This window comes from Bartonella rochalimae ATCC BAA-1498, from assembly GCF_000706645.1.
Classification (GTDB): Bacteria; Pseudomonadota; Alphaproteobacteria; order Rhizobiales; family Rhizobiaceae; genus Bartonella; species Bartonella rochalimae.
In genome coordinates this window covers 188,419-411,078 of record NZ_KL407338.1, presented here as the reverse complement: position 1 = coordinate 411,078, position 222,660 = coordinate 188,419, and the positions used below count along the sequence as shown (strand labels likewise).

Genomic DNA, 222,660 nt, shown 5'->3' with positions numbered 1-222,660 from the left:
ATTCTAAGCAAAGTATTTCCGATAAAAACCCAATATTATCCGCTACTTTGCCAAATAATGAGCGTATTCAAATTGTTATACCACCAGCTGTAAAAGAAAATACTATCAGCATGACAATTCGTAAACCATCATCCCGAAGTTATTTGCTCGAAGATCTAGCCAACAAAGGTCTATTTTCAATGTGTGAACAGATTTCTTTCACTCCATTGAATGACTATCAATTGCGTTTTGATGAACTCAAAAACGTCGAGCATAAATTAGCAATTGATTATTACAATAAAAATTTTGTTTCCTTTTTAAATCAAGCTGTGAAATTGCAAAAAAATATTCTTATTTCAGGGAAAACAGGAGCTGGTAAAACAACGCTGTCAAAAGCATTAATAGCTAAAATTCCTGATGATGAGCGTATTATAACTATTGAAGATACACCAGAGTTAGTTGTACCGCATCTTAATTGTGTTTCTATGATCTATGCAAAAGGTGGGTATGGCTTAGCTTCTATTGGACCAAAAGAATTATTAGAATCCGCCTTGCGTATGCGTCCTGATCGTATTCTTCTACAAGAGTTACGAGATGGTACTGCTTTCTATTATATTCGCAATGTTAATTCAGGACACCCAGGTTCTATTACTACAGTTCATGCATCAACAGCATTGGCTGCATTTGAGCAAATGACGCTTTTGGTTAAAGAAAGTGAAGGAGGAGGACATTTAGAGCGCGATGATATTCGCGGGTTATTAATTTCAATGATTGATATTATTGTTCAATGTAAACGGATTGAAGGAAAATTTAAAGTTACAGAGATTTATTATGATCCTTTCAAACAACGAAATATTTTTGGAGCTAACTAAAATTGGAGGTAACTAAAAAAGTATAATAAAAAAATTCAGATTTTAGTATCAATATAAATATCAATACTAAAACATCTAAAACTTTATAAGAATCTATGTGAAAAAGTTGTATTTATTTAAAATAATATTTGAGCGAATGATCATGAAGAAGCAAAATTTAAAATCTTTAAAAAAAATTTTTAAACCTTTAAGAATAAAAAAGAGAGAGAAATTATTAGATGTGTCTTTTTTTGATTGTGATTACACTTATCCTAACAGTGATGTATTAATCAATAAATATGGAATAAAGAATTCTCAAGCTCTTCATGAAAAGAGCGCGTATCATTCAGAGCAAGCGATTATTCGTTTGCGTCAAGAAGCTCTGCCAAATAAGTTTAATTCCTCTTATTTGAAACATATTCATAAATGTTTATTTGAAGATACGTTCGAATGGGCTGGCTGTACACGTGATCTTACATTTAAATTTAAAAATGGCGTAACTGCTAACATCTCAAAGATGCAAATACCAAATTCAGATGCTTTTTTTAAAGAGAGTGAAGCAGTTTCAAAAAGTTTACATAAATTTGATCAAGTGCTTTCGAAAAAAAATAATTTACAAGGCTTATCGCGTGAAGAATTTGTTAATGAAGCAACGAAGCTTTTTTCCTTTCTCAACTATATACATCCATTTAGAGATGGGAATGGGCTTGCACAACGAGTCTTTTTTGAAAGACTTGCTGAAGCTGCAGGCCATAAACTTGATTTTTCAGTTGTGACTCAAAAACGCATGATACATGCTTGTAATGATGCGATACCTGTAGAAGGTAATGTAAATTATGAAACGATGCAACATTTGTTCGAAGATATCTCTAATCCAGAAAAAAGACGCATTTTGAAGGATTATTTAAATGCTGTGTCTAATAATAAGCATGCATGTAATTTTTTGGATGATCAAATTATCATAACACCACGTGAAGGTGTGACTTATACAGGTTTTTATAAGGTTAGTAATGCGGATTCTATTATAGTTGAAACAGTAGACTTTTATATGGTATGCTGCAAAGATTATTTTACACCAGAACAGCTTAAGGCATTAAAACCTAATGATGAGATTACTTTTACAGTTTCAATAAATAAAGATTTAGATCAAATTCTCATCCCAGCAGAAAAAATACCTCCTTTAACGTCAGAAAAAATTCTTCAAAAAATTGAGAATCATATTAAACTTCAAAACAATCGAAAAGAAATTGAGAATTTATCACAAATTGTTTATGGAAATTCAAAAGCGTTAGATCCAAGTATTGATGTAATTAATAAAGGACGAGAAGTAAGTAAAAAAATTCCTGAGCAAATCTTAAAATATCCTAGGACTATTGCTAAGCTAGCTGGTTTTAAAATATTGGGTATAAGGAGTCCAAAACGCAGAACAGCTGAAAGGAATCTTGCACCACTTAGTCAAAAAATTAAAAATTATATGTCTGCTGTAGAAGTTACTAAAAATATAATCATTAGAAATTATGATAGAGAACAAAAACGCCTTTTACAAGAAGTAAGATTGCCTAGTAAGCTAATGCAAGATATCCTTAGCGTGGTTCAAAATGAGAAATCACAAACCTTAAATGTAGAAAATTGTGTTAAGATCCAAAAAGAGCTTATTTCCTTTTTGACTAAAGTCGATTCTCGTCTTTCAGAGATAGAGTCTCAACAACTCAGAGATGGTAATTATAGAGAAATCGCTAAAAGTGTTGGTATTTCAGAACATAAAGCGAAAGCACTTATAAAGACTGTTAATGACGCAAAAAAAATATGTCAAGAACTTCAACAATTGAAAATAAAAAAGTCAATACAGATGGCTGTGGCCGTTTAAAATATGAGTTTTTTATAACAAAATAAAAACATATTTTTATTTTACAAAAATGGAAAAATAGGAAGGATCGCTTAGTGGAAAGATCCAAAGATCAGGCATCTTTAATGGTAGCAGAACTTCAAAGACGTCGCTGGATTATCGATTCAGCGATTCATACTCATACTATTGAACGTATTGCCTTGCATCCTAATACACTTCTAATTTTAGAAAAATATGCAGAGGGAAGTTCATTAAATGAATTTAATATCCTTATGGATACTGCTATACAAATGATATTGCAAGAAATGGGAAATATGGAGGTAGAAATGAAAAAACTACTATCTGCCTCCTCATCATCGTACGACAACTATATTTATCCTGCAACCCAAGTACTAAAAAATAAACATGGAATAATAGACTCAGACAATTTGTCCATGGTAAGCGGACATCATGCGGTGAAAGCAATAGTTAATTTGCACCATGAACCACTACCAAAAAGGTTTAATTCTTCCTATCTAATATATATCCATAAACGCTTGTTCGAGAATACATTTGAATGGGCTGGGAATAGTCGTAATTTCCCGTTTACATTTAAGGATGGCACTACTGCTAGTGTACACACAATGAGAAAGGTAAATTCTGACGATTATTTTTTAGAGAGTAAAAAAATTCCTCAATACCTAGATAATATGGATAAAACGCTTGCGGAACAGAATGATTTTCAAGGTTTATCGCGACAAGCTTTTATTAATAAAGCAGCGAGTATGTTTGCTCTTATTAATTATATACACCCATTCAGAGATGGTAATGGTCGCACACAACGAATGTTTTTTGAAAGACTTGCTGAAGCTGCAGGTCATCAACTAGATTTTTCAATTGTTACAGAAGAGCGTATGAGAATTTGCAGTATACTCTCTATGGTGCGTTCTGGTGTTATGGACGATATAAGTGCTATGAAGCATATGTTTGAAGATATTTCAAATCCAGAAAAAGTGAGTATTATGAAAGAGTTCATAAGCTCCATGAGTAAGTTAGAGTATAAAAATGCTCAAAAAATGATTATTGTAATGCCAAAGAGAGGGTATAATTATCTAAGTTTTTATGAACGTGAGACTGCGGAACATCTTCTACTCAAAGTAGATCTTAATTATATTTCAAAATCTCTTTATATGGTATTCAAAAAAGATTATTTTTTACCAAATGAAGTTAAGGAATTAAAATCTGGTTGTCCACTGAGTTTTAAAGTTCCAATGAGTAAAGATATAAAAAATTTGGAAAATATTCTTATTCCAAAAGAAGCGGTAGCTTCTTTAACATCAGATCAACTTATTGAAAAAATTACGAGTCATCCTGCTGTCCAATTAAAGCGACAACAAGTTGATATGTATGCAAAGTATGTTTATAAAAATTTAAAAGACTTTAATGAAAAGATAAGTGTAAAAAACATTATTGAAGATAAAAATTTTCAGGAAATTTTTATAAAGAAAATAGTCAATTGTCCTAAGTCTATTTCTGAATTGGCAGGCAAAAAAATATTATGGTTGAAAACTTCAAAATACAAAACCGCTGAACAAAATGTTGAAGCACTTGCTCAGAAGGTTTATGATTATGTTGATCTTGTAAAAGAGGTAGAAAATGAAATTGTTAGAGAGAATCTAATAAAGGAAAAATGTCTTACGACAGTAGTGGAAATGCCTAGCAAAACATTACAAGATATTTTTAATTTGTCAAAAGATATGCAAAAAGAAACTTTAAGTTTTTCTCCTTCACTCCAAGAAGAACTCAATATTTTTATAAAAGCAGTCAATCAGCGTCTTATGCCACTAGAACATAAATGGCTTCGTGATGGTAATTATGATTTGCTAGCTGAAAGCATTGGTATATCACAAAGTAAAGCAAAACAAATTAGAGAGCTCTTTATGCAAGGCAAAAACCTACAAAATTTGTTAAAAGAAATCAAACGTGATCACTCAGAAGTAATCAATATGGCCGTTTAAAGTGTGTGGAGTTATAATTCATTTAATATTTATAGATGGCAATTATTGTAGCAACTCTATTCATGGAAAAGCATAAATATTTTATATAAGTTATTTAAGTTTCTAAATAATAATAGAGAACGGAACAAACAAGAAGATATGCTTCTATTTTATAAGAACAAGTAAAAGAAAGGAAGAGTTCATGAAAAAAACAACTGATCATTCTACATCTTTAACGTCAGAAGAATTACAAAAACGCCGTGAAGCAGTTGATGCAGCTATTAGTACACATGCAATTGAGGGAATCACTCTTCATTCTAAAACGCTTGAAATTTTAGAAGGATATGCGAAGGGAGAATATTCATTAGAGGAATTTAATACTCTTATGGACAATGCAACACTATAAAGAGTGAATAAAACAATAAATGTTGAGATACAATAATATACTATTTATCTTTAGCTCATGATTATATTTATTCTGGCAGCAATATATTAAAAATGAGTATGGGATAAAGAATTCTCAATCTTTTTATAAGAAATCTGCGTGTGATTGAGAGCAAGCAGCTGTTCATTTTCATCGAGAAATGCTGCCAAATAAGTTTGTTCACCTTATTTAAAATATCTTTATAAATGCTTATTTAAGAACATGTTCGAATAGGCAAGGTGTTACTTGCTGATCTTACATTTAAATTTGAAAATAGTATAATCGTTAACATTTCAAAGATGCAAATATTAACTCAGGTGCTTTTCATCAAAAGCTATGTTATTTGATGAGTAAAATCAATTTGCGTTTTTTATCAAGAATTTGAGAATTCTTTATCCTACATTCATTTTTAATTTAAATGTATTATTGCCTAAATAAGTTTAATTACAATAAGAAAATAATGAATAAGACATGTTTGGCTCTTTATCATAATTTATCACTGAAAGAACCTCTTATAGAATTAGACTAACTATAAATAATTTTCTAAAATCTAAATATTTTGTATATCTTATTAAAGTTTTAAGTATTTTAGGAAGCATAGCTTCTTATTTATTACGCCTCTATTATTTGTTTAGAAACTTAAATAACTTATGTAAAACATTTCTACTTTTCCATGAACAGAATATTTTACAATAAGTATTATATTTATTATAGATAACCATATCGTAGATCATCATATGCTCTGCTATAACAATTAAGAAATCTAATTGATGGTTTACAGATTCAGTAAATTTTTCAAAAAATATTTGCTGTATGTGCTTATTGTCATCTCTAATCAGTCTTTCTTTCCTTTGGGAGCAAAACGATTCTGTTCAGTAGTAGCTAGCATCTCTTTTCTTCTAAAGTAAATTGCTCGTCCACATCGCAAAGGTGGTTGCCCTTGCATAAGAATGATTTGTTCATCTTGTCGCATCTTTTGAATAATTTCATGAGGTAAAATTAGCGCTCTTTGTTGATAATTTATATTTTTAGAACCTTTTAAAAATTGTCCTTTAGATTTGCTTGCTCCAGTCACTTCTATAGTCATTTGACCACAACGTTCTGAAATATCTTTAGCTGTTTGTAAATCTTTAATAGCAGCATAACTCACAAACGAACAACTCTCAAACCATGATTGCGCTCCTGATTTTCCAAAGTGATTTACCAACTGACCGGAGGACTGATAAAATAACATTAAGGATATGCCATATTTGCGTCCACGGTCACGCGCTTCTTCCAAAATATTCATATAGCCAAGCAAATCAACTTCATCTAAAACAAACAAAACGCGCTTTTTATAGTTTCCATCAGCTATAACCATTGCATTTAAAAAAGCACCAATAATCACACGCCCAATTCCTGGATAGCTATTTAAAATACTTGCCGGAAGATTCAGAAAAATATCTGTATTCCCATCCGCTATATCTGAAGATGCAAAATCATCACCACAAACAAGATCTGCATAATTAGACAAAGAAAGCCACTGAGTATCTTTTGAGGCAGTTGTATAAACACCTGAAAAGGTTTGATCTGCCATTTCTGTAAAAATACCAACCATTTCGCGAATAAAAGGAGAAGGCGATGTATCTTGAATATGGCGTAATTGATTAACAACTGCTGTTTCTGATTGAGAAAGGATTTTTCGCAATGTTTTTAGATTACGTTCACAGTCGTCATATTCATCAGAAAATATGACATGCGCAAGAAGAGCAGTTAAAAGATTATGCGCTTGTGTTGAAAAGTACTCTGCTGAAGAATTTTCTGATTTTTTGTCAGTGAGTAGCAGTTTAGAAAAACCTACGATATTAGCTTCACGTTGTGTTCGCGGTACACTATTGTCTAAAAGCCAATCGAGAACATTAAAAGTTTTCGTTGATATTGAAGTTGGATCAAGAACAATAACATTTCTATTGTCCATCTTTTTACGCGTCAATTGAACCATTGGTGCAACTTCTGTTGAAGGGTCAAGACAAATAATAGAACCTGGATATTTTAAACATACTGGGATCACTGTACTTGTTGTTTTATATCCACCAGAACCAGCGAAAAAAATCATATGAGTTGAACCAAAATCAAGATTAAAGGTTAATAAGGGCGATGTTCCACCTTTCCCCCACGTTGCCTTGTTTCCAGGGGAAAAGGGAATGTTGTACACACTATCTTCGTCAACACGGTATCTTTCACCAATAACAATTTGACCATTCGCAGGAAAAATTTTTTTTGCCTCACTTAAATTCATCCATGATGCATCACCAAAAATTCCTTTTTTGGCACGCTTTACTCCTTTTTTATTTTTAAGCGGAGCAGTTATTAAGAATTGGGCTGCTAAAAGAAAAATACCACCAATTATGCCAAAGATGACCATGACATCAATAAATTGCAGAGCATAACTCCACGTTATTCCTTGTTGGCCGATATAAGGACTTAAGCGTTTAATTTCGCAATTAAGATAGTAAAGAGAAACACCCGTAAAAAAAAACGCTGTAACAATTGTAATCGCTTTGCGTAGATACAGTTTTTGCGATATGGTGTAAACAAATGATACAGCAACAACAAGTAGCTGCACTAATAATGGTTCTGAACGGATATACCAATATTTCTCATAATCTTGTAATCCGTTCGTTGCAAATAATAACATGTAAGGAACAAAAAATATTGTTAAACTGCCTAAAATTATTGGCATTAAAATAAGAAATAATCCCGTTTTAGTATATCTCATTACACCCTACTTTTGTTTTTATTATGCCACAAAATCATACTTATTAACTGAACATATAATGTGAATGGTATCTTAAAAGTTATAATATTATTATAAATAACTCTTAATTTATGAATATTAAACGAAACCTTACATTTTTAGAGGGTCATAAATTGCATTTGTGGATTTTTAGGTTGCAATATGTTCAAAATTTTATTGACTTTATTAACAGTTTCTATAAGAATTTTCGCTTTATTTACTGATATACCAATACTTGCAGAAAGTTCTTGATAATTAGAATTATACATCTTTTGATGTTCTTTTTTTGATAAACGCAAAGTAATTTGACGTATGAAATGATTCATTTCTATATAAGTTTCAGGAGAGGAACGCAAAGCATTTAATTGCAAATTTACAGACAAACTAAGTATATCTTGTAATTTTTTGCTAGGCATCTTTACTGTTTGTAAAAGACGTCTTCCTTTTGCTTTATGTTCTCTCATAATTGTACATCTAATATTTGATACTTTATCTGCATAATTAAATATTTCATTACTAAGTATTTTAGCATTTTGTTCAGAGATTTTATATTTTTGACTTTTGATATACCCAATTTTTCTACCCTTGAGCCGACCAATAGATTTAGGAGAATTTATAATCCGTTCAGAAAGCTCTCTGCCCATTTTAGGATTTGCATTAATATGACTTATATCTTGTTCTAGTATTTCGGGATTATTGTAAATTAATTTTGATAACGCTCTAATTTTTTCTAAGCTTTTTTGAATACAAGCATCATTTTCAATTTTTTCAATTACCTCTTCTTCCTTTAAAGGAGGTAATTGTTCTGCTGGGATGAGAAATTGACCTAAATTGTTATTTATTGAAGCTATAAAGGTAAGCTTATCATTAGGTTTTAATGCCTTAAGTTGTTCTGGTGCAAAATAATCTTTACAGCATAAGATATATGAATCCACCGTTTCGATCGTAATAGAGTTCAAATAACTGTTTCTGTAAATACCGGTATAAGCAACATCTTCATGTGCTATCATCACAATTTTATTATCCAGACTTTCGCGTCTACTCCCAGATTGGGGGTAGATAGCTTCTTGTAAAAGATATACTTTTTCTGGATTGGAGATATCTTCGAATAAATGCCGCATCGCTTCATAATTTGCATTCTTAGGCATTGCATTACTACAAGCATGTATCATGCGTTGTTTGGTCACAACTGAAAAATCAAGCTTATGGCCTGCAGCTTCTGCGAGTTTTTCAAAAAATATTCGTTGCGCATGTCCATTTCCATCTTTGAATGGATGTATATAGTTAAGAAAGGAAAAAAGCTTTGTTGCTTCATCGACGAATTCTTCACGCGATAAGCCCCGTAAATTATTTTTTTCAGAAAGCATTTTATCAAATTCTTGAAAGCTTTTTTCAATTTTGTAACCAGTTAAAAACGTATCTTTATAATCTGATGTTTTTACTATGTGCTGTTTGGCAGTTGTGCCATCTGCAAATTTAAATACACGACCCCGAATACACCCAGCCCACTCGAATGCGTTCTCAAATAAGCATTCATGAAGATATTTTAGATAAGAAGAATTAAATTCCTCGGGTGATGGCTCCTGGCGCAGAGCAATCATTATTTTTTTTATATCACGAGAATACTGTTTGCGTAATTCTCTATTATTTGTTATTCCGTATTTGTTTTTTAATACTTCAGTATTAGGATAATAATAACCAGAGTACATAGTTTATCTTTTTTATTAATTTTTGTAAAATAGAAGAATGCTTTTGATTTTTATATTCTTTTGATATTATACACTCGTTAAAAACAATTTTTCTTTATTTATAAAATAGTCATTATCACAGAATTTTTTCCTATCTATACAAAAATAGAAGTAAAAAACCTGTATTTTCAAACGGCCATAGCCATTATTTCTGAACAATCAACTTTTTTAATTTCTTTGATCTTTTCAAATTGTTTACACAATTTTGCGCTTTTGTTAACAGTTTTTATAATTGTCATTGCGTGCATTTCTGATACACCAATGCTTTCGGCAAGTTTTTTATCATGATAGTCACAGATGTAATCTTTCTCTCTTGCTGAAAGACGAGAATTGACTTCATTCAGAAAGCTGCGAAGCTCTTCGTAAAGAAGAGGAGAGGCCTCTAAGGCATTTTTTTGCTCATCCTTTGGCAAATTAAGAATATCTTGTATTTTTTTACTAGCTTTTTTCACCACTTGCCCAACACGCTTTTGATCTTTTTCAAATTCTAGAGAAATTTCATCTTTAACATTTTTCACAATTTCCCCATGTTTTTCAATCTCCGAAGTGAGTTTTTCAATATTTCTTTCAGCTATCCTACGTTTTGGACTCCTTATACCAAATACTTTAAAACCAGCTAGCTTACCAAAAGCTTGAGGAGATTTTCTAATCTGTTCGGAAAGCTGTTTACTTGTTTCAGGACATTTACGAATACACATTATCTGTTCGTCTAATACTGTTATGTCTCTATAAACAAACTTTAAAAGATAATCAATTTCCTTTTGGCTTTCTTTAATACAATTAGTACGTGAAACTTTTCTGATTATTTCTTCTTCCTTTAAAGGAGCCATTTTTTCTGCTGGAATGAGAATTTGATCTATATCTATTGGAACTGTAACGGTACACACATCACCAGGTTTTAATGTCTTAAGTTGTTCCGGTGGAAAATAATCTTTAACGCATAGAACATGAGAATCCGCTGTTTCGATTATAACGGAATTTACAGTACCTATTTTATAAATACCTGTATAAGTAATACCTTCCTTTGGCATTATAACATATTCATCATTCAAACGCTCGCGCTCCAATCTAGGTATGCGTCGAATAAAATCCTTTAAAACAATTATTTTTTGGGGACAAGAGATATCTTCAAACAGAAGTTTCATCTCTTTATGAGCCCCATCACCCTCTAGAGTCATTGAATCAATACAGGCACGCATTATACGTTTCTCTGTCGCAACTGAAAAATCTAGTTGATGACCTGCAGCCTTAGCAAGTTTTTCAAAAAATATTCGTTGTGTAGGCTCATTACCAGCTCTGAAAGGAGCTATAGAGTTGAGAAAAGCAAAAAGTTTCGCAGCTTCATCAATAAACTCTTCACGAGATAAACCTTGCAAATTATTCTTTGAAGCAAGTAGTTGATCAAATTTCTTTAAGCTTTCTTGAATGTTCTTACCCTGTACATAAAAAATATCTGAGTCTGGAACTTTCATCATTGGCATTTCAGCAACAGTGCCATCATCAAACGTAAACGAAAGATCACGAGTATATCCAGCCCATTCAAATGTGCTCTCGAATAAGCGTTGATGGATATATTTTAAGTAAGAGGAATCAAATTCTTGGGGCAATGGTTCGTTATTTAAATTGATCATTACTTTTTTTGCAAAACGCTTACATTCGTATGCAAGTTTTTTAGTACTCGTTATATTATGTTTATTCTTTAATACTTTCATGTGAGGATAAACATAATTACGAGCTAAAGATATATCAGAAAATACCATTTTTTACTGTAGTCCTAAAATTAACTATTGTATCATAATTTATATTTTTTTTGACCTACGCCATATTACAACTCCTTTTATAAATTATAAAACAAAAATATGTTATAATTTTGTTATAAAAAAGCTTGTATTTTAAACGGCTACGCCCATCTGTATAGACTTATTCACTTTCAATTGTTGAAGTTGTCGATACATTTTTTTTGCTTTATTAACAGTGCTTATAAGTATTTTTGCTTTATGTTCTGACATACCAATACTTTCAGCGATTTGTTTATAATCACCTTCTCTGAATGCTTGAGATTCTGTCTCTGAAAGACGAGATTCAAATTTAGTCAAAAAGGAAATAAGCTCTTTTTGGATCTTAACACAATTTTCTACATTTAAGGCTTGTGATTTCTCATTTTGAACCACGCTAAGGACATCTTGCATTAGCTTACTAGGCAGTCTTACTTCTTGTAAAAGGCGTTTTTGTTCTATTACATGATTTCTAATGATTATATTTTTAGTAACTTCTACAGCAGACATATAATTTTTAATTTTTTGACTAAGCGGTGCAAGATTCCTTTCAGCTATTCTGCGTCCTGGAGCTCTTATACCCAATATTTTAAAACCAGCTAGCTTAGCAATAGATTCAGGATCATTTAAAATTTGTTTAGGAATTTTTTTACTTACTTCTCGTCCTTTATTAATTATATCAATACTTGGATCTAACGCTTTTGAATTTCCATAAACAATTTGTGATAAATTCTCAATTTCTTTTCGATTGTTTTGAAGTTTAATATGATTCTCAATTTTTTGAAGAATTTTTTCTGACGTTAAAGGAGGTATTTTTTCTGCTGGGATGAGAATTTGATCTAAATCTTTATTTATTGAAACTGTAAAAGTAATCTCATCATTAGGTTTTAATGCCTTAAGCTGTTCTGGTGTAAAATAATCTTTGCAGCATACCATATAAAAGTCTACTGTTTCAACTATAATAGAATCCGCATTACTAACCTTATAAAAACCTGTATAAGTCACACCTTCACGTGGTGTTATGATAATTTGATCATCCAAAAAATTACATGCATGCTTATTATTAGACACAGCATTTAAATAATCCTTCAAAATGCGTCTTTTTTCTGGATTAGAGATATCTTCGAACAAATGTTGCATCGTTTCATAATTTACATTACCTTCTACAGGTATCGCATCATTACAAGCATGTATCATGCGTTTTTGAGTCACAACTGAAAAATCAAGTTTATGGCCTGCAGCTTCAGCAAGTCTTTCAAAAAAGACTCGTTGTGCAAGCCCATTCCCATCTCTAAATGGATGTATATAGTTGAGAAAGGAAAAAAGCTTCGTTGCTTCATTAACAAATTCTTCACGCGATAAGCCTTGTAAATTATTTTTTTTCGAAAGCACTTGATCAAATTTATGTAAACTTTTTGAAACTGCTTCACTCTCTTTAAAAAAAGCATCTGAATTTGGTATTTGCATCTTTGAGATGTTAGCAGTTACGCCATTTTTAAATTTAAATGTAAGATCACGTGTACAGCCAGCCCATTCGAACGTATCTTCAAATAAACATTTATGAATATGTTTCAAATAAGAGGAATTAAACTTATTTGGCAGAGCTTCTTGACGCAAACGAATAATCGCTTGCTCTGAATGATACGCGCTCTTTTCATGAAGAGCTTGAGAATTCTTTATTCCATATTTATTGATTAATACATCACTGTTAGGATAAGTGTAATCACAACCAAAAGAAGGCAAATCTTTTCTTTTTGAAGGCTTTAAAATTACCCTTAAAAATTTTTTTCTCATATTGCTCAAAGCTAATTATATTGAAAATTAAGAATATCCTTTGATATCTGCAGTATCAAAATTGATTCCTTCGATAGAAATCACTGTCATCAAGCAACGGGAGTCTAATGCAATCACATGCTGATTGACATGACGAACATAAGGAATAAATTCCTCAGGTAGAGATTCCCGTTTCATCACTGACAGTTGTCTCACTTATTTTAGCTCCTTGTATGTACGGACAAGACGGAGAGGAGACGTAGATCCTCCACCCCATCTTGTCAGGTTTTTTTGTTTCCCTCGAGTATTGAGCCACGCGAATAAAACACGAAATTGGTTATGATCGCGTTTTGTGATTTCGCGTAAAATAAAATGCAAACCAACTCCAAGACCGATCATTGAAAAGCTGCTTGTTATGATAAAAAGAGTAGATGTTGCCATGACATTTAAGGCCATTGCTTCTACGGTAACACCTGCAAACATCGCTGGTCGTGTGCAAGCAAGAAAAAGAGTATCTTCATTCATTTATGATGAACTCCCCATTAATAACGCAACAAGAGCCGAAGCACCAAAAACAATACCAATACCAAGAACACAATATGCCGCTTTGCGTAAATCAATAACACCATACATCCAACCAATACCCACAGCGGCAACACAGATCGTTGCAATGAGCTTCGCTGTTGTCCCTGTCATCATTGTAACAATATTCCGCAAAACCGTATCAAGATTTCCCATACCGGCAGCAGCAGAATTAGCATATGCAGGGGTTAACACTGCAAACATTGATAAAAGTAGCGCAAAAGCGATATAATAAATATGCTTAGATATAATGTTTGGCATTTAATCTCCTCTTCAGAAAGAATATTGATTACAAACTGACATCATATTACTTTTACAAATTTAAAAACTTTAAAACTACAGGCCTACAACTTTAAGATTCTTTAATCGCAAGTGTTCTACCAAACTATCACAAAAATTCTTTACTAGAATTCTCCGACTGAGAGACAGAAATTAATCAAATCTATAACCAAAAAGGCTAACATGGATATTGTTATTTTATCAAAATGACAATATCAAGAGCGTAAAATAATGTTTTTCTTTGCAAAATGTGTTTAATTTGCAACAAATGCTGTTGAGACGCTTTCTTTAAGATCTAGGAAAAAAGCAGAGATGCATAAAAAATTGTAGGATATAGAAACAATAAGGATTGGGCAAATGCGATTTAAATCGATTATTCTTGTCTACATTATCTGCTCTATAGGAATATGGATAATAAGCCAAAACCATTACAAAACAGATCTAGATATTCTCGAACCATTAAAAATGCAAGAAAACCAAGATACAATGGAGATCAAGATCGAACAAAATAAGCACTATGAAACAAGTGTGCCAAAAAAATTAGAAGAAAATGACCCAGATCTCAATTGGATCAATAGCGATTCAAATAATCATGAAGGTGTGTTTAATGGTATCGCATCTGTGACTAGTGGTGTCACATTTAAATTAATAATTCCTGCTGAACAACCTCAGCATAAACCTATCGTCCGAAATATTCACTTATATGGCGTAGATACATGTGCACCCCGTCAAAAAGCAAAATTAGATAATCAAGAATGGCCATGTGGAGCTGTCACAACAGCATGGCTGGTCACAAAAACTCTAGGACATAACTTATCTTGTAAACAAGCTGTTATAGAAAAAGAAACTCACTATGCTCAGTGTTTTGTGCAAGGAGTCGATCTAGCAGAAATAGGGCTTGCAGAAGGCATGCTGATCCTATCAAAAGACAATAAATATTCAGTTCCAACAACATATTTAAGTGCTGAACAAAACGCCTATAACAATAAAATTGGCCTTTGGTCTAGCAACTTTACTGAGCCTATACAGTGGCGCAAAAAGTATGGAACCTATAACCCTTTCGATAACCACCATCAGTTCATGTCTGAATCAAAATAAAATGCAGAAATATTCCATTAAACTTCAAAATACAAAAATAAACCAAACATAATTTTTGAAAAATAGTCTAAACGCGTAATGATAATAATCTTCTCATCGCTAGTTTCAAATGATCTCCTAATAAACATGCCTTATAAAAATCTATTTGATAGAAGGATAATCCTCTAATGAGAATGCTCTAGCATTCCATCACAATCAAACAAAAATTTTCATTCTTATATTAAACAGAATAATACATATCAAATTCAACAGGATGAGGGGTTGTTTCATAGCGCAGAACTTCTTTCAGCTTTAATTCAATAAAGGAATTAATTTGGTCATCATCAAAAACATCGCCAGATTTAAGAAAATCGCGATCTTTATCAAGAAATTCAAGTGCTTCGCCTAGGCTTCTAGAAACTGTAGGAATGTCTTTGAGCTCTTTCGGTGGCAGATCATAAAGATCTTTATCCATAGCTGGACCAGGATGTATCTTATTCTTTATACCATCTAGACCAGCCATAATAAGCGCTGAAAAGGCCAAATATGGATTCGATGATACATCCGGAAAACGAATTTTCATTACTTGCCTATAACTATTATGCTTAAATAGCTGATTGGCTTGATAAATAGCATCCCACACAATATAGGTAAAAGTACAACGGAAATCACTTATCTGTTAATCAAAAAGGTAACCACATATTTCTTGACTTACATAACAAAGTAATAACAATCATTCATCTGTAAGAATATCAGAATTTTTTTTGCAATCTTTTAGCCATACATCATAAATAGGATGCTCAACAGCATTTAAGCCAGGACTATCTGCAAACATCCATCCTGTAAAAATACGCCGTGTTTTTTTCTCCAATGTCATTTCACTAACTTCAATAAAACTAGTAGTACGAGCTGGTTCATTTTTAGAACTTGTATAACACACTCGCGGTATTACTTGCAAAGCACCATATTGATAAACCTGACCGATATGAACTTCAAAACTAGTAACCTGCCCCGTAATTTTATCAAGACCTGTGAAAATAACAATTTCATTGCTAATACGTTCAGCTTGTACAAAACTAACTGTAAATAAAACCGCTATACCCCCTAATAAAAAAGTATAAAAAAAATACTCAAATTTTGATAATAAAAGCTTCATAATACCAAATTAATTACACCTGACAAAAATCATTACAAACATAACCAAAGAAAAAATACACCTATTACTCCTCAGGTAACCATGCATCATAATCTTCACGAGCATAAAAGTTTCCATGATTATAAGCAATAGATCCTTTTGGCCGGTAAGCTTCACTTGTACCCGTCATATTTAAAATATGCGATTTCTCCCAACTATATGATTGATAATTTTCTTCCGTAGGTGGTACATCACAACGGTGGTGAATCCATCCATGCCAACCTGGAGGAATACTAGAAGCCTCAGAATAATCTTTATAAATCACCCAGCGGCGTAAATAGCCATCCTTATGGCGACTACCTTCATAATAAACATTACCAAACTGGTCTTCTCCTATACGTTTACCATGGCGCCATGTAAAAAAGCGTGTATTAATAGTATTACCATTCCACCATGTAAAAATTTGCTTGAAAAAACCAGACATTTCTTCTCCTATTTCTTTCGAATCCTCATAAGATCACTCCAACAAGAATAAATTTATTATGATACTTAGAAACATTAATTGCAGTTGAACCAAATAACTAACTATTAATCTGTACGAATTATATCATACGTTAATATCATACTTACAGGATTTTCATCCTGATATATTAATCTATCCCAAGCTTACTTTTAACTAATTTATTAACTGTTTGAGGATTTGCCTTACCTTCTGTTGCCTTCATTACCTGTCCAACAAACCAACCAATCAAAGCAGGCTTCTCTCGTGCTTGAGAAACTTTATCAGGGTTATTGATAATAATTTCATCAACAGCTCTTTCAATAACTCCTGCATCCGTTACCTGCTTCATACCACGCTTTTCTACAATCTGATGTGGATCTCCACCTTCATTCCAAATAATTTCAAATAGATCTTTTGCAATTTTTCCAGAAATAGTTCCAACTTTGATAAGATCAATAATTGCTCCCAATTGGTTTGCTGTAATCGGAGTATCTTCAATATCACGATTATCTTTATTTAAAGCGCCTAAAAGATCATTGATCACCCAATTAGCAACCATCTTTCCATCCCGCCCATGTGCTACTTCTTCGAAATAATCTGCAATTGCTTTTTCTGTTACAAGAATAGAAGCATCATATGCGGTTAACCCCATCTCATTGATAAAGCGCGCCTTTATATCATCAGGTAATTCAGGTAATTCTGAAGCTAAAGTATCTACAAAAACCTGATCAAGCTCTAACGGTAAAAGATCAGGATCAGGAAAATAACGATAGTCATATGCTTCCTCTTTTGAACGCATAGATCGTGTTTCACCTTTTGTTGCATCAAAAAGTCGAGTTTCCTGATCTATTACACCCCCATCTTCTAAAATTGCAATTTGGCGACGTGCCTCATATTCAATTGCTTGGCCAATAAAACGAATCGAATTAACATTTTTAACTTCACAGCGCGTTCCAAAAGGTCCACCAGGACGGCGAACAGATATATTTACATCTGCACGCATAGAGCCCTCATCCATATTCCCATCACAAGTACCCAAATAACGAACAATTGTACGTAATTTTGTCATATAGGCTTTTGCTTCTTCTGATGATCGCATATCTGGTTTAGAAACAATTTCCATAAGAGCAACACCTGAGCGATTAAGATCTACAAAAGACATTGTTGGATGCTGGTCATGCATAGACTTTCCAGCATCTTGCTCAAGGTGCAACCTTTCAATCCCAATTTCAATATCCTCAAACTGACCATTCGAATCTGGTCCAATAGATACAACTACTTTCCCTTCACCTACGATAGGATACTGAAATTGTGAAATCTGATACCCCTGCGGTAAATCTGGATAAAAATAGTTTTTACGATCAAAAACAGATTTTAAATTAATTTTAGCTTTTAATCCTAAACCAGTTCGAACAGCTTGACGAATACATGCTTGATTAATAACAGGCAACATACCAGGCATAGCTGCATCAACAAGTGACACGTGATTATTCGGCTCAGCTCCAAACTTAGTTGATGCACCTGAAAAAAGCTTTGAATTTGATATGACTTGCGCATGAACTTCCATGCCAATAATAACTTCCCAATCACCTGTAGCTCCAGAAATAAAACGCTTAGGATCAGGAAGACGAGCATCAACAATTTTCATTATCAACTCACTATCAACATTTCAAATACACCCAATGGCTAACCTAAAACCATTGCCAGAGCAAGCCTAGAATACACATCAAAAAATAATTTATCAGAACTATTTTATTAGCATAAATTTTAACTTGTTTTAGAGATTTTCTTTTTAGTTGAAGCCTTTTTTATACCTTTTTCTTTTACTGCCGATTTTTTCTTGGCAGAAGTCTTGTCAGTTAAACCTGCTTCATCATATTCTTTCATCAACTCTTCAATTGTCACTTTTTTATCTGTTATTTTTATCTGTGTAAGCAAATAATCAATAACTTTTTCTTCAAAGATTGGAGCACGCAGATTAGCAACAGCTTCTGGTGTGCGGCGGAAAAAATCCATCATTTCTTTTTCTCGTCCAGGATATTGGCGGACTTGTTCAAAAACTGCAGCCTTTAATTCATCTTCACTTACTTGAACTCCAACTTTTGTACCAATTTCAGAAAGTACTAAACCAAGCCGAACACGACGCTTCGCAAGCATGCGATATTCTTCTCGCGCTTGTTCCTCTGTGATGCCCTCATCTTCAAAACTTTTGCCCATCCTTTTTAAATCTTCATTGATATGATTCCATATATTATTAAATTCAATCTCTAAAAGTTGTTCAGGAATATCAAAACTATAATCTGCATCTAAAGCATCAAGAACTTGTCGCTTAATTTTTTGACGTGTCATAGAACCATATCGACTTTCAACCTGTCCACGAACGACTTCACGTAAGCGATCAAGAGACTCTAAACCAAGTTTTTTTGCTGCTTCATCATCAATTTTCAATTCATCCGGTTTAGCAACAGTTTTAACAGTAATATCAAACTCTGCATTTTTACTAGCTAAATGCGCAGCACTATAATCATCAGGAAATTTAACAGAAATTGTTTTTACATCACCTGCTTTTAAACCAATTAATTGCTCTTCAAAACCAGGAATAAACTGTTTCGAACCAAGAATCAGTTGTGCATCTTTATCAGAACCACCATCAAATGGGACGCCATCAATTTTCCCTAAATAATCAATTGTTATGCGATCATCTTCTTTTGAAGGACCATTCTTTTGCGAATAACTACGAGTAGAAGAAAGAATCCGCGTTACTTGCTCATCAACTTCTTGTTCAGGTATATCAGCAATTTCGCGAACGATTTCAATATTTTTGAAGTCTTTAACCTCAAATTTTGGCAAAACCTCGTACTTCAAACTAAAAACAAAATCAGCCTTACCATCTATAACTTTTTTATCTTCATCTATATCAATTTGCGGTTGCATTGCTGAATATTCATTACGCTCTGCTAAAATAGAACGCGGAGCATCGTTAATGATCTCATTAAGAATTTCAGCCATAAAAGATTTACCGTACATTTTTCGGAGATGATCAGATGGAACCTTACCCGGACGGAATCCTTTAAGTTTGATCTTACCTTTGGTATCATCCAACCGTTCATTTAATTTTGCTTCCAAATCTTTCACTGGAACCACAATCTTAATTTCGCGCTTCAGTCCTTCGTTAAGCATCTCAGTAACTTGCATCGAACAACCTTTATTTCTCTGAGGAGATAGATAAACCTACTCCAATAACAACAATAATTCTAACACTTTAAATGCTAGATCTAGATAAACGGACTTCGTATACACAGCTATCCGTAGCGCTTAAAGCTATTACTTTGGTGCGGATGGAGGGACTCGAACCCCCACGGTCTCCCGCCAGAACCTAAATCTGGTGCGTCTACCAATTTCGCCACATCCGCTCAAATTTATAAACAAAAACTTCATGTCAGCGGCGTTTCTATAGCATTCAATTCCAACCAATTAAAGAAAAAAAGCAAATGGGTATCCTTTATTAACTCAATAAATAATTCTTTTCACAAAATTATAGAGATAAAATTCATCCTTTTCAAAAAGGACTCCTTACACTAAAAAGTAATTCATGTTAAATAAATCGAAAACTCCAATCCATATTATCGGCGGCGGTCTTGCAGGCAGTGAAGCAAGTTGGCAAATTGCTCAATTAGGAATTCCTGTTGTCTTGCATGAAATGCGCCCAAAAAGAAAATCTGATGCTCATAAAACAGATAAACTTGCAGAGCTCGTCTGTTCAAATTCATTTCGTTCAGATGATGCATCAAAAAATGCTGTAGGACTTTTACATGCTGAAATGCGATTAGCCAAATCGTTAATCATGAAGGCTGCAGATAGTAATAAAGTACCAGCTGGAGGTGCACTTGCTGTTGACCGTGATGAATTCTCAAAAACTGTTACAGAAACACTTGAAAAACATCCTCTTATAACCATACAACGCAAAGAAATTCATGAGATTCCTGAAAACTGGCATAATGTTATTATTGCCACTGGTCCTCTTACCACACCAGAATTTTCTCAAGCAATACAAGCAATAACTGGAACAGAAGCGCTTTCTTTTTTTGACGCTATTGCACCCATTATTTATACTGAAAGTATTAATATGGACATTTGTTGGTACCAATCTCGATATGACAAAATTGGTCCTGAAGGAACAGGAAAAGATTATCTTAATTGTCCTCTTGATCGAGAACAGTATAAAATTTTTGTTGAAGCATTGATAAGTGGAGAGAAAGTAGAATTTCGTGAATTTGAAAATATATCCTATTTCGATGGATGCTTACCAATCGAAGTGATGGCTGAACGTGGACTTGAAACTCTAAGACATGGTCCTATGAAACCTATGGGGCTCACCAATACTCATCACCCTACAATCAAACCCTATGCTATTGTACAATTACGTCAAGATAACAAGCTGGGTACACTTTACAATATGGTCGGCTTTCAAACAAAATTGAAATATAGTGAGCAAACACGCATTTTTAGAATGATTCCTGGTCTTGAAAAAGCAGAATTTGCACGCCTTGGTGGCCTTCACCGCAATACGTATCTCAATTCACCAATCCTTCTTGATGAAAGTCTTCGTTTAAAACAAAAACCACAACTGCGTTTTGCTGGACAAATTACAGGCTGTGAAGGCTACATAGAATCAGCAGCGATAGGATTGCTCGCTGGACGTTTTGCTGCTGCTGAATATAATCATGCTTGCCCTTCTTTACCACCCAAAACTACAGCATTTGGAGCTCTATTGAATCATATTACTGGCGGTCATATTGCTACTATCGAAAAAGGAAAAAAATCCTTCCAGCCAATGAATATCAATTTTGGCCTTTTTCCGCCTATTATTTCGACCAATGACTTAGAAAAACGATTACATAAAGAAAAAAAACAAGCTATAATTGAACAAGCCTTAAACGATTGTATTCAATGGTTAAAAAATAGTTTTTAACTGAACCATTGTATTTGATTATAATTACTACATTCGCTAATCTAATTTTTGATCTATTAAGTAATTTAGTTTATTGCTAAAAAATAATTTAAGATTGTTCATTTTGTTAATACATGTCTCATTTTTCACTATAATTCGCTATAAAAAGAAAATGTCGTAATTATATAAATATTAATACTCTAAATAATATATTTCTATTATTATAAAAACAATATTTAACAATAACTTATCTAAATATTTTAATATAATAAATGAAAGAACACGACTTGTCAGTTAGATACACTATCCAACATTAATAACGTTAGTAGAAACATCTACGCTTTTTTACACAAAAAATTAAGAAGCAAATTATCAATTAACTAAAAACAGCTATGATAATGATAAAAATAATTAAATAGATATTATCTCAATTACTGTTTAACATAAATACTCGAGTGATTACTTGAATTCCCACTACATAAATTAACACACAGTTCTTATATTTCACCCACAAAGCTAAACAATGTATCTCACAAACATGTACTAACTATTTCTAAGCATTTCTAAAAAAAAACCGGTTTATTTATAAACCGGTTTTTTAAAAAGTAGTTTGAATTATTTATTATTAACAGCTTCTTTAAGACTTTTTCCTGCAGAAAATTTAGGTACAGAACGTGCAGGAATAGTGATTTCAGCACCCGTTGAAGGATTTCGTCCTTTTGTAGCAGCACGATGAGAAACTTCAAAAGAACCAAAACCTGGAATACGAACATCACCTCCTGAAGCTAAAGCTTCTGTAACAGAAGCAATAAAAGCATCAACAGAAGCGCCAGCTTGAGCTTTCGAGATACCTGCTTTTTCAGCAACTGAATTAACCAATTCACTTTTATTCATTAAACATTTCCTTTCCCTATATTACCGAGTAATAAAATTTAATCAGCTATAAGTAATTTTATTGAAAAGTACAGGAAACAGAAGTGCTATTTTTCCTCAATGCATTGTTTTTTAGAAATAATCGTAGTTATTCACGGAATTTTTTCATTATTTCTCTAAAATAGACAAAATTACAACTTCCTAAATGGCTCTTTTGTGCTTTTTATAGCATAATTATAGCGCATAATGTGAATCAGTGCGCAACTAACATTCCCTCATTATCACTTTCTGGTTTAACAGTTTCAGATATTGTGGAAGATTCTGTCCATTCAATAGGTTCGGGAAAACGAATCAAAGCGTGTTTAAGAACTTCACTTATATGAGTTACCGGAATAATTTCCATGTTATTTTTGACATCATCTGGAATATCAACCAGATCCTTCGCATTTTCTTCAGGAATAAGTACTTTCTTGATTTTCCCACGAAGAGCCGCAAGCAGTTTTTCCTTTAATCCACCAATCGGTAACACACATCCACGCAAAGTAATTTCACCAGTCATAGCAACATCTTTATAAACAGGTATCCCTGTTAACACTGAAACAATTGCTGTTACCATTGCAATCCCCGCTGATGGCCCGTCCTTAGGTGTAGCACCTTCCGGAACATGAACATGAATATCACGTTTATCAAAAAATGGGGGCTCAATACCAAAATCAGCAGCACGAAAACGCACATAAGACGCTGCTGCAGAAATTGATTCCTTCATAATATCGCGCAAATTACCAGTTACAGTCATCTTACCTTTACCTGACATCATAACGCCTTCAATGGTTAGCAACTCCCCACCTACTTCAGTCCAAGCAAGCCCTGTAACAACGCCAATTTGGTTTTCACCATCAATTTGTCCAAAACGATAACGCTTAACACCTAGGAAATCATTAATATTATCATCCCTAATTTCTATAAACTTTTGATCAGTCTTAAGAATTTTTGTAACTGATTTACGTGCTATTTTCATCAACTCACGCTCAAGATTCCGAACACCAGCCTCACGCGTGTAAAATTGAATAATTGATCTTATTGCATCATCAGAAACACTTAATTCTCTTTTAGAAAGAGCATGATCCTTTAACGCTTTTGGCAAAAGATGCCGTTTAACAATCTCCATCTTTTCACACTCAGTATAACCAGCAATACGAATGATTTCCATCCTATCCATTAATGGACCTGGAATATTCAGTGTATTAGAAGTTGTAATAAACATAACATTGGAAAGATCATATTCTACTTCTAAATAATGATCAATAAATGTACCATTCTGTTCAGGATCAAGAACCTCTAATAAAGCTGATGAAGGATCTCCACGAAAATCCTGTCCCATTTTATCAATCTCATCAAGCAAAAAAAGCGGATTAGACTTTTTTGCTTTTTTCATAGACTGAATAATTTTTCCAGGCATAGAACCAATATAAGTTCGGCGATGCCCACGAATTTCAGCCTCGTCACGAACACCTCCTAATGAAATACGAACATATTCCCGACCCGTTGCCTTTGCAATAGAACGCGCAAGGGATGTCTTTCCAACACCAGGAGGGCCTAACAAACAAATAATAGGACCTCGTATTCTTGATGATCTGCTCTGCACTGCTAGATACTCAATGATTCGCTCTTTGACTTTTTCAAGACCAAAGTGCTCATTGTCCATAACTTTTTCAGCAAAACTAAGATCATTTTTAATTTTTGATTTTTTATTCCAAGGAATAGCTAAAAGCCAATCAAGATAATTACGTACAACTGTTGCCTCTGCAGACATTGGAGACATATTACGTAATTTTTTGAGCTCTGCCCCAGCTTTTTCTCGCGCTTCTTTCGAAAGCTTAGTTTTTCTGATACGCTCTTCTAGTTCAGATAGTTCATCTTGCCCCTCATCACCTGCCCCTAATTCTTTCTGAATAGCCTTTAACTGCTCATTAAGATAATATTCCCGTTGATTCTTTTCCATCTGCCGTTTGACATGTGAACGAATACGCTTTTCAACTTGCAAAACGGAAATTTCTCCTTCCATAAAAGAAAGTACACGCTCAAGACGATTACGTATAGGCAATAGTGCTAGTATTTCTTGTTTTTCTGCAAGTTTAATAACTAAATGGGATGCAATAGTATCAGCAAGTTTAGAAGGATCACTAATCTGACTAACAGCACTGACAATCTCAGGAGAAATTTTCTTATTTAGTTTTACATAATTTTCAAAATAAGAAATCACTGACCGAGAAAGAGCCTTGATTTCAACATCATCATCTTTAGTTTCCTCTGCGATAGTTACATAAGCTTGAAGATAATCATCATTCTCAATAAATTGGTTAATTTTTGCACGTGCAGTCCCCTCAACCAAAACCTTTACAGTTCCATCGGGGAGTTTTAAAAGCTGAAGAATTTTAGCAATAGTACCAACATCATAAAGACCTTCTGAAGTTGGATCATCATCAGAAGCATTTTTTTGCGTAACCAGTAATATCTGTTTATCCATTACCATTGTCTTTTCAAGAGCACAAATCGACTTTTCTCGGCCTACGAAAAGCGGAACAATGATATGCGGGAAGACAACAATATCACGAAGTGGCAAAATAGCGTAAAACCCTTCTATTTCCTCGCCTGTCTTTTCATCAATATATTGCATATTTTTCCTTTCTAGAGCCTCTGACTCGCTCATAATACAAGTCACTCTTTAAAAAGCCAACTCTCTACAATAAATGAAATGATAATTATGGACCAATAAATCAAGTAATTACGCTGTTATATACAAAATATCTATACAAAAATAACACAATAGCTAAATTTATATTATAGATCACGCTGATACATTTTCTTTATTTTCTATATGATCTGAATAAATGTAGAGAGGACAAGCCTTGCCTTCAACTACATCGCTAGAAATCACCACTTCTTGAACACCTATAAGAGCCGGTAATTCAAACATAGTGTTAAGAAGTATCCTTTCCATAATAGAGCGTAAACCACGTGCACCAGTTTTACGTTCAATAGCCTTTTTAGCAATAACACGTAAAGCATCTTCATGGAAAACTAACTGAACATTTTCCATTTCAAAAAGACGTTGATACTGTTTCACTAACGCATTTTTGGGTTGTGATAAAATTTGAACAAGCGCACAAATATCTAAGTCTTCCAAAGTCGCTATAACAGGAAGGCGACCAATAAACTCCGGTATCAAACCAAATTTAATAAGGTCTTCAGGTTCTAAATCACGGAATATCTCACCAACACGACGCTCATCAGGAGCCTTAACAGCAGCAGAAAAACCAATTGAAGTCTTTTCACCACGTCCTGAAATAATTTTCTCTAAACCAGCAAAAGCTCCTCCACAAATGAACAGAATATTCGTTGTATCAACCTGAAGAAATTCTTGCTGTGGATGCTTACGCCCTCCTTGCGGAGGAACCGACGCTATTGTCCCTTCCATAATCTTTAATAGCGCTTGCTGAACACCTTCACCAGAAACATCTCTTGTAATTGAGGGATTATCAGCTTTACGAGAGATTTTATCAACTTCATCAATATATACGATACCACGTTGCGCACGTTCAACATTATAATCAGCAGATTGAAGTAGCTTTAAAATAATATTTTCAACATCTTCACCAACATAGCCTGCTTCAGTTAAAGTCGTTGCATCTGCCATAGTAAAGGGCACATCAATAATACGTGCCAAGGTTTGCGCTAAATATGTTTTACCACATCCTGTCGGTCCAACAAGAAGAATATTTGATTTTGCTAATTCAACATCACTACTCTTAGATTGATGAGCAAGTCGTTTATAATGATTATGAACAGCAACAGAAAGAACACGCTTTGCATGACGTTGACCAATAACATAGTCATCAAGAACTGTTAGAATTTCCTGCGGAGTAGGAACACCATCACGCGCCTTAATTCCAGAAGATTTATTTTCTTCACGAATAATGTCCATACAAAGCTCTACACACTCATCGCAGATAAATACGGTAGGCCCTGCAATAAGCTTATGCACTTCATGCTGGCTTTTGCCGCAGAATGAGCAATAGAGAGTATTCTTCGATTCGCTCTCGCTATTGCTAGTTTTGCTCATTTCACTTTCCTTTCACTGCGATATATGAATATTTTATCTATTTAAAGATAATTTTTCTTAACTACAATTAAAAACATACATAATATCTTTAGGTAATTTTCTTTATTATTTTTACGAGATCGTATTTTTAAAAATAGCTATTTTAATGGCAATTCTTATACGCTTCACAAATTAACTGCCTTTTCTATAAAAACTCTTAATCTTTTTCTTCTTTTTCAGTTTCTGCACGATATTGTATAACATCATCAATCAAACCAAACTGTTTAGATTCTTCTGCTGTCATAAAATGATCGCGATCAAGAGTATTTTCAATCACCTCATAACTCTGCCCTGTATGTTGAACATAAATTTCATTCAAACGCCGTTTCATCTTTATAATATCTTGCGCATGCCGTTCAATATCTGAAGCTTGTCCTTGAAAACCACCAGAAGGTTGATGCACCATGATACGTGCATTCGGTAAGGCAAAACGGCGACCTGTTGCCCCAGCTGTCAAAAGTAATGATCCCATAGATGCAGCTTGTCCCATACACAAAGTAGAAACAGAAGGACGAATAAATTGCATAGTATCATAAATCGCCATACCGGATGTCACAACGCCACCTGGAGAATTGATATAAAGATTAATTTCTTTTTTAGGATTCTCGGCCTCTAAAAAAAGCAACTGTGCACAAACAAGCATTGCCATATTATCTTCAACAGGACCATTAATAAAAATAATCCGTTCCTTTAAAAGACGAGAAAAAATATCATAAGCTCGCTCACCACGATTAGTTTGTTCAACAACCATAGGAACTAAACTTAAGACTTTTTTTACTGGATCACTCATATCTTCACTTCCATTAATAACTAAGAATTGGCATTTACATTTTTAACAGCCTATCCATAGGCCAACAATGCTCTCTGACGCAAGTCACAATCAATTATGCTTCAGTAAGATTAAAATATTAATAGTTAAAATGATAATAATACCTACTCAAATAAACTCTGAGCACCAGAAATACGTGATACTGCCCAATGGTAAAAGCTTCCTTCTTGAGGTTTCTGAATTGTTTTTTCCTTTCTGTGAATATGAAATCCTATAAAGTTTGGATCTCTCATTGGTTCAACACCAAAAGCTGGATCAAAAATTCTTTCAGCTTTTCGTCCTGTCCAATAATAAAAAGTTTTTTTCTCCTTTGCTTCTTGAAAAAAACCATTCTTTTTCGCTAACCGTGAAATACCATCATTACCAAATATAGTAATTCCAATCCTTCCCGGTAAAACCGGCAATTTCCTTCTTCTCAGCAAAAATGGCATCCAAACACGACGTTTAAAACCTAACCAATGAGGAATAATCTCTACACCCGCCAAATAATCTTCAAATGCTTTTATAATAGGGTTATCAGGTGGTAAATAAAGTGCAGAGACTCCTACTCTTGCAGCGTTTTCTTTTGCTAACCAAACCTGACCTACTTCTGGATGGAACTGTTTAACAAGATAAACATCCGTATCTAACCAAACCCCTTTCTCATATTTCATTAACATAATGCAAAAAAGATCTGAAAATTGAACAATTGTACGACAAGGTTCATAATCAGGAAAATTGTACGACAAGGTTCATAATCAGGAAAATTGGGATCAAGACGATAAAATACTGAATGAGGCAAAATTGACTCGGCTTCATGCAATTCAACACCAACAGGTATATTCTCCACTTTTTCATAGCTGAAAAGCTTAACACGCTGACCAACCTTAACCATTGATGACAAACACAACCAATCAACTAGTCTCAATTGTTTTCCATACCAAAAAGTACAAATATCCATAAATAATCTATCAAAAATATTCCAAGCTTACACGAAATAATTGTTCAACATCACGCACACTATCAGCAAGAGCGAAAATTACTACCCGATCACCGGGCAAAATACGTGTATCTCCTGAAAGCTGTATAACTGTCTCATCACGATAAATAGCGCTAATTCTCAAACCCTCTGGTAAATTAAGCTCTCTCAACGGTTTACCAACTAATAAAGATGTTTGCATTGCTTCAGCTTCAATAATTTCCGCAGCACCATTAAAAACAGAATGCACAGCGCGAATACGTCCACGACGCATTCGTTGTAAAATTTTTGATACAGTTACACTTCGAGGATTAAAATATGCATCCACACCAACCGCACGACTAAATTCTTGATAAGCCACATTATTAATCAACACCATGTTGGCCTTGCATCCTAATCTTTTAGCTATAATAGCGCTCAAGAGATTCACCTGGTCTTGATTGGTCAACGTAATCATTAAATCAGCTTGACCAATGCCAGCTTCTTGAAGAATAACTGGATCTAAAACATTACCATATAAAACAGTTGTTTTTTCTAGTTGGTCAGCAATAGTTAGTGCTCTTTCTTTATCTATTTCTATAATCTTCAACTTTATTTTATGTAATCGCTTTTCAATAGCTTGAGCCACATAAAGACCAATATGACCACCACCTACAATAATGATACGATGTGCTTCTTGTTCTTTATGACCAAAAAGTCTAAGTGCACGACGCACTTGATCACGAGCTGAAACAAGATAAATGATATCACCAACGCGTAATTGTGTATCTGAACACGCGATTAATAATTCTGAACCACGTTTAATAGCAGTAACGGTTGTTTGTAAATCAGGAAAAAGCTCTGTTAGTTGCTGTAAAGGCGTATTAATAACCGGACAGTCCTCCATACATTCTAAAGCTAACGCAACAACAGAATCATTACAAAAATAAAGAACATCTATAGCTCCAAGCAAAGTAATACGACGCAAAACCATTTCCCCAACTTCAACTTCTGGAGAAATAACCACATCAATAGGAATATTCTCTCTTGCAAAAAGATTCTTATAACGTGGTTCTAAATATGATTGTGAGCGAATACGGGCTATCTTAGTTGGAATATTAAATAATGAATGTGCTACTTGACAGGCTACCATATTGACTTCATCAAATAAAGTCACCGCAATTAACATATCAGCCTCATCAGCACCTGCTGCCAAAAGAACTTCAGGCCTTGAACCATGACCAATGATACATCTAACATCTAATGTATCACGAATTTTTTCAATTAATTTTGCTTCGGTATCAACAACAATAACATCATGATTCTCTGCAGCAAGACGTTCTGCTATCCCATAACCAACCTGCCCTGCTCCACAAATAATAACATGCATAACTTATGAAACTCCAAGCACCTTAAGCTTACGATGCAAAGCTGAGCGCTCCATACCTATAAATTCAGCAGTACGTGATATATTTCCGCCTAAACGCTCAATCTGTGTCATCAAATACCTTTTTTCAAATAACTCTCGTGCTTCACGTAGTGGTAAATCCATTATATTTTTATCTGTATCCATTTGAATATGGAGGATAGAATCATTAACTTCAGCAGGAAGTAATTCTTTTGTTATTGGTCCATCATCGTCACGCACAAGAATCAATAAGCGTTCAATATTGTTGCGTAACTGACGCACATTACCCGGCCAAGTATGCGTTTGCAAAATAGTTATAACATCATTACTAATTTCACGAGGTTTAATACCAACTTGCTGCGATATCTTTTTAACAAAATGATGTACAAGTTCTGGGATATCTTCACGGCGTGCAGAAAGCGGTGGAACAACAATAGGAACAATCGAAAGTCGATGAAATAAGTCTTCTCTAAATTGTCCATTAGCAATGAGACGCTCAAGATTTTGCGCTGTAGAAGAAATGACACGAACATCTACTTTTACACGTTTCGTGCCACCAACTCTTTCAAATGTCTGATTCGTTAATACCTGAAGAAACTTATTTTGAATTTCACGCGGCATATCAGCAACTTCATCAATATACAAGACTCCGCCATGCGCTTCTTCTAATGCACCAATCTTGCGCTCCTCTCTTTCCAATTCACTACCAAATAATTCTATTTCCATTCTTTCAGCAGTAATTGTTGAAGCATTTATTGTAATAAACGGGCCATTAGAACGCGCTGAAAGTGCATGAATAGAGCGAGCGACCATCTCTTTTCCTGAACCAGAAGGACCAACAATCATAACCCGACTGTTAGTGGGAGCTACTTTTTCTATGACGTGGCGCAAATGCTTCATAACATTAGATGTTCCAAGTAATTCCGGTGTTTCAATTGACCGCTCTCGTAATTCTGAAAGCTCACGCTTTAATTGTGAATTTTCAAGAGTCCGCTCTGCAACTAATAGGAGTCGGCTAGCTTTAAAAGGTTTTTCAATGAAATCATATGCTCCCCGTTTTATAGCAGAAACAGCTGTTTCAATATTACCATGACCAGAAATCATAATCACCGGAATAGAAGGATATTGAACTTTGATTTCATCCAACAACGCTAAACCATCAAGACGACTTCCTTGTAACCAAATATCTAAAAAAATTAACTTTGGAACACGTTCACTAATTTGTGTTAATGCTTCATCAGAGTTACATGCAACACGCGTTTCATAACCTTCATCATCCAAAATACCAGCAACAAGTTCACGAATATCCGCTTCATCATCAACAATTAAGATATCTGATACCATCTTTACTCACCTATCTCATGATTTGTGCTCTGTGTAACGCTTTTATACTCTGTTTTATCGACTGGAAATACCATGCGAATCATTGCACCACGGCCTTCATAAAAATTTTCTAACGCATCATGCAATTCCATGTAACCACCATGATCTTCAATGACTTTACGTACAATGGCTAACCCCAGCCCTGTGCCCTTCTCCCGCGTTGTTATATAAGGTTCTAATAATTTATGTCTTTGCTCTTTAGGAAATCCTTTACCGTTATCAATAATCTCAACAACTAAACACTCTTCTTGACGATAAGAGCGTATCAGAATATGACCGCAAACACTTTTTTCTCGCGCCACAGCATCAATTGCTTCACTCGCATTTTTGATAACATTGCCAAAAGCCTGAACAATAAGACGATTATCAAACGCACCTATCAGCGGTACATTTCCTAAATCTTTCTCAAAATGAATATCATGACGAGTAACTTCTATCAAGAAACAGGCTTCATGCAATAATTCCCGTATATCTAAAATACGCATTTGCGGTTTCGGCATACGTGCAAAAGAAGAAAATTCATCGACCATACGCCCAATATCTCCCACCTGCCGAATAATCGTATCAATACACTGATCAAAAACTTCTCGATCCTGTGTGATAATTTTGTTATAACGTCTACGAATACGCTCAGCTGATAACTGAATAGGTGTAAGGGGATTTTTAATTTCATGCGCAATACGGCGGGCAATATCTGCCCATGCTGATGAGCGCTGCGCTTCTACAAGATCTGTAATATCATCGATTGTTAACACCCATGACTGTTCCTGTCCATCATTTTCTTCCATTGTCATTTGCACATTACAAACACGCTCTTGTCCTGCAACTTTTAAAGTCACTTGCTCACGATAATTCTTACGCCCTAATGAACAAGCAAGCTTAAAAACCTGTCCAATTTCAGAACTTAACGATACAAGATTACACCCAATAACTTGCTCAGAACGAATACCAAACATTGTTTCAATAGACCGATTAATAATTGTAATATTGCCATTAACATCAATCCCAGCCACTCCTGCTGTTACACCAGATAAAACAGCTTCAGAAAATCGTCGTCTCTCATCAATTTGATCACGAACTGCAATCAGTTCATTACGCCGGCTTTTAAGCTCACTAACCATATAATTAAAAGTCTTTGACAACTGTCCAATATCCCCATCTCTTGCACGTACTGGTACAAAAACTTCCATATTGCCAGAAGCAACATCATCAGCTGCGCTAATAAGAAGCCGGATAGGACACACCAAACGATCAGCAACAGCGATACCAGTCCAAATAGCGGACAGGAATAAACTTAAAAAAAGGCATAAATAAAGCATCCCAAATGCAATTTGGGTCGGTAGCCGATTTTCATTCAAATCACGATAACGGTCTGTATTAACCTCTGTCAAACGCAAGGCAGACAAAACACTTCGATCAACATCACGCACCAAATACAAAAATGTATTTGAAATATTGTTAAATTTCAAAATAATACCAAAATAATCATGAACTCCTGGCTGAAAAGAGAAAGGCCTTGCACTGGTTGCTTGACCAATGAGATAAGGTGGTGGAATAGGGAGCTGTTCCTCATCACCAAGATCACTTGATGCAAAAATAGTTCCATCTGAGCTTAATAAAAAAACACCCCGAAGATTACGCCCTACAGCATGACGTGTCAATTGCATTCGATATTCAGCTGGATTACGTGCCAAAAGTCTTTTATCATCCAGTGCTAATGCCATAGCATAGGATAAATTCTTTAAATTTTGAAGCATTTCATCTGCATAAGCATTTGCTAAATCAATAGAAGAACCTACAATTTGTCGAGTCGTCGTATCAAACCATCGATCAAGACCTAGATTAAGAGCAGGACCAGATACAAGAGCAACGGCAACAGCTGGCAATGTCGCAACAAGCGCAAACAAAGAAATAAGCCGTACATGAAGACGCGAACCAGCACGCCTTAATCTCCAAGCATGAATAATGGGAATTACCTCATACAAGACAATGACTATAAGTCCCAAAATCCAAATACTATTAATAGCTATAAAAAATAATGTTACAGCCCTATTGGGAACAATAGGCGTTAATCCAATAAGAATAATAAATGAGATAGAAGCAGTCAGCAAAGCTAATACAATAATTGTAACACCCAAGAACGTATACACACTGTTCAAACGCCGGGACTCATCTTTAGAGATATTTTGATCTATACCTTTGGGATTCGTTACGAATGTTGTATTCATAATTACCTTACAATACTTTCTTTACTGCTCTCATATAAATCCTTATGTCAAAAATTGACAATACTATGATTTAAAATATAACTAATCTAAAATTAAGAAAGAGCTTCCACATTTTTCATAGTCACTTTAAAAGTGGTTATATTATTCAGGGGATATTTCATAGGATTTGCAATGCGATTAACCAAACAAACAAATTATGCACTCCGGATGCTCATGTATTGTGCCTCTAATCAAGAAGCACTAAGCCGTATTCCTGAAATTGCCAACACATATGCTGTTTCTGAACTTTTTTTATTCAAAATCCTTCAACCATTAGTCGAAGCAGGCTTTATGAAAACAGTAAGAGGACGTAATGGCGGTGTTAAATTAGCCAAACCTGCAACAGAGATTTCAGTAGCTGATGTTATTAAGATAACAGAAGATAACTTTTCCATGGCAGAATGCTTCGATAATCAATCAAGTAATTGTCCACTAATAAATTTCTGTGGTTTAAATATTGTATTGAAAAAGGCTTTAGACTCTTTTTTTGATGTATTATCATTAACATCCATTGCTGATTTACAATTATTATCCTCTCAACCTCAATTTAAAATTGATAAAGGAAAAAGCAAACAACTCACTAATTAAAATGAAATTTCAAAAGGAAACTCGATATTTCTATTGCAGCCATAATATTAGCTGCCGGGCGCAGCAAAAGAGCAGGATCTTCACAAAATGGCCCTAAACAATACCGGATTTTAGGACAAAAACCGGTTATTTATCATACTATAAATTGTTTTTTACAACACTCCTCTATTACAACTATCGTTTTGGTTATCCATCCAGATGATCGTCAAATATGTGAAAACGCTATAGCTGATTTGAAAGAGCACCTCATCATTGTTGAAGGGGGTGATACACGCCAAATATCCACTTTACATGGACTAAACGCACTCAAAAATATCAAACCAGAATATATTCATATTCATGATGGTGCACGTCCCTTTGTAGAAAAAAAGCTTCTTGAACAAATACATACTATTGTTAATCATCGAGAAGGTGTACTCCCCATCATTCCTATCTCAGATACCCTTAAACGTTTAAGTAACACAGGCCATGTTTTAGATACAATCCCACGAACAAATCTTTATACTGCACAAACGCCACAATGTTTTCCATTTGAACTCATTTTAGCAGCTCATGAAAAAGCAAGACAATCTAACCAACAAAATTTTACTGATGATTCAGCAATCGCTGAATGGTTTGGAATCCCTATGCGAACGGTTCCTGGAAATCCGAATAATATAAAAATTACGTGGCCAGAAGATTTTGAAACTGCCTATTCATATTTACAAAAGAGGACGCAAATGTTCCCTGATATCCGTACTGGACATGGTTATGATGTCCATGCTTTCGAAAAAGGTGATTATCTCACTTTGTGTGGCATAAAAATCCCTTTTAAACAGAAATTAAGTGGACATTCTGATGCTGATGTTGCTCTTCATGCTTTAACAGATGCTCTTTTAGCAACTCAAGGAGCAGGAGATATCGGAACGCATTTTCCTCCTTCTGATTCTCAATGGAAAAATGTATCATCAGAAGTTTTTCTACGTTATGCCATTAATATAATTAAGCAAGCAGATGGCCGTATTGCTAATGTGGATATTACTTTGATTGCTGAAGAACCTAAAATTAATCCTTATCGTCATATAATGACAGAAAACCTTAGCAACATACTCAAACTTTCAACTAATCGCATCTCTATTAAAGCAACAACCAATGAAAAGCTTGGTTTCATTGGTCGTGCAGAAGGCATTGCAGCTCTTGCAGTTACTACAGTTATTTATCCGGGAGAAACTCCACGATGACATACCTTTGTGAAACACTGGCGAAGACTGTCCTTAAAGCTTGTCGTGAAAGAAATTTGCTCCTAACCACTGTAGAATCTTGTACAGGAGGGCTTATTGCTGCAAATCTTACCAGCATTGCAGGATCATCAGATGTATTTGACTGTGGATTTATTGTTTATTCAAATGAATCTAAAATTAATCTTGTTGGCGTGTGCCCTGAACTTATTAAAACATATAAATCGGTCTCAAAAGAAGTTGCTATTGCAATGGCTGAAGGTGGACTGAAATACTCACGAGCTTCAATTTCAGTTGCTGTAACAGGCATTGCTGGACCTGGAGGAGCATATTTAAATAAACCAGTAGGACTTGTCCATTGTGCGACAGCTTATAAAAATCACGCAACTATGCATCAAGAAATGCGTTTTGAGAATTCTGATCGCAATATTATTCGCCATAAAACTGTTGAAAATGCTTTAAATCTTATTCTTAGATATTTCTCATAGCTCTCCACTGAAAAATCATACTGTTGAAAAACCATAAATTTGATGTGCGCGTTTTTCAAAAGCATCAGTAAATTTATGAAAAGCAATACTAAACATTGATCCTACAACCAACCCAAGCATTTTGCTCTTAAACTCATAATCAATAAAAAATTCTATATCACATGCATTTGTATTTTTAAGATCATGAAAAACCCAACGATTTTCAAGGTATTTGAATGGACCATCAATATATTTAACTTCAATAAGATTTTCTTTAGGATGAAGAAACACCTGAGTTGTAAAAGTTTCTCGAAACATCTTATAACCAACTGTCATATCAGCAAGAAGCAAAGTCTTCTCTTCACATTCCTTCCGAGAACGTATAATTAAAGATTCACACATTGGTAAAAATTCAGGATAACACTCAATATCGGCAACAAGCTCAAACATTTCATGAGCAGTATAGGCAACTTGCCGATGTGTTGTAAAAGTCGGCATAATTATCTCTATTGGGAAAATTTTTCAGCACGTGCTTTTTGCAAAGCTTTAAAATCATCTCCTGCATGATGAGATGAACGTGTCAAAGGATTAGACGCCATATGTAAAAAACCCTTTACTTTACCAATTTTGGCAAAAGACTCAAACTCTTCAGGGGTTAAAAAACGAATAATAGGATGATGTTTTCGTGTAGGCTGCAAATATTGCCCAATTGTCATAAAATCAACATCTGCAGAACGCAAATCATCCATCAGTTGAAGAACTTCATTCCGCTCTTCCCCAAGACCAACCATAATTCCTGATTTTGTGAAGATTGTTGGATCAAGTTCTTTAACGCGTTGTAATAACCGAATCGAATGAAAATAACGTGCTCCTGGACGGACCTTTAAATATTTTGATGGCACTGTTTCTAAATTATGATTGAAAACATCAGGCTTAGCAGCAACAACAATTTCCAATGCACCATCCTTATTCCGAAAATCAGGCGTCAATACTTCAATTGTCGTCGTTGGAGCTTTCTGACGAATGGCATAAATAACTTTAGCAAAATGCTGTGCACCACCATCAGAAAGATCATCACGATCAACAGATGTAATAACGACATGCTTTAACTCCATTTGCACAACAGCATCTGCTATGCGCTCGGGCTCATTATCATCAACTGCAAATGGAATACCTGTCGCAACATTGCAAAAAGCACAAGCTCGCGTACATATTTCACCTAAAATCATAAAGCTGGCATGTCGTTTACTCCAACATTCGCCAATATTTGGACAACCTGCTTCCTCACACACGGTAACCAATTTATTGGTACGCACCACATTATGTGTTTCCTTATATATTGGTGATACTGGTGCTTTTACACGAATCCAACTCGGTTTTTTCTGAATACTTGTATCGGGAAGATGCGCCTTTTCAGGATGCCGCATACGTCTACTCGTAACTTTATCAAGCACCGTAACCATTCAAGACCTCTGTCTTTTAGATATAAAACGTTGATGAAAAATCACATAATCTAAATTTGCATATAACCTAATCATTAAGCATTTAAAACCTGATCATAAGCATCCAATACACTCTCTTTCATCATTTCTGATAATGTTGGATGTGGAAAAACAGTGTGCATTAATTCTTCTTCTGTTGTTTCAAGATTCATAGCAATAACAAAACCTTGAATGAGCTCTGTCACTTCTGACCCTACCATATGCGCACCAAGAAGCTGTCCTGTTTTTTTATCAAAAATAGTTTTAACTAATCCTTGATCTTCTCCTAAAGCAATTGCCTTACCATTCGCTGAGAAAGAGTAACGTCCAACGCGTATATCATAACCTGCTTCTTTTGCTGCCATTTCTGAAAATCCTACAGAAGCAACTTGTGGCGTACAATATGTGCATCCTGGAATTTTTGTTTTATCCAACGGATGAGCATTCTTTAAACCAGCAATATGTTCAATACATATTACACCTTCCTCTTCTGCCTTATGAGCCAACATAGGAGGACCAGCAACATCACCAATAGCGTAAATTCCTTTCACTCCTGTCCAACTCCATTCATCAGTAACAATGCATCCACGATCAGTTTTGATACCTAATGCCTCTAATCCAAGATTTTCAATATTACCTTGCACCCCAACAGCTGAAATCAATCGATCAACCATTATTGTTTCTATCTTATCCTTCACATTAATATGTGTTGTAACAAAATCAGCAGCTTTTTCAACTTTAATTACTTTTGCCTCAGTAAGAATACGTATGCCCTTTTTCTCTAGCTGTTTACGAGCGAATGTTGAAATTTCAATATCTTCAACTGGCATAATTTGAGGCATCATTTCAACAACAGTTACCTCAGTTCCCATATCATGGTAAAAAGAAGCAAATTCAATACCTATCGCTCCAGATCCAATCACCAAAAGAGACTTTGGTATAGCAGGAGGAACCATAGCTTCAAAATAAGTCCAAATGAGTTTTCCATCTGGTTTAATATCAGGAAGAACACGAGGACGCGCACCAGTAGCGATAATTACATGCCTTGCTTGATAAGCTCCTTCCCCTAATATTCCTTTAGGAATTGGATTTTGTGGCTGCATAACTTCTTTGGATGATGCAGAAACCATAATTTCTGCAGGTTGATTACCGTTAGCTGCCTTCGTTAGTTTCGCTTCTCCCCAAATAATATCAATTTTGTTCTTTTTCAATAAAAACCCAACACCAGTATTTAAACGGGCTGAAATCCCACGAGAACGCGCTACAACACCTTTAATATCAACTTCTATTGAACCATTAAGCTTTAATCCATAGTCTTTTGCATGTTCAGCAAAATGTTTCATTTCTGCTGAACGCAAGAGTGCCTTTGTTGGTATACATCCCCAATTTAAACAGATTCCACCTAAATGCTCACGTTCAACAATTGCAGTCTTAAAACCACATTGTGCCGCACGAATCGCGGTTACATATCCACCTGGTCCTGAACCAATCACAATTACATCATAAAGACCCGCCACAATAATCCCTCCATGGATATATGCAAAAATGGATGTATTATCCAAACTTTAGACCAAAAATAAATAAGCCTCTTCCCTGTATACTGCTCCGAGTACTATAGAAAAAGCTATATGAAATCAAAAGAGGTTATAAACCATCATTAAACTATTGAGATCTGCTATTTCCATCACATTCTCTCTACTCTTAAGTGCAATATTTAAAAATAATTAAATTAACATTGTTAATGGATTTTCAATTATCTTCTTAAAAGTCTGAGCAACTTCTGCCGCTAATGCTCCATCAATAGCACGATGATCAACTGAAAGAGTAACTGACATAACTGTTGCTATCGCTAATGCTTCATCCTTAATAATAGCACGCTTCTCACCTGAACCAATTGCAAAAATCGTTGCATGCGGTGGATTAATAATAGCAGAAAAATTCTTTATGCCATACATCCCCATATTTGATACAGCTGTTGTCCCTCCTTGGTATTCTTCCATTCTCAATTTACGTTCACGAGCACGCGTTGCAAGATCTTTCATTTCATTAGAAATAATTGACAAAGATTTTTCTTCTGCACAGCGAATAATTGGTACCATTAATCCATTCGGAACAGAAACAGCAACACCAACATCACAGTGTTTGTGATGCAGCATTCCATCCTCAAGCCATGATACATTAGCATCAGGTATAGCTTTTAAAGAAAGTGCTACAGCTTTAATAATCATATCATTGACGGATAGCTTATAAGCAGGTTTCATACCTTCTTGTATCTCAACTATTGGAGCTACAGCATTTAATTGCGTACGTAATTCCAATAATGCATCTAATTCACAATCTACAGTTACGTAAAAATGCGGTACCATCTGCTTTGATGCAACTAAACGCTTAGCAATTGTTTTACGCATATTATCATGGGGCGCAAATGTATATTCACTTTCTTTAAACAGTTGCAAAGTCTTTCTATCAGAAGTACCTGAAATTATTGACTGATCGATGTGCAATGCATGAGAACTTGCAATACCATTATTCAGAGCTTTTTCCACATCACGCTTAATGATACGCTTATGAGGACCAGTACCAGAAATAAGTGATAAATCAATCCCTGCCTGAGCTGCCAGTCGTCTTGCTAAAGGAGACGCAAAAAGACCTCTATTATCTCCATTTTGTTTTGCTAATTTCTGGTTTGTTGATGAATGAGCAGCTTGTACACTTGCTGCTTCCATAGATTGTTTAACGACTTGTTCTTTCATCTCAACAGAAGAAGATTCTTCTACAATTTTTGCAGCTTCAGATAAATCCTCTCCCTCTTCTGCTAAAATGACAATCAAACTATTAACTTTAACACCCTGTGTTCCAGCAGGTATAACAATTTTAGCAACCGTTCCTTCATCAATAGCTTCTACTTCCATAGTCGCTTTATCTGTCTCAATTTCAGCAATAACATCACCACATGCAACCTTATCACCTTCTTTGATATTCCATTTTGATAAATTTCCTTCTTCCATTGTAGGAGAAAGCGCAGGCATCGTAATCTTAATAGGCATAGTGCTCTCCTTAATTATGCTTTATAAGTTACAGCCTTAACGGCTTCGACAATTTCAGCAACACTTGGTAAAGCTAATTTTTCAAGATTTGCTGCATAAGGCATAGGAACATCTTTTCCAGCAATTGTAGCAATTGGTGCATCAAGATAATCAAAAGCCTGTTGCATAACACGCGTTGCTATTTCAGTGCCAACAGATGACTGAGGATACCCTTCTTCAATTGTTACCAGACGACCTGTATTTTTAACTGAAGCAATAATTGTTGGTAAATCCATTGGACGAATAGTTCGTAAATCAATTAATTCAGCGTCAATGCCAAGCTTTTCAATTTCTGGCAATGCTTGGACTGCATAATGCATTCCAATTCCAAAAGAAACAATTGTTACATCCTTACCAGGCTTATGGATCCGCGCTTTGCCAATAGGTAAAACAAAATCATCTATCTTTGGAACTTCAAACTGATGACCATAAAGAATTTCATTTTCTAAGAAAATAACAGGATTATCATCACGAATAGCAGCTTTAAGCAAACCCTTAGCATCTGCTGCATTATAAGGCATAACAACCTTAAGGCCCGGCACATGACTATACCATGCCGCATAACACTGCGAATGTTGAGCACCAACGCGCGCAGCAGCACCATTAGGACCACGAAAAACCATAGGAGTGGACATTTGTCCACCAGACATATAACGAGTTTTTGCTGCTGAATTGATAATTTGATCTATCGCCTGCATAGCAAAGTTAAATGTCATAAACTCAACAATAGGACGTAAGCCTCCAAATGCAGCACCAACACCCAACCCTGCAAAACCGTGCTCTGTAATAGGTGTATCAATAACTCGGCGTGCCCCAAATTCTTCTAATAAACCTTGACTAACTTTATAGGCCCCCTGATATTGCGCTACTTCTTCCCCCATTAAGAAAACTGTCTCATCGCGCCGCATTTCCTCAGCCATAGCTTGATTAAGCGCTTCACGCACTGTCATCATAATCATTTCCGTATTTACAGGAATATCAGGATCAGAAGCAATTGTAGGAATAGGTTGTACAGGAATTGATAGCATAGTAGCAGCATCTCCTCCTTGTGATTTTTTTAAAGTTTGTGAAATATTTTCAACACTTTCACCTTCTTCCAATAATACTGCAATAACAGTATTAACTTTCACATTTTCAGTACCTTCAGATACAAAAATTCTTCCAACAATACCCTCATCAATAGCTTCCACCTCCATTGTTGCTTTATCTGTTTCAATTTCAGCGATAACATCACCAGAGCTAACTTTATCACCTTCTTTTTTAAGCCATTTAGATAACTTACCTTCTTCCATTGTTGGCGAAAGTGCCGGCATTAAAATATCAATGGGCATACTTGCTTCCCCTGCTTTAAACTAGAATATCAGTATAGAGCTCAGAAGAATCTGGCTCTAGATCATTTTGTGCAAAATCCGCTGCATCTGCTACAATCGCACGTACTTCTTTATCAATAAATTTTAAATCATCCTCGCTTGCCCAACCTTGTTTAATCAGCCGATTTTTTACTTGATTAATCGGATCGTGCTCAGACTTTATTTTCTCTACCTCTTCTTTTGACCTATATTTCGCCGGATCAGACATAGAATGACCACGATAGCGATAAGTTTGCATATCAAGAATAATTGGTCCTTTACCCGAACGTGCCCAAACAATTGCTTCGTCAGCAGCTTTTTTCACTGCACGAACATCCATACCATCAACAGCAATGCCTGGAATATCAAAAGAAAGACCTCGGCGAGAAAAATCAGTCTCTGCAGATGCGCGCGAGACAGATGTCCCCATAGCATACTGATTATTCTCAATAATATAAATGACAGGAAGTTTCCAAAGTGCAGCCATGTTAAAACTCTCATAAACCTGCCCTTGATTTGCAGCCCCATCACCAAAATAAACTAATGTCACATTATCTTTACCAAGATACTGATTCGAAAATGCGAGACCTGAGCCAATTGGAACCTGCGCACCAACAATACCATGTCCCCCATAAAAATTTTTTTCCTTAGAAAACATATGCATCGAGCCACCTTTTCCTTTAGAAAAACCACCTTGACGCCCCGTTAATTCTGCCATCACACCACGTGGACTCATACCAGCTGCTAACATATGACCATGATCACGATAAGATGTAATAATTTGATCACCTGCTTTTGTTGCTTTTAATGTACCAGTAATAACAGCTTCTTGTCCGATATAAAGGTGACAAAAGCCACCAATCAAACCCATACCATACAATTGTCCCGCTTTTTCCTCAAAACGCCGAATCAAAAGCATTTCACGATAAGCATCAATTTCTTCTTCTTTGGTGAAATTAGCTATCTGTGCCGTTTTAGTAGTATCTGATGATCCAGCATACACTGTCGACATAGAACTTTTTTTAGCCCGTCCTGCCATACTTAAACTCCCTTCAATGATTATTAGAAATAACCTCTACGAATAAAAGTTACAAGTATTATAAATCAATTCAAACTATACTATAGTAATTGTTTAAAATATCTCTTTAGCTTAATTAACTTCTAATTCATTCAGATCAGAAGGAGAAATTAAAATTGTTAGCTCATTCGGCTTGGAAAAGTTTAAATTTTTCCGAACATACTCATCGAGCATATCCTTCTCAATATGGCCATCACGTAAAAGAGAAATACGCTTTTCAATAGATATCCGCTCAGCTTTTACTTGATGAAGTTCTTCTTGCAACTCAATAATATGTTGATTAATCTTGCTACGTGAATAAAGTCCATATTTCCCATGATAAATATGATAACTAAAATAACCTAACACCCCCACTGTTATGAGCGGTAATATAAAGCGCGCTTTTATTGATCTCTGTTTTTGTTTTGTCCACATACAGCACAGTCTTTTTTAAGATTTATTTTAACTATGCATTATTTTAATTAACACCTCATTACCAAAACAATCATACACAAGTAGTTTATTACCTTCTTTAAACTATCTTAGCGCAATAAAGACCTGCTAATACGTAATTTTATTCCCGTTTTTATCAGTAAAGTTTCCCGATAAAATAAAGATAAAATCAATAATTGCCCAAACCGTAGTAACGACTAATCCTACAACTGATAAAGAAAGAACAAGCATTACAATACCAGTCCCAATTTTACCAACTATAAAACGGTGAATACCAAACATACCAGTAAACCAACAAATAAGTGCAAGCATCAATTTTAATTGTTTTGTTTCTTTTTTTAAAATCGGAAATACAGACTTAGCAACCCCATCTTCACATACAAAATCAAGATAATCACCAATTTGTGGTGAATTTTTTCCTAACCAATCCCAAGTCGCAAATTGATAACGCTTGCCATCATCACCTGATACAAGATAAATGCCCTGATCTTGGCTAATAACTATACCTCTCACTCTTACCTCTCAAAAAACTCAGTATATTAAAATGCTGTCTATAAATGCTTAAGTTTGTCATTGTAAATTATATTTAACATACAATGTTTTCCATCTTTCTGCTAAAAACCATTAATGATAAAAATTACCTGCATAACGAGCCTGTTTTCCTAACATTTCTTCAATACGAATAAGTTGATTATATTTCGCTAATCTATCCGAACGTGCCAATGAGCCCGTCTTAATTTGTCCACAGTTAGTCGCAACCGCAAGATCCGCAATCAGAGAATCTTCTGTCTCACCTGAACGATGAGAAATAACAGCACGATAACCTGCTTTATGGGCTATTTCTATAGCACCAAGAGTTTCACTTAAAGTCCCAATCTGATTCACTTTAATAAGAATAGAATTCGCTGCACCCATTTTTATACCATTGCGTAAACGTGCTGAATTTGTGACAAACAGATCATCACCAACCAACTGACATTTTTTACCAATCGAACTAGTTAGTAACTTCCAACCCTCCCAGTCATCTTCAGCCATCCCATCTTCAATTGTAATAATAGGATAAGTATCAACAAGTTGAGTCAAATATTTTATCTGTTCTTGTGTATTACGATATTTATTCTCACCTTCGTAAAAATATGAACCATTTTTATAAAACTCTGTTGAAGCACAATCTAAACCAATAGCAATTTCTTTACCTGGTTTATATCCACACGATATTATAGAATCTAAAATAAAATCAATTACTTGACTAGCATCCCTAAGATTAGGTGCGAAGCCACCCTCATCACCAACATTGGTATTATAGCCCGCACTTTGCAAATGTTTTTTTAACGTATGAAAAATTTCAGCACCATAACGAACTGCTTCCTTCAATGTAGGAGCCCCGATTGGAATAATCATAAACTCTTGAAAATCGATCGGATTATCAGCATGAACACCCCCGTTCATAATATTCATCATTGGAGTAGGAAGAACATGCGCTTGCGTACCACCAATATAACGATACAAGGGTAAGTTTAATGATTCTGCCGCAGCTTTTGCAACTGCCAATGAAACACCAAGAATAGCATTAGCACCAAGACGAGATTTATTAGGTGTTCCATCCAAATCAATCATTGTTTGATCAATTTCTCTTTGGTTTCTTGCATCTTTTCCGATAAGAACCTCAAAAATTTCACCATTAACTGCAGCAACAGCGTTTTTAACACCTTTACCTTGATAACGCAAACCACCATCACGAAGTTCTACAGCTTCATGTGCACCTTTCGATGCGCCTGAAGGAACAATAGCACGACCAAAAGCTCCATCTTCTAAATGAACATCAACTTCTACAGTCGGATTACCACGACTATCAAGAACTTCACGCCCAATAATACCTGTAATTATAGTCATATGAAATCCCTCATCCAGCAAAAATCCTTATTAATTTTATTCACAAACAACATAGTGCTAAAATACTTCCTATACTCAATATTGAATTTGTTTTTTTGCTAAACGATCAAAATCTATCAAAATTTCAAGTAATCTGTATAAATTATCAATTTTGATCATATTCAAACCATCAGACGGCGCATTATCCGGATCTTGATGTGTTTCCAAAAAAATACCAGCAACTCCAATAGAAACAGCAGCACGTGCTAATACTTCAACAAACTCACGTTGTCCACCAGATGAACTCCCTTGACCACCTGGCTCCTGCACAGAATGCGTAGCATCAAAAATAACAGGAGCACCGAATGAACGCATAATTGGTAATGAACGCATATCAGATACTAAACGATTATAACCAAATGAAGTACCTCGCTCACAAAGCATAACGTTAGGATTACCACTTTTTGTCACTTTCTCTAAGACATTTTCCATATCCCAAGGAGCTAAAAATTGTCCCTTTTTAATATTAATAACACGCCCTGTTCTAGCTGCTGCAACTAAAAGATCTGTTTGACGACATAAAAAAGCTGGTATTTGCAAAACATCTACAACTGAAGCAACGGCCATACATTGCTCTTCTGTATGCACATCAGTCAGAACTGGACATCCAAATTCCTTCTTAAGATCAGAAAAAATAGCTATTGCTTTTTCAAGACCAATACCACGTGTCGCACTTAAAGATGTTCTATTGGCTTTATCGTAACTAGATTTATAAACAAAACCAATACCAAACTGATCAACAATTGTTTTAATCCGCCCCGCCATTTCAAAAGCATGATCTCGACTCTCCATCTGACAAGGACCTGCAATTAAAGAAAGTGGTGCTTCATTTGAAAAAACAACATTTCCAACTTTAACAGTAATGTTTGATTTAAACATTTTATTCCTCGAAAGTAAGCAAATAAATTTATGAACTACCCTAACTTACTTTGCTTCACAGTAGCTTTAATAAAAGAAGAAAAAAGTGGATGAGGATCAAATGGACGCGACTTTAATTCTGGATGATATTGAACACCGATAAACCACGGATGATCTATATATTCTACTGTTTCTGGCAACATACCATCTGACGACATGCCAGAAAAAATCAACCCACATTGTTCTAGCCTATCTTTATAATGAATATTCACCTCATAACGGTGACGATGCCGCTCATAAATCTTTGTGGTACCATAAATTCCCGAAATATGGCTACCTTTTTTTAATTCAGCCACAAAAGAACCAAGACGCATTGTGCCGCCAAGATTTCCAAATTCAGTGCGCTTTTCAAAAACATCTCCCTTAAACCATTCAGTCATTAAACCGACAACTGTATCATTTGTTTTGCAAAATTCACTTGATGAAGCATTTTTAATATTTGCGACATTGCGTGCAACCTCAATACAAGCTAATTGCATACCCAAACAAATACCTAAAAAGGGAATCTTATTTTCTCTTGCAAATCGAATCGCTTCGATTTTACCTTCTGCACCACGCGCACCAAAAGCTCCAGGAACTAAAATCCCGTGAACCTTTTTTAAATAAGACGTAGGATCTTCTTTCTCAAAAAGCTCTGCTTCAATCCACTCAATATTAACCCTTACTTTATTTGCTACTCCACCATGCACAATCGCTTCGATAAGAGATTTATAAGCATCTTTCAAACCAGTATATTTTCCAACAATTGCAATCGTAACTTCTCCTTCAGGATGATGAATCCGATATGTAATATCTTTCCAACAATCCATATCCGGTTCAGGAGCACAATCAATTCCAAAAGCAGAGAGGACTTGCAAATCTAAGCCTTCTTTATGATACGCTATAGGCACATCATAAATTGTTGGAACATCTAATGCCTGAATAACTGCACTTGGACGAACATTACAAAAAAGCGATAACTTGTGCCGTTCTGCCTCTGGAATAGAGCGATCTGTACGCACTAAAAGAATATCAGGAACAATACCAATTGCTCGCAGCTCTTTAACAGAGTGTTGTGTCGGCTTTGTCTTTAATTCTCCTGCTGAAGAAATATAGGGCATTAATGTGAGATGCATATAAATAGCACTTTGCTTTGGCAATTCATTATGCAATTGACGAATTGCTTCAAGAAAAGGCATAGCTTCAATATCACCAACGGTTCCACCTATTTCACACAAGATAAAATCAAATTCTTCATTCCCTGTAGTAATGAATGTCTTAATTTCATCTGTCACATGTGGAATAACCTGAACAGTTGCTCCTAAATAATCACCACGCCGTTCTCGTTCAATGATATTGCGATAAATACGCCCCGTCGTAATATTATCTTGGCTATTTGTAGAACACCCAGTAAAACGCTCATAATGGCCAAGATCAAGATCTGCTTCTGTACCATCATCAGTGACAAATACTTCACCATGTTGATAAGGCGACATTGTTCCTGGATCAACATTCAAATAAGGATCAAGCTTTCGGATCCGCACGTGATAACCACGAGCGCGAAGTAATGCAGCCAAAGCTGCCGCTGCAATGCCCTTTCCAAGAGAAGAAACCACACCACCAGTAATAAAAATATAACGTGTCATGGGATTATGATGATAAATAATTCATAATGATTTTTCCAGCAAAAAATGAAAAAAAATAATCTCTCTTTCATAAAACAAAAATGTAGAAAAACCATATTCCATAATGATCTATACCAACTCTACATAAAACTATTTAGGCTTATTATTTAGAAATCGGATTACCTACTGGTGGAGGAAGTGGATCTTCATTTTCAGGTATAGCTAAGCCATTTTGTTGTTGAGAAGATGCAGGACCACTGCCCAATTGATCAATAATAGAAGGCTGAGCTTCACCCTCAACTGATGGCGCACTCCCTGATTCATTCTCTTTTGTTGAATTTTGTCCTGAATTAACTGGAATACGATTGAGAATATCAGAACTAGAATTTGATAAGTTTCCAATCACAATAAGTCCAATTGATGTCATGAAAAAACAAGCCGCTAAAATAGTTGTCAAGCGCGTCAATGCACTTTTGGCACCACGCGTACTCATAAAGCTTGAGCCACCACCTCCAAGCCCACCGCCTTCTGAAGGCTGAAGTAACACAACACCAATCAAAGCAATAACAACCAAAAAATGAATAACAATGAGTACTGTTTGCATAAATTCTGCTCTTTAATAATTACTCACAACTACCTACACACAAATTAAGTATAATCCAAGGGGTAATTATGATTTTCTCCTTATAATCTACGATAAACATCGCAAATATTTAAAAAATCAACTGCTTTTAGGCTTGCTCCACCGATCAAAGCACCATTAACGTGGGGAATACTCAAAAGCTCAAATGCATTAGATGGCGTTACTGATCCACCATAAAGCAGGCGTATTTTACACCCCTCATCACCAAAGCGAAAACTAATCTTCTCACGAATAAAACTGTGGATCTTCTCAACATCTGTCAAAGCAGGAACTTTTCCTGTGCCTATAGCCCATACCGGCTCATAAGCAATAACTATATTCTCTCCTGTTGAATCATCTGGCAAAGAATCCTCAAGTTGCTGTATGAGGACATCAAATACCTTACCACCTTCACGCTCCTCCAACGTCTCACCAATACAAACAAGAGGAACAAGATCTTCTCGCCATGCAGCTTTTACTTTAGCACAAACAATAGCATCATTTTCATGATAGGCTATACGACGTTCTGAATGTCCAATAATAACATAACTCGCTCCGGCCTCTTTAAGCATAAATGCCGAAACATCTCCGGTATAAGGGCCACTGCTGTTAAAATGGCAGTTTTGCCCTCCTAAAAGAAGCTTTTCATCATGTAATATTTCAGAAGCACGTGACAAAAGTGTGGCTGGAATACAAATAAGTGCTTCAAACAAACGACCCAAATCAGAGCTAACACCAGCAGCAATAGCGCGCAGCTCTCCAAGAGATTCGCCTGTTCCATTCATTTTCCAATTTCCAGCAACCAAAGGTCGAAGATCCGAAGCCATATTTTCACCTCAAAGGCTATCTTAATATTTTTTTTGCTTTAAGTATCAAATTATACAACGAAAGCAAGTCTTTAAGCTTGCATCTTCTTCATCTTTATTGCAAATTCTATCATTGCTGATAATCAATATACCCAATTATAGGATTAATTGAATAATGCTTAAAACCATGAGAAACTCTGTAAATTCTTGGGTTGCTAAGATTTTTCTTAGCACTTTGCTTTTGTGCTTTATCCTTCTATGGGGTGTACCACAATTACATACAACGAATAAAAATGAGCTTCTTACTTCCGGAAAATCCACAATAACTGTTGATACTTATCATCTCGCACTTGCTGACCAAAGTTTACGTTTAGCCCTTACTTCTAATCTTAGACGAATGTTTACACCAGATGAAATACAGAGATATAAAATTCCCTTTTTTGTTCTCAATCAGTTGCAACAGGATGTGCTTTTTGATGAACAAGCGCGTAAAATGAAAATTAATCTTTCAAAAGATATGATAGCCCGTATCATTGGTAATGACGATATTTTTCAGTATAATAGAGTTTTTAATCGCGATTTATTTCTCAACTATCTTCAACAATTACAGACTAACGAAAATAATTTCTTAAAATACTATACAAAAAAAGAAAAACGTAATCAGCTTATTTCAGCTTCATTAGCTGGTATGAGAGCGCCCGATATTTTTTATAAAGCACTTGCTACTTATCACGAAGAAAAACGTATCGCTGATTATCTTGTTATAGACCTAAAAAAAGAGAAAAAAATTGCTGATCCTAATCCAGAGATATTAGAAAAATGGTTTGATACTCACAAGAATAAATTTCGTGCTCCAGAATATCGTACTGTCTCTTTATTCTCTATAACATCAGAAGAATTTTTAAAACCACAAAACATATCAGTAAATGAAATACAGACTTATTATACTCAAAATACCTCGCGTTTTATTACTCCTGAAAAACGTATAATTGAAGAACTTCGTTTTTCTACACGTGAAGCCGCTGATAATGCAGCAAAAAAAATAGCAGAGGGCTTAAGTTTTGATGCTTTAGTTAAAGAAGAGAAAAAAAACCTCAGTGATATAACGAGGGGGCCTCTAGCAGAAAATGAGCTTCCTAATCATTTAGCATCTGAGATTTTTGAACTCAAAAAAGGAGAAATTAGTGCTGTCATTAATGATCTGCAAGGTCCTGTCATTATTCGCGTTGTACATATTACACCCTCAACTCAAATTCCCCTTCAAAAGGTAGAAAACGATATTCGTCAAACGCTTGCCCAAAACTATGCTGTAACTCATCTGCGCAATAAGTATACAGAAATTGAAAATGCTCGTTTTAAAGGTGCTTCTCTTACAGAGTTAGCAAAACAATATAAATTGCCTCACCGCAAAATTACTATTGATAAAACGGGAAAAACAACTGAAGGAATCATACTCACAGACCTACCTCAAAAAGAGGTTTTATTAAATGCTATTTATCAATCACATGAAGGTATTGATGTGGATCCTCTTTCTCTTCCAGAAGGAGGATATCTCTGGTATCAAGTTGATACGATTATCCCTGCCCGTGATAGAACACTTTCAGAAGTAAAACAAAATGCCATTGTCCAATGGAAAGAAGAAGAAATCCAACGTCTTCTTGATGAAAAAGCCCAAGATATCCTCAAAAAACTCGCTAAAGGAAAAAGTCTTGATGCTCTTGCAACTGAGCTTGGTATCATAAAACAAACAACTCCAGCTCTCCGGCGCCAAGATCCATCACAAATCTTCGGCGTTGAAGGAGTTAAAGCACTTTTTTATGGTACCAAAGATCATTACGGCGTAGTAAAAGGTGTAAATGCGACAAATCGTATTGTTTATAAAATAACGACATCAATCGTACCTGAAGATATTACAGCTCATACTCTTTCGTCTGATATACGTACTAATATAGATACAATGATAAGAGAAGATTTAAAATTAGAAATGTTACAGGCTGCAAACAAAGAATATCCTATAAAAATTAACAGTTCTAATTACACTCGGATTTTCATTAATTTTCAATAAAGTACTAAAATTATAATTTTTTCTTGTCTAAATAAAAATACATATTTACCTACCCTAATGGGTACATGTATCGTAGACTATTAATATAATAATAAATCAGTCTGTTTTTATATGAAAGAACTTTAACAAAACCTTCATTATCCTTGTAATGAATAATTTCTGAATATAAAGAATAATAACAACTAGCTAAAAAAATATTATAACTACTGCAACTTCTATTATATTTTAACCCTTTTTGTTCTTTTTTAGTTTTCTCGGATAACTTCCTGATAAATGAATTAGAGCTATATTAGTGTATTTCAAATGAAAAACTAGTCCAGAAAATTTTACTTTAAAAAGCTTATGCTAAATAAACGATCATAAAAATTACCATTATATCAAACAATTAGGTATCAATCCTTAAAGAAAATTCTGTAGCCAAACTGAATATATCGAGTTGAAAAATGCAGATCTTCTTTGCCTCTATAATTATCCGCAAATGAAATTTACTATCAAATGAAATAACAGGGTCTTTTTCAGGAATGATCATAATTTTGCTAAACAACTACCAATCACGCACTATTATTAATCACGTCTCCCTAAAAATAATCAATACTACGAGCTTATCTAAACATGAGACATTGTTAAGTATCGGAAATTAAGATTCAATAAAAAGATAACTTGTTACTAAAATTTATCCCCCTATTCAAAAAAACATTTATGTGATTTACCTCGTAATGGTGCTATTTTTACTGAGGCTTGCACAAAATATCATCTTGAAATAGATTATAAGCTATAAATGTACTCGTATAAAGCCCACTTATGTTGCAAACAAGCAGAAGCTATCCCTAATGATCCATGCTAATCAAAAAGCTGTTTTGATTGCTCGTATTCATTAAATTTATATAGAAAGAAAGCTTAAGTAAAAGAAGACAGACTCGGAATTTGTGGGATAACAACTCTAACTTTCAACTGAGAAAAATTTCTCTAATTATCTATCCCTGCATATTAATTATTGCCCTTAGTTTCAAGACTTATTACAATATTTGATAAACGCAAACTCTTTCTCCTCAGTATAGCTTTTTCTTGATGTAATACTAATAGAGCATAATTTAGCCTTTTTGCATCATCACTAATAAAAATTAATATTATTTTCTTCCCACAACTATATTATCCACTTTAAAACTATCTTGGATTTACTCAGCTTTAATAGCTAAAAGCCGATCTAGAAAAACTTTCTCGATATATATAAGTTACATCTCTTAGTCTATCATAGCATGTAACATCCCTATCCCAACAAACGTAGTAAGCGAAATCGGTACTACAATTAGCCTTGGTTACTTCAATTTATAAAAAAGAAAATTACAACTAATATATGACTCTTAACCTTCAACTGCTTCATTTACAAAATCTGCTATTTTACTTAAGAATCCTGATCTTTTTCTAGAGGATCAACAATAAAAAACAAAAAGTATTTTATTGATTTCTTTAAAATTTTGAGTATATAAAGGTAAAATGATGGTACTAATATAAACATATAATATTAATACTATTATGAATTTTGAGTAAAATAGATATAACGAAAATATGTGTAATCAATGGTTTAGAAAAATGATTAAAATAATCAAAAGCGCCTACAACCCAACAGATATTAAAATACATTGATAAGCATGAAAATAGTTTTTCCTATATAAGCGAGAATAACGTTTATGCATTACCCCAGTAAAAAAATAATATCAATTTCCAAAGAGTAGTTAAAGCATTATATCTAAGAGTTTCTATTGTTACTCGTCTCAACACAGCAATCAAATCTTTATCAACTCGCTTAATTTTCTCAATCGATACATTATCTAAAATCATTAAAAATGTTTTCTTTTTTGCGATTCACTCATATCATGCCTTTATACGAGTAATTGCCTTTTTGATTAGCGTAATTTAGCCTTAATAATAAGGAGGTCTTCATAAAAATGGACTATAAACAAAATTTAGCTGAAAATCATCAAAGGAAATTACAACGTGGATTAGACAATCGTCATGTACAACTCATTGCCATTGGTGGTGCTATTGGAACTGGTCTATTTATGGGATCTGGGAAGACAATTAGTATTGCTGGCCCTTCAATCATATTAGTTTATGCTATTATTGGTTGCATACTTTATTTTGTAATGCGTGCTATGGGAGAATTACTGCTTTCAAATACACAATATCGGTCTTTTATTGATTTTTCAGCTCATTTTTTGGGACCAAAGGTTGGATTTTTTATCGGCTGGACTTATTGGTTATGTTGGATAGTAACTGGAACAGCAGATATTATTGCGATAGCCAGTTATGCACAATTTTGGTGGTCTGAGCTCAATCCATGGATTCCTGTGCTCATCTGTATTGTTTTCTTTTTAATATTTAATCTTGTCGCAGTAAAATTATTTGGTGAACTTGAATTTTGGTTTGGCCTGATCAAAATTTTAGCAATTTTAGCATTAATTATTATTGGATTTTATATGATTTTTATTGGCTTTACCTCCCCACATGGTACTCTTTCTTCTCTCCGTAATGTATGGAATGATGGAGATATTTTTCCTCGAGGTCTTGGGGGATTCTTTGCTGGATTTCAAATTAGTATTTTTTCCTTCGTTGGTATTGAACTTGCTGGAACAATTGCAGCTGAAGTCAAAGAACCAGGAAAAATTTTACCAAAAGCGATCAATTCAATCCCTATTCGTATTATACTCTTTTATATCTTCTCTCTCATTGTAATTATGTCCGTTACCCCTTGGAATCAAGTTGCTTCAGATAAAAGCCCATTTGTAGAAATGTTTTTGCTAGCTGGTATTCCAACTGCTGCTGGATTAGTTAATTTCATTGTTCTCATGTCAGCAGCATCTTCAGCAAATAGCGGCATTTTTTCTACAAGCAGGATGATATATGGTCTTGCGACTAAACGAGGAGCACCTAGTTTTTTAGGAAAACTTTCTAAAAATTATGTTCCGGCCAATGCATTATTCTTCTCTTGTTTATGTGTTTTGTTAAGCTATATACTTTTGTCATTATCTCCAACGACTATAAGTGCTTTTACAATTATTACTACCATTGCAGCTATTTTATTTATATTTGTATGGTCTATAATTTTAATCAGCTATATTATTTATCGTCGCGATTATCCTATGCAACACATTACTTCTACGTATAAAATGCCAGGAGGGACTTTAATGTGTTGGTTTGTCTTAGCTTTTTTTATATTTATTCTTTTTTTACTAACATTAGAATCTGATACTTTAATAGCTCTAAAGTACACTCCACTGTGGTTTATTTTCTTAGAAAGCATGTACTTTATTTTCAGAAAAAATAAAGAATAAATTTTCATATAAAAATATATCAAAGATTACTCTTTTAGAGATAGTTCATCAGTTTTTATTAGTTCAATATAAATTTAGTTGCACTCTTTAATCGACGGTATCATAGCACGAATTTTTTTACCAATTTCCTCAATAGGATGGATATCATTTAAACGCCGCATACTTTTAAAACGTGCAGAACCCGCTTTACATTCTTGTATCCAATCTGATGCAAATTTACCTGTCTGAATATCTTTCAAAATACGTTTCATTTCAGCCTTAGTTTCATTAGTAATTAAACGGGGACCAGATACATACTCACCCCACTCAGCTGTATTAGAAATTGAACGATTCATGTTTGCGATACCACCTTCATAAAGAAGATCCACAATTAATTTAACTTCATGTAAACACTCAAAATAGGCTATTTCTGGCGCATAACCTGCTTCTGTAAGTGTTTCAAAGCCTGCACGAATAAGCTCGACAAGCCCACCACAAAGCACGACTTGTTCTCCGAATAAGTCTGCTTCACATTCTTCTCTAAATGTTGTTTCAATCACACCAGCACGTCCACCACCAATATTACAAGCATAAGACAATGCTATATCATGCGCATGCCCTGAATTATCCTGTTCAACTGCGATTAAACAAGGCACACCACCACAACGTTGATATGCACTACGTACTTTGTATCCTGGCCCTTTGGGTGCAATCATCACGACATCAACTGTTTTTTTGACCTCAATTAAACCAAAATGAATACTCAAACCATGAGCAAAAGCAATTACTGCTCCATCACGCAAATAATCACGAATAGAATCTTTATAAAGATCGGCTTGTAATTCATCAGGCACTGCCATCATAATGAAGTCTGCCCATTTTGTTGCATCAACAACATTCACAACCTCAAAACCATCTGTTTCAGCTTTTTTGACTGTTGCTGACTCTAATCGCAAAGCAATTTTTATATCTTTAACACCAGAATCTTTAAGATTTAATGCATGCGCACGTCCTTGAGAACCGTAACCAATAATAGCCACTTTCTTTTCTTTAATTAAATTAACGTCTGCATCACTATCGTAATAAACATGCATAATAATACTTTCCCATAGACATATTTAAATTGAACTTCAAAACTTTGATGAACAACAAGCAACACGCATTGAGCACTTTATATCTCACAGATAATCATACTATCACTTATGATAAAATGGCAGCTGAATAAATTTAAATTTTCCTATTGCAAATAACAAGACCTTAAAGTTATAAAAAAAGCATATTTTGATCTAGAAATAAACTTCAAAGATTATTTTATAGCAAATAATAATATTCCTAAAAGATACTAATATCTATTTAGTATAAATTTCTATTCTAATAACAATAAAAATTTGGTTCTTTATTTAAACAGCTTATTTAAAATAAATAATTTTTATTTATAAACATAAAATATAGAAAATTTCTTTAATGAAAATAAAGTGTACAATTCTTGTACAAAATACTTGAAAAAAACAATTAACCTTTTTTATATTCAAATTTTAAACTACCTTATTTGAACAATTCTTTATCTTCACTGATCTTCCATAAGACCTTCTGCTTTTACAACAAAATTCTTACCTGAAAACGATAATAAAGTAGCTCTCTCTAAACATTTTAATGGCTTAACCAGGATCTAACCAAATACTTGAAAAATACATTCCCTTCAGAAAAACTATTACATCTCTGAGACAGTATTTTTCACCGTTGAGGGATCATCACAATAAAAATAAAGCCATATTTTAGCATTCCAAAATTCCTTCTTTCACAAAACGTTTATAAAGTACAAAACGAAGTGCATTAGTCACCTTAGATGTAGAAGTAATATTGGACACATAAACAGCTAAAGTAAATGAAAAATTCTTACTATCAAATGCTGTAAAACTTACCTGTGGTGCAGGATTTTTTAAAATTCCTTCTATTGTTGAAGCAACCTCTAATAACATTTCAACAACACGTTCTGGATCAACGTTAATCGCAACAGTGAGAGGTATATCAATCCTCCCCATTTTACTAGGACGGGTCCAATTACTCACATTATTATTAATAAGGCTTGAATTGGGAACAATAATTGTTTGTCGCTGAAATGTTTCAAGTTCTGTCGCGCGTACACTAATACGTTTTACAATACCATGTACTGATCCAACTTCTATATAGTCCCCCAATTTAAATGGCCGCCCAATTAAAATAATAAGACCAGACACAAAATTCTGGACAATGTTCTGCAAACCAAAACCAATACCAAGTGAAAGCCCACCAGCAATAAGCGCAAAATTTCTAACATTTAATCCTGCAATTGATAATCCTACTAAGGCTGATAAAGCAATACCAACATAATTTATGACCGTTTTGATAGAATTACGTACACCAGAATCGAACTCTCCACGCACCATTATTGTACTATCTAACCAACTAATAAATAAGCGGCTAACAAACAAACAAACAAAAAAGAAAATTATTCCTATGATAATAGAAATCAAAGAAATAGATATATTCCCAATTTGAATATTAGTCATTAATTGCCACAATATTGTTTTTATATCGGAATACGAAAAACCAAACTGCATAAAAATTGGCATTGCACAAAATACAATAACAACCAAATTGAAAAAAATACTGCTAACAATCCCCAATCGATTCATTGTTTTTTCTTCTAAATGAAACCTTTTCATCAAAGCACGGCCAACATTCGTTCTGATAAGCTCTCCTTCGTTTCCCATGGCATAAGCGCTTCGCATCCCCAAATACATCAACACTAAAAATGTACTACAGATCACAATCTGTTGCATAATAAAACGAGCAAAACCAATATAACCTAAGAAATTCATTACAATTAACAATAATCCAAGTGTCATCGGTAGAATACGTATACACAACAGCCAAGATGGAGTTTCCTCTCTTGTACTTTGGCGTCTAAATTGCAAAGGTATAAACGAGATAATAAACAACAAGACTCCTATAAGGAAAACAGCAATAAAACTTTTCGCAATAATCAAAGAAAAAGATGCTGATATCATTCGATAGATACTATCCAGAACTGTATCTAATGCAAACACCACACCTAAAAGAGTTATACAAACTATCAATTGATATGCTGCCAATGGTGTAACATTTAAAAGACGTATATGCGGTCTATACGGTGATAAAAGGATAACTGCTACACGATTCAACAAAAAGACCAATATAATTTGATGCCCAATCGTATGAAATACGTCTGTAAGTGTCCCTAAATTTAAACCAAAACTGCGAAATAAAAATAATGTCAGATAAACATAAATAGCACATACAAAAGAAGGCAGTAAAATTGAAATCAAAACAACCAATAAACGTTGTAGATAAGATACCTCATCATTTTCTTTGAAAACATCATACTTTACATACCCAATAAATTTACTAGAAAAATATGAAAGACCTAAGGTAACAATAAATGGAATAAAAAAAGCACAAAATAATTGTAGAGGTTTAAAATAAAATGCAAATTTCCACCAAGAATCAAAAAATAAAGTAACGTTTGAAAAGGCCTCTTTTGTTTTTTCAACAACCTCTTGAACCATTGACGTTGAAAATTTAACTTGTTTAAACATATATCCAAAAAGCTCTCGAGACTGAGAAATTGTAACTTTTACTATCTCATTTGCAGCTAAAAATATTGCCTCCAATTTATGAAGTGCATTATTAATTCTATTTTTTTGTTGTAGGATATCTGAGTATTTTTTTCTTTCGCTTCCGAAATTTTTTCGATTATCATCTAGTGCGTTCAACTGGTTCATAATCTCATTAATTTCATTAAGAGAAGTCCGCAAAACAAACGCTCCTGCCAAAGCTCGTTTACTGATATCTCGTGCTTGTAATCTCCATTTTGTCAAAAAATGTTCATTTTCTGGTTTGCTTTCTAAATTTGTTTGTAAAATTTTAATATCCTGTACAAGAGTATCAATAACCGTTTCTTGTTGTTGAATAATTCTATCCACTGATTGTAACTCTATTGACTGTACAACTATCGCAGTTGGCGATGTTAAAGCTCCCCATGCACAAAAACTAGAGAAAACATTGGTCAGAAAAATTAAGAAAAAAAGGAAGGTTCCATTTAAAAATGAATACATATTCATCCTCAGAATAAGCATTTATTAAGTACTCCCTTAAAATTATGATATTCAACAAACACTTCAGTTTTTTATCAAACAAGCTTATAAAACCTTTTCTCATCCAATAATACTGATAAAAAAGTAGATAAATTAAGTTAAAATCAACAATAGAAAAAAAAAACACTTAACTGTGTTTTTTTTTGCATTCATATTGCAAAAAAGAAATTCTTTTCCTTTATAATTTGTTTTTTTTATCCAATTCTAGCATTTTGGATAACGTTTAGTTCAAAAACCTATCTCTATCTAAACAACACACTGATTATAAAATTTTAAATAGTGCTCTTTTCTCAAAGAAACAGATATAATTAATTCCATTACAAAAGTCGTAAATAAAAAATTGTAATACCCTATAGATACCATAACTTAACAGCTGTACTTTTTTGAAGATATTAGTATTGAATGTGTTTTCAATTCCTGCCATAATTTTCCTATACAATTTTAAAACCTTCAAACACAAAATTTTAAATCAACATGCACCTTTCTCTCCTTGATCTATAAAAATAATTCTATTGTATTCTTCTTATCTCATTTTAATTATTTTAACGTATCTACTAATTGGAATATATCATGCGTACACCTGCCTGGCTGGCTACTCTTTATTGTTTTATTCTTTTAAGCAGCATCTACGTTGCCTTGCCTAACTTATTTTCGCAAGAACAAATCAAAAATTCAAAATTCCTACCGAATACCCATGTAACACTTGGACTTGACCTTCAGGGAGGATCTTCCCTCTTACTCGAAGTAGATACCAAAACATTAAAACGCGATCAGTTACACACAGTTTTAAGTAATGTACGTAAAAAACTGCGTGAAGCAAAAATTCAAACATCGAGTGTCCGTATCATTGAAGATAATATTGTCGTTGTTCTTTCTGATACCACGCAAAATAAAAAAGCCATTACTACCTTAGAAACATTAATTATGCCTATACACAATAGCTTTGGTACCACAGCTAGTGATATTGCAATCAACAATCAAAATGAAACTATTCGTGTGACATTAACTGAATCTGGCATAAATGATCGTGTTAGCAAAGCTATCGAGCAAAGTTTAGAAATTATTCGCCGCCGTATTGACCAAGTAGGTGTTACTGAACCTGCCATCCAAAAGGTAGGAACCAATCGTATTATGGTACAATTGCCTGGCCTACAAGATCCAAAACAATTACGTGATCTTCTAGGAACTACTGCTAAAATGACTTTTCATCTTGTACCTTCTAATATTGATATCAATAACCCACCTGTAGGTGTTTCAATTCTTTCTGGTTATACAGATGTAAATCAAAAATATGCAATTTATGACCAAATTGCTTTGGATGGAAATGTTCTTAAAGATGCGCGAGCAGGATTTGATCCGCAAATACCAGGACGCTCTATCATCTCATTCACTATGAATTCTATCGGTTCAAAAATATTTGCAGACATAACACGCCAACATATTAACCGTCCTTTTGCAATTGTTCTGGATAATAAAGTCTTAACTGCTCCCGTCATTAATAGTGTCATTCCTAATGGACAAGGACAAATTACAGGAAATTTTGATTCTAAAGAAGCCTCAACTCTTGCTGCGCTACTACGAGCTGGTGCTTTGCCCGCGCCATTAACCGTTATTGAAGAAAGAACGGTAGGCCCAAATCTTGGTGCTGATTCTATTAAAATGGGCCTGTATACAGGCATCATAGGTTTTATTCTCGTTACAGTCTTTATTTTTCTTTTATACGGCATCTGGGGTATTATTGCTGATATAGCGATAGCACTGCATACTATTTTGATATTTTCAGCTCTAAGCCTCCTTGGTGCAACACTAACCTTACCTGGCATTGCTGGTATTATTTTAGGTATTGGTATTGCTGTTGATGCCAATATTTTAATTAATGAACGTATTCGCGAAGAAAGTCAAAAAGGTATAAGTGCCTTTGCTGCTTTAGATCGTGGTTTTAAACAAGCTTTTGCAACTATCCTTGATGCCAATGTGACAGCTGTTATTGCAACTGTTTTACTATTTTGGTTTGGTACCGGCCCAGTTCGTGGTTTTGCTGTAACAATGTTGCTTGGCATCATTATATCGATGTTTACTGAAATCACCATAGTAAGAATTATGATGATTTGGGTAGTAAATAAATGGAAAATAAAAAAACTGCAGTTTCAATCTGTTTTCAATTTTATCCCTAAAAATACTACTTTTCGTTTCATGAACGCTCGTTTCATTGGTATTGGTATTTCAATTATTTTATCTCTATCTTCAATTTTTTTGTTTTTTAAACCTGGTTTAAACTTTGGAATTGATTTTGTTGGTGGCAGTCAAATGACCATTACAACAAAAACACCCGCAAATTTAGCAATTTTGCGTTCAAATCTTTCTGCTCTTAATATTGGTGAAGTTACACTACAAAATATTGATAACGAAAATACGATACTGATTCGTATACAGCAACAAAGTGGTGGAGAAATTCAACACACTATCGCTATTGATAAAGTCAAAAAAACTGTGCAAAGTATTTACCCAGATACAACATTCGATCAAACGGAAGTTGTTGGTCCTAAAATTTCAGGAGAGCTTGCTACAGCTGGTATTATTGCTGTTATTCTAGCAACAGTCGCTATGTCTCTCTATATCTGGTGGCGCTTTGAATGGTTTTTTGCTATTGGAGCAATAGTTACACTTATCCTTGATATTACAAAAATGGTTGGTTTTTTTGTTTTATTTCAATTTGATTTCAATTTAACAGCCATTGCTGCTCTTTTAACAATTGTTGGTTATTCAATTAATGATAAAGTTGTTGTATATGACCGAATGCGTGAAAATATGCGCCTTTATAAACAAACACCACTGCGTGAAATAATTGATCTTTCAATTAATCAGGTTTTTGTACGCTGTATTTTTACATCAACCACTACGATATTAGCTATGTTACCTATGGCTCTATGGGGAGGAAATACTGTTAATAATTTTGCATGGCCTATAGTCTTTGGCATTATTATTGCAACATCTTCTTCTATTTTTATTGCAGCTCCCATTTTATTATTATTAAATAATTGGTGCTATAAGAAGAATAAAAAAACAACTCAAATTATATAACTACCAATTAAAATAGCGCATTAATTTATATAATATGTTACTCTATTTCTTTTTTTAATTATAATCATTGTGACAACTATTTCTAAAGAAAGTACTACACTACAGTTATGCCTCACGATACGCCATTAATTACAACTATTGTTGCAGGTTTATGTTTAGCATTTATTTTCGGAATGATTGCTAATCGTTTGCGTATCTCTCCATTAGTAGGGTATCTATTAGCTGGTGTCATTGTGGGACCTAATATAGGTAGTTTTAAAGTAGATTCTGTTTTGATCAACCAACTTGCTGAAATCGGTGTTATTTTGCTAATGTTTGGTGTTGGCCTGCATTTTTCATTAAAAGATCTTTTATCTGTTAAAGCCATAGCTATTCCTGCAGCCATTACACAAATGGTATTTGCTACTTTTCTTGGTTTATGCCTCGGTTGGATTATAGGATGGCGATTTAGTGATGGTTTAGTATTTGGTTTAGCATTATCAACAGCAAGTACTGTGATCTTGCTGCGTGCTCTGCAAGAACGATGCCTAATTGAAACAGAAAAAGGACGTATTGCCGTTGGTTGGTTAATCATTGAAGATTTAGCTATGGTTCTAATACTAGTTCTTATACCTGCACTAGCAAACATCCTCGGTAGTACAAAAAAAGAACCAATCGGCCCTCTTGTTCAATGGTTCAACTTAAATGTCTGGGGCATTGTTGGTCTAACGATTTTAAAAGTCATCGTATTTGTTGCTCTAATGTTCATTATTGGAAGGCGTTTTATACCGTGGTTACTAAAAGTGAGTGCACAATCTGGCTCGCGTGAATTATTTCGTCTTAGTGTTTTTGCTATTGCATTAGGAGTAGCTTTTGGAGCCGCTCATTTATTTGGTGTTTCACTTTCTCTTGGTGCTTTTTTTGCAGGTATGATGATGAGTGAATCAGAATTAAGTCATCGTGCTGCAGAAGAATCTTTACCACTGCGCGATGCATTCTCAGTTCTTTTTTTTGTTTCTGTAGGGATGTTATTCGACCCTATGAAAATTCTAACCAACTTTTTTTCTTTTCTCGCAACCTTATCGATTATCATCATAGGAAAATCGGCTATTGCTTTTTTTATTGTTAAAGCTTTCCGCTATTCTAATGGAACAGCTTTAACTATTTCAGCTAGCCTAGCACAAATCGGAGAATTTTCTTTTATCCTTGCAGGACTAGGTTCAAACCTTGGACTTTTAAATAACAACGCTCGCGATTTAATTCTTGGAGGTGCAATCCTTTCTATCCTCCTCAATCCCCTTGTTTTTGTTGCTGTTGATAAAATTAAAAAATATCTAGAAAATTCTTCTGCTAACGCGCAAGATAAACAAACAATTATTAATATCGATCCTGAAGATTCCGACGAAGAAGCGCTACCAATTACTTCAAGAACTGATCATATTGTGATTATTGGTTATAGCTGTGTTGGAAAATACATAACACTATCTTTAATGGAAAGAGGTCAGCCGATTATAGTAGTTGAAGAATCAAAGCGTCTTGCTGATAAAGCAATAGCAAACGGAATCGAAACAATTTGTGGTAATATCATTAAAAAAGAAATTATTAATGCAGCCAATATTAGAGGTGCACGTAAGGTCGTTATTACAATGCGAAGCACTATTGAAGCAGGACAATGTATAGCAAACATACGCGATCTGAACAAAAACCTTCAAATAATTGCTCATGCACTATCTGAAACAGAAACATCTTATTTAATGGATTTAGGAGCGGATATTGTAGTAACGAATGACAAAGAAATCGCTAATAGTTTTATTGGGTATATAATTGGACAACAATCTGTAATGGATACGTCTAATAATGAATTAACTTTACAAAAAATGTAAATAAAAACAAAAACGGATAAAGAAGTATGAAACTACAGAAATTTATATGGCCATTGATTGGCATCTTAGCAATGTTGATATCGATTCGCATTCTTTATATAAAATTATCTACTATTTCGCTTAGTGCTGTATTAGAACGTCTTTCTAATTTAAGCACGCATCATTGGCTTTTAGCATGTCTTTGCTCATTCGTCGCTTATACAGCTCTCGCTGGTTATGATCGAATTGCCTTGCAACATCTTGGTCGTAAAATTTCTTGGATATTTATAGCTATATGTTCATTCACTACTTATGCACTTTCACATAATATCGGTGCATCAGTTTTTTCTGGTGCTGTTATACGTTATCGCGCTTATACAATAAAAGGACTCAGTGGAACAGAAATTGCTATATTAGTGGGTTTTTGTTCATTCACTTTTGTAATTGGTACAATCTTACTTTCTGGCATTGTTTTAATTTTACAACCAGAAATTATTACCCTCATTCACAATGATCTTCCTCAATGGTTAGGGAAGGTAATTGGTGTGATTTTACTTTCCTGTATAGCTCTTTATATTTTCGGTAGTTGGCTACAATTAAAACCTTTACGTATAAGCAAAAAAATTTATCTTTTTTATCCACGTCTTCAAATTGTTATTCGACAACTTATTATTGGCCCATTAGAGATTTTAGGAGCAGCAGGAATTATATATGCTGTACTACCACATAATGCTGATATTAATTTTATCTCTGTACTTGGTGTATTCCTTGCATCTTTCTCTATAACTCTTCTTTCCAATGCTCCTGCAGGAGGTATGGGAGTACTTGAAGCTTTATTTATAACAGGCATGCCTAATACAGACCCAACCGATGTTATCGCAGCACTTATAGCATTTAGAATGCTCTATTTGATCATACCACTTATCATTTCACTATTCTTTATAGCAATCTTTGAAACTAAACAATATTTAAAACGAATACAACAAACCCCGCCTGAATAAAAAATAATTTCTTCTTTTTTATACTATATTGATACAAGCTAATAGCTAAACTTAACTAATAAGATACCCACAGGAAAACTCGTTTAAAACTTAATCTGTTCCATATAATTAGTAATCTGCGATTATGATAATGGTTATATAATCGATGCAAATGATTTTTCTATTATATTGCAATATTGATTATAACTAAATTTGCTTCTCCATTGATTTCATTACCATGATAATTAGTCCTTCTCATGCACAACAATGGGAGAAATAAGAACTTTAGCGATATTCCGGCGATCCATTTCAATGACTTTAAAACATAAACCTTCTGCTTCAAAACTTTCCCCTTCATTTGGTAAATGCCCCAAACGCCAGAGCATAAACCCTGCAAGCGTAGTATAACGATCTGCTTCATCAACAAGATTACACTCAAGGTAACCGCTTAAACGACGAATATCAGCATATCCCTCAATAAGTAAGCTTCCGTCTTCGAGCTTTTCTGCCACAACAGATTCCTCATCATCAGGAAAATCACCTGCAATCGCCTCAAAAATATCTGTTGGTGTCGCAATACCTTTCAAAGATCCATGCTCATCAACAATAATCGCAATTTGAATTGGAGAATGGCGTAATTTCTCCATTAATCGTAAAACACCTGTATTCTCATGAACAACAAGTGGCTCACGCATAGCTTTTTGCCAATTAATCTTTTTACCTTCAGCTAGATTTAAAAGAAGGTCTTTCGTTAAAGCAACACCAACAAATTCATCTATTTTTTCACGTGCAAGAACTAAGCGACTATGCTTAACGCGTTGCAACTCTTCACGCATTTCATTTTCATTACCATTTAAATCTAACCATTCAATCTCATTACGTGGAGACATAATAGAACGCACAGGACGATCTGCTAAATCAAGGACACCACGAATCATTTCTTTTTCTTCTGGCCGAAAAATTTCTGAAGTAGCAGCTTGTTCAACAATGACGTCTACAGTTTCACTAAGATTTCCACCTTTTTTCCCACCTCCTAAAAGCCTCAAGACAGCATCAGCCGTCCGTTCACGTAGATCATTTGTTGTAATCATCTTTTCACGATTACGACGTCCAATTTGATTAAAAACTTCAATAACAACTGAAAAACCAATAGCAGCATACAAATAACCCTTGGGAATATGAAAACCAAAGCCCTCAACAATGAGAGTAAAACCAATCATCATCAAGAAACCAAGACACAAAATCACAATAGTGGGATGACGATTAATAAAACGCATAAGAGTTCCTGATCCCCACATCATCACCCCCATAGCGATAATAACCGCTATATACATAACCATTGTTTGGTCTTTAGCAATCATACCCGTTGCAGTGATAATACTATCAAGAGAAAACACTGCATCAAGCACAACAATTTGAATAACTACTTGCCAAAAAACAGCATAAATAACTCCTTTTTTTTGTGTATGCATCGTACCTTCTAGTCTTTCGTGTAATTCTAGTGTTCCTTTTGCTAATAAAAAAGCTCCACCACTAATCAAGATTAGGTTATGCCAACTAAATACAAAGGACGAAATAGAAAAAATTACCTTATCAAAACTCATTACCCAACCAATAACCGTGAGAAGACAAAGTCGCATCAATAATGCTAAAGTTAGACCTATAAAACACGCACGATCACGTAAATGTAACGGTAATTTTTCTGCTAAAATCGCAATAAAAATAAGATTATCTATGCCTAATACAATTTCGAGAAAAATTAATGTGGCCAAGCCAAACCACGCATGGGGATCAGTGATCCATTCCATCATAACTCACCATTTAAAAAGATCTTGAAAATTAAAAAGCTTAAATACATGTTGCGGATGAAAAAAATCATAAATTTTCATCCGCATAAGTCATCAATAATGTTGAATACAAATAAACTACATGGGAAAGTAAGTAGCTAAGTATATTCAAAGCAGTGCTTAAACTCTTATGATCGTTGAGAAAATATAACAATAACCCACACCACTTGTTACTACAAGAAGGCTCTCCTGAATCTTGCCCGGGCATTACGCTCGACAACCCTCCAATTATCGTTCTATATTGAGTAGAACATCTATTTATAGAATACCTTAATTAATAGGTTTATTTTTATAGAATATCAAGAGGAGAAGAATATTTTTTAACTTATAGCGTAACTATAAGCTCTCTTTATTTCATAGAAATAGATCAAAAACAACAAGGCTATCTAGACATCCTCTTTTTAGAGGATTATAGAGGGTTATTCATTTTTACCTCTTTTAAAATTGTGGGTGATTAGCTCAGATGGTAGAGCAGCTGACTCTTAATCAGCGGGTCGTGGGTTCAATTCCCTCATCACCCACCAATAAAGATAATTTATTAATAAAAAACATAAATAAAATTATAAAAATATACTGCCATTAGATTTAAGTATCTTTTCTGCTCACAATTGATTTACTTTAAATTCAGTGTACTCTTAAATCTAAAAAGTACTTTACCATTTATCTCTACAAAATATCCTGATATTAGAAGGACGTATTTAACTTACTCGAAAATATCAATAGTCCTCAAAATTTTTATCACTCTGAAAATTTTACTTTTACATTAAAGATTATAAAAATTTCACAATAAAATCCTAAATGCTGTTAAAACTTTAATAATCTTCATAGATTTCAAGGATTTAAATTTTTCTAAATCTTAAATCTTTTACTGGTATAAAAGTCATTGTTTACGTTAAAAAGAAGTTTGGTAAACAATCAGATATATGATAAAGTTTGCTAATGAATTATCGGCATATTTATCATGCTGGCAATTTTGCTGATGTCTTTAAACACATTATTGTCACACGTATCATAGAATATCTTAAGCGCAAAGAAAAAGCCTTTCGCGTTATAGATACGCATGCGGGTATTGGACTCTATGATCTTTCTTCTGTAGAAGCACATAAAACAGGAGAATGGCGTGAAGGCATCGGACGACTTCTATCGATTCCCATCCCCCAAGACTTAAAAGAGCTTCTTGCCCCATGGTATGATGTTATTTTTGCAATCAATAAAGGAACTAAAGAAATTGCATTCTATCCTGGATCACCTATTCTTATTCGCCAACTATTGCGTAAAAAAGATCGATTAACTGCAATTGAATTACACCGTGAAGATTACCAAATTTTAGCCAGCCACTTTTCTGGTGATTACCAAACAAAAATTCTGCACTTAAATGGTTGGCTTTCTTTAAATTCCCATCTACCACCAAAAGAAAAGCGTGGACTTATTTTCATTGATCCCTGTTTTGAACAACCAGGAGAATTTTCTCGCTTCATTGAAGGAATAGTGAAAGCATATCGACGTTTTTCTGGAGGAGTATATGCTTTATGGTACCCTGTTAAATATAATAAAGAAATTGAACTTTTTCTTCATGCACTTCATAAAACAGAAATTCCAAAAATTTTACAGCTCGAGATGCGTATTGGGAAAAGCGTATCCCCACCTAAAATGAATGGTAGTGGCATGATTCTTATTAATCCTCCTTATCTTCTTGAAGACGAAATAAAAAAAATCGCTCCTTTCCTTATCAATCATCTTGGAAGAGATGAGCATGCACATATTATACAAAAATGGCTTTCATAGAACTCACCTATTCTTTAGTATTTTTAATAAAAATACACACTAAAAATTATCAATTCCGATACCATAAATAGAAAAAACAGCAATTCATAAACAAAGCGCTTGACTAGAAACAATCATTTCATATCTCACAAATATAAAATAGTTTCAGGTAAATTAATGAGCTTAGAAAAGCATATACTCCGCTATACAAAAAATGAAGAAAAATTCCCTTTTTCATCTTGATATTATATGGCATGATGCTCATAAAAAAAATGAGAATAATCAATTTAAAGGTGTTGCACTCATCCAATATTTTGTCAAAAATCTCCCTCATAAACCAGGGGTTTATCGGATGCTCAATGAAAATGGTGATATTCTCTATATTGGCAAAGCACGAAACCTCAAAAAACGTGTTTCACATTATACCCGTGAACATGGACACAATGACCGTATTACACGTATGATTCGTGAAACAAATCATATGGAATTTGTCGTTACCCATACAGAAACAGAAGCACTCCTTTTAGAAGCTAATTTAATTAAAAGATTACAACCACGTTTTAATGTTTTACTGCGTGATGACAAAACTTTACCTTATATCATTATCACGGACGATCACCGAGCACCTGCACTATATAAACACCATGGTGCCCGAACACGAAAAGCTCATTATTTTGGTCCTTTTGCTTCTTCGGAAGCGGTTACGCAAACAATCAATGTTCTACAACGCGCCTTTTTATTACGAACCTGCACTGATTCAGTTCTTGAAAACTGTACACGGCCTTGTTTGCTTTATCAAATTAAACGCTGCTCAGCTCCTTGTACACATGAAATTAGCAGTAGTGATTATTTACAACTTGTCAAAAAAGCAAAAGCTTTTCTTTCAGGAAAAAGTCAATCAGTTAAAAATGATATGGTTCAAGCTATGCATAAAGCTGCAGAAAATCTTGATTTTGAGCGTGCTATAACCTATCGTGACCGCTTATCAGCTCTTTCTCACATACAAAGCCATCAAAGTATTAATCCTCAAACTGTAAAAGAAGCAGATGTTTTTGCAATTGCACAACAAGAAGGAATGACTTGTATTCAAGTATTTTTTTTCCGTATGGGGCAAAATTGGGGAAATCGTTCCTATTTTCCAAAAGCAGATCCCTCTTTTTCCAGCTCCGAAATTCTAGCAAGTTTTCTTATACAGTTTTATGATAATAAGCCAATTCCAAAGCTTATTCTTTTATCTAATACAATTGACGAAGAAATACTCCTCACTGAAGCATTAAGCCTGAAAGCAAACCACAAAATATCTCTATCTTTACCAAAACAAGGAGAACGCAAAGCTCTCGTGAATCATGCTTACACAAATGCCTATGAAGCACTCCAACGCAAGCTTTCTGAAACATCAGCACATAAAAAATTCCTTTGTAATATCGTTAAAACATTTCAACTATCCCATACTCCACGCCGTATAGAAGTCTATGATAACTCACATCTTATGGGAACTAATGCAGTTGGCGTAATGATTGTTGTTGACCAAACAGGTTTTGTCAAAAATCAATATCGTAAATTCAATATTTGCTCGACCGATATCAAACCTGGTAATGATCTTGGTATGATGAAAGAAGTAATTGAAAGAAGATTTTTACGCCTTCTTAAAACATATGGTTTACCTAACAAAAATAAAAATATTGGCTATGAAGATTCTTATCCTCTATGGCCTGATCTTATCTTAATTGATGGAGGGCAAGAACAAATAAATATTACTAATACAGTATTATCTGAATTAGGTTTAGATGATTTTATCACAGTAATTGGCATAGCTAAAGGTCCTGACCGGAAAGCTGGTCTAGAACGTTTTTTTATGAAAGGAAAGCAACCTTTTACACTTCCCCCACATGATCCTATTCTTTATTTTCTACAACGCCTACGCGATGAAGCACACCGTTTCGCAATTGGAACTCATAAAGCAAAACGAAAAAAAGAAACATTCAAAAATCCACTTGATGAAATTGAAAACATAGGCCCTACGAGAAAGCGTGCTTTGCTTAACTATTTCGGAAGCTCTAAAGCAGTTTCCAGAGCATCTATTGAAGACTTAACAAAAGTTACAGGCATTTCTAAAGAAATTGCGTACAAAATTCATAATTATTTTAATAAAAAATAAGGCTTGTTTCATAAGCTTTGCCTTGTTACTTTTATACAATATTTTATACTCTAAAAACTGAAAATTGCTCTATGAAAAATCATACTTTTTCTTTTCCTAATATTCTAACTTATGCACGAATCATTGCTGTACCATTGGTTGTAGCGTGCTTTTTCTTAGAAGGTCGCCTACAATCAAGTGATATTGCTCGTTGGATTGCTGTTTCTATTTTTATTATTGCATCTATTACTGACTTTTTGGATGGCTATCTTGCTCGTATTTGGCAACAAACCTCTAATATTGGCCGCATGTTGGATCCAATTGCAGATAAACTTCTCGTCTCTGCCTGCCTACTCTTACTTGCTGCAGAAAGTACTATCGCCGGCTGGTCACTTTGGGCAGCGATTATTATTCTTTGCCGAGAAATTCTTGTCTCTGGACTACGTGAATATTTAGCTGAGTTAAAAGTGAGTGTTCCCGTCTCTCGTTTTGCAAAATGGAAAACTTTTGTACAAATGATAGCTATTATATTACTCTTAGCAGGTCCGGCTGGTAATAAAATAATTCCTTACACAACAGAATTCGGCATTACTATGCTATGGATTGCAGCTCTGCTTACATTATGGACAGGATGGGATTATTTCTGCGCCGGTTTGAAACATGTTATCACATAAAAAAAATAAACGGCGAGATTACAATACATGAATAAAGGCTCATTATCCTAAATAATAAGACATTTACTATTGCTTAAGCTGATACAGAGAACATTTGGAAAATAATGCAAATATATAATTAAAATCTAATAGACTAGAAAAATACCTTTTTAGACATAGCCATACCAACATGTTCTTTTGAAAGTAATAATTTTACTCGAAAAGTCCCTCAATATATTTCGGGACTTTTCATTTGCTAAATAGTCTTTTGTTAACCAACAATTTCAATGTCAGAAAACCAATAAGCTATCTCCATTTTCGCAGACTCAGCACTATCTGAACCATGAACAGAATTTTCACCAATCGATAAAGCATGCACTTTACGAATTGTTCCTTCCTGTGCATCAATAGGATTTGTGGCTCCCATAATTTCACGATTTTTAATGATTGCATTTTCTCCTTCTAAAACCTGCACAACAGTTGGACCAGAAGACATAAATGTTACCAACTCTTCAAAAAATGGACGCCCTTTATGGATTGCATAAAATCCCTCTGCTTGCTGTCGACTCATCCACACGCGCTTAGATGCGATAATATGCAATCCGCCATCTTCAAGCATTTTTGTAATTGCCCCCGTCAAATTACGGCGCGTTGCATCTGGTTTAATCATCGATAAAGTGCGTTCTACAGCCATTTGGTTATCTACCTTTCTTTCATTTAAAAACTATCTTCACTTCTCTATAACAAGTAAAGAACTTTCTACCAAGTAACGGTAAGAAAATCTGTATTAATTTTCAATTATATAATTCTTTTTGAGATCGTAACCTTCATATAATAAAAATATTAGTAGTAATTTATCCTAATAACCATATCATCATTTTTCCTTCAAAAATTGAATAAATGAGCTTATTAGAAAATCATGTAAAGGAAACTTTTCACTATGTTGGTCTTGAATGATATCACAATCCGAATGGCTGGATACCTTTTGATTGATCGCGCTAATATTGCAATCCCTTCTGGCTCAAAAACTGGATTTGTTGGGAATAATGGAACTGGTAAATCAACTCTTTTTCGTATTATTATAGGTGATATTTCTCCTGAGAATGGTGAAGTTCTCATACCACAAAAAGCGCGCATTGGTTTAGTTTCCCAGGAAGCACCAATAACCGAGCAATCCTTGCTCGAAACTGTTTTAGATGCAGACAAAGAACTTATTAATCTCCTCCGTGAATCAAAAACAGCAACTGACCCAATACACATTGCTAACATTTATACACGTTTAAGTGATATTAACGCTCATTCGGCAAAAGCACGCGCTAGTAAAATTCTTTCTGGTCTAGGATTTGATCCTCATACACAACAAAAACCTCTATCCTCTTTTTCTGGTGGATGGCGCATGCGCATTGCATTGGCAGCTGTACTTTTTACTGAACCTGATCTTTTACTCCTCGATGAGCCAACAAACTATCTTGATATTGAAGGGACTTTATGGCTCATCGAATATATACACCAATATCCTCATACAACTATTCTCATTAGCCATGATCGCGACTTCTTAAATAAGACTGTTAACTCTATCATGCATCTTGAAAATAATAAGCTTACCTTCTGGCGTGGTAATTATGATCAATTTAAACAACAAAAAGCGGAAACTATTAGATTACAACAAAAAGAACAGGCAAAACAAGAAGCACAAAAAAAACATATGGAGGATTTTATTAACCGTTTTCGTGCAAAAGCAAGTAAATCGCGACAAGCACAATCACGTCTTAAAGCACTAGAAAAACTTAAACTAATCACACCTTGGGAAACAAGATATAGTCAATCTTTCACTTTTCCGATAGCTGATAGACCTGTAGCCTCCCCTATTATTGCATTATCAAATATAAATATTGGTTATGAAAAAGGGAAACCTATTCTTAAAGAACTAAATTTGAGAATTGATAATGATGACCGTATCGCTCTTTTAGGTTCAAATGGAAACGGTAAATCAACTCTTGCCAAATTACTCGCAGGCCGTCTTCAACCAGAACAAGGAACAATAACACTCGCCCCCCATCTAAAAATTGCCTTTTTTACACAACATCAATTAGATGATCTTATACCAGAGCAAAATGCAATAGAACATATGCGCTATCTAATGCCAGAACAGTCAGAAACCAAAATACGCTCTACATTAGCACAGATGGGACTATTAACAGAAAAAATGATGGTAAAAGTTAAAGAGCTTTCAGGAGGTGAAAAAGTACGCTTACTTATGGGACTTATCGTTTTCAAAAGTCCCCATCTTCTTATCCTCGATGAACCTACCAATCATCTTGATATTGATAGTCGTGAAGAACTAATCCATGCACTCAATAATTTTAATGGAGCAGTTATCCTCATTTCTCATGATCGTTACCTTATTGAAGCAACAATGGATCAATTTTGGCTTGTAAAAAATAAAACTGTTCTACCTTATAAAGGTGATATCAACACTTACCGCATAGAAGTTCTTGGCCTCTCCCCCAAAAAAGAAACAAACACTTCTCCTAAAAAAGAACATTTTCTTTCTAAAAATGAACAAAGAAAAATCAATGCGCAAAAACGCTCTCTTCTTGCACCACTACGCAAACAAATCGCTGAAACTGAAGCAGTGATAAATTCTCTTCAAAAACAAATTAAACAACTCGATGAAGAATTAATTCCTGCTTCTTCGCATCATCAGTTCTCTGAAAAAGCAAAAGAACGTGCTAAAGCAGTAAAAAAACTAGAAGAATCTGAAGCACTCTGGTTTGCCTTATCTAATCAATATGAAACAAAAAATCATACAAAAACATAGCTCTCCTACCATTAGCTTTCTTGCTTGACGGAATAATAGCTCTTCATAGAAAAGATCTTTAAAACTTCTCACACAATAGAGGCTATAATCAACAAAACAGAGCGAGCTCTTAAAAACTATAGCGTAACCCTACAATACCTTGAAGGGACTGTTCTACCTTATGCCCTTTGAGATACTGAGTTTCAGCATAAAGCGATAAGTTATCACCAATAAGGCTATGCAAACCAATTCCTAATTTTCCTGCATCTCTCGATAAATCAGTGATAAATTTATGCTGATTATTAATTGTCGTATGATTCCTATCTATATATTCACGTAACCAAGCCGTTGTTATATAAGTCATTAAGTGAGCGTCATCATTCAAATTAAACTTATGACCAACAGATAATCCAGCTTCACTGCGCAATGAAGTAGAACTATTCACATTACCAACCATCTGATTAGAAAGCTTTACTTCCTTACCCGAAACACGGACTCCTGTTAGTTGAGTATAAGGCTGTATCCAGGTATCTGGTGCTACATTAAAATAATACCCTGCTTCAAATGAAGTCCCTATTGCCCATTGGTTATAATCACCTTGAACACCCAAACCATTTGTCGAAATAGCCTTTAAATTATTTGTGTAATAATTATATTTTAAAACGCTATCTAAATACCACCCTTGATTATCAAAATAAGTCGCATAAGCCCCGGCACTATAAGTGTCCATATTACTGACACCGCCTCGTGCATGGGTAATACGCGCTTGATCATAACTTCCAAAACCACCAATGTAAAAATCCCCTTTCATCAGTTCTTGCAGCCAATCAACACCTAATATGATACCTGTCTGATCAAGTCTAAAATGCGTATGACCTGTAGCCAAACGATCGCGACCCTTGATCCCATACGTCCAGAAAGCCGTATTCTTCTTGTTCCTGCCTAAAATACCTCTTCCAACACGCAAACTTTGCAACTCATTATTAAAAACAAGTTCAGGAGCTACTGCCAAAGATAACACTGCATCTGTCGATGGTGTCGTAGATGGAGTTGGTGTTGGCAACAGATCTAAATCTGGATTTGGATCTGGAGCCGGATCTGGAGCCGGATCTGGAGCCGGATCTGGAGGAGTTGGCTTATCAAAATGATCTGCTGCTAAATACCAAATCTTGCTAGCATCATCTTGTCTTTGCTTTAAGGCATACATATAAGTGCCACCGTCAACAGCATTAATCTTTACACCAGAAAGATCCACTAAAGTAAAATGAGAGCCTGCACTTTTATCAGTAACCAAATCACGGTGCTGTGAAAGAGGATTGGTAATTTCAGCACCTGAATCAGCTACGCTTATCATGTGATGACCATCACCACTTTCAATAAAAAGATAATCACCGCGATCCTCTGCAATAGTGGTATTAAATCTAAAATGTAAACTTCCTAATTCACCAGAAAGCTTCTCAATATAAAGATGAGAATAACGGGGTTGAGCTTGATCAGGAATAAAACTAACAGTTCCCTGACCACTTAATTTCTTAATCAAAGCGCTATCTTCATCACGTGCACTAATAACAAATAATTCTGTCTCTTTTCCTTTTAAAATAAAGTTTTCTATTGTAGAGCGATGCTCTTTATCTCCAGCATAAAGAAGAAACTTTCCAAAATCATTAATTGTCGTATCTCCTTCTAATGTTGCACCCGCATATGCCCATGAACTCGCACGATCATTAACAGTTAGACCATATACATAACCATCCTTATATATTTCTTGAACAGCATTATCATTTAAAGTAACAGTAATAGCTGTACCTTCTGCAGAAACGCGCTGTCTTCCATTCCTAAAAATTTCAGTATTTACTGCAGTCCCCCCCTCTTCTTGATTACTTTTTGCATAAAGATTTTGTATGCCTCCTTCCATCACTTTCGCATTCCATACCACCTCGCTTCCAGATACATTCTGTTCTCCTCTTATATAACCTTGACCATAAGGAAAAGTTTTTAAATCATTTGAAGATGTAGATAGCAATACCGGTACAGGTGCTTTCACTTTTGTATCGATATTAGAATTAGATGAAACAGCTTGTACAAGAGAAATATCTATGACTAGCATCGCAGAAATTAATTTATAGCGCATTATTCAAACTCTACTCTTAAAAGTTGGCGAATTCAGTAGCCTCAATCACCATAAAACATACCAAAAATCGAGACTGAGACTATTTTTTTAAAAACTGTAACGCAATCCTAAAACACCTTGAAGTGATTGCTTTGTCTTCTTCCCCCTGAGATAATGAGCTTCAACATAAAAATTCAAATTCTCATTAATAAAACTATTCAAACCAATACCAAGTTTGCCAGAATTACCAGATAAATCAGTCTTAAATTTATGCTGTTTATTAATTATTGTGTGATTATTATCTATATATTCACGTAACCAAGCAGTCTTTATATAAGTCATCATTTGAGTGGATGTACCTGAACTCAATTCATGCCCTATAGACATCCCAATTTCGCTACGCAACGAAGTGTATGGACTAATATCACCTGTCATTTCATTAGAAAGTTTTACTTCCTTATCCCCAACCTGCAACCAAATTAACTGACCATAAGGTTGAACCCAAGTATCTTCCACTAACTTCACATAGCGTCCCGCTTCAAATGAAGCACCTATCGCCTTCTGATTATAATCACCTTTGATATTTATACCGTTCGTTGATATGGCGTGAAGATTATTTTGATAATGATTATATTTTAAAACGCTATCTAAATACCAATCACGATCACCAAAATAAGTCACATAAGCCCCAACGCTATAAGTATTTACACGACTAATACCACCCCGAGCATGAACAATATCTGATTGGTCATAACTGCCAAAACCACCAATATAAAGCTGCCCATTCATTAGATCGCTTAACCAATCAATTCCTAGCATTATACCAGTTTGATCTAACTTAAAATTCGTATGACCTGTAGAAAGATGTTCTTTACTCTTGATCCCATATGTCCATAAAGAAGTGTTTTTTTTATTTCTTCCTATCAAACCCCTTCCAGCACGCAAACTTTGTAACTCATTGTTAAAAATAAGCTCGGGAGCTACCGCCAAAGATAATAACACATCTGTCGATGGTGTCGTAGACAGAGCAAATGTAGATATCGGATCTAATATTGGCAACTCTTCCTCTATTGGCAACTGTTCTTCATTATCTTGATTAATCATTTGATTAATCAATTGTGTGGACTCTTGTTCTCCTAGATCTTCTAAATCTTCTAAATCTTCTAGATCTTCTAAATTAATATCTTCTTCTAGAGGCAAATGACCTGAGTAAGCTGGAATCTCTTTATTAACATCAATCTGTTGTCCCGATGTATATAGAATCACTTCAAAATCAGGAATTTGTGATTGCTCTGAATTCAAGACTGGAGAACCACTCAGCACTGGATAACCATCCACATTAACATCAATCTGTTGTCCCGATGTATATGGAATCACTTCAAAATCAGGAATTTGTGATTGCTCTGAATTCAAGACTGGAGAACCACTCAGCACTGGAACTGGATGCACTGGATAACCATCCACACCACTATCATGAGACTGTAAGACACGTTTTCGACTTTTTGGTTCAGCGCTTTGATCGTTCTTATATAAAATGGCTGACCGAGGAGGACGAGATCGAGGCTCTGAAGATTTAGGAGAATTTTTGTGACTTTTTGATTTACCATTATCCGCCTTACCATTAGAAGTAGATGATAAATCTAAATTTGGTTTTTGAATTAAACGTTTAGAAGGAGCATTTATATGACGAGGTTGGCCAGTATCTGCAGACAAAGCCCAAACCTTCCAATTTCCACCTTTGCTCCTCTGTTGCAAAGTATACATATAAGTTCCGCCATCAACTGCATTAATTGTTTTACCGGCCTTATTTGCTAAAGTGAAACTCGCTCCCCCATTTTGACTTTTATCGGTAACTAAATTAATCTCAGCAACACGAGCATGCTTTTGCGAAAAAGAATCTGCAATTTCACGACCAGAATCAGCAACACTTATTGTATGGCTACCTGAGCTATTTTCAATTAATATATAATCACTTCCCTCCCCAACATCACTAATATTAAAATTGAAATGTAAATTCCCTGAAAGTTTCCTAACATTAAGTTTAGAATGACGTTTATCATATTCAACAGAGGAAAAACCTACTGTTCCACCATTCCCACCTAAATCTTCAATCATAACCTCAGAACTACGACTGCCATTCTGCATACCAATAGAAAACAATCTTTCAGGACTTCGCCCTTCGATAGTAATATCTTCTTTTGTAATATGACCTCTATCATCACCAGCATAAAGATAAAGACGCCCTTGACCATTAATTTTTGTTGCCCCTGTCAAACTTGTACCAACATATACCCATGATTGCGCTTGATCTTGAATCGTTAAATTCTTCACTGTCCCACCAGAATATACGACTTGAAGAGCTTGATCCTTCAAGGTAACTCCTGAAGCTTCACCTCCCGCTAAAACAAATTGTCTACCATTCGAAGAAACTTCAATACCTGATGCGTAACCACCTTTTCCTGTCTTTCCTTTATAAAGATATTGTATGCCACCTCCCATGATTTTTGTATTCCATGCTTCCCCACCATCATATAGATTTTGTTGCCCGACACTTCCATTTATACCAGAAACCGAAGATTCATATGCACTACTTCGCTTACTCACTATACCCAAAAGTCTATTGCTTTCTTCAAAAACAAACTGCAAACCACCCTTAACTTGAGTGTTCATTGCAGTGGCTCCACGCGTAATGACCTGTTTTCCACCTTTACCAACAATGGCATTCATTGAGGTTCCATTATTTTCAACAACCTCAACACCGCCCTCTTCAATTTTGGTATTCATACTGATACCCTGAGTAACAATTGAAGAGTTTTTCAATACCTTTCCCTGTGTAAGAATAGAGGAAAAAGCTTTTATTACTTCACTTAAGTCCAAAGATTCATCAGACATCTCCTGCATTTTCTCCCGCGCGCTTACACTTTGTATGAAAAAAGTACTGACCATTAATACTGAAAAACTTAATTTATAATATTGCATGATCTACACTCCATCACTGAAAGCTAGATTAACGTCTCCCGACTATCAAATAGCTCATTCTATTATATCATAATGTGTTTTATAGATATCATAATGTGTTTTATATTACAACATAATAATATCTCACAAAGCGCAATGATCATAAATAATGTTGGATTATCAGAACAATAGAAAGAAAAATATATGCAAATTATGTATTTCACAAAACAATCAAAATGAATTTAATAAACAAAACTGATCTTGCATATAAACAAAACTGATCTTGCATATTAGAATACAAAAATATCTCAATATCTGTATCTTCTCAAAAAGAGTTTTCTGATCATTAATATCTGGCTTGTAAAAAATACAATTCCAAAATGATCAGAAAACAAAACAGAGCGAGCTCTTAAAAACTATAGCGTAACCCTACAATACCTTGAAGGGACTGTTCTACCTTATGCCCTTTGAGATACTGAGTTTCAGCATAAAGCGATAAGTTATCACCAATAAGGCTATGCAAACCAATTCCTAATTTTCCTGCATCTCTCGATAAATCAGTGATAAATTTATGCTGATTATTAATTGTCGTATGATTCCTATCTATATATTCACGTAACCAAGCCGTTGTTATATAAGTCATTAAGTGAGCGTCATCATTCAAATTAAACTTATGACCAACAGATAATCCAGCTTCACTGCGCAATGAAGTAGAACTATTCACATTACCAACCATCTGATTAGAAAGCTTTACTTCCTTACCCGAAACACGGACTCCTGTTAGTTGAGTATAAGGCTGTATCCAGGTATCTGGTGCTACATTAAAATAATACCCTGCTTCAAATGAAGTCCCTATTGCCCATTGGTTATAATCACCTTGAACACCCAAACCATTTGTCGAAATAGCCTTTAAATTATTTGTGTAATAATTATATTTTAAAACGCTATCTAAATACCACCCTTGATTATCAAAATAAGTCGCATAAGCCCCGGCACTATAAGTGTCCATATTACTGACACCGCCTCGTGCATGGGTAATACGCGCTTGATCATAACTTCCAAAACCACCAATGTAAAAATCCCCTTTCATCAGTTCTTGCAGCCAATCAACACCTAATATGATACCTGTCTGATCAAGTCTAAAATGCGTATGACCTGTAGCCAAACGATCGCGACCCTTGATCCCATACGTCCAGAAAGCCGTATTCTTCTTGTTCCTGCCTAAAATACCTCTTCCAACACGCAAACTTTGCAACTCATTATTAAAAACAAGTTCAGGAGCTACTGCCAAAGATAACACTGCATCTGTCGATGGTGTCGTAGATGGAGTTGGTGTTGGCAACAGATCTAAATCTGGATTTGGATCTGGAGCCGGATCTGGAGCCGGATCTGGAGCCGGATCTGGAGGAGTTGGCTTATCAAAATGATCTGCTGCTAAATACCAAATCTTGCTAGCATCATCTTGTCTTTGCTTTAAGGCATACATATAAGTGCCACCGTCAACAGCATTAATCTTTACACCAGAAAGATCCACTAAAGTAAAATGAGAGCCTGCACTTTTATCAGTAACCAAATCACGGTGCTGTGAAAGAGGATTGGTAATTTCAGCACCTGAATCAGCTACGCTTATCATGTGATGACCATCACCACTTTCAATAAAAAGATAATCACCGCGATCCTCTGCAATAGTGGTATTAAATCTAAAATGTAAACTTCCTAATTCACCAGAAAGCTTCTCAATATAAAGATGAGAATAACGGGGTTGAGCTTGATCAGGAATAAAACTAACAGTTCCCTGACCACTTAATTTCTTAATCAAAGCGCTATCTTCATCACGTGCACTAATAACAAATAATTCTGTCTCTTTTCCTTTTAAAATAAAGTTTTCTATTGTAGAGCGATGCTCTTTATCTCCAGCATAAAGAAGAAACTTTCCAAAATCATTAATTGTCGTATCTCCTTCTAATGTTGCACCCGCATATGCCCATGAACTCGCACGATCATTAACAGTTAGACCATATACATAACCATCCTTATATATTTCTTGAACAGCATTATCATTTAAAGTAACAGTAATAGCTGTACCTTCTGCAGAAACGCGTTGTCTTCCATTCCTAAAAATTTCAGTATTTACTGCAGTCCCCCCCTCTTCTTGATTACTTTTTGCATAAAGATTTTGTATGCCTCCTTCCATCACTTTTGTATTCCACACCACACCACCTTCATATACATTCTGTTCTCCTAGTATATCACCTTGACCATGAATAATAGTACCGTCAGCAAAACTCTCTGTTATTTTTCCTCCAACATCACCTTTCCCATAAACAAACTGTTTACCACCATAAATTTTCGTTCCCTCTGTTTTTCCCCCATACTTAACCTGTTGTTGTCCATTTGTGTAAATAACAGCATTTCTTGAAAAACCTTGTTTACCCTTGAAAGTTACAACAGTTTCAACACCACCACTTTCAATTTTAGTACCTTCACTCAAACCACCTCCATAAACATAAAGCTTTCCAGAATTTCTAATTATGTTATTGATTGACTTACCTGGATTATCTTGCTGGCCAACATTTCCAACATAGATTTCATTATTATTCTCTATTACGAAATTTTTTAAAATTGCTCCATCTTCAATAATAGTGATGTCACGTTTTCTAATGATCTCAGTTTTTTTTTCTTTCTCATTATCATACTGATCATAAACAACACTCCCCCTATAACTGCCATCCAATCTTTGCATTTCATTCTTATCTGCATTTGCAACTCCCACAAAAGAGCTACTGATTATAAACACCCAATAACCTAACTTCCATTTGTATTGCATAACTACATCCTTACTATTCCGTCTTGAACAAACTACTGAGAAGTAAATAGCTCTGCAAAAGTACATTTCAACCATAACCCATCAAAATTTACCAAAAATGTTAAAGTGTACAAACCTTTAATAGCTTGTATTGTAAAATACAAAACGATCCCATTAACACTCTATAAAAAGCATCTTTCAACAAGCATATATTTTTATTGCTTTATCTTTTTAGGAAACATTTTCCAGAGTTAAACAATATAAATTTGATGTTTTTTAAACATCAAAACATCAAATTATTCATTCTTGTCATTAAGTAAAAAACATATTGTATATAAAAACACGCTATGCTGCATTCATAGTGCAATATAATTAATGTAGATAACTTTAAAAGAAGACTTTTACGAGTATTATTAAGTAAAATCGATCCGATACAAATAAATCAATATGCGACAATACAATACATGAATAAACTCACTGTAAATCAATACAGAATATGCTAACTAGAACTAAATTACATCCTGTTAATATATGGTCTGTAAAATTTATGACAACTGCTAAATTTTTATATAATTAACTATTTCAATCAGTAAAATAGACGTGTACCCATCCACCTATTCACTGCACTCATTCGCAAAAAATTCTTCTGCTTTAGGCTAAAATGAATTGAAACTTTTTAAAAAACAGATCCTCTGTTTTTTAATACTCTCCACACATAAAAATGAAGATGCAACAACTTCTTACAATTTAATTGGCTTGCACTATAGCTGTATTTTCCGAAAGACTAACGGAGAGAGTTTTTTTAAGATCCAAATACAATTTTTCAATCGGTTGAACGATTGTTATAATTTGCTTTGCTTTACTCTCTGATACCCCCAAACTTTCAGCAAGCTCTGCATAATTATTATCATCAAGTGCTTTATACTCATTCAATGAAAGACGACTCATGATTCCATGCATAAAATCAAAACATTCCTGACGTAATGAAAGAGAAACCTCAAGCATTTCTTTTCGCGTGTCTTCTGGCAAATTTAAAATATCTTGCATTTCCTTACTGGGCATTTTTACAGATCTACTTGAAATACCAATTTGTATTTCTTGTTGTTCTAAAATTCGATCTCTAGCCGATATTACAATATCTGCATACCGAACAATTGCATCACTAAGTGCAGCACAAGACGCTTTAGCTTCTTTTCGCTTTAAATTCCTGATACCTAACACCTCTAAACCTGCAAGGCGAGAAATAGATTGAGGAGATTCCATAAACTTTTCTGCAAGCTGTTTTGCAAACTGTCTTGCAAGCGCTTTATCAAAACATGAAAATTTATCAATTAATTCGATATCTTTTTTAAAGATTGCCGGATTATTATAAACAAGTTTTAAATAATACTCAACATCTTTCCAGCTTCTTTGAACAGAGAAATCTTTTTTAACTTTCTCAGCAATTTCTTCTCTTGTCAAAGGAACACATACTCTTTTTGGAATGAGAACATCTTCAAAAACCTTAGGTATTACAGCTTTAAAAGCAACTGTATCACCTAATTTTAAGGCTTGTAATTCTTCTGGCATAAAACAATCTTTGTGGCACACGACACAGCAATCTGGTATTTCGACTAGAACCGAATTTGAACTACGGCCTCTATAAATACCGTTATAAACCACATCTTTACGAGCAACTACAATAATCTGTTTTTCTACACCTTTATACTTGTTATTGCTAACAAACTCTTTTAGCATACACACTTTGTTTGGATCAGAAATATCTTCAAACAAATGCTCCATAGGAGTTAAAGCGTATATATCACCTTCTAATGTTTCCGAAGCATGGCTAACAAATTTCATGCGCTCTTCTGTTACAACCGAAAAATCGAGTTTATAACCAACAGCGTTAGCAAGTTGTTCAAAAAACACCTTTTGCGTACATTCATTCCCCCCTACAAAAGGACATACATAATTAAGAAAAGAAAACATTCTTGCTACATTATGAGCAAATTCTTCAGATGATAAACCTCTTAGATTATTCTTCTCAAAAAGAATGTTATCAATTTTTTGCAAACTTTCCTGAATTTCCTCACTATCTTGAATTTCATCATTATTTATAGAGCTCAATTCTCCCATTAATGACAACTTAGCATTTATTCTACTATCAGAAAATTTAAGCTCGTCACGAGTCTTTCCAGCCCAATCAAAAATATTCCCGAATAAGCTCTTATGAAGACGTTTTAGATAAGAAGTGTCAAATTGTTCTGGTACCTTTTCATAAGACAAATTAACAATTGCTTTTGCGACATCGTGTGCAATTTTGTCACGAAGAGCAACTGTATCTGTTATTCCACATTTATTTACCAGAATTCCATATTTATTTATCAGCTTTTTTTCAGAATAGCTTGAATGTTCCTTTTGTGCCTTTACTTTAATGAGTTTTTTCATAGAATTATCCAACTGACTATTAAGCTGCTGTAGTGAATAATCCCCGTTCACATATTCTTCTAAAATACCTAAAGTTTTAGAGTTAAAAGTATATCCCTCAATCATATGCGCACTAATCACTGAATTTACTACTTCACGACGCTTTTGTATTAGGCACCGAGGCGTAGCATAATCCGTCTTATAATTTGAAATTATCTTTTTTTTGCTCTTGAACATTAATGAATCCTTGTTAGGTAAATTTTTCTTCTTTCTTTTTAAAATTACTATTAACTCTCTTCACATCGCACCTAGAACATAAAAAACATCTTGATTATACTTCTAATACTGCATACGTTCGAAGTAAATCATCAAAAAAATTTTTGACTAGTACTAAATAATTAAACATGAATTCTCAAATTTTTTAAAATACTTTAAGACTAGTGATTACAATTCATACTAAATTTTATACATTTTGATTTTTTAATCAAAATTAAAAACATAATCAAGTCAATTTTACTTATAAGCGACGTTTGATTACACTGATCACTCACTCTTTTAAAAGATTAAATGTAATTATTACAGACAAAGACAACTCTATTGATGCGGATATATAGTCCTTCATTTTCATTTATATATTTTAAACATCCACAGCAATAATTAAAATCGGTAGTGATAATGACTCGACACTGATATGAATTTTTTATAATTATAGATGTTTTGTAATTCAATTTCACACAAAAAGGAACTTTCTATCCATGTCTATAAGTATAGAAAAATGCAACACTAACCGAGAATCTTCACCCAGTCGAATTTTGTTCGCGAGTTTTATCGGCACAACAATAGAATACTTTGACTTTTATGTTTTTTCAACTGCTGCAGCTCTCATATTTCCTCGATTATTTTTTCCATCCCAAAATGAGCAGCTCGCTATTTTGCAATCCTTCCTTATTTTTGGTGTCGCCTTCATATCACGCCCTATAGGATCAATTATTTTTGGTCATTTTGGTGATAAAATTGGACGGAAAATAACGCTGATTGCCTCTCTTCTTACAATGGGTATTTCAACAATTATTATTGGTATTTTGCCTACTTATGAAACAGCTGGATGGATCGCTCCTTTCCTTTTAACAATATGTCGTTTTGGACAAGGAATCGGATTAGGAGGAGAATGGGGAGGAGCTGTGCTGCTTGCGACAGAAAATGCTCCCCCAGAAAAACGTAGTTGGTATGCAATGTTTCCGCAATTAGGGGCTCCAATTGGCTTATGCATATCTATTATAGCTTACTTAGCACTATGGCATACACTTGATGAAGAGCAACTTTTCTCATGGGGATGGCGTATTCCTTTTGTTGGCTCAATTGTCTTCATTATTTTAGGATTATGGCTTCGTATGTCGATCAATGAAACAATTGAATTCAAAAATATCGACCACGAAAAAACCTCTAAAATACCTGTTCTAGATGTATTCTTCAAACACCCACGAATTTTGTTTCTTGGTACATTTTGTAGCATGACAATTCTTGTATTATTTTACTTGGTTACGACTTATTTGCTAAGTTATTCAACAAACCATCTGCAATTATCATTTAATCAAGCACTTCAAGTAGAAATGATCGGCGCTGTTTTTTTTGGTATTTTTACTGTTCTTACAGGAAAAATTGCTAATCATGTTAACCGCAGAAATTTGATGATTTGGGTTACAATAGCTACCGGTATCTATTCCTTTGCAATTCCTTACTTTTTCGATAATGGAATTTTAGGTATTTGTGCAATGTCTGTTATTGGTTTATCTCTCATGGGAATGACATATAGTCAGATCGGCGCAGTTCTTTCATCAGCATATCCAACAGAAGTTCGGTATAGCGGTGTTTCTATAACCTTTAATTTAGCTGGTATTTTAGGCGCAGCTGTTGCACCTTATATTGCAGAATATCTAGTACAACATTTTAGTGTTTCTTATATTAGTTATTATCTCTTCGTATCTTCTTTTATCTCACTCGTTTGCTTTATTGGTTTTAAAGATGAAGAGATATCACGCTAACATACAATAATAATGAATAATAAAACTAATATTAGCGGCAAAAATGCCGCTAATTTCATTTTTAAAGACATCGGTTTAGGTGTAATCCACCACAATATTCCAGCAAATAATAAACAAAGGAAAAAGAATAAGATATCGATAATAATACTAATATAAGAGACAGAAAATATCTGTGATAGAATATTTGTTGTTCCCAACCATGAAACACAAAAAAAAGCTAATATTACAGCCCATAGAATAAGTAAAATTCTGTCAAATATCATTATCATTCCATTTGAATATTTTAATCTAAGGCTATATTTTAGCGCTCCTAAAAAAATCATAAGAAAAATTCAATCTGATTATTTTGTAACCAAGAGCTCTGATTTATGAGAGTTCAATACTAAAAAAATCAAAATAAAGATATCCTATACCTCAAACCTTCTGCTCCCAACGATAATCTTCAGTTTGCTGCCAATAAGTTAAATTATAATTTTTTGTTTTATAGTCTTTCCACTGCTCACGAATAAGATTCAATTGCGTATCATTATGACCATCAAACATAATCACAAGTCGTTGATAAATATCAACATCTGAACAAACCGCTCCGTCTATAAGAAAGCGTACTTTTGAATCATTCGGATTTTCTTGTCCTGTAGTAAGAAACACAGGCTGCAAATCTGGATACTTATCATATTCTGTCCCATGCCCAATAAATGATTCATCGGCATAAACCCATAAACAAGTATCTATAAAATTGCATTGTTCTTTATTCATACATTGTATTGTTATTCTACCAAAACGCTTCAATGCACGCTCTACTAACACAGGCAAAGTCTCTTTTAAAGTTGACTTTGTTAAATGATAGAAAAGAATATCAACCATTTTAATCCTCAATATTTTTCATTATAAAGTGCTATTAGAGCTTCAGTATTTTGATACGATAAAGTAAGTTAGAATTAAAATCTCGTTTTATTCTAATGATTATATTCTGAAAAATAATGTCATATATTAATATTTATAAAATCATATTATTCTCGTACAAGTCAGAAAATAGAATTATTACAGCTGCAATCATAGCTTTTCTTTTTGCATTTTTTAATAGAATTTTTTCTTTTACGTATCATGCAGCTAATTTATATAACTTTTAAAAAGGAATTTTTATTTACCCCTAATCCCATTTCTTTAAAACATCCACAAATATAAAAAGCCCTTAGAACAGTGCTCTGTTTATAGAATAACAAGCTAACATCACCATTATATTTTACTAATTCCTAATATTATAATTTCGTTGTATTTAGATATTGCAGACAAAACATCTTGCATCCTTTCTCAAACAGATTTTATTCATATACTAGTCTCGTTACGTAATGCATACATAAAACATCTTGTTAATTAAAAATCAGAGAGACTGGAAACTTATTATTCAAAATAATAAATAAACTGCCTGTATGACTATAATCATTTTCTATTGCTCATAGGAAAGATGCACAAAAAAACAGTCTTTAAATTTTGACTATATGTTTAAACTTAACGCATTATAGAATATCACTTTTGAAGTGAAAATTGAGGATAATATTTATTCTATGCGGATTTTTGAATTATATATATTAAAACGCATTTTTATTCTTTTTAGTGCTGTGCTGCTTGGAGCAGTTGGCATCAGTTGGACAGTACAAATTCTTGCACGAGTCAATTTTCTTACAACAAATGGGCAAACATTCTTAACAATTTTATATTTTTCATCTCTATTAATTCCTTCTGTTACTTCTCTTATCATGCCATTCGCATTAGTTGTTGCAATTACAACCATCCTTTTGACAATGAATCAAGATTCAGAATTAGCTGTTATCAGCGCCTCAGGCATATCCAAAAATATTGTTTGGAAGCCAATTCTTCTTTTAGCAATTCTGGCTTCATTTACTTCCTTTTCCATTACTAATTTTATTGCCCCTCACGCGCGTCTTAATATGCGACAAATATTAGCAAGTTCTCATTCCGATCTTATTAGTCTTTTCATTCGTGAAGGTAGTTTCCAAGAATTAACTAAAAATCTTTACATAGAAATTGGTGAACGAAATGCAAACGGAACCATTGGCCGTCTTTTCATTGCTGATCAGCGCGATCCTCAGCTTGGACTTTTTTATTATGCAACAAAAGGAGCTATTGTTAACAATAAAAAAGGTAAATTTTTAATCCTTAATGATGGCGAAATAGAAAGAATTGATTATAAAAATGATAATGTTTCAATTATCAAATTTAGCTCCCATACTTTTAGTCTAAGCGAATTTATTCCCAATAAGAAAACACCTAATATTTATCCTAAAGATCGGCCTCTTTCTTATTTATTCAACCCCAATCCAAGTGATCCTCATTATCAACGAAAACCGCTTCAATATAGAGCTGAGTTGCATCGTCGTTTCACAGAATGTCTCTATCCTATTGTTTTTGCATTAATTGCAATAGCCATAGCAGGAGATGCACACTCATATCGACAAGCGCGCATCTCTGCGACTTTTTCTACAATTACTTTTTCCTTATTGATTTATTGGTTAGGATACTTTTTTGCACGGAAAACAGAAAATAACCCTTCTTATATTCCACTACTTTATGTCATTCCAATAGGAATAAGCTTGCTTACCTTTTTTATGCTACTAAAAGACTATAAAATTGGTATCCTTGAAAAATTTAATCATGTCATTCAAACAATTTTTCAAAAAATTATAAAAAATTGATTTACAAAAATAATTCTTCTTTTATTCAAACTGAATTATAGCTCACATTCATGATAGTGAATCAATATGGAAACGATTAATAATAGCTAAGTTTCCTACTATGCATTTTTCTATCTTTAATCTCAATGTAGCAGTACTTTATTATACCAAGGAATTTTCTATAGATAACACCGATACAAAATACAGAAAACTGATTAAATCTAAATTATAATTATAGGAAGTTATCATTTCTGACAAATTACAAGATCTGTTTTTATATAAAGTAGATTATGCAAAATCTTTAAAATTGTCAGTATCTAAAATTTTAGATTATGTAAAATCATTTATACACTATAAATCAAAGTGATAATAAATTAGTAAAATTTCAAACTACTGAATTCTTAATTAATGCTTTTTAATATTGTAGTAGAATATATCATGCACTTTACGAACTCTCATGATAAAGCTTACTTCGCATTTCATTGAATATTCGCATGCATCATGATATCTACACATCAAAACTCTTACTATCTCTCGGATAAGGTATCATGATTGGATTGACGCTCGGACGATATTTTTTCATGCTTTATCTTAAAACAGTCTGTTTTTTCCTCTTGGGTGTCTTTATTCTCGTCCTCTTAATCGACTTTACAGAAAACTCTAGCAAACTAGCGTTACTTCCTCATTATACAGCAAAAGGAGCATTCCTTATTTCATTGCTGCGAATTCCCTTAATTATGCAACAACTCTTTCCCTTTATTGCATTATTTTCTGCAATAACAATGCTTATCTCCCTTAATAAAAAACTTGAACTTGTTGTTGCTCGTTCAATCGGTATTTCCGCATGGCAATTTCTCGCACCAGCTTGTTTTGGAGCTTTTCTTTTCGGATTATTCTCCATTCTTTTCATTAATCCACTAGCTGCATGGAGCTCTTCCCAAGCAAAAAAAATGATAGCAGAATGGCGTAGTAATAGTGCCCAAATATCTACCACTGACACGCGTATTCCATGGTTAACACAACACACAAATTTAGGAAGAATAACCGTTGGTGCTAAATCAATCATATATCAAGATCTTTCTCTTATTGATGCAACCTTTGTACAATATAATGAGAATGCAACAGTAAAAAACTGGATTAATACTAAAAAAGCAACATTGACAGATGGTGCTTGGTTATTAACAAATGGGACAATCTATAAGATAGGACAAACTCCTGAAAAATTTACTGAATTACGAATAAAAACTCACTTAAAGCCTGAGTTTTTAACTGAATATTTAACCGATCCTATAACTATTCCATTTTACACCCTACCAAAAAAAATTGCTGTTGCACGCTCACTTGGTTATTCTGCCAATAAATTTGATATGCATTTACAATCACTGATTGCTTTACCAATGTTACTTGTGGCAATGACTCTTATTGCAGCAACTGTATCACTAAAAATTCCACGCTTTGGACAATCGAGAACATTAATTCTTGGTGGTGTAATTGCAGGATTTATACTTTATGTTATTTCTATGCTCGTTCAAAGTTTTGGTAACGCTGGTTACATTCCACCAATCATTGCTGCTTGGGTACCAGTTATAGTGGCATTGTTTTTTGCAATATCCTTTTTACTTTATACAGAGGATGGTTAAGTAAAAATGTTAGCAAATAAAAGGAGAATTTTTAAAACACTGAGAATATTGGTTATAAAAAGCCTCATCAGTTTTTCTGGAGGTGTTCTTATCTCTCATTCTACAATAGCACAAAATTCTAATCCTTTTTTTCAAAATCATCCACAGAATACAAAAAGTCCTTTCTTACTCTCTGCTGATAAACTTATTTACAATCGTGATGCAAACACCATTTCTGCACAAGGAAATGTCCAAATTGAATATGATAGTAATAAAGCCGTCGCTCAAAGAGTCACTTACAATCAAAAAACAGGACGTGTCATAGCTCAAGGAAATGTTAAGATTACTCAAAAGGATGGAAATAAAATCTATTCTCATTATATTGATATGACAAAAGACTTTGGAGAAGGATTTGTAAATTCTTTACGTATCAAAACAACGAATAATACATACTTCACAGCTGAAAATGCTAATCGTAACAGGAACCAAATAACAATTTTTAACAATGCTATTTATACAGCATGTGAACTTTGTCATAACAAATCAGATGGTGCAGTCTCGTGGCAAATCAAAGCAAAAAAGATCATATGGAACAATGTCAAAAAAACAATTCGATTTGAAAATAGCTATTTTGAAACTTTCGGCATCCCAATTTTATATTTTCCAACGATTGAACTTCCTGATCCAACAGTAAAACGTATAAGTGGTTTTCTTGCTCCTCGCTTTTTTTATGCTGATAATCTTGGTATTGGCGTAAAAAACTCTTATTTCTGGAACCTCTCACTCTACAATGATTTCACACTTTCTGCTACAGTTTATACAAAACAAGGACTTTTAAATGAAGGTACATGGCATCAACGTTTAAAAACAGGCTATTATAACATCCATTTTGCTCATATATACCAAACCAATCCTTACAACTTCGATAATGATAGAGTTGATTCACAAAATACTAATCGTTATATGATAGCAACAAGAGGTAATTTTCGTATTAATTCGCGGTGGATTTACGGCTGGGATGCCTTTGCACAGTCAGACAGAAACTTTAGTCGTACATACAAACTTGAAAATTATAGCGACCCTGTAAAAATTTCTCAGTTTTATTTAAATGGTCTTGCAGACAAAAATTATTTTGACATGCGTTTTTACCATTTCAATATCCAAAATTCACTGCTTAAAAACACCCTCAACGATCGTCATTCCCAGCAAGCATGGGGCCTACCTATCATTGATTATTCTTTGACACCAAATAAATCAATTTACACTGGAAATCTTACCTTCCGTAGTAATATACAATCAATTTATCGTCGTCATAATGACTTTAATAATACACATTTGCCAGATTACCCTAGCAATACTCTTCAACTCTCCGGTATAGCTGGAAACAGTTTTCGTTTAACAAACGAACTAGAATGGAAAAAACGTTTCAATACCAAAAATGGTTTAATATTAACGCCTATCTTTGCCTTACGAATTGATACAAGTGCAATAAATACTCACAATAACTATATTGCTAGCATAGAAAATGTCTCTTCGAAAAATTTTAATATTGCTTCCTCAACAATTCGTAGTATGGCAACAGCAGGCTTGGAGTTACGGTATCCTCTTCTTATTACTACTGAAATATCCACACATATACTAGAGCCAATAACACAAATTTTTATACGCAATAACGAACAATATGTAGGACAATTACCAAATGAAAACGCGCAAAGCCTTGTATTTGATACAACCACCTTATTTCAACGAGATAAATTCTCTGGTTATGATCGTGTAGAAGGCGGCACAAGAGTAAATATAGGTCTTAGATATTCCGGAAGTTTGAATAATAATTGGTCACTTTATGGACTTATTGGACAATCATTTCATCTCGCAGGAAAAAATTCGTTCGCAGAGAAAGACTTTGTCAATTTAGGTGCATACTCTGGTCTTGAAACAGCACACTCAGACTATGTGACAATGTTTGAAGCAAATCATACTCATGGCTTTTCTATAGCATCTCGTGGACGTTTTGATAAAACAACAGGGAAAGTCCGCCGTAGTGAATTAGAAGCATCACAAAAATGGTCTAATCTTTGGACGTCTATGCAATATGCTTATATTTCACATCAACAAAATGATGAATATACGCAAGATCAGCAAGAGATTTCTTTTCAAGTGGGACTTAAATTTTCCAACTATTGGTCAATTAATAATAATGCTAGTTATGATTTAATATCTAATGCTTTTGTAAAACAAGGAATAAATCTAAGTTATATAGATGAATGCTTTGGAATAACGATTGGTTATCAACAGGTAAAAAATCCAGAGAGAAATATGACTTTTAAAAACTTTAATGTTTCTTTTTCATTACGTACTATCACAGCTATTGGCAAAAAAATAAAATCAGATTTATAATAGAAAGTATATCAATCTTAACTTATCATTGTTTTTATGCAGAAAAACATATATTTTGGGTAATAGATGAAAATTGATTGTAAAGGTTTACTTATATGAATATACTAAAAAATAGTGCTCTTGCTTTATTTTGTATCACTTCTTTGAGTGTAAGTAGTTTATCCGTAAGCACATTTTTTACATCACAAGCTTTTGCACAGACTTCAGTTGTCGTTACAGTTAATGGTAGCGCTATTACAAATTATGATATTCAAAGGCGTATTGCTTTTCTTAAATTGCAACAGAAGCAAGGAAATCTTGCCACACAAGCTAAAAATGATCTTATTGATGAAGTCCTTAAAAATAATGAAATAAAACGGCGAAATATTGAAGTTAGCACAGATGAAGTTGAGAATGCTTTTGAAAATTTTGCCGCACAAAATAATATGACTGTTGATCAACTCAATCAAATGCTCACTCAAACTGATGTCACGGTAGAACACTTTAAAGCATATATTTTGGGGCAAATGGGCTGGGCACGTCTTGTTAATGCGCGTTATCAAGCTGAAGGTGGAGTAATTACAGAACAAGAAGCCTCACAGAGGATATTAAAAAATGGTGGTGTCAAACCTTCAACAAACGAATATACACTACAACAAATTATTTTTGTTATTCCTGAACATCGGCGGTCAGCAATTCTAGAAAAACGTAAAAAAGAAGCAAATAAGTTCCGTGCTAATTTCCAGGGATGTAATAGCGCTAAAAACCAGGCAAAAGGTATTTTAGATATTACTATCCGTCATTTAGGAAAATTTTTGGAACCTCAACTGCCTCAAAATTGGGAAAAAGCTATCCTTGCAACGCCAGCTGGAAAAATGACTAACTTTCAAGAAACGCAGAATGGTATTGAAGCAGTTGCTGTCTGTCAAATAAAAAGAGTTTCTGACGACCGTGTGGCTCGGCTTATATTTTCCATCCAAGATCATCAAAAGAAAAATATTCCCCAACTTCTTGAAGCTCTCAGTGAAAAGTATTTAAAAGAATTGAGACAAACAGCACGTATTCAAAATTCATAATGGCTCCGCTAATCGTTAGTAGTGGAGACCCGGCAGGAATTGGTCCTGAGATTGTTATAAAAACGTGGAATATGCGTAATATACGTCAAATTCCACCTTTTGTTCTTTTAGCCGATCCTGAAATTATTCATTCGCGTGCTCGTTTTTTACAACTTAATATTGATATAAAATCTGTTTCTACTCATAATCCTGTAGAAAATTTTTCAACATCTCTTCCTATAATTCCCTTAAAAAATCGACAAAGTGATCAACTAGGATTATCTTCACCGGATAATGCTGCTGGAGTAATTGAATCAATTGAACGCAGCGTTCAATTGATTCAAAGGGGTCAGGGATGCGCACTAATTACTTGCCCTATTGCAAAAAAAAGTCTTTACGATTTTGGATTTCACTTCCCAGGTCATACTGAATTTCTTGCTCATCTTGCTCAAAAGTTTTCCAATAAACAATATCATCCAGTTATGATGTTGGCTGGACCTCAATTAAAAACGGTACCAATTACTATTCATATTCCACTTAATAAAGTTTCTTCATCTCTTACATGTGATTTAATTATTAAAACTGCATTAATTACTGAAAATGATTTAAAAACCAGATTTGCAATAAATTCACCACGCTTAGCTATTGCTGGTCTGAACCCTCATGCTGGAGAAAATGGTGCAATAGGAAAAGAAGAAGAAAAAATTATTATTCCCGCTATTGAATATCTTAAAAAAAGAGGACTGAATATTATAGGTCCCCTCTCTCCTGATATAATGTTTCATGAACGTATAAGGCAAACATATGATGTTGCTCTTTGTATGTACCATGATCAAGCTATTATCCCTGTTAAAACATTAGACTTTGATACTACTGTTAATGTTACCTTAGGATTACCTTTCATTCGCACTTCCCCAGACCATGGCACTGCTTTTGATATTGCAGATAAAAAAATAGCTTCTCCTGAAAGTTTTATTGCTGCTCTTAAACTTGCAGACCAACTTGCAAAAAACAATCCAATCATATGCTAATAGATAATCTTCCTCCTCTCCGTAACGTCATCAGTAAATATAAGTTACAAGCTAATAAATCTTTGGGACAGAATTTTATTTTCGATCTTAATTTAACAGCTAAGATTGCTCATCAAGCAGGCAATATAGAAGGAAAACCTGTTCTTGAAATTGGTCCTGGTCCTGGTGGTTTGACTCGCGCTTTACTTGCAAAAGGCGCTATTGTAACAGCGATAGAACGTGACGAGCGTTGTATGCCAGCTCTTTTAGAAATAGAAGAGCACTATCCACAAAAACTCAAGCTTATTTTTAATGATGCATTAAAACAAGATTTTCCAAAGCTTTTTGAAGCATATCCGGAAAAACCGCGAATTATTGCAAATCTTCCATATAATATTGGAACACAACTCTTATTAAATTGGCTTTTAACAAAATCATGGCCCCCTTTTTATGAGTCAATGACTTTAATGTTTCAACGTGAAGTCGCAAAGCGTATTACAGCAACTGCTCAATCTCCTTACTACGGTCGTCTCAGCATATTGACTGGTTGGCGTAGTATTGCAAAAATCGCTTTTGATATTCCTCCTCGAGCCTTCATACCAGAGCCAAAAGTAACTTCTTCCGTTGTTCACATTATTCCACGCTTACAACCTCTCGCTTGCTCTACACAAAAATTAAGCCTCGTCACAAAAATTGCTTTTGGACAAAGGCGTAAAATGCTGAGACAAAGCCTTAAAACTATTGGAGGTGAAACACTTTTAGAAAAAGCTGGTATTGATGGAACACGCCGAGCGGAAACACTTTCTATTTCTGAATTTGTAACTTTAGCTAACCTAATCACTTAAAGAAATAGAATCCTTATTAATTTAAAGATTCTCTTAAAATGATAAGCTATTAATCAATTTTTTCAACAATAAGCTCATCAATAAAAGACTCAAGAAAATTACAACGCTTACGTTTCATTGTTTCTGCTAAATATATCGATTTAATAAGCAATAACGACTGATTCAAATCTTCGTTAATTACAACATAATCGTAAGAGCGCCATTGCTGAATTTCTGTTCTTGCATTGTTTAATCGCAAATTAATAATATCTTGGCTATCTTCTGCTCGACGATGTAAACGAGCAACAAGCTCCTTCATTGATGGAGGAAGAATAAAAACAGAAACAGTATCACCCGGCATTTTTTTTTGAAGTTGTTCAGTCCCCTGATAATCAATATCAAACAACATATCCCGACCAGCGTTCAATGCATTTTCAACACTTTCACGTAAAGTTCCATAATAGTTCCCATGAACTTCTGCCCACTCAATAAACTCGTCTCCTGCACACTTACGTTCAAATTCTTTTTTCGAAATAAAATGATAATGAACACCATCTACTTCACTAGGGCGCCTTGCCCGCGTTGTCATACTGATAGAAAGCTCTAATTGTTGATCTTTTAGAATTAACCGCGAAATTGTTGATTTGCCAGCACCTGAAGGAGAAGAAAGAATAAATAGAAAACCGCGACGTTTATTTTTTTTTTGAGCACTCAATTCATTATCAAATAATGTCATACTGTTACTTTTTTCAAAATTTTCTAAATATGAATTCTAAATTTAAGAAGATTTACTATTTTTCTAACGCCCGCCATTTACGAACGTTTGCATTATGTTCCTCCAAAGTTTTAGAAAAAACATGTCTACCTGAACCGTCGGCTACAAAATAAAGTGCATCACTTTTCGGAAAACTTGCCACTGCCTTTAAAGAATCGCGACCTGGATTTGCAATAGCTGTTGGTGGCAACCCATCAATTTTATAAGTATTATATGGCGTTTCTCTCTCAAGATCTGACTTATAAATTGGACGATCTACAGGTTTACCTTTTCCACCAAAAATACCATAAATTACCGTTGGATCAGATTGAAGACGCATACCCTTAGCAAGACGATTATAAAATACTGCAGCCACTTGCGGTCTCTCTGCTGCAATCCCTGTTTCTTTTTCAACAATTGATGCCAATATAACAAACTCATCAATAGACTTGATGGGTAAGTCTGGGGAACGAGTAGCCCATATTGCATTAATTAATTTTTTTTGTTCTTCACATAACCTTTTTATAATTTCGACACGTGTTGTGCCACGAATAAAATGAACAGTATCCGTCACCAAACTGCCTTCTGGAGGTAAAACTTCCGGAAGATCACCAATCAAAATTTCATTGGCTGATAACCGGTCAAATACTTGTTGAACCGTTAAACCCTCAGGCACTGTAAAACTATATTCAACAGACTTTCCTTTTACAAGAATATTCATAATATCATGCATCGAAGCATACGCCGGAATTAAATATTCACCGGCTTTAAGACGGGTTGTGTTTTGGTAATAACCAACCCCATAAATAAAAATATCAGATGATCGAATAAGACTACGTTTTTCAAGCAATGATGCAATTTCACGAATTCCTTTTCCAGAATCAATAAGAATAACTTGTTCTTTCTCAGCAATCCCTTTACCCTCAAAAATGTTCTTTACAATATAGAGAGAAATACCAACAACTAAAAGAACAACCACAACAAGCGTTAGAAAAAAATTACCGAGAATAATAAACGGATTGCGCAAAATATGCGATCTTTTCCGTTTTTCATGTAACAATCCATTATTATTTGGCGGATAACTTAATGAAAAGTCATTTATATTCTTCAATGATGACTTACTTTTTGCATCAAACATAACCTACTAACCTTAATAATTTCAGGTATTTTACTAATAATTTCTCACTCAAATCTTATAGTCAAAAAGCTCATCAAGGCAGCCATAACAAATGAAACTACTTAGTTATTCACTAAAACGCCGCATTACTAAAGATGCGTTTGTTCCACCAAAACCAAATGAATTAGAAAGAACTATATCAATTTTTCTCTCACGTGGTGTATACGGCACAAGATCAATTTTTGTTTTAACAGATGGATTATCAAGGTTAAGTGTTGCTGGAGCTATATTATCCCGTATAGCTAAAATACAAAAAATAGCCTCAGCTGCACCAGCTGCACCAAGTAAATGCCCAATAGATGATTTAGTTGATGACATTGATACCTTCAACGCATGATGACCTAAAACACGCTCAACAGCAGCTAGCTCTATAACATCAGCCATCGTTGATGTACCATGAGCATTAATATAATCAATATCGCTCACATTCACTTGCGCACGCTTAAGAGCCAATATCATACTACGCTGCGCACCTTCACCACTCTCCGAAGGAGCTGTAATATGATAAGCATCACCAGACAAACCATAACCAATCACTTCTGCATAAATGCGAGCGCCCCGCTTTTTTGCATGTTCAAGCTCTTCCAAAACAACAACAGCAGCCCCTTCACCCATAATAAAACCATCACGATCGGCATCATAAGGACGTGATGCACGCTCAGGTTCATGATTATACCCGGTAGAAAGAGCTTTACAGGCAGCAAAACCAGCAAGAGATATGCGATTAACTGGAGATTCAGCCCCCCCTGCTACCATCACATCTGCATCACCTAATGCAATTAAACGAGTTGCATCACCAATTGCATGAGCACCGGTCGAACAAGCTGTTACAACCGAATGATTAGGACCACGTAGACCATATTTGATGGAAACATAACCAGAAGCAAGATTAATCAAACGGCCTGGAATAAAAAAAGGAGAAATTCGCCGTGGACCTTTATCACGAAGTGTATAACCAGCCTCAACAATGCCCTCAACACCACCAATACCAGAACCAATCATAACACCCGTCTGTATCTGCTCTTCATCACTTTTGGGAAACCATTCAGCATCTGCAAGTGCCTGATCAGTAGCAGCTATTGCATAAGTAATAAATGCATCAACCTTACGCTGATCCTTAGGCTCCATATGTAAATCAGCATTATATGTACCATTTGTTCCATCCCCTAAAGGAATACGGCCAGCAATTTGACATGGTAAATCAGCCACCTCAAACTCAGTGATGCGTCGAATACCACTTTTCCCTTCAAGAAGCCGCTTCCAACTCCATTCAACATCACTAGCGAGTGGAGATACTAATCCCAAACCAGTAACAACAATACGTCTCATGTTTCTAACCTTGAACCACCCACCTCTAGAAACCATATTGTCAAAATATGCCCTAAACTAAAAAATCAGGCAAAAGCATAAAATACTTTTGCCCTTTAAGTAAGATTATAGAGAAGCTTTATCAATAAACTTCACTGCGTCACCAACTGTGAAGATTGTCTCAGCAGCATTATCCGGAATTTCTATACCAAACTCTTCTTCAAAAGCCATCACAAGTTCAACCGTATCAAGGCTATCTGCTCCTAGATCATCGATGAAGCTAGCATTTTCTACGACCTTATCTGCGTCAACTCCGAGATGCTCTACGATAATCTTCCTAACGCGCTCTTCTGTATCACTCATATTGAATCCTCGAATTATATTGTTTTCCTGTACTTGGTCAGCGATATAAGTTTATATAATCAAGTAATAGATGCATTGCTCCAAAACTTTAGCGATAAAACATAGAACATTCCGTGAATATCTCCTCTTAAATGTACTAAATTGATACCCTGATAAGTCGAACAATTACCATACTTAAAGAAATAAACTTACTGTTTTATTTCATTTATCGTTATCTAAAATAATAATGATTATAAATCAATGTAGAATACAGCAAATACTCAAATCATTGCCATACCACCATTGACATGTATTGTTTGTCCAGTCACATATCCTGCCTCATCACTCGCTAAATAAACAACTGCAGAGGCTATTTCTTGCCCTATTCCCATACGCTTCATTGGAATTGTAGCCATAATTTTTTCTTTCTGCTTTTCATTCAATTGATCAGTCATCGCGGATTGAATAAATCCTGGAGCAATACAGTTAACTGTTATATTTCGCGATGCAACTTCTTGTGCCAATGACTTTGAAAATCCTATTAAACCAGCTTTCGCAGCACAATAATTCGTTTGTCCAGGATTACCAACAACACCAACAATAGAAGTTATATTAATAATACGTCCATAACGCCGCCGCATCATATTATATGTTAGCTCACGTGTTAAAGTAAAGGCAGCTGTCAAATTCACTGCCAATACATCATCCCAATCCTGATCCTGCATACGTACAAAAAGACCATCTCGAGTAATACCAGCATTGTTAACAAGAATATCAATTCCATCCATCTCTTTCTCTGCTGTTTTAGCCAATTGCTTGACAGCATCACAGTTAGAAAGATTAGCGGGGAAAATAAAAGTGTCTTTACCAAGATCTACAGCAATTTCTGTGAGTCTTCCTTCGCGCGTTCCATGCAACCCAACAATAACTCCTTGTGCATGTAAAGCACGAGCAATTGCTTCACCAATATCTCCTGATGCTCCTGTTACAAGAGCTTTACGACCTGTTAATTCAAACATTTTTTAGACTCCTTAAGATTAAACACCTAGCACTTGTAATGCTGATTCAATTTCCTCAGCCGTACCAATTGTCAAACCATTAATATCCTTATTAATACGGCGCGCTAAACCTGTTAATACTTTTCCAGAGCCAACTTCAAAAAGAACATCAACCTTATTAGCTCCAAACCATTCGATTGTTTCACGCCATCGCACCCGCCCAGTAACCTGTTGAACAAGAAGCATAAAAATACGTTCCGGATCACTTTCTGGTGTAACAGAAACATTCGCAACAAGCGGAACAACAGGTGCTTTTTTATTAACAGCTCTAAGGGCGTCTTTCATCGCATCAGCAGCAGAACTCATCAAAACTGAATGAAACGGCGCTGATACAGAAAGAAGCAATGTACGTTTAGCTCCTTTTTGTGAAGCAATCTTGATAGCTGACTCGACAGCTTTTGCTTCACCTGAAATAACAATCTGTCCACCGCCATTATCATTAGCGATTTGACACACTCCCTCTCCTAAAACGAACTTGCAAATTTCTTCAACATCTTGCTCATTCAAGCCAATAATTGCCGCCATTGCACCTTCACCAACAGCAACAGCTGTTTGCATAGCATTTCCCCGAATCCGTAAAAGTTTTGCTGTATCAGCTAAACTAAATGTACCAGCAGCACAAAGTGCCGAATATTCTCCTAAAGAATGGCCAGCAACAAATTTCACCTTCTTTGCTATATCAAATCCCAACTTTTCCATGACACGAATAATTGCCATAGACACGGCCATCAATGCTGGCTGTGCATTTGCCGTTAATGTCAAAACCTCTTCTGGTCCTTCAAAAATAATTTGTGATAATTTCTCACCTAAAGCATCATCAACTTCCTCAAAAACCATGCGTGCTTCAATAAATTGCTCTGCAAGTACTTTTCCCATACCAACAACTTGGCTTCCCTGTCCTGGGAAAGTGAATGCTGCTACCATCATCATCTCCAAAATTAAATTTTAGATTTATCTTCTTTTCAACCAATTCAATAAACATAAATTACAACAAATCAACTTAATTTAAAATTGAGTACCTATATGAAAATTATATTTCAAAGGTGGAATTTGATATAGAAATTTAGGAAAATATGATGCAACAAACCGAATAATAAACCAACTTACAAAACTTCCTAAAACCACACCAGCCAAAACATCAAAAGGATAGTGTACACCTGTAAAAACACGTCCCCAACAAATTAATAACAAAAATATCAATGCAAACTTAGAAGCAATTTTGTATCGATACAAATAAAGATTAACAAAGTAAGACACAATAACTAATGCATGATTACTTGGAAAAGAAGCTGTTTCCCGATGTTTAATAAGAGGTCGCATCAAACCTGCAACAAATGGACGTGGACGATAATAAATAAGAGAAATAATATAACCTATAATAAGAGCAACACAAATACTAAGACCAATACTTAAAGCAACACGCCTTTCCGTACATCCACCACAAAACCATAATACACAAAGATGTATAGGAATAATATAAATTAAAAACTTTGCACAAATGATACCAAACCAAACAAAAATCAAATCCATTTGATTACTCTTAGCAAGCATTTCGAAAAGTGCTATATCAATCTGGTGTAAAACGTTCATTCTTATCTCACTTAATATATCATTATCTTCCTATTATATCATTTTTTACTAAAGGAAACAGTAATATGATAAAGTTAAAGTGAAACGCAAAATGTATAAAAAATATCCCAAGACTCAATAAATGATATTTTTTGTAAACACCAACTTGCTATTTTTAAAGATAAGCTGTAAATATTTAATGTTCATTACCGGTATTTGGCTGGGGGTTGAACGGAGGGCTGGGAAAAACCAGTGGGAATATAATAATTCCGGCCTCCTGTGTCTCCGCTCTCGAGTGTCTCGAATACAAACGCGCCCTTTCTTCTTTGGATTTTCCAATAAAGACAAGTCGCAGAGGCTTTGCGCCAAAACTAGTAGAATTTAATTGAAGAAAGGCAAAATAATGGCTCTTTATGAACATATATTTCTTGCCCGACAAGATATTGCACCACAGCAAATTGATGAGCTTTTAGAAACTTACAAAGGCGTTATCGAAGCGAATGGTGGAAAAGTTGGGCGTGTAGAGAATTGGGGTCTTCGTTCTCTTGCTTACCGAATCCGCAAAAATCGTAAAGCTTATTACGTATTGATAAATATTGACGCTCCAGCATCAACAATTGCTGAACTTGAGCGTCAAATGCGTATTAATGAGGATATTTTGCGTTATATGACTGTCCGCGTAGAAAAACATGAAAAAGAACAATCGACAGCACTTTCAGGCCTCAACCGTGATAGCTTCTCTAATCAAAATGAAGAGAAAGCTCAAAATCTGCACCGTCAACATGAAAATCCAACAGGAGGAATAGCATGATGACTGATATTCAACAAACTTCGATACGTCGTCCTTTTCATCACCGCCGTAAAACATGTCCATTTTCGGGTGCAAATGCTCCTAAAATTGATTATAAAGATATCAAGCTGTTACAGCGTTATATTTCAGAGCGTGGGAAAATTATTCCTTCGCGCATCACAGCTGTTAGTCAGAAAAAACAACGTGAATTAGCAAATGCTATTAAGCGTGCTCGTTTTCTTGGCTTACTTCCATATGTTGTCAAATAAATTTTAATTTATTATGTAGCCAGAATTTTTTCTGGCTACTTATTCTTTTTCTTTAATACTTTACAAAACATATTTTAATTATAATATATCCAAAAAAGTTGGGGTATTATATACCTCTAACTGCAAAAGGCAGGACAGCGATCAATGAAAGATTCCTATTCTTATAAAACAATAATCGGCGTTTTAGCAGGACTGTTTACTGCTGTTATAGGGATGGCAATCATCAATGTTTCAAATATCATTCCCTATTGTTCTCTTTTTTTAGGTTGTTTTATTTCTCTTCCAATCTTTATCGCAGCATTTAGATATGGTACATTACCTAGCCTTATTGCTTTAATTAGCGCTACTTTTGTTCTTTCCATAACCAATAATATTTATATTGGTTTTAGTTTTATGTTGTTGTTTTTTCTTCCTGCTGTTTATGCTTCTTGGCTCCTTGGATTTGCACAACCAGTACAAACAATACAAGAAGAAAATTCGTTGATGTGGTATCCATTACCACCAATTATTTTTCTTTTAACAAATTTTATTGCCTGTATATCAACTTTTATTGGAATTTATATTCAAAATCATCCATCTTCTCCTATTATTGCAAAGCAAATTACCGAGAATATAGTACAGACTATGCGACAATCGCAGTCTATAAACGAAACTAATATTCTTTCTTTTACTGAACTTGTAATGACACATACAGCAACTCTAACAGCAGTAATATTGACCGTTTACAGTTTATTGTTTTTTATTGCAAATCTTTACTTTTCAATGATGATAGCACGCCATATAAATTGTTTGAAAAGACCTCGTGATGATTGGAAACAAAATTTCCGCCTTCCAATTTGGGGACTTATCATTTTCATTTTTGCTTTTATAGCCGCAATGATTGAAACCAATTCTATTTTAAATTTAGGCGCAAATGTTTTTATCACTGCCTATACATTTATCATATCAGTTACTGGTCTAGCATATCTCCATAATATTACAAAAGAAATAAGTGGTCGAACGATAATATTATCTTTTGTTTACATTGCTATTTTAACTGTTATTTTTACTGTACCTATTTCTTTTATGCTGCTGCTTATGGGCATTTGGGCAACCATTCAATATAACAGCCAATCACACAAATCTCACTAATTGATTTAATTCGAAAGGAAAAACTATGGATATCATTTTGCTTGAACGCATCACTCATCTTGGTCAGATTGGTGATATTGTCTCAGTTAAAAATGGCTATGCGCGCAATTTTCTATTACCTCAAGGTAAAGCTTTACGTGCTAATGAAGCCAACAAAAAGCACTTTGAAACACAGCGCGCACAGCTTGAAGCTCGTAACCTTGAACGCAAAAACGAAGCTCAAAAAATTTCTGAAAAACTTGATGGACAATCATTTACTATTATCCGTTCAGCTGGTGAAACAGGACAACTTTACGGTTCCGTATCAACACGTAATATTGCTGATATTATAACAGAGAATGGCTTTTCGATTGAACGTAACCAAATTGAACTTAATCACCCTATTAAAACCATCGGTCTTCACACCATTTCTCTCAGCTTACACCCCGAAATTCAAGTTTCTGTAACAATTAATATTGCACGCTCAACTAGTGAAGCGGAGCGTCAAGAAGCAGGTGAAAATCTGACTTCTACTGAAGCAATATATGGTACTCAAGAGCAACCATTAACAAAAGAAACTGATAACCATGTAGAAAACAATCTTAATGAAGAAAGTCACAGTTAATGAACATCTTTTTCTTACTTAACTGTTTGTTTTTTCTTCTCTCCCATTAAAATTGGTATATCATGATAATATTTAGCCGAAAGGCTAAATATTATTAATAGGAAGATTGTTATGGAAGAAACCGGCATCTCTAATCTGATCCCTCAGCAAAAAGAAGAATCCACATTTTTTCGGCAGATGCCACATAATATTGAAGCTGAACAAGCATTGCTTGGCGCGATTCTTATTAATAACGATGCACTTGATCGCGTGTCAGATTTTTTAAAATCAGAACATTTTTTCCAACAATTACATCAACAACTCTTTGAAGTTGTATCACAAATTATCAAAAAAGGAAAACTGGCAACCCCTGTCACTATCAAACCTTTTATTCCAGCTGAAGAAAAAATTGGAGATATTACTGTATTTAATTATGTTATTCGTTTAGCTAAAGAAGCGGTAACAATTATTAATGCTGAAGATTATGGACGAGTAATTTATGACCTTTTTATCCGACGTTCCTTGATTAATCTTGGAAATGAAGTTGTCAATACCTCATTTGAGGCCCCTTTAGAATTGACACCAATTCAACAAATTGAAAAAATCGAGCGTGATTTATTTCAGCTAGCAGAAAAGGGAAAATATGGTGGTGGATTTGAGAGTTTTGATGAAGCTATTAAAAAAGCTATTGATATGGCAGGAATAGCAAAAAAGCGATCTTCACGATTATCAGGTATTGCTACTCACATAAAAAAGCTTGATGAACAAATGGGAGGATTACAGCCTTCTGATTTAATTATCATTGCAGGACGTCCTGGTATGGGAAAAACTGCTCTTGCTACCAATATTGCTTTCAATATTGCTAATACTTATAACTGTGATACAAAAAAAGAATCATCGCCAGACAATGAGGGGGGAATTGTCGGATTCTTTTCGCTTGAAATGTCATCAGAACAACTTGCAACACGTATTATTTCTGAGCAAATAGAGGTCTCTTCTTCTAACATTCGTCGAGGCAATATCTCAGAAGAACAATTTGCAAAATTATTACGCATAATGAATCGCCTACAAAAAGTTCCACTTTATATTGACCAAACGGGTGGCATATCGATCACACAATTAGCTGCACGTGCACGTCGCCTCAAGCGACAACACGGTTTAGATGTTTTGATTATTGACTACATACAGTTAATGACAAGCAATTCAAAACGCTCATCTGAAAGTCGCGTTCAAGAAATTACAGAAATCACCACAGGATTAAAGGCTTTAGCTAAAGAGCTTAATGTTCCCATTATTGCTCTTTCACAGCTTTCACGCCAAGTCGAAAATCGGACAGATAAACGTCCACAACTATCAGACTTACGTGAATCTGGTTCAATTGAGCAAGATGCGGATGTTGTTATTTTTGTATATCGTGAAGAGTATTATCTCAAAAATGAAGAGCCTAAGATAGGAGGTCCAGAACATTTAAAATGGCAAGCATCAATGGATGAAGTTTTTGGAAAAGCTGATATTATCGTAGCGAAGCAACGCCATGGACCAACAGGCATAGTCAAACTCTCTTTCCAAGCTGATTTCACACGCTTCAGTGATCTGGCAGACAGTAATTATCTTCCAGAACAATATGGTTAAACCATTATGGTACGTAATCGTCTTCAATTTATTTGCCAAGATTGTGGCACAGTCCATTCACGTTGGGCTGGAAAATGTCACTCCTGTGGAAATTGGAATTCTCTTACTGAAGAAGGTACAAATAGCGGTGTAGGAAGTGGCCCTCCTAAAAATATTCGTAAAGGTCATATAGTTACACTTACATCTCTTTCTGGAGATATCGAAAATGTTCCGCGTATCCATTCTGGCATTGCTGAGCTTGATCGTGTTACCGGAGGTGGTTTTGTCCGTGGATCAGCATTACTGATTGCTGGCGATCCAGGCATAGGAAAATCAACATTACTAACACAAACAGCAGCAGCTTTATCGCAAAAAGGGTATAATGTCATCTATGTATCAGGTGAAGAAGCTATTACACAAATTCGCTTACGTGCACAAAGACTTAATGCTACAAATACAGCAGTTCAACTCGCTGCTGAAACTAATGTTGAAGATATTCTAGCAACTTTAAATACACATAAAAAACTTGATATGGTCATCGTTGATTCCATTCAAACTTTGTGGTCAAATTTAGCAGATTCAGCACCTGGAACCGTAACACAAGTCCGCATCAGTGCTCAAGCAATGATCCATTTTGCAAAAAACACAGGAGTTTCTGTTGTTCTTGTTGGTCACGTCACAAAAGATGGACAAATTGCTGGACCTCGTGTTGTCGAACATATGGTTGACGGAGTTTTTTATTTTGAAGGTGAAGGTGGACACCATTATCGAATTTTAAGAACTATGAAAAACCGCTTTGGACCAACGGATGAAATTGGCGTCTTTGAAATGTCTGATAGAGGATTACGGGAAATTTCTAATCCATCTGAATTATTCTTAGGTGAGCGTAATGAAAAAGCGCCGGGAGCTGCGGTTTTTGCAGGAATGGAAGGTACACGCCCTATATTAGTAGAAATTCAAGCTCTTGTTGCTCACTCTTCGCTTGGTATGCCACGGCGTGCTGTCGTGGGATGGGATGGGAATCGTCTTTCGATGATTCTAGCCGTATTAGAAGCTCATTGTGGTATCCGCTTTGGACAACATGATGTCTATCTTAATGTTGCAGGTGGTTACCGAATATCAGAACCTGCAGCTGATTTAGCAGTTGCAGCAGCTTTGGTATCTTCTCTTGCAAACATCCCTCTTCCAACTCACTATGTGTATTTTGGTGAAGTCAGCCTCTCAGGAGCAATCCGTTCCGTTGCACATTCAGGACAACGCATTAAAGAAGCAAAAAAGCTAGGATTTCAAGGAGCTTTTCAACCTATAACAACAACAGAAATAATAAAATCACAAAATTTTCAACAACATACATTCTCTGATCTTCCTGAATTGATTGCGGCTATTACTTCAGATGAAAAATGCTCTGTACTACAAAAAATAATTAAAGAGAAAATTCCATAAAACGCAAAAGATTCTTGATATAAAAATAGAAAGTCGACATAACCAAAAATCAAAAATATATTTCTATACATTTTTATACTGATTATAACGAAATGCAACGCATATATCATATATAAGGAATCAAAAAATGAGTGTAACAATTCTAGACGGTATTGTCGTAGTAGTTATCCTATTTTCTTCTTTTCTAGCCATGCTTCGCGGTTTCTCACGTGAAGTGTTATCATTCATTTCCTGGATAATTGCAGCAGTTTCAACATTTTATTCATTTAAACTTATATTACCCTTCACTGAACAATATCTCTCGAATAAAATGATAGCATTGGTTATCACATTTTTCATGATTTTTATCACTGTTCTTGTCATTACTTCTATCATCACTATGAAAATTGCTGATTTTATTATTGATAGTCGAATTGGCGCACTTGATCGTACCGTTGGATTTATTTTCGGAGCATTTCGTGGCTTATTAATCGCTGTCATCAGCATACTGCTTATTAATGCACTTGTTAAACCTGAACAACAATCCGATTGGCTAAAAAATGCACAAACAAAACCTATGTTAGATTCACTGAGTAAAAAAATAGCAGAAATGATGCCAAAAGATCTTGATTATACCTTTGAAATAATAGAAAAATTCTTTAAAAAAGATGACACCTCAGATAATTAAATTACAAATATTATTAGACGAATTAACGATGCTCTTATTCACAGAATAAGAAATGGTTTTATTAAGAATGAGCTTTAAATCATATGGAGTCTATGATATCGGCTATTTCTTACGTCATAACTGAAAGAATATGATGACAAAAATCGACGTCTCTTGTCAGGAATTTTCGTTAGATGACGATACACTTCATGAAGAATGTGGGGTATTTGGTATCCTTGGACATGAAGAAGCAGCAACACTGACAGCTCTTGGGCTACATGCGTTACAGCATCGTGGACAAGAAGCTGCAGGGATTGTTTCTTATCATAACAAGATGTTTCACCAAGAAAAACATTTAGGTCTTGTAGGTGATCACTATACAGATTCTGCAACATTAGCTCGCCTACCAGGAGATCGTGCTATTGGACATACCCGCTATTCAACCACAGGTGAAGTAGCATTACGCAATGTACAGCCTCTTTTTGCAGAATTAAATGCTGGAGGCATTGCTATTGCTCATAACGGCAATCTAACAAATGGCCTCACATTACGCCGCGAATTAATTGCCTCTGGTGCTATCTGTCAATCAACATCAGATTCTGAAGTCTTTCTCCACCTTATTGCTCGCTCACGCCATGAATCATCATCCGATCGCTTTGTTGATGCTATTCGGCAAGTAGAAGGTGGATATGCTATGTTAGCATTAACACGTACTAAACTAATTGCCGCACGTGATCCAACAGGCATTAAACCACTTGTTATGGGTGAGCTTGATGGTAAACCAATCTTTTGTTCAGAAACCTGTGCTCTTGATATTATTGGAGCGAAATATATTCGTGATGTTAAAAATGGTGAAATCATTATATGTGAAATACAAAAAGATGGTCAAATCACTACAAAAATTATTAAACCAGAAATAGAGAAGCCAGAAAGGCTTTGTCTTTTTGAATATGTCTATTTTGCCCGTCCTGATTCAATTGTCGGAGGACGAAGTGTCTACGTAGTCCGAAAAAATATGGGTATACATTTAGCACGAGAAGCACCTTGTGACGGTGATGTTGTGGTTCCTGTTCCTGATGGGGGTACGCCTGCAGCAATTGGTTATGCACAAGAAATTGGAATTCCTTTTGAGTTGGGCATTATTCGTAATCATTATGTTGGTCGTACTTTTATTGAACCAACTCAACAAATTCGTGCTTTCGGTGTTAAATTAAAGCATTCTGCAAACCGTTCTATTATTGAAGGAAAGCGTGTTATTTTAATCGATGACTCAATTGTACGTGGAACAACATCTGTAAAGATTGTAAGAATGCTCCGCAACGCAGGAGCAAAAGAAGTTCATATGCGTATTTCCAGCCCAATGATTTTATATCCCGATTTTTATGGTATCGATACACCTACAATTGAGAATCTTTTAGCTAATCAATATCCAAACCTACAATCCATGTGCAATTTTATTGGTGCTGATTCATTAGACTTTCTTTCAACTGATGGTCTATATCTTGCTGTTATAGGAGAAAAACGAAACAATTCTCATCCACAATTTACTGATCATTATTTCACTGGTCATTATCCTACACATCTTACTGATCAAAAAAGTACTCCAATAGTTCATAAATTGTCTGTCCTGAAAACAAGAAATTAATAATGATAAAATCTGATTTTGATCTTACTGGATGTGTTGCTCTTGTCACAGGGGCCTCTAAAGGAATTGGTTATCATCTAGCATTAGAGCTAGCAAAACGCGGCGCTCATATTATTGCACTTGCACGAACAATAAGTGGTTTAAAAACGCTTAATAATGAAATTAAAAAAAAAGGTGGTTCTGCAACATTAGTATCACTCGATTTGCATAATATGGAAGCCATTGATGAATTAAATGTATCAATTGACGAATGTTGGAAGTGGAAGAAACTTGATATTTTAGTTGCAAACGCTGCAATCCTAGGGACTCTTTCACCAATAGCTCATATCGAAAATGCAATGTTTGAAGACATTTTGCAAATAAATCTTACCAGTCAATGGCGTTTAATGAAAGCGGTTGAACCTTTATTGCTCAAATCCAATGCTGGACGTGCTATCCTTCTGTCATCAAGTGTTGCTCATTGCGCACGCGCTTCCTGGGGACCTTATGCAGCTTCTAAAGCCGCCCTAGAACTTCTTGCTCGTTGCTGGGCAGAAGAACTCAAACACACATCTATTAAAGTTAATTGCGTTAACCCAGGTGCAACACGTACTACAATGCGCGCACAAGCTCTTCCTGATGAAGATCCCCAAACCCTACCTTCTCCGCAAGAAGTTGCAGCAGAAATAGTCTATCTCTCATCACCTCACTTAAAAGAAACAGGAAAGCTTTTTGATGTTCGTAAAAAACGATTTATGAACTATCATATTCCTGATTAACCGTAATCTATATATACTACAAAACCAATTACAGCTTTTCTAGAACAAATACTTTACTTTTTTATAGCTAATTATAGAACTCTCTAATTATTCATTAGCTACCTATAATGTTTTTGATTTTTCCTTCTAAAGCAGCTTTTTTACTATAAGTCCAAGCACTATAGGGAAGAAAAGCCATATAACCAAAAGCTGTTATTAATAAAGTATACCACATATAAGTAGCCAGAAAACCAACATAAATAACAATAACTAGCATACATGGTATGACAATATCTCGCCTCAAATTATTACCTATTGTTTTTCCACTCCAAACTGGTAAACGACTTACTAAGAGAAAAGCAATAATCACAGTATAAAAACTAAAGAATAAAGCCCATCCCCAATTGAGGATTAAACCGACTCCCCCTAAATAAACAGGTAATAAAAGCATTAATGCACCTGCTGGTGCAGGAACACCAATAAAATAATTCCTCTGCCACTCTGGTATACCAGAATCATCTAGCATCACATTAAAACGAGCTAACCGCAAGCAACACGCAACACAGTAAACAAGCGCAGCTACCCAACCGACCTGATGAGCCTGAGTCAGTATAAAAGAATAAACAACAAGAGCAGGAGTAACACCAAAATTAATAACGTCAGCAAGTGAATCCATCTGCGCTCCAAAAGATGAAGTACCATCCATCGAACGAGCAACACGACCATCAGCTCCATCTAAAATTGCTGCCAAAAGTACTACCAAAATAGCTGATTCATAGCAATTCTCAAAAGCCAAACGAATACCATTCATTCCTGCACAAATTGCTAAAATAGTAATAATATTAGGAATAATATACCGCATCGGTATAGGTGAACGCCGCCGATGAGCAATATCACCACTTTGTCTTTCAGGTTCAAATGAAGAAAACGGTGAAGAATTTTTCATGTCTCATCCTAATCAAGTCTAAAGTCACTTACAGCAACGTCATCACCAAAAGAACCTAAAACTGTTTCCCCCGCAATTGCTATCTGACCAACTGCAACACGCAATTTTACATTAGCTGGCATATAAACATCAAGACGAGAACCAAAACGAATTAATCCAAAACGTTGTCCAGCAATAATTGAATCATCTGTTTTTTGCCAACAAACAATCCGACGAGCAATCAATCCTGCTATCTGAACGACACCAATTTTTCCATGTTCACTATCAATCACCATTCCATTACATTCACTAAATTGACTAGCTTTATCAAATTCAGCATTAGAAAATTTACCAGGACGATAAACGATAGACTCTATTGTCCCACTCATAGGAACACGATTGATATGACATGCAAAAATATTCATAAACACAGAAACACGTACCATTTCTTGATCGCCTAATCCCAGCTCTGCAGGCGGAACACATGGCTCAACAAAAGAAATACGACCATCAGCAGGAGAAAGAACCCAATTCGAATTCACAGGTATCACTCGCTCTGGATCACGGAAAAAATATATACACCACATTGTTAGAACAAGACCACACCAAAACAATGGACTCCAGATTAAACCTAAAATGAGTGAAACGACAAAAAATGCTACAATAAATGGATAACCTTCTTTGTGAATTGGGACAAATCCATTTTGGACAGATTTTACAACAGTCATATAACTTCCTATTCATAGATAATTTAATAATTAATAAATATTTTTCTTCCCCTATTTGTATATTTAATCAATCATTATACATACAATCAGCTACCATTTTATGTAATTTATTTATCACGATTAACAACACCTAGTTCATCCTCTTCACGCATTTTTCGTAATTTCTCTTCAGCTTGTGAAGCCTCAAGCTGCTTATTCCACATTGATGCATATAAACCTTTTTTGCATAAAAGATCAGCATGTGTCCCTTTTTCAATAATACAACCATTTTTAAGCACCAATATCTCATCTGCACCAACCACAGTTGAAAGACGATGAGCAATAATCAATGTTGTACGCCCGCTGCTTACAATATTCAATGCTTGCTGAATTTCCTGCTCTGTCGTTGTATCAAGAGCTGAAGTTGCTTCATCTAAAATCAGAAGTGGTGGTGCTTTTAAAAGTGTTCGTGCAATAGCTAAGCGTTGTTTTTCACCACCAGATAATTTAAGACCACGTTCACCAACTAAAGATTGGAATCCCTCTGGAAGCATTTCGATAAATTTCGACATCTGTGCCATTTCAGCAGCTTTGCGCATCTCTGCATCTGTAGCATTTGGGCGTCCATAATAAATATTATATGCAATTGTATCATTAAATAAAACTGTATCTTGTGGCACCATGCCAATCACTTCACGCAAACTTTTTTGAGTGACATCACGGATATCCTGTCCATCTATGGTTATTGCTCCCTCATTAACATCGTAAAATCGAAAAAGTAATCGAGAAATAGTTGATTTACCAGCGCCTGAAGGGCCTACGATTGCAACAGTTTTACCTCCAGATACTTCAAAATCAATATCTTTGAGAATTGGACGAGTTGAATCATAGGAAAATTTCACTCGATTAAACCGAATAGTACCGTGAGTCACCACAAGCGACTTAGCATTTGGTTTATCAATAATTTCTTGCGGAACATCCAAAAGATCAAACATTGCTTCAATATCCGTTAAACCCTGCCGAACTTCACGATAAATTGAGCCAATAAAATTCAATGGAATAGATAGCTGCATTAGCAGCGCATTAATAAAGACGAAATCTCCCAAAGTTTGCGTCGCATAAGCTACTTCGTAAGCTGACATTAACATAAGAATTGTCATCCCAATACCAAAAATAAGGGCTTGACCAAAATTAAGCCAGCTTAAAGAAGTCCAAATCTTCACTGCAGTTTTTTCATAACCAGCCATAGAATCATCAAATCGACGCGCTTCTAGAGTTTCATTGCAAAAATATTTAACTGTTTCAAAATTCAACAAAGAATCAACTGCACGTGTATTTGCTTCTGTATCCGCCGTATTCATCTCTTTCCGAATACTAATGCGCCAATCACTTGCCTTAATTGTAAACCAGGTATACAAACCAACTGTTATCGTAACGACAAGAAAATAATACCACCCATAACTTATATAAAAAATAAATGCTGCTAGAATAAATTCTAAAATAGTTGGTATTGTATTAAGAATTGAAAATCGAACAACGGCCTCAATTCCCTTTGTGCCGCGTTCAATAATGCGAGAAAGGCCACCAGTTTTCCGTTCCAAATGGAAACGTAAAGATAATTCATGTAGATGAACAAAAGTCTTATATGCTAATTGGCGAATAGCATGCTGACCAACGGTCGCAAAAAGAGAATCGCGCAATTGATTAAATCCAGCCTGAGCAATACGCGCAACGTTATAAGCCAAAACTAATATGATAGGCACTACCCAAATCGATGAAGAAGACCACACAGGTATCTTAAACGCTATATCAAGTGCATTCGTAGCATACTTAAAGAAATATGGAACAAATACGAGAATCAGCTTTGCTAAAATAAGGTAAAATACCGCCCATACAACGCGCATTTTTAGATCAGATCGATCTGATGGCCACATATAAGGCCATAAGTTATAAAGTGTGCGTAGGGTCTGACCTGAAGCCGCTGACACTGTTTTTATGATTCTATTCTGTTTCATAAAATCTTGACTTCTTTATTACCCATTTAATACGCACAAGAACAAGCTCCTATATTGCTCTTTCATAAAATTATATCATACCTTTTATCTAACTCTAGTAAACTGTACAATACAAATACATTTAAATTAAACCGTTCTTGGAAAAGGAACAAGAAATAATCCGCTGGAACGCTTATTATTCTTATCTATATTTTCATACCACTCTGCAACAAATAAATCTTCAATTTTTACACGCTTCTCTTTCAACTGTGTCTTAAGCCATTTCTTTGTTTTATTAATCTCTTTAAGATTTTCTTCAAGTATTTCACCATTTGTTACTAAAATAACAGACCTCTTACCTTCTTCTTTTTTAACAACAGAAAAATCACCATTCGTCTCTAATCGAACAAAATCTGCTTCATGTAAGCGACATCCTTTAATACTTAACATTGTCGCTAAATCATTTACACTGATCCCTAAACGCTTAATCTCATCAAGCTGAAAAACACCATCTACTATAAGTTTAGCATTTCCTCCTGCAATAAGCCGATGAAAAAATACTGAATATCGTGCAAAAAAATTAAAAGATGTAATTAAGATTTGCCAAATAAATAAAATAAGCAATAATTGGATACCACTAATATTTGGATTATAAATAACGCCTCCAATAATACCTCCCATAACAAAATTACTTACCAAATCAATTGGTGTAATTTGACTGAGACTACCACGACCTGTTGTCCTTAAAATAAACAAAAAAGCGATAAGACCCACAACTAGCTTAAGTGTGACATATCCATAACTGTATAATTCCATAAAATTCTCTCCTCATATTTATGAGAGCTACTCGAATATGGAAATGGAAATTAGAATAGTTTCATCTCCCACGTGGTTATACGCTCACCAGTCTGCGGATCCTTGCTATCTTTTAAAAAGATCCCCTCCACTGCAAGCTCATCACGAATTTTATCCGCAGCTGCCCACTCCTTATTATGGATAAGAGCAAGCCTTTCAGCAATACGCTGATCAATAAATTGTAAATTAAGATGTGTCTTGCCAATGAAGAGTGGACATTCTTTTTCCTTAACCAACTCCTGTCTCAATAACCCTAGAAAATCCATACCATGTGTAAGAGCTATAACATTGTGCTCTTTATAAAATTTCCGTAAAATAGTAATTGTATTTGAAGTATTAAGATCATTACTTAATGTTTTAATTAAAGAAGAATCAACAGTTTGATTATCTTCCAAACAGTATTTTTCACTACGAAGCAATTCATACCAGCGATACAACTCACTACTGGACTGTATTAAACGCTGCATTGTCCAATTTAAAGGCTCTCGATAATGCGTTTGTAACATCGAAAAACGTATAGATAAACCAGCCCAGATCTGTTTTACTTCAGCTGACAAAATATCTGCAAACTCAAAAAAATCATCCTCTAAGAGTGAACGAATAGTAATGAAATTCCCAAGACTTTTAGACATTTTTTTACCTTCAACTTGCAAAAAACCATTATGCATCCAAAAATTAGCCATCCGTTCTGTCCCAAAAACTGAACAACTTTGCGCAATTTCATTTTCATGATGAGGAAAAATCAAATCAATACCACCGCCGTGAATATCAAAAATATTTGCCGTCGGATCTTCACAAACAAAACCACCACCATAAGGAGATAACAACTTCGCCATCGACATTGCTGAACATTCAATATGCCAACCAGGACGACCTAAAACGGAAATTCCTGCTGGTGATGTCCAACCTGGTTCTCCTTGAGCAGAAGGTTTCCACAAAACAAAATCCATTTCCCCCTTTTTATAAGAAGCTACATCTATGCGTGCCCCTGCTCTCATTTCGTCAAGTGATCGTTTTGCAAACATACCATAACGAGGGTTATCTCCCATACTACTGACAGAAAATAATATATGATTATCCGCTATATAAGCGTGGCCCTTTTCAAGAAGCCTTTCAATCAAAAACCGTATTTCCTCCAAATGATCCGTTGCGCGCGGTTGACTGGTCGGCGGCAAGCAACCAAGCGCCAATGTATCTTGCTGAAATTGATAAGATGTATGTTCTGTTAATTGATGAATAGCATCATTAAGTTCTAGATCGGGATACTGAAGAGCTGCTTTTGCATTAATTTTATCATCCACATCGGTAATATTACGAACATATATAACATGGTTTTCACCGTAAATATGACGTAACAAACGAAATAAAACGTCAAAAACAATAACAGGACGAGCATTACCGATATGAGCGTAATCATAAACTGTTGGACCGCAAACATAAAGGCGTACTTTAGTAGCATCGATTGGTATAAAATCTTCTTTTCTCCGTGTCAGCGTATTATAAAACCGCAATTCTCCCATCATCACACTCCATTAGTGATACTTCTTAGCCATTCCCTTAAAATTGTTTACATCAATGCATTAATAGCACTGTAATAGCACTGTTTGAAAAGAAATCTCGCCCTGTTGCATCTACTACTAACATCAATTTTTATATATAATAAAAAAATAGCAATAAATGTTCATTAACAAACATACTAACTATGCATACTCAAATAATTAAAATAAATCAAACTGTTGATTGTTTTGAATATCGGATAATTTAACTGTTTAATTTGGTAAAGATATAACCTAAAAAAATATTTGATAACATATAGGTTGTCTTGTTAACTTGATTTGAAATGAGATAAAATTCGAAATCATCATACTAAGCTTATCATAAGGTCTATAACCTCATTTTTCTTGTAACGAGAACAATCAAGCCAACACACAATACTAGCACGATTTACCATAACAGGAATACGATGATGAATGGCATATAAATATTGAAGCAAATGACCACGTAATAATTGCACCCGTATCAATCAGTAATACATCTGCACCATTCTAGATTTCCATAAACTCTGCAGAACCAATAAACCGATATCCTTAGGATGAATGAAATTGTGTCTTTTTCATACCATATTTTTTGCATTCAAAAAATCTAACTGATAATTAAAAGTCACTTTATTCGTTATGAGCAAATGTTAACTGCCATTATCTATTAGATAATAATTTTCATCAAAATAGAATTATGGACAAGAAATACTCTGTAATCTGATGGAGAAAGAAAATTGATTGTATGAAAAAAAAAATAAATACTCTAAAATATTCAATTTTAATATTTTCATGATTATTTTCTTACGTCTATCATGCCCTAAATACTTACTGCACACCTATAGCGAATAAGAATGAGTGAACTATTTTGACTCTATTTATCAATATACAGTCCATAATAAAACTCCTCTATCCACTATTGAAATTCATAGAGATAATGTTAAAAGCGAGTAATAAAAATAATGAATAAGATATTGATAAATATATTTTTTTTAATTTTCTTCTTAATTCCAACACAAACTTTTGCACAACAATACCCACCTTATCATATCAAACTTTTACGATTAGTAGAAATTTTAGGATCTCTGCATTATCTACGTAATCTTTGTAGCCTTCCAACAAATCAATGGTATGATCACATGGTTGCATTAATTGAAGCAGAAAAACCAACTCCACAAATACGTGCTCACCTATATGAAACGTTTAATGCAGCTTACAGCGCTTTTTCAGAAAATTATCATCGTTGTACAGATTCAGCAATCGAAGCAGATCAAAGATATGTAAAAGAAGGTAATGCCTTATCCACAAGTTTACTTAAGCATTTCAATAATGAAAACTAGAAAAAATTGATAGCACTCTTATTTAACTGACATAAATAACTAGAAAACAAATAGATTACTTATAGGCAGTATAAAAATTTGACCCCTGATAAACGTAATTTTTTGCTACTCTTCTACTATAAATCTCTATAATCTCTACATTTCTAAATTTTTTGAGTAACTTTTCTCTCTCTTTATCAACTTTACCCAACGCTTTTATATAATCAGAAAATGACTCTATCTAGAATCCTTAAGACCCGTGAGATATCCCTATCATAAAATAATAACATCTTATGATTTTCTCAGAGAATCCAAATTTTAAGTTTTCAAATCTTACCAACTTGTCTCATGAAAGCCCATGAAATAATTGTTGCTTAAAATATACTATTAGCTGCAGACACAATTTAAATAAGCTGTTCTTGCATATTATCATCGTTATAATAAGAAGTAATATTCCAATAATTATTACTCCTAGCAAAGTAATTAAAAAACGATCCTACTATCTCATACATCCTTTTCTAACGAGTATGTACACTACTCTATAGTTTAGTTGTTTTATAGATAAAATATTCGTCTTTTTATTAAGAATAATCCAAAGAATTAAAAGAAAAAGACGACAAATAGAAATTGCAAAATTCTGCAATAATACTTATCCATTCCCAAAGAGTAGTACTACGATAACGCTTCTATAAATTTAACAGGTTCACCTTGCGAAGGCGTAACAATTTCACCTTCCCACATAACCCGCCTACCACGAATAATCGTCCCCACAGGCCATCCTTTTACCTTTTTACCATCATAGGGTGTCCAACCAGCACGCGAACCAACTAATGCATTCGTAATAATTTCCTCACGTTTAAGGTCAACAATAGTCAAGTCAGCATCATATCCAACAGCAATACGTCCTTTACAACTTATACCAAAAACGCGATTAGGACCATGCGAAGTAAGATCAACAAAACGTTCAAGAGACATTTGCCCTGCATTAACATGAGTAAGCATGATTGCTGCTGTTGTCTGTACACCTGTTATCCCTGAAGGCGATGAGGGATAAGGCTTATGCTTCTCTTCAAGTGTATGTGGAGCATGATCAGAACCTAAAATATCGATAATACCTTGCTGAACTCCATACCAAAGACCTTCACGATGACGTTTTTCGCGAATAGGTGGATTCATCTGAATTAATGTACCAAACCGTTGATAATCATCAGCGCTCAAAGTAAGATGATGCTGAGTAACTTCAACTGTTGCTATGTCTTTATGCTCTTTCAAAAAATCAACTTCTTCCGCTGTAGAAAGATGTAATATATGAATACGTGCCCCTGTTTCACGTGCGATTTTAACTAAACGCTGTGTACATTGTAAAGCTGTAACCTCATCGCGCCAAACTGGATGTGATGACACATCCTCTGTAACACAAAAAGCTTTACGTTCTTTAAGCCGTGCTTCATCTTCAGAATGAAAAGCTGTGCGACGGCGTGTATTTTGCAAAATAAGACGTACACTTTTATCATCGTCCACGAGAAGATTACCTGTCGATGATCCCATAAACACTTTAATTCCAACAACACCAGGAAGTCTTTCCAACTCTGCTAACTCATAAATATTATCACGCGTTGCTCCGACCCAAAATGCATAATCACAGTGCATCCGATGATATCCACGTTTAACCTTATCATTCAAAGCCTCTTCCGATATCGTTAATGGATTGGTATTTGGCATTTCAAAGACTGCTGTAACTCCCCCTAAAACAGCAGAACGAGAACCGCTTTCCAGATCCTCCTTATATTCCTTACCCGGTTCACGAAAATGTACTTGGCTATCAATGATACCAGGCAAAATATGAAGTCCTGTACAGTCAATTAGCTCTCCACTAGATGCACGTGTGAGATCACCAATTTCAACAATACGACCATTCACAACACCAATATCGCGCTTGCTGATACCATCATGATTAACAAGCGTTGCGCCTTTAAAAATTGTATCAAATGTTTTAAACATAGCCATGCTCCTTGTATATAACCTCTCTATCGTTATGTAACTCGAAGCAGAAAGGCAAGAACCATGATTGAAAAACAGAATGCCATAAATTTAAAAAACCGTAAAATTATTAAAGTCATAGGTGAAGAAGCAACAAATTTTCTGCAAGCTCTTATTACTACAGATGTAACAAAAATAAACTCACGAGAGCTCTTTCCTGGTGCCCTATTATCCCCACAGGGGAAGGTTATCGCTGATTTTCTGATTGGTAAAATAGACCAAAACTACATGATTGATATTGTGGCTTCCCTAGCTGACGTTTTTCATAAGCGCCTCACCCTCTACAAACTCCATAAAAAAATAGAAATTACAGAACCATTACAAGAGGTTATAAATGTTTTTTGGAATAATGATTTAGATAATTTAAATTTTAATTTAAGTTTTGTAGATAAACGCTTCCCAAAAAAGGAAAAAGTTATACGAACTTATGGAAAAATTCCTTTTCTTATTCCAGAATATAATACTTGTTGGGATCAAATGCGTATCCATTATGGGATAGCAGAAAGTGGTCAAGATTATGAAATAGGTAAAGTTTTACCCTATGATATTAATTATGATCAAATTCATGGACTTTTCTTCAACAAGGGATGCTATATTGGACAAGAGGTTATTTCACGAATGTATCATCGCAAAACAGCTCGCCGCCGTTTTTTAGTGGTTAAAAGCCAAGCTCCCTTAACCTCAGGCTCTACCATTAAAGCAGGTACAAAAATATTTAGTCAATTAGGAACATGCGTCAAAAATGAAGCTTTAGCCTTAATGCGTATTGACCATGTCAAAGAAGCTATTGATAAAAATCTTCAATTTACAGTAGATGATATTCCTGTAACTATTAATATTCCTGAAAATATGAATTTTACCTTCCCTGAAAACTCCGTAGAGGCTAACTAATGGCTAAAGCTGAATTATCACAAGATGGAACAACACGTGCGTGGCAAAGAATGCTTTCTGGTCGACGGCTCGATTTACTTAATCCTTCTCCTTTTGATATTGAAATTGAGGATATTGCCCACGGCCTAGCTCGCGTTGCACGTTGGAACGGACAAACAAAAGGAGAATATGCTTATTCTGTTGCACAACATTCACTTTTGGTTGAACAAATATTTCAGCAACTTTTCCCACAGTCCTCTAATGAAGAATGCCTCTTTGCTCTTCTTCACGATGCACCAGAATATGTTATTGGAGATATAATTTCACCTTTTAAAGCTGTAATAGGAAAATATTATGAGCGCGTAGAAAAACATATACAAGATATTATCCACATACGCTTTTCCTTACCTGTCAATCCACCTCAACAGATCCTAAAAAAAATCAAACAAGCTGATCGCATCGCTGCTTTTTATGAAGCCACCACTCTTGCTGGTTTTAGTAGAGCAGAAGCTCTTCGTTATTTTGGTCATCCAGGTAATATTGGATCTGATGAACTCAATTTACAACCATGTTCCACACAACAAATTGAAAATGCCTTTTTAACTCGTTTTAACGACCTTGATGTTCAAAAGCCATATTCTGGTTGTTGATTTTTTTATCATAACTGAAAGAATATAAAATTTCTATCATACGGTCATTACCTTAGTGAAGCATTAAGATTCTATTGTATCTCTTCCTATGAATCCCTTCAAAAATTTCTTCATCCCTTTTGTAGAACTGCCGTTTTAAATTCAATTTATTTGAGCTTGTAAACCTCTGAATCAGCTGGAAAAACGCGTGATTTGACATCATTCGCATAATTCCTAATTGCTGCATCCATCGCCTGCTCGAAAATACCATAACGACGTACAAATTTAGGTATATAAGCACCATAACCTAACATATCTTCCATCACCAAAATCTGCCCATCACACTGATTGGAAGCACCAATACCAATAGTAGGAATAGAAAGTTTCTCTGTAAGTTTTATCGCTAATGGCTCTACCACCCCTTCCACAACAACAGAAAAAGCACCTGCCGCTTCAATTGCTGTAGCATCCGCTTCAATTTGTAACCAATCACTTTCATTACGTCCTTGCATCTTAAAACCACCAAAACGATTCACCGCTTGCGGTGTGAGACCAATATGCGCCATAACTGGAATACCACGATTGCATAAAAAACTAATTGTTTCTGCCATATAAGTACCACCTTCAAGCTTCACCGCACCGCATCCTGTTTCTGCAAGAATACGGGATGCATTAGCAAAAGCTTGCTCTGGACTTTGCTCATAAGAACCAAAAGGCATATCGACAACAACAAGAGCACGTTTAGAACTACGCACAACAGCTTGTCCATGTAAAATCATCATATCCATACTAACAGGAAGTGTTGTATCAAACCCATATATAACCATACCAACGCTGTCACCAACCAAAAGCACATCACAATGTGAATCAGCAATCCGAGCGCTATAAGCCTGATAAGCTGTTAAAGCAACAATCGGTTCTTGTTTTTTTCTCGAACGTATTTCAGAAGCAGTAATACGCTTTATATCTTTATGAAGACTCATTTTTTCAGCCTTTTTATTGTAATATATATTGATCAATAAGTCTGACTTTACCAAAGCAAACGGTAAGCAATAAAACCGCAGGTTTGTTTAGTTCCTTTTTAATCGCACACAAAGTTTCCAGATCGCATAAATCTATTGCTTCAATCACAGCACGTGGTTCTTTTTGTAAAACAGAGCGAACAACTTCACACAATTTATCAACGGATCGTTCACCTTGCTCATAAAGCCTCTTAACAGCTTTAAGACTTTCAGGAATAATCCTTGCAGCTTTGCGATCTTCTAATGTCAAAAGTTTGTTACGTGAAGAACTAACAACTCCATCTGCATCGCGTAAAATAGGTACACCGACAATTTCAACAGGAAAAGCCAAATCTTTAACCATACGACGGATAATCAAAAGCTGTTGAAAATCTTTTTCCCCAAAAAAAGCTTTATCTGGTTGAACAATATTAAAAAGCTTAGCAACAACACTGGTCACACCACAAAAATGTCCTGGACGTAATTTCCCCATCAAAATACGTGATAAGTTTTCTACTTCTACAATTGTTTCATTGCCTAACGGCCACATTTCTTCTATAGAAGGCGCAAAAACATACTCAACATTCTCCCTTTTCAATAAAGAGCAATCCCCTTCTAGATCTCTTGGATATACATTAAAATCCTCATGACGACCAAATTGTTTGGGATTAACAAATACAGAAACCACTACACGATCACACATTGACCGTGCCTGTTGTACCAATGCAAGATGGCCATTATGTAATGCCCCCATAGTCGGTACAAAACCAATTGACAGCCCTAAGCGCCTCTCCTCTCTGAGGTGTTGACGCAACCCAGCAATTGTTTTTAAAATTTGCATTTTATTTACTTTCACAAAATCAAAATGTTGATGCTTTCATACAAAATCGCCGTTCAAACAATTGTATCAAACTAACACGCAAAGACAACTGTTTTATACCTCTCGCTTCCCAAACATAGCGTGTTAAAAAAAAATTTGTCAGAATTAATCCTTTGCTTATATCATTAAAATCAACAGGATAAACGCTTTTTTGTACAAGGAATTGTGGTAAAAGTAAAAGCTTATCTTTCCAAGGACGTCCTATTTCTTCACATACAGCACGTCCCGATTTTGGAGAAACATAATAAAGTTTTTCTTGACGGCCTGTTACAGCACAACAAGATAAATCAAGCCCAAAACCAAGTTCTTCAAGCAGTAGAAGCTCAAAACGTACAAGCAGTTCAGCATTTATAAATGGATCCTCAAAATTTTGCATAAAAAAATATAACATATCATACAAAACAGGATGAGGATCACGCTCAGGAAGAAGACGTAAATAAAAAGCCATCAATTGTAGAGAATAAAGCGCCTCTGGTAAAACGATCAATCTTGAAGCATGTAAATTAAGCGCTTCAAGCCTAAATAATCCTAAATGTTCATCTAAACGTGCCCACCATTCAGCTTCAACAAAATTTCCAGGCTGAAGAAGAGGAGCCATACGACGAGAACGTCCACCTTTTACAATTCCCATGTAGCGACCATGCTGACGTGTCATAATTTCAAGAATAACACTCGTTTCACCATGTTGGCGTGTACCGAGAATAATAGCCTGTTCTTTCCACTTCATTGCATCAAAAAAAACCTAATCCCATTTCGCGATAACGCTCTGGGTTCGCATCCCAATTATCACGCACTTTTACAAATATAAAAAGATGAACTTTCTGTCCCAATATATCCATTAATTCCTTACGTGCTGCCTGACCGATAGCTTTAATGGTGCTACCTTTCGCTCCTAAAACAATTTTTTTCTGATTATCACGTTCTACATAAATGACTTGATTAATTTTAACTGAACCATTTGCACACTCTTCCCAATTTTCTGTTTCAACCGTTGATGAATAAGGAAGTTCTTGATGGAGACGAAGAAAAAGTTTTTCACGCGTAATTTCAGCAGCAAGCTGACGCATAGGCATGTCAGAAATTTGATCTTCTGGATAATACCATGGCCCTTCCTGCATAATTGTACTAAGATAATGCAGCAAATCCTTACACCCAGAACCATTTAAAGCTGAAATCATAAATGTCTGTAAAAAATTCACTCGTTCACTCACTTTAGCCGTTAATGCCAAGAGAGATGATTTAACAACCGTATCAATTTTATTCAAAACAAGAATTTTATCCTGCTCAATACTTTTTAAAATATCTAACATTGCATCAACTTCATCTGAAAAACCACTCTGAGCATCAATAAGAACGAGAAGAATATCAGCATTCTTCGCGCCACCCCAAGCAGCAGAAACCATAGCTCGCTCCAATCGCTTATGAGGACGAAAAACACCTGGTGTATCAATCAGAATAATTTGAGTCTTATCATAAATTACAATACCACGAACTAAAGTTCGCGTTGTTTGTACTTTATGCGTTACAATTGATACTTTTGTTCCAACTAACTGATTAACTAACGTTGACTTTCCAGCATTAGGCACACCAATGAGAGCAACAAAGCCTGAACGCGTTTTAATAAGATCATTCACGATTATGTTTCCCCTCTATTTCCATATACCTTCACGTCGCAAAATTCTTTCAGCAGCATCTCTCTCGGCTTGACGTTTAGAACTACCTCGCCCTATCTCAGGTGCATAACCACAAATACTTACCTCCACCATAAAAACCGGATCATGATCTGGACCATAACGCTGTACGACCTGGTAATAAGGTTGTGCACTATCTTGTGTATGAGCCCATTCCTGTAATTCTGTTTTAGCATCACGTCGACCAGCATTCATCTTCTGGGCTCGATCATGCCAATATCTTTGAATGACAGGACGAACGCTCTCTAAACCTCCGTCAAGATATATTACAGCAATTAAGGCTTCAATAACATCAGCATAAATATTAACTAACCGACGACCTTCTAAGTTTTTCATTTCACAACCAACATGAACCATATCGGGTAAACCCATTTCCAATGCAATATCGGCACATGTTTGTGCATTGACCAAGCCATTCAAACGTACGGATAATTCACCTTCACTTGCTTGTGGAAAAATTTGATAAAGCATTTCAGCAATCAAAAGCCCAAGAACTCGATCACCTAAAAACTCTAATCTTTCATAATTACCCTGCTCTGAACTTTGCACACTAGAATGTGTCAATGCTCTTTTTAATCTGTCTGCATCTTTAAAACTATGCCCTGTCAGCTTCTCTAGCTGATCAATAATTTGATGCTCCATCACAGAATTCCTACTTATTTATCAAGCGGAAAGTCACGAATAGTATGAATGAAAGAAAATAAACGATTCCAACGCACGTCAAATGGCCAACGCCAAATCTGCCACGCACTCGAACCATTACTAATAGAGAAAAAAATCAAATTAGCTCGACCAATAAGATTTTCATCTGGAACATATCCTACATTCAAACGGCTATCATCTGAATTATCACGATTATCACCCATCACAAAATAATGTCCTGGTGGAACCTCAAAAACCTTTGTATCATCAACCTGAGGGATAAAACCTAAATTAAGTGTATTGTAACTTACACCGTTAGACATTGTTTCGCGATAAACATCAACAGGATGATTAACCTCTGTCACATCAGGATCATCAATCTTTCCCATAAACTGACGTGAAACAGCTTCATCATTAATATAGAGAACACTTTGACGAACTTGAACACGATCACCGGGTAATCCAACAACACGTTTAATATAATCAATATCCGGATTGCTAGGTAAACGAAAAACCAAAACATCCCCACGCTTAGGCTGAGACGCCCAAATCCGTCCTGAAAAAATAGGAGGAGAAAAAGGTATAGAAAAACGAGAATACCCATATGCATATTTGGAAACGAAAAGATAATCTCCCACTAGCAAAGTAGGACGCATCGAACCAGAAGGAATAGTAAAAGGCTGAAAAAAAAGTGTACGAATAATTCCAGCCAAAAATAAAGCCTGAATTAAAACAGAAAAAAATTCAATAATTTCATTTTTTTTATCTTTTTTTTGCATTTTCTCTTCTTGTTTCATCCTGTACTACCTTTTTATAGATAAAACTTATTTTGCAATCATAATGTCCAAATAATAAAAGCACAATCTCTCATGGAATCTATCCACGTGGAAGTGCTTCTATAATAACAAATGCCTGCGCCCAAGGAAAATCATCTGTTATACTGAGATGAACCATCACCTCATGATGAGGAGGTAATAATTTTTTTAACTGTGCGTGTGCGCAATTCGTTAGCCTCATAGTCGGTTTGCCAGATGGTAAATTAACTACCCCCATATCTTTCCAACTAACACCACAAGCAATTCCTGTTCCTAAAGCTTTAGCGCACGCTTCTTTAGCAGCAAATCTTTTAGCATAGGAACTAGATCGCTGACAAAGACTTTCAGATTTTTCCTGTTCAACATCTGTAAAAATACGCTGAATAAAACGGTCACCATAGCGAACCAACATCCTCTCAATTCGCCTTATATCAACCATATCACTGCCAAGACCAATAATCATAAATATTACCTAAGCTTTTTTGCTTTGAATATCTTTCTCTTACCATCTTTTGATAGAGATTTTTTTTGAAAATGAATTATTGTTCTGTAAATACCTATATAAGATAAACTACCAAAAATAATACCTAAAAATATTCCACCCACAAACATCGGCATCATAATCAAATTCCATGTTTCCCAAAAAAATAACCATGCTTGCGAAAACGTCAAACCATCTAACATATTGCGAATTTGTGAAAAAGAAATTTCACTTTCATGACCAAAGAACAGTAAAAATAGGCGACCGACTTTATAATCAGCCATGATGATAAGAAAAAATGTCAATGGATTAGAGAAAACAGTTCCGATAATTGCCGCAGCAAAATCGCCACGTAAAACCCAAGAAAAAAATATTGCTAAAATGATGTGCAATCCCAAAAGAGGTGAACAGGCTGCAAAAATACCAATAGAAAACCCCAGCGCCACTTTATGGGGCGTTGCTGATATACGTAAAATACGTTCACGCATACGATAAAATAAACCACACAGGCTAAGCTTACGTCGAACACACTTTCCAAAATTCTTCAATGTCTGATAATTAAAAAATATGTGGTTACTCATATATACCTTGTACACACTAAATAATGCTTATATTTTATGTTATTCAGATTTATTTCATCAAGCATTTTCGTAGAAAAATTAATAAAATTCAAATATTTCGGCTTCCTGGCTTAATCACCGGAAGCACAGCAAGCTCAGGAGGCAAAGCATTAGCATCATAAGATGCAATTTCATACTCGGCTAGTGAAATGAGTGGGACTCCTATATTAACTTTACCACCAGACCGATCAAGAATACACGCACTCGCTACCACATTGGCTTTTGCTTCAACCAATGCTTCAATGGTCTCACGAATAGAAAGACCTGTTGTCATAATATCTTCAACAATAACAACCCGCGCATCTTTTTCAATTTCAAAGCGGCGTAATTGGAATATACCATTCACACGCTCTACCCAAATAGAGGGAACGCAAAGATGACGTGAAGTCTCGTACGAAGGAATGAGACCACCAATTGCAGGCCCAACTACATAGTCAATTTTTTCTTTCACATATTTCTTAATTTTTTGAGCCAAAGCATAACACAGCTTTTCGGTAAGATCAGCATGCATAAACACTTTTGCCTTTTGTAAATAAGTAGCACTATGACGACCTGATGTTAAAATAAAATGCCCTTCTAAAATAGCATCTGCTTGTTTGAAAATATTAATCACATCTTGTGTATTCATTGCATAATCTCTTTACCCATAAACCCGATGTACCATATTCACTGATCTCGCTCTTTTTAACTGAGAAAAGATACGATTTAAATGTTTTAAATTCCAAATCTCAAGATCAATAATAATTTCTGTAAAATCTGTTCCCTTACGAACAAAAGATAAATTTTCAATATTGGCATCATTTACAAAAATGATCTGAGTAATTTCAGCCAAAGAACCAGGACTATTTACAGCTAAAATATTGATTCGAGTAGGAAAACGTTCACTCATCTCAGAATCAAGATCCCAGCGGACATCAATCCACCGTTCTGGCTGATCATCATAAGCCGTTAAAGCCGAAGATTGTATCGGATAAATAATAACACCCACACCCGGCTCCATAATACCAACAATTTGATCTCCTGGCACAGCTCCTTCAGGAGAAAATTGTATTGGAATGTCGCCTTTTGTGCCTTGAATAGGTAACACTCTATATTGACGCTCTTTCTTTGAAGCTTTTCCTTTTTTATTTTCAAGAATCTTTAAAATCATACCTTGAGCATTTTCAATATTAAACCAGCTTCTCTCCTTAAACTTAAACGATGGCTTTTTCACCACAGAATCGTCTTGATGATTTGGATAAACCGCTTTAACTACATCTATAGCAGCCAACTCACCACGTCCAACAGCTGCTAAAACATCTTTTACGTCCTTACGTGCCAAACGCGGTAAAATTTGCTTAAGCATATCTTGTGAAAATTGTTTTCCCGCACACTCAAATGAACGTTCAAGAATACGACACCCCAAACCTGAATATTGCTTATGTATTGCTGAACGTGTTGCTCGACGAATTGCAGAACGTGCCTTACCTGTTACAACAAGGGATTCCCACGCCGCTGGTGGAGATTGAATCTGCGAACATATAATATTAACTTCATCACCATTTTTTAATTTGGTCATTATGGGCATAATACGACCATTGATTTTTACTCCCACGCAAGAATTACCAATATCGGTATGTACTGCATAAGCAAAGTCAATGGGTGTAGCGCCTTTTGGAAATGCAATTAACTGCCCTTTCGGCGTAAAACAGAAAACCTGATCATGAAAAAGCTCAAGCTTTGTATATTCTAGAAACTCTTCTGGATTATGGCCATCTGCCAAAGATTGAATTGTTTGACGCAACCATGCATAAGCATTAGTCTCACTTGATAAGCGTGATGATGAATAATCAGAACCGTGATCTTTATAAATGGCATGTGCCGCAACGCCATATTCAGCAATCCTATCCATTGCACTAGTTCTAATTTGTAATTCGATGCGTTGCCCTGAAGGCCCAACAATTGTTGTATGAATTGAACGATAATCATTTTGTTTAGGGATAGAAATATAGTCCTTAAAACGCCCAGGAACCATCGGCCATGTAGTGTGTATAATACCAAGAGCGCGATAACAATCATCTACGCTCTCAACAATTACACGAAACCCAAAGATATCAGATAATTGTTCAAAAGATAAGGTTTTGCTTTCCATTTTACGAAAAACTGAATAAGATTTTTTCTGACGACTTTTAACATTGGCTTTAATACCGTTTTTCAAAAAAAGTTTTGTCAATTCTTTTTCAATTGTGGAAAGCAAATCGCGATTGCGCACTAATAATTCAGAAAGCCTATCATTAATAGTACGATAACCCTCTGGATTTAAATAAAAAAAAGAAAGATCCTCTAGCTCTTCACGCATATCTTGCATCCCCATACGACCAGCAAGCGGCGCATAAATATCCATTGTCTCTTCAGCAATCCACCGACGCTTATCATCACGCATGACATCAAGGGTACGCATATTATGAAGACGATCTGCTAATTTAACCAAAAGAACACGAATATCATCAGAAATAGCAATAAGAAGCTTACGAAGATTTTCTGCTTGCACAGCTTTCTTCGATACGAGATCAAGCTTATTAAGCTTTGTAAGCCCTTCAACTAATTTACCAATTTCAGGTCCAAACAGTTGATCAATTTCTTCTCTTGTAGCATTTGTATCTTCAATTGTATCATGCAAAAGAGCAACGGCAATTGTTGCTTCATCTAAGTACATATCCGTTAAGATAGAAGCAACTTCTAAAGGATGAGAAAAATAAAGATCACCTGAAGCACGCCTTTGATGACCGTGCTTCTGCATTGCATAAACATAGGCCTTATTTAATAAATCCGCATTTACGTCAGGCTTGTAACGCCGTACACGCTCAACCAGCTCACACTGACGCATCATATAGATATCCTCAGAAATTTTGTAATTAAATTATTATTAAATACCCTACGAATAAAGAAAAAACAAATCTACCAAATGATAATCTATGCATTACTTTTTCAATAAAATATGATGATTAATAATCATCACTTTTCTCTGGCACAACTAAGCTCTCAATACCTGCCAAAAGCTCTTCTTCTGACATATAATCAAATGAACCAGTGTTTTCTTCTGATGAAGAACCCACAATATCTCTGGATTCGCCTGAGTGAGAAATAAACTCCATTGTTCCTTCTGGCTCATCAACTTCTACATGCTTTTGTAAAGAGTGAATAAGATCTTCTTTCAAATCAGCAGGAGACAAAGTTTCATCTGCTATTTCACGTAAAGCAACAACTGGATTTTTATCATTATCACGATCAATTGTAATCTGTGCACCTTCTGAAATCTGGCGAGCCCGATGCCCAGCTAAAAGCACCAACTCAAAGCGATTATCAACCTTATCAATACAATCTTCTACTGTTACACGGGCCATTTATGTCCCTTTCTTCAAGGTTCAAAAATTAACAATTACGTTAGAATATATACAATAATCAAAACAAAAAACAAGAAAAACAATACACACCTTATTATTTTTTCCAACTATAGCACTATAGCAAAACTCTTGAAAAAAATTTAGGTTTATAAAAACACTAAGATCTATAAGCGTTTGGAAATAAAACAATCTTAAACTATTGCATTCTAATAACACAGTAATTATTCATAGTTAAAGAAAATGGATCGCACAAAAAAGTAAGCGCATTCATCAAAAAAATTACAATATAAACGGCATTGTGCTGTATTTTTTCTTTCTACAACCATAAAGATTTATTCAGATATAAATGAAAACTGGTAGTATATTACAGCTGAAAAACCAAGTGCAGAGAACAAAGCCTTAATTAACTTATTAATTATAAAGCACTATATTATAAGGCTATTTGGCATAAATATCCGAACCTTCCTCCACCGACAAACTAAATATACCTAATCCACAAGCATCTTTAAAAAATATAGTTTTTTAATCCATCACTATGCAAAAAATTAAGTTTCTATAATTAAGAAAATAACATATCCCCCTTAAAAAAAGAAAAAACTTTAAATTCTTTTGGTAATGTATGGTCAATACATTACAACTAATCATAGCAATACATATTCTCTCTATAACACAATCAGCAACAAATTCATCTAATCATATTGTGAAAAAATCTCTGTATGCATATTATAAAGCTGTTTACAAAAATATACTCGACTGAATATCAAATAAAATAGCTTAAAAGATTTTTGATAAAATATAATTGGTACCTGCAATCCATGAACAGTAAATTAACATCATTGTGCCCAGAACCACCTCCAAATTGTAATTTGTGTCCTCGCCTAAATAACTTTATCGCTGACTGGCGTATTAAAGAACCTCATTGGCATAATGCACCTGTTAGTCCATTTTTTCCTCATAAAGGGGCTGCAACAACACGCCTTCTAATTGTTGGACTTGCTCCTGGATTACGCGGAGCAAACCGAACTGGACGTCCTTTCACAGGCGATTATGCTGGACACCTTCTTTATTCAACGTTAAAAAAGTTTGGTTTTGCTCAAGGTACTTTTGCAGAAAGATCAGATGATTCCCTAGAGCTCATCGATACTGCAATTGTTAATTCAGTACGTTGTGTTCCACCAGAGAATAAACCCACTGGCACTGAAATCAACACTTGTCGACATTTTTTTTCACCTCTTTTAACAAATCTTCCTCAGCTAAAAGCCATCATTACTCTTGGCAGCATTGCGCATAACTCCACTCTACGAGCTTTAAATGCAAAAACCTCAGCACACCCTTTTGGTCATGGAAAAATTAGTGATATTGGTAGATTACGTATTTTTTCAAGCTATCACTGTTCACGCTATAATACTAATACCGGCCGTTTAACAGATACTATGTTCTATCAAATCTTCGAAGCTGCAAAAACCTATTTAAATCAATGTTGAAATCTTTCTAACGAAGATATGGAAATTTCTTTTCCATTATCCATACTTTCTAAAAAGTCGTGCCTTTTCACGCTCCCAATCTCGTTTTTTTTCTGTTTCACGTTTATCGTGAAGTTTTTTACCACGTGCTAAAGCAATTTCCAATTTAACACGCCCCCGTTCATTAAAATAAAGTTTAAGTGGAGTAATCGTCATACCCTCACGAGAAATTGCATTAAAGAAACGCGCCATTTCACGCTTTGAAAGTAATAATTTACGCAAACGACGTGCATCATGATTAAAACGATTCGCTTGCGTATATTCAGGAATATGAGAATTAATCAACCATAACTCTCCCTTCTCAAAGCTAGCATAACTTTCAGAAATATTGGCATGATTGGAACGTAAAGACTTAACCTCTGTTCCTTGAAGAACAATACCGACCTCAAGAGTATCAAGAATTTCAAAATTGAAACGTGCTTTACGATTATCGGCAATAACTTTTCGTATTGATGCTGTCTTTTTTTTGTTGTTCATAGCTATTTCAACATAATTTTATTCTTTAAGAAGACCTGCATGTTGCAAAGCAGCATCAATAATCCTCTTTGTAGTATTGTCTAATGGAACAATCGGTAAACGAACAGTATCCCTACAAATTCCCAATTTTGCAGCAGCATATTTAATACCCGCTGGATTTGGTTCAATAAATATTGCACAATTAAGGGGCATTAAACGATCATTTAATTCTAATGCTGTATTATAATCACCACGATGGCAAGCAGTATAAAGCTCTGAACAAAGCTTTGGAGCAACATTAGATACAACTGAAATACACCCTACACCTCCATGTGCATTAAAGCCTAATGCTGTTTTATCATCACCGGAAAGCTGTATAAAATTCTTACCACATTTTTCTCGTTGTTCACTTACCCGCTCAATTTTACCTGTTGCATCCTTAATACCAACGATATTTTTAAAATCCTGACAAAGATTTTTCATAGTTTCTACAGTGAGATCAATAACAGATCGCCCGGGAATATTATAAATCACAATAGGAATAGAAATAGCTTTCGCAATAGCAGAAAAGTGAGCATATAATCCCTTTTGATTAGGCTTATTATAATAAGGAATTACTACTAAAACTGCATCTGCACCTACTTTCTCTGCATGCTGTGCAAGCTCGACAGCCTCATCCGTGCTATTTGACCCCGCCCCTGCAACAACAGGAACACGCTTAGAAACTTGTTTAACGCATAATTCTACAACTCGCTTATGTTCTTCATGACTTAAAGTTGCTGACTCGCCTGTTGTCCCAACGGGACTCACACCATGAATACCTTGTCCGATTTGCCATTCAATAAAATTGCAAAATGACTTTTCATCAATAACACCATCTTCATTAAATGGTGTAATCAATGCAGTTAGTGCTCCCTTGAGCATAATAAACTCCTGATAATATTAAATTTTATTTTTAATAACCACCTTATTATAATAACATAGTCTTGCTCTATGGCTGAAGCAAGTTGAATTTCATAAAGATCTTACAATATTAATTTATAATTTCTGTATGCTGAACATTTCCTAAAAACACAACTAAGTTGTTAACATGTCGTTCATGCTTCTCTTTTAAAATTTATAAAGTATTACCTAAAAAGCAAGATCTAAAGGTCTTTCATCAATGTATATAGTCTCTGTTCACTATTTTGTATCAATCTTTATTATACTCAAATTGGCAACTATCATTTTACTCTCAAATGCCTCAGCACAAACAGTTTTTCTACCACAAAACGGACCAATTCCCTTGGTTCATCCTCACTCTTCTATCACCATAGAAAAACTTAAAAAATCTTTTGAAGCTAATCATCCTATAAAGAATATCCCAACAAAAATTAAGATTACTAAAAATAACCAGCTTAAATTCGGCTTAGATACTCTTTCAAACAAAGATATTATGAAAACAATAGCGCTTCGCAATACAATGCCTCAAAACAGTCTTGATCGCCATATTTTAACATGGGCAATCAACACATCATATCAAACGAATATACCACGCTCTGAAATATTAAGGGCCATCAATGAATTAAAAGGTTGGCCAGGTATGAATATAATGAAACGCAATGCTGAACGTGCTTTCATTAATGAAAACAATTCTACACAAGCGATTATTCAAAAATTTACTCACCATTCTCCCCTCACTGTACAAGGAATGGCTGCACTTGCCAAAGCCCTTATCGTAACTGGACAAACCACCCGTGCACGACAAATTATTGCACCGTGGTGGCATACAGTACAGCTCAACGCTCAAGAAGAAGATCTTATTCTTAAAAATGCAAGCACTGCATTAAAACCCTCTGATCATCTGAAACGTATGAAGATTATGCTTTATGCAAATCGTATTGATTCAGCTCAGCGGATTGCAAAATTAGCCCATGCCCAATCTCTCTTTAATGCTTTTGCTGCTGTTGAAAAAAATGAACCTCAAGCCGCACAAAAACTAAAAGCTGTTGATCAATCATGGAAGAAAGATCCTCTTTTACAATTTGCTAAAATTCGTTATTTTCGACGAACTGGACAATATGAAACTGCTGCACAACTCATGATGCAAGCACCACGAGATCCTATAAATCTTATTAACCCTGATGCATGGTGGATAGAACGACGTGTTCTTTCTCGTGAAATGCTTGATTTAAACAAGCCTAAAATCGCTTATCAACTTGTTTCAGCTCATATTGGAGGAACACCCTCATTTAAAATTGATGCTGCGTTTCACGCGGGATGGTATGCACTTCGATTTCTTCATAGCCCCAAGACAGCAATGCATCACTTTACGCATATCCCTCAACTCTCCTCTTCTCCTCTCTCAACATCCCGTGGCTATTATTGGATGGGGCGAACAGCAGAAGCCTTAGGTGAATATAAAAATGCTCAACATTATTTTCAGCGCGCTGCTCATTTTGGTACAACTTATTATGGTCAATTAGCAGCCTCTCGACTTAACGAAAAAAAACTTGAAATTTATTTTCCTAAGCCAACAATGAATGAGCGGCAAAGTTTTAGTGCACGAAAAGGTGTTCAAGTTATCCAAAGGCTTGAAGCTGCTGGCTATGCTAATCTCGCTAAAATTTTTTATAAAGAGCTCAGCACAACAATAGACAATCCTGGTGAATTAGCTCTTTTAGCTGTTATGTCAGAAAAAAGTGGCGACTATTATACCAGCCTCAAAATCGGTAAAACTGCTGTTGTTCAAGGTAAGGCCGTCAGCGCTCTTTCCCATCCTATCGGGGCTATTCCAACATCCATCAACTTTTCTGCAACAAAAAAGGCACTCATCTATGCCATTGCACGCCAAGAAAGCGAATTTAATCCTGTCGCTATATCAAAAGCTGGAGCCCAAGGTATGTTACAATTGTTACCTACCACAGCAAAAGTATTAGCTAACAAACATTCAATTGCGTGGTCTCACAAAAAATTTAGCAGTGATGTCAATTATAATACTATATTAGGTGCTCATTTTTTAAGTGAACAATTAGAGCATTTTAACGGATCTTATATATTGGCTTTTATCAGCTATAATGCAGGCTTCCGTCGCGCAAATGAATGGATAGAACGTTACGGTGATCCTAGAGGACAATCTCTTGATAACGTTGTCGACTGGATCGAACGTATCCCCTATACAGAAACGCGTAACTATGTGATGCGTGTTATAGAAAATTATGAAGTTTACAAAGCGCGTCTCATTGGAACCACAGATATCAAATCTGATCTCATTGCTGGCTACAGGAAGTCATAGACTCTCGTCTATTTCAAAATAGATCCTCTTCTTATCTTTTATTGTAGGATACGGTATAATGAAGTTATGTAAATGCCTTTTAAATAAGCATCTGTAAAACCATATATGTTATTGCTTTTGAAGCATTTAATAAAAATCAGAATATCACTTTAGTTTATAATGGTGATATCTTTTATTACATTATTAGCCTAATTTGAAAAGCATACTTTAGCTCTTACCTGTAAATTAAGTATCTACCTCTCATGCAATGACACATTGAGACAGTTTCAAATTTTCACTGCTATCCCAGTTTTATATAGAATAGACTGAAATGAAAACGTTAAATACACTAATTTAGCTTATCTCTACAATAAAGAGATAACAATTTGAAAAGAGCATAATTAAAGTAACACCAATGTCCAGCTTTATTACTTGTTTAAATCAACTTTCCGTCTTTCAAAATTGTCTAAAGCAATACATTCAAAATAATGAAGATTAACAATAACTTCATACTTTTTTCATCCTTTAATAGGATCATATTCCTTACGAAAAAATAGTCTACAATTAATTTACGAATCCGTTTTAAAAGATATTTATACTTTCTCCCCAACTCATTTCTTATCATCGTCCACTGAAAATATAATACAAGCTCAACCGAATTGCCACCATCTTTACCTTTATATTTATAAAGCAAAAAACCAATACCATCATTACTTCTATATTTTTATTCACTCACTAACATTACAACTTCTTTCTTATGTAGATGTCTCCTAAAAGGTATTGTAAAATTCCTTCTCAAATAATTTATCATCTATTCTTTTTTCTTATGACGTTTAGATAAATGGTTTTGTTTGCTTCAAAAAGAAAAATTAAAATGAAAAAACATTATTCCAGTAGGAGCTATCATTCAAAGAAAATAACACTCCATTCATTGTATCAAAATTGCATCTCTCACTTCACTAATTGCTTTCACCACTTATATATTTTAAAGTAAAAATAATATTCGCGTTTTTGTGTATCATAGGCACAGTTATAAGAATAATAATTAAAAGGGAATTTGTATCTTATTATATAGAGATAGGATTACAAAATGGACAAGTTTGTTGGTTATGAAGAAAATGCAATACTACCCTATACTGCGATAGCAACTATTGATATTGGTGCAATTATTGCTAATTATAAAACCTTAGTCCAACGTGTTGCTCCTGTAGAATGTTCAGCTGTTGTAAAAGCTGATGCCTATGGGCTAGGAGCTGAAAAAATTGCCCCTGCACTTTATCAAGCTGGTTGCCGCACTTTTTTTATTGCCCATCTTAAAGAAGCACTCCAATTAAAAGCTATTTTACCAAATAATGTTACCCTTATCCTTCTGAATGGTATTCCCCCTACTGCAGAAGAATTCGTGACTCAAACTGGTATTGTCCCTGTTCTTAATTCTCGGAATGAAATTGAAAACTGGCAAATGCATTGTCAAAAAAATGGTAAAAAATTTCCAGCAATCATTCAAATTGATACTAATATGAATCGACTAGGGCTCGATCAAGAAGAGCTACAATGGTTGATCCAAAATCCTACTCTCTTCGAAATAGCAGACATAAAATACATTATCAGCCACCTTGCTAATGGAGACAATGCAACACACACATCCAATTGCGAACAAAAAAACGCTATGAAAAAAGCACTTGCACAACTTCCTGCCTGTAAAGCTTCACTTGCTAATTCTGGAGGAATCTTTCTTGGCCCAGACTTTTATTTTGATCTTGTCCGCCCAGGTATTGGACTTTATGGAATTGATCCCCATCAAAAACATCCCACATCTCTTAAATCTGTTTTAAAACTTAAGGCTCAAGTTATTCAAAGCCGTTGCACTGAAGCGGGAACTCCTGTGGGTTATGGGGGAAGTTTCATCACTCAAAAGCCCAGCATTCTTACCACCATTTCTATTGGTTATGCCGATGGCTGGCTACGAAACCTTTCTAACAAAGGTTCCGTTTATTTCAACCAACACAAACTACCCATCATTGGACAAATCTCTATGGATTCTATTATTGTTGATGCAACCAATCTTAAGCATGAAAAACCAAAACGTGGTGATTGGGTAGAACTTATTGGAAAACATCAAACTGTCGAAAATGTTGCTGCAGATGCAGGGACTATTCCTTACGAAATTCTTACTTCTCTTGGTTCTCGTTATAAACGTATTTACATTTAAATCTTCGAATTCTCATAAAATGAATCTAAGATAGCCATGATCAGCCTTAAACAAAAATCGAAATAAATTATATCCAACTCCACAGGCTTGATATAGACTTGCTTAATTGAAACATAAGAAAATAAATTTAAACCGTGTTCACCAATGGTGGACAAGAACAAATCAAAGTTCTATCACCAGAAACATTGTCAATACGTGAAACAGGCGGCCAATATTTATTTGCTGGATCAAAGCGAGGATCAGGAAAAGCAGCTTCTTTTCTCGAATAAGCCCGTTTCCAATTATCGTCTAAAGTGTCTGCTAATGTATGCGGTGCATTCACCAATGGATTATCATCTTTCGGCCAAATGCCTTCACCAATTTTCTTAGATTCTTCAGCAATAGATAACAAAGCATCACAAAGACGATCAATTTCTGCCTTCGGTTCTGATTCAGTTGGCTCAATCATCAAAGTTCCAGGAACTGGAAATGACATTGTTGGAGCATGAAATCCATAATCAATAAGACGTTTTGCAATATCATCAACACTGATTCCATATTGCTCTTTCAGAGACCGTGTATCCACAATACATTCATGTGCAACACGCCCATGTTTACCCCGATAAAGAATAGAATAAGCCTTTGAGAGACGCTCAGCAACATAATTAGCATTTAATATTGCTATCTGTGTTGCACATTTTAATCCATCAGCTCCCATCATCCGAATATACATCCATGTAATCACTAAAATAGAAGCACTGCCATAGGGAGCTGCTGAAACGGCATGAGTCGTCTTATCTTGTTCGTGGCCAGGTAAAAACGGTTTTAAATGCATTCCAACGCCAATCGGGCCAACACCAGGACCTCCACCACCATGAGGAATCGCAAATGTTTTATGAAGGTTCATGTGACAAACATCCGCTCCCATATCCGCAGGACGTGCAAGACCTACAAGTGCATTTAAATTAGCTCCATCGAAATAGACTTGCCCACCATTTTCATGAATAATGGCACAAATGTCCTTAATGTTTTCCTCATAAACACCATGTGTTGAAGGATAAGTAATCATTAAAGCTGCCAAATGAGCTTTATGCAATTGTGCTTTCGCTTTAAGATCATCAATATCAACATCACCATCACTTAAGCATTTCACTATTACAACTTCCATCCCTGCCATATGTGCTGAAGCTGGATTAGTTCCATGTGCTGATGCAGGAATAAGACAAATATTACGCTGATGATCACCACGAGATTGATGATATCGCCAAATAGCCAAAAGTCCAGCATATTCACCTTGAGCACCAGAATTAGGCTGAAAAGAAACTTGAGCAAACCCTGTAATTTCACATAACCATGCATTTAACTGGTTCATCATTTCCTGATATCCCAACGCATCCTCTTTAGGTGCAAAAGGATGTATATTAGCCACTGTAGGCCAACTCACAGGTATTAACTCAGCCGCAGCATTCAGTTTCATTGTACAAGAACCAAGTGGAATCATTGCCCGATCCAGTGCTAAATCCTTATCTGATAAGCGACGTAAAAAGCGCATCATGTCGGTTTCTGAATGCACTGCGTGAAAAAATGACTGCGAAAGAAAAGCAGAATCACGCTCTTTGCCAAAAAGCCTTGTAGCAGTTTCATCAGTTAATTGTGCGTTAAAAAGCTGTGCTAAAGCAATAGCATCTTCTTCTGTTGATAATTCATCAAAATTAATTGCAACCCAATCATCATTAAGAACACGCACAAGCCGCCCACCCATTTTTGCTTGATTTGCAATATCTTGAGCTCTCTTCTCGACAAAAACACTAATACAATCAAAAAAATATTTACCCTCACAATGGATACCCACCGCTTCTAAACCAGCAACAAAACGACATGTTAAACTGTGAACACGTTTGGCAATTTCCTGTAGACCTTTTGGACCATGCCAAATAGCATAAGCCACTGCCATGTTAGCCAACAAAGCCTGCGCAGTACATATATTCGATGTTGCTTTATCACGTCGAATATGTTGTTCACGCGTTTGCAATGCTAATCGAAAACCAGTACGCCCTTTTGTATCTGTCGATTGCCCAACAATACGCCCTGGAATTAAACGCATTAAAGCATCACTCACGGCAAGATAACCTGCATGAGGACCACCAAAACCCATTGGAACTCCATAACGCTGCATAGAACCAACAACAATATCAGCTCCCCATTTGGCTGGTGCTTCCATAAGGGTAAGAGCTAAAGGATCTGCAACGACAATAACTAGAGCCCCCTTCTCCTTTGCCTCTTTAATAACTTCATTATAATCATTAAAGCATCCTCTTGTATCTGGCCATGGTAAAACAACAGCGGCCGTATCAGAACAAATTTCACCTTTTTCGCTCATGTGAATGCCCTGTGTTTCAGCACGTGTCTGCGCAACACTCAATGTTTGAGGATGTAAAAGGCCTTGAATCAAAATTTTTGTTTTTTTCTCACGTGCAAAACGGACAGCCACCGCATTAGCTTCAGCTAAAGCTGTTGCCTCATCAAGAAGTGAAGCAGCCGCAACAGGTAATCCAGTCAATTCACTTATTAATGTTTGAAAATAAAACAAAAGCTCTAAACGGCCCTGGCTAATCTCTGCCTGATAGGGTGTATAAGCGGTATACCAAGCCGGATTTTCAAAAAAATTACGCAAAATAACAGGTGGTACAAATGTTCCATAATAGCCTTGTCCAATAAAACTCTTCCGGACATTATTGCGTTCCATAATCTTCGATAATTCTTCCAAAGCTTTTTCTTCATTTGCTGCTTCTGGTAAATTAAGCAATCGTTTCAAATGAACAGACTCAGGAACAGCTTGAGAAACTAAAGCTTCTATTGAATCAAGCGCTAACACCCTAAGCATTTTTTGTATTTCATCAGATCGAAGCCCTATGTGCCGCGAAACAAAACGATGTTCTTGCATAATTTTACCCAATCAATGCACGATAAGAAGATTCATCTAATAACTCATCAAGCTGTGTCTTATCCTGTATCCTCATTTTCCATAACCAACCTTCCTTTTCGGCTTGCTGATTTACCAACGCAGGATCACCTGCTAAAGCTTCATTAGCTTCAATCACTTCTCCATCAATAGGTGCATAAACATCCGATGCCGCTTTAACAGACTCAACAACAGCAGCTGCATCTCCCTTAGAAATATGTGTTCCGCTCTGTGGCAAATCAACAAATACCAAATCACCTAACTGCTCTTGAGCATGATTGGTAATTCCAACCGTAGCGATCTGTCCCTCAACACTTATCCATTCGTGATCTTGCGTAAAATAAATTTTAGACATAAACAATTATCCCTTAAAATAACGTTGTTCAACAAAAGGAAGCGAATGAACAGACAACATGATTTTTTTGCCACGCACTTCAGTAAAAACTTCTGTTCCTTCGATTTTCCAATCAATAGGAACATAGCCCATTGCTACAGGACCATTAAAAGAAGGACCAAAACCACCCGATGTCACTATTCCAATCTGTTTCCCCTTATCATCTAGAAGAACTGCACCTGCACGTACAGGCTGACGTCCCTGTGGTTTTAAACCAACACGACAACGAGAAGGCCCTTTCTGATATGCTCTAAGAAAAGCTTCTGCCCCATAAAACTTAGCTTTTTCCCGAACACTCTTGGACACAGCCCATGTCAGTGCAGCCTCAATAGGAGTGGTATCAGGTGTAATATCATTACCATGTAAACACAATCCCGCCTCCAGTCGAAGACTATCACGCGCAGCAAGACCGATCCATTCAACACGATAATCATCGAGTAATTTTTCAACTAATGAACGTGCCTGACTTTCTGAAAGTGCAATTTCAAAACCGTCCTCTCCTGTATAACCAGAACGTGTTACAAACCAATCTTGGTATGGCTCAAACCCTTGCATAAACAAAAGCTCATTACCAAGCAAACCTGCATCAGCCAAAACAGAGGCAGCCTGCGGACCTTGAAGAGCAAGCAAAACTCTCTCAAGCGCAACTATTTTACAGTCAAAACCAACTGCACGTTTTTGAAGTTCGGCAAAATCAGCCTGTGCATTCCCTGCATTAACAACCAGCATAAAACGATATTTATCTAAACGCGTAAGAATAAGATCATCAAGAATACCAGCTTGCTCATTCAGCAAATAATTATAGCGTGATTGGCCTTTTTTTAAAAGGAATGCATCAATAGGAAGTGCATAAGATAAAAATTCAGCTGCTTCTTGCCCTTCAATAGCTATTAACTTCATATGAGAGATATCAAAAAGACCAGCCTGAGCACGTGTATGCAAATGCTCTTTCAAAACACCTAGAGGATAAACTAAAGGCATCATCCAACCAGCAAAAGCGCCAAATTTCGCTTGTGCTTTTTCATGTAAATTATGTAAAGGAAGTTTTTTTAAAGGCAATGTCTCAAATGTCTGCAAATCGGTGTCCATAATTTCTCCAAAGCCACGTTTACCACTCTATATTGTGGTTGTCTTTCTTACCCTTTGTCTCAAACCTGCAAGATTGCGGATTATTTTTCTCTTTGGCGGCAGATGTGAAAGTTCACATTTTGCACTCTCCCGCAAAGAATGAAAGAAGCAATGACATTCTTTCCAACATATTTTTGCTATAACTTATCTTCTCTACACTGTCATTAAAAAACTGATTATAGCACTCTAAATTTCAAAGTTTTTTATAATAACCTTGTTTTTTCAAACTACCCTTATAAATCTTTACTTGAGAGGAACTCATATTCTTTAAAATCTTACTGAAAACAACCCAAGATATTGTTGTTTCTCTTACTTTTCTCTATAAGGAGAGATTATAGTTTTTTTCATTATAATGACTTATATTATGTTATTATGTGATATAGTTTCGCTCATAATAATATAATTTTCTTATAATAAAAAATTATAATAATTCTAGGTACGAAACTGTATTGGATAAAGGTTATAGAACACTCATGAAAGCTGGTAATATCCACTATAATTGTGAACATGACTTACCAAAACAAATTGCCATTTTTCCTTTAGAAGGCGCATTATTGCTTCCTGGAGGTTTTTTATCGCTTAACATTTTTGAACCAAGTGCTCTTGAAATGATTGAAGACGCTATGACATCTAATCGTCTATTAGGAATCATTCAGCCGTTATCATCGAGTACAGATGATTTATCCTCAGAACTCTATGAAATGGGCTGTGTTGGTCGTATTACAAATTATAATGAAACAGGAAATGGACGACTTCTTATCGTATTACAAGGTATTTGTCGTTTTACCTTAAAAAAAGAATTAGCGAGCAAAAAGCCTTATCGGATTGCCATCATTGAATTTAATATAAAAGATTTACAAGAATATGAAAACTCAGAGAATATTAATCGAGAAAATTTACTCAATACGATCGAAAATTATCTTGTACTTCATGAAATTGAACATAATTGGAATAATATTTTACAAACGCCTACACCTGTACTCGTTAATGCTCTTTCAACTCTTATTCCCTTTACTCCAGAAGAAAAGCAAGCTTTACTGGAAGCGCCAGATATTGCAAGTCGCGCCCAAACTCTCCTTGCTTTAACTGAACGTTCACTTATGAAACAAACAGGGGCATATCATCTCTTACATTAACGGATTTTCAAACATGAAAAAAATGACAACTGATCCTAAGATGCTTGAATTACTGGTCTGCCCACTCACAAAAGAGCCGCTCTCTTTAAATAAAAAAACACAAGAATTAATTTCATTAAAAGCAAAACTCGCCTATCCTATTCGTAGTGGTGTTCCCATTATGCTTACTTCAGAAGCGCGTCCTTTAAAACATAATGAAAAAAAATAGTTTTTATTTTCCTTTTCATAAAACCAAATTTTATATCAAAACATATTTTCTCTCGATCAGTTTTTTAAAATACATACCCAAAGAAAATCTTAAGAAAACTATTCTACTGACTAATAACGTTAAAGCTTTAATTTTTTTCAACAAAGAAACTCATTCTCTGCTTCCATAAAACTCATATTATTTCTTTGAATATCAATTGATAAATGCATAAAATAATTTTACTCATCACCTGCTAACAAAAATAGACCTGTTGCCTTAAACTCTGTTCCTTATGCAACAAAAAAGCCTGAAAAAACGATAATCAATAACAGATTAGCAGTCTGCTCAATCAAAACCTCATGAAAAATAATATTTATTAATTTGACAGAAAAAATTGAAACTCTCTCCAGTTCTAAAAAAACCAAGGAAGAAGTGTATTGTCAAGTAAAGTGATCTATAGTACCCTCATCACGATAATTGTATGTATACAATTGGGCCTAAGAAAGTAATAATTAAAATATGCAAATTTCTTGGCTAATTTACCCTCTTTGTTAGATTTAACCTAAAAAAAATTAGCGTCATATCTGTTTTATAAAATAGAGAAAGAAGTGAAAATATGAATTTTAAAGTTGCAGTTGTTGGTGCTACGGGAAATGTTGGGCGTGAAATATTAACAATTCTAGAAGAGCGTTGCTTTCCAGCTAGCGAAATAGTTCCTTTGGCTTCACGACGCTCAATAGGACAGAGTGTTTCTTATGGCAACAAAACTTTAAAAGTCAAAGCGCTTGATACATATAACTTTTCTGACACTGATTTGTGTCTCATGTCTGCTGGAGGAACTATTTCCAAAGAATACGCTCCTAAGATTAGCGCTGCTGGTTGTGTAGTCATCGATAACTCCTCCACATGGCGTTATGATATCAATGTTCCCTTGATTGTGCCAGAAGTAAATGCAGAAAGCATTAAAGCATTTTCTAAACGTAACATTATTGCCAATCCTAATTGTTCAACCATTCAACTTGTTGTTGCTTTAAAACCTCTCCATGATGCAGCAATCATCAAACGCGTTGTTGTATCCACTTATCAATCAGTCTCTGGAGCTGGTAAAGAAGAAATGGATGAACTATTTGAACAATCACGAGCTGTTTTCGTTGCTGATCCAATCTTATTAAAAAAGTTTACTAAACGCATCGCTTTTAATATCATTCCTCATATCGATGTTTTTATGGAAGACGGCTATACTAAAGAAGAATGGAAAATAATGGCCGAAACAAAAAAAATTCTTGACCCCAAGATCAAATTAACGGCTACTGCTGTTCGAGTCCCTGTCTTTATTGGTCATGCTGAATCTGTTAATGTTGAATTTGCAAAACCATTAAGTGCCCATGAAGCGCGCGCGCTCCTACGCAATACACCTGGTTGCCAAATCATAGATAAACAAGAAGATGGTGGTTACATCTCTCCCTATGAATGCACAGGAGAGGATGATATTTTTATTAGCCGTATTCGCGAAGATGCTACCGTCGAAAATGGCTTAGCTTTTTGGGTTGTTGCTGATAATTTAAGGAAAGGAGCAGCATTGAATGCAGTTCAGATTGCTGAACTTCTCATCTCTCGTAATTTAATCACACCTAAATCAGCTATCTAAACGGAAATAGCAGCATAAAAATTCTCTTTATGCTGCTATTTTTGTTTATTTTTTCTTCAGAAAAATACAAAAAGTTTTCTTTATTTTTATAAAGTAGGATATGTTATAACACGATAGCGTGTTTCATTGCGTTCAGCATTTTCAAAATTGACATTATCTGGAAATAAAGGATTATAAGCTGTTACTCGTTTTATAGATATTTCACGTGTATTTTCAGAAGGTTTTAAAATTATTCGATCATCAGTTTTTTTCACACCCGTGGGTACAATATCCTTAATATCTAAAGGCTTCTTATTAATCGTCGCACTTGTTTCATCTTTTTTTTGCACCTTTTTCTCTGCTACTGTAGCAGTAGGCGTATTGTTTGGATGAGAGATAACCTGTTTTTCTTGTACTATTTGCTTTTGAATAACAGGTTGTGGCTTTCTTTTAATCTGCATAAAAGAAATTACGGGAATATTGTCAACATTAAAATAATTTGCAGATGCCCAACCAACCGTTTCATTATGTTGAAGTAAACACCATACTTTATCAGCGAGACAGCCATTAATTTGTACCTTCGCTCCAGTAGGAACTACCGCCGTAACTTTATAAGTTGTAGCTGGTCCTGCGCGTAAAATTGCTTTACCTTTTTCTATTTTAGCAACTGTTCCAGCAGCTACATCAGAAGTAGCCAACATAAACCCCGCTCCCATCAAAGATGTCAACATCATTGTTGCTGATAAAAAACTCTTTTTAAACATTCTCTCTTTCCTATTCCATAGCATTTAGAAACTCAAATTTGCCTGTGCAAAAATTTGTCTCGTTTCAATAAAATGGTGTTAAATTTTTTGATTTCTCAAAAGACTGCTACATCTTAAGAAAATTGAAAAAGCTCTCTTACGTGTCTCCCACCACCCTATAGACACGAGCTCTTCTCTTGCAAACAATGCTGATCTTATCGATCATTGCATGCAAAAATATCATTTGATCACCTGATCATCAGTTCTTAAAGAAGTTTTGAAAATACTATTGGTTCCACAAAAAAGATCACAATTTAAAATATATTGACCTAAGTCAGAGTAAACCTCTTCCATTAATAGGATATGTTTGTTCAAAGATAAACACTTCGTAACAGAGGATAAAAAGATAATATCATTTTTAAAATAAAAATGATTGAGTACTCTCTAAAGCTTTTATACTTTTTAATTTTTTTCAAGATAATTCGAATACACAAAATTGTCCTGTAAAACCTTTATACAAAAACAAAAGAAAGATAAACACGTATGAAGTTGAATAACTGCTCCAATGCACAATCATTGGATTATTTCTTTTTCTCTCTCCCTTTATCTTTCACACTTCCTATACTGTTGTTCTTAACCAAGGATAAATTGCAGAAGAAAAATATATCAAAAAATTTCACCTCACTTCAAAGAAATGCAACTATTGCTATGCCAAAACTGTAACGCCACAGCTTCCTATGTAATTTGCAAAAAATTAAATCAACAAGTCAAGAAGCCGTTACCTAAACAACATTGCCAGTGACATTGTTCAAAGAACTTTTCTTAATCTCCTTGAAAATGAAACAAGCTTAAGAGCGCGTATTTTTCATAGGTAACCTTGATACAGTCCAAAGAAAAACTATCGTACGTCTTTTTAGGTCTTCCTGAACACAATAAAGTAGCTCTAAAAAGCCATTTAATAGTTGACCGAAAAGAGTCAATATTGTGAGGTTTTTGGCTACATTTAACATTCTTTATGTTGAGCTTCCCACTGCTATTTTTACATTATTCATGACAATCAGTGCTTATTTATGTCCATTATTTTAGGACCGCAACTTGGTTTGTTGCTTCATACAACTGCACAGAAAGACTTTTTCCATCATCCCTTATTCATTGCCTTTTGATTATCTATTATCGATAGTATTCGTGCTATTCCCTTTATTATAGCTGCCTTTTATCTTTTACCTATTCCCCGTGTTGTAAGAGGAAGGGACACAGGAATTTCTTCAGTGATTTTTGTTCTCCTCTTACAGCTATTCCTTTTTATGCATGCATAGCAGAATTATCTTTTAAAACAATCGAGCATAATTTAGTTGAAGCCATCCATTCTATGGAAACCAACCACTTTCAGATCATCAGACAATATCCTTATCCCCCTGTACCACTCACTAGTATCATTACTGGTTTTACAATCATAGTCATTTCTTTAATCAGTGCTACTTTGCTCGCTGGATATCTTGATGGTGGCAGTCTAGGTGTTCTAGCAATTAGCTATGGCTACCAACGCTATACAATACCGCACTAATGATGATAGTGATTATTTTTTAATTATTCTCAATATAATTGTCGAATAGATTGATGATCAAATTGCATAGAAATTGGACAAAACAAAATTAAACAGTTTCAGATGCGGACTTATTTTCCCCAATCATAGCAATAATAAGCCAGTCGGCAATAAGAGCTGGATTTTTTAACTGTTCAATCTCCATCGTTACTTCATAATGAAAAACAACACGACCAGAAGGACGAACTTTAGCATTATTTAAAATAAAACGAGCACGGACTCGTGCTCCTGTTTTTACAGGATTCATAAAACGAACTTTATCAAAACCATAATTAATCCCCATTGTTGCACCTTCCAACTCTGGCAATGCCTCATAAGCTAACACAGACAAAAGTGACAATGTTAAAAAACCATGAGCAATAGTGCCTCCAAAAGGCGTTTTTTTCGCTTTTTCTTCATCTACATGAATCCATTGATGGTCATCGGTTGCATATGCAAATTGATTAATCATATCTTGAGTAACAAGACGCCACTGCGATAAGCCAATTTCTTTTCCAATGAAATTGGCTATATCTTGCACTGCTATTTTTCGTTGCATAACACTATCCTTATTTTGCTGGATAAAAAACTAAATGCCTTCCCTCTTGCTTTTATAAAAGCTATTGTTTAGAGCATCAACAATATAAATCCTAAATATCTCATCGATAAGGGCATTTATTAATAATAAAATGTTTTCTTAAAGAAAAATTCAAATAGGAAACAACAATGACCAGCAACATAAACCTAACAGGTTTAGCGCGTGATTTAAAACAGCATGCAGAGACCCATAACCCCATTCGTATTGGATTAATTGGTTGTGGTGAAATGGGAACAGATTTATTATCGAGTATTACACAGATAGATGGCATAACAATCGCAGCTGTTGCAACCCGCACACCATCGCGTATTTTTGATGCTGCTGCATTAGCCTATGGAGAAGAAGGGCATGTACGTGAAGTTGAAAACACTACTGCTTTAACCAAAACTATTGAAAAAGGCCTGATTGCTGCTACAAATGATTTAGACCTTGTTTTACGCCATGAACAAATTGACATTATTGTCGATGCGACAGGACATCCTGAAGCAGGAGCAGAAATTGGTTACAAAGCACTTAGTAACAATAAACATCTTGTCATGATGAATGTGGAAGCGGATGTTACGATTGGTGCTTATCTCAAATATGAAGCAGATAAACGAGGTCTTATTTATACACTTGGTGCCGGTGATGAACCGACATCTTGTATGGAACTCATTGAATTTGTTTCAGCACTCGGTCATAAAATTGTTGCAGTAGGTAAAGGAAAAAATAATCCACTCATTTTAGATGCTACCCCTGATGCTTACGAAGAAGAAGCCAAACGGCGCAACATGAATGTTCGAATGTTGGTTGAATTTATCGATGGGTCCAAAACAATGGTTGAAATGGCAGCAATTGCTAATGCAACAGGACTCCTTCCTGATTGCCCAGGAATGCACGGTCCTAAAGCTGCACTCAAAGATTTAAATAAAGTACTTATTCCAAAACAAGATGGTGGTATTTTAAACAGATGCGGTGTTGTAGATTATTCAATAGGTGAAGGAGTTGCCCCTGGTGTTTTCGTCATTGCAGAAATAACGCATCCACGTTTGCGTGAACGTATGGAAGATTTAAAAATCGGTCAAGGACCTTATTTTACCTTTCACCGTCCCTATCACTTAACTGCAATGGAAATTCCGCTTACCTGCGCGCGCATTATGTTATATGGAAAAACAGATATGGCACCACTTCACTACCCAGTAGCAGAGGTTTGTGCCATTGCTAAAAAAGATTTACACCCTGGTGAACAATTAGATTTTATAGGTCTTTACAGCTACCGTGCTTGGATCATGAGCGTTGAAGAAGCACGTGCTCATCAAGCTATTCCTTGCGGACTGTTAGAAAAAGCAACTGTTACAGCCACAATTAAAAAGAATGAACTCATTACAATATACAATACAACTATTCGCGAAAATCAATGGATTGCACGTCTACGCAATAAACAAGACCTCTTACTGCGTTGAATATCCTCCTCACATAAACCATACTTTGCACTAAACTGCATAAAACACTCTAGATAAATAGAAAAAGAAACGAAATCACCTCTTAGGTTAAAAAAGAAAAACAGCGCTCATCTTTTTAAGCCAAAGCATTTAATAATCGCAAACTCTTTTAATCGCTCATTTTTTTAAAAGAACGAAAATATTAATAAGCTTTAATCAACAAAAGAAATAAAATTATAAATAATCTTATAAACCTTCATTCTTTTTTCAAATAAGCTTCAAATTCGCTTTGCGTAACACACTCAAAATTATATGAGATAAAAGGAAAAGAACAATTTTTGCGAAAAAATAAAAAATTATAAATATGCTTTATCAGCTCACTTAATAATTTTTTGCAAACTACCCCAAAAAGTGTGTATAATACGAAAAACACAAAATAAATTTAATTCTTGATTGGCACTGCATTATACACTAAACAGTACGTATCTTAAATCATTTTGATAACATAGTGTATTCTTACTGTATATTTATTATGTAGAAAAATTCAATATAAGGATCTTGATCTTAAAAGTGTTTTTAAAAGAAAAGGACAAAATAATGATTGTTAAACGTCTAATACGGGCAGTTTCTATTTTAACTGTAATAATGAGCTTTATAACTACCGCGTGCGCAAATCTAACGGTTGAGCACGCTTCAGGCACAACTTCTGTTCCTAACAATCCCAAAAAGGTTGTATTTTTTGATCTTGCATCACTCGATAATGTAAATCGTTTAGGCATTAATGCTGTTGTTGGTGTTCCTGAAGGAAAAAAACCCATATATTTGCAACATTTCGATGATGCAAAATATGAGAAAATAGGTACTTTCTTTGAACCTAATTATGAGAAAATCGCTGCTTTCCAGCCTGACCTTATTATTATTTCTTCAAGAACGAAATCTAAATATCAAGACTTATCCAAAATCGCTCCAACAATTGATCTGACAGTAGGGTATGAAAATGCTCTCCAAAATATTGAACGGAATGTTACCATTCTTGGAAAAATTTTTGGTAAAGAAAAAGAAGCAGAACAAGAAATTGCAACGTTCAAAGAAAATTTAGCAATGGTTCGTAAAAATACGCAAGGAAAAGGAACGGGACTCGTTCTAATGACTTCAGGTGGAAAAATAAATGCTTTGGGTCCAAAGTCACGTATAGATATTATTCATACTGACTTTGGAATTGCTGCTGCAACTGATAAGATAGTTGTGCACAAACATGGTCAACCTATTTCTCCTGAGTTCATTCTTGAAACCAATCCTGATTGGTTACTAGTTATTGATCGCGATGCAGCAATTGGACGGGAAGGAAAATCTGCAGCAGAGTTGTTAAACAATGAACTTGTTCACCGCACAACTGCTGGGAAAAAAAATCAGATTATTTACCTAGATTCTTGGAGCTGGTATCGTGCAAGTGGCGGCTTAACTGGACTTAACGAAGCAACAAAGCAAATCAGCAAAGCTTTCGCAGAAAGTAAATAAAAACAGTTAAAATAGCTTGCTCGTTATAAAAATAAGATTTAATAACAGAAGCTGTTATACAAAGAGCTTCTGTTATTTTTTTTAAAGAATTTGATGTGACAAATTATTGGATAGCCATAGCGATCATTGCAGTACTTTCTGCTTGTAGTATTTTTGTTGGCTATTCTGATATGACACTCGCTGATTTATTATCAGGCAACTTAAAAGCGTGGCTTCTTTTTTGGCAAACGCGTCTTCCCCGAACAATTGCAGTACTCTTGACGGGTATGTCACTTGCTCTCTCAGGAATGATTATGCAATTGTTAACACGTAACCGTTTTGTTGAACCTTCAACAGCTGGAACAGTTGAATCCGCGTCACTCGGCATTCTTTTCGTCATGATTTTTATTCCTGACATATCTGTACTTGGAAAAATGGCCGTTTCCACAGCTTTTGCAATGATTGGTACGTTGATTTTTATGTTTTTGTTATACAAGATTCCTTTAAAATCTGTTCTCATTGTACCACTCATAGGAATTATGCTGGGATATGTTATTAATTCCCTAACAAATGCTATTGCTGACCATGAAATGCTTCTTCCATCCCTTCAAGCTCATTTATTTGGTAGTTTTTCAATGATTATTGATGGGAAATATGAACTTTTATGGCTGTCTTTTCCCTTATGCGTTCTTGCTTATTTTGCTGCTCATCGCTTCACCGTAGCTGGCCTTGGAGAAGATTTAACCAATAATCTTGGCCTTAATTACCGTACTGTTATGTTTTTTGGGCTCTTTATCGTTGCATCAATTACCGCTTTGACCACTTGTACAGTTGGCCGTATTCCTTTTATCGGATTGATTATTCCAAATCTCATCTCAAATTTCATGGGGGACAATATGCGTCATAGTGCTCCTTGGGTGATGATTAGTGGAGCTGGATTAGTATTAATCTGTGATCTTTTAGGACGGGTCCTTCATCACGATTTTGAAATTCCTATCAGTACTGTAATGGGTGTTATTGGTAGCTTTATTTTTATCATACTGCTTTTACACTGGAGACAGCGTCTTGGATAGAAAAAAAGCGACTATAATGATATTGACAAGGCTGACCATAATAGCGTGTATCATGATTAGTCTTTATATGCTATGGAATATAACTACTTTTACTTGGAAATTTCGTTTCGCAAAACTTGTTTCTCTTCTTCTCATTGCTTATACAATTGCTGTTTCTACTGTTTTATTTCAAACAGTCGTTAATAATCGTCTTTTGACACCTTCAATCATGGGATTTGATCAGCTTTATATTTTAATCAAAACCGTTATTCTTTATTTTCTCGACTCTCTTTCTTTACCATTCCTCAGTGAGGAAGGGCAATTAATTCTTGAAGCTATTATTCTTATTATTTTTTCAACAAGCCTCTTTCGCTGGTTATTTTCAGGAAACATTCAAGGTCTTCATCTTACTTTATTGATCGGTGTTGTTTTTGGTGGATTTTTTTTCAGCTTACGCATGTTTATGCAATTACAACTGAATCCAGATCAAATGATGAATTTAACAGATATTATGTTTGCAAATTTTAATAAATTCAATACATCATTAATTGGCTTTGCTACAATCATTGTTTTTATCGTAAGCTTGCTCGGTTGGCGTTTATGCCACTTACTTGATGTTCTTTCTCTTGGACGCGAAACTGCTGTTAATCTTGGTGTTGATTATCACAAAAGTGCTACAACTATCCTTATTTTCATCTCTATTCTTGTATCGATTTCTACAGCACTTGTTGGGCCAGTCACTTTTTTTGGACTATTAGTCGCTAATCTTTCTTATGAACTCTCACCTCAAAAAAAACACCATGTTGTTGTCCCCATTGCCATATTACTAGCTATAATTTCTTTAGTAAGCGGACAATTTATTTTAGAACAAATCTTGAATATGGGAGGACGACTAAGTTTTATTATTGAATTTTTTGGTGGTATCGTCTTCTTAACTCTATTGATGAAGGGACAATTAAAATGATTGAAATCAATCATCTTTCCAAAACCTATGGAGCTAGGAAGGTTATTGATAATTTATGCCTTCATTTACCAGAGGGAGGAATTATTTCTCTTATTGGCCCTAATGGTTCAGGAAAATCAACTCTTTTGATGATGATTAGACGCCTTCTGCCAATTACTAAAGGTACAATTAATGTCGATGGCTTTGATATTCAAACGACACCACACGATATTTTAGCTAAAAAACTTTCACTTTTACGTCAAGATAATTCTTTACCTGTCCGTCTAACAGTTCGTGATTTAGTAAGCTTTGGGCGCTATCCTTATTCTAAAGGTCGGTATAACAATGAAGATAAACAGTTTATTGACAGTGCTATTAAATATCTTGGTTTAGAAAACTTAGAAATGCGCTTTTTAGATGAACTTTCTGGAGGACAACGTCAACGTGCTTTTATTGCAATGGTCATTTGTCAAAATACTGACTATTTTTTATTAGATGAACCATTGAACAACCTCGACATGAAACATTCCGTTTCAATAATGAAGCAACTGCGCCGCACAGCCAATGAATTAAAAAAAACCATTCTTCTTGTTATGCATGATATTAATTTTGCCTCATATTATTCAGATTTGATTGTAGCAATCAAAAATGGTAAAGCTATTTATTGTGGGAGTCCAAAAGAAATTATCCAGCCTAAAATTCTTAAAGACATTTATGATATGGATATTCAAGTAACAACCATCAATGATGTACCTATTGCTCTTTATTACCAATAAAAACTCGTCTTTAGCACTTGCATACTCTTCAAAATTTTCTACAAAAAGTAAAATTTGAATATTGAATAATAGTAGACTCTGATACCATCAATCTTGGTATAATCTAAGTTCTGAAAAAATTAATAAAATTTAGTGATTTATACTCTACATTCAAAACTTGATCCTTTTTTCTTTATCTAACTAATTTTGCCTCGATCCTGATTGCTAATCATTAAAATATCAACTCTAATGACAAGAAAGTAGCAACACAATTTCAAAGAGTCTGCTAATTATTATTTCAAAAACAGAAGATAGTGTTACAAAAAACAAAACAAGTGTACGTAAGACAATTCTAATTCAGTCATTTTTTATAAAAAGAAACTAATGCTACATAACCTTAAATATTTATAAAATGAAAAAAGGAGCTCTTAATATACTGGATTTTAATAAAGAAAATTTTATTTATTTTAGTGTCTTACAAAGAATAGCTTTCAAAAAAACATTTCAAAATAATTTTGATAAGTCTATAAAACAGATTTGAATAATCCTATTCTATAAATGAGAAATATTCAGAAAAAAATTATATAAAATGAAAATTCAGTTTTTCTTTATCTAAGCATCTTATTTATATATATTTTTCCTATATATAAGTACGATCAATTATTAACACTCGCTTTTCTAAAAAGCTGTCTACAAATTAAGCTCTTGAATTAAATATAAGGAATACCTATTAGCAGCTTGATTTTATAAAAAAAGTCGATTATTCTTGTGAATCATTGAGTAGTTAATGTAACGAGGGGTAGTGATTATGAAACCGAGGGGAGTTGCTTCAACAATGCACTTTGCAGCATTAATGCCACAAATAGCCTTTTCTAAAAATGAAGTGCAACAAACTCAAAAACTTACAAAAATGGCTCCTATTGTTGAACCCATGCCTCATTATCCTCTTTCAGCAAATATTTCTGATATGCTTGCACATATTAATGAGCTTATCCGTCAGGAAATAATGAAACCAGTCACAGACAATGATAACTTTTTCTTTTTAAATGCTGAAGAAGAATATAAGTATCAACCGATGCAACAACGTGAAATGGTAAAGAAAGAAGAGCTGCCTACAGCACAAAAAGCAGATGGGAAATTAATTGCGGTAGAGAAAGAAAGTGCTGCATAAAATAGATATGAAATTTGCAGAATGATAATTGAACTAAAACAATTAGTGTGAAGTAAATAATTATTATTTATAAAAGCAAAAAGGGCTTTTCTTAAAATTTAATGTGCATTTTACAGGGAATTTTCCCAAAAATTTCAATGATATTACATTTATTTATGCATTAAATATAATAATTTAGCTTATATAAGAAAGCTTATCAGTTAATAGTTTTACGTATGCAAATATAAAAATATTCTAGTATCTTGTGATATACTGTTAACAAAAACTTCTAAAATCCCGTTTCTATTCGATTATAAACTAATTGTGTGAAAGCATAAATCTGCCCTCCAACAAACGGAGCTGTAAATGCTAACACTAAAAAAATAATAATAATTTTTGGAATAAATGTCAGCGTCATTTCCTGAATTTGTGTTAAAGCTTGAAATAAAGCAATAATAATACCTGCAGACATTGCAGCAAAAACTGCTGGACCACTAGCAGTTAAAATAGTCCATATAGCTGCTGTTACCATATCAATAGCATCAGCTTCATTCATACTCTAGAACCTACCAACATAAGATTTATGACCATCAGCTTCAGGTTTCTCACCATTTTCGCCAGGTTTCTCACCCTCTACATCAGGTTTTTCAGTCATAACCTTAACACCTGGGCCAATAACAACTTTTTCACCATTGTCCAATGTCGCAACTATCCCATCACTATAAATATCAATAGAAACCACATATCCTTCAATAACTTTATCTTTTTCATCTGTAAATTGTATATATTTACCGACATACCCCTCTGCTCCGTTGATTAATCCATTAGAAAGCATCTGGGAAAGTGTTTCATTCATTTTTATAGCTTGTTCAACAGATGAAAAACTTGCTAATTGCGATACAAATTCTGTTGAATCCATAGGTTTTGTTGGATCTTGATTTTTCATCTGTGCTACCAACAACTTTATAAACATATCATAATCTGCATTCTTCTTTGCTCCAGCCATCTCCGGCTGTCCACCATCATCTTGAGAATAACTTCTAGGAGCACTAACCGCGTCCAATGCCATATCACACCTCGTTAACGTTACATTCCAACTTGTCTTACACTTATACTTGTCGTATTTGGTGAGGATATTTTACCCATAATCTGTGCTTCTTTCTGAAACAAACTACGAAGAACTTTTAATACCTCAAAAATTTTATTTTGCTCAGTTAAATAAATACACTCCTTTAAGCCTTTCAAAAGGTCACAATCAGTAAAGGTTTGAAGTAACTTTTTTAACAGATTAACAAACACAGTTAATGCTTTCTCCGCTTCGCTTGGATTAATCAACACAAGCTGAGCAGAAAAATAAAGCTGTTTAAGAGGAGTATCAGTATCTTCAACTTGTAAAACATGCCCTTCTAAAAGAAAAGTTGCATCATTTAATAATTCAAAAGTTACTTTACGATCCACCCGTAATACAGCACCATTAAGAAAGATTCTTTCATTTGGTTTGAGTGTCAAACGGATTGTTTTTTTGCTCATTCATATATCTCCGCATTTTCTGCCAAACCATCACGAATAGATTCAGAGATCTCAACAAGAACATCAAAATCAGTAATCTCTCCTTCATCTAATTTCTGAATTTCTTTTAAAATAAAAAAACCAATAGAAATAAGAGAAGCTTTCAATGCCTGTGGTAAAGCATTTGCTGCTTGCCCAAGATCTTCAATAAGAATAACCCAAAGCTTTCGGGCAAACTGAACTGCATCCTTAGCTTCACAAGAACCAGGACCTTTGGCTTTTGCAGCTAAAAGCAGCTTGATACAACGATCAAATAAAAATCGTTCGCGCTCACGTGCGCTCATTGCATCATCTTCCATGACATCTTCATATCGCATTTGATACATTAAACAGCTAAACCTCTTTATTTTAAATAATTAATAAGACTTAATCGCCTTATCATATCTGTCAAAGTATAAGAAGCCTCTAACATAGCCTCCAAAGCTTTGACTTTTTGAGCGACCTCTGCCGCATCGACACCAATCATATCAATTTGTGCTCCTTTAAGAAGGCCTACTTGAGTTTCAATTTGGTGCGTAGCCGCTTTAACCCTTGTTTCTGTACTTCCTACTCTAGAAGCTGTTGCAGTAATTTCATCCACAACACTACTTGTAGATGTATTGTCAGCAGACACTCGCGCTCTTGAAAAAAGACTTTCTTGTGCTTCTTTTGATAAACCGATATCACCAAATTCTGCGACTAAAATCAGATTTTTCATAGCATCGCGAAAACCTTTATCATTAGCACTTACTGCAACATCTACCTTATCACCATTGGGTGCAATATGCTTCTCAGTAGAACCATCCTTAGCATTTGAAAAAAATTCCTTAAAATTCTCTTCATTAAATAAATCACTAAAAGGCCCATCAATAAATTCTTCCATCTCTTCACTGGTGAGATCTTCTGGTTTTCTGCCATTTAGAAAATTCTCAAACGCTTCGTGCACAATTTTACTGGGACCCGTTTCACCACATACTTTATAAAACTTTAACGGTGGTTCACTCGTATTTGTCCCACCAAATATATATTCACCATTAAAATTAGTATTTAAAGCTGAAATAAATGCACTCAAAGCATTTTGGGCAACAGCTTGCGCTGCAGATGGTGCCGCATTTCCTGCATCACCGACAAGCATATTATTAAAAACAACCAATGACCCTGGCGTTGATTCTTTATCACCTGACGCAATTAAACTTTGAATCGCAGCCTGCACAGAAGATAATCTCAATGAAAGAAGTTTATTGCTTGTACTATAACCTTCGAGATAACTCATCTGATTCTCAATATCCATTAAGCGTCCTGTTTTACGCCCCAATGTAAGACCTGGATCATACACCTGTCCAGTAGCCATTTCATAGCCAGCCTTCATCAAATCAGACTTCCCCTCAGAAATTAGATTACGCCTTGCATTGTTTAAAACATATGTCGAAATTGAAGGAACTCTCACTTTACACCTACCTAACTGCTGCTAGAAGATCATCTAGCATTTTACCAACCGTACTAATAATACGAGAGGTTGCTCCATATGTCTGCTCTAATTGCAACATCAAGGCTAATTCATCATCTGTATTGACACCCGTTGCATTGGATAATGCCTCAGCAGCATGCAAAAACATTGTGCCTTTATATCTAGCTTCTTTATCTGCGTTTGACCGCAAACCTTGAAGCCAGCCTACTGAGTTTTTACCAAAATCCATAATTGACTGCTCTAGATCCAAACCTGTACCCGTTCCAAATTTTTGTTTCTCATTAAAAGAATCTACTAATTCTTGAAGTTTATCACCAAAATGTTCTGGACCACCACCTTCTGTTTTGCTGTCAAATATAGGATTAAGTTGTATCCTTCCTGCTAAACCCTCAAGAGCACCGATCTGACCACTAGGCTGCTCTCCATCTAAAAATAAAGAAGGAGGACCAGGAAACATCTGCATCAAAGCATTTGCTATTTCGTCTAACTGCTTTTGATATTGTGGTATAATATCATCACGTAGCTTCAATAAACCACCGAGATTACCACCTCCATTAGGATCAATAAAGGATGAATGACCTAAAGGGACACCATCAATGAAAATCTGTTTTCCAGAAATACCAGATGGCAAAGAAGTGCTGAATTGAAATGATACTGTCCGTGGCATTTTATCGTATAAAGTACTGCCATCCATACCATAAATGGACATTGTTCCATCAGAATGATTAACTGTATTGATACCGATTTCTTGAGACAACTCTTTTAAAATAGCATCTCTTTGATCCATATAAACACTATCATCCCGATTTGCATTTCTCTCCCGCGCTACCAACTGATCAAGCTCATGAAATTTTTGCAATAAATCATTAATGTAATCAACAGAATCTTGAATATCACTATTCACATCATTATATGACTTTTCAATTTCACGACTTCCTGCATTCAACCCTTTGGCTAAATCACGAGCACGATCGACTGCTGCATCTCCATTAGAACGCTGTTGTGGATCATTCGCATACAATTGAAGTGCTTTTTGAAATTCACCAAGCAATTTAGAAGGTGAATTTGAAAATCGATCCGATCCATAAATATCAGATAAACGATTCAGCCCATTAGAAAGACTGCCAGCAGCAGCAGCCTCGCTTGCTTTAACCAAATAATTATTCAATAAATGGATATCACCATCACGACGTACAACAACATGAACCGCTCCCCCCGGCCCCGATTCTAAATATGAAGTGCGACGCGTATAATTCGGATCTCCTGCTTTTACAACATTACGCGAAACAGTATCAAGTCGACCTGTAGTCGCTTTTAACGAGTTTCGGGCTGAATTAAGTGCTAAGTTAAGCGACATAATCTTATCCCCTTTTTGATTGTGTTTACATTATCGTTTCAAATTAACAATAACATCCATCAACTCCGAACCCGTCTGAAATACTTTGGAATTCGCTGTATAATTCCGTTGCGCCTCAATCATATCTGTCAGTTCATCGCCCATATCAACGTTTGAATCCTCCAAATAACCAGAAGATAGAGTACCAAAGACACCATCACCAGGACGCCCCATCATTTGAGGCCCCGTCTGACTATTAGTTTCAAAAACAGTCCCACCTAAAAAAGTCAAACTGTCTGGTGAAGCCACAGTCGTAACACCTATATACCCAATTGTCCGCGTTTTTTGATTGGAATACATAACCTCAATTTCACCATTTTTACCAAAGGTGAAACCATCAAAGGCACCCGACTCCATACCATCTGCTTCCCCTTCAAAAGCAAATAAATTGCCCTTTTGGGTCACCAGGGAATCTGCCCCCACCCCGCCAAAATTAACATTGACCTCAAAAGTATTCCCCTCACTATCTGGCAATGTTAACTTAAATTCTTTTGTAGGCGCTATAAGATTTCCTTCTTTATCAAAGTTAAACTCTGTAGAACCAACTTTTTTCCCGTCAGAATAAGCATCAACAACCCACTTATTTTCAGCAGTTTTTCTCATATAGAAATCAACCTGAACCTTTTTACCTTGACTGTCATAAGTCGTCATTGATTTTTTCTGACTATAAGTTTCAGGTTTCTCAGGATCAATTTTACCATCCTTCGGCTCAACAACCTTTGCACTCGGATTAAAGTTTACTTTAAAATCAATTTTCGTCGTCGCTTCAGGGCCGAATAAATCAGTTGGACCGCCTTTAATTTGAATCTTTTCTCCATCTTCATTTAAAAGATAATATCCTGCAGTATTGCGAAGATACCCATCTTTATCGCGTACAAAAGACCCTGCACGCGTTAAAAATTCTTTTCCATTTTCATCTGCTACACGAAAAAAACCATTTCCGTGAATCATTGTATCACCAGAACGACCTGTTGCACGCGCTGGACCACCAATCGAAATATCATGACCAATATGACTCTTCACTCCGCCAGAAACGTAAGCATATTGTCCTGAAGGCGTTACATAATTAGAAAACTGGACATTCGTACGTTTATATCCAATTGTACCAGCATTAGCGACATTGTCAGCTACACCAGAAAGCCGCGTTCCTTGAGCGTTCATACCAGAAACACCAGTACGCATCATTCCGTAAATACCCATATCATCTCCTATGATCTTTAGCTTATAACACTACTATAAATAAACTTCCTTGTGTGAAGCTTTTGCTTAAATGTTTTTACAAAAATAAATTATATGATCATAAAAAAAACATAATTTGTTTTTAGTGGGTTTGTATTGGTTTTGAATTAGAGTGTTAATATTAGGTGTTTTATTTTAAAAGTGGAGGAATTATATACAAATTTAATCTAATTGATTTTTAATTTGTAAGCTGTAACCAAGGAATCTTTTCGAATCTATAATGTCGTAGTTGAGTTTTGCTTTTAGTTTCTTGCGAAGTTTACTAATGTGGCTTTCTACAACGTTCTCTTCTATTGTTTCATCAAAGATTCCGTATACCGCATTGAATATTTGTGTTTTATTAACACGTTTTCCTGCGTTTGCTATTAAGTATTCGAGAATACGGCGTTCCCTGCGTGGAAGAGGTAGATTTACTCCATTGATTTGTGGGTCACGTCCATCATTGAAGACGCTAATAGGGCCAACTTCGACTGCGGTATTTGCTCCTCGTATATCATTTCCAATTCGTCTGCGGATAGCAGCGATTCGCGCTAGAATTTCGCGGACGTGGATTGGTTTGCGGATTACATCATCGATACCTGATTGAAAAAGTTCTATTGTATGATCCAAAATGTTTGTTTCTGTTAGAGCTAAAATTGGAGTCGAGCTGTAATTTCGAATTTTTTTTGGTAATTCGATTTGGTTTTCACATTTTCCTAAAAGAACTGCTTCAAGTGAAGATATCTCATTATGTGAAGCTGTTGAAATCCACTGACTAAAATCTGAAGGGGCTAAGCCTGTTGCAGCAACTCCTTCGCGAGAAAATAAGGTAGCATAGCCATCTGTTACCAATTTACGGTCATCTACTACAACAATCATAAGCACTCACTCAGCAATTTAGAACTAAAATTTAAAATGTATACGCAGGAAATCTACATATTGCTAAATTTATACAACTTTAATTTTTAAAAACACAAGTTATTTTTACGATTTATTATCTATAAAGACGCGATTACTATTTTTGGTTGTGTTTTTTGACACAAAAAAACAACTATAGATTGTTACAAAAATTAATATCATCTCAAAATGAAACAAATTTTCATTTTTTTATCAAAATAATTTACTATTTTTGTCATAATGATTCATAAGGCTCCTTTACAAAAAGCTTGAGAATTAGGAGTCCATCGACCAAAACCGCTAGCAATCATGTTACGCATAACACGACACACATAGCCCTTTTGAGCTGGATCATTATTAGGCCCTGCATGGTAGCGTGCAACTGCCATAGTCCAGCTGCCTTCTTTTTCGTATAATTTTTTTAAAAAACGCGCAGCATAATCAACATTAAGACGAGGTTTTAACATTTCTACAACAGAAAAAAAATTCTTACCGTGGTAATAATGATTAATTTGCATACAACCTACATCAATGAATTTAGCTCCAGAGCGTTTAGCATTTTTAAAGATATGTAAAGCTTCCGCTTGGTTTTTTGCAAAAACAGCCTTGCCATCAATATTTAATGCATAAGGTTGGAGCGATTCTTTATGGCCTGTTTCTGTTAGCCCAACTGCATATAAGATACCTAATGGTACATTATAGCGCTTAGAAGCCGTAATCATTTCTGCTTCACAAACATTCTCAGCTACCGCGTAATTCAATACTATAATGCTAGACGACCAACCGATAAGAAATGCGTGAAGAAATATCTTCAAAAGGAATATCCAAAAATGTTGCATCTGATAACGGAAATTGCTTGAAAAATTGCTTTGATTCATTTTTTCCATTCTGTTCATTATCACCAAACGCTTGACGTTGACCATTAAAATGCTGTCCACTATTATCTTGCTCTAATCTTTGCTCCATTTGCAAAGATTGATTTTGTTGAATAACTTGAGAACTTTTATCTACAATACTAATTAATAAATGACCACTATCATGAACATGTGCCTTTTCTAAAACATATGATAACATCTGCTGATTGCTGATTAAAAGGCGCGCTGTTTCGCGATGTTGAGTACATAATTCAATATGAAGCCCTTGCGCAGTCATTCTCACTTTAGCATCAACTGTCCCAAGCTCCACAGGTGTAAGTTTTAAATGCAAAATCCTTACATCCCCAACTTTTTTATTACACGTAATATCAACACCACTTAACTGCATCATAAAATCAGGTTTTTCTTCTTGAAGAATAAGCCTATTGCCTATTTCTAAATTCTTGAGAGATTGAGTTCTTTCTATCTCCATCCCCACACGTAGTGTCAAGGATTCACTTTCATGTGCAAAATTTTGTATACTATACTGTGGCATTTTTGGGTGTGTGAGAAAATGTTTGTCAACTGCTTTAATTTGAACCTTGTCTTCAATAGCACATTCTTTTTGAATATCTGCAACCCACTGATTTTGTACATCACCATTTATAGAAGCTGTAATGCTCCCATGTTTTACATGTTCACTAATTTTTTCTCCAATTTTTTCTTGCTTTACAAACCTCTGTGCCAAATAAAGTGGATTCAAAAAATTTTGAAAAGACATATTTTCTTTATTACCAAGATAACCATGCTTGGCTTTTTGCAATTTTTTCTCAAAAGCTTTAATTACATTTTGTTCCACAATTTCTTCTGATATTTCCGACTCTATAACTTTAGCTAAAGGATCCTGTCCTTTATTTAAATACTCTGCACCCTCATCTAGAATTGTCTGTTTTACGGATTCTTCTAAAGCTTCTTTCACCCTATGTATAAGCGAAGAATCTTCATGAAAATTTTTATCTTGCTCAAATTTACTTTGTTTAAGTAACGTATCAAATGTTTTAGGTAATTGATTATCCGCACAATCTTCTGATTGAACTGCAACTTTATCTGCTGTAGTTTTATTTATTGTAGCCATTTGTACAGAAAGAAAACCGCACAATCCATCAGCGCTTATCATCATTTTTGTATCCTAATAATTGGTCGATTTCATTTATCTTTTCTTGTGTATGTTGAATAAATTGCTTCATTTCTGCTTCTATAAGAGATGCTGTATTTTTTTGTTTATCATCTTTTTCTAAGGTTAACTTCAATTCTTTATGACTTTGCGGTTGTGATGCAATTTGTGTGTTTTTCTCTTTCAGAACATCCAATGGAAAAGAAACGACTCTTTGCGCAACAGCTTGTGCAGCAATAAATAAAAAACGATCTTTCTCTGATAAATCTTTGTAGATGATATTTTGTATCATCTGTAGAGCTTCTTGTGCAGCGATTGAACCAGAAAGACTCATAGCGTAATACAAACGCACAGATGTATCATCTACACCGATTTCATGTGCTAATGTCAAAGCTTTCTGAGCACTGAGTTTTGCTTTTTCCATACGTGCATCAATTAACGCAGCACGGCTCACTGCCATATATGCCATAAACTGCACCTTTGTCGGTGCATAAGCAAGCAATGCTTCCAATTGATCAATACTTAATTTTTCATCAAGCCGCAATACAGCAGGAATAAACTCATGCCAAAAGTCATAAGCATAAGGTGATTTCCAAAAACGATGCACATAATGACGAATTAATAAAGCCAAAAGATCTATCTCACCAAGCATTGATGCAACTTTTAATTCTCGACGAATAGCACCCTCTTCAAATAAAGTTCCCGGAGCAAAAAGCCTTACTTGATCTAATTGTTTCAAAGCTAAAGCAGGATCTTTTTCTATGATATTAACAACCGTAGAAAGTACAACAGACGCAAATAAAGCAGGAGGAATAGATCGAATATCTTCTTCAGTTAATTGTGTATATGTCTTTAAAAAAGTAGTTTTTTTATGAGATGCATAAGCCAAAGCACCATCCATTACATTCTCTGAAATCACTCCCTTTCCATATTTCTCTAAAATGCTTTGCACTACTCGAGGATTTCCACCATTAAAAAGATAAATCAATAAAGCATAAAGATTGTTCTTATCTTTCCAAACACTAGCATCAAAAGTTAAAAATTTATCGCCAATTTCTCCCAAAAGTTGCAGTTGTTTTTGCAGTTCTTCCTCTTGTCCTGATATAATTTTATCTTGTAAATTTTGTAAAGAACGCACAAGATGTACTGGCTCAGAGACAATAGTTTTTGATAACATAGAGGGCTCTTTAATTTCACGCTCTACCTGTGCGACAAAAATGTCCTGAGAATCTCTTTCTATCTTTTGTAAAAAAGCTCTACCCTCTTGTATAAAAATTCCTTGAATAAAGACCACAAAAGATAAAAAATAGACAGAGTATGCCTTTTTCATAATCATGGTGTTTTTTCCTTTTCAAGAACTGACTTGTCTTGTATAATCTTTTGCGAAGAAGACTTCTCTACTGTCGATTTTTCCTGTACTTCTTCAGTCTTTGGATCTCGTATAAAAATAGATATACGCCGGTTTTCAGCGGCATATGGATCCTTTTTATTTTTCAAATCCCGATCTGCATAACCTTCAACACGCAAAATTCGTTTCTCATCAAAGCCACCACGCACCAACATATAATAAGCCATCTGTGCACGTGCTGTTGAAAGTTGCCAATTATCATAAACAGCACTACGATAAGCACGTGCATCAGTATGCCCACTAATCACGACATCTCCTTGATATTTCGCAATAATTCCTGCCATACTACTAATTAAATCAATAGTCCGCGCTGTTGGAACAGATAAGCCAACTTTAAACATTTCATATTTTGGCTGATCCATTAATTCAATCATAACGCCTTCTTTAATCGGCTTCACATGAGCCAATATATTGCTGTTTTCCCCCTCTATAAAATCCGTTAATTCTTGTGCAAGAGCACGAGAATTCTCAGAAGAATTATTTTCTTGTATAGATTCTTTTACCAACGTTTTTTGCTTTTGGTCTTTTCTTTTTTGAGAAAAATCAATATTTTCTCTCCAATAATGCGGAGAAAAAGGATCATGATGCTCTGTTCCTAGTTGTAAATTTTCTTGAGAATCACCAACTCCCTGCCCTACAAGATCCCCTTTTTCAAACTGCTGCTCGGAAGGATTTTTTGCGTGGTGTTCTGATTGAACAATTTTTTCCAATCCAGGATAAGGATTATGCATTAACTCTGCTTCCTCCATAGCATTTGACTTTTCTGACTGATCATCATCTCTACGCTCTTGATCAAGAGAACTTTTTTTATCTTGTTCAATATCTTTGTGTTGAATACCCCGATTACTTGTTTGGGGATCTACAAGTTTGATTGGATTAAAATAGTTTGCGATGGCTTCCTTTGTCTCATCATCCTGGACGTTAACAAGCCACAAGACGAGAAAAAGCGCCATCATTGCTGTCATAAAATCAGCATAAGCAATTTTCCAAACACCACCATGATGATCATCATGATCTCCATGTTGCCCACGACGAACAATAATAATTTCAGAAGAAGATTGTTGGTCTTCAGATTTCATTGTATCAACTCCTTCAACGTCGTCAGCAATGGAGTAAGCTGTGTAGCAATAACCATTTCACCACGATGTAAACGTAACTCTGTACTTTTGGTCGGTTGAAATTCAAATTGAGATGAATCAAAATCACGCTGTTTTTTGAGCTGTTCAAATAATTTTTCATTCCCCTCAAGAACTAAAGGTTTCCCTGCAGAAAGAGCCTGATCTAATATTTTTGTAGCAAATTCCTGAAGTGCTTCTTCTGTAATTTTTTCACCAATAAATACGGAAAGAACCTGTGCAATCTCTCGAGAAATTTCTTGACGCAAATCAGAAAATTCTTTTGTTAATTGACGCTGTACATTGGCTCCTAGCGATTCAACCATACTTTGTTTAGCCGCTTCAATAGCTTTTGCATGCTCTTCTTCCAAACATTTCTTTTCTTCTTCAAACTGTTTTTGCAATTTTTCTGTTACCTCTTGCACAGCTTGATCAAAAGCTTCCTTTCGAGCTACTTCAACATCAACAACCCCTTCAGAAGGGAAAGATAATATTTCTTCCATATATTCTTCTGAAGGTTTAGTATCAGATAATGAACAGTCTTTCTGCTTCTCATTATTATACATGAGTTCGCTTTCATCATCAGAAGGCAAAACCTCTATATCTTCAGCAGAAATGTAGCGGGATGAAAAATCACTCAGAAAAGAAGATAAGGGAAGACTTACCTGTTTTTCAAATTTTCCACCTGTTTGTTCCATTCTATTTATCACTTCCATTTAACGTTTCACTTTACAAATCTATACAGCCACAGTTGTGTCAGTATCATGGACCCATTCACGCAAAACTCCAGCAAAACGTTCTTCATCCATTGCAATCATTTGCTCAAGACGATTCTGTGGTGGAACACGCATACGATTGCGTAAATTGTGAAGTGTATCATTATTTGTGCCTGTAACGCCACCAAATTCTGCATTATCTTGATATTGGTGTTCTAAAGCAGGTATATTTCCAAGACCAGCTACAGCATTTTCACTATTTTCAAGTGCCTTTTTTCCTTCCCGCATTTCCCGCATCAAAGGACGTACCCCTAAGAATAAAATCAAGAAAACAGCAATTACTAAAGCAACTCCATTGATCAAACCAGATGTATAACGTGACAATGATTTCCAAAGAGGCTCTTGAACAGGTGCCATATCAGCCTCAGAATTACCAACGAAATCGACGGCTGTAACATTAATGATATCTCCGCGTTTTGGATCAAGTCCCGCCGCCGTTGCCACCATCTGCTGAATACGATTTACTTCATCATTAAGAGCATTTTCAGAGGTTGGTTTTGTACCATCTGGAAGAACCAAACGCGCACGATCTACCACGATAGCAACAGCTAATTTCTTCACACTATAACCATCACTAACTGTAGAAATAGTCTTAGAGTTAATTTCATAATTAGTAATCTCTTCACGGCGATCTTTTTTATCGGTTGATCTTTCTCCACCACCATTAGCAATTTCTTCTTGCGGAATATTTTGTTCTACGCCGACAGCATCACTATTACGGTTATTTTGGCTATCAGCTTGATCACGCACGGAACGCACGGAACGCACAACCTGTGACTCTGGATCAAAAACGGTCTCATTTGTCTGACGACGATCTGTATCTAAAACAACTTGTACACTAGTTTGAAAATGATCAAGACCAAGATAAGGAACCAATTGTTTACGAATATTCGCATCAATTTGCGAAGCAACCTGTTGCTCAAGAGATGCCATCATCATCGAAGCTCCATTCATTGCATCCACTCCAGATGCAAGCAACTGTCCACGTGTGTCCATTACTGTCACTGAGCTTGCTTCAAGTGAAGGAACAGCTGCCGCTACTAATTGACGAATAGACTGAGCAAATTCAACTGCAAAACCACTATTAGTGCGAATTACAACAGAAGCAGTAGGCTTCTGGTTAGCCTTACGAAATGATCCTTTATCTGGTAAAACAATATGGACACGTGCTGCCTTTACACCTTGTACAGCTTGAATCGTCCGTGCGATTTCACCTTCTAAAGCACGTTGGCGTGTAATTTCTTGCATAAAAGACGTAAGCCCTAAAGATCCCATATTATCGAACAATTCATATCCAGCATTATTTGATGTTGGTAGTCCTTTTTCGGCAAGGAACATTCGTGCTTGCTCTGCTTGCCCCACAGGAACCTGAACAGTACTACCATCAGAAGAAACATCAAAAGCAATCCCTGCTTCACCCAACGCCATTCCCATTCGATTCACATCATCACGTGAAAGACCAACATAAAGTATTTCATAAATAGGACGCGTTAAATAAAAGCTAGAAAACAAAATTGTTCCAAACAAAGTTAATCCAACCATACCAAGCGCAATAAGGCGCTTTACTCCTAGTTTATGAAGCGCATTTCCAGAAGAAGAAAGAAAAGCCAAAAATTTATCAAGCATAGATTTGCACCATTATTATTGAAAAGACAATCTCGCGTAAAACAAAGAAAACAGCTGTTAAACAACTGTTTTCCTACTCCTACTGCTTAAATCATAAAAAACAAAACTTGCGTGAAAATGATGCCTGTTTTTGATAGAAAACCCATGATATGCTTATATCATAGATTTATTTAAAGGTAATATTTCGCTATCATGCCATCTTTATCTATTCTAAATAACACATAATAATACTGTGCATAATACAATAATACTGTGCATAATACATTGCGCCATCATGTAGACATATTCTTGCCATATAATCGCTGGTAATCGCCGGTAATCGCTGGTAATTTTATTGAAAATCGTAAACTTTTTTAGAGGTCCTTCAGAATGTACAAAAATTACCTATTGCGGTATACACTCATAAGTACTGTATTCTTTCATTTTTTAAGTGGTAATTCTTTATATGCTGCTTCACAGAGTGGTTCCATACCTACAGAAAATGAGAACACAGCCCTTAATCTGAATAATGGTACAGTATGGACACTCAAAATTAATAAAAGGGAAACAGAGGGAGAAGAGCAAAATGCAAATCAGGATTTACCTGTTACTGATCAACTACGCTCCACTTTTTCTACCATTAATCTCAATGACAGTACCATTATTTTTGACAAACCAACAGATGATCAATATCAGATATTATATGTAGGCCCCTTACCAGCTACAGAGCGAAATGAAGAGAGAAGTGTATCTCAACAAAGTACGCCTTCCTTATCAAAAGTCTATAATGCAACAGGCAATGCAAAAATTCACTTCAATACAAAATATAGTAGCGCGCTTGCAATAAGAGATCAAGAAACAGACCAACTTGTAATTAATGGTAATGTTTCAGGAACAACGACAATTTATGTCAACAGTATCAAGGGAAAGAAGAAACCAAAAAGTGCTCCTATTCCTGATAGAAGTGGTACCCCACTTATCTATAATAAAAGTGGTATCTCACTCATCCAAGTTTCTGGAATAGCAAATAAAGACTCCTTTAAATTGGCAAATGGCTATACCACAATAAATAATTATCCTTATAAATATATTCTTATTGCCTATGCTCCTGAGCATTCTCGTCATAACCATAATCAAAGTATGTTTGCTCTATATCAGCCATATTGGGATTTCCGTTTGCGAAATGCCTATCTTGACCCTAAATCAAAGGTGAAAGCTCTGGTCCCACAAATGGCCAGTTATTTGGTGATGCCAAATGTTTTATTCTCTGCTGGTTTCTCTGATATCAATCAGCAAAATGCATCCTTATCCAATCTCCGGGCTATGTCATTGGAAAATGATAACAATAAGAAAAATGCTTTCTTCTTATCTTCTTATGGCAATACAGCAACTTTATCATCCAAACATACTGCTATGGAATATGGTTATGGAGCTGATCTTCGCTACAGTGCTCTACAATTAGGGGTCGCGTTAGGTGTTCTGGAAAATCAAAATACCACAACAAATTTCGGCTTGTTAGGCTCTTATGGACAAGTATCTTTCACTCCAAAAGACATGGAAGGCGCTGCCAAGAGTACACTTGATAAGTGGTCAATTTCAGCTTTCGGTAGTATACATCATCGGAATGGCTTGTACCTTGATACACTCTTTTCCTATGGCGTTGTGAAAGGAAACATTAAAGTTGCTGATATTGGTAACATTGCAAAATTGGATGACGTCAACACATTGAGCGCCTCTGCAACTATTGGTCAACAATTTGCAACTGGTGTTGAAGGGTTAGTCTTTGAACCACAAGCACAACTTGCTTATCAGCGCTTGATATTTGATAATATTTCAGATGGTAATAATCTTGAAATCGATATGAATGATCCTAACCGATGGTTGGTTCGTATTGGTGGACGTTTAAACAAAACTGTCACCGCAGCAGAAAACGCTCATATTATTTCTTTTTATGGAAAACTAAATGTGATCAAAACTTTTGCTGATAGAAATACAATACAAGTTATCGATAATTTCAATCTTGATTCTATGGGAGCTTCTGTTGAAGGTGGGGTAGGAATTAATGCGCAATTGAGTAAAAAGATTGGACTGTATGGCGATGTCAGCCACCAACACAAACTTCAAAAAGCAGGTATATCAGCAACCTCTCTCTCAGGTGGAATACGTTACCGTTTCTAAAACAATACTGATATTAGTTTCAATAAAAAGGGCAGTATAAAATACTGCCCTTTTTATTTTATTTCGCTTCCCTCTTTTTAAAAGAGGCCCAAATATTAAGTCTCCATTATATTTTATTTCTTTGATTAGTTATTCTTAACTATATCCATCATTTTTATAAAAATAGAAAACTTATCAGTATTTTAAATTGAGCTTATAATAATCCTCTATACTAGAAAGATTAAAGATAATATTATGTTATTGTTTTAGCATTCATTTTAAATATAAATATGAAAAATGAGCTCTTTATTAAAAGAATAATTTAATACATTATGTATTGTTAATAATAATATATAATACATTATGTATATAAATAATAAATATTATTTATCTTTAATATAAAATAATTTTTATCTTTACATATAAGGAAAAATAATTTACTTCATCCAATAGGAATTATCGATTCAATATCCTTCTTATAAGCGGGGGGGATATTTTGGGTTTTATAAGTTAGGACAATCTTTATGTGTAAAAATTATCTTCTATCATGTACAGCTGCGGCTGCTATAATTTTGTTTGGTGCTCATTTTAATGTTGCTGCTGCAGCTGATGATGAGAAAAGCATCTCTATAATTAATGGCGCCTTTAGGGATGCCGGTAAAGGCAAAACTTATGAAGCTTCGGAATTAGAAAAAAGTGCTCTTTACGTAGGTGATAAAAAAGAAGAAATTGACGGAGCTGAAGGTACTGGCGATAAAGATAGAAATGATGGAAAAACAGGTGGTACAATCACAGGTGAAGATTTAACACTAATTGGCAATGCTAAGAAACGAGGAACCGGCGCAACAGCTAGAGGGTCGAACAGTAAAATTATTCTAAAAGGCACAACAACTATTAAAGATCTTGATTTTGGTCTTTCTGCGGGTGATGGTGGTACAATCACAATGGAAAGTGGTACCATTGATGTCAGTGACACTGCCGTAAGAGTTAAAGGTAAAGATACAACTATTACACTAGGCGATGTAAAGATTACTTCAAAAACGACAGGTATTGATTTAACAGATGGAGCTAAATTCACGATGAAAGGTGGCTCTATTGAGGCCGATGAAACTGCTGTACAAGCTAAGGATAAAGGTACAACCGTTACATTAAGCGATGTGGACATTACTTCAAAAAAAGAAGGCCTTAGAATAGAAGAAGGTGCCGCAATTGTAGCAAATGGTGGTTCTATTACAATAAAAAAGGATGGCGTTTATGAGAATGCTCCTGGGAAAGCAGTTGTTGCTTCTGGAAAAGGGACTAGCGTTACATTAAATGATGTAGAAATCTCTTCAGATAACATTGGTATTGAAATAGAGGATAAAGCAATATTAAATATGACCGGCGGTTCTATTAAAGCAGAAAAAGACGGTGTTACTTTTGTAGACAGTAAAAATAATAAAAACAAACTAAAAGATACAAAAATTAGCGTTGTCAAAGGGTCTGGATTTAAAGCCAAAGGAAGCACAGTTTCTTTAGAAAATGTTTCCATTCAATCTAAAGAAGGCACTGGTCTTTCTGTATCTGGGAAAGAAGCAGTTGTTAAAATGACAGGTGGTACAATTGATGCGCACGAGGTTGCATTCGTTGTAGAAAACGGTGCAAAAATTGATATTTCCAATGTTTCTGCAACAGCTGCTAAAAATGGCCTAGAACTTAAAGATGAGAATGGTGATCAACAAAATAATGTTAATTTCACGAATACAAAACTTACCGTTGAAAAAGGTGTAGGTATTCTTGGAGACAAATCTGGAAAAGATGCTATCAAACTCAAAAATTCAGAAATACGTGCTGATCTTTTATTAAAATACACTTCTAAAGATGACAAGGAAGCATCTCTTACACTCGATGCAGATCATTCAATCTTAGAAGGTGGTGTTAGAACTGAAGATAAGGCTAAAACAGTCTTTAATCTGACCAATGGTACAGTATGGACGCTTAAAATCAGTAAAGAAGAAAAAGAAGAAGGTGCAGATGAAGATGGAGCATTGCTTGATATTTCTCAAAGATCACACTCTACTGTTTCTACGCTTAATCTCGATAACAGTGCCATTGTTTTTGACAAACCAACAGATGGTCAATATCAGATATTACATGTAGGACCAGCAATACCAGAAGTTGATCCAGCACAACCTGCTCTTCCAAACGATGCGAAAAAAGTCTATAATGCGAAAGGCGATGCAAAAATTTACTTCAACACTGAATGGAGTAGCGGACTTAAAACAAAAGATCAAAAAACAGATCGACTTGTAATTAATGGTGATGCTTCAGGAACAACGACAATCTATGTCAACAGTATCAAGGGAAAGAAGAAACCAGAAGAAAATGCTTCTGTTCCTGCAAATGAAAATGGTCTCTCACTCGTCCAAGTTTCTGGAGAAGCAAATAAAGACTCCTTTAAATTGGCAAATGGCTATACCACAATAAATAATTCTCCTTATAAATACACTCTTAATGCCTACGGTCCTGAGAATTCTAGTAAAAGTGAAAATCAAAGTCTGTTTGGTGATGGCCAATCATATTGGGATTTCCGTTTGCAAAATGCCTATCTTGACCCTAAATCAAAGGTGAAAGCTCTGGTCCCACAAATGGCCAGTTATTTGGTGATGCCAAATGTTTTATTCTCTGCTGGTTTCTCTGATATCAATCAGCAAAATGCATCCTTATCCAATCTCCGGGCTATGTCATTGGAAAATGATAACAATAAGAAAAATGCTTTCTTCTTATCTTCTTATGGCAATACAGCAACTTTATCATCCAAACATACTGCTATGGAATATGGTTATGGAGCTGATCTTCGCTACAGTGCTCTACAATTAGGGGTCGCGTTAGGTGTTCTGGAAAATCAAAATACCACAACAAATTTCGGCTTGTTAGGCTCTTATGGACAAGTATCTTTCACTCCAAAAGACATGGAAGGCGCTGCCAAGAGTACACTTGATAAGTGGTCAATTTCAGCTTTCGGTAGTATACATCATCGGAATGGCTTGTACCTTGATACACTCTTTTCCTATGGCGTTGTGAAAGGAAACATTAAAGTTGCTGATATTGGTAACATTGCAAAATTGGATGACGTCAACACATTGAGCGCCTCTGCAACTATTGGTCAACAATTTGCAACTGGTGTTGAAGGGTTAGTCTTTGAACCACAAGCACAACTTGCTTATCAGCGCTTGATGTTTGATAATATTTCAGATGGTAATGATCTTGAAATCGATATGAATAATCCTAACCAATGGTTGGTTCGTATTGGTGGACGTTTAACCAAAACTGTCACTGCAGCAGAAAACGGTCATATCATTTCCCTTTATGGAAAACTGAACATGATCAACGCTTTTGGTGATGGTGATACAATACAGGTTGCGGATAATTTCCATCTTGACCCTATGGGAACTTCTGTTGAAGGTGGTGTAGGAATTAATGCACAATTAAATAAAAAATTGGGATTGCATGGTGACGTCAGTCACCAACACAAACTTCAAAAAGCAGGTATATCAGCAACCTCTTTCTCAGGTGGAATACGTTACCGTTTCTAAAACAATACTGATATTAACTTCAACAAAAAGGGCAGTATAAATACTGCCCTTTTTTATAATAATTCTATTCACGAAACCTATATTCTCTTCATCCCCGAAAGCTCTCTTTCTATCCGCTTTTTCATCAAGAGATAAAAGCACTATTAAATGAATGCGGAAAGAAAGAGTATGAAATCATAAATGATCTTTATTATCAAAGTCTACCTTTTGGGACGCTTCTGAAGGCCACAAAGCTCTAAGAAGAATAAAGATTTATACATAAAGAAGAAAATAAAGTACATTACCTCTTTACTAAAGTCGCATTAACCTATCAAAAACGATACTGCAGCTTTCCGGAAAAAGATGCCCCAGACATACCAGTTTTTGATAACCTTTGCTGATAACTAGCATCACCATGTACAAAAATATTGTTAGTTAACTGCACATTAACACCTAAACCACCCTCAATAGCAGAGCCCATAGAATCAAGATAAAAAGTATCACCAACTTCTATGGTATCGCTAAAACTAAGAGTCTTTATAACATTCATTTTTCCATAGAAAGCAATGAAACTATTCTTTTCAACAACAGGAAGCGTTTTGGTTAAACGACCACCTACACGCATTAACCATTGATGAGGATCCTTCATATTAACTTCAAGATTATCGCTATCTAAAATAGTATCAAACATCAAACGTTGATAAACAATTTGCGCCTGCGGTTCAAAAGATACACTTTTATTACCAGTTGCTAATTTGTGACCGACAGTTGCAGATACACTTAATATCTTTTTATCATCAAGTTTTGCTACATTATCGACAACAGCAGTCTTAATATGCCCTTTCAAGATACCATAAGAAAAGAGCGCATTCATATACGAATTGTTATCATGCTGCATATTACCGAAAACTGAAATGGACCACTTATCAAGAGTACTTTTAGCAGAATCTTCCATATCTTTTGGCGTAAAAGATAATTGACCATAAGTTCCTAACATACCGACACAGGTAACCGTATTTGCATTTTCAAAAGAACCTAACACAGCACCAGTTTGTAGAGCAGCATAACGTATATCCGCACCATAACCATATTGCAACGGATTACGAATAGATGAAAAAGTTTTTGCATTACCATAAGAAGATAAAAAGACAGAACTCGTCTTTTTACCTGCAACATTTAACGTTTCCTGCACATCAGCTAATATACCATTCTGATTACTGATATCAGAGAAACCAGCAGAAAATAAAGCATTCGGCATAACCACATAACTAGCCATTTGTGGTACAAGGGCTTTCACTTGTGATTGGGCATCAACATATCCATTTGACAAATTGAATTTCCAAATACCAGAAGTTTCTCTTTTACTATTAAGAACATACCTATAAGGCAAGCTATTAAATACAGTATAACCATGAACTAATTGGAAGGACTTTTTATTTGCAGATCCACCACGAACCTCAATAATCGTAACTCCTTCCTTTGGCAAAATAACTGCATTTTTAGTAACACGTGTTGCACTACGGTTTTCCTCTACATTCTGATCTTCAACGTAATTAATATGAACTTTAGTAGTACCGAATACATCAGTTCCGGTGATTATAAGTTTATCAGAACCGTATTTATTAGAACCGTTTTCATCAGAACTGCTCACCCCCATATTAAAATGAATATTAACATTACCAACTGCTATATAATGTCCCATCTCACTTTGTTTGAGATCTTCTATGCGTAAAGTTTGGTAAATACCACTACCTTTTTGATCAAATATAATAGCACTATTATTAAGTGTAAGCATATGCAGAACAGATTCTTGTTGCTCCTTTGCACTCAGTTTTTCTTCACTAATATTAAAATTAACTGGTATGATCCATTTTGAATCGTCTTTAAGAGTTAAAAATGAATATTGCACTCCTTCAGCTTGTGCTGAACCTTCTAGAATAGAATGACTTGCAGAAACTCTCAACATGTTAACGGAAGGTAAAACCTCTTTATCACTAGCATAACTTCCTAATAAAATATTAGAACGAATTTCTGAATTTTTAAGTGACACAATACCTGATTGAAATGCTATAATACCTACTTCGCTAAATAAAATTTTTGTATTGGTAAGATCTACAAGACTTGGAGCAACGAAACTCTTGTTACTATTAGAGGACGTCTTATCATATCCAAAAAAAATACCATACCCCTTACTTATTTGTCCATCAGGATTCTTAATATTTATAACTGAATCTTTTAAATGCACTTCAGTTGCACCTCCAGGTATTATACCTGCAATACCTGCCTGTATATCAATTCCTGTAGCACTAAATGCTCTAATATCATTAGCCAAAATCCCTACAGAAACTGCCTTAAATGTTCCTCCATTAATAACAACAGGCGCATCCTTTGGTTTGATTGCAATAATAGGTACCCCTGAAAATCTATCATTTACTACACTGGGATTGCTATTAACTTCAGCCAAAACGTAAAACACATTCAATAAGAAAAAACTCAAAAACGTAAAGATTATATGTAGCATTTTGTGCATAATCTACCCTACCATTAAACTATAAAATTTAAAACGGATTTTATATGCAACAAAAAATATTATATGTAAAGTTATCAATCTTGGTTATCATTTTCACTGAAGCATGAGAGATATTGATAATGTTCTTAATAAATCACAAATAAATTCAAGTATTTAAATCATTATTGACTATTGATTTATTTTGATTTTAGCATCATAATGAATTTTTATTAACGGAGACTGTTGTTTATGTGCATCAGATTTTTCTGGACCTGAATTCACAGAGAACAATGCTGGTAATCTTCTACTGAAAATTTAGGTGCGATTGTTTCTATCCCAACTATTTTATTTGAATATAATATTTACAAGCAAAATTATTATAAGATGAATATAGTCTATATTTATACTTAGTTATAATAAATGGAAAACTTAAACAAAGTTTATACTGTTAGCGATATAGTATAAAGTTAACTAATAATGAGTACGGCCTATTTAATAGCTTACAATGTGTTCTTAATTAGTCTTATAATTTCAAACGCTAAATATTCAACAAGAATTTATAAATTATAATATTTTTTTCAAATATATCCTATTAAAATATATATAGTATCTTATAAAAGAAACTAATATCATATCTAGTAGGAATAAATTATAATTCTATTAATTTTATTAAAAATAATTAATACAATAAAACTAATTTATAAGCTTAAATATAACTTTAAAAAGATCTTATTAAGCTTCCAACTAATAAATTCCATCCATCAACTAATACAAAAAATAGAATTTTAAATGGTAGAGAAATAACCGTTGGTGGCAACATCATCATTCCCATTGACATTGTCAACGTAGCCACGACAAGATCTATCACTAAAAAAGGAAGAACAATAAGGAAGCCTATTTCAAACCCACGACGTAATTCAGAAATCATAAAAGCAGGAACTAAAACTCGAAAATCAATATCAGAACCTGTTTTAACTTGAAGAGAAGAATCAGAGAGATTAACAAACAAGTCAAGATCTTTCTCACGGACCTGCGATATCATAAATTCTCGAAAGGGCTGACTAATTTTTTCTATCGCTTGTTGTTCACTGATTTTATTATTTACTAAAGGCTGGACCCCCTCCTCCCATGCCGTATTAAATGTCGGAGCCATTACATAAAAGGACATAAACAAAGCTAATGAGATCATCACAAGATTGGAAGGCGTTGTTTGTAATCCTAAACCTGTTCGCAACAGTGAAAAAGCAATGGCAAAACGAGTAAAACTGGTAACCATGATCAATAAACCAGGAGCTACTGATAAAATAGTCAATAGGCCGAAAAGTTGGACTATCCGTCCACTAATTGAACCTTCAGGATAAGAAAATAATCCAGCAATACCACTAGCATTCTCAGCACCTGTTTTTTGCGCAAAAGCAACTGTTGTTGCTAACAAAAATATCATCAATACAAAACCGCCAAGCCGCTTCATGATTCTACTACCAAACTTGAAATCAAAATATTACTTACTTTATTACCGGAACGAACTCTGGCACGATCTAAAAGATCAGCACGCAAATTCATTAACCCTGACGGCCCTTTAACCTGATCGATTGTAACTTGTCGCAAAAATGCTAAAAAATCATTTGATATATCAGCTGTCAGTGTAGCTTCAATATTCTCATCAGGCTTAATAACTAAAGAGACTTCCATTCGAATCCAAGCATTTTCTGGTACTGCAATATTAGTTAAAATAGGGGGCAAAGTAACAATATGGGAATCAGCAGCAATAAGATTCTCTGGAGTTTTAGTCATTGGTAACTCTTTTAAATTACTAGAAGTTGGCGCCATCTCCCGACTCACCCATGCTCCTAAAAACCACCCAGAAACAGCAGCAACCAATGTCAAAACAAATCCAACAATCAGAAAAACTTTTATGCTACTTTCCCGTTGCACAATGTTTTCTTCTTTTTTCGACTCTTCTGCCATAAAAATTCCCTGTCACATAAATCTTGTCACATAAACAATGTAATTAAAAGTTACTTTTGATAAGTTTCTATTTTTTGATAATGAACAATAAAATTAATTATATATTCATTCTCTAAAAAGGCGCAATCTGATTGAGTAATTGCTGACCATAAGGAGGTTGTTGTATTTCACTCATACGTCCACGGCCTCCATATGAAATGCGCGCTTCAGCAATTTTATCATAATCAATCATATTATTGCCTGAAATATCACGTGGACGAACTAATCCTACAATATTGAGAATACGCAATTCATTATTAACCCGAACTTCCTGTGAACCATTAATGACCAAATTACCATTTGGCAAAACATCTGTTACAATAGCTGCAATAGACAAACGAATATTTTCTTGTCGTTCTACCTTAGTATCCCCTTTAGACTGACTCGATGAGCCACCTTCAATACTACCAGCTAACTTGTCCATAAATGAATATCCGGCTCCAATTGTATATTTGGAATTAGAATCACGCTTTAAATCACTTTTATTGTTTAAACTAGCACGATCATTAATGAAAATTTGCACGGTCAATACATCACCTGGCTTCATTGCACGCGGATCCCGATAAAAGCTACTAGCGCTTGAACGATAAAGCGAATATCGACTTTCACTCGGTGCTGGTGGATAAATACTTGCTGCATGCGAAGAAGCATATCCTAAATCAGCACGAACCGGTGAAAAATTTGGTGCTGAATTAAAATCTTTTACATTATAAGAACAACTGGCTAATATTATAGACATGGTAGTCAAACCAATTATTAAATATAAGAAAGAAGAGTATTTATTTGTACTTTTTATCTGTTTTACTTGCATAATTATACTATCTTTACTTCTATCGCATATTGCATTTATTTCTTTTTTGTTGATGCTTGTTGTGCACTCACTAATATTTGAGTTAATTCCGCTGATTTTTCAGGCGGTAATTCATTCATAATAGCACTCGACACTTTAGGACTCAGCTTAAGTACAAGCGAAGCTGCAACAAGATCATTCATCAAAGCCAATTGAGCAGCTGCAGCGTCAGGACGCATTTTCGTAATAATTTCAACTAAAGAACTCTCTGCCATTGATAAAAACTCATTGCGTTTATTAAGCCAAATTTGATATTCGTTCTGCTTTTCTTCTAAAATTTTCACACGTTCACTAATTTGATCACGTAATTCTTGTAATTGTTTGCGTTGTAACTGAAAACGCGCATCTGCAGCCTGACTCCCAATATTGCTACAAAAACGCTCTATTTCTTCTGTACTTACTCCAGATATCCCCTCAGATCTTCCTCCAGACTTCTCTTGTATCAATGAAACAATAGGAGCTTTCGTATCTACCTCAGTCTCTATTGCCTCCTTCGGCTGAACTGACTGATGGGATACAGTTTCAATTTTTTGTTTAGGCACTTCAGTAGAAACTGGTGACTGTTCTACATTTTCTATAGATTCTACATTTTCTATAGATGAAGCAATCTTATTTGGTGCAGGAATTGGCACAGGTGCATTTTTCACATATCCCCTCCCAACCGGAAAAGCCATAAATATTACTATAAATAAAGAAAAAACATAAAAACGTAATTTTATCATTGGACAACAAGCTCCGCATGAAGAGCACCTGAGGTTTTAATTGCCTGCAGAACTGCTATAATTGCTGTTGGTTTGACACCAATTTGATTTAACCCTTTAACAAGACTATCTAAATCGACGCCATTCAAAATACCAATATTAGAGAGTGGCTGATCAACATCAATTGATGTTCTCGGAACCACAATTGTATCACCTGTTTCACTAAAAGGATTAGGCTGTGAAACACTCGGTTCCTCCGTCACACGTACTGTTAAGCTACCATGTGAAATAGCAACACGTGAAACACGTACTTTTTCACCAATAACAACAGTTCCTGTACGTTCATCAACAACTACACGCGCCACCTCATCAGTAGGAATAGGTAATCCTTCAATGTCAGCAATAAAGCGTGCGATTGAAATATTACGCGGTTTGTTTAAAACAATAGTTTTCGCATCACGCTCTCTAGCAACACTTTGTTTATAACGCTTATTAGCAAAAATATTAATGAGATCAGACATACGGACTGCTGTCGAAAAATCCGAATTCCGTAACTCTATAATAATCTCGTTACTATGGTTGAAATTTCCATCAATCTTGCGTTCTACAAGTGCACCATTTGGAATACGACCCGATGTAGGCACACCTTGAGTTACACTTTCTGCAGCTCCCTTAGCCCCAAAACCGGAAATAACCATATTGCCTTGTGCCACCGCATAAGTTTTACCATCTGCTCCAAGGAGCGGTGTCATCACTAATGTGCCCCCTTGTAAAGATGTTGCATCCCCCAAAGAAGAAACCGTTACATCAATCCGTGATCCTGGAGTTGCAAAAGGCATCATTTCAGCAGTTACAATAACAGCAGCTATATTATTAACACGCGATGCACCCGCAGGAGGGCTAATTCCTAAATTATCCAGCATAGCTCGCATAGATTGTTCTGTAAAAGGTGCGTTTCGTAAAGAGTCACCAGTACCATTTAAACCAATCACCAAACCATAACCCACTAATTGATTAGAACGAACACCTTGGATAATCGCAATATCTTTTAAACGAGCTACTGCACTCGAACGCGCTAAATCTGAATAATGCATTTGTGCAGGATGACCGCCCGACCCCAACCAGGCAGCATCAGCTTCCACTGTAGAGTTATATTGTTCAACATTTTTCCCGCCTTCATCTGCAAATGCTGGAATAAAGAGAATCCAAAAAGACAAGAAACAAGCAAAAAAACGCATAATCATTAAAAACCTACTCTTACATCACCATTTTGCAAAACGGTTCCCGTAACCACACGCCCTGAATCGGAATTGCGAACACGAATGACATCACCAGAAGATCCCGACTGTAAAACAACTCCTAGAGCTGTAATTTGCAAATTATGTGTTTGGAAAATCAACTTTGTTGCCTGACCACGCTCGACCAAAACTGGATCTCCTAAAGAAGAAAGAGGAATAGGCCGACCTGCTGTTAAGGTACGTTTTGCTACTTTGTGAAGAATTTGTTTCATATCCGTCACATACAAGGAGGCTGCATCAGATTTAATAAAAAAATGCTTTTCGCTTAAACCCATATCACTTACACGTTGACCAGCATAAATAGACTTATCAGGAACCAGAAAACCAATCCGATCAGCATAAGCTGCTGTTAATAAAAAAAACGAGAGAAAAAAACTTATGAGAAAAAGCGAAAAATTTTTCATACCATTTACCTCAGATTTTTAGAAACAACTGCTGCCATTTCATCTGATGCTTGAATTACTTTAGAATTCATTTCATAAGAACGCTGTGCTGCAATAAGCTCTGTCATTTCTTTGACTGGATCAACATTAGAAGCTTCAAGCATTGCTTGCATAATGCTGCCATATCCATCCTCCTTTGGATCTCCTGGAACCGGTGCACCAGAAGCTTGCGTCTCACGGAAAAGATTATCCCCTATTGGCTCTAGACCAACCTCATTGACAAAATTAACTAAACGAAACCGTCCCGCTTCCACAGCATTAGGATCTGTATCCGTTTGATAATAAACTGTCCCATCAGGGCTGACTGTGACATTTTTGCTCCCTATAGGAATAGTAATAACAGGCTGCACTAAATTGCCCTCCAATGTTACTATCTGCCCTGTTTCACTTAAATTAAAAGCACCTGAACGAGTATAAAAAACATTGCCATTGGGATCTTGTATTTCAAACCAACCATTTCCATTAATAGCGAGATCTAAGGCATTACCAGTTTGCACAAAAGCCCCCTGGGTATTAATCGTACGAACAGCAGCAGTACGCACACCCATCCCAATCATTGCTCCTTCAGGTATAACAGCTTGATTAAGCATATTAGGAACACCAACTGCACGATCTGCAACATACATCAAATCTGCAAATTCTGCACGCCCACGCTTGAAACCCGTCGTGTTAATATTCGCCATATTATTAGCAATAACATCAAGATTAGTTTGCTGGGCAGCCATACCTGTTGCCGCAATTGACAGTGATTTCATGACCATAATTTTTTCCTATACTTTTCTAAACACTATCGTGCTCATGCTAAATTTGCATCCGACTTACTTCAAGATATGCTTGTACAAGCTTGTCACGGAGAGCAATAGCTGTACTTAAAGACCGTTCAGCTTCCATTACCGAATTTACAACTTCGCGCACACCAACATCACTTCCAGAGATTCTATCTATGGAAAGACTTTCTGCTGTTTGTAATTTTGTACCAACAACTTCTACAACCTCAGATAAAACCTGATCAAAACTGACATTGTTTCCTACTACACCAGACAAGATTTGCTGCCCATTAAGACTACTCATTTGTTTGCTGGCTTGCCCCAAAGAATCAAGGGTATTGTGTGATACAACAGAAGTAAATGCTTCAATCATTTTATATGCTCCTACAAAATTCAAAATAAAACCTATTAATTAAGGTGATAAAACAGCTTATCCTTTTAATAAATCAATCGTTTGTGAGATTAAATCGCGTGCTTGGCGAATTACTTGTAAATTTGCTTCATATGAGCGATTTGCTTCACGCATATCTGCCATTTCTATAATCGAATTCACATTAGGATATTTCACATAACCATTACTATCAGCAGCCAAATGACCTGGTTCATAACGCATAATAAAAGGCGCTTTATCAGTGCTAATCCGTGTTACATGTACACCTTGTGCATCAAGGTAAGGATTAAGCGTCGCTTCAAAGCTCACTGTTTTGCGCTGATAAGGTCGAGCACCTGGAGATTTTCCCGTTGAATTCGCATTGGCTAAATTTTCAGCAATAACACGCAAACGTGTTGACTGAGCACTCAAACCGGTTGTAGCAATTTGTTCTGCTGCAATAAGACGATCAGACATCTTTAAGCTCCTCCTCTAACTGTTGCCATTGTCATTCGATGAAAAGCTTTTACAATAGCAGTATTAAGAGATATTTCGCGACTAACATCCCCTCCTTTACGCATTTCTTCTTCTAAATTGACATCATTACCTGAATGCGTAACTTCCATAACATTTTCAGGGCGGATAATATGCGTTTCCATACCATTTTCGGTTATATCCATATGATGAACATTCGTCACAGCCATAGAAATCGTTTTATTTTGTAAAACGGCTGTAAAGTCCTCTACATCACGGGCTTTATACCCCGGTGTATTTGCATTCGCGACATTACTCGCAATTGCCTTTTGGCGAACAGATAACCAATTTGCTTGTTTATTTGCCATCTCAAAAAAATTAACCGAATCCATAATTCTTACCCTTTTTACTTCAAATCATCATAATAAAGAAAACTTGTGCGAGACTTGCTTTCGCATTTTAAATCTACAAGAAAATGAAATCATACCCAGCCCCGCACTATAGATGTCTTTACAACACCTTACTTTTATCAATCATAATAACAAAATATTAACTGCCATGAATGAATTAACTTCCTGATTTGATAAACAATATACGCATCACACTTAATCATCGCGATGCTACCCTTCATTTCTTTGATAAGAAGAAATTTTCACAACTCAACCAAGAAAAAACTTATCTTGTTTATGAAGGCTTAACTCAAAATTAATCTATACGGTTTATCAGCAATGGGAGAGAAATCTTTTCAAACAGTATTCCTTTTTCTATCAACAGATTCACATAGAACTTTGCAAACATACTCTTAATTTATTAGATTTATAGAAAACCGATCAAGCTTTCTAAACACCCTATGTTGCCTCTTTCAAACTTCTCTAAATACATCATAAACCATGAAAAGAAAAAATACTAACCAAACACAAGCCTGTACACAACAAAATGTAATCTCTTGAAAAATAATTCTCCCTTTTACCGCTAGCAACTATTACTGACTTTTCAATAACTTAGCTAATTCTTCATAGGGATCACTGATAAGTGCCATATCGGGACTTTGCTTCATTGCAGCATAAATAGATGGGACTAAAAAAACTGCTTGATCAAGAACATGGTCTGTCCCTGGACGATAAGCACCCATAGCGCGTAAATCACGTGTTTCTTCGTAGCGAAAAATCATCTCTTTCAAATTTTTAACCAATGTACATTGTTCAGGGGTCCAGTTATGAGATGCCAAACGTGAAATAGAAGAAAGGATATCAACGGCAGGAAATCTTCCCTGTGCAGCAATGGCACGATCAAGAACAATATGACCATCCAAAATCCCACGAATAGTATCAGCAATGGGATCATTATGGTCATCACCATCAACCAATACTGCATAAACACCCGTAATAGATCCTTTTCCTTCCCTGCCGGGACCTGCACGTTCCAATAAACGAGGCAATTCACTAAAAACGCGTGGAGGAAATCCACGTGAAACAGGTGGCTCATGAGCAGTAATAGCAATTTCTCGAGTTGCTAACGCATAGCGCGTAACAGAATCGACAACAAGCAAAACATTATCTCCTAAAGAAGAAAAATATTCAGCAATTGTTGTCGCCATAATTGGGGCTAAACGGCGCATCATCGGACTTTCATCACCCGTTGCGATCACTCCAATCAATTTGTGTAATTTATCGTGTAATACATCATCAAGCATATCACGCACTTCACGGCCACGCTCTCCTGTAAGCGCTAAAACAACCGTATCAAAATGATCAGCTTGCATCATCATAGACAAAAGAGTCGATTTCCCTACCCCAGAACCAGAAAAAACCCCAATGCGCTGCCCAAAGCAAAGGGGCGTGAAAATATCAATAACCTTAATGCCCGTGCGTAATCCTGCACCCACACGCGCACGTTTCAGTGCTGGAGGTGCATAGGTCTCAATTGCCATATTTCGTGGCCCAGAAGATAATCCTCCCTTGCCATCAATAGCCTCTCCAAAAGCATTAACAATTCGTCCACACCAAGAACGATCTGGAGCAACAAAAAGAGGACCTTTTGGAAAAACAGAAGCAGAAAGCATAGGAACGACAGTTTCATCATAAGGTTTAATTAAAACGCTTTCTTCATTAACACGAATAATTTCACCTCGTAGAAACTGTGACTCACACTCAACGGATACTGTATCACCTAATAAGACAGACTGTGATAAACCACGTGCAACTAATGTCCCTCGTGCTACATCGCTAATAACACCACCTTGACTCACAAGGTGAGAATAATGATCGTTTTTGTGTTTTGCAAAATCAAGCAATCGATTTAAAGCAGTAGGAGAAGGAGGTGTCTCAATTATGTCAGTATTTGAATCAGCATTTGTTACATCTTTGAGAAGATTTACCGTATCATCTGATTCCTCAGCATGAATATCAGTATCTTTTGCATCAGCAAGAGAAGAATTTATAACTGAATCAGTTGTTGGCGTAGCATTAACTAAAACAACTTCTGGCATAAAATTATTTTCACTCTCTAGCATCATACATACTCTTCAATACAAAGCCTCTATGATCAAATATTTATACTTTTCCACTCAAAATTTGAATAGATTTAGAACGCATTTCTTCTTGCTGACGAAGCATTGATTCAACACGTTCAAAAGCACGGCTTACTTCAATAAGGCGAGTCATCTCTATCACACCATTCACATTCGAACTTTCAATATACCCTTGCACAACAGTATCACCGCTTCCCCCTTCTGATTGAAAAGCTGCTTTATCAGGTATCACAGAAGAATTCGGTCCATAACGCAACTGGGTACCTGGCTGAAATTGAAATAAACCAATTTTCCCAACGAATGCATTATCTTGATAGATACTTCCATCAGCTACAATACGTGGTGTCCCCCCTGCTGGATTAAGCTGAATTGGTGCCCCTCCCTCATCTAAAAAAGGTAACCCTGTTACAGAAACCAATCCCCCTTCCGGAGTCATAATCATTCGTCCATCACGAGTATACACTTGTCCGAAAGATGCTTGCATAGAAAAATAGGAATCGCCTACTACAGCAATATCAAGCGCATTACCCGTCTCTACCAAAGAACCACGATCAGTGGAAATATATCCCTTGCCAGCACTTGTGAAAAACACACGATCACCCTGTTCATGTGCAACGGAAGACAATAATGTATCAAACTTCATACCACCCGCTTGAAAACCTGGTGTATTCACATTTGCCATATTTTGCGCAATAGTCTCCATCCGCCGTTCCAAGCCAATTTGGCCTGAAACACCCACATAAATCGGATTTTGCATATACCTAGTCCCTTCTGAATCTTATCAATACTTACTTACAGACCACCCTGTTTGAAAGATTGTAAAGCCATTATTGTTTCATTTGAAAAAGCTAAACCTCTACCTACATTTGATCCTTGCAAAATCATTAAAGCAGGATTAACAACTGTTTGATTTTGTACATCATACATAGCAGAAAATTTTGCAATGAGGTGTTCTAACTTCTTTGGATCTTGTAAATCCTTAAGTGACATACGCGACTCTAACAAAGATTTTTGCACTTCAATTGGCGACGTAAGCACATTCTCAGAAATATTGAAGGCCTTAAAAATAACAGCCGATAAAGCCTTATCGCTCAAAATCTGATAAGCCCAATTTTTTTCTGTCAGAACATTATTCTGCACCATTCCTCCGATAGTCCGAGTGAAATACAAAGCAAGACGTGTCCCCTCATTAACTTCGCCTACTTCAACTTCTAATGTTTGTTGCATATATTTATTCACGGTGACCGTTTTTGCACTCTCTCTTTGTGTCGCTTTCTCACCATATTTGCTAAAATTAAATGCCTCTGCAAATTGCTGATAACGCTTATCTACTAATTGAGATGCATACTCAGGATCTGAAAGAACCTTACGAATCATGCCTTTAGCAAAAATCATATCTTCCAATCCATAAGCTTTCATAGCATAATTATAGATTTTATCATTTGCCAAAAAATCATCAACCGACTTCACACCAATAATATGCTTAACATAATAGTCTGTCTCACGTTTGACTTGTGGCTTTTGAAAAAGCCTATCAAACGTTTGCTTCATATTATCAATTGTACTTCTATAACTCGTATATGTGCTAATCACAGGAAACCCCTCTCTACACAAGCCCCAATTTAAAGCATAAAACTTGCCTAAAGCTTATGATAAAACCACTTTATTATTAACGTAAGAAATATTTCACAAGTCTTTATTAATAGATAAAATGCTTTTTATTTTTAAATTATTATATCTCTTAACACTTTTATAAAATATTGTAATACTTTTATACAATATTAAGAAAATAAATGGTAAGTTTTACACAAGCATAGACATTTATTTCTCCACAAAAATTAAAAATAAGGAGCTCACAGCCTTGGGTGTTATTATAGGATTAATAATTATTTTTGGATGCATACTTGGCGGTTATGTCGCTATGGGAGGTCATCTTGATGTTTTAGTACAACCATGGGAATTTGTTATCATTTTAGGCTCAGCTATTGGAACATTTATTGTTTCCAACCCTATTCCCGCTATTAAAGACACATTGCAAGCAACGATAGAAGCAATGAAAGATGCTGTTCCAAAACAAAAAGATTTTTTATCACTATTGGGTTTACTCTATGTTCTTATGCGGGAAATGCGTTCAAAATCAAAATCTGAAATGGAAGCTCATGTTGACAATCCAAAAGAATCTGCGCTTTTCCAGCAATATCCTCTGATCTTAAAAGATGAATCTTTAACCAATTTTATTTGTGACTATTGCCGTCTTATTGTCATGGGAAATACACGCCCTTTTGAAATTGAAGCTTTAATGGATGAAGAAATTCATACAATTTCATACGATTCTCAAAAACCCTATCAAGCAATGCAAAATATGGCTGATGCTCTTCCAGCTCTTGGAATTGTTGCAGCTGTTTTAGGTGTAGTTAAAGCTATGGGAGCCATAAGTGAACCGCCAGAAGTATTAGGACACTTAATTGGAGCTGCTCTTGTAGGGACCTTTGCTGGTATTTTTTTCGCTTATGGTATCTTTGGCCCTCTTGCCTCAAAAATAAAAACGGTACGCAATAAAAAAGTGCGCATTTACATTGTTGTTAAACAAACACTGTTGGCTTACATGAACGGCGCAATGCCACAAATAGCACTCGAGTACGGTCGTAAAACCATCTCAGCAAAAGACCGTCCAACAATTGATATTATGGAACAACACGCAATCGCTAGTCAAGGTAGTGAAAAAGAGGCCGCCTAAATATGACTGAACCGATCGAAAAACAAGAAAACGAAGAAAAAGCGCAAGAAGATAAAAAACAAGATGCGCTGACCCAACATATTTTACGTGCAGCTGGCCTATCAAGTGATGACCTCATGTCATTTCAATATGTCTTCCGTGATGCAGCAAGTAATCTGTGTATGCGCTTAAGCAATTATACCTCTTTAAAATTTACGACAGATGTACAATCACTTGACACACTGAAAGCGGATCAGATTACTCAAGCAATTGGAACAGAAGCACTTCTGGTTTATTTCAACTCCGATCGTTGGGGAAATGACGTTATTTTTGTTCTTGATGCAACACTCGTAGAACTAGCAACAGAAGTATTTTTTGGGGCTTCAGAACCCATGGTAACAAATCGCAATGGACGCCCTTTTAGTCCGATAGAAAGCAAAGTCGGTGCAACTTTTGGAAAATTGTTAGCCTATGCGTTAGATGGTGTTTTTGGTATCGGTGATGGATCACTTTTAATCTTCAAACAAACATGTAAAGCACAAGAATTTAATGCGGAAACATTTAACCAATCACAAATGTTTTCCTGCACTCTCGGAGTGAAATGCGGTGAAGTGGAAACCTACGTGAATATTTTAATGCCACGCACTTGCCATCGCCCTATCCAAGAAGCCGTTACACGTGCACTCCGCGCTCCTGCAAAACGAACGGATCCCCTTTGGGCCAAACGTTTAAAACAAGAAGTCAGTCGTTCACGTGTACGCATTGAAGCTTTTATTCAACAGGGGTCAATGACTTTAAATGAATTATCTACCCTCAAAGTAGGGCAGATTTTACCCCTTCCTGCCAATGCTGCGAAACAAATCAGGTTACGCAGTGGCAATAAATCACTTTATAAATGCTCCCTTGGTAAAATTGGGACAAGTTTTTCTATCCGAGTTACAAATCCTATTGATGAAGAAGAGGAAATGATTGATGAGTTGGTTCATGTTTAATTTTATAAGTGCATTTTTGGCTCTCGTCTCATTGAGTGTTTTGATTATTACAATACGCAAACTAGCTGCCACTATCCAAATGGGACGTGAGCTTGCAAAACAAGTTCAAATGGGGACAGCCTGTCTTGATCAAGCCCTTTCAACTCTGCGTGAAGAACATCAAGAATTCCGAGATGAAAATAGAAAAATGGATGCACGGATGATTGAATCCACACGTATTCGACGTGATATTGATCGTTCAATCTCCCATATGGAAAATGTCCGTGATCAATTGAAAAGTGATTTTAATCAGTTCCGTAGTATTTTAGCTACACAAGCTCATGGTCCATCTGCAGCATCTGGTGCAATACATACTCTTCGCCGGCAACCTATCGTTCCTAAAAGCCTTCCTGTCTTTGTGCAACGCAAAGCGCATAAAACACCTCTTAATGACAAAATACAACTTTTAAAAACAAAATTTTAAAACCTTTAAAGGTAGAAAAAATAGTACGGTGACAGAATGACTAATGACATAAAAAACCCCGGAATTCCTAAAGGAATCAATCCTGCAACAGCACCCAACCCCACAACACCAAAAGTTGGAGAAGGTATAGCGCCAAAACCCGGAATGCCAGGAGGTTTTGGTGCTGGAGCACCACGACCAGGAACAGCAACACCTAACCTTAGAACAAATCCAGGCACTCCTTCTTTTGGAGGTGAAGCAGCAGGAAAAACAACTATTGGAGGTACAGGTGCTTCAAATGCGCCCAAAAGCCCAGGTGATACATCCAGTAATACAGAACTCATTATGAGTATTCCTGTTGAAGTTCAAGTCGTACTTGGTTCAACAACTATGCCAGTCGCAACCTTAATGGATTTAGGAAGAGGTGCAGTTATTACACTTGACAAACAAATTGGAGATCCTATTGATATCGTGGTCAATGGCCGTATTATCGCCCGCGGCGAAGTCATTGTTCTAGAGGATGATCCTTCTCGTTTTGGGGTTAGTCTTACCGAAATTATTGATAAATAACTGATTTCAAATCTTATGAAAGATAAATATGACGCAGGCAAAGGAAACAAAAACTACGGAAGAACTTCATACTATATCAGAGAATATACCCTCTGATAAAGAGAGCTCTTCTACAATTATTGATACGCTTTCTGGACAACAAAAGGTTGCAGCTCTGCTTGTTGCTTTAGGGAAACCTGCTGCTGCACGTCTTTTAAAACACTTTACACCAGATGATTTACGCCATCTTAGTGGGCATGCACATACTTTACCCAATATTTCTCTTGCTGATTTTGAAATTTTGGTTCGTCAATTCGAAGATGCTTTTGCAGAAGGCGTTTCATTTTCAGAAGCCGGTGCAAAATTCGATAATTTAATACAAGAAACATTGCCAGAAGACGAAGCTGCGTTAATTTTTGATCCTTCAAAAGCACCAACACTACCTCAAGAAAGTATTTGGGATATCATTAAAAAATTAAACGTTGATACTTTACAAAAACATCTTGCACAAGAACATCCGCAAGTGGTCAGTTATATCATTTCTCGTCTTCCTTCTGAAATAGCAGCAAAAATCTTTATGGCGCAAACAATGTCTACACGAAGTGATCTTACACGCAGAAGATTACACCTACGAACAGTTTCGCCAGAAATGGAAACGCTTCTCGATCAAGCCCTACGACCTGCGCTTCTAAAGAACAATGATGAAGGAGACAAAGCACATCACAGTCAAGTAGCTGTAATTTTAAATGAGCTTGATAAAACAGACATTGATGAAATGTTAGCAAATCTCGACAATCTAAATCCAGAAGATGTAGAAAAAATCAAAGCAAAACTTTTTGTTTTTGAAGATATTCCACGTTTGACAGAAAGAGCACGATTGCTTCTTTTTGATGGAATTGCAGCTGATACTATAATTACAGCTTTGCGTAATGCGGAAGATCTTATGAAAGAACTTATTCTTAATTCTCTTTCACAACGGACACGCCGCATGGTAGAAACAGAGCTTGCTACAGAGAATGACACTATTCAACAAGAAGCGATTATCAATGCACGCCGTAGCATTGCTCAAACAGCTATTCAACTATCAGAACAAGGAACAATCAATCTTTTAGGAGAAGAAGGAACGTCCTAAAGGGCGCACTGAACCAATATGTCAGATGAAAAACCAGATAAAGAAAGTCAAACAGAAGAACCAACCGAATATAAAATTCGTAAAGAAGAGGAAAAAGGAAATCTTCCTTTTTCTCGTGAATTGCCTGTCTTTGCTTCACTTGTAAGCTTTAGTCTTATTTGCGTTTTTATCTCCTTTCCAGCTATTTCAAAACTTACCTATTTTTTGATCCAATGGCTTGAACGTCCAGAATCCTGGCGTATTAATACTGCAGAAGATGTCAAACACTTGATTTATTTACTAGGTGGAAGTGTAGGCTTAGCCTTAGCTCCTATCTTAATTCTTATCCCTTTGCTTAGCATTACCGCATCAGCAGTACAGAATGTACCAAGATTTGTCATAGAGCGTATTCGTCCACAATGGTCGCGTATCTCTCCTGCCAATGGATTTAAGCGAATCTATAGTAAAGCAGGATTAGTTGAATTTTTAAAATCACTCACCAAGCTTATCGCTGTTAGTTTAATTATTTATATAATATTTTTCAAAAGCAACACAATTTTCATTAATGCGCTTTTAACAGATGCATCAGCTTTACCAAAATATATTCATAAAGAATTGATTAACCTGTCCCTCTCTTTTATTACAGCAGTTATTGCTCTTGTAGGTTTAGACATCGCATGGTCCCGTTTTCACTGGCGTCAACAATTACGCATGACGAAACAAGAAATTAAAGAAGAACATAAAAACCTTGAAGGAAACCCTATGGTTAAAGCACGAATGCGTTCTTTATCACGAGACCGTATCCGCCGCCGAATGATCGCAAATGTCCCTACAGCAACTCTTATTGTAACAAACCCTACTCACTTCTCTGTTGCTTTACGCTATAAACCACCGCTTGATTATGCACCAGTTGTAATTGCAAAAGGACTAGATATCCTAGCACTACATATTCGTGAAATTGCCATCGAACATGAGATCCCCATTTTTGAAAATGTCACTTTAGCACGAACGTTGTACAAACAGGTTGAAATCGACCAAACAATTCCAACAGAATTATATGAAAGTGTTGCTGCCTTAATTCGTTTTATCAACAATCAAAAAAATCACTAAAACAATAATGCTTAAATAATGATATAAAGTCATAAAATGAAAAAAGATTATATAACTGAAATTCGTGAAATGGTCCTGGCGAAACAGGTTGCGCAATTTATTCCAGAACTACGATTAATTGACGTAGGTGATTTTATTGCATACATCCATACTGGACGCTTTAATTATCTTTCTGATCTCATTGAGAGTGCAACAGAATTGCGTTTTTATCCTCATACAATGCGCTTTGCCGGAAATGCCAGTTATGAACTGGATTGGAATACCACACCCAATATATCACTTCACATGGAGTTTTCTAATGAAGGGGTCAATGCTTTTTTCCGTATCTTTATGTCTGCTAAAGAATTTGGAGTTGAGCTGGATAATTGTATTTTTGATAATCCTTCTGATGAAGAAACCAATACCAGCACTTTCATGAATGCGCTTAATAATGCACGAATACAAAAACCACTTACGCATTAAGATAAAGCTATATTGATCTAAAAATATTGACTCATAAAGTGAAAAAATTATGCATAAAAAATGTTCTTTTCTTCGCAAATAAGTAGAAGCTTAAAATACTCAGCACTTTAGAAATAAACCTGTATGTAAACTAATAAGGTAAGTTGAAGCGCTTTTGATTCTCTCTGCTTTTTATGATCTAATCTCATATGTCTTTAGAAAAGAAATCTTCACATAACACTTTTATCAATTGTTATTTTTCTTTCAAATCAAATTAATGTAAAAGAATGCAATAAGAACAAAAAATCGAAGAATTCTTAAATTCCTTCGACAATAGGTATGTGGTCAATCTTTTATAGATATAAACTTTATTTACAATGTATTATATCACTACATTAGATAGTAACTGCTAATTTTTATGGTATTTATTATAAGATTTAGAAATAAATATTCATAAACATAATAGAAACAAGAATGCCAAATATACTTGTTATAAGTGCTGGTTTTATTATAAGCTCTCCAATGAGAGTAAACCTTTTTTATGAATCTTATCAATTTTTAGTTTAGAGATATCAAATTTTAAGCTTAGGTGAAGCATTAAGAATGATACACAAACTAATAAAACTAATTAACAAATTTAGAATTTGTTTTTATACTTTATTGCCTTTTAAAAGCTGATAAACACCCTTATCGTTTATTTTTCATTCCACGTATTTGATCAACTGAAAGATAGTTAAACTGTTTGACAAGCAAATCTTTCAGGACAGCTTTTGAAAAGCGTTTATTGACATCATCAATAATCCGTTCTTTGATCATCTCAAATTTTACTTTTTCAATTGCACGCACATCAGAATAACTCCCCCAAAAATATTGAAAAATAGTATCATTAATCAAAACCCCTACAGGAATAGATATCTCTTTTTCAGCTGTTTTATCTACTACATAAGCAAACTGCGCAATGATATACCCCTGTACATCACCATCAACCAAAATCGGAACACTCATGACTTCCGTATTATTAGAACCAATCTCTACAGCAACAGGAGCGGACTTTTCTGACGTGTTAGGATCAACCGCATTGACCCTAAGGCTAAGGACTAAAGCACCCAAAGCCACCAAACAAACCCACAAACCCATTGCAATCATTCTAATCATCTAGAACGCCCAGCATTAACCAAAACTGGATCATAAGTTCCATCTGTTTCTTCAGCACGAACAGCAACCTGCATAATTTGAGATAAATCTCTCACTGCTTCCAAATGAATACGAAGAAGTTCACTATTACGGTTTAATTTTTCTTGTAAATCCGTTAACAAACTCTGTATCTCAATTTCAATATCCTGATCCATATAACGTTTTACATCATTCATTGATTTATTAAGATCACGCAAACCACGCGTTTTACGCAAATTAATTTCTTCATAATCTGGAGCACCGTGATTTTCCAGCATATTGCTTTCATAATCAACAACTTCTGCTAACCCTTTAATGGCAGCATTAAATTTAGTCATCGCCCAATCACGGCCAATGAGATTATTATTAAGAATTTTTGTTTTTAACGCAACATTTTCATCATCATATTGTACTACAGACATTTCCATTCCCCTCTAAAATATTTATTAATTCTCATCTTAACAAGATGTTCATTTCGTTTTTATTTGATCCTCACTCACCAAATCTAGTTCATTTTTGTAAGTAACTTCATCTGCTAATATACGATGATCTTTAGCACCTAATTCTTGATCTGTTTCTAACGTAGATAATGATGTGCCCGTTTCTTTTCTCATGTGATCAGAAACTAACATCTGTGCAATGCCAATTCCACCAGATACTGCAAATTCTTTAGCCAATTGTTCAGCCATCATTGATTTCCAAATTTGTCCTGCTTGTCCTTTTCCAAAAATCGATTGTATATCGGTTGCAAACATACTCTCAACAAAAGTTTGCAACACAAAAGCTTCAAAATTTCTAAAAACTGCAGCTTCTTTACTTTGTACAGATTGCGGCCTGATATGAACCTGTTGAATAAGCCCATCAGAAACTAAATTATCTCGTACTTCTGAAGCCGAAGTAGTCTGTGCCAAATCTGCAAAACTACTCTCCTCTCGTTCAGTCGTCTGTACGCGAGCAAATTTTTGTAAAGAATACAATCTTTCGACAGAAGCACGATATTCAAGCGGATCTGCCGCACGGGCAACATCAAGCACAATATCAGAAGGAGGCTGAATAGCCATAGATTTCCCCTTTTTACCTAACTCTCGCTTTTCTTTGCAATTAAATTTCTATCTTATAAAACTTTTTCTTCCTTTTAATAGCTCTTTATAAAAAGAAAAATCTTCATAATTTATAACTATAGTAATAGATATAAACATCCAAACTTATGTCAAGCTGATGTCTTACCGATTTTATTTATAATATACTCCTCTAGCATATTACTAAATTGTTTCTGTTTTTCTATTGATTGAATTTCTTTATACTTGTCTTCTAATCTTTTCGAACGACTAGAAGCTTCACACACAACTTGCTTTTGTTGTGCAATTTTTCCTTGAAGGTTCTTTTCAAACTTAGCATTATGATGCAAACGTTTTGCTAAAAAAGAAGCATTCCAAAAATTGAAAGCCGAATCTTTTTCCATCAATGAGAAGAGTTCACGCGTCTCTTCCTGACAAGAAAAAAGTTGACCCTTCATATATTCCAATTCAGCTTTATGATGTGCTTCAACAAGACTTTGCACTTTTAAAAGTCTTCCATAACGTTTACTTTTCTGCGCCATTAAGATCCTTTCTTAAGCCAATCACGCAATTCAGAATTAAACAAGTGTAAAAGTTCTGGCATTAAAATATAAAGTAAAAATAAGCCTCCACACATAACAAAAGGTAATGAAATAAAATAAACCGGAATGGTAGGCGTTAATTTATTGAGCAATCCTATCGTAATATTAATCAAAATTGCATAAATAATAAAAGGCGCTGCTATCGACAATGTAGTTAAAAACGCACGCGATAAAGCTTCATGATAGTCTGTCAAAGCAGCTTCTGGATTTGGAATAAAAGCTAGAGGCACAATATCATAAGATGTTAGAAGGCCCTGAATAGTGATAATATGCAAATCGCTTGCAAAAAAGAGTATGACAGCTGCAAAAACTAAGATATTCGCAACATGTGATTCTGGCGTTGACTCAATGATACTATGACCAGGTTGGCCAGAAAATCCTATCGACATCCCAATAATTGAGGCCATAAATTGCAAAGCCCATAAATAAGCGTGAGCAATTACCCCAAAAGTACTCCCAATTAACATCTCAGCAAACAAAGCACGAACAAGCAGTGCAAGATTGGGTTTATCACCGAGAACCTTAAAGGATTCTGTAACCAAAGGAAGAATAGCAAGTGAAAAAGAAATGCCAATAAATAAACGCAAACTCATAGGAATGCGTACACTAGACATTCCTGGCATTAACATTAAACAAGCCCCAACCCGTGCAAAAATTAACAAAGCAATGGTTACCAATTGCTCAATTGAAAAAGATGTTAGGGGAAGAACAGATGTTAATGACATAAACCCCTTACCTTTTAAGAGATGGTTCCCAATGTTTTAACTTCAATTCCACGAGCAATTTCTGCATGGGAAAGTACAGGCAAAGTTGGAAAAAGACGTTCGATAATCATGCGGACATAAGGCCGCGCTTCAGGAGATGTAATAAGTGCAAAACGCGTTGCTTTTTCCATATGTTGTCGAATAAGTGCCGTCGCATCTGTCCCAAACTTTTCAAGTTCAACTGGATTAATATCAAATTCAATAATATCACCCTTTGCATCACGCTTTAACGCCTTATGAAAAACGAGATCCCAATGGCTTCCCATCCGCAAAACATTCAAAATGCCATTTTCAGATAAATCACCACAAATTTGTTGTGACATACGCAACCGTACATGCTCAGCAATCAGTTCACAACGCCGCACATGAGGTGCTATTTCAGCCACTGCTTCGAGAATAAGATTAAGATTACGGATAGAAACACGTTCTGATAATAAAAGTTTTAAAATCGATTGTAAGCCCGAATAGGAAAGATGTGTAGGACAAATCTCTTCCAATAATTTACGATATTCGCTACCCAAACGCTCAAGAAGAATGCGCATATCTTTATAAGAAAATAATTGTGCTAAGTTATTGCGCAAAACCTCACTCAAGTGCGTTAATAATACGGAAAGATTATCAACTGCCATATAGCCTTCACGAATTAATTCAGAACGAAATGTCTCTGAAGTCGAAAAAGCACGCATCCCAAAAGCTGGCTCAGATACATATTCACCTGGAATATTGGGAATAGGCTTATTGCCTGGCATAATAAGAACATCACCAATACGCATTTCATAAGAAGCAATAACCGTACCGTATAATTTGATCCAATAGCTTTTTCCGGGAACTGTATAATCATCGGATATTTGAATTTCAGGAATAACAAAACCATACTCCTGTGCAAACTTACGGCGCATTTTTGCGACACGATTAGCTAATTCAACTTTTTGCGGCAATAAACGTTGAGATAATTGCTTACCCATAGCAATTTCAATTTGTACTATTTCAAGAGATGCTTTTACTGATTGGCTCTCTTCCTGGCGAGCTATCTGATTTTCTTGTTTACGCAAAGCTTCTTGTGCAAGCGCTTCTCTTTTTAAACGACGTGGAATAGAATAACCAATCGAAGCCATCAGAACAGAAAAAAGGAAAAAAGGAAAAAAGGGTAAACCCGGCATCAACCCCAACATTAATAACAGTAGTGAGGATACAAAAAGAGCTTTAGGATATCCTCCAAGCTGCCCCAAAACAGCTTTTTCAGCAGAACCGCGTGTTCCCCCTTTTGAAACCAAAAGACCGGCTGCCAAAGAAACAATCAATGCAGGTATCTGCGTAACAAGACCATCTCCTACAGAAAGCTTAGTAAAAACATCCGCTGCACCAGACAATGACATTCCATGCCGCGTTACGCCAATAACAATACCACCAAAAATATTAACAGCCGTAATAATAAGACCAGCAATAGCATCACCACGCACAAACTTTGACGCACCATCCATTGCCCCGAAAAATGAACTTTCTTCCTCAAGCTCTTGACGACGATGCTGTGCCTCTTTTTCATCAATAAGACCCGATGAAAGATCAGCATCAATAGCCATTTGCTTTCCTGGAATAGCATCCAGTGTAAAACGTGCTCCCACTTCAGCAATACGCGTCGCACCTTTAGTTATCACCAAAAAATTGACGATAATTAAAATAGCAAAAACAACAAGACCAATAACAAAATCCCCACCCATAACAAATTGTGAAAAACCTTGAATCACATACCCTGCAGCTTTATAGCCTTCATCACCATGGGTTAAAATTACACGGGTGGTTGCAATATTAAGCGATAAACGCAATAAAGTTGCAATCAACAAAACTGTTGGAAAGGCTGAAAAATCAAGGGGCCTTTGGATCCATAATGAAACCATCAAAATCAAAACAGAAAATGCAATAGAAAAAGAAAGCCCTAAATCCAAAACAAAAGCAGGAACTGGTAAAAAGAGAACCATAAGAATAATAATAATTCCTGCCGCAAACGCAATATCTCGACCAGAAAACTTATCCTGGGGAATGATATTGACCGTTGAACTATGCTGCTGCACGCTTTTCTCCTTATATAATCACAACTGGGTACCTTTTATAAAAAGCTTTCTTTAACTTATTTTCAAAGCATATCCAGTTCATTTTCCTTTGAGTTATCTTTGCTCTCTAATCCATTATCTCATTGTATAAAATAAATAATAAAGCTTGCGTGAAAATTGTGCTGTACCATGCAATCTCTCTGTATCAAAACAAATGCATAAATATAAAATATATCAAACCATAATAAATAAAGGATTATTTTAAGCTTGCTGAGCAGGTCATATCAACATATATTACATCATGTAACATTATGTGAATCATGAATAATACAAGTCGAAAAGGAGAATTTAGTGATTGATATTATTAAGACTACTATGCTCTATTCAACGCTAATTGTTGGTATTAACATTGCTATTGTAATTGCCTTAATTATGGGAGCATAATAAATAGCTATAGACTCTTTTGATATTTTCCTTGTTTTTATACTCCATTTTTAAAGAGCTTTAATAACAAGATAAGTATCTAGTGTACTGAAAAAGCTGATAGCAAATTGGAAATTATTTTGTATCAATGTATAGATTGGAGTTGAAAATATTCAGGCATAAATGAAAGTAATTTCTTAAAGCATAGTTTGCAATTAAGTCTATATAAAAAGTTTTTTTACTTCATTCTGTTTTTTAATCAGCAACTCATAACCCCAAAGTAAAGATCATTATACTCCTATCACTCTATAACACAGAACAAAGAAACATTAAGGCAAGCAGTTATTTTGAAAATTATGTTTTTTCTTCCTTAAACAAATTACCACAAGAATAAGAATGCATATGATGTATTGTGATTATTAAACATATTTTAACTTTTTTATTAACTAAAAAGAAAGAAGCTCTAAACATTGTACAATATATCTTATACAAATAGGGAAGAAACACACAATGATTAACTCAGATCTTAAAATATTTGTTTCACCCACCTATAAACGGAAACTCCATATTGTCCATGATATTTTGGAATATAGCCTTGTGCTCATAGTGAGTTTAAGCGCTGTTTTTTCTGCTTTCTTTTCCTTTTTAAATCATTTTTAAGGTATATTTTTGAAAGTTAATGCTTCATCTAACAATGAAAGTGGTTGTTTTGTCCTCAAAACTGCTTGTGCTTCTTTTTCATCGTGTTGCATTTGTGCCACCAAAGCTTCCAACCCATAAAATTTTTCTTGTCTTCGTAAAAACTGCAAAAAAGAAACCGTACAATTTTCACCATAAAGATCACCATCAAAATCAAATAAATAAGTTTCTAGTACTGGTACTCCATTACTAACAACAGTTGGCCGACATCCAAAACTTGCAATACCATCATATAAAGTACCATTAGCACGACGGAATCTGACCGCATAAACACCGTGTGCTAAACCCGTCTGAGGAAGCAAAAGCTGATTGGCTGTAGGAAACCCTAATCGCCGCCCAAGTTTTTCACCTTGTATAACATTTGAGCGCACCCGATAGTGATAACCTAGCAAATGAGCTGCTTGTGATACTTGTCCTTTTAATAAGAGCTTCCTAATAAAACTTGAAGAAATCGTTTGTTGTTCTGCAGTACATAAACAAGGAATTTGCACCACTTCAAAACCATATTCTTCACCTCTTTGACAAAGAAAACGAATATTTCCACTCTTTTGACAACCAAAACGAAAATTTTCTCCTGTTACCACAGCAGAAACATCAAAAGTTTTTTTTAAAATTACAGTGATGAATTCATCGGATGAAAGAGCAGAAAATTGTGCATCAAAAGGTTGCTCTATTACTCCATGAAAACCAAGAATTTTAAAAATTTCAGCTTTTTCAGCAGCTTGCGTTAAACGATCAACAGAAGTTGAACCTTGAAAAAAACTTTTTGGATGCGGTTCAAATGTTAAAACAAGGGCCGGTCTCTTTTTTTCACGTGATAAATCAAGAGCTTTTTGTAAAACTACTTGATGACCAAGATGAACACCATCAAAATTACCAATCGCGAGCACCGCACCACGCCATGCTAAAGGAAGAAGATTACATTCCTGTAGACGCAAAAAATCAAACATTACTGAAGCATCCACATCATTGCGTGTGGCTGGTAACCATAACGATCGAAAAAGGCATGCAAAGCTTCTTTATTCACAATACCATTGTGACTATAATCATGATGATGAATGCCCCCCATAATATAAAGGGAATCAAGACCAAAACGAATCGCTCCTTTAACATCGGTTAAAAGCCCATCACCAATAGCCAAAACTCGGTTTTTATCCACTATTCCACGAATTTTCTGTAATTTTTTAAAAGCACACTCATAAATTGGAGCATGAGGCTTTCCAGCAATACGCACTTCACCTCCTAATTGTTGGTACAAACGCGCTAAAGCACCAGCGCACCAAATTTCTTGATCTCCACAATGAACAATAATATCAGGATTCGCACAAATAAAAGGTAAATTCCTTTCTCGCAAACGACGAAACATCTCTTCATAAGCTTCTGGTATCGCCTCTAAATCTTCAAGAAAACCACTACAAATAATTGCAGAAGCTTCTCCTTCTTCAACCAATTCGCAAGATAATCCTTCTAATAAAACCAAATCACGTTGTGGACCAATGAAAAAAACTTTACGTGGCACAGAGCAAATAAGATCACGTGTTACATCACCTGAAGTGACGATTTCATCATAACACTCTGTATCCACTTGCATCATTTGTAATTGGACCACCACATCTTCTTTTGGTCGAGGAGAATTTGTCAATAAAACAACACTTTTCCCCATTTGTCGAATTTTTTGCAATGCTTGCACTGCCGATTCAAAAACCTGCACACCATTGTGTACAACACCCCAAACGTCACAAAAAACAGCATCATATTGCCTTATGAGAGGATCGATATGTGTGAGTTCTTTCATAAATACACCTGTTGATGTGTTCGATTTTTTTAGGCTATCTCTTATGTTTGTATATCAATATGCCAATTCTTTTATTTTAAATATATTGATCTCTCTATATTTTAAAAATTACAAACAGTATCATAAGCCTAAAGAAGAGGATTTTCAAACTCTCTCTTATAAAACTCTATACAATGTTCCTTTTTCTTGAAAAGATTTCTATTCATTTTTGGAATTCTTCTATGTCCTTTGTGCAAGACGACCAGAAATTGTTTTGAATATTAAAAAAATCAAAGAACAAGTTAACTCCCTAATATAGTAAAATAAGTCATTTATATAAGATAAATTTATCTTATAATAAGAAATATTTTTATTTAAAATATTATAAAAATTTTTATAATATGTTTTATAGAATAAAATGTAAAATGGTATGATTTTATATAGAATTTTACTTCATCTATTCTTTCATCTCTTTTAAATGAAGAGCTTATAAGAGGTAATTTCTTCATAAAAAAGTACTAAATTAACAAATAAATAAAATTCCTTTTATAAAATTATACAATTCTCTCTATAAAAATAGTTAGTTGCTTTCTATCCATGAGAAAAAAGCCATAGAAATGTCATCAATGATGCAGATATGCTCTTATTGACAGAAAAACAAATATCATCATAAAATACTCTATAATATATTTACCATATTTTATTATTGAGAATAACTATTATATTCTCCCTTATTACAAACCCGATATATCCTCATGAACCTGATTAAAAAATTTATAACAGTAGCTTCTGGAACTCTCACAAGCCGTTGTTTTGGCTTTGTCCGTGAAATGCTCATGGCAGCAGCTCTTGGAACAGGTCCTGTATCTGATGCGTTTAACGCTGCCTTTCGCTTTCCTAATACCTTCCGTCGTTTTTTTGCTGAAGGAGCCTTTCAAACAGCGTTTGTTCCTCTTTTTTCTAAAAAAATCACAGAAAATGGATCAGAAAACGCATGCAAATTCGCAGAAGAAGTGTTTGGTGTTTTATTTTCATTACTCTTACTTCTCACTATTGTTATGGAATTGAGTATGCCTTTTTTGGTTCGCACACTGATTGCACCAGGCTTTGCAGAAGATGCTACAAAATTTAACGCTACAATCCGTTTTACTGCTATCATGTTCCCCTATTTAGCATGTATGTCTTTAGCAGCAATGATGGGAGGAATGTTGAATGCACTCCAACATTATTTTGTTGCAGCTATTGCCCCTGTTTTTCTAAATATTATCTTGATATGCGTACTCACCTATGCTTGGATCTATCAACTTGATACTTGGCATATTGGATTAAATCTGTCCTGGGGGGTAACAGTATCAGGTCTCGTACAATTAGCTCTTATAACAATAGCCTTACGGAAAAGCGGAATGAAGCTTTCCCTCCGCCTACCTCATTTTAGCCCCAATGTCCGTCAACTGTTAATTTTAGCCTTCCCTGCTGCTATCACAGGAGGAATTACACAAATTAATCTATTGATCAATACTAATATCGCTTCTAGCCAATCAGGTGCGGTTTCTTCTCTTGTTTATGCTGATCGTCTCTATCAATTGCCCCTTGGAGTAGTCGGTATCGCTATTGCTACGGTTCTTCTCCCCGAATTAACAAAAGCGCTACGCAACAAAAAACACACAGATTCTGATGAATTACAAAATCGCGCAATTGAGTTCTCTTTATTTTTAACTTTCCCTGCATCGGTTGCTTTTCTGCTTATCTCTAATCCCATTATCAGCCTTCTCTTTGAACGAGGTCAATTTACCAGTGCCTCAACAAATAATGTTGCTCAATTGGTTCAGCTTTATGGAATTGGTCTTCCAGCTTTTGTACTCATAAAAGTTTTTATTCCTAATTTTTTTGCTCGCGAAGATACAAAAACACCCATGATTTTTGCAGGCATTTGTGTTTTTATCAATATCAGCCTAGCCTTAACATTATTCTCATGTTTGTCAGCACGAGGTATTGTCATTGCTGAAATTACTGCCGGCTGGGTTAACATCTTATTGCTGTGTGGCACTCTCCTTAAACGAGGCTATTGGAAATACGATGCACAACTAATAAAGCGAATAGCATCTCTCATAATCGCCTCTTTCTTCATGGCTCTCACTTTGTATTACTCCATCAGCTTCTTTTCCGCGCCTTTATCACCACAAGCATCATTTTTCTTGCGTGCAAGCTCCTTAGCAGGATTACTTATTATCGCAACATCAGTTTATTTTATTATTTGTCTTTTATTTGGAACAAATTATTTGTCATTCTTACGTAAAAATGTGAAACAGCACCTCTAATATTTCTATTATTTTCAGAAATATATTTTATCACAATATATTTAGCATATAATATAATATCATAAGAAAGAGAAAGGCCTTTTCTATGGATACCTTTACACCTCTTGTTTTTTCTGGTGTACAACCGAGTGGTCATCTGCATCTTGGCAATTATCTTGGAGCCATCAAACAGTGGGTAGATCTGCAAACATCCTATAAGTGTCTCTATTGTATTGTCGATATGCATGCCCTGACCATTAATCCAGATCCACTTAGTTTGGCAGAGTCTACTTATATGATGACAGCGGCCTTTTTAGCTGCCGGCATAGATCCTCAAAAACAAATTATTTTCAACCAATCACGTGTTTTTCAACATGCGGAATTGGCGTGGATCTTTAATTGTATTGCACGTATCGGCTGGCTCCAACGCATGACACAGTTCAAAGATAAAGCAGGAAAAAACCGTGAACAAACATCCCTTGGACTTTTTGCCTATCCAAGTTTAATGGCTGCTGATATTTTAATCTACCACGCAACACATGTGCCAGTGGGAGAGGATCAAACACAACATATTGAATTAACACGCGATATTGCACAAAAATTCAACAGTATTTATGCTGATCGTATTGCAAATTTAAATTTTGGTATTTCTATGCCAAATGGTGAAAAAAATGAACAAAATTTTTTTCCAATGCCAGAGGCTATTATTAACAAAACAGCCATGCGTATTATGTCTTTACGTGACGGCACAAAAAAAATGTCAAAATCAGATCCTTCCGACTTTTCACGAATTAATTTGATCGATGATACTGATCTTATCGTACAAAAAATACGCAAAGCAAAAACCGACTCCACTTCTCTTCCTGATACGCTAAATGATTTACAAGAACGTCCAGAAGTTAATAATTTATTGGGCATCTATGCTTCTTTTGCTGAAATCAGCAAAGAAAAAGCACTATTAGAGTTTTCAGGAAAACAATTTTCACTTTTTAAATCAGCTTTAGCTGACCTCATCGTCCATAAGCTAGCACCAATAACACAAGAATTGCGCCGTCTATATCAAGAAAAAACCTATATTAATTCTGTCCTGTTTGATGGTGCACAACGTGCAAGTCTTTTAGCAGAAAAAAATATGAAAAAAGTTCGTGAAATTGTCGGTTTTGTACACAATATATAAAAGAAAATAGCTAAACTTTAACCTTTAAAATTAGAAATAAAATGACATGCTCTCTAAGCGAAAAAGTCAAGAAATAAATCATAAACGAAAAATTTTGGTGATCATTGATGAAACACCTGAATGTCGGCGTGCTGTGATTTTTGCTGCACAACATGCTAAAAACACGAACGGTACCTTAATTTTGCTCTCTATTATTGACAACTCAAGATTTCAGCCTTTCCTGGGTGTCGACAAAGTTATGCGGATGGAATCAGCAGCACACGCCTGTGTAATCCTAGAAAAAATAGCTGATGATGTGCGCACTACTCAAGCTCTTGAAGCAGAAACAATTATGCGTGAAGGAGAAAAAATTAATGAAATTTTTAAACTAATTAATGAAGATCAGGATATCGCCCTCATTGTTTTAGCTGCAAGTTGTCATACAGAACGACCAGGACCGCTTATCCAATCCATTGCTTATCGGGGAAGTACTTTTCCTGTCCCCGTTACTATTATTCCAAGTGATCTCCCTGAGGAAGAAATTAAAGTTGTTGCCTAGAAACAATACTTCTATATGAATTCTCTTCTGCAACTGTAAGTAATGAAAGAGTAATATATGTTTATTCAAACTGAAAGCACACCGAACCCTACGACACTTAAATTTTTACCAGGTCGTATTGTCCTTCCTCAAGGAACCCTGGAGTTTCACAATCGCGAAGAAGCTGCTAAAAATTCTCCTCTTGCGGCAAAATTATTCAATATTCCAAATATAAAAAGCGTTTTTCTGGGATATGATTTTATTACTATAACTAAAAATGATGGAGAGTGGCAACATCTTAAACCAGCGATTTTAGGTACAATTATGGAATATTTTCTCTCCAATGATCCTGTTATCACTACAGAAGCCAATCTGCCTAATAAAGAATTTTTTGATGAAAAAGATACTGATATTGTTGTTGTCATCAAAGAATTGCTTGAAACGCGTGTACGTCCAGCTGTAGCCAATGATGGGGGTGATATCACCTTCTGCGGCTTTGAAAACGGGATTGTTTACCTCAACATGAGAGGTGCTTGTGCTGGATGCCCTTCTTCAACAGCAACCCTTAAACATGGTATTGAAAATCTTTTACGGCATTTTATTCCAGAGGTATTAGGTGTTGAAGCTATGCCGCAAAATACTGTACTGTAAAAGAATATTCACTAAAAAATTTGGAACTAAATAGCAAATTTATAATATGATTTAATGTATCCTAAATCACAAACATTGCACTTTATAAAAAAGATTGTAAAAAATATTTCATAAATGCAAACAATGAAAATCGCTGATATTTTTTAAAAAATTGGAAATTAAAAAAGATGAACGGCTCATAAGATACATCTATTTTTAAAGTATAATATTGCTTTGCTCATTTAACTGTCTATAATTTTTAAGCTTTATATACAAAGAACGAGTTATCATGTGATCTTACAACTTTGATTTTGGTATTTTGGGCCTTTTCAACAGTAGGAAAACATTGTTCATAGCTAAACAGATAACAATCTAAAAGTATTATCTGAGTTCCATTAATACTGATTTTAAAACGCACTTTTTCTGCAGATCATCAAGGATAAGAGTTATTAATATTTCTGAACTTTTCAGAGGATGTAAACTAAATATCTACCTATTAATAAGATCTCTTATCTTCAGATAACTTTAGATCTCTCAAAAGAAATGCTGCACCTACGATATATAATTATTATATTAATGTATAACTTTTTGATAAATTAAAAAACACTAAAAAATGATAAATTGCTTAAGAAAGGATTCAACTAAAAGGGTCCCAAATATAGCAGATAAATAAAATAGCGAAAAGAAAAATACTTTTTTTGCCATAACAACTGTTTCATCATATCCTTTAGCTGTCCATAAACGATAAGAAAGATAGATAAAAATAGTGCTTAAAATTGTTGAAAAAATACCATAGATAATACCTGAAAAACCTATAATATAAGGTCCAATAGCGCATATTGCCATAATAATCGTATAAATCAAAATCTGGTTTTTCGTCGATTGCTCTCCTCGCATATTAGGCATCATAGGAATACCCGCTACATCATAATCAAAAGATGAGAAGAGAGAAAGAGACCAAAAATGTGGCGGAGTCCACATAAAAATGATTAAAAATAAGAGGAAACTCTCAAAACTTACTGTACCTGTTGCAGCTGCCCACCCAATCATTGGCGGAAAAGCTCCAGCTGCACCACCAATCACAATATTTTGAGATGTTATAGGCTTTAACCAAATTGTGTAAATAACAACATAGAAGAAAATTGTAAAAGTAAGAAAAAACGCCGTAAACCAATTAATGAAAATTCCCATAATCAAAACTGAGAATATAGAAAGAGCTAAACCAAAAATAAATGCTTGCCTACGGCTGATTTTACCAGTCGGAATAGGACGCTTTTGGGTACGTTTCATCATCGCATCAATATCAGATTCATACCACATATTAAGCGTTCCCGCACCACCACCACCTAAAGCTATACACAAAATAGCTAAAAAAGCATGCAGCGGACTCATAGCACCAGGTGATAATATTAACCCAACCAGAGCTGTAAATATAACAAGCGACATAACTCGCGGCTTCATCAATGTAATATAATTATAAATCTTAGCTACTATCGAGCTTAATTTACCATTTTTAACCAATAATTCTCTTGAAACAGACATTCCGTCAAAGAACCTTTTTCATCTATATTACCCACAAACAAACATTGTCTAAAATATAGGAAGAACCAATTAGTGTTACAGTTTTTTAAAGAATGTACAATACTCTTAATTTGACACATACCTAATGTAGATTAGAAATAACTGTAATAAGAGCATACTTTTTAATTGTATTAAAGAAATGTACCACAAAACACTCTACCAAATATCATATATCAAACACTAAAAGACTATGTTTTCATCAAATACTAACCATTTTAAATTTCCATTTTTGTTGTATATCTTACGAACTCATATCTTCGAAAAAACCTGACTTTATAATTATTTTATCAAAAAAATCAAAATTTTACTTTTCATGAAAAGCTATACACAATAATATGATAGCGATTCGGGTAGGGCTTTTTATGACACTTTATCAATTTCTCAAAAAAAACTTTTTTAGCATTCTTATTTACGCATTTTGCAATGTCTTCGCCAATCACGTTATTGCACAAACACCCAATACGCAAAGTGTTCCTGCTCCACAAACTTATGGTGCATGGACAAAAATTTGTTCTTTGCCACCAGGCACGCCTAACGTACAATGTGAAATTGTCCAAGAGGTTCGTACACAAGAGCGTCGCGATATTACCTTTCGTGTAGCATTTCAAAAATTGCCTCAAAACCAAGGGGTTTTGATGCGTGTTTTTGTTCCGATCCGAGTTGAATTGCAGTCTGGAATTAGAATTAAAATTGATAATGAAAATATAGGAAGAATGGAATATCGTCGTTGTTTAGGTAATAATTGTGTTGCTGAAGCGCTTCTTAAAGAAAATGCAATACAACACTTTTTAGAAGGTAAAGTAGCAACCTATATTATCTTTACAACTCCTGAACAAGGAATCGGAGCTCTAATTGATCTTAATGGTCTTAAAGAAGCCTATGCGACTTTGTCATCATAAATACTCCCCCTATAAATAAAATAGTTTTTGCTTTTAGCTCCACAAATAAAACAAAATGGACAAATTTTGAGTACCAAAAAAATAGGATAATCACTATGAAATCGCTGATTGACCATTTTGATATTTCTTCACAAAAAGTACAATCACTTGTACAAGAAGCTCTTCATAAGGCTGATGATGGTGAACTTTATCTTGAATATACAGAAAGTGAAGTTCTTCTATTTGATAATGGACAACTTAAAAATGGTTCATTTCACCAAGATATAGGATTTGGTTTACGCGTGGTTGCCGGAGAAACCACTGGATATGCTCACTCTGATGAACTATCAGCAGCTGCACTTAAACGTGCGAGTGAAACAGCTAAAACTGCAACCTATAATAATCATGCGGGACCTTATAGTGCAGCTCCTAAACCGACAAGCAAAAGTCTTTATCAATCCCAAAGTCCTCTTGTTTCTCCATCATTTGAAGAAAAAAGTGCACTTTTGCAAAAAATTGATGCATATTTACGTGAAAAAAATGACAAATTGCATCAAGTAACTGTTGCTCTTTCTGGTTCATTACAGCATATTGAAATTTTACGAGCTGATGGACATCTTGTTCGTGACATTCGTCCTCTCGTACGGCTCTCTATATCCGTAGTTGCTGCCGATGGTAATCGACGCGAAAATGGTTCCTATGGCTGTGGTGGACGACAAATGTTTGACCAATTCATTTGTGAAGAGAACTGGAAAAAAGCTGCTGATGAAGCTTTACGAATAGCCTTAATCAACCTAGAAGCAGAAGAAGCACCAGCTGGAACATTTGATGTTGTATTAGCCAATGGATGGCCTGGTGTTATGCTTCATGAAGCTGTTGGACATGGTCTGGAAGGAGACTTCAATCGTAAAAAAACATCTGCTTTTTCTGGACTTTTAGGCCAACAGGTTGCTGCGCAAGGTGTTACCATTGTTGATGATGGTACAATCCCTGGATGCCGTGGTTCACTCACAGTTGATGATGAAGGAACGCCATCAAATCATAATGTTTTGATTGAAGATGGAAAACTCGTTAATTATATGCAAGATAGACTAAATGCTCGACTGATGGGAATGAAACCAACTGGAAATGGACGCCGTGCATCCTATGCACATGCACCAATACCGCGAATGACCAATACAATAATGTTGAGTGGAGATAAAACACCTGAAGAAATTTTATCCTCATTAAAAAACGGTATCTATGCTGTTTCTTTTGGTGGCGGACAAGTCGATATTACATCTGGAAAATTTGTATTTGAATGTACCGAAGCTTATCGAGTAGAAAATGGGAAAATCATAGCTCCAATCAGAGGTGCAACCCTTATTGGTAATGGACCAGATGCTATGAAACGCATTACAATGATTGGTAATGATAGCAAACTTGATAATGGCATAGGAATGTGCGGCAAAGCAGGACAAAGCGTTCCTGTTGGTGTGGGACAACCTCATTTGCGAATTAATAATATGACAATTGGTGGAACAGCAGTTTCATAGAATGAATTGAATATAATTAATCTGGAAATTTCCCAATTTTATTTAAAAAAGCCTTTTTATTGTTCAGCTAAAGCTTCCAACTTTTCTTCGTTTTTTGTTTTCTTAAAGTTGCAACAATTTCAATATGAGGTGACCATAAAAATTGATCAATTGATACAACTTTTTCAATTATATAACCACCAGCAACAAGAAGTGATAAATCACGAGCCAATGTAATAGGATTGCACGAAACAGCTACCACACGTGCTACCGTTGTCTTGTCCAACTCATTTACCTGCTCCTCTGCTCCAGACCGTGGTGGATCAAAAACAACACTATCAAAGCATTCAAGCTCCTTTGCAGAAAGTGGACGACGAAATAAGTCACGTTTTTCACAAACCACTGTCTTTAAACCAGTAGCAATACGTGCTGCCTGATCAAGGTTAGCTAGAGCTTCTCCATTGTTTTCTATTGCATGAACATTCATCTTTTTCGCCATGCGTAAAGTAAAAGTCCCTACTCCTGCAAATAAATCAGCAGCATTTTTTGCTTTTTTAAATGAGCTAAAATAATCTCACCCATAACAGTTTCCGCTTCAAAAGTTGCTTGAAGAAAACCACCAATAGGAAACTCAACACAAACATCTCCAAAGTGGATCACCGGTTTTTCTTGTTCAACTAAGACCTCACCTTCAATGGATAAACGTGTAATTCCACATGAAAGAGCTACACGTATCATTTTTTGACGAGTAAACTCATTTTGGACAACACAATTACTTAAAGCAACATCAAAACCGTTTTCGACAGCTGTTACTGTTACATGAAACCGTTTGGCGTTATTTCTTAAAAGAGCGCATATAACCCTAATATCATCCAATTTAGACAAAATCTCTGAACGAGTAACTGGACATTCTTTAATAGCTATAATGTCAGGAGATCGATAACGATTAAAACCAACAATATGGTTTTTTTGAATCACAGATGCTGTTAAAGTAACTTGTCGACGAGTATAATTTCCACATTCAATTAATGGAGAAATAACAGCATCAAGACCATATCTTTTAAATGCATCAACAACCAATTGCCGCTTCCAAGAGCGATAAGCATCAAAATGCCAATGCTGAAGCATACATCCTCCACATACCTCAAAATGTTGACAAACAGCATCAACACGCTCTAGCGATTTCTCTTTTAGAGTAATAGGTGTACCGTATTTTCCATGAAGGGCAACATTAACAACCTCTCCAGGCAGAGTAAAAGGTACAGAAATTGAACCATATGCTGTTTTGGCAATACCATGACCATTCACGCCAACATGATCAATTACAACATCACTGCTCACTTTTTTCTCCGAATAACAAATATTCTAAATTACCATCACCACCTGTAATAGGTGAAGGAAGTAAACCTTTTGCTGTCCATCCTATTTGAGTATTCAGCCAATCAAAAAGTTCTTCAGCAACTCTTTTGGCTACTAACGGATCTTTTAATATTCCTCCTTTACCAATACCCGCTCGACCAACTTCAAATTGAGGTTTTACCAATAAAACTGCTTGAGCACTCTTTTTTGTTAAAGATAAAACCGATGGTAATGCAAGTTTAAGAGAAATAAAACTGACATCTGATACAATAAGATCAATCTCATGACCATTTAAATGTTCCTGTTTCAAATCTCTAACATTCAGACCCTCTAGTAAAGTTATCGCATCGTTACCAGATAAACGAACATCAAATTGATTGTGACCAACATCAAGAGCAATGACATAAGAAGCGCCTCGTTCTAAAAGAACTTGTGTAAAACCACCCGTCGATGCACCAACATCAATTGCAGTAATTTTATTTGTCATCACAGGAAACACATCAAGTGCATAAAGAAGTTTCAATGCTGCACGAGATACATAACTTTGCGCAGAATCAGAAACCGTAATCGTCGCGTCATCAGGAATCATTTTTCCAGCTTTAAAAACAATTTCTCCATTCACTTTAACTGTTTTTCGTGCCACTGCATCACGTGCCTGTGAACGCGTTACAAAAAAAAATTTCAACTAAGAGAACATCCAGTCTTTTTGTGACTGCCATATTTACACTCGAGTTCGCGATATAGGCCGAGGTTTACGCCCTAAAGCACTAAAAACGGCATTAATAATACCTGTCGCATCAAGCCCAATCTGTGAGAGAACTTTATCTGGCAAACCATGATTTAAATATTCATCAGGAAACTTTAAGGTACGGACTTTTAAGCCATGCTCTAAGAGTCCTTCTTGTGCCAAAAACTGTAGTAAATGCGCTCCAAAGCCACCTATTGCTCCTTCTTCAATTGTTATTAAGACTTCGTGCTCCCGCGCTAACCGACGCATCAAATCCTTATCCAAAGGCTTTGCAAATCTAGCATCTGCAACAGTCGTAGACAATCCTTCTGCCACTAATTCATCAGCTGCAACCAATACTTCAGACAACCGTGTCCCAAAACAAACCAGAGCGATTTTACTTCCTTCACACAAAAGACGCCCTTTTCCAATTTCAAGCAATTCACCCCTCTGCGGCAAATCCATACCAACACCCTGACCACGGGGATAACGAAAAGAAATAGGTCCTTGATCATAAGCTGCCGCTGTACGCACCATATGCATAAGTTCAACTTCATCAGAAGGTGCCATAACCACAAAATCAGGAAGAGTTGCCAAAAAAACAATATCAAAACTCCCCGCATGCGTCGCACCATCTGCTCCAACAAATCCTGCTCTATCAATAGCAAAACGCACCGGTAATTTTTGGAGTGATACATCATGAACAATTTGATCATAAGCACGCTGTAAAAAAGTAGAATAAATCGCAACAAAGGGTTTATATCCCTCACATGCAATCCCTGCAGCAAAAGTTACAGCGTGCTGCTCAGCAATACCGACATCAAACATCCTTTTTGGAAATTTTTCAGAAAAAGAGTCAAGCCCTGTTCCATTTGGCATTGCTGCCGTAATGCCAACAATTTTATTATCATGTGTAGCCTCCTCTATTAAAGCTTGAGAAAACACTTTAGTATAAGAAAGAGAGCTACTTTGTGCTTTAACTTGTTTACCTGTAATGACATCAAAACAATTAACACCGTGATATTTATCAGATGATGCCTCTGCGGGTGGATACCCTTTCCCTTTATGCGTTACCACATGCACTAAAACAGGACCATCAGGGCATTCACGAACATTTTTCAAAACAGGTAACAAATGTCCAAAATTATGACCATCTATAGGCCCAACATAGTAAAAACCAAGCTCATCAAACAAGGTTCCCCCAGCAAAAAAACTACGTGCAAATTCTTCTGAATAACGCGCTTTCTCCGAAAAGAATTTTGGTAACTTTTTGCTTAAAATCCTTACCCGTTCACGCAAACTGCGGTAAGATGGACGTGAAACTAACCGTGCAAGATGAGCGCTCATAGCGCCTGTAGGAGATGCAATAGACATATCATTATCATTAAGGATAACAATCAAACGTGCATCCAAAGCACCAGCATTATTCATCGCTTCATAAGCCATACCTGCAGATATAGCGCCATCACCAATCACAGAAATAATGTTGCGTTTTTCTTCAGCTTCCAATGCACTAACCATTGCCATACCAAGACCTGCCGAAATAGAAGTGGAAGAATGGCCAGCACCAAATGGATCATACACACTTTCCGAACGCTTTGTAAAACCTGATAGACCACCCTCTTGACGTAATGTGCGAATTCTATCTCTGCGACCCGTTAAAATTTTATGAGGATAGGTTTGATGCCCAACATCCCAAATAATCCTATCATCAGGGGTATTAAAAACATAATGCAGTGCAATAGTGAGTTCAACAACACCAAGCCCTGCCCCAAGATGACCGCCTGTTACAGAAACTGCGTCAATTGTCTCGGTGCGCAATTCATGAGCCAACTGTAGCAAATCAGACTCCGGCAATGCTCGCAAATCTTGCGGTAAATGAATCAGATCAAGCAGTGGTGTTAATGGGCGAGACAAAAAGAACTCCTTATATTATCAGTATAGAGCAATCAATTATGCTATCTTGTTCCTTCGATATCTTTTTAGAATTCATACCTTAACAGATGTTTCAATTGCTGGTTCTTTATAAAAAATTGCTGGTTCTTTATAAAAAATGGTCCTGTATGAACAGAATATAAAACATAAATAATGATGTAGATATCATGATGTATACGAATATTCAATGAAGTGTAGATAGCTCTCATCATAAGAGTCTTATACACTGCATAAATAATATTTTTAACAATCACTTATGATCAAGAATAAAAGACAATATGGATATACACAATGCATGATAATTATGTAGATATAATTACAATTATATCCATATGTTTTGATGTTTCATATACGCCCTTTTGACTCGCTTATGTCAAGAAATGAGATTAACAAGTTTATTGCATATAAGCTTTTTGTACTTCTTGTACTCAAAAAATAAAAAATGACTTACATCATTCAGGGTCTAGTGGTTCTACCCCTTCGGGTTTTCCCTCATCTGAAAGTTGAATTTTTTCAACTTTAGCTTCAGCTACTTTTAATAACTTATCGCAATGATTTTTAAGAGCTTCACCACGTTCATAAATATCAATCGATTGCTCCAAAGGAACATCTCCACGTTCTAAATTTTCGACAATCGCTTCAAGCTGTTTTAGCGCTTCCTCAAAACTCAACGTAGCAATATCCTCTTTTTTCGTGCCTTGCTTCATATAATCCTCACAAGATATCTGTTCTAGATATGCGAATTCCAAAACCTTCTAAACCAACATAATGACGTTCCTTAGAAGCATAAACAATAACAGAACTAATCCCTAAATGTCTCAAAATTTGTGCTCCTAAACCAATTTGGCGCCACTCTTTTTCACGTTCAATCGCCTGCATATGATTTTCTAAATCTCTTTTTGTTATTTCCTGATTATCAATAGCTGATTGACAATCAACACCAACAAATCCTCCTCGCAGATAAACAAATACACCCCGTTTTTCCTTTTCTACCATACGACGCATAATAACTTCAATATTTGAAGCTTGACCAAAAACATCATTCAAAATGTTCTCACGATGCAAACGTACTGGAATATCCTCACCATCACGGATATCACCAAAAACAATCGCAACATGTTGAACTCTCTCCCAAGGCAGTTGATAACTTTGAACCACAGCTGGCCCTACGAATGTTTCAATTTGCATTTCTCCGACATGTTTTATTAGCGTCTCTTTACACTGGCGATAAGCAATAAGATCAGCAACTGTTATTGTATGCAACTGATGATCTTGCGCAAATTTTATAACCTCATCTCCATGTTTAACACTGCCATCATCATTGACTAGTTCACCAATCACACCAACTGGTGACAAACCAGCTAATTTACATAAATCAACCGCAGCCTCAGTATGTCCTGATCGCATCAAAACACCACCCTCATGTGCAATTAAAGGAAAAATATGTCCCGGACGCACAAAATCATTAGCACTAGCATTTGGATTAGCAAGATTACGCACTGCTAATGTACGATCGTGTGCTGAAATCCCTGTTGTTATTCCATATTTAAAATCAACAGTAACAGTAAACTTGGTACAATGCATTGAATCATTATCTGATACCATAGGAGTTAAATTCAATCGTTGCGCTTTCTCCTTCGGCAAAGGAGCACAAATAATACCGGATGTATAACGCATAATAAATGCCATTTTTTTTTCTGTACAATGGACAGCAGCAACGATTAAATCACCTTCATTTTCGCGATCATTATCATCCATAACCACAACAATTTCACCGCGTTCAAAAGCCTGAATAGCAGAAACAACCTTTTTCTGATTATACATTATTGCTTTTCCTTCCTATACAACCAATTTGATCGCAATTCCTCAGCTAATGATCAGCAATAGCACAAGAAACTATTGATTCACTAAAAATAATAATCCGAATCGCAACACTCGTTCGTGATAACATCTACGTTTTTACCATCAACATCAATTGAACAATAAAAAGCTAAAATCAATAATATGGGCTTAACTATAAAATACACAAAAATCGGCTATTTCCTTGATATTCTGTTTATAATATCGGTTAAAAATGTAATTTTTATCACTTATCATTCGCATTTCAGCTATATTTCCTTCACTGATCCAACAGGTAACAGCATAGCCTTCACAAATTTTATATCCTAAACTGTATTCATTAACATTTAAAATGATACAATATGCTGATCAAGTCTTGCATAAATTAAGTTTTCCTAACCATAATGAAACATTTTCTGCAATAATATCAATGGAAGTAGTTTATTTATATAATCAGTGAAAACATTTCATAAGCAGAAAATGTAAAAAAGGATTATTATCGACCTCTGACCACTTCCATCGACCACAATTATTGATTAGGGATAATCACTATCACCGCCCCCCAAACAATCAAATCAAGAATAATTTTGCGTGCAAATATACCTAGCGCAACATGCTCTATTATTTCAGCTGTTGCAGTACGCTCACCATTATAACAATAAAGAATTTCATATTTAACATCATATATAAAACCTGCATAACTTAGATAATAATAATTAACTATTATATTATAATCTTCTAATCACTGATCTGTACCCTAAATAAATATTGAAACTAGCATCCCTATTGTTACTCATGTTATAGCATCAACCTGAGTAATAACTCCTGAAAGAACTTCTACCTGACTTAATTCTTGACGTTATGCTTTAATTTTGATTGTTCTGCTCACCATTATCAAGATATGACTGAATTTCTGTAAAAGTGAAAATAATCCCTAGAGAACAATCCTCAATAATGTACTCAACGCACAACTTAACTCCATATTCTCATACCATATTGTCACACGAAATAAATGATCAATGTATAGGCGATATGGAAACAGTCTCATTTTTTAAATATACAAAACCACAGCACACAAAATACAGATAATCAAGTACATTAATCTGCAAGCAAGATCATCTCACTTAAGACTATTATTAACCATTTCAACTGTAGTCAAATTGTTACTGATAAAGTAAGCTCACCCCTTACTCTTTAATAACGGAAATATCTGGTGCATCAACGGCTTTCATACCTATAATATGATACCCTGAATCTACATGATGTACTTCTCCCGTAACAGAACGAGATAAATCTGAAAGAAAGTATAGCGCAGAATCACCAACCTCTTCTATTGTCACTGTACGACGTAAAGGAGCATTATACTCATTCCATTTAAGAATATAACGAAAGTCACCAATACCGGAAGCAGCCAACGTTTTTATAGGCCCTGCTGACAAAGCATTAACACGAATATTCTTCGGTCCTAAATCTACAGCTAAATATTTTACGCTAGCCTCAAGAGCAGCCTTAGCAACCCCCATCACATTATAGTTAGGAACAACTTTCTCAGCACCATAATAAGTCAATGTTAAAATCGAACCACCACCTGACATCAACTTTTCTGCACGCTGTGTAAGAGCTGTCAAAGAATAAACAGAAATATTCATTGTCATCATAAAATTTGATTCGCTGACATCAATGTAACGACCGCTTAATTCATCTTTGTCAGAAAAACCAATAGCATGAACTAAAAAATCAAGCTTACCCCATTTTCTTTCTATTTCATTAAAAACTGCATCAATAGATTTACTATCAGATACATCACAATGACCACAAACAATTCCTCTTACTTCTTCGGCCAAAGGTTCAACACGCTTCTTCAATGCTTCACCTTGATAAGTAAAAGCAAGCTCTGCTCCTGCAGCACTTGCTGCCTTAGCTATTCCCCATGCAATAGATCGATTATTGGCCAACCCCAAAATTAGACCACGCTTACCGCATAATAAATTATTACTATCAGCCATTAACATTGCCTCATCGCAACAAAAAATTAATATTACCCACTTGCCTATGGCACAGGTAAACTTTTTCTTCAAGCAGTTGGTTTAAAATCAAATCAAAACTATAATTTCGTCTTATAAACAATCTTAACTCTTCTCCATTTGCAAGAACTGTTCTAATGCAGGATCCTTTTTGGGTAACATGATACGAACATGCACATAAAGGTCATCTCTTTCTCCATTTTTTAAATGAAGTCCTTTCCCTTTTAGCCGTAAAACACGATCAGAACTTGACCATGCAGGAATTGTTACAACGACGCGTCCTTCTAATGTCTGAATTTCCTCTTTTGTTCCCAACACAGCGTCTTTAAGAGGAATTGGCAAATCAAGATGAAGTGCCCTTCCTTCAACTCGTAAACGAGGATGTTTTTGGATATGAATCGTTACCAATGCATCCCCTGATTGTCCATACGGAACTTTTTCTCCCTGACCTTTTAAACGGATAGTTTGCCCATCTTCAACATAAACCGGAAGCTTAATTTTTAGTTTTTTGCCATTAGGAAAAATTGTTTCCACCTTTTCTGCACCAACCATCTGTTCCAAGGTTACAGAAAGACTAGTCCGAATATGAGCTCCTTGTTGAGACTGATTATGTTGTGTAGAATGCGAGAAACCTCTTCCTTTTCCAAATAAATCACGAAAAATATCGCTTGCGTCAAAACCTACACCACTTGAAGAACCAAAGTCAAACCCTCCTGTACTTCCTGAAAAAGGATTATGTCCTTCTCTAAAATGTCCTCCAGCGCTATAAGCTTGATGGAGTGGTTTTCCTTCTGCATCAATTTCACCCCGGTCAAATTGTATTTTTTTATCTTTATCTCCTATAATTTCATAGGCTTGATTCACTTCAGCAAACTTTTCTTTAGCCTTCACATCACCCATATTATGATCTGGATGATATTTTTTCGCTAGTTTTCTGAATGCAGATTTAATCTCTTGCGGTCTTGCGGTGCGCGCCACACCTAGAACTGTATAGGGATCACGCATATTGTCTTCTTTCCAGTTTTGTCATTTTTAATATCAACCGGTATATTTTTAGTAATTTTATTCTTGAATCAATTTAACTAAAGTAATTTCTACTTTATCTATATGTTTATAAATAAATGGAAATACCATATGGAATAAATATTTTTATACCTAACATAATGTATTGCAACTCATACTAAAAACCAACATCATTAAAAAACTATGATAAAAATATGTAATATTATTAATTTTTCAAAATAAAAAGAGCAGTCTTTTGTTAGCTGATATAAAAAACGACTCTGATAATCCTTCATTCATGCTAATTGATAAAAGTCTATTATGAACAATACAACACAAACAAATGATAACTTTGTACAAATACAAGATCCCTTTGTACTCTTTACACAGTGGCTTGAAGAAGCAACAACAAGCGAAATCAATGATCCAAATGCTATGGCTTTAGCAACAGTAGATACAACAGGCTTACCTAACGTTCGCATGGTTCTTCTCAAAGATTTCAGTTCTAGAGGATTTATCTTCTACACAAACTACGAAAGTTGCAAAGGACAAGAAATTTTAGCATCAATGAAAGCATCCTTAGGCTTTCATTGGAAATCACTCCGTCGTCAAGTTCGAATCAGGGGAAACGTTGAAAAAGTCAGCACTGAGGAAGCAGATGCATATTTTCAATCACGTCCACGTGGAAGCCAAATTGGCGCATGGGCATCTAAACAATCTCAAATATTAGAGAACCGCTTTGCTCTTGAAAAAGCAATCACCGAATATACCGCACAATATGCTGCAAAAAAAATCCCACGCCCACCTCACTGGTCTGGATTTTGTGTAAACCCTCTTTCTATTGAATTCTGGCGTGATCGCCCATTCCGTTTACATGATCGCTTACTCTTTACACGAGACTCTATTAAACAAAACAGCTGGAAGAAGCAAAAACTCTATCCTTAATTCTTAAACTCTCAAAACAATACGTTTCCTGTTTATATGATAACAAATTTCTACTTCATAGATTATTTTATATTGTCATAAATATCACAAAATCACAGAATATAATACCGCCGAGATTTCTCCGCATACCAAACCAACAAAGATCAAAAAACCAACAAACGAATTAGACTTGAAAAGTCGTAAACATTGTAAATTATTGTCAATATCAATAACTTTAATTTGTATAAACATATGGATCGCTGCGATAAAAATCCCTAAAAAACTCAGAATAGGAACTTGAGCCAAATAAAATGCCAAGCTGGTTAAAATCACAAAACCACCATATAAAAATATCAATGCATATTTCGTTTTTTTACCAAAGAGAAGTGCCGTAGAACGAACACCAACAATCACATCATCATCTTTATCTTGATGAGCATAAATTGTATCATATCCTATCGTCCATAGAATTGAGCCTCCATAAAGTGCTATTGGAGCCCAACTTAAACTCCCATGTACCGCAGCCCATCCCATTAATGCTCCCCAATTAAATGCAATACCTAAAAAAAACTGCGGCCAATTTGTTATACGTTTCATAAAAGGATAAAGTATAACTGCTACCAGTGATGAAAGACCTAAAAAAAAAGTAAATTTATTAAATTGCAATAAAACACCTAGGCCTATGATACATTGTATCAATATAAAAATTTTTGCCTGAAACCGACTCACTTGACCAGTGGGCAATGGGCGAGAACGTGTTCGTTCTATTTTAGAATCAATTTCTTGATCAACAAGGTCATTCCATGTACAACCTGCACCCCGCATAGCTATAGAGCCTACGAAGAATAAAAAAAGATACCAAATCCAATTAACAACACTCGACAAAATAGATAATTGTGACATCTCACAAGAAATAGCCATAGTTGTTGACCAAAAACAAGGCCACATCAATAGTTTCCATCCAATAGGCCTGTCCCATCGAGCTAATTGAGCATATAGCCATAAAGAACAAGGAAGAAAATCATAAACCCACTGTTTTGGCACTGCATCCATAACTCGTCCCTGCTTATCACAGGACTGAATATGCAAAATATCTTTACTTTTTTTCATTAAATGATTTCACCTTTTAGACTTGCAATAGAAATATTTCATTCTTATGACAAATAATCAGTTTAACCATCTTCTATGATAGGAGCAAGCAATGAACGTTCTTCTTATAGGTTCAGGCGGACGAGAACATGCTTTAGCATGGAAAATAGCAGCATCTCCACTGCTAACGAAATTATATTGTACTCCTGGAAATCCTGCAACAATGGAATTTGGTACAAATATTAACTTAGACATTAATGATCATTGTAGTATCATTAATTTTTGTAAAAAAAATACTATTGATCTCGTAGTTGTCGGTCCAGAAGCCCCATTAGTAGGGGGTATAACAGATGCCCTTAATGCAGCTCATATCTGTGTATTCGGACCGAATCAAAAAGCTGCTCAGCTAGAAGGCTCAAAAGGTTTTAC

At 35.2% G+C, this 222,660-nt stretch carries 181 protein-coding genes, 2 tRNA genes and 5 pseudogenes (1 of these 188 only partly in view); 68 read left to right on the top strand and 120 right to left on the bottom strand.

The features are described from left to right. The 4 genes from virB11 to O99_RS06470 all read left to right on the top strand — a co-directional run. Nucleotides 1-851: P-type DNA transfer ATPase VirB11 (gene virB11 / locus O99_RS06485; protein WP_035007374.1), on the top strand; the 851-nt coding region annotated here is incomplete at its 5' end. Nucleotides 852-948: 97 nt separating this feature from the next. After that, nucleotides 949-2,697, top strand: coding sequence for a BID domain-containing T4SS effector (locus O99_RS06480; RefSeq protein ID WP_235692231.1), 1,749 nt, complete (start codon nt 949-951; stop codon nt 2,695-2,697). Between the two features lie 104 nt (nt 2,698-2,801). Then, nucleotides 2,802-4,673: a BID domain-containing T4SS effector gene (locus tag O99_RS06475; RefSeq protein ID WP_154655493.1), complete on the top strand. Its 1,872-nt coding sequence runs from the start codon at nt 2,802-2,804 to the stop codon at nt 4,671-4,673. 181 nt (nt 4,674-4,854) lie between these two features. After that, nucleotides 4,855-5,058 (top strand): antitoxin VbhA family protein, encoded by a 204-nt coding sequence (locus tag O99_RS06470; RefSeq protein WP_035007373.1) that lies wholly within the window; start codon nt 4,855-4,857, stop codon nt 5,056-5,058. An 853-nt stretch (nt 5,059-5,911) separates the two neighbouring features. Here O99_RS06470 and traG read toward each other — a convergent pair. From traG to O99_RS06440, 7 genes are all read right to left on the bottom strand, one after another. Continuing rightward, the gene (gene traG / locus O99_RS06465; protein WP_035007370.1) at nt 5,912-7,834 is read right to left on the bottom strand and encodes a Ti-type conjugative transfer system protein TraG; all 1,923 of its coding nucleotides are present in this window, start codon (nt 7,832-7,834) and stop codon (nt 5,912-5,914) included. A gap of 137 nt (nt 7,835-7,971) precedes the next feature. Continuing rightward, nucleotides 7,972-9,561, bottom strand: coding sequence for a BID domain-containing T4SS effector (locus tag O99_RS06460; RefSeq protein WP_051668876.1), 1,590 nt, complete (start codon nt 9,559-9,561; stop codon nt 7,972-7,974). Nucleotides 9,562-9,728: 167 nt separating this feature from the next. Further along, complete coding sequence (locus O99_RS06455; protein ID WP_035007368.1) at nt 9,729-11,360, bottom strand: BID domain-containing T4SS effector; 1,632 nt, start codon at nt 11,358-11,360, stop codon at nt 9,729-9,731. Between the two features lie 132 nt (nt 11,361-11,492). After that, entirely contained in the window at nt 11,493-13,118 is a 1,626-nt protein-coding gene (locus O99_RS06450) for a BID domain-containing T4SS effector (protein ID WP_235692230.1), read from the bottom strand. A 78-nt stretch (nt 13,119-13,196) separates the two neighbouring features. After that, entirely contained in the window at nt 13,197-13,364 is a 168-nt protein-coding gene (locus O99_RS06855; protein WP_153300856.1) for a hypothetical protein, read from the bottom strand. Beyond that, a complete protein-coding gene (locus tag O99_RS06445; protein WP_035006340.1) occupies nt 13,365-13,673 on the bottom strand; it encodes a type IV secretion system protein VirB3 in 309 nt (102 codons plus the stop codon). After that, complete coding sequence (locus tag O99_RS06440; RefSeq protein ID WP_035006339.1) at nt 13,674-13,991, bottom strand: TrbC/VirB2 family protein; 318 nt, start codon at nt 13,989-13,991, stop codon at nt 13,674-13,676. 375 nt (nt 13,992-14,366) lie between these two features. Here O99_RS06440 and O99_RS06435 point away from each other — a divergent pair, with 375 nt between their 5' ends. Continuing rightward, complete coding sequence (locus O99_RS06435) at nt 14,367-15,107, top strand: hypothetical protein (RefSeq protein WP_035006338.1); 741 nt, start codon at nt 14,367-14,369, stop codon at nt 15,105-15,107. A gap of 220 nt (nt 15,108-15,327) precedes the next feature. Here the strand turns inward: O99_RS06435 and glnA are convergent. The 6 genes and pseudogenes from glnA to O99_RS06405 form a co-directional block, all read right to left on the bottom strand. Then, nucleotides 15,328-15,669 (bottom strand): annotated as a pseudogene (gene glnA, locus O99_RS06430) (glutamine synthetase); the annotation flags it as partial. Between the two features lie 150 nt (nt 15,670-15,819). Continuing rightward, nucleotides 15,820-16,242 carry a DUF2155 domain-containing protein gene (locus tag O99_RS06425; RefSeq protein WP_035007364.1) on the bottom strand — a complete coding sequence of 141 codons (423 nt, stop codon included), beginning with the start codon at nt 16,240-16,242 and terminating at the stop codon, nt 15,820-15,822. A gap of 64 nt (nt 16,243-16,306) precedes the next feature. After that, the gene (locus O99_RS06420) at nt 16,307-16,705 is read right to left on the bottom strand and encodes an NADH:ubiquinone oxidoreductase subunit NDUFA12 (RefSeq protein ID WP_035007362.1); all 399 of its coding nucleotides are present in this window, start codon (nt 16,703-16,705) and stop codon (nt 16,307-16,309) included. A gap of 166 nt (nt 16,706-16,871) precedes the next feature. Continuing rightward, complete coding sequence (gene gatB / locus O99_RS06415) at nt 16,872-18,371, bottom strand: Asp-tRNA(Asn)/Glu-tRNA(Gln) amidotransferase subunit GatB (RefSeq protein WP_035007357.1); 1,500 nt, start codon at nt 18,369-18,371, stop codon at nt 16,872-16,874. A 119-nt stretch (nt 18,372-18,490) separates the two neighbouring features. After that, nucleotides 18,491-19,918 (bottom strand): trigger factor, encoded by a 1,428-nt coding sequence (tig, locus tag O99_RS06410; RefSeq protein WP_035007356.1) that lies wholly within the window; start codon nt 19,916-19,918, stop codon nt 18,491-18,493. 135 nt (nt 19,919-20,053) lie between these two features. Further along, nucleotides 20,054-20,136 (bottom strand) — tRNA-Leu (locus O99_RS06405). A 179-nt stretch (nt 20,137-20,315) separates the two neighbouring features. On the opposite strand from O99_RS06405, the gene trmFO reads away from it, so the two are divergent. Continuing rightward, entirely contained in the window at nt 20,316-21,695 is a 1,380-nt protein-coding gene (trmFO, locus tag O99_RS06400) for a methylenetetrahydrofolate--tRNA-(uracil(54)-C(5))-methyltransferase (FADH(2)-oxidizing) TrmFO (protein WP_035007355.1), read from the top strand. Nucleotides 21,696-22,289: 594 nt separating this feature from the next. Here trmFO and O99_RS06395 read toward each other — a convergent pair. The 8 genes and pseudogenes from O99_RS06395 to O99_RS06360 all read right to left on the bottom strand — a co-directional run bounded on the left by O99_RS06395 (nt 22,290) and on the right by O99_RS06360 (nt 33,494). Beyond that, on the bottom strand, nt 22,290-22,568 hold the full coding sequence (locus O99_RS06395) for an HU family DNA-binding protein (RefSeq protein WP_035007353.1): 279 nt from the start codon (nt 22,566-22,568) through the stop codon (nt 22,290-22,292). A gap of 232 nt (nt 22,569-22,800) precedes the next feature. Further along, nucleotides 22,801-25,224: an endopeptidase La gene (lon, locus tag O99_RS06390; protein ID WP_035007432.1), complete on the bottom strand. Its 2,424-nt coding sequence runs from the start codon at nt 25,222-25,224 to the stop codon at nt 22,801-22,803. A gap of 171 nt (nt 25,225-25,395) precedes the next feature. Then, the gene (clpX, locus tag O99_RS06385) at nt 25,396-26,670 is read right to left on the bottom strand and encodes an ATP-dependent Clp protease ATP-binding subunit ClpX (protein WP_035007352.1); all 1,275 of its coding nucleotides are present in this window, start codon (nt 26,668-26,670) and stop codon (nt 25,396-25,398) included. Nucleotides 26,671-26,866: 196 nt separating this feature from the next. Next, nucleotides 26,867-27,499 (bottom strand): ATP-dependent Clp endopeptidase proteolytic subunit ClpP, encoded by a 633-nt coding sequence (clpP, locus tag O99_RS06380; RefSeq protein ID WP_035007350.1) that lies wholly within the window; start codon nt 27,497-27,499, stop codon nt 26,867-26,869. 143 nt (nt 27,500-27,642) lie between these two features. Then, nucleotides 27,643-28,478: pseudogene (locus tag O99_RS06375) on the bottom strand (hypothetical protein). A gap of 10 nt (nt 28,479-28,488) precedes the next feature. Then, nucleotides 28,489-29,865, bottom strand: a complete 1,377-nt coding sequence (gene trkA / locus O99_RS06370) for a Trk system potassium transporter TrkA (protein ID WP_035007348.1) — start codon at nt 29,863-29,865, stop codon at nt 28,489-28,491. Nucleotides 29,866-29,868: 3 nt separating this feature from the next. Then, entirely contained in the window at nt 29,869-31,227 is a 1,359-nt protein-coding gene (gene ntrX, locus O99_RS06365; RefSeq protein ID WP_035007346.1) for a nitrogen assimilation response regulator NtrX, read from the bottom strand. Between the two features lie 2 nt (nt 31,228-31,229). Continuing rightward, entirely contained in the window at nt 31,230-33,494 is a 2,265-nt protein-coding gene (locus tag O99_RS06360) for a sensor histidine kinase NtrY-like (RefSeq protein ID WP_035007343.1), read from the bottom strand. A gap of 171 nt (nt 33,495-33,665) precedes the next feature. On the opposite strand from O99_RS06360, the gene rirA reads away from it, so the two are divergent. From rirA to O99_RS06345, 3 genes are read left to right on the top strand one after another with little or no spacing between them, the layout of a single operon-like run. Continuing rightward, a complete protein-coding gene (gene rirA, locus O99_RS06355; RefSeq protein ID WP_035007342.1) occupies nt 33,666-34,121 on the top strand; it encodes an iron-responsive transcriptional regulator RirA in 456 nt (151 codons plus the stop codon). 26 nt (nt 34,122-34,147) lie between these two features. After that, complete coding sequence (locus O99_RS06350; RefSeq protein ID WP_078692381.1) at nt 34,148-35,341, top strand: bifunctional 2-C-methyl-D-erythritol 4-phosphate cytidylyltransferase/2-C-methyl-D-erythritol 2,4-cyclodiphosphate synthase; 1,194 nt, start codon at nt 34,148-34,150, stop codon at nt 35,339-35,341. Continuing rightward, a complete protein-coding gene (locus O99_RS06345) occupies nt 35,338-35,826 on the top strand; it encodes a CinA family protein (protein ID WP_035007339.1) in 489 nt (162 codons plus the stop codon). The genes O99_RS06350 and O99_RS06345 overlap by 4 nt, the downstream gene beginning before the upstream one ends. Nucleotides 35,827-35,841: 15 nt before the next feature. On the opposite strand, the gene O99_RS06340 is transcribed toward O99_RS06345, so the two are convergent. The 13 genes from O99_RS06340 to tpiA all read right to left on the bottom strand — a co-directional run bounded on the left by O99_RS06340 (nt 35,842) and on the right by tpiA (nt 49,134). Then, a complete protein-coding gene (locus O99_RS06340) occupies nt 35,842-36,303 on the bottom strand; it encodes a type II toxin-antitoxin system RatA family toxin (RefSeq protein ID WP_035007336.1) in 462 nt (153 codons plus the stop codon). Between the two features lie 8 nt (nt 36,304-36,311). Further along, nucleotides 36,312-37,268: a lipoyl synthase gene (lipA, locus tag O99_RS06335; protein ID WP_035007334.1), complete on the bottom strand. Its 957-nt coding sequence runs from the start codon at nt 37,266-37,268 to the stop codon at nt 36,312-36,314. A 74-nt stretch (nt 37,269-37,342) separates the two neighbouring features. Continuing rightward, the gene (gene lpdA, locus O99_RS06330) at nt 37,343-38,803 is read right to left on the bottom strand and encodes a dihydrolipoyl dehydrogenase (RefSeq protein WP_035007332.1); all 1,461 of its coding nucleotides are present in this window, start codon (nt 38,801-38,803) and stop codon (nt 37,343-37,345) included. Nucleotides 38,804-39,010: 207 nt separating this feature from the next. After that, a complete protein-coding gene (locus O99_RS06325; protein ID WP_035007330.1) occupies nt 39,011-40,333 on the bottom strand; it encodes a pyruvate dehydrogenase complex dihydrolipoamide acetyltransferase in 1,323 nt (440 codons plus the stop codon). 14 nt (nt 40,334-40,347) lie between these two features. Further along, complete coding sequence (locus O99_RS06320; RefSeq protein WP_035007329.1) at nt 40,348-41,703, bottom strand: pyruvate dehydrogenase complex E1 component subunit beta; 1,356 nt, start codon at nt 41,701-41,703, stop codon at nt 40,348-40,350. Between the two features lie 16 nt (nt 41,704-41,719). Next, the gene (gene pdhA / locus O99_RS06315) at nt 41,720-42,760 is read right to left on the bottom strand and encodes a pyruvate dehydrogenase (acetyl-transferring) E1 component subunit alpha (RefSeq protein ID WP_035007327.1); all 1,041 of its coding nucleotides are present in this window, start codon (nt 42,758-42,760) and stop codon (nt 41,720-41,722) included. Between the two features lie 111 nt (nt 42,761-42,871). Next, nucleotides 42,872-43,213: an FtsB family cell division protein gene (locus tag O99_RS06310; RefSeq protein WP_035007325.1), complete on the bottom strand. Its 342-nt coding sequence runs from the start codon at nt 43,211-43,213 to the stop codon at nt 42,872-42,874. Between the two features lie 126 nt (nt 43,214-43,339). Further along, nucleotides 43,340-43,744, bottom strand: coding sequence for a TM2 domain-containing protein (locus O99_RS06305; RefSeq protein WP_035007323.1), 405 nt, complete (start codon nt 43,742-43,744; stop codon nt 43,340-43,342). A gap of 111 nt (nt 43,745-43,855) precedes the next feature. Then, a complete protein-coding gene (gene eno, locus O99_RS06300) occupies nt 43,856-45,124 on the bottom strand; it encodes a phosphopyruvate hydratase (protein ID WP_035007321.1) in 1,269 nt (422 codons plus the stop codon). A 75-nt stretch (nt 45,125-45,199) separates the two neighbouring features. After that, on the bottom strand, nt 45,200-46,042 hold the full coding sequence (gene kdsA / locus O99_RS06295; RefSeq protein ID WP_035007320.1) for a 3-deoxy-8-phosphooctulonate synthase: 843 nt from the start codon (nt 46,040-46,042) through the stop codon (nt 45,200-45,202). A gap of 35 nt (nt 46,043-46,077) precedes the next feature. Beyond that, entirely contained in the window at nt 46,078-47,706 is a 1,629-nt protein-coding gene (locus O99_RS06290) for a CTP synthase (protein ID WP_035007319.1), read from the bottom strand. Nucleotides 47,707-47,848: 142 nt separating this feature from the next. After that, nucleotides 47,849-48,289 (bottom strand): preprotein translocase subunit SecG, encoded by a 441-nt coding sequence (gene secG, locus O99_RS06285; RefSeq protein WP_035007318.1) that lies wholly within the window; start codon nt 48,287-48,289, stop codon nt 47,849-47,851. Nucleotides 48,290-48,369: 80 nt separating this feature from the next. Next, entirely contained in the window at nt 48,370-49,134 is a 765-nt protein-coding gene (tpiA, locus tag O99_RS06280) for a triose-phosphate isomerase (RefSeq protein ID WP_035007315.1), read from the bottom strand. Between the two features lie 154 nt (nt 49,135-49,288). On the opposite strand from tpiA, the gene O99_RS06275 reads away from it, so the two are divergent. Then, nucleotides 49,289-51,178 (top strand): peptidylprolyl isomerase, encoded by a 1,890-nt coding sequence (locus O99_RS06275; RefSeq protein ID WP_035007309.1) that lies wholly within the window; start codon nt 49,289-49,291, stop codon nt 51,176-51,178. A gap of 1,946 nt (nt 51,179-53,124) precedes the next feature. After that, complete coding sequence (locus O99_RS06270) at nt 53,125-54,510, top strand: amino acid permease (protein WP_035007308.1); 1,386 nt, start codon at nt 53,125-53,127, stop codon at nt 54,508-54,510. Nucleotides 54,511-54,584: 74 nt separating this feature from the next. Here O99_RS06270 and ilvC read toward each other — a convergent pair whose 3' ends face one another. Together ilvC and O99_RS06260 are read right to left on the bottom strand one after the other, a co-directional pair. Next, complete coding sequence (gene ilvC / locus O99_RS06265; protein ID WP_035007306.1) at nt 54,585-55,583, bottom strand: ketol-acid reductoisomerase; 999 nt, start codon at nt 55,581-55,583, stop codon at nt 54,585-54,587. 681 nt (nt 55,584-56,264) lie between these two features. After that, nucleotides 56,265-58,625, bottom strand: a complete 2,361-nt coding sequence (locus tag O99_RS06260) for a mechanosensitive ion channel family protein (protein WP_035007304.1) — start codon at nt 58,623-58,625, stop codon at nt 56,265-56,267. 609 nt (nt 58,626-59,234) lie between these two features. Between O99_RS06260 and secD the strand changes: the two genes are divergently transcribed. From secD to O99_RS06245, 3 genes are all read left to right on the top strand, one after another. After that, nucleotides 59,235-61,745 carry a protein translocase subunit SecD gene (secD, locus tag O99_RS06255; RefSeq protein ID WP_035007302.1) on the top strand — a complete coding sequence of 837 codons (2,511 nt, stop codon included), beginning with the start codon at nt 59,235-59,237 and terminating at the stop codon, nt 61,743-61,745. Between the two features lie 107 nt (nt 61,746-61,852). Continuing rightward, nucleotides 61,853-63,607 carry a YbaL family putative K(+) efflux transporter gene (gene ybaL, locus O99_RS06250; RefSeq protein ID WP_035007300.1) on the top strand — a complete coding sequence of 585 codons (1,755 nt, stop codon included), beginning with the start codon at nt 61,853-61,855 and terminating at the stop codon, nt 63,605-63,607. A gap of 26 nt (nt 63,608-63,633) precedes the next feature. Then, nucleotides 63,634-64,587 (top strand): lysylphosphatidylglycerol synthase transmembrane domain-containing protein, encoded by a 954-nt coding sequence (locus O99_RS06245; RefSeq protein WP_035007298.1) that lies wholly within the window; start codon nt 63,634-63,636, stop codon nt 64,585-64,587. Nucleotides 64,588-64,811: 224 nt separating this feature from the next. On the opposite strand, the gene O99_RS06240 is transcribed toward O99_RS06245, so the two are convergent. Beyond that, nucleotides 64,812-66,377, bottom strand: a complete 1,566-nt coding sequence (locus O99_RS06240; protein WP_035007296.1) for a TerC family protein — start codon at nt 66,375-66,377, stop codon at nt 64,812-64,814. 484 nt (nt 66,378-66,861) lie between these two features. On the opposite strand from O99_RS06240, the gene O99_RS06235 reads away from it, so the two are divergent. The 4 genes from O99_RS06235 (at nt 66,862) to pgsA (ending at nt 70,988) form a co-directional block, all read left to right on the top strand. Next, nucleotides 66,862-66,937, top strand: a tRNA-Lys gene (locus O99_RS06235). A 415-nt stretch (nt 66,938-67,352) separates the two neighbouring features. Next, entirely contained in the window at nt 67,353-68,198 is an 846-nt protein-coding gene (locus O99_RS06230) for a 23S rRNA (adenine(2030)-N(6))-methyltransferase RlmJ (RefSeq protein ID WP_035007294.1), read from the top strand. Nucleotides 68,199-68,391: 193 nt separating this feature from the next. After that, nucleotides 68,392-70,335, top strand: a complete 1,944-nt coding sequence (gene uvrC, locus O99_RS06225) for an excinuclease ABC subunit UvrC (protein ID WP_035007292.1) — start codon at nt 68,392-68,394, stop codon at nt 70,333-70,335. 71 nt (nt 70,336-70,406) lie between these two features. Further along, a complete protein-coding gene (pgsA, locus tag O99_RS06220) occupies nt 70,407-70,988 on the top strand; it encodes a CDP-diacylglycerol--glycerol-3-phosphate 3-phosphatidyltransferase (protein ID WP_035007290.1) in 582 nt (193 codons plus the stop codon). Nucleotides 70,989-71,238: 250 nt separating this feature from the next. Here pgsA and ndk read toward each other — a convergent pair whose 3' ends face one another. Then, nucleotides 71,239-71,661: a nucleoside-diphosphate kinase gene (gene ndk, locus O99_RS06215; RefSeq protein WP_035007287.1), complete on the bottom strand. Its 423-nt coding sequence runs from the start codon at nt 71,659-71,661 to the stop codon at nt 71,239-71,241. Between the two features lie 246 nt (nt 71,662-71,907). Between ndk and O99_RS06210 the strand changes: the two genes are divergently transcribed. Next, complete coding sequence (locus O99_RS06210) at nt 71,908-73,788, top strand: ABC-F family ATP-binding cassette domain-containing protein (protein ID WP_174377797.1); 1,881 nt, start codon at nt 71,908-71,910, stop codon at nt 73,786-73,788. Nucleotides 73,789-73,897: 109 nt separating this feature from the next. Here O99_RS06210 and bafA (O99_RS06205) read toward each other — a convergent pair whose 3' ends face one another. From bafA (O99_RS06205) to O99_RS06190, 4 genes are all read right to left on the bottom strand, one after another. Further along, entirely contained in the window at nt 73,898-75,898 is a 2,001-nt protein-coding gene (bafA, locus tag O99_RS06205; protein WP_084155977.1) for a BafA family autotransporter, read from the bottom strand. Nucleotides 75,899-75,985: 87 nt separating this feature from the next. Continuing rightward, nucleotides 75,986-78,769, bottom strand: a complete 2,784-nt coding sequence (gene bafA / locus O99_RS06200; protein ID WP_167884997.1) for a BafA family autotransporter — start codon at nt 78,767-78,769, stop codon at nt 75,986-75,988. A gap of 475 nt (nt 78,770-79,244) precedes the next feature. Further along, nucleotides 79,245-81,662, bottom strand: a complete 2,418-nt coding sequence (gene bafA / locus O99_RS06195; protein ID WP_035007283.1) for a BafA family autotransporter — start codon at nt 81,660-81,662, stop codon at nt 79,245-79,247. Between the two features lie 726 nt (nt 81,663-82,388). Next, nucleotides 82,389-84,287, bottom strand: a complete 1,899-nt coding sequence (locus O99_RS06190) for a BID domain-containing T4SS effector (RefSeq protein WP_035007281.1) — start codon at nt 84,285-84,287, stop codon at nt 82,389-82,391. Nucleotides 84,288-84,805: 518 nt separating this feature from the next. Between O99_RS06190 and O99_RS06185 the strand changes: the two genes are divergently transcribed. Beyond that, nucleotides 84,806-86,092, top strand: a complete 1,287-nt coding sequence (locus tag O99_RS06185) for an MFS transporter (RefSeq protein ID WP_035007279.1) — start codon at nt 84,806-84,808, stop codon at nt 86,090-86,092. Here O99_RS06185 and O99_RS07160 read toward each other — a convergent pair. Together O99_RS07160 and O99_RS06175 are read right to left on the bottom strand one after the other, a co-directional pair. After that, the gene (locus O99_RS07160) at nt 86,089-86,355 is read right to left on the bottom strand and encodes a hypothetical protein (protein WP_035007426.1); all 267 of its coding nucleotides are present in this window, start codon (nt 86,353-86,355) and stop codon (nt 86,089-86,091) included. The genes O99_RS06185 and O99_RS07160 overlap by 4 nt on opposite strands. A gap of 151 nt (nt 86,356-86,506) precedes the next feature. Continuing rightward, entirely contained in the window at nt 86,507-86,956 is a 450-nt protein-coding gene (locus O99_RS06175) for a DNA polymerase III subunit chi (protein ID WP_035007277.1), read from the bottom strand. Nucleotides 86,957-87,657: 701 nt separating this feature from the next. Here O99_RS06175 and lptF point away from each other — a divergent pair. The 6 genes from lptF (at nt 87,658) to rsmA (ending at nt 95,690) form a co-directional block, all read left to right on the top strand. Next, the gene (lptF, locus tag O99_RS06170) at nt 87,658-88,806 is read left to right on the top strand and encodes an LPS export ABC transporter permease LptF (protein ID WP_035007424.1); all 1,149 of its coding nucleotides are present in this window, start codon (nt 87,658-87,660) and stop codon (nt 88,804-88,806) included. A gap of 527 nt (nt 88,807-89,333) precedes the next feature. Continuing rightward, nucleotides 89,334-90,425, top strand: coding sequence for an LPS export ABC transporter permease LptG (gene lptG, locus O99_RS06165; RefSeq protein WP_035007276.1), 1,092 nt, complete (start codon nt 89,334-89,336; stop codon nt 90,423-90,425). 6 nt (nt 90,426-90,431) lie between these two features. Beyond that, nucleotides 90,432-92,801, top strand: coding sequence for an LPS-assembly protein LptD (locus O99_RS06160; protein WP_035007275.1), 2,370 nt, complete (start codon nt 90,432-90,434; stop codon nt 92,799-92,801). 95 nt (nt 92,802-92,896) lie between these two features. After that, the gene (locus tag O99_RS06155) at nt 92,897-93,856 is read left to right on the top strand and encodes a peptidylprolyl isomerase (protein WP_035007272.1); all 960 of its coding nucleotides are present in this window, start codon (nt 92,897-92,899) and stop codon (nt 93,854-93,856) included. Beyond that, nucleotides 93,856-94,866 (top strand): 4-hydroxythreonine-4-phosphate dehydrogenase PdxA, encoded by a 1,011-nt coding sequence (pdxA, locus tag O99_RS06150; RefSeq protein WP_035007271.1) that lies wholly within the window; start codon nt 93,856-93,858, stop codon nt 94,864-94,866. Before O99_RS06155 ends, pdxA begins: the two co-directional genes overlap by 1 nt. Further along, nucleotides 94,860-95,690, top strand: a complete 831-nt coding sequence (gene rsmA / locus O99_RS06145) for a 16S rRNA (adenine(1518)-N(6)/adenine(1519)-N(6))-dimethyltransferase RsmA (RefSeq protein ID WP_035007270.1) — start codon at nt 94,860-94,862, stop codon at nt 95,688-95,690. Before pdxA ends, rsmA begins: the two co-directional genes overlap by 7 nt. 49 nt (nt 95,691-95,739) lie before the next feature. Here rsmA and gmk read toward each other — a convergent pair whose 3' ends face one another. The 7 genes from gmk to O99_RS06110 form a co-directional block, all read right to left on the bottom strand. Then, nucleotides 95,740-96,405 carry a guanylate kinase gene (gmk, locus tag O99_RS06140; protein ID WP_035007269.1) on the bottom strand — a complete coding sequence of 222 codons (666 nt, stop codon included), beginning with the start codon at nt 96,403-96,405 and terminating at the stop codon, nt 95,740-95,742. A gap of 55 nt (nt 96,406-96,460) precedes the next feature. After that, entirely contained in the window at nt 96,461-97,561 is a 1,101-nt protein-coding gene (mltG, locus tag O99_RS06135) for an endolytic transglycosylase MltG (protein ID WP_035007268.1), read from the bottom strand. A gap of 105 nt (nt 97,562-97,666) precedes the next feature. Next, entirely contained in the window at nt 97,667-98,929 is a 1,263-nt protein-coding gene (fabF, locus tag O99_RS06130) for a beta-ketoacyl-ACP synthase II (protein WP_035007266.1), read from the bottom strand. A gap of 105 nt (nt 98,930-99,034) precedes the next feature. Continuing rightward, the gene (locus O99_RS06125; protein ID WP_035007265.1) at nt 99,035-99,271 is read right to left on the bottom strand and encodes an acyl carrier protein; all 237 of its coding nucleotides are present in this window, start codon (nt 99,269-99,271) and stop codon (nt 99,035-99,037) included. Nucleotides 99,272-99,531: 260 nt separating this feature from the next. Beyond that, on the bottom strand, nt 99,532-100,269 hold the full coding sequence (gene fabG / locus O99_RS06120; protein WP_035007264.1) for a 3-oxoacyl-[acyl-carrier-protein] reductase: 738 nt from the start codon (nt 100,267-100,269) through the stop codon (nt 99,532-99,534). An 18-nt stretch (nt 100,270-100,287) separates the two neighbouring features. Next, nucleotides 100,288-101,232 carry an ACP S-malonyltransferase gene (gene fabD / locus O99_RS06115; protein WP_035007262.1) on the bottom strand — a complete coding sequence of 315 codons (945 nt, stop codon included), beginning with the start codon at nt 101,230-101,232 and terminating at the stop codon, nt 100,288-100,290. 81 nt (nt 101,233-101,313) lie between these two features. Then, nucleotides 101,314-101,898: an undecaprenyl-diphosphatase gene (locus O99_RS06110; protein ID WP_035007260.1), complete on the bottom strand. Its 585-nt coding sequence runs from the start codon at nt 101,896-101,898 to the stop codon at nt 101,314-101,316. A gap of 382 nt (nt 101,899-102,280) precedes the next feature. On the opposite strand from O99_RS06110, the gene rpsF reads away from it, so the two are divergent. The 9 genes from rpsF to O99_RS06065 all read left to right on the top strand — a co-directional run bounded on the left by rpsF (nt 102,281) and on the right by O99_RS06065 (nt 110,753). Continuing rightward, the gene (rpsF, locus tag O99_RS06105) at nt 102,281-102,688 is read left to right on the top strand and encodes a 30S ribosomal protein S6 (RefSeq protein ID WP_035007257.1); all 408 of its coding nucleotides are present in this window, start codon (nt 102,281-102,283) and stop codon (nt 102,686-102,688) included. Then, nucleotides 102,688-102,936: a 30S ribosomal protein S18 gene (gene rpsR, locus O99_RS06100; RefSeq protein ID WP_035007423.1), complete on the top strand. Its 249-nt coding sequence runs from the start codon at nt 102,688-102,690 to the stop codon at nt 102,934-102,936. Before rpsF ends, rpsR begins: the two co-directional genes overlap by 1 nt. A gap of 144 nt (nt 102,937-103,080) precedes the next feature. Beyond that, nucleotides 103,081-104,067, top strand: coding sequence for a hypothetical protein (locus O99_RS06095; protein ID WP_035007256.1), 987 nt, complete (start codon nt 103,081-103,083; stop codon nt 104,065-104,067). Nucleotides 104,068-104,092: 25 nt separating this feature from the next. Then, complete coding sequence (gene rplI / locus O99_RS06090) at nt 104,093-104,671, top strand: 50S ribosomal protein L9 (protein ID WP_035007253.1); 579 nt, start codon at nt 104,093-104,095, stop codon at nt 104,669-104,671. A 111-nt stretch (nt 104,672-104,782) separates the two neighbouring features. Then, nucleotides 104,783-106,282, top strand: a complete 1,500-nt coding sequence (locus O99_RS06085) for a replicative DNA helicase (protein ID WP_035007251.1) — start codon at nt 104,783-104,785, stop codon at nt 106,280-106,282. Between the two features lie 6 nt (nt 106,283-106,288). Beyond that, nucleotides 106,289-107,704 carry a DNA repair protein RadA gene (gene radA, locus O99_RS06080; RefSeq protein WP_035007249.1) on the top strand — a complete coding sequence of 472 codons (1,416 nt, stop codon included), beginning with the start codon at nt 106,289-106,291 and terminating at the stop codon, nt 107,702-107,704. Nucleotides 107,705-107,831: 127 nt separating this feature from the next. Next, nucleotides 107,832-108,371 (top strand): CvpA family protein, encoded by a 540-nt coding sequence (locus tag O99_RS06075; RefSeq protein WP_035007247.1) that lies wholly within the window; start codon nt 107,832-107,834, stop codon nt 108,369-108,371. A gap of 133 nt (nt 108,372-108,504) precedes the next feature. After that, entirely contained in the window at nt 108,505-109,995 is a 1,491-nt protein-coding gene (gene purF / locus O99_RS06070) for an amidophosphoribosyltransferase (RefSeq protein ID WP_035007246.1), read from the top strand. 2 nt (nt 109,996-109,997) lie between these two features. Further along, entirely contained in the window at nt 109,998-110,753 is a 756-nt protein-coding gene (locus O99_RS06065) for an SDR family NAD(P)-dependent oxidoreductase (protein WP_035007244.1), read from the top strand. Between the two features lie 94 nt (nt 110,754-110,847). On the opposite strand, the gene O99_RS06060 is transcribed toward O99_RS06065, so the two are convergent. From O99_RS06060 to cysS, 5 genes are all read right to left on the bottom strand, one after another. Continuing rightward, nucleotides 110,848-111,678 carry a CDP-alcohol phosphatidyltransferase family protein gene (locus O99_RS06060; RefSeq protein WP_035007242.1) on the bottom strand — a complete coding sequence of 277 codons (831 nt, stop codon included), beginning with the start codon at nt 111,676-111,678 and terminating at the stop codon, nt 110,848-110,850. Nucleotides 111,679-111,686: 8 nt separating this feature from the next. Next, entirely contained in the window at nt 111,687-112,385 is a 699-nt protein-coding gene (locus O99_RS06055; RefSeq protein WP_035007240.1) for a phosphatidylserine decarboxylase, read from the bottom strand. Nucleotides 112,386-112,492: 107 nt separating this feature from the next. Further along, the gene (locus O99_RS06050; protein ID WP_035007238.1) at nt 112,493-114,379 is read right to left on the bottom strand and encodes an ABCB family ABC transporter ATP-binding protein/permease; all 1,887 of its coding nucleotides are present in this window, start codon (nt 114,377-114,379) and stop codon (nt 112,493-112,495) included. Nucleotides 114,380-114,505: 126 nt separating this feature from the next. Next, nucleotides 114,506-115,174, bottom strand: coding sequence for a DUF421 domain-containing protein (locus tag O99_RS06045; RefSeq protein ID WP_035007236.1), 669 nt, complete (start codon nt 115,172-115,174; stop codon nt 114,506-114,508). A gap of 50 nt (nt 115,175-115,224) precedes the next feature. After that, complete coding sequence (gene cysS, locus O99_RS06040) at nt 115,225-116,733, bottom strand: cysteine--tRNA ligase (protein WP_035007234.1); 1,509 nt, start codon at nt 116,731-116,733, stop codon at nt 115,225-115,227. A gap of 977 nt (nt 116,734-117,710) precedes the next feature. Here cysS and O99_RS06035 point away from each other — a divergent pair. After that, nucleotides 117,711-118,088, top strand: coding sequence for a TIGR02301 family protein (locus O99_RS06035; RefSeq protein ID WP_035007232.1), 378 nt, complete (start codon nt 117,711-117,713; stop codon nt 118,086-118,088). Nucleotides 118,089-118,739: 651 nt separating this feature from the next. Here O99_RS06035 and O99_RS06030 read toward each other — a convergent pair. Further along, nucleotides 118,740-120,068, bottom strand: a complete 1,329-nt coding sequence (locus O99_RS06030) for a dihydroorotase (RefSeq protein WP_035007230.1) — start codon at nt 120,066-120,068, stop codon at nt 118,740-118,742. Between the two features lie 63 nt (nt 120,069-120,131). Between O99_RS06030 and ygfZ the strand changes: the two genes are divergently transcribed. Both ygfZ and O99_RS06020 read left to right on the top strand, forming a co-directional pair. Further along, nucleotides 120,132-120,998, top strand: coding sequence for a CAF17-like 4Fe-4S cluster assembly/insertion protein YgfZ (gene ygfZ / locus O99_RS06025; RefSeq protein ID WP_035007229.1), 867 nt, complete (start codon nt 120,132-120,134; stop codon nt 120,996-120,998). Beyond that, nucleotides 120,998-121,627, top strand: a complete 630-nt coding sequence (locus O99_RS06020; RefSeq protein ID WP_035007228.1) for an HD domain-containing protein — start codon at nt 120,998-121,000, stop codon at nt 121,625-121,627. The genes ygfZ and O99_RS06020 overlap by 1 nt, the downstream gene beginning before the upstream one ends. A 146-nt stretch (nt 121,628-121,773) precedes the next feature. Here the strand turns inward: O99_RS06020 and panB are convergent, their stop codons facing one another. The 11 genes from panB to rpoZ all read right to left on the bottom strand — a co-directional run bounded on the left by panB (nt 121,774) and on the right by rpoZ (nt 131,119). Beyond that, nucleotides 121,774-122,589 (bottom strand): 3-methyl-2-oxobutanoate hydroxymethyltransferase, encoded by an 816-nt coding sequence (gene panB, locus O99_RS06015; protein WP_035007227.1) that lies wholly within the window; start codon nt 122,587-122,589, stop codon nt 121,774-121,776. Between the two features lie 13 nt (nt 122,590-122,602). Further along, entirely contained in the window at nt 122,603-123,448 is an 846-nt protein-coding gene (panC, locus tag O99_RS06010; protein WP_035007224.1) for a pantoate--beta-alanine ligase, read from the bottom strand. A 19-nt stretch (nt 123,449-123,467) separates the two neighbouring features. Continuing rightward, on the bottom strand, nt 123,468-124,214 hold the full coding sequence (gene recO / locus O99_RS06005; protein ID WP_035007221.1) for a DNA repair protein RecO: 747 nt from the start codon (nt 124,212-124,214) through the stop codon (nt 123,468-123,470). Nucleotides 124,215-124,218: 4 nt separating this feature from the next. Continuing rightward, complete coding sequence (gene era, locus O99_RS06000; protein WP_035007218.1) at nt 124,219-125,121, bottom strand: GTPase Era; 903 nt, start codon at nt 125,119-125,121, stop codon at nt 124,219-124,221. A gap of 15 nt (nt 125,122-125,136) precedes the next feature. After that, entirely contained in the window at nt 125,137-125,820 is a 684-nt protein-coding gene (gene rnc / locus O99_RS05995; RefSeq protein WP_035007215.1) for a ribonuclease III, read from the bottom strand. A gap of 14 nt (nt 125,821-125,834) precedes the next feature. Beyond that, complete coding sequence (lepB, locus tag O99_RS05990) at nt 125,835-126,617, bottom strand: signal peptidase I (RefSeq protein WP_035007214.1); 783 nt, start codon at nt 126,615-126,617, stop codon at nt 125,835-125,837. A gap of 79 nt (nt 126,618-126,696) precedes the next feature. Beyond that, nucleotides 126,697-127,098 carry a holo-ACP synthase gene (gene acpS / locus O99_RS05985; RefSeq protein ID WP_035007213.1) on the bottom strand — a complete coding sequence of 134 codons (402 nt, stop codon included), beginning with the start codon at nt 127,096-127,098 and terminating at the stop codon, nt 126,697-126,699. Between the two features lie 5 nt (nt 127,099-127,103). Beyond that, nucleotides 127,104-127,697 (bottom strand): DUF2062 domain-containing protein, encoded by a 594-nt coding sequence (locus tag O99_RS05980; RefSeq protein WP_078673852.1) that lies wholly within the window; start codon nt 127,695-127,697, stop codon nt 127,104-127,106. 88 nt (nt 127,698-127,785) lie between these two features. Further along, nucleotides 127,786-128,364, bottom strand: coding sequence for an orotate phosphoribosyltransferase (gene pyrE, locus O99_RS05975; RefSeq protein WP_035007211.1), 579 nt, complete (start codon nt 128,362-128,364; stop codon nt 127,786-127,788). Nucleotides 128,365-128,376: 12 nt separating this feature from the next. Then, the gene (locus O99_RS05970; RefSeq protein WP_035007209.1) at nt 128,377-130,605 is read right to left on the bottom strand and encodes a RelA/SpoT family protein; all 2,229 of its coding nucleotides are present in this window, start codon (nt 130,603-130,605) and stop codon (nt 128,377-128,379) included. A gap of 115 nt (nt 130,606-130,720) precedes the next feature. Next, entirely contained in the window at nt 130,721-131,119 is a 399-nt protein-coding gene (gene rpoZ, locus O99_RS05965; protein ID WP_035007208.1) for a DNA-directed RNA polymerase subunit omega, read from the bottom strand. Between the two features lie 815 nt (nt 131,120-131,934). Between rpoZ and O99_RS05960 the strand changes: the two genes are divergently transcribed. Continuing rightward, nucleotides 131,935-132,603, top strand: coding sequence for a uracil-DNA glycosylase (locus O99_RS05960; protein ID WP_035007206.1), 669 nt, complete (start codon nt 131,935-131,937; stop codon nt 132,601-132,603). A 36-nt stretch (nt 132,604-132,639) separates the two neighbouring features. On the opposite strand, the gene smpB is transcribed toward O99_RS05960, so the two are convergent. Together smpB and dapA are read right to left on the bottom strand one after the other, a co-directional pair. Continuing rightward, nucleotides 132,640-133,119, bottom strand: coding sequence for an SsrA-binding protein SmpB (gene smpB / locus O99_RS05955; protein ID WP_035007204.1), 480 nt, complete (start codon nt 133,117-133,119; stop codon nt 132,640-132,642). Nucleotides 133,120-133,137: 18 nt separating this feature from the next. Beyond that, nucleotides 133,138-134,022 (bottom strand): 4-hydroxy-tetrahydrodipicolinate synthase, encoded by an 885-nt coding sequence (gene dapA / locus O99_RS05950; protein WP_035007203.1) that lies wholly within the window; start codon nt 134,020-134,022, stop codon nt 133,138-133,140. Between the two features lie 238 nt (nt 134,023-134,260). On the opposite strand from dapA, the gene O99_RS05945 reads away from it, so the two are divergent. Both O99_RS05945 and alr read left to right on the top strand, forming a co-directional pair. Next, the gene (locus O99_RS05945; protein ID WP_035007200.1) at nt 134,261-136,372 is read left to right on the top strand and encodes a lytic transglycosylase domain-containing protein; all 2,112 of its coding nucleotides are present in this window, start codon (nt 134,261-134,263) and stop codon (nt 136,370-136,372) included. 1,069 nt (nt 136,373-137,441) lie between these two features. Next, nucleotides 137,442-138,563, top strand: coding sequence for an alanine racemase (alr, locus tag O99_RS05935; protein ID WP_035007196.1), 1,122 nt, complete (start codon nt 137,442-137,444; stop codon nt 138,561-138,563). A gap of 127 nt (nt 138,564-138,690) precedes the next feature. Here alr and gcvP read toward each other — a convergent pair whose 3' ends face one another. The 3 genes from gcvP to gcvT are packed head-to-tail and all read right to left on the bottom strand — an operon-like array spanning nt 138,691 to nt 142,987. Beyond that, a complete protein-coding gene (gcvP, locus tag O99_RS05930; protein ID WP_035007195.1) occupies nt 138,691-141,486 on the bottom strand; it encodes an aminomethyl-transferring glycine dehydrogenase in 2,796 nt (931 codons plus the stop codon). Between the two features lie 4 nt (nt 141,487-141,490). Further along, nucleotides 141,491-141,859 carry a glycine cleavage system protein GcvH gene (gene gcvH, locus O99_RS05925; protein WP_035007193.1) on the bottom strand — a complete coding sequence of 123 codons (369 nt, stop codon included), beginning with the start codon at nt 141,857-141,859 and terminating at the stop codon, nt 141,491-141,493. A 6-nt stretch (nt 141,860-141,865) separates the two neighbouring features. Next, complete coding sequence (gene gcvT, locus O99_RS05920) at nt 141,866-142,987, bottom strand: glycine cleavage system aminomethyltransferase GcvT (RefSeq protein ID WP_035007192.1); 1,122 nt, start codon at nt 142,985-142,987, stop codon at nt 141,866-141,868. A gap of 512 nt (nt 142,988-143,499) precedes the next feature. Here gcvT and O99_RS05915 point away from each other — a divergent pair. The 3 genes from O99_RS05915 (at nt 143,500) to O99_RS05905 (ending at nt 145,997) form a co-directional block, all read left to right on the top strand. Beyond that, complete coding sequence (locus tag O99_RS05915) at nt 143,500-144,162, top strand: LON peptidase substrate-binding domain-containing protein (protein ID WP_035007190.1); 663 nt, start codon at nt 143,500-143,502, stop codon at nt 144,160-144,162. 13 nt (nt 144,163-144,175) lie between these two features. Next, nucleotides 144,176-144,370: a Trm112 family protein gene (locus tag O99_RS05910; RefSeq protein WP_035007187.1), complete on the top strand. Its 195-nt coding sequence runs from the start codon at nt 144,176-144,178 to the stop codon at nt 144,368-144,370. 595 nt (nt 144,371-144,965) lie between these two features. Beyond that, nucleotides 144,966-145,997, top strand: coding sequence for an aspartate-semialdehyde dehydrogenase (locus tag O99_RS05905; RefSeq protein ID WP_035007186.1), 1,032 nt, complete (start codon nt 144,966-144,968; stop codon nt 145,995-145,997). 86 nt (nt 145,998-146,083) lie between these two features. Here O99_RS05905 and O99_RS05900 read toward each other — a convergent pair whose 3' ends face one another. After that, the gene (locus O99_RS05900) at nt 146,084-146,740 is read right to left on the bottom strand and encodes an SH3 domain-containing protein (RefSeq protein WP_035007184.1); all 657 of its coding nucleotides are present in this window, start codon (nt 146,738-146,740) and stop codon (nt 146,084-146,086) included. A 1,029-nt stretch (nt 146,741-147,769) separates the two neighbouring features. Here O99_RS05900 and O99_RS06795 point away from each other — a divergent pair. Continuing rightward, nucleotides 147,770-148,332: pseudogene (locus O99_RS06795) on the top strand (ABC transporter permease subunit). A 39-nt stretch (nt 148,333-148,371) separates the two neighbouring features. Here O99_RS06795 and O99_RS05895 read toward each other — a convergent pair. Next, a complete protein-coding gene (locus tag O99_RS05895) occupies nt 148,372-148,860 on the bottom strand; it encodes a MaoC family dehydratase (protein ID WP_035007182.1) in 489 nt (162 codons plus the stop codon). Nucleotides 148,861-149,027: 167 nt separating this feature from the next. On the opposite strand from O99_RS05895, the gene O99_RS05890 reads away from it, so the two are divergent. The 6 genes from O99_RS05890 (at nt 149,028) to O99_RS05865 (ending at nt 155,738) form a co-directional block, all read left to right on the top strand. After that, nucleotides 149,028-150,341 (top strand): NAD(P)H-dependent oxidoreductase, encoded by a 1,314-nt coding sequence (locus O99_RS05890; RefSeq protein WP_035007181.1) that lies wholly within the window; start codon nt 149,028-149,030, stop codon nt 150,339-150,341. Nucleotides 150,342-150,917: 576 nt separating this feature from the next. Continuing rightward, nucleotides 150,918-151,838, top strand: a complete 921-nt coding sequence (locus O99_RS05885) for a siderophore ABC transporter substrate-binding protein (protein ID WP_035007179.1) — start codon at nt 150,918-150,920, stop codon at nt 151,836-151,838. A gap of 95 nt (nt 151,839-151,933) precedes the next feature. Next, nucleotides 151,934-152,890, top strand: coding sequence for an ABC transporter permease (locus O99_RS05880; RefSeq protein WP_035007178.1), 957 nt, complete (start codon nt 151,934-151,936; stop codon nt 152,888-152,890). After that, the gene (locus O99_RS05875) at nt 152,883-153,833 is read left to right on the top strand and encodes an iron chelate uptake ABC transporter family permease subunit (protein WP_035007176.1); all 951 of its coding nucleotides are present in this window, start codon (nt 152,883-152,885) and stop codon (nt 153,831-153,833) included. Before O99_RS05880 ends, O99_RS05875 begins: the two co-directional genes overlap by 8 nt. Next, nucleotides 153,830-154,588, top strand: coding sequence for an iron ABC transporter ATP-binding protein (locus tag O99_RS05870; RefSeq protein WP_035007175.1), 759 nt, complete (start codon nt 153,830-153,832; stop codon nt 154,586-154,588). Before O99_RS05875 ends, O99_RS05870 begins: the two co-directional genes overlap by 4 nt. 787 nt (nt 154,589-155,375) lie before the next feature. Continuing rightward, complete coding sequence (locus tag O99_RS05865) at nt 155,376-155,738, top strand: hypothetical protein (RefSeq protein WP_035007173.1); 363 nt, start codon at nt 155,376-155,378, stop codon at nt 155,736-155,738. A gap of 268 nt (nt 155,739-156,006) precedes the next feature. On the opposite strand, the gene fliQ is transcribed toward O99_RS05865, so the two are convergent. The 14 genes from fliQ to fliF form a co-directional block, all read right to left on the bottom strand. Next, nucleotides 156,007-156,273, bottom strand: a complete 267-nt coding sequence (fliQ, locus tag O99_RS05860; RefSeq protein ID WP_035007171.1) for a flagellar biosynthesis protein FliQ — start codon at nt 156,271-156,273, stop codon at nt 156,007-156,009. Nucleotides 156,274-156,276: 3 nt separating this feature from the next. Continuing rightward, nucleotides 156,277-156,786, bottom strand: a complete 510-nt coding sequence (gene flgD / locus O99_RS05855; protein ID WP_035007169.1) for a flagellar hook assembly protein FlgD — start codon at nt 156,784-156,786, stop codon at nt 156,277-156,279. Nucleotides 156,787-156,803: 17 nt separating this feature from the next. After that, entirely contained in the window at nt 156,804-157,247 is a 444-nt protein-coding gene (flbT, locus tag O99_RS05850) for a flagellar biosynthesis repressor FlbT (RefSeq protein ID WP_035007168.1), read from the bottom strand. Beyond that, nucleotides 157,244-157,612, bottom strand: coding sequence for a flagellar biosynthesis regulator FlaF (flaF, locus tag O99_RS05845; protein WP_035007165.1), 369 nt, complete (start codon nt 157,610-157,612; stop codon nt 157,244-157,246). The genes flbT and flaF overlap by 4 nt, the downstream gene beginning before the upstream one ends. A gap of 17 nt (nt 157,613-157,629) precedes the next feature. Beyond that, nucleotides 157,630-158,712 (bottom strand): flagellar hook-associated family protein, encoded by a 1,083-nt coding sequence (locus tag O99_RS05840; RefSeq protein ID WP_035007163.1) that lies wholly within the window; start codon nt 158,710-158,712, stop codon nt 157,630-157,632. Nucleotides 158,713-158,719: 7 nt separating this feature from the next. After that, entirely contained in the window at nt 158,720-160,090 is a 1,371-nt protein-coding gene (gene flgK, locus O99_RS05835) for a flagellar hook-associated protein FlgK (protein WP_035007160.1), read from the bottom strand. A 30-nt stretch (nt 160,091-160,120) separates the two neighbouring features. Next, nucleotides 160,121-161,329: a flagellar hook protein FlgE gene (locus tag O99_RS05830; RefSeq protein ID WP_035007157.1), complete on the bottom strand. Its 1,209-nt coding sequence runs from the start codon at nt 161,327-161,329 to the stop codon at nt 160,121-160,123. A gap of 201 nt (nt 161,330-161,530) precedes the next feature. Then, nucleotides 161,531-162,226 carry a response regulator transcription factor gene (locus O99_RS05825; protein WP_035007156.1) on the bottom strand — a complete coding sequence of 232 codons (696 nt, stop codon included), beginning with the start codon at nt 162,224-162,226 and terminating at the stop codon, nt 161,531-161,533. A 263-nt stretch (nt 162,227-162,489) separates the two neighbouring features. Further along, nucleotides 162,490-162,966 (bottom strand): transglycosylase SLT domain-containing protein, encoded by a 477-nt coding sequence (locus O99_RS05820; protein ID WP_235692234.1) that lies wholly within the window; start codon nt 162,964-162,966, stop codon nt 162,490-162,492. 49 nt (nt 162,967-163,015) lie between these two features. Beyond that, on the bottom strand, nt 163,016-164,278 hold the full coding sequence (gene fliK / locus O99_RS05815) for a flagellar hook-length control protein FliK (protein ID WP_035007154.1): 1,263 nt from the start codon (nt 164,276-164,278) through the stop codon (nt 163,016-163,018). Continuing rightward, nucleotides 164,262-165,602, bottom strand: a complete 1,341-nt coding sequence (locus O99_RS05810) for a chemotaxis protein (RefSeq protein WP_051668884.1) — start codon at nt 165,600-165,602, stop codon at nt 164,262-164,264. Before O99_RS05810 ends, fliK begins: the two co-directional genes overlap by 17 nt. A 2-nt stretch (nt 165,603-165,604) precedes the next feature. Next, entirely contained in the window at nt 165,605-166,759 is a 1,155-nt protein-coding gene (locus tag O99_RS05805; RefSeq protein WP_035007151.1) for a flagellar motor protein MotB, read from the bottom strand. Beyond that, nucleotides 166,756-167,511, bottom strand: a complete 756-nt coding sequence (locus O99_RS05800) for a hypothetical protein (protein ID WP_035007149.1) — start codon at nt 167,509-167,511, stop codon at nt 166,756-166,758. Before O99_RS05800 ends, O99_RS05805 begins: the two co-directional genes overlap by 4 nt. Before the next feature lie 21 nt (nt 167,512-167,532). Next, nucleotides 167,533-169,197 (bottom strand): flagellar basal-body MS-ring/collar protein FliF, encoded by a 1,665-nt coding sequence (gene fliF, locus O99_RS05795; RefSeq protein WP_035007148.1) that lies wholly within the window; start codon nt 169,195-169,197, stop codon nt 167,533-167,535. 369 nt (nt 169,198-169,566) lie between these two features. Here fliF and O99_RS05790 point away from each other — a divergent pair, with 369 nt between their 5' ends. Continuing rightward, nucleotides 169,567-171,354, top strand: a complete 1,788-nt coding sequence (locus O99_RS05790; protein ID WP_051668874.1) for an autotransporter outer membrane beta-barrel domain-containing protein — start codon at nt 169,567-169,569, stop codon at nt 171,352-171,354. 503 nt (nt 171,355-171,857) lie between these two features. After that, nucleotides 171,858-174,908, top strand: a complete 3,051-nt coding sequence (locus tag O99_RS05785) for an autotransporter family protein (RefSeq protein WP_035007147.1) — start codon at nt 171,858-171,860, stop codon at nt 174,906-174,908. Between the two features lie 310 nt (nt 174,909-175,218). Here the strand turns inward: O99_RS05785 and O99_RS05780 are convergent, their stop codons facing one another. The 14 genes from O99_RS05780 to O99_RS05715 all read right to left on the bottom strand — a co-directional run bounded on the left by O99_RS05780 (nt 175,219) and on the right by O99_RS05715 (nt 188,429). After that, nucleotides 175,219-177,363: an autotransporter outer membrane beta-barrel domain-containing protein gene (locus tag O99_RS05780; protein WP_051668873.1), complete on the bottom strand. Its 2,145-nt coding sequence runs from the start codon at nt 177,361-177,363 to the stop codon at nt 175,219-175,221. A 751-nt stretch (nt 177,364-178,114) separates the two neighbouring features. Further along, nucleotides 178,115-178,867: a flagellar type III secretion system pore protein FliP gene (fliP, locus tag O99_RS05775; RefSeq protein WP_035007145.1), complete on the bottom strand. Its 753-nt coding sequence runs from the start codon at nt 178,865-178,867 to the stop codon at nt 178,115-178,117. Continuing rightward, nucleotides 178,864-179,364, bottom strand: a complete 501-nt coding sequence (locus tag O99_RS05770; protein ID WP_035007143.1) for a flagellar basal body-associated FliL family protein — start codon at nt 179,362-179,364, stop codon at nt 178,864-178,866. Before O99_RS05770 ends, fliP begins: the two co-directional genes overlap by 4 nt. A gap of 112 nt (nt 179,365-179,476) precedes the next feature. Next, nucleotides 179,477-180,142 carry a flagellar basal body L-ring protein FlgH gene (gene flgH, locus O99_RS05765; protein ID WP_035007412.1) on the bottom strand — a complete coding sequence of 222 codons (666 nt, stop codon included), beginning with the start codon at nt 180,140-180,142 and terminating at the stop codon, nt 179,477-179,479. A gap of 107 nt (nt 180,143-180,249) precedes the next feature. Next, entirely contained in the window at nt 180,250-180,927 is a 678-nt protein-coding gene (locus tag O99_RS05760; RefSeq protein WP_235692229.1) for a MotE family protein, read from the bottom strand. A gap of 44 nt (nt 180,928-180,971) precedes the next feature. Further along, nucleotides 180,972-182,198: a flagellar basal body P-ring protein FlgI gene (locus tag O99_RS05755; protein ID WP_035007141.1), complete on the bottom strand. Its 1,227-nt coding sequence runs from the start codon at nt 182,196-182,198 to the stop codon at nt 180,972-180,974. Next, nucleotides 182,198-182,656, bottom strand: a complete 459-nt coding sequence (gene flgA / locus O99_RS05750; protein ID WP_035007140.1) for a flagellar basal body P-ring formation chaperone FlgA — start codon at nt 182,654-182,656, stop codon at nt 182,198-182,200. Before flgA ends, O99_RS05755 begins: the two co-directional genes overlap by 1 nt. Before the next feature lie 5 nt (nt 182,657-182,661). Beyond that, nucleotides 182,662-183,450 (bottom strand): flagellar basal-body rod protein FlgG, encoded by a 789-nt coding sequence (gene flgG / locus O99_RS05745; RefSeq protein WP_035007411.1) that lies wholly within the window; start codon nt 183,448-183,450, stop codon nt 182,662-182,664. Nucleotides 183,451-183,496: 46 nt separating this feature from the next. Beyond that, nucleotides 183,497-183,835 (bottom strand): flagellar hook-basal body complex protein FliE, encoded by a 339-nt coding sequence (locus O99_RS05740; RefSeq protein ID WP_035007138.1) that lies wholly within the window; start codon nt 183,833-183,835, stop codon nt 183,497-183,499. Nucleotides 183,836-183,892: 57 nt separating this feature from the next. Then, nucleotides 183,893-184,309 (bottom strand): flagellar basal body rod protein FlgC, encoded by a 417-nt coding sequence (flgC, locus tag O99_RS05735; protein WP_035007137.1) that lies wholly within the window; start codon nt 184,307-184,309, stop codon nt 183,893-183,895. A gap of 2 nt (nt 184,310-184,311) precedes the next feature. Continuing rightward, a complete protein-coding gene (gene flgB / locus O99_RS05730) occupies nt 184,312-184,698 on the bottom strand; it encodes a flagellar basal body rod protein FlgB (protein ID WP_035007135.1) in 387 nt (128 codons plus the stop codon). Nucleotides 184,699-185,288: 590 nt separating this feature from the next. Further along, the gene (locus O99_RS05725; protein ID WP_153574817.1) at nt 185,289-186,818 is read right to left on the bottom strand and encodes a FliI/YscN family ATPase; all 1,530 of its coding nucleotides are present in this window, start codon (nt 186,816-186,818) and stop codon (nt 185,289-185,291) included. A gap of 40 nt (nt 186,819-186,858) precedes the next feature. After that, nucleotides 186,859-187,593 (bottom strand): flagellar basal-body rod protein FlgF, encoded by a 735-nt coding sequence (flgF, locus tag O99_RS05720; protein ID WP_035007133.1) that lies wholly within the window; start codon nt 187,591-187,593, stop codon nt 186,859-186,861. 35 nt (nt 187,594-187,628) lie between these two features. After that, the gene (locus O99_RS05715; RefSeq protein ID WP_035007130.1) at nt 187,629-188,429 is read right to left on the bottom strand and encodes a DUF1217 domain-containing protein; all 801 of its coding nucleotides are present in this window, start codon (nt 188,427-188,429) and stop codon (nt 187,629-187,631) included. A 268-nt stretch (nt 188,430-188,697) separates the two neighbouring features. Here O99_RS05715 and motA point away from each other — a divergent pair, with 268 nt between their 5' ends. From motA to O99_RS05680, 7 genes are all read left to right on the top strand, one after another. Then, nucleotides 188,698-189,573, top strand: coding sequence for a flagellar motor stator protein MotA (gene motA, locus O99_RS05710; protein WP_035007128.1), 876 nt, complete (start codon nt 188,698-188,700; stop codon nt 189,571-189,573). A gap of 2 nt (nt 189,574-189,575) precedes the next feature. After that, nucleotides 189,576-190,544, top strand: coding sequence for a FliM/FliN family flagellar motor switch protein (locus tag O99_RS05705; protein WP_035007127.1), 969 nt, complete (start codon nt 189,576-189,578; stop codon nt 190,542-190,544). Continuing rightward, nucleotides 190,537-191,007, top strand: a complete 471-nt coding sequence (locus tag O99_RS05700; RefSeq protein WP_035007126.1) for a BAB2_0123 family type IV secretion system effector — start codon at nt 190,537-190,539, stop codon at nt 191,005-191,007. Before O99_RS05705 ends, O99_RS05700 begins: the two co-directional genes overlap by 8 nt. Nucleotides 191,008-191,151: 144 nt before the next feature. Beyond that, nucleotides 191,152-191,556: a flagellar motor switch protein FliN gene (gene fliN, locus O99_RS06965; protein ID WP_078674107.1), complete on the top strand. Its 405-nt coding sequence runs from the start codon at nt 191,152-191,154 to the stop codon at nt 191,554-191,556. A gap of 28 nt (nt 191,557-191,584) precedes the next feature. Further along, entirely contained in the window at nt 191,585-192,667 is a 1,083-nt protein-coding gene (locus tag O99_RS05690; RefSeq protein ID WP_035007125.1) for a flagellar motor switch protein FliG, read from the top strand. Nucleotides 192,668-192,685: 18 nt separating this feature from the next. Further along, nucleotides 192,686-193,756: a flagellar biosynthesis protein FlhB gene (flhB, locus tag O99_RS05685; RefSeq protein WP_035007123.1), complete on the top strand. Its 1,071-nt coding sequence runs from the start codon at nt 192,686-192,688 to the stop codon at nt 193,754-193,756. Nucleotides 193,757-193,792: 36 nt separating this feature from the next. Further along, nucleotides 193,793-194,218 (top strand): hypothetical protein, encoded by a 426-nt coding sequence (locus O99_RS05680; RefSeq protein WP_035007121.1) that lies wholly within the window; start codon nt 193,793-193,795, stop codon nt 194,216-194,218. Nucleotides 194,219-194,884: 666 nt separating this feature from the next. Here O99_RS05680 and O99_RS05675 read toward each other — a convergent pair. From O99_RS05675 to O99_RS05640, 8 genes are all read right to left on the bottom strand, one after another. Beyond that, the gene (locus O99_RS05675) at nt 194,885-195,352 is read right to left on the bottom strand and encodes a hypothetical protein (RefSeq protein ID WP_035007120.1); all 468 of its coding nucleotides are present in this window, start codon (nt 195,350-195,352) and stop codon (nt 194,885-194,887) included. Beyond that, complete coding sequence (locus O99_RS05670; RefSeq protein ID WP_035007117.1) at nt 195,349-195,792, bottom strand: flagellar protein FlgN; 444 nt, start codon at nt 195,790-195,792, stop codon at nt 195,349-195,351. Before O99_RS05670 ends, O99_RS05675 begins: the two co-directional genes overlap by 4 nt. Before the next feature lie 48 nt (nt 195,793-195,840). Then, nucleotides 195,841-196,431, bottom strand: a complete 591-nt coding sequence (locus O99_RS05665; protein WP_035007114.1) for a rod-binding protein — start codon at nt 196,429-196,431, stop codon at nt 195,841-195,843. A gap of 149 nt (nt 196,432-196,580) precedes the next feature. After that, nucleotides 196,581-196,970, bottom strand: coding sequence for a hypothetical protein (locus O99_RS05660; protein WP_035007112.1), 390 nt, complete (start codon nt 196,968-196,970; stop codon nt 196,581-196,583). Next, nucleotides 196,970-197,755, bottom strand: a complete 786-nt coding sequence (locus tag O99_RS05655; RefSeq protein WP_035007109.1) for a flagellar biosynthetic protein FliR — start codon at nt 197,753-197,755, stop codon at nt 196,970-196,972. The genes O99_RS05660 and O99_RS05655 overlap by 1 nt, the downstream gene beginning before the upstream one ends. Before the next feature lie 14 nt (nt 197,756-197,769). Continuing rightward, on the bottom strand, nt 197,770-199,863 hold the full coding sequence (gene flhA / locus O99_RS05650; RefSeq protein ID WP_051668872.1) for a flagellar biosynthesis protein FlhA: 2,094 nt from the start codon (nt 199,861-199,863) through the stop codon (nt 197,770-197,772). Between the two features lie 1,058 nt (nt 199,864-200,921). Beyond that, the gene (locus O99_RS05645; protein WP_035007106.1) at nt 200,922-201,914 is read right to left on the bottom strand and encodes a bifunctional riboflavin kinase/FAD synthetase; all 993 of its coding nucleotides are present in this window, start codon (nt 201,912-201,914) and stop codon (nt 200,922-200,924) included. Then, nucleotides 201,914-202,759: a TIGR01459 family HAD-type hydrolase gene (locus tag O99_RS05640; RefSeq protein ID WP_035007104.1), complete on the bottom strand. Its 846-nt coding sequence runs from the start codon at nt 202,757-202,759 to the stop codon at nt 201,914-201,916. Before O99_RS05640 ends, O99_RS05645 begins: the two co-directional genes overlap by 1 nt. Nucleotides 202,760-203,493: 734 nt before the next feature. Here O99_RS05640 and murJ point away from each other — a divergent pair. The 4 genes from murJ (at nt 203,494) to O99_RS05620 (ending at nt 207,380) form a co-directional block, all read left to right on the top strand. Beyond that, complete coding sequence (murJ, locus tag O99_RS05635) at nt 203,494-205,056, top strand: murein biosynthesis integral membrane protein MurJ (protein WP_035007102.1); 1,563 nt, start codon at nt 203,494-203,496, stop codon at nt 205,054-205,056. An 85-nt stretch (nt 205,057-205,141) separates the two neighbouring features. Continuing rightward, complete coding sequence (gene trpS, locus O99_RS05630) at nt 205,142-206,212, top strand: tryptophan--tRNA ligase (RefSeq protein ID WP_035007101.1); 1,071 nt, start codon at nt 205,142-205,144, stop codon at nt 206,210-206,212. A 46-nt stretch (nt 206,213-206,258) separates the two neighbouring features. After that, nucleotides 206,259-206,750: a universal stress protein gene (locus O99_RS05625; RefSeq protein ID WP_035007098.1), complete on the top strand. Its 492-nt coding sequence runs from the start codon at nt 206,259-206,261 to the stop codon at nt 206,748-206,750. A gap of 57 nt (nt 206,751-206,807) precedes the next feature. After that, a complete protein-coding gene (locus O99_RS05620) occupies nt 206,808-207,380 on the top strand; it encodes a NifU family protein (RefSeq protein WP_035007095.1) in 573 nt (190 codons plus the stop codon). Nucleotides 207,381-207,965: 585 nt separating this feature from the next. On the opposite strand, the gene cyoE is transcribed toward O99_RS05620, so the two are convergent. After that, nucleotides 207,966-208,901 carry a heme o synthase gene (gene cyoE / locus O99_RS05615; protein ID WP_035007091.1) on the bottom strand — a complete coding sequence of 312 codons (936 nt, stop codon included), beginning with the start codon at nt 208,899-208,901 and terminating at the stop codon, nt 207,966-207,968. Nucleotides 208,902-209,302: 401 nt separating this feature from the next. Between cyoE and O99_RS05610 the strand changes: the two genes are divergently transcribed. After that, on the top strand, nt 209,303-209,839 hold the full coding sequence (locus O99_RS05610; RefSeq protein ID WP_035007088.1) for an invasion associated locus B family protein: 537 nt from the start codon (nt 209,303-209,305) through the stop codon (nt 209,837-209,839). 95 nt (nt 209,840-209,934) lie between these two features. Then, a complete protein-coding gene (gene tldD, locus O99_RS05605; RefSeq protein ID WP_035007086.1) occupies nt 209,935-211,353 on the top strand; it encodes a metalloprotease TldD in 1,419 nt (472 codons plus the stop codon). A gap of 67 nt (nt 211,354-211,420) precedes the next feature. Here tldD and O99_RS05600 read toward each other — a convergent pair. The 7 genes and pseudogenes from O99_RS05600 to O99_RS05570 form a co-directional block, all read right to left on the bottom strand. Further along, a pseudogene (locus O99_RS05600) lies at nt 211,421-212,673 on the bottom strand (class I SAM-dependent RNA methyltransferase). After that, nucleotides 212,663-213,410: pseudogene (locus O99_RS05595) on the bottom strand (TlyA family RNA methyltransferase). Before O99_RS05595 ends, O99_RS05600 begins: the two co-directional pseudogenes overlap by 11 nt. A gap of 2 nt (nt 213,411-213,412) precedes the next feature. Then, nucleotides 213,413-215,335, bottom strand: a complete 1,923-nt coding sequence (gene dxs, locus O99_RS05590; protein ID WP_035007083.1) for a 1-deoxy-D-xylulose-5-phosphate synthase — start codon at nt 215,333-215,335, stop codon at nt 213,413-213,415. 470 nt (nt 215,336-215,805) lie between these two features. Then, complete coding sequence (locus O99_RS05585) at nt 215,806-216,060, bottom strand: exodeoxyribonuclease VII small subunit (protein WP_035007081.1); 255 nt, start codon at nt 216,058-216,060, stop codon at nt 215,806-215,808. Between the two features lie 7 nt (nt 216,061-216,067). Further along, nucleotides 216,068-217,180, bottom strand: a complete 1,113-nt coding sequence (gene ribB, locus O99_RS05580; RefSeq protein WP_035007080.1) for a 3,4-dihydroxy-2-butanone-4-phosphate synthase — start codon at nt 217,178-217,180, stop codon at nt 216,068-216,070. 1,199 nt (nt 217,181-218,379) lie between these two features. After that, complete coding sequence (gene fabI / locus O99_RS05575) at nt 218,380-219,198, bottom strand: enoyl-ACP reductase FabI (RefSeq protein WP_035007079.1); 819 nt, start codon at nt 219,196-219,198, stop codon at nt 218,380-218,382. Nucleotides 219,199-219,321: 123 nt separating this feature from the next. Further along, a complete protein-coding gene (locus O99_RS05570; RefSeq protein WP_035007078.1) occupies nt 219,322-220,221 on the bottom strand; it encodes a DnaJ C-terminal domain-containing protein in 900 nt (299 codons plus the stop codon). Between the two features lie 318 nt (nt 220,222-220,539). Here O99_RS05570 and pdxH point away from each other — a divergent pair, with 318 nt between their 5' ends. Beyond that, nucleotides 220,540-221,163, top strand: coding sequence for a pyridoxamine 5'-phosphate oxidase (gene pdxH, locus O99_RS05565; protein ID WP_035007077.1), 624 nt, complete (start codon nt 220,540-220,542; stop codon nt 221,161-221,163). An 84-nt stretch (nt 221,164-221,247) separates the two neighbouring features. On the opposite strand, the gene ubiA is transcribed toward pdxH, so the two are convergent. Continuing rightward, nucleotides 221,248-222,252: a 4-hydroxybenzoate octaprenyltransferase gene (gene ubiA / locus O99_RS05560; protein WP_035007076.1), complete on the bottom strand. Its 1,005-nt coding sequence runs from the start codon at nt 222,250-222,252 to the stop codon at nt 221,248-221,250. A 91-nt stretch (nt 222,253-222,343) separates the two neighbouring features. Between ubiA and purD the strand changes: the two genes are divergently transcribed. Next, on the top strand, nt 222,344-222,660 hold the beginning of the coding sequence (gene purD / locus O99_RS05555) for a phosphoribosylamine--glycine ligase (protein ID WP_035007075.1). It continues 958 nt past the right edge of the window; only the first 317 of its 1,275 coding nucleotides appear in the window; it begins with the start codon at nt 222,344-222,346; its stop codon lies beyond the right edge, outside the window.

What these genes read in the sequence shown, in the direction of transcription:
- mltG (WP_035007268.1), bottom strand. Translation starts at nt 97,561, where the DNA reads ATGTTTGATGCAAAAAGTAAGTCATCATTGAAGAATATAAATGACTTT.
- fliK (WP_035007154.1), bottom strand. Translation starts at nt 164,278, where the DNA reads ATGATGATAAGCGCTGATGGATTGTGCGGTTTTCTTTCTGTACAAATG.
- lepB (WP_035007214.1), bottom strand. Translation starts at nt 126,617, where the DNA reads ATGAAACAAGAAGAGAAAATGCAAAAAAAAGATAAAAAAAATGAAATT.
- gmk (WP_035007269.1), bottom strand. Translation starts at nt 96,405, where the DNA reads ATGACATTATTTGATAATGAATTGAGTGCTCAAAAAAAAAATAAACGT.
- O99_RS05640 (WP_035007104.1), bottom strand. Translation starts at nt 202,759, where the DNA reads ATGAAAGAACTCACACATATCGATCCTCTCATAAGGCAATATGATGCT.
- cysS (WP_035007234.1), bottom strand. Translation starts at nt 116,733, where the DNA reads ATGGGAGAATTGCGGTTTTATAATACGCTGACACGGAGAAAAGAAGAT.
- gcvT (WP_035007192.1), bottom strand. Translation starts at nt 142,987, where the DNA reads ATGGACACCGATTTGCAGACATTTGAGACATTGCCTTTAAAAAAACTT.
- O99_RS05825 (WP_035007156.1), bottom strand. Translation starts at nt 162,226, where the DNA reads ATGATTGTTGTAGTAGATGACCGTAAATTGGTAACAGATGGCTATGCT.
- O99_RS06420 (WP_035007362.1), bottom strand. Translation starts at nt 16,705, where the DNA reads ATGTCTGGTTTTTTCAAGCAAATTTTTACATGGTGGAATGGTAATACT.
- O99_RS05810 (WP_051668884.1), bottom strand. Translation starts at nt 165,602, where the DNA reads ATGAAAAAGGCATACTCTGTCTATTTTTTATCTTTTGTGGTCTTTATT.
- O99_RS06190 (WP_035007281.1), bottom strand. Translation starts at nt 84,287, where the DNA reads ATGTTCAAGAGCAAAAAAAAGATAATTTCAAATTATAAGACGGATTAT.
- O99_RS06035 (WP_035007232.1), top strand. Translation starts at nt 117,711, where the DNA reads ATGAATAAGATATTGATAAATATATTTTTTTTAATTTTCTTCTTAATT.
- O99_RS06460 (WP_051668876.1), bottom strand. Translation starts at nt 9,561, where the DNA reads ATGTACTCTGGTTATTATTATCCTAATACTGAAGTATTAAAAAACAAA.
- panB (WP_035007227.1), bottom strand. Translation starts at nt 122,589, where the DNA reads ATGAGTCTTCATAAAGATATAAAGCGTATTACTGCTTCTGAAATACGT.
- O99_RS06445 (WP_035006340.1), bottom strand. Translation starts at nt 13,673, where the DNA reads ATGAATGAAGATACTCTTTTTCTTGCTTGCACACGACCAGCGATGTTT.
- pyrE (WP_035007211.1), bottom strand. Translation starts at nt 128,364, where the DNA reads ATGAATACACAAGATGTGATTAATATTTTCAAACAAGCAGATGCTATT.
- O99_RS06045 (WP_035007236.1), bottom strand. Translation starts at nt 115,174, where the DNA reads ATGGAATTATACAGTTATGGATATGTCACACTTAAGCTAGTTGTGGGT.
- O99_RS06360 (WP_035007343.1), bottom strand. Translation starts at nt 33,494, where the DNA reads ATGAATACAACATTCGTAACGAATCCCAAAGGTATAGATCAAAATATC.
- O99_RS06245 (WP_035007298.1), top strand. Translation starts at nt 63,634, where the DNA reads ATGAAACTACAGAAATTTATATGGCCATTGATTGGCATCTTAGCAATG.
- O99_RS05740 (WP_035007138.1), bottom strand. Translation starts at nt 183,835, where the DNA reads ATGATTGAAGCATTTACTTCTGTTGTATCACACAATACCCTTGATTCT.
- O99_RS06050 (WP_035007238.1), bottom strand. Translation starts at nt 114,379, where the DNA reads ATGAAACAGAATAGAATCATAAAAACAGTGTCAGCGGCTTCAGGTCAG.
- O99_RS06125 (WP_035007265.1), bottom strand. Translation starts at nt 99,271, where the DNA reads ATGAGTGATACAGAAGAGCGCGTTAGGAAGATTATCGTAGAGCATCTC.
- tldD (WP_035007086.1), top strand. Translation starts at nt 209,935, where the DNA reads ATGAAATCGCTGATTGACCATTTTGATATTTCTTCACAAAAAGTACAA.
- O99_RS05610 (WP_035007088.1), top strand. Translation starts at nt 209,303, where the DNA reads ATGACACTTTATCAATTTCTCAAAAAAAACTTTTTTAGCATTCTTATT.
- trmFO (WP_035007355.1), top strand. Translation starts at nt 20,316, where the DNA reads ATGTTAAATAAATCGAAAACTCCAATCCATATTATCGGCGGCGGTCTT.
- traG (WP_035007370.1), bottom strand. Translation starts at nt 7,834, where the DNA reads ATGAGATATACTAAAACGGGATTATTTCTTATTTTAATGCCAATAATT.
- O99_RS05760 (WP_235692229.1), bottom strand. Translation starts at nt 180,927, where the DNA reads ATGGCTTTTCCGGTTGGGAGGGGATATGTGAAAAATGCACCTGTGCCA.
- O99_RS06020 (WP_035007228.1), top strand. Translation starts at nt 120,998, where the DNA reads ATGGCTAAAGCTGAATTATCACAAGATGGAACAACACGTGCGTGGCAA.
- O99_RS06310 (WP_035007325.1), bottom strand. Translation starts at nt 43,213, where the DNA reads ATGTGGACAAAACAAAAACAGAGATCAATAAAAGCGCGCTTTATATTA.
- uvrC (WP_035007292.1), top strand. Translation starts at nt 68,392, where the DNA reads ATGAAGAAAAATTCCCTTTTTCATCTTGATATTATATGGCATGATGCT.
- O99_RS05865 (WP_035007173.1), top strand. Translation starts at nt 155,376, where the DNA reads ATGAAACCGAGGGGAGTTGCTTCAACAATGCACTTTGCAGCATTAATG.
- O99_RS05895 (WP_035007182.1), bottom strand. Translation starts at nt 148,860, where the DNA reads ATGCAACGAAAAATAGCAGTGCAAGATATAGCCAATTTCATTGGAAAA.
- O99_RS05905 (WP_035007186.1), top strand. Translation starts at nt 144,966, where the DNA reads ATGAATTTTAAAGTTGCAGTTGTTGGTGCTACGGGAAATGTTGGGCGT.
- O99_RS06065 (WP_035007244.1), top strand. Translation starts at nt 109,998, where the DNA reads ATGATAAAATCTGATTTTGATCTTACTGGATGTGTTGCTCTTGTCACA.
- flhB (WP_035007123.1), top strand. Translation starts at nt 192,686, where the DNA reads ATGTCAGATGAAAAACCAGATAAAGAAAGTCAAACAGAAGAACCAACC.
- O99_RS05885 (WP_035007179.1), top strand. Translation starts at nt 150,918, where the DNA reads ATGATTGTTAAACGTCTAATACGGGCAGTTTCTATTTTAACTGTAATA.
- secD (WP_035007302.1), top strand. Translation starts at nt 59,235, where the DNA reads ATGCGTACACCTGCCTGGCTGGCTACTCTTTATTGTTTTATTCTTTTA.
- O99_RS06475 (WP_154655493.1), top strand. Translation starts at nt 2,802, where the DNA reads ATGGTAGCAGAACTTCAAAGACGTCGCTGGATTATCGATTCAGCGATT.
- bafA (WP_084155977.1), bottom strand. Translation starts at nt 75,898, where the DNA reads ATGCGCTATAAATTAATTTCTGCGATGCTAGTCATAGATATTTCTCTT.
- lipA (WP_035007334.1), bottom strand. Translation starts at nt 37,268, where the DNA reads ATGGTTACGGTGCTTGATAAAGTTACGAGTAGACGTATGCGGCATCCT.
- O99_RS05960 (WP_035007206.1), top strand. Translation starts at nt 131,935, where the DNA reads ATGAACAGTAAATTAACATCATTGTGCCCAGAACCACCTCCAAATTGT.
- O99_RS05620 (WP_035007095.1), top strand. Translation starts at nt 206,808, where the DNA reads ATGTTTATTCAAACTGAAAGCACACCGAACCCTACGACACTTAAATTT.
- O99_RS05900 (WP_035007184.1), bottom strand. Translation starts at nt 146,740, where the DNA reads ATGTTTAAAAAGAGTTTTTTATCAGCAACAATGATGTTGACATCTTTG.
- fliF (WP_035007148.1), bottom strand. Translation starts at nt 169,197, where the DNA reads ATGCTTGATAAATTTTTGGCTTTTCTTTCTTCTTCTGGAAATGCGCTT.
- O99_RS05625 (WP_035007098.1), top strand. Translation starts at nt 206,259, where the DNA reads ATGCTCTCTAAGCGAAAAAGTCAAGAAATAAATCATAAACGAAAAATT.
- O99_RS05910 (WP_035007187.1), top strand. Translation starts at nt 144,176, where the DNA reads ATGAAAAAAATGACAACTGATCCTAAGATGCTTGAATTACTGGTCTGC.
- flaF (WP_035007165.1), bottom strand. Translation starts at nt 157,612, where the DNA reads ATGTATCAAATGCGATATGAAGATGTCATGGAAGATGATGCAATGAGC.
- flgC (WP_035007137.1), bottom strand. Translation starts at nt 184,309, where the DNA reads ATGTCTGATCGTCTTATTGCAGCAGAACAAATTGCTACAACCGGTTTG.
- secG (WP_035007318.1), bottom strand. Translation starts at nt 48,289, where the DNA reads ATGCAAACAGTACTCATTGTTATTCATTTTTTGGTTGTTATTGCTTTG.
- ygfZ (WP_035007229.1), top strand. Translation starts at nt 120,132, where the DNA reads ATGATTGAAAAACAGAATGCCATAAATTTAAAAAACCGTAAAATTATT.
- O99_RS05705 (WP_035007127.1), top strand. Translation starts at nt 189,576, where the DNA reads ATGACTGAACCGATCGAAAAACAAGAAAACGAAGAAAAAGCGCAAGAA.
- O99_RS05945 (WP_035007200.1), top strand. Translation starts at nt 134,261, where the DNA reads ATGTATATAGTCTCTGTTCACTATTTTGTATCAATCTTTATTATACTC.
- O99_RS05805 (WP_035007151.1), bottom strand. Translation starts at nt 166,759, where the DNA reads ATGAAATCTGAAGACCAACAATCTTCTTCTGAAATTATTATTGTTCGT.
- fliQ (WP_035007171.1), bottom strand. Translation starts at nt 156,273, where the DNA reads ATGAATGAAGCTGATGCTATTGATATGGTAACAGCAGCTATATGGACT.
- O99_RS06240 (WP_035007296.1), bottom strand. Translation starts at nt 66,377, where the DNA reads ATGATGGAATGGATCACTGATCCCCATGCGTGGTTTGGCTTGGCCACA.
- O99_RS05970 (WP_035007209.1), bottom strand. Translation starts at nt 130,605, where the DNA reads ATGATGCGTCAGTGTGAGCTGGTTGAGCGTGTACGGCGTTACAAGCCT.
- O99_RS05725 (WP_153574817.1), bottom strand. Translation starts at nt 186,818, where the DNA reads ATGCTAGAGAGTGAAAATAATTTTATGCCAGAAGTTGTTTTAGTTAAT.
- flgH (WP_035007412.1), bottom strand. Translation starts at nt 180,142, where the DNA reads ATGTCTATAATATTAGCCAGTTGTTCTTATAATGTAAAAGATTTTAAT.
- O99_RS06085 (WP_035007251.1), top strand. Translation starts at nt 104,783, where the DNA reads ATGGAAGAAACCGGCATCTCTAATCTGATCCCTCAGCAAAAAGAAGAA.
- O99_RS05675 (WP_035007120.1), bottom strand. Translation starts at nt 195,352, where the DNA reads ATGATTAGAATGATTGCAATGGGTTTGTGGGTTTGTTTGGTGGCTTTG.
- pdhA (WP_035007327.1), bottom strand. Translation starts at nt 42,760, where the DNA reads ATGGCAGGACGGGCTAAAAAAAGTTCTATGTCGACAGTGTATGCTGGA.
- O99_RS06075 (WP_035007247.1), top strand. Translation starts at nt 107,832, where the DNA reads ATGAGTGTAACAATTCTAGACGGTATTGTCGTAGTAGTTATCCTATTT.
- O99_RS06155 (WP_035007272.1), top strand. Translation starts at nt 92,897, where the DNA reads ATGAATATACTAAAAAATAGTGCTCTTGCTTTATTTTGTATCACTTCT.
- O99_RS06440 (WP_035006339.1), bottom strand. Translation starts at nt 13,991, where the DNA reads ATGCCAAACATTATATCTAAGCATATTTATTATATCGCTTTTGCGCTA.
- fabF (WP_035007266.1), bottom strand. Translation starts at nt 98,929, where the DNA reads ATGAGACGTATTGTTGTTACTGGTTTGGGATTAGTATCTCCACTCGCT.
- O99_RS06160 (WP_035007275.1), top strand. Translation starts at nt 90,432, where the DNA reads ATGTTAGCAAATAAAAGGAGAATTTTTAAAACACTGAGAATATTGGTT.
- O99_RS05830 (WP_035007157.1), bottom strand. Translation starts at nt 161,329, where the DNA reads ATGGGTATTTACGGAATGATGCGTACTGGTGTTTCTGGTATGAACGCT.
- O99_RS06185 (WP_035007279.1), top strand. Translation starts at nt 84,806, where the DNA reads ATGTCTATAAGTATAGAAAAATGCAACACTAACCGAGAATCTTCACCC.
- acpS (WP_035007213.1), bottom strand. Translation starts at nt 127,098, where the DNA reads ATGATTATTGGTCTTGGCAGTGATATGGTTGATATAAGGCGAATTGAG.
- clpP (WP_035007350.1), bottom strand. Translation starts at nt 27,499, where the DNA reads ATGAGTGATCCAGTAAAAAAAGTCTTAAGTTTAGTTCCTATGGTTGTT.
- bafA (WP_167884997.1), bottom strand. Translation starts at nt 78,769, where the DNA reads ATGTCTGATGAATCTTTGGACTTAAGTGAAGTAATAAAAGCTTTTTCC.
- O99_RS05820 (WP_235692234.1), bottom strand. Translation starts at nt 162,966, where the DNA reads ATGATTACGGCTTCTAAGCGCTATAATGTACCATTAGGTATCTTATAT.
- ntrX (WP_035007346.1), bottom strand. Translation starts at nt 31,227, where the DNA reads ATGGTATCAGATATCTTAATTGTTGATGATGAAGCGGATATTCGTGAA.
- kdsA (WP_035007320.1), bottom strand. Translation starts at nt 46,042, where the DNA reads ATGTTTAAATCAAACATTACTGTTAAAGTTGGAAATGTTGTTTTTTCA.
- O99_RS06340 (WP_035007336.1), bottom strand. Translation starts at nt 36,303, where the DNA reads ATGCCGACTTTTACAACACATCGGCAAGTTGCCTATACTGCTCATGAA.
- dapA (WP_035007203.1), bottom strand. Translation starts at nt 134,022, where the DNA reads ATGCTCAAGGGAGCACTAACTGCATTGATTACACCATTTAATGAAGAT.
- O99_RS05660 (WP_035007112.1), bottom strand. Translation starts at nt 196,970, where the DNA reads ATGGCGCAGAAAAGTAAACGTTATGGAAGACTTTTAAAAGTGCAAAGT.
- fliN (WP_078674107.1), top strand. Translation starts at nt 191,152, where the DNA reads ATGCCAGGAGGTTTTGGTGCTGGAGCACCACGACCAGGAACAGCAACA.
- pdxA (WP_035007271.1), top strand. Translation starts at nt 93,856, where the DNA reads ATGGCTCCGCTAATCGTTAGTAGTGGAGACCCGGCAGGAATTGGTCCT.
- purF (WP_035007246.1), top strand. Translation starts at nt 108,505, where the DNA reads ATGACAAAAATCGACGTCTCTTGTCAGGAATTTTCGTTAGATGACGAT.
- O99_RS06055 (WP_035007240.1), bottom strand. Translation starts at nt 112,385, where the DNA reads ATGACTGTTGTAAAATCTGTCCAAAATGGATTTGTCCCAATTCACAAA.
- ilvC (WP_035007306.1), bottom strand. Translation starts at nt 55,583, where the DNA reads ATGCATGTTTATTACGATAGTGATGCAGACGTTAATTTAATTAAAGAA.
- cyoE (WP_035007091.1), bottom strand. Translation starts at nt 208,901, where the DNA reads ATGTCTGTTTCAAGAGAATTATTGGTTAAAAATGGTAAATTAAGCTCG.
- O99_RS05585 (WP_035007081.1), bottom strand. Translation starts at nt 216,060, where the DNA reads ATGAAGCAAGGCACGAAAAAAGAGGATATTGCTACGTTGAGTTTTGAG.
- O99_RS05890 (WP_035007181.1), top strand. Translation starts at nt 149,028, where the DNA reads ATGACCAGCAACATAAACCTAACAGGTTTAGCGCGTGATTTAAAACAG.
- fabI (WP_035007079.1), bottom strand. Translation starts at nt 219,198, where the DNA reads ATGGCTGATAGTAATAATTTATTATGCGGTAAGCGTGGTCTAATTTTG.
- O99_RS05655 (WP_035007109.1), bottom strand. Translation starts at nt 197,755, where the DNA reads ATGTCATTAACATCTGTTCTTCCCCTAACATCTTTTTCAATTGAGCAA.
- rplI (WP_035007253.1), top strand. Translation starts at nt 104,093, where the DNA reads ATGGATATCATTTTGCTTGAACGCATCACTCATCTTGGTCAGATTGGT.
- O99_RS06110 (WP_035007260.1), bottom strand. Translation starts at nt 101,898, where the DNA reads ATGAACGTTTTACACCAGATTGATATAGCACTTTTCGAAATGCTTGCT.
- flgF (WP_035007133.1), bottom strand. Translation starts at nt 187,593, where the DNA reads ATGCAAAATCCGATTTATGTGGGTGTTTCAGGCCAAATTGGCTTGGAA.
- flgG (WP_035007411.1), bottom strand. Translation starts at nt 183,450, where the DNA reads ATGAAATCACTGTCAATTGCGGCAACAGGTATGGCTGCCCAGCAAACT.
- gatB (WP_035007357.1), bottom strand. Translation starts at nt 18,371, where the DNA reads ATGAAAATTGTTGATGCTCGTCTTCCTGATCCTAAGCGTTTTATTTCT.
- alr (WP_035007196.1), top strand. Translation starts at nt 137,442, where the DNA reads ATGGACAAGTTTGTTGGTTATGAAGAAAATGCAATACTACCCTATACT.
- O99_RS05790 (WP_051668874.1), top strand. Translation starts at nt 169,567, where the DNA reads ATGTACAAAAATTACCTATTGCGGTATACACTCATAAGTACTGTATTC.
- O99_RS05870 (WP_035007175.1), top strand. Translation starts at nt 153,830, where the DNA reads ATGATTGAAATCAATCATCTTTCCAAAACCTATGGAGCTAGGAAGGTT.
- eno (WP_035007321.1), bottom strand. Translation starts at nt 45,124, where the DNA reads ATGACTATAATTACAGGTATTATTGGGCGTGAAGTTCTTGATAGTCGT.
- O99_RS06270 (WP_035007308.1), top strand. Translation starts at nt 53,125, where the DNA reads ATGGACTATAAACAAAATTTAGCTGAAAATCATCAAAGGAAATTACAA.
- tpiA (WP_035007315.1), bottom strand. Translation starts at nt 49,134, where the DNA reads ATGGCTTCGGATCTTCGACCTTTGGTTGCTGGAAATTGGAAAATGAAT.
- lptG (WP_035007276.1), top strand. Translation starts at nt 89,334, where the DNA reads ATGATTGGATTGACGCTCGGACGATATTTTTTCATGCTTTATCTTAAA.
- flbT (WP_035007168.1), bottom strand. Translation starts at nt 157,247, where the DNA reads ATGAGCAAAAAAACAATCCGTTTGACACTCAAACCAAATGAAAGAATC.
- O99_RS05700 (WP_035007126.1), top strand. Translation starts at nt 190,537, where the DNA reads ATGTTTAATTTTATAAGTGCATTTTTGGCTCTCGTCTCATTGAGTGTT.
- lon (WP_035007432.1), bottom strand. Translation starts at nt 25,224, where the DNA reads ATGCAATATATTGATGAAAAGACAGGCGAGGAAATAGAAGGGTTTTAC.
- pgsA (WP_035007290.1), top strand. Translation starts at nt 70,407, where the DNA reads ATGAAAAATCATACTTTTTCTTTTCCTAATATTCTAACTTATGCACGA.
- rsmA (WP_035007270.1), top strand. Translation starts at nt 94,860, where the DNA reads ATGCTAATAGATAATCTTCCTCCTCTCCGTAACGTCATCAGTAAATAT.
- gcvP (WP_035007195.1), bottom strand. Translation starts at nt 141,486, where the DNA reads ATGCAAGAACATCGTTTTGTTTCGCGGCACATAGGGCTTCGATCTGAT.
- O99_RS05770 (WP_035007143.1), bottom strand. Translation starts at nt 179,364, where the DNA reads ATGGCAGAAGAGTCGAAAAAAGAAGAAAACATTGTGCAACGGGAAAGT.
- O99_RS05665 (WP_035007114.1), bottom strand. Translation starts at nt 196,431, where the DNA reads ATGGCTATTCAGCCTCCTTCTGATATTGTGCTTGATGTTGCCCGTGCG.
- fliP (WP_035007145.1), bottom strand. Translation starts at nt 178,867, where the DNA reads ATGAAGCGGCTTGGCGGTTTTGTATTGATGATATTTTTGTTAGCAACA.
- recO (WP_035007221.1), bottom strand. Translation starts at nt 124,214, where the DNA reads ATGAAGTGGAAAGAACAGGCTATTATTCTCGGTACACGCCAACATGGT.
- O99_RS05690 (WP_035007125.1), top strand. Translation starts at nt 191,585, where the DNA reads ATGACGCAGGCAAAGGAAACAAAAACTACGGAAGAACTTCATACTATA.
- rirA (WP_035007342.1), top strand. Translation starts at nt 33,666, where the DNA reads ATGCGATTAACCAAACAAACAAATTATGCACTCCGGATGCTCATGTAT.
- O99_RS06470 (WP_035007373.1), top strand. Translation starts at nt 4,855, where the DNA reads ATGAAAAAAACAACTGATCATTCTACATCTTTAACGTCAGAAGAATTA.
- O99_RS05570 (WP_035007078.1), bottom strand. Translation starts at nt 220,221, where the DNA reads ATGCGTGATCCCTATACAGTTCTAGGTGTGGCGCGCACCGCAAGACCG.
- ndk (WP_035007287.1), bottom strand. Translation starts at nt 71,661, where the DNA reads ATGGCTGTAGAACGCACTTTATCGATGATTAAACCAGATGCAACGCGC.
- radA (WP_035007249.1), top strand. Translation starts at nt 106,289, where the DNA reads ATGGTACGTAATCGTCTTCAATTTATTTGCCAAGATTGTGGCACAGTC.
- O99_RS06275 (WP_035007309.1), top strand. Translation starts at nt 49,289, where the DNA reads ATGCTTAAAACCATGAGAAACTCTGTAAATTCTTGGGTTGCTAAGATT.
- O99_RS05680 (WP_035007121.1), top strand. Translation starts at nt 193,793, where the DNA reads ATGAAAAAAGATTATATAACTGAAATTCGTGAAATGGTCCTGGCGAAA.
- gcvH (WP_035007193.1), bottom strand. Translation starts at nt 141,859, where the DNA reads ATGTCTAAAATTTATTTTACGCAAGATCACGAATGGATAAGTGTTGAG.
- rpoZ (WP_035007208.1), bottom strand. Translation starts at nt 131,119, where the DNA reads ATGGCCCGTGTAACAGTAGAAGATTGTATTGATAAGGTTGATAATCGC.
- ybaL (WP_035007300.1), top strand. Translation starts at nt 61,853, where the DNA reads ATGCCTCACGATACGCCATTAATTACAACTATTGTTGCAGGTTTATGT.
- flgD (WP_035007169.1), bottom strand. Translation starts at nt 156,786, where the DNA reads ATGGCATTGGACGCGGTTAGTGCTCCTAGAAGTTATTCTCAAGATGAT.
- lptF (WP_035007424.1), top strand. Translation starts at nt 87,658, where the DNA reads ATGCGGATTTTTGAATTATATATATTAAAACGCATTTTTATTCTTTTT.
- O99_RS05670 (WP_035007117.1), bottom strand. Translation starts at nt 195,792, where the DNA reads ATGTCTGTAGTACAATATGATGATGAAAATGTTGCGTTAAAAACAAAA.
- O99_RS06320 (WP_035007329.1), bottom strand. Translation starts at nt 41,703, where the DNA reads ATGCCCATTGATATTTTAATGCCGGCACTTTCGCCAACAATGGAAGAA.
- flgK (WP_035007160.1), bottom strand. Translation starts at nt 160,090, where the DNA reads ATGTCGCTTAACTTAGCACTTAATTCAGCCCGAAACTCGTTAAAAGCG.
- O99_RS07160 (WP_035007426.1), bottom strand. Translation starts at nt 86,355, where the DNA reads ATGATATTTGACAGAATTTTACTTATTCTATGGGCTGTAATATTAGCT.
- flgB (WP_035007135.1), bottom strand. Translation starts at nt 184,698, where the DNA reads ATGGATTCGGTTAATTTTTTTGAGATGGCAAATAAACAAGCAAATTGG.
- fabG (WP_035007264.1), bottom strand. Translation starts at nt 100,269, where the DNA reads ATGTTTGAATTAACAGGTCGTAAAGCTCTTGTAACAGGAGCATCAGGA.
- bafA (WP_035007283.1), bottom strand. Translation starts at nt 81,662, where the DNA reads ATGCAATACAAATGGAAGTTAGGTTATTGGGTGTTTATAATCAGTAGC.
- O99_RS06435 (WP_035006338.1), top strand. Translation starts at nt 14,367, where the DNA reads ATGCGATTTAAATCGATTATTCTTGTCTACATTATCTGCTCTATAGGA.
- O99_RS06290 (WP_035007319.1), bottom strand. Translation starts at nt 47,706, where the DNA reads ATGACACGTTATATTTTTATTACTGGTGGTGTGGTTTCTTCTCTTGGA.
- clpX (WP_035007352.1), bottom strand. Translation starts at nt 26,670, where the DNA reads ATGAGCAAAACTAGCAATAGCGAGAGCGAATCGAAGAATACTCTCTAT.
- O99_RS06260 (WP_035007304.1), bottom strand. Translation starts at nt 58,625, where the DNA reads ATGTATTCATTTTTAAATGGAACCTTCCTTTTTTTCTTAATTTTTCTG.
- O99_RS06060 (WP_035007242.1), bottom strand. Translation starts at nt 111,678, where the DNA reads ATGAAAAATTCTTCACCGTTTTCTTCATTTGAACCTGAAAGACAAAGT.
- trkA (WP_035007348.1), bottom strand. Translation starts at nt 29,865, where the DNA reads ATGCATGTTATTATTTGTGGAGCAGGGCAGGTTGGTTATGGGATAGCA.
- O99_RS06175 (WP_035007277.1), bottom strand. Translation starts at nt 86,956, where the DNA reads ATGGTTGATATTCTTTTCTATCATTTAACAAAGTCAACTTTAAAAGAG.
- panC (WP_035007224.1), bottom strand. Translation starts at nt 123,448, where the DNA reads ATGCAAATTTTAAAAACAATTGCTGGGTTGCGTCAACACCTCAGAGAG.
- flgA (WP_035007140.1), bottom strand. Translation starts at nt 182,656, where the DNA reads ATGAAAAATTTTTCGCTTTTTCTCATAAGTTTTTTTCTCTCGTTTTTT.
- O99_RS05915 (WP_035007190.1), top strand. Translation starts at nt 143,500, where the DNA reads ATGAAAGCTGGTAATATCCACTATAATTGTGAACATGACTTACCAAAA.
- rpsR (WP_035007423.1), top strand. Translation starts at nt 102,688, where the DNA reads ATGACTGATATTCAACAAACTTCGATACGTCGTCCTTTTCATCACCGC.
- smpB (WP_035007204.1), bottom strand. Translation starts at nt 133,119, where the DNA reads ATGAACAACAAAAAAAAGACAGCATCAATACGAAAAGTTATTGCCGAT.
- O99_RS06325 (WP_035007330.1), bottom strand. Translation starts at nt 40,333, where the DNA reads ATGCCTATTAAGATTACGATGCCTGCGCTTTCTCCTACAATGGAAGAA.
- rpsF (WP_035007257.1), top strand. Translation starts at nt 102,281, where the DNA reads ATGGCTCTTTATGAACATATATTTCTTGCCCGACAAGATATTGCACCA.
- O99_RS06210 (WP_174377797.1), top strand. Translation starts at nt 71,908, where the DNA reads ATGTTGGTCTTGAATGATATCACAATCCGAATGGCTGGATACCTTTTG.
- fabD (WP_035007262.1), bottom strand. Translation starts at nt 101,232, where the DNA reads ATGGTAGCAGCATTCACTTTCCCAGGACAGGGAAGCCAAGTTGTTGGT.
- O99_RS05800 (WP_035007149.1), bottom strand. Translation starts at nt 167,511, where the DNA reads ATGGAAGTGATAAATAGAATGGAACAAACAGGTGGAAAATTTGAAAAA.
- O99_RS06230 (WP_035007294.1), top strand. Translation starts at nt 67,353, where the DNA reads ATGAATTATCGGCATATTTATCATGCTGGCAATTTTGCTGATGTCTTT.
- O99_RS05785 (WP_035007147.1), top strand. Translation starts at nt 171,858, where the DNA reads ATGTGTAAAAATTATCTTCTATCATGTACAGCTGCGGCTGCTATAATT.
- O99_RS06395 (WP_035007353.1), bottom strand. Translation starts at nt 22,568, where the DNA reads ATGAATAAAAGTGAATTGGTTAATTCAGTTGCTGAAAAAGCAGGTATC.
- O99_RS05755 (WP_035007141.1), bottom strand. Translation starts at nt 182,198, where the DNA reads ATGATTATGCGTTTTTTTGCTTGTTTCTTGTCTTTTTGGATTCTCTTT.
- O99_RS06030 (WP_035007230.1), bottom strand. Translation starts at nt 120,068, where the DNA reads ATGTTTAAAACATTTGATACAATTTTTAAAGGCGCAACGCTTGTTAAT.
- O99_RS05980 (WP_078673852.1), bottom strand. Translation starts at nt 127,697, where the DNA reads ATGAGTAACCACATATTTTTTAATTATCAGACATTGAAGAATTTTGGA.
- trpS (WP_035007101.1), top strand. Translation starts at nt 205,142, where the DNA reads ATGGATACCTTTACACCTCTTGTTTTTTCTGGTGTACAACCGAGTGGT.
- rnc (WP_035007215.1), bottom strand. Translation starts at nt 125,820, where the DNA reads ATGGAGCATCAAATTATTGATCAGCTAGAGAAGCTGACAGGGCATAGT.
- pdxH (WP_035007077.1), top strand. Translation starts at nt 220,540, where the DNA reads ATGAACAATACAACACAAACAAATGATAACTTTGTACAAATACAAGAT.
- O99_RS06345 (WP_035007339.1), top strand. Translation starts at nt 35,338, where the DNA reads ATGACATACCTTTGTGAAACACTGGCGAAGACTGTCCTTAAAGCTTGT.
- O99_RS05645 (WP_035007106.1), bottom strand. Translation starts at nt 201,914, where the DNA reads ATGTTTGATTTTTTGCGTCTACAGGAATGTAATCTTCTTCCTTTAGCA.
- O99_RS06425 (WP_035007364.1), bottom strand. Translation starts at nt 16,242, where the DNA reads ATGAAGCTTTTATTATCAAAATTTGAGTATTTTTTTTATACTTTTTTA.
- tig (WP_035007356.1), bottom strand. Translation starts at nt 19,918, where the DNA reads ATGCAAGTTACTGAGATGCTTAACGAAGGACTGAAGCGCGAAATTAAG.
- ubiA (WP_035007076.1), bottom strand. Translation starts at nt 222,252, where the DNA reads ATGAAAAAAAGTAAAGATATTTTGCATATTCAGTCCTGTGATAAGCAG.
- O99_RS06455 (WP_035007368.1), bottom strand. Translation starts at nt 11,360, where the DNA reads ATGGTATTTTCTGATATATCTTTAGCTCGTAATTATGTTTATCCTCAC.
- O99_RS06095 (WP_035007256.1), top strand. Translation starts at nt 103,081, where the DNA reads ATGAAAGATTCCTATTCTTATAAAACAATAATCGGCGTTTTAGCAGGA.
- murJ (WP_035007102.1), top strand. Translation starts at nt 203,494, where the DNA reads ATGAACCTGATTAAAAAATTTATAACAGTAGCTTCTGGAACTCTCACA.